At 61.8% G+C, this 228,829-nt stretch carries 211 protein-coding genes, 2 tRNA genes, 1 other RNA gene, 10 pseudogenes and 2 riboswitches (1 of these 226 running past the window's edge); of the genes and pseudogenes, 111 read left to right on the forward strand and 113 right to left on the reverse strand.

Going from position 1 to position 228,829, the window contains the following annotated elements; genetic code table 11:
* Window positions 1–19 precede the first annotated feature (19 nt).
* Window positions 20–355, reverse strand: a complete 336-nt coding sequence (locus tag VDP79_RS11475) for a YnfA family protein (RefSeq protein WP_323018942.1) — start codon at window positions 353–355, stop codon at window positions 20–22.
* Window positions 356–601: 246 nt separating this feature from the next.
* Between VDP79_RS11475 and VDP79_RS11480 the strand changes: the two genes are divergently transcribed.
* The 3 genes from VDP79_RS11480 (at window position 602) to VDP79_RS11490 (ending at window position 3,187) form a co-directional block, all read left to right on the forward strand.
* Window positions 602–1,873, forward strand: a complete 1,272-nt coding sequence (locus VDP79_RS11480) for an O-acetylhomoserine aminocarboxypropyltransferase/cysteine synthase family protein (protein WP_323018333.1) — start codon at window positions 602–604, stop codon at window positions 1,871–1,873.
* A gap of 69 nt (window positions 1,874–1,942) precedes the next feature.
* On the forward strand, window positions 1,943–2,416 hold the full coding sequence (locus VDP79_RS11485; RefSeq protein WP_323018334.1) for a YbaK/EbsC family protein: 474 nt from the start codon (window positions 1,943–1,945) through the stop codon (window positions 2,414–2,416).
* 11 nt (window positions 2,417–2,427) lie between these two features.
* Window positions 2,428–2,605, forward strand: a riboswitch (yybP-ykoY riboswitch).
* Window positions 2,606–3,187 carry a TMEM165/GDT1 family protein gene (locus VDP79_RS11490; protein WP_323018943.1) on the forward strand — a complete coding sequence of 194 codons (582 nt, stop codon included), beginning with the start codon at window positions 2,606–2,608 and terminating at the stop codon, window positions 3,185–3,187.
* 9 nt (window positions 3,188–3,196) lie between these two features.
* Here VDP79_RS11490 and speG read toward each other — a convergent pair whose 3' ends face one another.
* From speG to panB, 10 genes are all read right to left on the reverse strand, one after another.
* Window positions 3,197–3,760: a spermidine N1-acetyltransferase gene (gene speG, locus VDP79_RS11495; protein WP_323018335.1), complete on the reverse strand. Its 564-nt coding sequence runs from the start codon at window positions 3,758–3,760 to the stop codon at window positions 3,197–3,199.
* Between the two features lie 99 nt (window positions 3,761–3,859).
* Complete coding sequence (locus VDP79_RS11500; RefSeq protein WP_323018336.1) at window positions 3,860–4,468, reverse strand: 2OG-Fe(II) oxygenase; 609 nt, start codon at window positions 4,466–4,468, stop codon at window positions 3,860–3,862.
* Window positions 4,469–4,484: 16 nt separating this feature from the next.
* A complete protein-coding gene (locus tag VDP79_RS11505; protein WP_323018337.1) occupies window positions 4,485–6,167 on the reverse strand; it encodes an iron ABC transporter permease in 1,683 nt (560 codons plus the stop codon).
* A gap of 9 nt (window positions 6,168–6,176) precedes the next feature.
* Window positions 6,177–7,268 (reverse strand): ABC transporter ATP-binding protein, encoded by a 1,092-nt coding sequence (locus VDP79_RS11510; RefSeq protein ID WP_323018338.1) that lies wholly within the window; start codon window positions 7,266–7,268, stop codon window positions 6,177–6,179.
* Between the two features lie 4 nt (window positions 7,269–7,272).
* On the reverse strand, window positions 7,273–8,304 hold the full coding sequence (locus VDP79_RS11515) for an ABC transporter substrate-binding protein (protein WP_323018339.1): 1,032 nt from the start codon (window positions 8,302–8,304) through the stop codon (window positions 7,273–7,275).
* A gap of 117 nt (window positions 8,305–8,421) precedes the next feature.
* Window positions 8,422–9,438 (reverse strand): magnesium and cobalt transport protein CorA, encoded by a 1,017-nt coding sequence (locus tag VDP79_RS11520; RefSeq protein WP_323018340.1) that lies wholly within the window; start codon window positions 9,436–9,438, stop codon window positions 8,422–8,424.
* Between the two features lie 50 nt (window positions 9,439–9,488).
* The gene (locus VDP79_RS11525; RefSeq protein ID WP_323018341.1) at window positions 9,489–10,508 is read right to left on the reverse strand and encodes a 5'-methylthioadenosine/S-adenosylhomocysteine nucleosidase; all 1,020 of its coding nucleotides are present in this window, start codon (window positions 10,506–10,508) and stop codon (window positions 9,489–9,491) included.
* 8 nt (window positions 10,509–10,516) lie between these two features.
* The gene (locus tag VDP79_RS11530) at window positions 10,517–11,941 is read right to left on the reverse strand and encodes a DNA recombination protein RmuC (RefSeq protein WP_323018342.1); all 1,425 of its coding nucleotides are present in this window, start codon (window positions 11,939–11,941) and stop codon (window positions 10,517–10,519) included.
* Window positions 11,942–11,991: 50 nt separating this feature from the next.
* Window positions 11,992–12,963 carry a LysR family transcriptional regulator gene (locus VDP79_RS11535; RefSeq protein ID WP_323018343.1) on the reverse strand — a complete coding sequence of 324 codons (972 nt, stop codon included), beginning with the start codon at window positions 12,961–12,963 and terminating at the stop codon, window positions 11,992–11,994.
* 68 nt (window positions 12,964–13,031) lie between these two features.
* Entirely contained in the window at window positions 13,032–13,859 is an 828-nt protein-coding gene (gene panB, locus VDP79_RS11540; protein WP_323018344.1) for a 3-methyl-2-oxobutanoate hydroxymethyltransferase, read from the reverse strand.
* Between the two features lie 80 nt (window positions 13,860–13,939).
* Here panB and VDP79_RS11545 point away from each other — a divergent pair, with 80 nt between their 5' ends.
* The gene (locus tag VDP79_RS11545) at window positions 13,940–14,782 is read left to right on the forward strand and encodes an aldo/keto reductase (protein WP_323018345.1); all 843 of its coding nucleotides are present in this window, start codon (window positions 13,940–13,942) and stop codon (window positions 14,780–14,782) included.
* Window positions 14,783–14,854: 72 nt separating this feature from the next.
* Here the strand turns inward: VDP79_RS11545 and acnA are convergent, their stop codons facing one another.
* Window positions 14,855–17,530: an aconitate hydratase AcnA gene (gene acnA / locus VDP79_RS11550; protein ID WP_323018346.1), complete on the reverse strand. Its 2,676-nt coding sequence runs from the start codon at window positions 17,528–17,530 to the stop codon at window positions 14,855–14,857.
* A 283-nt stretch (window positions 17,531–17,813) separates the two neighbouring features.
* Between acnA and VDP79_RS11555 the strand changes: the two genes are divergently transcribed.
* Window positions 17,814–18,440, forward strand: coding sequence for a hypothetical protein (locus tag VDP79_RS11555; protein WP_323018347.1), 627 nt, complete (start codon window positions 17,814–17,816; stop codon window positions 18,438–18,440).
* On the opposite strand, the gene VDP79_RS11560 is transcribed toward VDP79_RS11555, so the two are convergent.
* On the reverse strand, window positions 18,441–19,880 hold the full coding sequence (locus VDP79_RS11560) for a sensor domain-containing diguanylate cyclase (protein ID WP_323018348.1): 1,440 nt from the start codon (window positions 19,878–19,880) through the stop codon (window positions 18,441–18,443).
* 356 nt (window positions 19,881–20,236) lie between these two features.
* Between VDP79_RS11560 and VDP79_RS11565 the strand changes: the two genes are divergently transcribed.
* From VDP79_RS11565 to VDP79_RS11660, 20 genes and pseudogenes are all read left to right on the forward strand, one after another.
* On the forward strand, window positions 20,237–20,830 hold the full coding sequence (locus VDP79_RS11565) for a phosphatase PAP2 family protein (protein WP_323018349.1): 594 nt from the start codon (window positions 20,237–20,239) through the stop codon (window positions 20,828–20,830).
* Between the two features lie 100 nt (window positions 20,831–20,930).
* A complete protein-coding gene (locus tag VDP79_RS11570) occupies window positions 20,931–21,470 on the forward strand; it encodes a cytochrome b (RefSeq protein ID WP_323018350.1) in 540 nt (179 codons plus the stop codon).
* 177 nt (window positions 21,471–21,647) lie between these two features.
* Window positions 21,648–22,676 carry a sugar ABC transporter substrate-binding protein gene (locus VDP79_RS11575; RefSeq protein ID WP_323018351.1) on the forward strand — a complete coding sequence of 343 codons (1,029 nt, stop codon included), beginning with the start codon at window positions 21,648–21,650 and terminating at the stop codon, window positions 22,674–22,676.
* 47 nt (window positions 22,677–22,723) lie between these two features.
* Window positions 22,724–23,860: an ABC transporter permease gene (locus VDP79_RS11580; RefSeq protein ID WP_323018352.1), complete on the forward strand. Its 1,137-nt coding sequence runs from the start codon at window positions 22,724–22,726 to the stop codon at window positions 23,858–23,860.
* A 10-nt stretch (window positions 23,861–23,870) separates the two neighbouring features.
* Window positions 23,871–24,656, forward strand: coding sequence for an ATP-binding cassette domain-containing protein (locus tag VDP79_RS11585; RefSeq protein WP_323018353.1), 786 nt, complete (start codon window positions 23,871–23,873; stop codon window positions 24,654–24,656).
* 54 nt (window positions 24,657–24,710) lie between these two features.
* A complete protein-coding gene (locus VDP79_RS11590; RefSeq protein ID WP_416233128.1) occupies window positions 24,711–26,660 on the forward strand; it encodes a bifunctional 5-dehydro-2-deoxygluconokinase/5-dehydro-2-deoxyphosphogluconate aldolase in 1,950 nt (649 codons plus the stop codon).
* A gap of 30 nt (window positions 26,661–26,690) precedes the next feature.
* Window positions 26,691–28,550: a 3D-(3,5/4)-trihydroxycyclohexane-1,2-dione acylhydrolase (decyclizing) gene (gene iolD / locus VDP79_RS11595; RefSeq protein ID WP_323018355.1), complete on the forward strand. Its 1,860-nt coding sequence runs from the start codon at window positions 26,691–26,693 to the stop codon at window positions 28,548–28,550.
* 32 nt (window positions 28,551–28,582) lie between these two features.
* On the forward strand, window positions 28,583–29,503 hold the full coding sequence (gene iolE / locus VDP79_RS11600; RefSeq protein WP_323018356.1) for a myo-inosose-2 dehydratase: 921 nt from the start codon (window positions 28,583–28,585) through the stop codon (window positions 29,501–29,503).
* Window position 29,504: 1 nt separating this feature from the next.
* Entirely contained in the window at window positions 29,505–30,311 is an 807-nt protein-coding gene (iolB, locus tag VDP79_RS11605; RefSeq protein ID WP_323018357.1) for a 5-deoxy-glucuronate isomerase, read from the forward strand.
* 31 nt (window positions 30,312–30,342) lie between these two features.
* Entirely contained in the window at window positions 30,343–31,344 is a 1,002-nt protein-coding gene (gene iolG / locus VDP79_RS11610; protein ID WP_323018358.1) for an inositol 2-dehydrogenase, read from the forward strand.
* A gap of 23 nt (window positions 31,345–31,367) precedes the next feature.
* On the forward strand, window positions 31,368–32,396 hold the full coding sequence (locus VDP79_RS11615; RefSeq protein ID WP_323018359.1) for a Gfo/Idh/MocA family oxidoreductase: 1,029 nt from the start codon (window positions 31,368–31,370) through the stop codon (window positions 32,394–32,396).
* Window positions 32,396–33,241, forward strand: a complete 846-nt coding sequence (locus VDP79_RS11620) for a MurR/RpiR family transcriptional regulator (RefSeq protein ID WP_323018360.1) — start codon at window positions 32,396–32,398, stop codon at window positions 33,239–33,241. The genes VDP79_RS11615 and VDP79_RS11620 overlap by 1 nt, the downstream gene beginning before the upstream one ends.
* Before the next feature lie 174 nt (window positions 33,242–33,415).
* A pseudogene (locus VDP79_RS11625) lies at window positions 33,416–34,152 on the forward strand (inositol monophosphatase family protein).
* 50 nt (window positions 34,153–34,202) lie between these two features.
* Window positions 34,203–35,282, forward strand: coding sequence for an ABC transporter ATP-binding protein (locus VDP79_RS11630; RefSeq protein ID WP_323018361.1), 1,080 nt, complete (start codon window positions 34,203–34,205; stop codon window positions 35,280–35,282).
* 124 nt (window positions 35,283–35,406) lie between these two features.
* The gene (locus VDP79_RS11635) at window positions 35,407–36,027 is read left to right on the forward strand and encodes a hypothetical protein (RefSeq protein WP_323018362.1); all 621 of its coding nucleotides are present in this window, start codon (window positions 35,407–35,409) and stop codon (window positions 36,025–36,027) included.
* A complete protein-coding gene (locus tag VDP79_RS11640; RefSeq protein ID WP_323018363.1) occupies window positions 35,913–36,554 on the forward strand; it encodes an extracellular solute-binding protein in 642 nt (213 codons plus the stop codon). The genes VDP79_RS11635 and VDP79_RS11640 overlap by 115 nt, the downstream gene beginning before the upstream one ends.
* Window positions 36,555–36,640: 86 nt before the next feature.
* Window positions 36,641–37,462 carry a sugar ABC transporter permease gene (locus VDP79_RS11645; RefSeq protein WP_323018364.1) on the forward strand — a complete coding sequence of 274 codons (822 nt, stop codon included), beginning with the start codon at window positions 36,641–36,643 and terminating at the stop codon, window positions 37,460–37,462.
* A complete protein-coding gene (locus VDP79_RS11650) occupies window positions 37,462–38,274 on the forward strand; it encodes an ABC transporter permease (RefSeq protein WP_323018365.1) in 813 nt (270 codons plus the stop codon). Before VDP79_RS11645 ends, VDP79_RS11650 begins: the two co-directional genes overlap by 1 nt.
* Before the next feature lie 25 nt (window positions 38,275–38,299).
* Window positions 38,300–39,313, forward strand: a complete 1,014-nt coding sequence (locus VDP79_RS11655; protein WP_323018366.1) for a LacI family DNA-binding transcriptional regulator — start codon at window positions 38,300–38,302, stop codon at window positions 39,311–39,313.
* 48 nt (window positions 39,314–39,361) lie between these two features.
* Window positions 39,362–39,877, forward strand: coding sequence for a hypothetical protein (locus tag VDP79_RS11660; RefSeq protein WP_323018367.1), 516 nt, complete (start codon window positions 39,362–39,364; stop codon window positions 39,875–39,877).
* Window positions 39,878–40,300: 423 nt separating this feature from the next.
* Here VDP79_RS11660 and VDP79_RS11665 read toward each other — a convergent pair whose 3' ends face one another.
* From VDP79_RS11665 to VDP79_RS11685, 5 genes are all read right to left on the reverse strand, one after another.
* Window positions 40,301–41,119 (reverse strand): FAS1-like dehydratase domain-containing protein, encoded by an 819-nt coding sequence (locus VDP79_RS11665; protein ID WP_323018368.1) that lies wholly within the window; start codon window positions 41,117–41,119, stop codon window positions 40,301–40,303.
* 61 nt (window positions 41,120–41,180) lie between these two features.
* Window positions 41,181–42,188: a TRAP transporter substrate-binding protein gene (locus tag VDP79_RS11670; RefSeq protein WP_323018369.1), complete on the reverse strand. Its 1,008-nt coding sequence runs from the start codon at window positions 42,186–42,188 to the stop codon at window positions 41,181–41,183.
* 92 nt (window positions 42,189–42,280) lie between these two features.
* Window positions 42,281–43,429, reverse strand: coding sequence for a CaiB/BaiF CoA-transferase family protein (locus VDP79_RS11675; RefSeq protein WP_323018370.1), 1,149 nt, complete (start codon window positions 43,427–43,429; stop codon window positions 42,281–42,283).
* An 8-nt stretch (window positions 43,430–43,437) separates the two neighbouring features.
* The gene (locus VDP79_RS11680; RefSeq protein ID WP_323018371.1) at window positions 43,438–44,598 is read right to left on the reverse strand and encodes an acyl-CoA dehydrogenase family protein; all 1,161 of its coding nucleotides are present in this window, start codon (window positions 44,596–44,598) and stop codon (window positions 43,438–43,440) included.
* A 91-nt stretch (window positions 44,599–44,689) separates the two neighbouring features.
* Window positions 44,690–45,601 (reverse strand): LysR substrate-binding domain-containing protein, encoded by a 912-nt coding sequence (locus VDP79_RS11685; RefSeq protein WP_323018372.1) that lies wholly within the window; start codon window positions 45,599–45,601, stop codon window positions 44,690–44,692.
* 162 nt (window positions 45,602–45,763) lie between these two features.
* Between VDP79_RS11685 and VDP79_RS11690 the strand changes: the two genes are divergently transcribed.
* Both VDP79_RS11690 and VDP79_RS11695 read left to right on the forward strand, forming a co-directional pair.
* Entirely contained in the window at window positions 45,764–47,140 is a 1,377-nt protein-coding gene (locus tag VDP79_RS11690; protein ID WP_323018373.1) for an MmgE/PrpD family protein, read from the forward strand.
* A 27-nt stretch (window positions 47,141–47,167) separates the two neighbouring features.
* Entirely contained in the window at window positions 47,168–48,394 is a 1,227-nt protein-coding gene (locus VDP79_RS11695; protein WP_323018374.1) for an MFS transporter, read from the forward strand.
* Window positions 48,395–48,405: 11 nt separating this feature from the next.
* Here VDP79_RS11695 and VDP79_RS11700 read toward each other — a convergent pair whose 3' ends face one another.
* Window positions 48,406–49,347: a LysR substrate-binding domain-containing protein gene (locus VDP79_RS11700; protein WP_323018375.1), complete on the reverse strand. Its 942-nt coding sequence runs from the start codon at window positions 49,345–49,347 to the stop codon at window positions 48,406–48,408.
* 128 nt (window positions 49,348–49,475) lie between these two features.
* On the opposite strand from VDP79_RS11700, the gene VDP79_RS11705 reads away from it, so the two are divergent.
* Window positions 49,476–50,084: an FMN-dependent NADH-azoreductase gene (locus VDP79_RS11705; protein WP_323018376.1), complete on the forward strand. Its 609-nt coding sequence runs from the start codon at window positions 49,476–49,478 to the stop codon at window positions 50,082–50,084.
* A 118-nt stretch (window positions 50,085–50,202) separates the two neighbouring features.
* On the opposite strand, the gene ligK is transcribed toward VDP79_RS11705, so the two are convergent.
* The 9 genes from ligK to glmS all read right to left on the reverse strand — a co-directional run bounded on the left by ligK (window position 50,203) and on the right by glmS (window position 60,914).
* On the reverse strand, window positions 50,203–50,898 hold the full coding sequence (gene ligK, locus VDP79_RS11710; RefSeq protein WP_323018377.1) for a 4-carboxy-4-hydroxy-2-oxoadipate aldolase/oxaloacetate decarboxylase: 696 nt from the start codon (window positions 50,896–50,898) through the stop codon (window positions 50,203–50,205).
* A gap of 43 nt (window positions 50,899–50,941) precedes the next feature.
* The gene (locus VDP79_RS11715) at window positions 50,942–51,856 is read right to left on the reverse strand and encodes an NAD(P)-dependent oxidoreductase (RefSeq protein WP_323018378.1); all 915 of its coding nucleotides are present in this window, start codon (window positions 51,854–51,856) and stop codon (window positions 50,942–50,944) included.
* A 63-nt stretch (window positions 51,857–51,919) separates the two neighbouring features.
* The gene (locus VDP79_RS11720) at window positions 51,920–52,771 is read right to left on the reverse strand and encodes a CoA ester lyase (RefSeq protein WP_323018379.1); all 852 of its coding nucleotides are present in this window, start codon (window positions 52,769–52,771) and stop codon (window positions 51,920–51,922) included.
* Window positions 52,768–54,003, reverse strand: a complete 1,236-nt coding sequence (locus VDP79_RS11725; RefSeq protein ID WP_323018380.1) for a CoA transferase — start codon at window positions 54,001–54,003, stop codon at window positions 52,768–52,770. The genes VDP79_RS11720 and VDP79_RS11725 overlap by 4 nt, the downstream gene beginning before the upstream one ends.
* Window positions 54,004–54,005: 2 nt before the next feature.
* Window positions 54,006–55,085, reverse strand: coding sequence for an ABC transporter ATP-binding protein (locus VDP79_RS11730; RefSeq protein WP_323018381.1), 1,080 nt, complete (start codon window positions 55,083–55,085; stop codon window positions 54,006–54,008).
* The gene (locus VDP79_RS11735; RefSeq protein ID WP_323018382.1) at window positions 55,078–56,835 is read right to left on the reverse strand and encodes an iron ABC transporter permease; all 1,758 of its coding nucleotides are present in this window, start codon (window positions 56,833–56,835) and stop codon (window positions 55,078–55,080) included. The genes VDP79_RS11730 and VDP79_RS11735 overlap by 8 nt, the downstream gene beginning before the upstream one ends.
* Before the next feature lie 42 nt (window positions 56,836–56,877).
* Window positions 56,878–57,987 (reverse strand): ABC transporter substrate-binding protein, encoded by a 1,110-nt coding sequence (locus VDP79_RS11740; RefSeq protein ID WP_323018383.1) that lies wholly within the window; start codon window positions 57,985–57,987, stop codon window positions 56,878–56,880.
* A 26-nt stretch (window positions 57,988–58,013) separates the two neighbouring features.
* The gene (locus tag VDP79_RS11745) at window positions 58,014–58,769 is read right to left on the reverse strand and encodes an IclR family transcriptional regulator (protein WP_323018384.1); all 756 of its coding nucleotides are present in this window, start codon (window positions 58,767–58,769) and stop codon (window positions 58,014–58,016) included.
* Window positions 58,770–59,081: 312 nt separating this feature from the next.
* Window positions 59,082–60,914, reverse strand: coding sequence for a glutamine--fructose-6-phosphate transaminase (isomerizing) (gene glmS, locus VDP79_RS11750; RefSeq protein ID WP_323018385.1), 1,833 nt, complete (start codon window positions 60,912–60,914; stop codon window positions 59,082–59,084).
* A gap of 186 nt (window positions 60,915–61,100) precedes the next feature.
* Here glmS and VDP79_RS11755 point away from each other — a divergent pair, with 186 nt between their 5' ends.
* The 3 genes from VDP79_RS11755 to VDP79_RS11765 all read left to right on the forward strand — a co-directional run bounded on the left by VDP79_RS11755 (window position 61,101) and on the right by VDP79_RS11765 (window position 64,849).
* Window positions 61,101–61,586, forward strand: coding sequence for an Lrp/AsnC family transcriptional regulator (locus VDP79_RS11755; RefSeq protein WP_323018386.1), 486 nt, complete (start codon window positions 61,101–61,103; stop codon window positions 61,584–61,586).
* Window positions 61,587–61,841: 255 nt separating this feature from the next.
* Window positions 61,842–63,485 carry a DEAD/DEAH box helicase gene (locus tag VDP79_RS11760; protein ID WP_323018387.1) on the forward strand — a complete coding sequence of 548 codons (1,644 nt, stop codon included), beginning with the start codon at window positions 61,842–61,844 and terminating at the stop codon, window positions 63,483–63,485.
* Window positions 63,486–63,667: 182 nt separating this feature from the next.
* Window positions 63,668–64,849 (forward strand): class I SAM-dependent methyltransferase, encoded by a 1,182-nt coding sequence (locus VDP79_RS11765; protein WP_323018388.1) that lies wholly within the window; start codon window positions 63,668–63,670, stop codon window positions 64,847–64,849.
* A gap of 8 nt (window positions 64,850–64,857) precedes the next feature.
* Here the strand turns inward: VDP79_RS11765 and murI are convergent, their stop codons facing one another.
* The 3 genes from murI to VDP79_RS11780 all read right to left on the reverse strand — a co-directional run bounded on the left by murI (window position 64,858) and on the right by VDP79_RS11780 (window position 68,921).
* Window positions 64,858–65,676: a glutamate racemase gene (murI, locus tag VDP79_RS11770; protein WP_323018389.1), complete on the reverse strand. Its 819-nt coding sequence runs from the start codon at window positions 65,674–65,676 to the stop codon at window positions 64,858–64,860.
* A 6-nt stretch (window positions 65,677–65,682) separates the two neighbouring features.
* On the reverse strand, window positions 65,683–66,756 hold the full coding sequence (locus tag VDP79_RS11775; RefSeq protein WP_323018390.1) for a CCA tRNA nucleotidyltransferase: 1,074 nt from the start codon (window positions 66,754–66,756) through the stop codon (window positions 65,683–65,685).
* An 83-nt stretch (window positions 66,757–66,839) separates the two neighbouring features.
* Window positions 66,840–68,921 carry a transglycosylase SLT domain-containing protein gene (locus VDP79_RS11780; protein ID WP_416233129.1) on the reverse strand — a complete coding sequence of 694 codons (2,082 nt, stop codon included), beginning with the start codon at window positions 68,919–68,921 and terminating at the stop codon, window positions 66,840–66,842.
* Between the two features lie 119 nt (window positions 68,922–69,040).
* Here VDP79_RS11780 and VDP79_RS11785 point away from each other — a divergent pair, with 119 nt between their 5' ends.
* The gene (locus VDP79_RS11785; protein ID WP_416233104.1) at window positions 69,041–69,664 is read left to right on the forward strand and encodes a 5-formyltetrahydrofolate cyclo-ligase; all 624 of its coding nucleotides are present in this window, start codon (window positions 69,041–69,043) and stop codon (window positions 69,662–69,664) included.
* Here the strand turns inward: VDP79_RS11785 and metF are convergent.
* From metF to VDP79_RS11815, 6 genes and pseudogenes are all read right to left on the reverse strand, one after another.
* Window positions 69,661–70,542 carry a methylenetetrahydrofolate reductase [NAD(P)H] gene (gene metF, locus VDP79_RS11790; RefSeq protein ID WP_323018393.1) on the reverse strand — a complete coding sequence of 294 codons (882 nt, stop codon included), beginning with the start codon at window positions 70,540–70,542 and terminating at the stop codon, window positions 69,661–69,663. The two genes, VDP79_RS11785 and metF, sit on opposite strands and share 4 nt — an antisense overlap.
* Before the next feature lie 15 nt (window positions 70,543–70,557).
* A complete protein-coding gene (locus VDP79_RS11795) occupies window positions 70,558–70,896 on the reverse strand; it encodes a phage holin family protein (protein ID WP_323018944.1) in 339 nt (112 codons plus the stop codon).
* 90 nt (window positions 70,897–70,986) lie between these two features.
* A complete protein-coding gene (gene ahcY / locus VDP79_RS11800) occupies window positions 70,987–72,393 on the reverse strand; it encodes an adenosylhomocysteinase (RefSeq protein WP_323018394.1) in 1,407 nt (468 codons plus the stop codon).
* A 64-nt stretch (window positions 72,394–72,457) separates the two neighbouring features.
* Window positions 72,458–72,555, reverse strand: a riboswitch (S-adenosyl-L-homocysteine riboswitch).
* A gap of 53 nt (window positions 72,556–72,608) precedes the next feature.
* Complete coding sequence (locus tag VDP79_RS11805) at window positions 72,609–74,069, reverse strand: efflux transporter outer membrane subunit (RefSeq protein WP_323018395.1); 1,461 nt, start codon at window positions 74,067–74,069, stop codon at window positions 72,609–72,611.
* A complete protein-coding gene (locus tag VDP79_RS11810) occupies window positions 74,066–77,206 on the reverse strand; it encodes an efflux RND transporter permease subunit (RefSeq protein ID WP_323018945.1) in 3,141 nt (1,046 codons plus the stop codon). The genes VDP79_RS11805 and VDP79_RS11810 overlap by 4 nt, the downstream gene beginning before the upstream one ends.
* Before the next feature lie 57 nt (window positions 77,207–77,263).
* Window positions 77,264–78,430, reverse strand: a pseudogene (locus tag VDP79_RS11815) (efflux RND transporter periplasmic adaptor subunit); the annotation flags it as partial.
* Between the two features lie 59 nt (window positions 78,431–78,489).
* Between VDP79_RS11815 and VDP79_RS11820 the strand changes: the two are divergent.
* On the forward strand, window positions 78,490–79,128 hold the full coding sequence (locus VDP79_RS11820; RefSeq protein ID WP_323018396.1) for a TetR/AcrR family transcriptional regulator: 639 nt from the start codon (window positions 78,490–78,492) through the stop codon (window positions 79,126–79,128).
* Between the two features lie 48 nt (window positions 79,129–79,176).
* Here VDP79_RS11820 and metK read toward each other — a convergent pair whose 3' ends face one another.
* Window positions 79,177–80,340, reverse strand: a complete 1,164-nt coding sequence (gene metK / locus VDP79_RS11825; RefSeq protein WP_323018397.1) for a methionine adenosyltransferase — start codon at window positions 80,338–80,340, stop codon at window positions 79,177–79,179.
* Window positions 80,341–80,537: 197 nt separating this feature from the next.
* Here metK and VDP79_RS11830 point away from each other — a divergent pair, with 197 nt between their 5' ends.
* Genes VDP79_RS11830 through xerC form a run of 5 tightly spaced genes read left to right on the forward strand, consistent with a single transcriptional unit; the run spans window position 80,538 to window position 84,939 of the window.
* Complete coding sequence (locus VDP79_RS11830) at window positions 80,538–81,416, forward strand: lysophospholipid acyltransferase family protein (RefSeq protein WP_323018398.1); 879 nt, start codon at window positions 80,538–80,540, stop codon at window positions 81,414–81,416.
* Window positions 81,417–81,434: 18 nt separating this feature from the next.
* Window positions 81,435–82,325, forward strand: coding sequence for a lysophospholipid acyltransferase family protein (locus VDP79_RS11835; RefSeq protein ID WP_323018399.1), 891 nt, complete (start codon window positions 81,435–81,437; stop codon window positions 82,323–82,325).
* Between the two features lie 52 nt (window positions 82,326–82,377).
* Window positions 82,378–83,268 (forward strand): diaminopimelate epimerase, encoded by an 891-nt coding sequence (gene dapF / locus VDP79_RS11840; protein ID WP_323018400.1) that lies wholly within the window; start codon window positions 82,378–82,380, stop codon window positions 83,266–83,268.
* A 12-nt stretch (window positions 83,269–83,280) separates the two neighbouring features.
* Window positions 83,281–83,961: a DUF484 family protein gene (locus VDP79_RS11845; protein ID WP_323018401.1), complete on the forward strand. Its 681-nt coding sequence runs from the start codon at window positions 83,281–83,283 to the stop codon at window positions 83,959–83,961.
* An 18-nt stretch (window positions 83,962–83,979) separates the two neighbouring features.
* Window positions 83,980–84,939, forward strand: coding sequence for a tyrosine recombinase XerC (gene xerC, locus VDP79_RS11850; RefSeq protein WP_323018402.1), 960 nt, complete (start codon window positions 83,980–83,982; stop codon window positions 84,937–84,939).
* Between the two features lie 23 nt (window positions 84,940–84,962).
* Here xerC and VDP79_RS11855 read toward each other — a convergent pair whose 3' ends face one another.
* The 4 genes from VDP79_RS11855 to VDP79_RS11870 all read right to left on the reverse strand — a co-directional run bounded on the left by VDP79_RS11855 (window position 84,963) and on the right by VDP79_RS11870 (window position 87,838).
* Entirely contained in the window at window positions 84,963–85,883 is a 921-nt protein-coding gene (locus VDP79_RS11855; RefSeq protein WP_416233130.1) for a metal ABC transporter solute-binding protein, Zn/Mn family, read from the reverse strand.
* Between the two features lie 124 nt (window positions 85,884–86,007).
* Entirely contained in the window at window positions 86,008–86,916 is a 909-nt protein-coding gene (locus VDP79_RS11860) for a metal ABC transporter permease (protein ID WP_416233105.1), read from the reverse strand.
* On the reverse strand, window positions 86,913–87,704 hold the full coding sequence (locus VDP79_RS11865) for an ABC transporter ATP-binding protein (RefSeq protein ID WP_323018404.1): 792 nt from the start codon (window positions 87,702–87,704) through the stop codon (window positions 86,913–86,915). Before VDP79_RS11865 ends, VDP79_RS11860 begins: the two co-directional genes overlap by 4 nt.
* The gene (locus VDP79_RS11870; protein ID WP_323018405.1) at window positions 87,695–87,838 is read right to left on the reverse strand and encodes a hypothetical protein; all 144 of its coding nucleotides are present in this window, start codon (window positions 87,836–87,838) and stop codon (window positions 87,695–87,697) included. Before VDP79_RS11870 ends, VDP79_RS11865 begins: the two co-directional genes overlap by 10 nt.
* 46 nt (window positions 87,839–87,884) lie before the next feature.
* Between VDP79_RS11870 and VDP79_RS11875 the strand changes: the two genes are divergently transcribed.
* A complete protein-coding gene (locus VDP79_RS11875) occupies window positions 87,885–88,352 on the forward strand; it encodes a Fur family transcriptional regulator (protein ID WP_323018406.1) in 468 nt (155 codons plus the stop codon).
* A gap of 58 nt (window positions 88,353–88,410) precedes the next feature.
* Here VDP79_RS11875 and msrA read toward each other — a convergent pair whose 3' ends face one another.
* Window positions 88,411–88,938 (reverse strand): peptide-methionine (S)-S-oxide reductase MsrA, encoded by a 528-nt coding sequence (gene msrA, locus VDP79_RS11880; RefSeq protein ID WP_323018407.1) that lies wholly within the window; start codon window positions 88,936–88,938, stop codon window positions 88,411–88,413.
* A 69-nt stretch (window positions 88,939–89,007) separates the two neighbouring features.
* Window positions 89,008–89,379 carry a c-type cytochrome gene (locus tag VDP79_RS11885; RefSeq protein WP_323018408.1) on the reverse strand — a complete coding sequence of 124 codons (372 nt, stop codon included), beginning with the start codon at window positions 89,377–89,379 and terminating at the stop codon, window positions 89,008–89,010.
* Window positions 89,380–89,450: 71 nt separating this feature from the next.
* Here VDP79_RS11885 and lgt point away from each other — a divergent pair, with 71 nt between their 5' ends.
* A complete protein-coding gene (gene lgt, locus VDP79_RS11890; RefSeq protein ID WP_323018409.1) occupies window positions 89,451–90,245 on the forward strand; it encodes a prolipoprotein diacylglyceryl transferase in 795 nt (264 codons plus the stop codon).
* On the opposite strand, the gene VDP79_RS11895 is transcribed toward lgt, so the two are convergent.
* The 5 genes from VDP79_RS11895 to VDP79_RS11915 form a co-directional block, all read right to left on the reverse strand.
* On the reverse strand, window positions 90,184–90,942 hold the full coding sequence (locus VDP79_RS11895; protein ID WP_323018410.1) for an SIMPL domain-containing protein: 759 nt from the start codon (window positions 90,940–90,942) through the stop codon (window positions 90,184–90,186). The genes lgt and VDP79_RS11895 overlap by 62 nt on opposite strands.
* Before the next feature lie 107 nt (window positions 90,943–91,049).
* Window positions 91,050–91,231, reverse strand: a non-coding RNA gene (ssrS, locus tag VDP79_RS11900) — 6S RNA.
* A gap of 36 nt (window positions 91,232–91,267) precedes the next feature.
* The gene (locus tag VDP79_RS11905) at window positions 91,268–91,570 is read right to left on the reverse strand and encodes a cell division protein ZapA (RefSeq protein ID WP_323018411.1); all 303 of its coding nucleotides are present in this window, start codon (window positions 91,568–91,570) and stop codon (window positions 91,268–91,270) included.
* Window positions 91,571–91,572: 2 nt separating this feature from the next.
* The gene (locus tag VDP79_RS11910; RefSeq protein WP_323018412.1) at window positions 91,573–91,974 is read right to left on the reverse strand and encodes a hypothetical protein; all 402 of its coding nucleotides are present in this window, start codon (window positions 91,972–91,974) and stop codon (window positions 91,573–91,575) included.
* A 10-nt stretch (window positions 91,975–91,984) separates the two neighbouring features.
* Complete coding sequence (locus VDP79_RS11915; protein WP_416233106.1) at window positions 91,985–92,563, reverse strand: RNA pyrophosphohydrolase; 579 nt, start codon at window positions 92,561–92,563, stop codon at window positions 91,985–91,987.
* Window positions 92,564–92,630: 67 nt separating this feature from the next.
* Here VDP79_RS11915 and VDP79_RS11920 point away from each other — a divergent pair, with 67 nt between their 5' ends.
* From VDP79_RS11920 to VDP79_RS11960, 9 genes are all read left to right on the forward strand, one after another.
* Window positions 92,631–94,361 carry a proline--tRNA ligase gene (locus VDP79_RS11920; RefSeq protein WP_323018413.1) on the forward strand — a complete coding sequence of 577 codons (1,731 nt, stop codon included), beginning with the start codon at window positions 92,631–92,633 and terminating at the stop codon, window positions 94,359–94,361.
* 72 nt (window positions 94,362–94,433) lie between these two features.
* Complete coding sequence (ybgC, locus tag VDP79_RS11925) at window positions 94,434–94,859, forward strand: tol-pal system-associated acyl-CoA thioesterase (RefSeq protein WP_323018947.1); 426 nt, start codon at window positions 94,434–94,436, stop codon at window positions 94,857–94,859.
* Window positions 94,860–94,861: 2 nt separating this feature from the next.
* Entirely contained in the window at window positions 94,862–95,536 is a 675-nt protein-coding gene (gene tolQ / locus VDP79_RS11930) for a protein TolQ (protein WP_323018414.1), read from the forward strand.
* Window position 95,537: 1 nt separating this feature from the next.
* A complete protein-coding gene (gene tolR / locus VDP79_RS11935) occupies window positions 95,538–95,972 on the forward strand; it encodes a protein TolR (RefSeq protein ID WP_323018415.1) in 435 nt (144 codons plus the stop codon).
* 27 nt (window positions 95,973–95,999) lie between these two features.
* The gene (gene tolA / locus VDP79_RS11940; protein WP_323018416.1) at window positions 96,000–97,163 is read left to right on the forward strand and encodes a cell envelope integrity protein TolA; all 1,164 of its coding nucleotides are present in this window, start codon (window positions 96,000–96,002) and stop codon (window positions 97,161–97,163) included.
* Window positions 97,164–97,176: 13 nt separating this feature from the next.
* On the forward strand, window positions 97,177–98,484 hold the full coding sequence (tolB, locus tag VDP79_RS11945; protein ID WP_323018417.1) for a Tol-Pal system beta propeller repeat protein TolB: 1,308 nt from the start codon (window positions 97,177–97,179) through the stop codon (window positions 98,482–98,484).
* Window positions 98,485–98,521: 37 nt separating this feature from the next.
* Window positions 98,522–99,016 carry a peptidoglycan-associated lipoprotein Pal gene (gene pal / locus VDP79_RS11950; RefSeq protein WP_323018418.1) on the forward strand — a complete coding sequence of 165 codons (495 nt, stop codon included), beginning with the start codon at window positions 98,522–98,524 and terminating at the stop codon, window positions 99,014–99,016.
* Between the two features lie 90 nt (window positions 99,017–99,106).
* Window positions 99,107–99,790: a tol-pal system protein YbgF gene (ybgF, locus tag VDP79_RS11955; RefSeq protein ID WP_323018419.1), complete on the forward strand. Its 684-nt coding sequence runs from the start codon at window positions 99,107–99,109 to the stop codon at window positions 99,788–99,790.
* Window positions 99,790–100,626, forward strand: coding sequence for an alpha/beta hydrolase (locus tag VDP79_RS11960; RefSeq protein ID WP_323018420.1), 837 nt, complete (start codon window positions 99,790–99,792; stop codon window positions 100,624–100,626). The genes ybgF and VDP79_RS11960 overlap by 1 nt, the downstream gene beginning before the upstream one ends.
* Before the next feature lie 123 nt (window positions 100,627–100,749).
* Here the strand turns inward: VDP79_RS11960 and VDP79_RS11965 are convergent, their stop codons facing one another.
* Complete coding sequence (locus tag VDP79_RS11965; protein WP_323018421.1) at window positions 100,750–101,259, reverse strand: copper chaperone PCu(A)C; 510 nt, start codon at window positions 101,257–101,259, stop codon at window positions 100,750–100,752.
* Window positions 101,260–101,361: 102 nt separating this feature from the next.
* On the opposite strand from VDP79_RS11965, the gene VDP79_RS11970 reads away from it, so the two are divergent.
* Complete coding sequence (locus tag VDP79_RS11970; RefSeq protein ID WP_323018422.1) at window positions 101,362–101,811, forward strand: PaaI family thioesterase; 450 nt, start codon at window positions 101,362–101,364, stop codon at window positions 101,809–101,811.
* Between the two features lie 27 nt (window positions 101,812–101,838).
* Here VDP79_RS11970 and VDP79_RS11975 read toward each other — a convergent pair whose 3' ends face one another.
* From VDP79_RS11975 to ahpC, 7 genes are all read right to left on the reverse strand, one after another.
* Window positions 101,839–102,888, reverse strand: a complete 1,050-nt coding sequence (locus VDP79_RS11975) for a BMP family ABC transporter substrate-binding protein (protein ID WP_323018948.1) — start codon at window positions 102,886–102,888, stop codon at window positions 101,839–101,841.
* Between the two features lie 82 nt (window positions 102,889–102,970).
* Entirely contained in the window at window positions 102,971–103,888 is a 918-nt protein-coding gene (locus VDP79_RS11980; RefSeq protein WP_323018423.1) for an ABC transporter permease, read from the reverse strand.
* A gap of 2 nt (window positions 103,889–103,890) precedes the next feature.
* Window positions 103,891–104,955: an ABC transporter permease gene (locus VDP79_RS11985; RefSeq protein ID WP_323018424.1), complete on the reverse strand. Its 1,065-nt coding sequence runs from the start codon at window positions 104,953–104,955 to the stop codon at window positions 103,891–103,893.
* Complete coding sequence (locus VDP79_RS11990) at window positions 104,948–106,486, reverse strand: ABC transporter ATP-binding protein (RefSeq protein WP_323018425.1); 1,539 nt, start codon at window positions 106,484–106,486, stop codon at window positions 104,948–104,950. The genes VDP79_RS11985 and VDP79_RS11990 overlap by 8 nt, the downstream gene beginning before the upstream one ends.
* A gap of 232 nt (window positions 106,487–106,718) precedes the next feature.
* Window positions 106,719–107,354, reverse strand: coding sequence for a leucine efflux protein LeuE (gene leuE / locus VDP79_RS11995; RefSeq protein WP_323018426.1), 636 nt, complete (start codon window positions 107,352–107,354; stop codon window positions 106,719–106,721).
* A gap of 145 nt (window positions 107,355–107,499) precedes the next feature.
* Window positions 107,500–109,074 carry an alkyl hydroperoxide reductase subunit F gene (gene ahpF, locus VDP79_RS12000; protein WP_323018427.1) on the reverse strand — a complete coding sequence of 525 codons (1,575 nt, stop codon included), beginning with the start codon at window positions 109,072–109,074 and terminating at the stop codon, window positions 107,500–107,502.
* Window positions 109,075–109,237: 163 nt separating this feature from the next.
* Window positions 109,238–109,801 (reverse strand): alkyl hydroperoxide reductase subunit C, encoded by a 564-nt coding sequence (ahpC, locus tag VDP79_RS12005; protein WP_323018428.1) that lies wholly within the window; start codon window positions 109,799–109,801, stop codon window positions 109,238–109,240.
* Between the two features lie 259 nt (window positions 109,802–110,060).
* On the opposite strand from ahpC, the gene VDP79_RS12010 reads away from it, so the two are divergent.
* Complete coding sequence (locus VDP79_RS12010) at window positions 110,061–111,650, forward strand: methyl-accepting chemotaxis protein (protein ID WP_323018429.1); 1,590 nt, start codon at window positions 110,061–110,063, stop codon at window positions 111,648–111,650.
* Between the two features lie 30 nt (window positions 111,651–111,680).
* On the opposite strand, the gene VDP79_RS12015 is transcribed toward VDP79_RS12010, so the two are convergent.
* Together VDP79_RS12015 and VDP79_RS12020 are read right to left on the reverse strand one after the other, a co-directional pair.
* Window positions 111,681–112,877 (reverse strand): MFS transporter, encoded by a 1,197-nt coding sequence (locus VDP79_RS12015; RefSeq protein WP_323018430.1) that lies wholly within the window; start codon window positions 112,875–112,877, stop codon window positions 111,681–111,683.
* A gap of 47 nt (window positions 112,878–112,924) precedes the next feature.
* Window positions 112,925–113,884: pseudogene (locus VDP79_RS12020) on the reverse strand (pectate lyase family protein); the annotation flags it as partial.
* Here VDP79_RS12020 and VDP79_RS12025 point away from each other — a divergent pair.
* Together VDP79_RS12025 and VDP79_RS12030 are read left to right on the forward strand one after the other, a co-directional pair.
* Window positions 113,865–114,260, forward strand: coding sequence for a hypothetical protein (locus tag VDP79_RS12025; protein ID WP_323018979.1), 396 nt, complete (start codon window positions 113,865–113,867; stop codon window positions 114,258–114,260). The pseudogene VDP79_RS12020 and the gene VDP79_RS12025 sit on opposite strands and share 20 nt — an antisense overlap.
* Before the next feature lie 523 nt (window positions 114,261–114,783).
* The gene (locus tag VDP79_RS12030; protein WP_323018431.1) at window positions 114,784–115,551 is read left to right on the forward strand and encodes an SDR family NAD(P)-dependent oxidoreductase; all 768 of its coding nucleotides are present in this window, start codon (window positions 114,784–114,786) and stop codon (window positions 115,549–115,551) included.
* A 218-nt stretch (window positions 115,552–115,769) separates the two neighbouring features.
* Here the strand turns inward: VDP79_RS12030 and VDP79_RS12035 are convergent, their stop codons facing one another.
* The 3 genes and pseudogenes from VDP79_RS12035 to VDP79_RS12045 form a co-directional block, all read right to left on the reverse strand.
* Window positions 115,770–116,987 carry a hypothetical protein gene (locus VDP79_RS12035; RefSeq protein WP_323018432.1) on the reverse strand — a complete coding sequence of 406 codons (1,218 nt, stop codon included), beginning with the start codon at window positions 116,985–116,987 and terminating at the stop codon, window positions 115,770–115,772.
* A 492-nt stretch (window positions 116,988–117,479) separates the two neighbouring features.
* Complete coding sequence (locus VDP79_RS12040) at window positions 117,480–118,283, reverse strand: hypothetical protein (RefSeq protein ID WP_323018433.1); 804 nt, start codon at window positions 118,281–118,283, stop codon at window positions 117,480–117,482.
* A gap of 99 nt (window positions 118,284–118,382) precedes the next feature.
* Window positions 118,383–118,655, reverse strand: a pseudogene (locus VDP79_RS12045) (transposase); the annotation flags it as partial.
* Between the two features lie 91 nt (window positions 118,656–118,746).
* Between VDP79_RS12045 and VDP79_RS12050 the strand changes: the two are divergent.
* Entirely contained in the window at window positions 118,747–120,036 is a 1,290-nt protein-coding gene (locus VDP79_RS12050) for an IS110 family transposase (protein WP_323018434.1), read from the forward strand.
* A 228-nt stretch (window positions 120,037–120,264) separates the two neighbouring features.
* Here VDP79_RS12050 and VDP79_RS12055 read toward each other — a convergent pair.
* From VDP79_RS12055 to VDP79_RS12065, 4 genes and pseudogenes are all read right to left on the reverse strand, one after another.
* A pseudogene (locus VDP79_RS12055) lies at window positions 120,265–121,080 on the reverse strand (IS3 family transposase); the annotation flags it as partial.
* Window positions 121,081–121,139: 59 nt separating this feature from the next.
* A complete protein-coding gene (locus VDP79_RS14990) occupies window positions 121,140–121,292 on the reverse strand; it encodes an integrase core domain-containing protein (RefSeq protein WP_416233107.1) in 153 nt (50 codons plus the stop codon).
* 81 nt (window positions 121,293–121,373) lie between these two features.
* Window positions 121,374–122,033 (reverse strand): hypothetical protein, encoded by a 660-nt coding sequence (locus tag VDP79_RS12060; RefSeq protein WP_323018435.1) that lies wholly within the window; start codon window positions 122,031–122,033, stop codon window positions 121,374–121,376.
* A gap of 38 nt (window positions 122,034–122,071) precedes the next feature.
* Complete coding sequence (locus tag VDP79_RS12065) at window positions 122,072–125,119, reverse strand: HsdM family class I SAM-dependent methyltransferase (RefSeq protein ID WP_323018436.1); 3,048 nt, start codon at window positions 125,117–125,119, stop codon at window positions 122,072–122,074.
* Window positions 125,120–125,236: 117 nt separating this feature from the next.
* On the opposite strand from VDP79_RS12065, the gene VDP79_RS12070 reads away from it, so the two are divergent.
* The 7 genes from VDP79_RS12070 to VDP79_RS12100 all read left to right on the forward strand — a co-directional run bounded on the left by VDP79_RS12070 (window position 125,237) and on the right by VDP79_RS12100 (window position 132,811).
* Complete coding sequence (locus tag VDP79_RS12070) at window positions 125,237–126,109, forward strand: WYL domain-containing protein (RefSeq protein WP_323018437.1); 873 nt, start codon at window positions 125,237–125,239, stop codon at window positions 126,107–126,109.
* A gap of 209 nt (window positions 126,110–126,318) precedes the next feature.
* Window positions 126,319–127,479, forward strand: coding sequence for an IS30 family transposase (locus VDP79_RS12075; RefSeq protein WP_323018438.1), 1,161 nt, complete (start codon window positions 126,319–126,321; stop codon window positions 127,477–127,479).
* Between the two features lie 349 nt (window positions 127,480–127,828).
* A complete protein-coding gene (locus VDP79_RS12080; protein ID WP_322997735.1) occupies window positions 127,829–128,116 on the forward strand; it encodes a co-chaperone GroES in 288 nt (95 codons plus the stop codon).
* Window positions 128,117–128,150: 34 nt separating this feature from the next.
* A complete protein-coding gene (groL, locus tag VDP79_RS12085) occupies window positions 128,151–129,797 on the forward strand; it encodes a chaperonin GroEL (protein ID WP_323018439.1) in 1,647 nt (548 codons plus the stop codon).
* Between the two features lie 179 nt (window positions 129,798–129,976).
* Window positions 129,977–130,360 (forward strand): diacylglycerol kinase, encoded by a 384-nt coding sequence (locus VDP79_RS12090; protein ID WP_323018440.1) that lies wholly within the window; start codon window positions 129,977–129,979, stop codon window positions 130,358–130,360.
* 7 nt (window positions 130,361–130,367) lie between these two features.
* A complete protein-coding gene (pyrF, locus tag VDP79_RS12095) occupies window positions 130,368–131,195 on the forward strand; it encodes an orotidine-5'-phosphate decarboxylase (RefSeq protein ID WP_323018441.1) in 828 nt (275 codons plus the stop codon).
* 152 nt (window positions 131,196–131,347) lie between these two features.
* Window positions 131,348–132,811 carry a diguanylate cyclase gene (locus tag VDP79_RS12100; RefSeq protein ID WP_323018442.1) on the forward strand — a complete coding sequence of 488 codons (1,464 nt, stop codon included), beginning with the start codon at window positions 131,348–131,350 and terminating at the stop codon, window positions 132,809–132,811.
* 56 nt (window positions 132,812–132,867) lie between these two features.
* Here VDP79_RS12100 and VDP79_RS12105 read toward each other — a convergent pair whose 3' ends face one another.
* The 7 genes and pseudogenes from VDP79_RS12105 to ftsY all read right to left on the reverse strand — a co-directional run bounded on the left by VDP79_RS12105 (window position 132,868) and on the right by ftsY (window position 138,354).
* The gene (locus VDP79_RS12105) at window positions 132,868–133,377 is read right to left on the reverse strand and encodes a nicotinamide-nucleotide amidohydrolase family protein (RefSeq protein WP_323018443.1); all 510 of its coding nucleotides are present in this window, start codon (window positions 133,375–133,377) and stop codon (window positions 132,868–132,870) included.
* On the reverse strand, window positions 133,374–133,907 hold the full coding sequence (locus VDP79_RS12110; protein WP_323018444.1) for a phosphatidylglycerophosphatase A: 534 nt from the start codon (window positions 133,905–133,907) through the stop codon (window positions 133,374–133,376). Before VDP79_RS12110 ends, VDP79_RS12105 begins: the two co-directional genes overlap by 4 nt.
* A pseudogene (gene thiL / locus VDP79_RS12115) lies at window positions 133,904–134,879 on the reverse strand (thiamine-phosphate kinase). Before thiL ends, VDP79_RS12110 begins: the two are co-directional and overlap by 4 nt.
* Before the next feature lie 18 nt (window positions 134,880–134,897).
* Window positions 134,898–135,380, reverse strand: coding sequence for a transcription antitermination factor NusB (gene nusB / locus VDP79_RS12120; RefSeq protein ID WP_323018445.1), 483 nt, complete (start codon window positions 135,378–135,380; stop codon window positions 134,898–134,900).
* A complete protein-coding gene (ribH, locus tag VDP79_RS12125) occupies window positions 135,373–135,891 on the reverse strand; it encodes a 6,7-dimethyl-8-ribityllumazine synthase (protein WP_323018446.1) in 519 nt (172 codons plus the stop codon). Before ribH ends, nusB begins: the two co-directional genes overlap by 8 nt.
* Window positions 135,892–135,906: 15 nt before the next feature.
* Window positions 135,907–137,088 carry a bifunctional 3,4-dihydroxy-2-butanone-4-phosphate synthase/GTP cyclohydrolase II gene (gene ribBA / locus VDP79_RS12130; protein WP_323018447.1) on the reverse strand — a complete coding sequence of 394 codons (1,182 nt, stop codon included), beginning with the start codon at window positions 137,086–137,088 and terminating at the stop codon, window positions 135,907–135,909.
* Between the two features lie 36 nt (window positions 137,089–137,124).
* Window positions 137,125–138,354, reverse strand: a complete 1,230-nt coding sequence (ftsY, locus tag VDP79_RS12135) for a signal recognition particle-docking protein FtsY (RefSeq protein ID WP_323018448.1) — start codon at window positions 138,352–138,354, stop codon at window positions 137,125–137,127.
* A 61-nt stretch (window positions 138,355–138,415) separates the two neighbouring features.
* On the opposite strand from ftsY, the gene VDP79_RS12140 reads away from it, so the two are divergent.
* The gene (locus VDP79_RS12140; RefSeq protein ID WP_323018449.1) at window positions 138,416–139,045 is read left to right on the forward strand and encodes an RsmD family RNA methyltransferase; all 630 of its coding nucleotides are present in this window, start codon (window positions 138,416–138,418) and stop codon (window positions 139,043–139,045) included.
* Window positions 139,042–139,551, forward strand: a complete 510-nt coding sequence (gene coaD / locus VDP79_RS12145; protein WP_323018450.1) for a pantetheine-phosphate adenylyltransferase — start codon at window positions 139,042–139,044, stop codon at window positions 139,549–139,551. The genes VDP79_RS12140 and coaD overlap by 4 nt, the downstream gene beginning before the upstream one ends.
* Before the next feature lie 48 nt (window positions 139,552–139,599).
* On the opposite strand, the gene VDP79_RS12150 is transcribed toward coaD, so the two are convergent.
* On the reverse strand, window positions 139,600–139,986 hold the full coding sequence (locus VDP79_RS12150; protein ID WP_323018451.1) for an MOSC N-terminal beta barrel domain-containing protein: 387 nt from the start codon (window positions 139,984–139,986) through the stop codon (window positions 139,600–139,602).
* Between the two features lie 23 nt (window positions 139,987–140,009).
* A complete protein-coding gene (locus VDP79_RS12155; protein WP_323018452.1) occupies window positions 140,010–142,592 on the reverse strand; it encodes an AsmA family protein in 2,583 nt (860 codons plus the stop codon).
* A 329-nt stretch (window positions 142,593–142,921) separates the two neighbouring features.
* On the opposite strand from VDP79_RS12155, the gene VDP79_RS12160 reads away from it, so the two are divergent.
* The 7 genes from VDP79_RS12160 to VDP79_RS12190 all read left to right on the forward strand — a co-directional run bounded on the left by VDP79_RS12160 (window position 142,922) and on the right by VDP79_RS12190 (window position 149,704).
* Complete coding sequence (locus VDP79_RS12160) at window positions 142,922–144,040, forward strand: Re/Si-specific NAD(P)(+) transhydrogenase subunit alpha (RefSeq protein ID WP_323018453.1); 1,119 nt, start codon at window positions 142,922–142,924, stop codon at window positions 144,038–144,040.
* On the forward strand, window positions 144,040–144,348 hold the full coding sequence (locus VDP79_RS12165; protein WP_323018454.1) for an NAD(P) transhydrogenase subunit alpha: 309 nt from the start codon (window positions 144,040–144,042) through the stop codon (window positions 144,346–144,348). Before VDP79_RS12160 ends, VDP79_RS12165 begins: the two co-directional genes overlap by 1 nt.
* Window positions 144,345–145,781 (forward strand): NAD(P)(+) transhydrogenase (Re/Si-specific) subunit beta, encoded by a 1,437-nt coding sequence (locus VDP79_RS12170; protein WP_323018455.1) that lies wholly within the window; start codon window positions 144,345–144,347, stop codon window positions 145,779–145,781. Before VDP79_RS12165 ends, VDP79_RS12170 begins: the two co-directional genes overlap by 4 nt.
* Window positions 145,782–145,915: 134 nt before the next feature.
* Window positions 145,916–146,656, forward strand: a complete 741-nt coding sequence (locus tag VDP79_RS12175) for a flagellar brake protein (RefSeq protein WP_323018456.1) — start codon at window positions 145,916–145,918, stop codon at window positions 146,654–146,656.
* Between the two features lie 188 nt (window positions 146,657–146,844).
* On the forward strand, window positions 146,845–148,113 hold the full coding sequence (locus tag VDP79_RS12180; RefSeq protein ID WP_323018457.1) for an NAD(P)/FAD-dependent oxidoreductase: 1,269 nt from the start codon (window positions 146,845–146,847) through the stop codon (window positions 148,111–148,113).
* On the forward strand, window positions 148,110–149,045 hold the full coding sequence (locus tag VDP79_RS12185; protein WP_323018458.1) for a 4-hydroxyproline epimerase: 936 nt from the start codon (window positions 148,110–148,112) through the stop codon (window positions 149,043–149,045). Before VDP79_RS12180 ends, VDP79_RS12185 begins: the two co-directional genes overlap by 4 nt.
* A gap of 2 nt (window positions 149,046–149,047) precedes the next feature.
* Window positions 149,048–149,704 carry a GntR family transcriptional regulator gene (locus VDP79_RS12190; protein WP_323018459.1) on the forward strand — a complete coding sequence of 219 codons (657 nt, stop codon included), beginning with the start codon at window positions 149,048–149,050 and terminating at the stop codon, window positions 149,702–149,704.
* A gap of 42 nt (window positions 149,705–149,746) precedes the next feature.
* On the opposite strand, the gene VDP79_RS12195 is transcribed toward VDP79_RS12190, so the two are convergent.
* On the reverse strand, window positions 149,747–151,228 hold the full coding sequence (locus tag VDP79_RS12195; protein ID WP_323018460.1) for an aldehyde dehydrogenase: 1,482 nt from the start codon (window positions 151,226–151,228) through the stop codon (window positions 149,747–149,749).
* Window positions 151,229–151,238: 10 nt separating this feature from the next.
* Window positions 151,239–152,117, reverse strand: coding sequence for a 4-hydroxy-tetrahydrodipicolinate synthase (dapA, locus tag VDP79_RS12200; RefSeq protein ID WP_323018461.1), 879 nt, complete (start codon window positions 152,115–152,117; stop codon window positions 151,239–151,241).
* A 220-nt stretch (window positions 152,118–152,337) separates the two neighbouring features.
* On the opposite strand from dapA, the gene VDP79_RS12205 reads away from it, so the two are divergent.
* Window positions 152,338–152,526, forward strand: a complete 189-nt coding sequence (locus VDP79_RS12205) for a 4-oxalocrotonate tautomerase (protein WP_323018462.1) — start codon at window positions 152,338–152,340, stop codon at window positions 152,524–152,526.
* Between the two features lie 5 nt (window positions 152,527–152,531).
* On the opposite strand, the gene VDP79_RS12210 is transcribed toward VDP79_RS12205, so the two are convergent.
* Window positions 152,532–152,909 carry a DUF4168 domain-containing protein gene (locus VDP79_RS12210; RefSeq protein ID WP_323018463.1) on the reverse strand — a complete coding sequence of 126 codons (378 nt, stop codon included), beginning with the start codon at window positions 152,907–152,909 and terminating at the stop codon, window positions 152,532–152,534.
* Window positions 152,910–153,150: 241 nt separating this feature from the next.
* Between VDP79_RS12210 and VDP79_RS12215 the strand changes: the two genes are divergently transcribed.
* From VDP79_RS12215 to VDP79_RS12240, 6 genes are all read left to right on the forward strand, one after another.
* Complete coding sequence (locus VDP79_RS12215) at window positions 153,151–153,813, forward strand: thiopurine S-methyltransferase (protein ID WP_323018949.1); 663 nt, start codon at window positions 153,151–153,153, stop codon at window positions 153,811–153,813.
* 108 nt (window positions 153,814–153,921) lie between these two features.
* Complete coding sequence (locus VDP79_RS12220; protein ID WP_323018464.1) at window positions 153,922–154,230, forward strand: high-potential iron-sulfur protein; 309 nt, start codon at window positions 153,922–153,924, stop codon at window positions 154,228–154,230.
* Window positions 154,231–154,291: 61 nt separating this feature from the next.
* Window positions 154,292–155,311, forward strand: coding sequence for a UDP-glucose 4-epimerase GalE (gene galE, locus VDP79_RS12225; RefSeq protein ID WP_323018465.1), 1,020 nt, complete (start codon window positions 154,292–154,294; stop codon window positions 155,309–155,311).
* A gap of 113 nt (window positions 155,312–155,424) precedes the next feature.
* On the forward strand, window positions 155,425–157,203 hold the full coding sequence (locus VDP79_RS12230) for a methyl-accepting chemotaxis protein (protein ID WP_323018466.1): 1,779 nt from the start codon (window positions 155,425–155,427) through the stop codon (window positions 157,201–157,203).
* 185 nt (window positions 157,204–157,388) lie between these two features.
* The gene (locus tag VDP79_RS12235; protein ID WP_323018467.1) at window positions 157,389–159,203 is read left to right on the forward strand and encodes a methyl-accepting chemotaxis protein; all 1,815 of its coding nucleotides are present in this window, start codon (window positions 157,389–157,391) and stop codon (window positions 159,201–159,203) included.
* A 125-nt stretch (window positions 159,204–159,328) separates the two neighbouring features.
* On the forward strand, window positions 159,329–160,477 hold the full coding sequence (locus VDP79_RS12240; protein WP_323018468.1) for an ABC transporter substrate-binding protein: 1,149 nt from the start codon (window positions 159,329–159,331) through the stop codon (window positions 160,475–160,477).
* On the opposite strand, the gene VDP79_RS12245 is transcribed toward VDP79_RS12240, so the two are convergent.
* The 3 genes from VDP79_RS12245 to VDP79_RS12255 all read right to left on the reverse strand — a co-directional run bounded on the left by VDP79_RS12245 (window position 160,478) and on the right by VDP79_RS12255 (window position 163,871).
* A complete protein-coding gene (locus tag VDP79_RS12245) occupies window positions 160,478–161,305 on the reverse strand; it encodes a DsbC family protein (RefSeq protein WP_323018469.1) in 828 nt (275 codons plus the stop codon).
* A gap of 90 nt (window positions 161,306–161,395) precedes the next feature.
* Entirely contained in the window at window positions 161,396–162,580 is a 1,185-nt protein-coding gene (locus VDP79_RS12250) for an FAD-dependent monooxygenase (RefSeq protein WP_323018470.1), read from the reverse strand.
* A 10-nt stretch (window positions 162,581–162,590) separates the two neighbouring features.
* Window positions 162,591–163,871, reverse strand: a complete 1,281-nt coding sequence (locus tag VDP79_RS12255) for a murein transglycosylase A (RefSeq protein ID WP_323018471.1) — start codon at window positions 163,869–163,871, stop codon at window positions 162,591–162,593.
* 72 nt (window positions 163,872–163,943) lie between these two features.
* Between VDP79_RS12255 and rpe the strand changes: the two genes are divergently transcribed.
* The 3 genes from rpe (at window position 163,944) to trpE (ending at window position 167,140) form a co-directional block, all read left to right on the forward strand.
* Window positions 163,944–164,681, forward strand: a complete 738-nt coding sequence (rpe, locus tag VDP79_RS12260) for a ribulose-phosphate 3-epimerase (RefSeq protein ID WP_323018472.1) — start codon at window positions 163,944–163,946, stop codon at window positions 164,679–164,681.
* An 83-nt stretch (window positions 164,682–164,764) separates the two neighbouring features.
* A complete protein-coding gene (locus VDP79_RS12265; protein ID WP_323018473.1) occupies window positions 164,765–165,445 on the forward strand; it encodes a phosphoglycolate phosphatase in 681 nt (226 codons plus the stop codon).
* Window positions 165,446–165,619: 174 nt separating this feature from the next.
* Window positions 165,620–167,140, forward strand: a complete 1,521-nt coding sequence (gene trpE, locus VDP79_RS12270) for an anthranilate synthase component I (protein WP_323018474.1) — start codon at window positions 165,620–165,622, stop codon at window positions 167,138–167,140.
* 156 nt (window positions 167,141–167,296) lie between these two features.
* On the opposite strand, the gene lldD is transcribed toward trpE, so the two are convergent.
* Window positions 167,297–168,433 (reverse strand): FMN-dependent L-lactate dehydrogenase LldD, encoded by a 1,137-nt coding sequence (gene lldD, locus VDP79_RS12275; RefSeq protein WP_323018475.1) that lies wholly within the window; start codon window positions 168,431–168,433, stop codon window positions 167,297–167,299.
* Window positions 168,434–169,047: 614 nt separating this feature from the next.
* On the opposite strand from lldD, the gene VDP79_RS12280 reads away from it, so the two are divergent.
* Genes VDP79_RS12280 through VDP79_RS12295 form a run of 4 tightly spaced genes read left to right on the forward strand, consistent with a single transcriptional unit; the run spans window position 169,048 to window position 171,994 of the window.
* A complete protein-coding gene (locus VDP79_RS12280; RefSeq protein WP_323018476.1) occupies window positions 169,048–169,614 on the forward strand; it encodes an aminodeoxychorismate/anthranilate synthase component II in 567 nt (188 codons plus the stop codon).
* 25 nt (window positions 169,615–169,639) lie between these two features.
* Entirely contained in the window at window positions 169,640–170,674 is a 1,035-nt protein-coding gene (gene trpD / locus VDP79_RS12285; RefSeq protein ID WP_323018477.1) for an anthranilate phosphoribosyltransferase, read from the forward strand.
* Window positions 170,671–171,468: an indole-3-glycerol phosphate synthase TrpC gene (trpC, locus tag VDP79_RS12290; protein ID WP_323018478.1), complete on the forward strand. Its 798-nt coding sequence runs from the start codon at window positions 170,671–170,673 to the stop codon at window positions 171,466–171,468. The genes trpD and trpC overlap by 4 nt, the downstream gene beginning before the upstream one ends.
* 58 nt (window positions 171,469–171,526) lie before the next feature.
* Entirely contained in the window at window positions 171,527–171,994 is a 468-nt protein-coding gene (locus VDP79_RS12295; protein WP_323018479.1) for an HIT family protein, read from the forward strand.
* 429 nt (window positions 171,995–172,423) lie between these two features.
* Here VDP79_RS12295 and VDP79_RS12300 read toward each other — a convergent pair whose 3' ends face one another.
* From VDP79_RS12300 to VDP79_RS12340, 9 genes and pseudogenes are all read right to left on the reverse strand, one after another.
* On the reverse strand, window positions 172,424–172,849 hold the full coding sequence (locus VDP79_RS12300; RefSeq protein WP_323018480.1) for a F0F1 ATP synthase subunit epsilon: 426 nt from the start codon (window positions 172,847–172,849) through the stop codon (window positions 172,424–172,426).
* Between the two features lie 9 nt (window positions 172,850–172,858).
* Window positions 172,859–174,281, reverse strand: a pseudogene (atpD, locus tag VDP79_RS12305) (F0F1 ATP synthase subunit beta).
* A gap of 44 nt (window positions 174,282–174,325) precedes the next feature.
* The gene (gene atpG / locus VDP79_RS12310) at window positions 174,326–175,225 is read right to left on the reverse strand and encodes a F0F1 ATP synthase subunit gamma (protein ID WP_323018481.1); all 900 of its coding nucleotides are present in this window, start codon (window positions 175,223–175,225) and stop codon (window positions 174,326–174,328) included.
* A 53-nt stretch (window positions 175,226–175,278) separates the two neighbouring features.
* On the reverse strand, window positions 175,279–176,820 hold the full coding sequence (gene atpA, locus VDP79_RS12315) for a F0F1 ATP synthase subunit alpha (protein WP_323018482.1): 1,542 nt from the start codon (window positions 176,818–176,820) through the stop codon (window positions 175,279–175,281).
* Window positions 176,821–176,856: 36 nt separating this feature from the next.
* Window positions 176,857–177,396, reverse strand: a complete 540-nt coding sequence (locus VDP79_RS12320) for a F0F1 ATP synthase subunit delta (RefSeq protein WP_323018483.1) — start codon at window positions 177,394–177,396, stop codon at window positions 176,857–176,859.
* Window positions 177,397–177,408: 12 nt separating this feature from the next.
* Window positions 177,409–177,879, reverse strand: a complete 471-nt coding sequence (locus VDP79_RS12325) for a F0F1 ATP synthase subunit B (protein ID WP_323018484.1) — start codon at window positions 177,877–177,879, stop codon at window positions 177,409–177,411.
* Between the two features lie 120 nt (window positions 177,880–177,999).
* Window positions 178,000–178,242 (reverse strand): F0F1 ATP synthase subunit C, encoded by a 243-nt coding sequence (atpE, locus tag VDP79_RS12330; RefSeq protein WP_298014239.1) that lies wholly within the window; start codon window positions 178,240–178,242, stop codon window positions 178,000–178,002.
* 58 nt (window positions 178,243–178,300) lie between these two features.
* Window positions 178,301–179,179, reverse strand: a complete 879-nt coding sequence (atpB, locus tag VDP79_RS12335) for a F0F1 ATP synthase subunit A (RefSeq protein WP_323018485.1) — start codon at window positions 179,177–179,179, stop codon at window positions 178,301–178,303.
* Between the two features lie 26 nt (window positions 179,180–179,205).
* Complete coding sequence (locus tag VDP79_RS12340) at window positions 179,206–179,667, reverse strand: ATP synthase subunit I (RefSeq protein ID WP_323018486.1); 462 nt, start codon at window positions 179,665–179,667, stop codon at window positions 179,206–179,208.
* 302 nt (window positions 179,668–179,969) lie between these two features.
* Between VDP79_RS12340 and VDP79_RS12345 the strand changes: the two genes are divergently transcribed.
* From VDP79_RS12345 to VDP79_RS12395, 11 genes and pseudogenes are all read left to right on the forward strand, one after another.
* The gene (locus tag VDP79_RS12345) at window positions 179,970–180,413 is read left to right on the forward strand and encodes a curli production assembly/transport protein CsgE (RefSeq protein ID WP_323018487.1); all 444 of its coding nucleotides are present in this window, start codon (window positions 179,970–179,972) and stop codon (window positions 180,411–180,413) included.
* Window positions 180,414–180,761: a curli assembly protein CsgF gene (locus tag VDP79_RS12350; protein ID WP_323018488.1), complete on the forward strand. Its 348-nt coding sequence runs from the start codon at window positions 180,414–180,416 to the stop codon at window positions 180,759–180,761. It abuts the gene before it with no gap.
* A 33-nt stretch (window positions 180,762–180,794) separates the two neighbouring features.
* Window positions 180,795–181,727, forward strand: coding sequence for a CsgG/HfaB family protein (locus tag VDP79_RS12355; RefSeq protein WP_323018489.1), 933 nt, complete (start codon window positions 180,795–180,797; stop codon window positions 181,725–181,727).
* 41 nt (window positions 181,728–181,768) lie between these two features.
* Window positions 181,769–182,299 carry a hypothetical protein gene (locus VDP79_RS12360; protein WP_323018490.1) on the forward strand — a complete coding sequence of 177 codons (531 nt, stop codon included), beginning with the start codon at window positions 181,769–181,771 and terminating at the stop codon, window positions 182,297–182,299.
* 84 nt (window positions 182,300–182,383) lie between these two features.
* On the forward strand, window positions 182,384–182,887 hold the full coding sequence (locus VDP79_RS12365) for a hypothetical protein (protein WP_323018491.1): 504 nt from the start codon (window positions 182,384–182,386) through the stop codon (window positions 182,885–182,887).
* Between the two features lie 88 nt (window positions 182,888–182,975).
* Window positions 182,976–183,293 carry a curli-like amyloid fiber formation chaperone CsgH gene (gene csgH / locus VDP79_RS12370; protein ID WP_323018492.1) on the forward strand — a complete coding sequence of 106 codons (318 nt, stop codon included), beginning with the start codon at window positions 182,976–182,978 and terminating at the stop codon, window positions 183,291–183,293.
* Between the two features lie 24 nt (window positions 183,294–183,317).
* Window positions 183,318–185,519: pseudogene (gene pgaA / locus VDP79_RS12375) on the forward strand (poly-beta-1,6 N-acetyl-D-glucosamine export porin PgaA); the annotation flags it as partial.
* A 92-nt stretch (window positions 185,520–185,611) separates the two neighbouring features.
* Window positions 185,612–187,633: a poly-beta-1,6-N-acetyl-D-glucosamine N-deacetylase PgaB gene (pgaB, locus tag VDP79_RS12380; RefSeq protein ID WP_416233108.1), complete on the forward strand. Its 2,022-nt coding sequence runs from the start codon at window positions 185,612–185,614 to the stop codon at window positions 187,631–187,633.
* A gap of 12 nt (window positions 187,634–187,645) precedes the next feature.
* On the forward strand, window positions 187,646–188,980 hold the full coding sequence (gene pgaC, locus VDP79_RS12385) for a poly-beta-1,6-N-acetyl-D-glucosamine synthase (protein WP_323018495.1): 1,335 nt from the start codon (window positions 187,646–187,648) through the stop codon (window positions 188,978–188,980).
* The gene (gene pgaD / locus VDP79_RS12390) at window positions 188,977–189,567 is read left to right on the forward strand and encodes a poly-beta-1,6-N-acetyl-D-glucosamine biosynthesis protein PgaD (protein WP_323018496.1); all 591 of its coding nucleotides are present in this window, start codon (window positions 188,977–188,979) and stop codon (window positions 189,565–189,567) included. The genes pgaC and pgaD overlap by 4 nt, the downstream gene beginning before the upstream one ends.
* Window positions 189,549–190,454 carry a response regulator transcription factor gene (locus tag VDP79_RS12395; protein WP_323018497.1) on the forward strand — a complete coding sequence of 302 codons (906 nt, stop codon included), beginning with the start codon at window positions 189,549–189,551 and terminating at the stop codon, window positions 190,452–190,454. The genes pgaD and VDP79_RS12395 overlap by 19 nt, the downstream gene beginning before the upstream one ends.
* Window positions 190,455–190,475: 21 nt before the next feature.
* On the opposite strand, the gene VDP79_RS12400 is transcribed toward VDP79_RS12395, so the two are convergent.
* Window positions 190,476–191,252, reverse strand: a complete 777-nt coding sequence (locus VDP79_RS12400) for an enoyl-CoA hydratase (protein WP_323018498.1) — start codon at window positions 191,250–191,252, stop codon at window positions 190,476–190,478.
* Between the two features lie 25 nt (window positions 191,253–191,277).
* Here VDP79_RS12400 and VDP79_RS12405 point away from each other — a divergent pair.
* The 3 genes and pseudogenes from VDP79_RS12405 to ttcA form a co-directional block, all read left to right on the forward strand.
* Window positions 191,278–193,029 (forward strand): annotated as a pseudogene (locus VDP79_RS12405) (M61 family metallopeptidase); the annotation flags it as partial.
* A gap of 87 nt (window positions 193,030–193,116) precedes the next feature.
* Window positions 193,117–193,458, forward strand: a pseudogene (locus tag VDP79_RS12410) (dihydroneopterin aldolase); the annotation flags it as partial.
* A gap of 10 nt (window positions 193,459–193,468) precedes the next feature.
* A complete protein-coding gene (gene ttcA / locus VDP79_RS12415; protein WP_416233109.1) occupies window positions 193,469–194,494 on the forward strand; it encodes a tRNA 2-thiocytidine(32) synthetase TtcA in 1,026 nt (341 codons plus the stop codon).
* Between the two features lie 15 nt (window positions 194,495–194,509).
* On the opposite strand, the gene VDP79_RS12420 is transcribed toward ttcA, so the two are convergent.
* Window positions 194,510–195,997 carry an ABC transporter substrate-binding protein gene (locus VDP79_RS12420; RefSeq protein WP_323018499.1) on the reverse strand — a complete coding sequence of 496 codons (1,488 nt, stop codon included), beginning with the start codon at window positions 195,995–195,997 and terminating at the stop codon, window positions 194,510–194,512.
* A 183-nt stretch (window positions 195,998–196,180) separates the two neighbouring features.
* On the opposite strand from VDP79_RS12420, the gene VDP79_RS12425 reads away from it, so the two are divergent.
* Window positions 196,181–197,725, forward strand: a complete 1,545-nt coding sequence (locus VDP79_RS12425; protein ID WP_323018500.1) for a sensor domain-containing diguanylate cyclase — start codon at window positions 196,181–196,183, stop codon at window positions 197,723–197,725.
* Between the two features lie 44 nt (window positions 197,726–197,769).
* On the opposite strand, the gene VDP79_RS12430 is transcribed toward VDP79_RS12425, so the two are convergent.
* From VDP79_RS12430 to VDP79_RS12445, 4 genes are all read right to left on the reverse strand, one after another.
* Window positions 197,770–198,393, reverse strand: coding sequence for a response regulator transcription factor (locus VDP79_RS12430; protein ID WP_323018501.1), 624 nt, complete (start codon window positions 198,391–198,393; stop codon window positions 197,770–197,772).
* A complete protein-coding gene (locus VDP79_RS12435; protein ID WP_323018502.1) occupies window positions 198,390–199,469 on the reverse strand; it encodes an ATP-binding protein in 1,080 nt (359 codons plus the stop codon). Before VDP79_RS12435 ends, VDP79_RS12430 begins: the two co-directional genes overlap by 4 nt.
* 76 nt (window positions 199,470–199,545) lie before the next feature.
* Entirely contained in the window at window positions 199,546–202,311 is a 2,766-nt protein-coding gene (gene mgtA / locus VDP79_RS12440) for a magnesium-translocating P-type ATPase (protein WP_323018503.1), read from the reverse strand.
* Window positions 202,312–202,712: 401 nt separating this feature from the next.
* Complete coding sequence (locus tag VDP79_RS12445; protein WP_416233110.1) at window positions 202,713–203,642, reverse strand: ZIP family metal transporter; 930 nt, start codon at window positions 203,640–203,642, stop codon at window positions 202,713–202,715.
* A gap of 270 nt (window positions 203,643–203,912) precedes the next feature.
* Here VDP79_RS12445 and VDP79_RS12450 point away from each other — a divergent pair, with 270 nt between their 5' ends.
* On the forward strand, window positions 203,913–204,299 hold the full coding sequence (locus VDP79_RS12450) for a DUF4148 domain-containing protein (RefSeq protein ID WP_323018505.1): 387 nt from the start codon (window positions 203,913–203,915) through the stop codon (window positions 204,297–204,299).
* A gap of 153 nt (window positions 204,300–204,452) precedes the next feature.
* Here VDP79_RS12450 and VDP79_RS12455 read toward each other — a convergent pair whose 3' ends face one another.
* Entirely contained in the window at window positions 204,453–205,445 is a 993-nt protein-coding gene (locus VDP79_RS12455; protein ID WP_323018506.1) for an IS3 family transposase, read from the reverse strand.
* Window positions 205,446–205,624: 179 nt separating this feature from the next.
* On the opposite strand from VDP79_RS12455, the gene VDP79_RS12460 reads away from it, so the two are divergent.
* The 5 genes from VDP79_RS12460 to VDP79_RS12480 all read left to right on the forward strand — a co-directional run bounded on the left by VDP79_RS12460 (window position 205,625) and on the right by VDP79_RS12480 (window position 211,953).
* Window positions 205,625–206,458, forward strand: a complete 834-nt coding sequence (locus VDP79_RS12460; protein WP_323018507.1) for a DNA adenine methylase — start codon at window positions 205,625–205,627, stop codon at window positions 206,456–206,458.
* A gap of 62 nt (window positions 206,459–206,520) precedes the next feature.
* Window positions 206,521–207,192: an HIT family protein gene (locus tag VDP79_RS12465; RefSeq protein ID WP_323018508.1), complete on the forward strand. Its 672-nt coding sequence runs from the start codon at window positions 206,521–206,523 to the stop codon at window positions 207,190–207,192.
* A 12-nt stretch (window positions 207,193–207,204) separates the two neighbouring features.
* The gene (locus VDP79_RS12470) at window positions 207,205–207,906 is read left to right on the forward strand and encodes a hypothetical protein (RefSeq protein ID WP_323018509.1); all 702 of its coding nucleotides are present in this window, start codon (window positions 207,205–207,207) and stop codon (window positions 207,904–207,906) included.
* A complete protein-coding gene (locus VDP79_RS12475; protein WP_323018510.1) occupies window positions 207,893–210,547 on the forward strand; it encodes a nucleoside triphosphate pyrophosphohydrolase in 2,655 nt (884 codons plus the stop codon). The genes VDP79_RS12470 and VDP79_RS12475 overlap by 14 nt, the downstream gene beginning before the upstream one ends.
* A gap of 215 nt (window positions 210,548–210,762) precedes the next feature.
* Window positions 210,763–211,953 (forward strand): ISL3 family transposase, encoded by a 1,191-nt coding sequence (locus tag VDP79_RS12480; protein WP_323016533.1) that lies wholly within the window; start codon window positions 210,763–210,765, stop codon window positions 211,951–211,953.
* 61 nt (window positions 211,954–212,014) lie between these two features.
* On the opposite strand, the gene VDP79_RS12485 is transcribed toward VDP79_RS12480, so the two are convergent.
* The 4 genes from VDP79_RS12485 to VDP79_RS12500 form a co-directional block, all read right to left on the reverse strand.
* A tRNA-Val gene (locus VDP79_RS12485) sits at window positions 212,015–212,089 on the reverse strand.
* A gap of 104 nt (window positions 212,090–212,193) precedes the next feature.
* The gene (dnaQ, locus tag VDP79_RS12490) at window positions 212,194–212,937 is read right to left on the reverse strand and encodes a DNA polymerase III subunit epsilon (protein WP_323018511.1); all 744 of its coding nucleotides are present in this window, start codon (window positions 212,935–212,937) and stop codon (window positions 212,194–212,196) included.
* A 12-nt stretch (window positions 212,938–212,949) separates the two neighbouring features.
* On the reverse strand, window positions 212,950–213,399 hold the full coding sequence (gene rnhA, locus VDP79_RS12495) for a ribonuclease HI (RefSeq protein ID WP_323018512.1): 450 nt from the start codon (window positions 213,397–213,399) through the stop codon (window positions 212,950–212,952).
* Window positions 213,400–213,432: 33 nt separating this feature from the next.
* Window positions 213,433–214,200: a class I SAM-dependent methyltransferase gene (locus VDP79_RS12500; protein ID WP_416233111.1), complete on the reverse strand. Its 768-nt coding sequence runs from the start codon at window positions 214,198–214,200 to the stop codon at window positions 213,433–213,435.
* 15 nt (window positions 214,201–214,215) lie between these two features.
* On the opposite strand from VDP79_RS12500, the gene gloB reads away from it, so the two are divergent.
* The 4 genes from gloB (at window position 214,216) to VDP79_RS12525 (ending at window position 217,783) form a co-directional block, all read left to right on the forward strand.
* Window positions 214,216–215,025 carry a hydroxyacylglutathione hydrolase gene (gene gloB / locus VDP79_RS12505; RefSeq protein ID WP_323018513.1) on the forward strand — a complete coding sequence of 270 codons (810 nt, stop codon included), beginning with the start codon at window positions 214,216–214,218 and terminating at the stop codon, window positions 215,023–215,025.
* A gap of 7 nt (window positions 215,026–215,032) precedes the next feature.
* Entirely contained in the window at window positions 215,033–216,358 is a 1,326-nt protein-coding gene (locus tag VDP79_RS12510) for a transglycosylase SLT domain-containing protein (RefSeq protein WP_323018514.1), read from the forward strand.
* 114 nt (window positions 216,359–216,472) lie between these two features.
* Window positions 216,473–217,255 (forward strand): enoyl-ACP reductase FabI, encoded by a 783-nt coding sequence (fabI, locus tag VDP79_RS12520; RefSeq protein ID WP_323018516.1) that lies wholly within the window; start codon window positions 216,473–216,475, stop codon window positions 217,253–217,255.
* Between the two features lie 39 nt (window positions 217,256–217,294).
* Window positions 217,295–217,783 carry a DUF4262 domain-containing protein gene (locus tag VDP79_RS12525; protein ID WP_323018517.1) on the forward strand — a complete coding sequence of 163 codons (489 nt, stop codon included), beginning with the start codon at window positions 217,295–217,297 and terminating at the stop codon, window positions 217,781–217,783.
* A 49-nt stretch (window positions 217,784–217,832) separates the two neighbouring features.
* On the opposite strand, the gene VDP79_RS12530 is transcribed toward VDP79_RS12525, so the two are convergent.
* From VDP79_RS12530 to tyrS, 7 genes are all read right to left on the reverse strand, one after another.
* Window positions 217,833–217,923: transfer RNA gene (locus VDP79_RS12530), tRNA-Ser, on the reverse strand.
* A gap of 109 nt (window positions 217,924–218,032) precedes the next feature.
* Window positions 218,033–218,677 carry a riboflavin synthase gene (locus VDP79_RS12535; RefSeq protein ID WP_323018518.1) on the reverse strand — a complete coding sequence of 215 codons (645 nt, stop codon included), beginning with the start codon at window positions 218,675–218,677 and terminating at the stop codon, window positions 218,033–218,035.
* A 79-nt stretch (window positions 218,678–218,756) separates the two neighbouring features.
* Complete coding sequence (ribD, locus tag VDP79_RS12540) at window positions 218,757–219,938, reverse strand: bifunctional diaminohydroxyphosphoribosylaminopyrimidine deaminase/5-amino-6-(5-phosphoribosylamino)uracil reductase RibD (RefSeq protein ID WP_323018519.1); 1,182 nt, start codon at window positions 219,936–219,938, stop codon at window positions 218,757–218,759.
* Window positions 219,904–220,371: a transcriptional regulator NrdR gene (nrdR, locus tag VDP79_RS12545; protein WP_323018520.1), complete on the reverse strand. Its 468-nt coding sequence runs from the start codon at window positions 220,369–220,371 to the stop codon at window positions 219,904–219,906. Before nrdR ends, ribD begins: the two co-directional genes overlap by 35 nt.
* Before the next feature lie 36 nt (window positions 220,372–220,407).
* Window positions 220,408–221,652 carry a serine hydroxymethyltransferase gene (glyA, locus tag VDP79_RS12550; RefSeq protein ID WP_323018521.1) on the reverse strand — a complete coding sequence of 415 codons (1,245 nt, stop codon included), beginning with the start codon at window positions 221,650–221,652 and terminating at the stop codon, window positions 220,408–220,410.
* A gap of 82 nt (window positions 221,653–221,734) precedes the next feature.
* A complete protein-coding gene (locus tag VDP79_RS12555) occupies window positions 221,735–222,367 on the reverse strand; it encodes a YbhB/YbcL family Raf kinase inhibitor-like protein (RefSeq protein WP_323018522.1) in 633 nt (210 codons plus the stop codon).
* Between the two features lie 21 nt (window positions 222,368–222,388).
* Window positions 222,389–223,615, reverse strand: a complete 1,227-nt coding sequence (gene tyrS / locus VDP79_RS12560; protein WP_323018523.1) for a tyrosine--tRNA ligase — start codon at window positions 223,613–223,615, stop codon at window positions 222,389–222,391.
* Between the two features lie 253 nt (window positions 223,616–223,868).
* Between tyrS and VDP79_RS12565 the strand changes: the two genes are divergently transcribed.
* Entirely contained in the window at window positions 223,869–225,200 is a 1,332-nt protein-coding gene (locus tag VDP79_RS12565) for a peptidoglycan DD-metalloendopeptidase family protein (protein WP_416233112.1), read from the forward strand.
* Window positions 225,201–225,275: 75 nt separating this feature from the next.
* The gene (locus tag VDP79_RS12570) at window positions 225,276–226,346 is read left to right on the forward strand and encodes an anhydro-N-acetylmuramic acid kinase (protein WP_323018954.1); all 1,071 of its coding nucleotides are present in this window, start codon (window positions 225,276–225,278) and stop codon (window positions 226,344–226,346) included.
* Here the strand turns inward: VDP79_RS12570 and erpA are convergent, their stop codons facing one another.
* From erpA to rpsI, 4 genes are all read right to left on the reverse strand, one after another.
* Complete coding sequence (erpA, locus tag VDP79_RS12575; RefSeq protein WP_323018524.1) at window positions 226,347–226,712, reverse strand: iron-sulfur cluster insertion protein ErpA; 366 nt, start codon at window positions 226,710–226,712, stop codon at window positions 226,347–226,349.
* A gap of 5 nt (window positions 226,713–226,717) precedes the next feature.
* Window positions 226,718–227,449: a DUF6776 family protein gene (locus VDP79_RS12580; protein ID WP_323018525.1), complete on the reverse strand. Its 732-nt coding sequence runs from the start codon at window positions 227,447–227,449 to the stop codon at window positions 226,718–226,720.
* Between the two features lie 13 nt (window positions 227,450–227,462).
* Entirely contained in the window at window positions 227,463–228,521 is a 1,059-nt protein-coding gene (gene argC / locus VDP79_RS12585) for an N-acetyl-gamma-glutamyl-phosphate reductase (RefSeq protein ID WP_323018526.1), read from the reverse strand.
* A 155-nt stretch (window positions 228,522–228,676) separates the two neighbouring features.
* Window positions 228,677–228,829, reverse strand: partial view of a 30S ribosomal protein S9 gene (gene rpsI, locus VDP79_RS12590; protein ID WP_323018527.1) — the 3' end only. 240 nt of this gene lie beyond the right edge of the window; only the last 153 of its 393 coding nucleotides appear in the window; its start codon lies off the right edge, out of view; its stop codon occupies window positions 228,677–228,679.

The following is a 228,829-nucleotide window of genomic DNA, read 5'->3' on the forward strand; positions in this document are numbered from 1 at the left end:
AGCGGGTAGCCGCGCAGCGTCACGCGCCCGCCGTCGGCTGCAGGGCGATGATGGCCATGCCCAGCAGCGCGACACCCGCCCCCGCCAGATCCCAGCGTGTCAGCGTCATGCCGTCGACGACGCGCAGCCACACCAACGCCACCGCAATATACATTCCGCCATAGGCTGCATACGTGCGGCCTGCGGCGCTGGGGTGCAGGGTCAACAGCCAGGCGAACAGGCCCAATGACAGCGCCGCAGGTATCAGCAGCCAAACCGGCCTGCCCTGTTTGAGAACCAGCCACGGCAAGTAGCAGCCGACGATTTCAGCGACTGCCGTGATGGCGAACAGAGCAGCAATTTTCAAGAATTCCAGCTTGAGTCTCCTAGGTCGCGACGATAAAAAACACCCAGCGGCTCGCCGTTCATGACTGATCCGCACATCATAATCCGCAGGCAGGCTCCAGCCATCCGATATCCTGTCCATATGCCAAAGCGCCATCGCTGCGGCATAGGCGTTGGCGAGCCGCCAGCACAACGTAGTAAACCCTCATCTACTTATAACTCCAGGCAATTAAAAACCGTGACAAAATGCCTGAATCCCACTGACCCAGGAGACACCATGCAACGCGATACCATCGCCATCCACGGCGGTTTTGCCGGCGACCCCCAGACGCACTCCGTCGCCGTGCCGATCTATCAGACCACCAGCTATTACTTCGACGACACGCAGCATGGCGCCGATCTGTTCGACCTGAAGGTAGCGGGTAACATCTACACCCGGATTCAGAACCCCACCACCGATGTCCTGGAAAACCGCGTTGCTCAACTGGAAGGCGGGGCGGCGGGCCTGGCCTTTGCGTCCGGCATGGCAGCCATCACCGCCTGCGTGCTGACCGTGGCCAAGGCAGGCGACAACATCATCGCCACCAGCCAGGTCTATGGCGGCACGTATACCTTTCTGCGCCACACGCTGAAAGACCTGGGCATCGAAGCCCGCCTGGTCGATGGCCGCGACCCCGACGCCTTTGCCCGCGCGATCGATGATCGCACCCGCCTGGTGTACTGCGAGTCGGTCGGCAACCCGGCCGGCAACGTCGTGGACATCGCCGCCCTGGCCGACATCGCCCATGCCAAGGGCATTCCCCTGGCCGTGGACAATACCGTGCCCACGCCGGCCCTGTGCCGCCCCATCGAACACGGCGCCGACATCGTCATCCACGCGCTGACCAAATATCTGGGCGGCCACGGCAACAGCATCGGCGGCATCCTGATCGACGCGGGACGTTTCCCCTGGAAGGACAATCCACGCTTTCCGCAATTCAACCAACCCGAACCCGCCTACCATGGGGTGGTATACGCGGATGATTTCGCCGCCGTGCCGTTTGCCGGGCGCGCGCGCACTGTAGCCCTGCGCAATACAGGCGGGGCGATTTCGCCGTTCAATGCCTTTCTGATCCTGCAGGGCATCGAAACCCTGGGCCTGCGCATGGAACGCCATTGTCAGAACGCCCTGGCTCTGGCGCAGCACCTGCAGCAACACCCCAAGGTCAATTGGGTCAATTTCGCCGGCTTGAAAGACAACCGGGACTACGCCCTGGCGCAAAAATACATCGATGGCGGCATTCCTTCGTCGCTGTTCAGCTTTGGCGTCAAAGGCGGGATCGAGGCCTGCACCCGGTTCATGGACCAGTTGCAGCTCGTCAAGCGCCTGGTGAACATCGGCGACGCCAAAAGTCTGGCCTGCCACCCCGCCACTACCACTCACCGCCAACTGACGGACGAGGAACTGAAGGCGGCAGGTGTCAGCACCGACCTGGTCCGCCTGTGCGTGGGTATCGAGCACATCGACGATCTGATCGCCGACGTGGATCAGGCGCTGGCCGCAGCCTGACGCCGTTGATCGGCAGGGCCTGGGTCTGCACAGTAGACTAAGGCCCTGCCCGATGACACACACTGCCCCATGAGCCTTACCTCTGTTCGCCAATTTTTCCTGCAACACGCCCCCGATCTCGACATCCTGGAGCTGGGACAAAGCACGGCCACCGTGGCGCTGGCCGCCCAGGCGCACGGGGTGGCTCCAGGCCAGATCGCCAAGACCCTGTCCATGCGCGTCGGCCAGGACGTCATCCTGATCGTGGCCTGCGGCGACACCCGGTTGGACAATCAGAAACTGAAGCAGGCCCTGGGCGGCCGCCCGAAGATGCTGGCAGCCGCCGAGGTCGCCGCCCTGACGGGACATCCCGTCGGCGGCGTCTGCCCCTTCGGCCTGATCCAGCCGCTGCCGGTGTACTGCGACGTGCGGCTGCGGGACTACGACATCGTCATGCCTGCAGCCGGGTCCCTGGACAGCGCCGTGCGCATTACCCCCCAGCGCCTGGCGGCGCTGACCGATGCCCGCTGGGTGGATGTCTGCCAGGCGCCATCACGCGCCTAAGCTGCTACAATCGCGCCGTCATTGGGGAGTAGCCGCTCTTTGATCCAAAGAGGCTGACGTCAACACACTTGACCCACCGGTCATGGCGTCAGCGGTTGTCATACTTGGCAAGACCTTTGACCACTTTGCATCCATCCTGGCCGGAGATGCATCGTGGTCAATCGTTTCTTGTCCGGCCTGGGAACCATCATGGAAGCCTTGTTCGTTTCGACCGGCATCGTCGCCCTTGCGGAAATCGGTGACAAGACGCAGCTGTTAGCCTTCATCCTCGCCGCCCGCTTCAAAAAACCCCTACCTATTATTCTGGGCATCCTGGTCGCCACCCTGATCAACCACGGGCTGGCCGGCGCGCTGGGCGCCTGGATCATGGCAGCCGTCAATCCCGACATCCTGCGCTGGGTGCTGGGATTTTCCTTCATCGGCATGGCCGCCTGGACCCTGATTCCCGACAAGATCGAGGAAGACGATACCCAGGTCGCCAAGCGTTTCGGTATCTTCGGCGCGACACTGATCACGTTCTTTCTGGCGGAAATGGGGGACAAGACCCAGGTCGCCACCGTCGCCATGGCTGCCCACTACGGCACCCCGATCCTGGTCATCATCGGCACCACGCTGGGTATGCTGATCGCCGATGTCCCTGCCGTCTTTGTAGGCGACAAATTCGCCGCCAGGATCCCGATGAAATTAGTGCACTCGATCGCCGCTGCGGTGTTCGCAATACTGGGTGTCGCCACGCTGCTGGGAGCGGGATCGATGCTGTCGGGCGTATAAGCGCCGTCGTCAATAAGCGGCGTTTTCCGTTTGCGGCGGCGATTTGGGCCGATGCAGTTTCAGATGATCCTGCTGAAACAGCCGCATCCGGATGACGCTGCGGTATTCGCCATTGACGAAAAATTCGTCTTTCAGTTCGCCTTCGGCCAGGAATCCCAGCTTTTCGTAGATGTGAATCGCCTTTTTGTTGTCCTTATCGACGATCAAGTAGATTTTGTACAGGTTCAGAACCTTAAAGCCGTATTCCAGCGCTAGCCGGGTGGCTCTCGCCGCCAAGCCCTTGCCCTGGTATTCGGGGGCGATGATGATCTGAAATTCGGCGCGGCGGTGCACATGATCGATTTCCACCAGTTCGACCAGCCCCGTTCTTTCTCCCTCGCATTCGATGATGAAACGCCGTTCGCTTTGGTCGTGAACGTGTTGGTCATACAGGGATTGCAGCTCGGTAAAAGTCGCGTAGGGTTCTTCGAACCAATAGCGCATCACGCTGGCGTTATTGTCCAGATGATGGACAAACTGCAGATCGACACGCTCCAGCGGCCGAAGCTTTATTTTCAAGGTGGATGACGTCATCAGGATAGATCCAGCGTGTTGGCCAAGTGCGCAGCATGCCGCCCTTGGCGTGAATATCACTGACACACCCTACCAGGGAATGGCTGGCTGCGCACGCATTCAAACGATGTCATCCGTGCGCAGCCAGCCGGTCAGGCTCCAGCGCGTCGCACGGGCCGGCAGGACTTCGTGCGGCATAACGCCGCTGACGAACACCGCCAGCCGGGCGCCCAACGGCGCAAAGCGTTGAATTTCCACCTCGGGCTGATAGGGATCGTACAAGCAAAGCTCACCACCGTTGCTGGCATCCCAGCTCTCGTTCAGATACAGCACGATCGAGACTTTTCGGTGGTCGCTGCCACGATGCTGATCGATATGTTTCTTGTATCCGGCGCCCGAATCGTAGCGGGCAAAGTGGAATTCCTGGCTGCGCAGACCCATGTCGTAGCGCTCGTTGAGCACCTGCCGGAACTGCGCCATCCAGGCGAAAAACGGATGGTCCGCCAGGTCGGAACCGGGTGGCACCCAACAGATGGCATCCCCGCGAACCGAGGGCTGACGGGTGTCGTGGGCGCTGCGGCCAATCTCACCGCCGGAAAATTGCCCGGATTCCCACAACAGCCGGGCCTGCGCCAACAGCGCTGCCTGCCAGGCAACGGGGATGGCTTCATCCGTGATCGCCCAGCCCTGCTGGTTCAACAAACGGATGATGTCGTCATAGTCATTCATGATACTTGTCACTCGCCTACACGGCTCCGGCCCCTCTGAACCGTCGCCCGGCATAGGCGGCCAGCAGAACCAAGCCGGTGGAAATCAGGATCATCACGATGCCCAGGGCGGATAGCTTGCCCCACAGGCCATCGTCGGCAAAGTTCAGGATCTGCACGGCCAGGACTTCGCTGCCGGGGCGCGACAACACGACCGACACCGTCAGCTCGCGCACAAACATGGTCGCCATCAGAATCCACGCAGAGACGATGCCTGGCACCAGCAGCGGCACGATCACACGGCGGAATGTGGTCAAAGGCCCGGCGCCGCACACCAGGGAGGACTCCTCCAGGTGCGCATGCACCTGCACAAAGGCGCTGGCCAGCGGCCGGACCCCGTACGGCAGATAGGTGGCGATGTAGGCCAGCAGCAAGGCCGTCAGCGTGGCATACAAGGGGGTTTGCACGAAAAACCACATGAAGCCGATACCGATCACGATCCCCGGAAAGGAAAACGACAGGAAGCTCAGGGATTCCAAGAGGCCGGCGGCGCGGGTGCGGATCTTGACGACGACGTAGGCGATGAACAATGACAACATCACCCCCAGCGTGGCGCCGACGACCGCCAGGAACAGGCTGTTGCGCAAGGCCAGCAAAGACACCGGATCCTGCAGGACTTCGATCCAATGGTTCCAGCTCATGGCGGCAAAGGCCTGGGCGCTGGGCACCATGGAATACGGCACCAGCGAGGTATACAACAGCACGGCAACGGGCAGCACCACCATCAGCAGACACAGCAGGCTGATGAGCACGAACAACGGCGCGCGCGCCTTTTTGAGTTCGATCACCGATGGCCGGTAGCCCCGTCCCGAGATCGTCACAAATTTATCGCCCGATGCCGTCAGCGCGCGATACAGCACGATCAGGCCGATGGACACCGACAGCACGCTCATGCCCAGTGCTGCCGCCTGGCCGTAATCCGGCGCGAAGCCGGTGGAGATCATTTCGTACAGATAGGTGGCCAGCACATCGACCCGCCCCGGCATGCCCAGCACCCTGGGCACGGCATACGAAGCCAGGCTACGCACGACGCCCAGCACGAACGCCGCCAAGATGGCTGGCCGCAAGACGGGCAACGTCACCCGCCACAAGGTGCGCCAGACGCCGGCGCCGCCCACCCGCGAGGCTTCTTCCAGCGCGCCATCGAACGAGGCCATGGCCGGCGCGATGATCAGGTAGGCGATGGGCATGTTCAACAGCCCTTCGACCAGAATCATGCCTTCCAGGGTATAGATGTTGAAGGGGGCGCCGGACAGGCCCAGGACATCCTGCAAAAACAGGTTCAGCAACCCATTGGACGGATTCAGCAACAGGGCCCAGCTGACCGAGAACAACAGGTGCGGGATCATCATCGGCACAATCGACAGCACCGTGAACAGCGGCTTGCACGGGATATTGGTGCGCGTATTCAGGTAAGCCAGGATCAAGGCCAGCAATGTCGCCACCACGGTGGAGCCGATGACGAAGATGACCGTATTGCTGAAAACCTCCAGCAGATATGGATCCGTGTAGGCCGCTACATATTTGGCTGTCGTGAACTGCCCGAACGCCGTCAGCCCATGGGAAAAGCTGCCCAGCAGCAGCATCAGGACAGGGCACAGCGTCAGGAAGCCGACGATGACGATCAGGGACCAGGTCAGGCCGGAACGTTGTTGATTCATCGGCCCGCCCTATTCCATGACCAACAGGCAATGCTCCGGCGCCAGCGCGAAACGGACCGTATCGCCCTGCGACACCCGGACGCTGGGATCTACCCTGGCCAGCAGCAACTGGTCGCCTACGCGGATCTCGGTTTCATAGACCTCGCCGACAAAATCCAGGCTTTCAAGACGGCCCTCGATGATGTTGGACGACGCCGCAACGGCGGCATCCAATCGGGACAGCAGCAGAAATTCCGGGCGGATGCACAGCGTCACTGCTGATCCGACAGGAAAATCGCGTTTCTGGCAGCGCAAGACACCCAGAGGCGACTGCACGACCGTGGCGTCCGGTTCCTGCGCCTGGACGGTGGAGGCCACCAGATTGGCGCGACCGATGAAGTCGGCCACAAACCGGTGATCAGCATTGAAGTAGATTTTTTGCGGGTCTCCGCGTTCGATGATGTGTCCGCCATTCAGGACGGCAATGGAATCGGACAAGGCCAGGGCTTCGACCCGGTCGTGGGTGACATAGACCGCTGTGATGCTCAATTCAGTCAGGAAGCGGCGCAGGATCTTGCGGGTTTCCTCGCGCAGCTTGGCATCCAGATTGCTCAAGGGTTCATCGAACAGGATGACCTTGGGCTCGGCCACCAGCGCACGCGCCAAGGCGACGCGCTGCTGCTGGCCGCCCGACAGCCGTGTGGCAGCCCGATTCTCGAGGCCCTCAAGCTGTACGAACTGCAGCGCCCGAAGCACTTTCTCTCGGACCACGGCACGCTTTTCACCACGCACCTGCAGGGGATACGCCACATTGTCGAAGACGTTCATGTGAGGCCAGATGGCATAGGTCTGAAACACCATGCCCAACCCGCGCTTTTCAGGAGGCACCGAAATGCGCTTGCGGCCGGACCACACGATCTGGTCCCCGATGCGGATTTCTCCGTCATCGGGAGTTTCCAATCCCACAATGCAGCGCAACAGCGTGGTCTTGCCACAGCCGCTGGGCCCCAAGAGGGTAAAGATCTGATTGGCCGGAATATGCAGGTCGATGCCATCCAGAGCGCGAACCGTCCGCCCCTCGGACTGGTAGGTCTTTACCAGTCCCTCGATATGAATATCCATGCGCTTACCGGGCGTTGAAGATCTTGCCGAATTCACGGCCCCATTTTTCGATTTCGCTGTCGGGCAGATCGCGGACCGGCAGGACCTTGACCTGATCGATGCCTTCGATGTCCGGGAACACCCCGGGAGCCAACACGTATTCGCCTACTTCCTTGGCCAGCAGACCCATGGCGTCCTTGGACAGCCAGTAGTCCATGAAGGCGCGCGCGGCAGCCGGGCGCGGCGCCTTGGTGGTGACGGCGATGGCACGGGGCGTACCCAGCAGCGGCTGGCCGCTGCGCGGCCCCCAGTCCAGTGGCGCGGGCTTCTTGGTCACGATGTATTTGGGCATGGAAATCGCGACCAGTTTTTCGCCGCTTTCGATAGGCGCCGGCGTGGGGCCAAAGGATGCCACGAACATCGGCTGATTGGCAGCCAGGCCTTTCAGGAAAGCCATCCAGTCGGACTCGGACTTGAAGACCAGCTCCTTCAGCCCGACCAGCCAGGAAATCGTGGACGAGTGGTTGGATGGATTGGCCATGACGATCTTGCCCTTCCATTTGGGGTCGGCCAGGTCTTCGTAGCGCTGGGGGGCGTCCGCCTTTTTCAGATGCTGCGTATTGAACAGATACGAGACATATTCAATGCCGAACAGCGTCATGCGGGGATCCTGCACCGCCCAGTCCGGATAACCCTGGGTGGAGGGCGACTGGTAGGCCGCCAGTACATCGTGCTCTTCCAGCAGACCGAGCATGGGACGCGGCGCCTGGACAACATCCGCCAGCAGCTTGCCGGCGTTGTATTCGGTGACGATGGTGGGAATGAATTTGGAGCTGGAGATGCGGGTGTACTGCCCCTGCAGGCCGGTGGCGGCATCAAAGGCCTTCATGACGCTGTCGACTGCCGTGATATTGGCATAGAACACCGCCTTGCCTTCCGCCTTGGCTTGCGCCGACACCGCTTGCGCCCAGGACAAGGCCGGCCAGGTCCCTGCCATGCCGGTCAGGCCTGCAGCGCCTGCCAGTTTCAGGAATTCGCGTCGATCGAATGCATTCATGAATGTCTCCCGTCGTTGTTCAGATTTCTTATACCTACACCGTGCAGTGTGACCGAAATACCCGGCTTACGCCACTCAACGCCGGGCGCGGCGGATCCACACACGCACCACCGGCGGCTACAGCCACTTGATCCGGCGGAATTTCCAGTACAACAGGCCGCACACCAGCCCAGTACCCGCCAGCATGGCTGGATAGCCATAGGCCATGCTGAGTTCCGGCATGTCATGGAAGTTCATGCCATAGATGCCCGCCACCGCCGTCGGCACCGCCAGAATGGCGGCCCAGGCAGCCAGTTTGCGGGTGATGTCGGTCTGCTGCATCTGATTGATCATCATGCTGGCCTCGAAGGCGAACACCAGGGCTTCACGCAACCCTGCAAAGCCTTCGACGACACGCTGGATGCGATCGGCCACCTCGCCGAAATACCCCTGGCTGTTCGGATCGATATTACGGGCGCCGACCCGCGCCAGGCGGCGGCAGATTTCCACCAATGGCGCAATCGCGGCCTGCACGCGCAGCAGATCCCGGCGCAGACGGTAGAGGTGGCGGATGTCCTTTTCCCGGAAACTACGCAACAGAAATTGATGTTCGATGCCTTCGACCTTGGCTTCCATGTGATCCAGGGCCTCGACATAGCGATCCGCCAGCCAGTCCAGCAAGGCCGATGCCACGTAGTCGCTGCCGCGCCCCAAGAATTCCGGGGACTCGGCCAGCAGGCTGCGCAGTTCCTGATGCGATCCGACTGCATGGCGGCGGATGGTCAACAGATAGCCGGGACCGATCAGAATCTGGGTATCCCCGAAGCCGGGCCGCTCGTTGGAAATTTCTGCGGTGATGGCCACGACCAGCGTCAGGCGGTCGTACTCAATGACCTTGGCCCGCCGATGGGGAGAGATGATTTCTTCGATGGCGCGTTCCGGCAAGCCCAGCCGTGCGCCGATGGATCTCATCAAAGGCTCGGCAGGGTCCTTCAGGCCGACCCAGAGCAGGCCCTCATCCGCAGCGGCAGCCCCCAGCGCATCCAGCCCGACATCCTGCGGCGCTCGATCCGGCGCATACAGGACAGAGGCCACAACCGACTGCCGAAAAGCGTCTTGCAGACCGGATTCATCCACCATAACCGCATCGCTCATGACGAGAGGCTCCTGAGAGGCGAGCCGCAATCCGTATCATCTCGCCGCCATCATTCCTGCGGCCAGGCGCGCAAAAACGCCAGCAGGACCTGTGCCGAATTGCCGGCGGCGATATGCAGAAAGGCATTCATTTCATTTTCACCCGGCCCGCCACCCGCCAGGTCACTCAAAGAACGGAAGGCGATGAAGGGAATCCGGCTGCGCCAAGCCACCTGGGCGCAGGCGGCGCTTTCCATGTCCAGCACCTTGGCCTGGAATGTACGGTGGGCGTAGCGGCGGAAATCGGCGTTGTCCATGAACGCCTGGCCCGATACGCCATTGCCGCCGACCACCAGCCGGGGGCGATCCGTCACGCAGCGGTCCTGAGTGTCGCAGGCCCGCAAAGGCACGGTCTGGATGCTGCGCGCCACCGCCAGCATCTGCGGGTCGGCCTCGAACCAGAATTTGCTCTGGATCTGCGTCGACCCCGTCTGGCGCACCCGCACGTCGCGCGGCTGCATCATGCCATAGGCGGAGAACTGGAATGCGCCCTTTGCCTGCGGCGCCTGATAGTGACCCGAACTGGTTTCCCGCATCATCACGACCTCCAGGTACTGCCCCCAGCGCTCGGGGACACTGACGTCACCGATGTGCAAGTCCGGATCGACGCCCCCTGCGATACCGCTGAACACCAAATGCGTCACATGGAAGCGATCAAACAGCAGCTGCGTATTCATGGCGGCATTGACCATGCTGATGCCGGAAAGCAGCAGCACCACTGGCCGGCCTTCCAGGTCGCCGATGGTGAAATCAACCCCATCCGCCGTGATCTGACGCGACTGGCGCAGTCGATCACGCAACAGCGCCAGTTCCGGCGCGAAAGCGGACATGATCGCCATACGGGGGGTGGCATCCAGCCGTCCGCTGAGCGGCGCAGCAATCGCGTCTGCCGCAACCGACGCCGCGACCGGCGCGGCCAGACCCGCCGCAGGCGCGGCCAGCCACAAGCCAGCCAGCAGCAAGGCCGCCAGACCGCCCCTGATCATCACCCCATACCGGGCTGCAGCAACCCGCTTTGTCCAGTCACGCATGATTTTCCTTATGAGTCGCCGGGCAGTTGCTCCGGGGCGGGGGAAGCCGTCTCTGTGTCGGGGATCACCGCTTGCAGGCGCTGGACCTCGATGTCCGCATGCATGGGCTCCAGGTCCGGCATCTGCTTGTTGGCCTTGGCCGACAGTTCTGCAAAGCGATTGACCTTGCCGTACAGACCCTGTTGGCCCGCGACGGCGGTGACCGCGCTGTTGTAATGCGTGCTGACGGTATTCAAGGCATTGCCCAGCTTCTGCAGGCGTTCGGCCACCGTGGCCACCTGGTTGTACAAGCCGCCGGCCATGTCGCTGAGCGCCCGGGTCTGTTCATTGCTGCGGGCGATCATCCACAGATTGGCCACCGTGCGCAGAATGGGCATCAGCGTGGTGTGCGACACCATGATGACGTTCTGGCGATAGCCGTAGTCGAACAGGTCGCGGTTGTGCTTCATGGCCTCGATGTAGGCGGGCTCGATGGGCATGAACATCAGCACGAAACTGGGGCTTTTCAGCCCGATCAGATTGCTGTAGTCCTTGCGCGCCAGATCGTCGATGTGATGGCGCACGGCCTGCACGTGCGCCGCCAGAGCTGTTTCGCGTTCAGCATCGGTCTGCGCCGCGATTGCACGGTCATAATCCACCAACGAGACCTTGCTGTCGATCACCATATGCTTGTCATCCGGCAGCTTGATGACGAAGTCCGGCTGCAGACGATTCCCGGATGCATCCCGAAAACTGGCTTGCGCCTGATAATGATCGCCCTGCACCAGGCCTGCCAGCTGCAGACTGCGTTCCAGCTGGATTTCCCCCCAATTCCCGGTGGTCTTCTTGTCGCCTTTCAGGGCTGTCGCCAGGGTATTGGCTTCGGCGCTCATTTTCAGGCCGATGTCCAACACACGACGGATTTCCGCCCCCAGCTGCGTCTGTCCGCGCAGGGACGCGTCGTGAACTTCATTGACACGCTTCTGAAAGCCGTCGATCTGTTCCCGAAAAGGCCGCAACAGACCATCGAGCGATGCCTGGCTGTTCTGCGCAAAAGCCTTGCCTTTTTCTTCCAGGACCTGATTGGCCAGATTCTGGAATTCCGTGCGCATGACGGTCTTGGACTGCTCGAACGCCTGCTTCAATTCCTGGATCAGCGCCAGTTTTTCCTGGTGCACGGTCTGCAAACGGGCCAGCTCCAGATCCCGTGCCTGAGTCGCGGTCCGGCTATCGTCCAGATTCTGCAAAGACTGCGCCAGATCGGCTTGCAGCCGCTCGATGTGCTGCGCCTGCGCTGACTGCTGCGCATCCAGGCGGATTCGCTCGGCGGTCTGCTGCGCCAGATCCGCCGCCAAGGCAGCCGCACGCCGACGTGCCAGCCACCACCCCGCCAGGCCGCCGAGCAACAAGGCCAGCGCCCATCCTGACAGGGCTTCGGGGGAAAACGAGGTCACGATACGATCCTGCAACGGTAAACCGACATCATCGCACACCCCCGACGGGCTCAGGCGATATGCAAGGAGCCGTCGGATGCCACCGCCTGATAGCGCAAACCATTGGGGTCCGTATCCACAAACTGCGGCACGACGGTCCGCACATGGCTATGCAGCCCACGGATCAGGCGCTGGGCGCCTTCGGGCAGATCATGCGCCAACTGAGACACCACACCGATCCGATAATGGATATCGGACAGCACGGGTCGCACAACGACCCCGCCCAGCATGCCGCCCTGGGTGGAGAACGGGTCGATCAAGCCCACGCCCATTCCCGCCCGGACCATGGCCAGCGCCGTCTGCTGACTGCCGACTTCGATGTGACGACGTTTACCGCCGGCGGTGGCTTGCACCAGACTGGTGGTCAGGTGATACCGCATGCGATAACGACTGAGCAGCGTGATAACGTCGGTGTCCCGGATATCGTCCAGCCTGACGACATCCTGCGCAGCCAGCGCATGCCCAGCGGGCAAGGCCAGCAGGCACGGCGCCTGGCCGCACCAATGGACCTGCAATCCGGCCGTATCGATGGGCAGATTGATCAGCGCAAAATCGGCGCGGCCTTCCAGGATTTCCTGTGGCGTGACCTCGTGGACCGCTTCCTCCAGGATGAGCGTCTGGCGGAACACCGGATTGAAACGATCGATCCTGGCCAAGGCATCGGGCAGCAACCCCCGCGCCAGATCCGACGTCGCCAAGATGCGCAAAGGGCGCACTTGGCCGTTGCGCATGCCCAGCACGCGGGATTCCAGCTGTTGCAGGTCGGCCAGAATGCCCCGGACCTCGCGATAGAATTCGGCGCCGGACTCGGTCAGGGTGATGATCGGACGGGTACGCTCGAACAGGACGAAACCCAGTTCGCCTTCAAGATCGCCGATCTGACGGCTGACAACAGGTTGGGAGCGCCCCAGCACGCGGCCAGCAGCCGTCACGCTGCCGCTGGAGACCACGGCATTGAGCGCCTCGAGTTGGCGGATTTCCATAAGGATACGGGATAGGGGCCGCTGCGCACCGCGCACCGCCCCCGAATGAAACCATTAGTGTCATCATGTTAATTCGAGCGGCGCACACCAAAGCAGTGATCAAGCGTTGGAAAGGTTTCCTCTCGGACCGATTGAGCATAATCCCGCGCGGCGTCCCGGATGACCTGGCCGGCGTCTGCAAAACGGCGGGCGAATTTGGGAATCCGGTCGCCGCTAAGCCCCAGGATATCCTCCGTCACCAGAATCTGGCCGTCGCAAGCAGGCGAGGCCCCGATACCGATGGTGGGGATATCCAGGCCGGCGGTGATTTCGCGCGCCAAGGGTTCGCTGATGCCCTCCAGCACGACACCGAAAGCCCCAGCCTGTGCGTGGGCGCGGGCATCCTCCAGAATCCGGCGGGCGGCCTGATCCGTCATGCCCTGCGCCTTGAACCCCCCCATGGTGTTGACATACTGCGGCATCAAACCCACGTGCGCCAACACCGGGATGCCCCGATCCACCAGAAACCGGGTGGTCTCAGCCAGCACCTGGCCGCCTTCCATCTTGACGCCCGACACCCCGCTGGACGACAGCATGGATGCTGCATTGGCGAAGGCCTGGGCGGGCGACTGCTGATAACTGCCAAAGGGCATATCCACGATCACGCAAGCCTGCTGCGTGGCCCGTACGACAGCGGCAGCATGCGCCGCCATCGTCTGCGTCGAAATCGACAAGGTATCGGGCAAGGCATAGCCCACCATGGCGGTCGAATCTCCGACCAGAATCATATCGACGGACTCATCCAGCAAGCGGGCGATCGGGGCAATATAGGCCGTCAGCGCGGCGATCTTGCGTGTCCCTTTGTAAGACATCAGTTGGGGCACCGTGACGCGTTGCGCCTGGCTATGTACACTCATTGGTCTACTCTCAAAAAAAGAATCATTGTCGGCCATGGCGGCGCTTTCAAGTCAGTGGCCGGCTTATCACGGAGACCACCATGTCATCCAACCAACCATACCTGACATTTCACGACGGACGCCGCGTGCCCCAGCTGGGCCTGGGCACCTGGAAAGTGACAGGCGAGGACACCGCACCCGCCATCCAGGCCGCTGTCGAAGCCGGCTACCGGGCCATCGACACCGCCTACATCTACTATAACGAGGCGGAAGTCGGGCAGGGAATATCCCGCTGCGGCGTGCCGCGCGAAGACCTGTTCGTGACGACCAAGCTCTGGAACAACCGGCACGACCGGGACAGCGCCAAAGCCGCCTTGCAGGAAAGCCTGGACCGTCTGCAGCTGGACTACGCGGACCTGTACCTGATCCACTGGCCGGTCCCCAAGGAAAGCCGCTATCTGGAGGCCTGGGAAGCCCTGATCCAATTGCATGACGAAGGCCGGGCAAAATCGATCGGCGTCTGCAATTTTCAGCTGAATCACCTGCAAAAGCTGCTGGACAAGACCGGCGTGCTGCCGGTCGTCAACCAGATCGAGTTGCATCCCTATTTTCAGCAGACCGAGCTGCAGGCCTACCACACCGACCACGGCATCCTGACGGAAGCCTGGAGCCCATTGGGGCAAGGGCAGGCGCTGCAGGACCCGGTGATCCAGGAACTGGCCCACCAGCTGCAGGCTACCCCGGCCCAGATCATCCTGCGCTGGCACATCCAGATGGGTCGTCTGGTGATCCCGAAGTCCGCCCATGCGGACCGCATCCGGGAAAACTTCAACCTATGGAATCTGTACTTGGATGATGCCGCCATGGCCCGCATCGCCACATTGGATCGCCCCGATGGCCGTATCGGCCCCGACCCGGAACTCTTTCATTTGATGAAAGGATAATTCGGACTCATGACAGCCCCTGCGGGCTGTCATGTGCCGGAAGCATCCAAGCGGCCTGCCGGCCGCTTTTTCTTAGTTCAGCAGCTGCCGGATCGCATACTGCAGGATCCCGCCATGCCGGTAATACGCGGCCTCGCTGGGCGTATCGATGCGCACCAGCGCGTCGAATTCCACATCGCCTGCCTTGACATGCACGGTTTTAGGCGTTTTGCCGTCATTGAAGGCCTCGATCCCGGTGATCTCGAAGGTTTCCTTGCCGCGCAGACCCAGAGAATCAGCATTCTGTCCTTCCGGGAACTGCAGCGGCAACACGCCCATGCCGATCAGGTTCGAGCGGTGGATCCGTTCGTAGGATTCGGCGATGACGGCCCGCACGCCTAACAGCACGGTGCCTTTGGCCGCCCAGTCGCGTGACGAGCCCGACCCGTATTCCTTGCCGGCCAGGATCACCAGCGCAATACCGGCTTTCTGGTAGTTCTGCGACGCATCGAAGATCGTCGCCACAGGTGCGCCGTCCTGCGTGAAGTCGCGCGTCCAGCCGCCTTCGGTATCCGGAGCGATCTGGTTGCGCAGGCGCACATTGGCAAACGTGCCGCGAATCATGACCTCGTGGTTGCCGCGCCGCGACCCATAGGAATTGAAGTCCTTGGGCTGCACGCCCTGCGACTGCAGATAGCGGGCCGCCGGTGAATCCTTGGCGATCGAACCGGCAGGGCTGATGTGGTCAGTCGTGACCGAATCGCCCAACTTGGCCAGCACCCGGGCGCCATGGATGTCGTGCACGGGATCGGGGGCGCGGCGCATGCCCTCGAAGTATGGCGGGTTGCGCACATAGGTGGACGCATCATCCCAGTGATACAGATTGCCTTCCGGGGTCGGCAGGCTGCGCCAGGCCTCATTGCCGGCGAACACGTCGGAATAGCCGCGCTTGTACATATCGGCCGTGATGGAAGACTGGATGACGTCCTGGATTTCCTGGCTGCTGGGCCAGATGTCGCGCAGATAGACATCCTTGCCCTGCTGATCCTGGCCCAACGGGGTCTTGTACAAGTCAAAATCCATGGACCCGGCCAGCGCATAGGCCACCACCAGCGGCGGGGACATGAGGTAGTTCATCTTGACTTCGGAGTGGATGCGCCCCTCGAAGTTGCGGTTGCCCGACAGCACGGACGTCACCGCCAGATCATGACTGCGAACGGCATCGGAGACCTCCGGGATCAGCGGGCCGGAGTTCCCGATACAGGTCGTGCAGCCATAGCCCACCAGATTGAAGCCCAGGGCCTCAAGGTATTTCATCAGGTCGGCTTTTTCGTAGTAGTCGGTGACGACACGAGATCCCGGCGCCAGGGAGGTCTTGACCCAGGGCTTGCGGCTCAGGCCGCGCTCTACCGCTTTTTTCGCTAATAGACCGGCAGCCACCATGACCACGGGATTGGAGGTATTGGTGCAAGACGTGATGGCGGCGATCGCCACCGCCCCATGATCGATCTTGAAGCTGGCCCCGTCGCTCAGGCTGACCTGCGCCGGATTGGACGCGGTCGACCCCGGCAAAGCAGCCAGGGACTTCTTGAAGGACGGCTGCGATTCGGACAACAGGATACGGTCCTGAGGCCGTTTAGGCCCGGCGATGGATGGCACGACCGTGCTCAGATCCAGTTCCAGCCGTTCCGAATAGGCGGGTTCATGCTGCGGATCATGCCACAGCCCCTGCGCCTTGGCATAGGCTTCTACCAGCGCAACCTGTTCGTCGGAGCGCCCCGTGAAACGCATGTAATTCAGGGTTTCGTCGTCGATCGGGAAAATCGAAATCGTGGAGCCGTATTCCGGGCTCATGTTGCCGATGGTGGCGCGATTGGCCAGCGGCACGGCGGCTACCCCCTGACCATAGAATTCAACGAATTTACCCACCACGCCATGCTTGCGCAGCATGTCGGTGATCGTCAGCACCAGGTCGGTGGCGGTCGTGCCTTCCGGCAGCGCGCCGGACAGCTTGAATCCCACGACGCGCGGAATCAGCATGGAAATCGGCTGGCCCAGCATGGCGGCTTCGGCTTCGATGCCGCCCACGCCCCAGGCCACCACGCCCAGGCCATTGACCATGGGGGTATGCGAATCGGTGCCGACACAGGTATCGGGATAGGCCTCGGTGGCGCCATCGACCTGGCGGGTGAACACGCCCCGGGCCAGGTGTTCCAGATTGACCTGGTGAACGATGCCGGTGCTGGGCGGCACCACCCGGAAACCGTCGAATGCCGTCTGGCCCCAACGCAGGAACTTATAGCGTTCGACGTTACGCTGATATTCGATTTCGACGTTGCGACGATAGGAATCGTTATGGCCAAAATCATCCACGATGACGGAGTGATCGATGACCAGCTCGACCGGGGCCAGCGGATTGATGCGGCTGGGTTCGCCCCCCAGCGTCTGCATGGCCTGGCGCATGGCGGCCAGATCCACCACCGCTGGCACACCGGTAAAGTCCTGCAGGATGACCCGCGCCGGTGTGAAGGAAATTTCGCGGTTGGGCTGGGCATCCGGATCCCAGGACGCCAGCGCGCGGATATCGTCGGCCGTCACGTCGCCGCCGTCTTCAGTGCGCAGCAGGTTTTCCAGCAGGATCTTCAGGCCATACGGCAGGCGGGAGGGATCCAGACCATGATCCTTCAAGGCCCCCAGTCGATAGATGTGGTAGGACTTGCCCCCCACATCCAGGGTTGCCCGTGCGCCAAAACTATCGGGATGAGCCATTGCAAGTCCTCCTGGAATTCGTCATGTCTAAACGGGCCAATTCCCTGAAGCCAGGCTGGCCTTATCCAAGTCATCTTACACTCAATCCCCTCCGGGTCTCCATCCCCGCCCTGCTGGCCAAGGGGGATTTGGCTGCGCCGTTCGCCCTTCCTGCAAGCCTCCGGATCTTGATACTTATCAAGACCCATCAGCAGAAACGACCAGACACCCGGCAGGGTCAAAGCCACATCAGGCGAAATCAGCCCCTACACTGAATCATCCCTGAATTCCCGGAGTCCATACCATGGCGTTTCCTGCCTTTTTCGCCCAGGCCCCCCGCATCACACTGCACGACCCCCTGGCCCAGCTGCTGGGCGCTTCGGACAACGGGCAGATTGAATACGGCTACGAAGACGCCGTGCGCCTGGCCGGGCATTCCTGCCCGACAGTGGCCGGGGCCTGGCTGATGACGATCAAAGCGCTACGGGTTCTGTACCCGGACACACTACCGGAACGCGGCAGCATCCAGGTGAAATTTGCCGATCACGCCACCAATGGCGTCACGGGCGTCATCGCCAACGTGGTCAGCCTGGTGACGGGTTCCACGACCGACACGGGATTCAAGGGTTTGGCTGGTCAACACGACCGCCGCCATTTGCTGGAGTTCGGCCAAAACCTGCCAGGTGAAATCAGCTTTACGCGGCGTGACACTGGCGCCAGCGTGACGGTGTCCTATAGCGCCCAGGGGGTGCCGCCGTCGCCTGCGGCCATGCCATTGCTGCAAAAAATACTATCGGGCCAAGCCGATGCAGGCCAACAGCAGGAATTCGGCCAGATATGGCAAGACCGCGTGCGCCGCATCCTGGAAGCCGCCGATCAACCCGGCATCATCACCATCCAAGAACATCAGGCGGCGCCCCAGGCCAGCTGATCAGGTCAACCGCCGCCGCTCCTCCTGCCCGTGCTCTTGGTAATACAGCATTTTATCGACGTACATGGCCTGGTCGGCGGCATTCATGGCCTGTTCCAGTTCGGCAGGATTCCGGCACACCGCCAAGCCGGCCGACACACTAAGCGGCACGCCGCTGTAATACTGATTGTTCAGATCGATCAATGAACGGATATTGTCCAGCACCACCTGCGCGGCGGCTTCGTCCTTGCTGGGCAAAAGCACCATGAACTCATCCCCGCCGATCCGGGCCGCCTGAGCCGGCCGGTCCACTGCCTTGTTCAGGACTTCACCGAAGCGACGCAACAGATCATCGCCTGCAGCATGGCCTGCCTGATCATTGGTACGCTTCAGGTTATTCAGATCCAGCGCGATAAACGCCACCAATGGTGCGCGCTTGCGAGCCAGCCGGCCCAGCTCGTCGACAAAGAACGAGCGGTTCTTCAGCTGGGTCAACACATCATGCTGGCCCAGGTACTCCAGGTAGGCTTCGGCCTTTTTACGCGCCGTGATGTCGGTCAACGACACCAGCACCTGGGACCAATCGTGCTCGCAACCCTGGAAGACGGACAACTGCAGGTGGATGTACAGCACGTCGCCCTGCAAGGTGCGATTTTGGACTTCTGCCTGGTGGAACAGCCGGCCTTCCCACAGGGCGATCAATTGCTCGGCAAACGACACCCGGGTTTCCTCGTGCAGCACATCGCTCAGCCGCGCCAGCAGATCGGCCCGAGAGGCCGCCTTGAACATCGCCAGAGTGTAGTCGTTGACATCCAACACCCGGATTTCCTGCAGGCAGCGGCCCACAAATTCCTGGTGCACATCCAGAAAGGTGCGGAAATCGCTGACTCCTCTGGCCCGCAGCTCGTCAAACAGTTTCTTGATCGCGCTGAAATCCTCGACCCACAGGGACACCGGCGCCTGCTCGAAAAACTCGCGGGCATCCCGCGCACTGTTCTGTGCCTGACGCTTCAGGTCCTGCAGTTCGGTCACGTCTTCCATCGTGACCAGCACTCGATCCCAGGGCCGCTGCGCATCCGGCAATAAAACACCTTTCAGGGACAGATCCAGTCGCCTGCCTGACAAGGTGTAATTGACGGTCAAACCATGAAACTCCGTCCGCCCCTGCCACATCTGATCCAGTTCTTCCAGGAAGCCGTCCAGCATGTCGTCGCGCAAGACCTGATCCAGATGCGCCAGCAGGGCTTCCTGGGAGTCGGCCTCATATAAGCGCAATGTCTGCCGATTGACCCGCAAGATGCGCATCAGACCAGCGCAATCCGCCAGGCGGCTGCGATCCTGCTGCAACCAAAGCCGCAAGTCCTGGATGCCATCGGCGCGCAATTGCTGGAACCGCTCATACAAGGCGCTGTAGTCTTCCAGCCAGCCAGCCATGGGCGAAGCATCGAACAGGCCAGGCATATCGGCGCCTGCGTCCAAAGCCCGCTGATCATCTGGTAGCGCCCGGGTACTCATACTGTTGATCTCACCAAAAACAATGATATTGCCACTGATCGCGTCGTGATACGCAAAACAGATTCCTGCCCTAAAGAGATTAGCAGAAATCCCTATGGACGCCGACCGGCATACGAACATGAAGACAGGCAATATGCTGGCCCGCCCCCCGGTCTTTGCAGCAGGCACAGGCGCGCGCGGCCGGTGATGTCACCGCGCACGATTCCTTACACATATCCGCCGGAAACCCAAGGGTCCGAGCTGCTGCGCCATCCGCGCCGATGCTATGCTGCTCTACCTGATTTCCAGCCGTGTGTGCGCTTATGGAACACCTGAACAACACCCTGTTTTTATGGATCAATGCTACCGATCCTTCCGCCCTCGGCCTGATGCTGGGCCGTCTGCTGGCCAATAGCCTGGTCTATGTATTTCCCCTGTATATCGTCCTGAACTGGCTGCGCGCCGACGCGGCGGGCCGGGATGCCTTGGTGCAGGCGGCATTGACCGCCGCTGTCGCCATGCTCCTGTCCTGGCTCATCGCCAAAGCCTGGTTCCATCCCCGGCCCTTTGTGGTCGGCATCGGCCACCAATACATGCCGCATAAACCGACGGCATCCTTTCCCAGCAATCACCTGAGCTTCATCTGGGCGCTGTGCGCCGGCCTCTGGGTGCACGCGGTGCGGCGACGATCCGCCTGGATACTGGGCCTGCTGGGGCTGCCGGTCGCTTGGGCTCGTATTTATATGGGGGTGCACTGGCCGCTGGACATGGCCGGGGCGCTGCTGAATGCGATCCTGGCCGCCCTGCTGTGCCTGCCCTTGCGCCATCGCGTGGTCCCCTGCCTGCGAGCTCTGGTCGAACGCCCCTACCGGCTGATCTGCGCCTGGCCGATCCGCCAGGGCTGGTTCCGCGCATAGCCACTGCCTGGTCTCACGAGACGGCGCCATTCATCTGCGGTTCATGCGCCGCAGGCGATGATGGCGCCGTCTTTATTTCACCGTCGTTTCCAGGAAGTCCATGTCTACACCCAGCCGCTATTCCCGCCTGTCCATCCATCTGCACTGGCTGACGCTGCTGCTCATCATCGTGGTCTACGCCATGGCTGAATTGAAAGGCTTTTTCCCCAAGGAAAGCGCGACGGCCGCGACCATGAGGATGCTGCACTCATCCTGCGGCCTGACCATCCTGGCCCTGACCCTGGTGCGCCTGGGATCGCGGCTGTTCCAGCGTGCGCCCGCCATCACGCCGCAGCCCGCCGTCTGGGAAAACCTGGCTGCCCGCCTGATGCACATCGCCCTGTACGCCATGCTGATCACCCTGCCGCTGCTGGCCTGGTTCGGCATCAACTCATTTGGCGGCAGTCCGAAGATCTGGGGCATCGCCCTGCCCGCCTTGACGGGCGTGGACAAGGCGCTGGGCAGCACCATTTTCGACGCCCACAAGCTGATCGCCAATATCGGCTATGGCCTGATCGCCCTGCACGCCCTGGCCGCGCTGAAGCACCACTACATCCGCCGCGACGACACACTGCAGCGCATGTTGCCCGCGCGGGGGTGAGAATCAGGGCAGTGCTCGAATCGAGTACTTTTAGAAAATAATTTCTAATGGTTTTCACCTAAGGAAGTTTTTTTCTAATCCGAGGATGATGTCGATATGATCCGCTCGCCTGCGTGGCGGTCGGATCACCGCCACGCAGGGACAGGCGTGCGGCCCCCGACCATCCAAGGAGACAACATGAAGGCAACTCGATACAGCCGACTGCTCAAGGCGCTGACGCTCGTCACGCTGTTGGCAGCAGGATCGGCCCAAGCAGCCGAGCGCTATGTATTCATCAGCCACGCACCAGATTCGGATTCCTGGTGGAGCGTCGTACGCAACTCCCTCAAGGGCGCAGCGGAAGACTTCAAGGTCTCGGTCGACTACCGCAATCCGCCGACCGGCGATCTGGCCGATATGGCCCGCCTGATCGAACAGGCAGCGGCACAGAATTACGATGGCGTCGTCACCACCATTGCCGACTTCAACGTCCTGCAGGGCGCCATTCAGAAAATCACCGACAAGCACATCCCGCTGATCACCGCCAATTCAGGGACGGCTGAACAAAGCGACAAGCTCGGCGCCATCATGCATGTCGGCCAGGAAGAATACGCCGCCGGCTTCGGCGCTGGCGAACGGGCCAAGCAGGATGGCGTCAAAAGCTTCGTCTGCGTCAACCACTACGCCACCAACCCGGCGTCCTTCGAGCGTTGCCGCGGCTTTGGCGATGCCCTGGGTGTCGACTTCAAAACCAGCACGATCGATACAGGCATCGATCCTGCTCAGATCGAGGCCATGACCAGCGCCTACCTGCGCCGCAATCCCGGCACCCAGGCGATCTTCACGCTGGGGCCCGTCTCGGCCCAGGGCGCGCTGCAAGCGGTCAAGAAAATGGACCTCAAGGGCAAGATCTACTTCGCCACGATGGACCTGTCCAACGAAATCTCGCGCGGCATCAAGGACGGCACCATCGCCTTCGCCGTCGATCAGCAGCCCTACCTGCAAGGCTATATCCCCATCGCCATCATGGCGATCATGAAACAGTCCGGCAATACCGATCTGGCGGCTGCCACGGCGGCATTCAAGGCTAATCCCGTGGTCAAGAAACGCCTGGAAGGCTACGGACTGAATCCGATTTACGGTCCCCGCAACATCAGCTCCGGTCCCGGATTCGTCACACGCGACAACATCCAGAAGGTCGAACGCTATTCCGGCCAATACCGCTGAGATCCGCCTGGCGACAGCCGCCTCAACGCAATTGAACGAGCATACGCATGACTGACTTCTCTCCTAGCGTGGCCCGCCCGGCCGATGAGCGCATCCGCACCACGAGCTTCCTGCAAAGACTGCTGGCCCGCCCGGAATTCGGCGCGCTATCAGGGGCGGTTCTCATCACATTGATGTTCATCACCGTGGCGGGCGATGCTGGCATGTTCAGCATGGAAGGCATCATCAACTGGGCGACGGTAGCGGGCTATCTGGGCATCATTGCCGTCGCTGCCGCTCTGCTGATGATTGCCGGTGAATTCGATCTGTCCATCGGATCGATGATCGGCTTTGCGGGCATGATGGTGGCCATCCCCATCCTGTATTGGGGCTGGCCGCCCATGGCCGCCGTGCCGTTTGCCTTTCTGGTCGCCATGACGCTTGGCTGGCTGAACGGCTGGCTGGTCATGAAAACCGGCCTGCCCTCGTTCATTGTCACACTGGCGTTCTACTTTATTCTGCGCGGCCTGAGCCTGGCCATCAGTGTGTTGCTGACAGGCCGAACCATCCTGTCCAGCCAGGGCGACATCATTTTGCGTGACGCCATGGCCGCCGATCCCGTCATCGGCACACTGTTCCTGGGCCACGTCTTCACGGGACTATTCAACCATCTGGCCCAGATCGGCTGGCTGGACGCCCGCAGCGATGGCACTGCGCTGGCCATTGGAATACCCAAGGTCATCGTCTGGTGGATCGTCCTGACACTGGCGGGCGCCTTCACCCTGGCTCGCACCCGGCTGGGCAACTGGATCATGGCCTGCGGCGGCGACCCGAACGCTGCCAAAAACGTCGGCATCCCGGTCACCCGCGTGAAGATCGCCTTATTCGTATTCGTCGCTTTTGCAGCGACCCTGTTCGCAACGATCCAGGTGGCCGACGCAGGATCGGCGGCCGCCGATCGTGGTTTGCAGAAAGAATTCGAAGCCATCATCGCCGCTGTCATCGGCGGCTGCCTGCTGACAGGCGGTTATGGCTCGGTGATCGGGGCGGCCTTTGGTGCACTGATCTTTGGCATGGTACAGATCGGCATCGGCTACACCAGCATCGACAATAACTGGTACCGCGTGTTTCTGGGCCTGATGCTGTTGATGGCAGTGATTTTCAACAACTATGTCCGACGGCGCTTTGCGCAGTCCGCCCGCTAGGGACCGCACCATGAGCGACTATATCCTTCAGCTGGAATCCATCAGCAAATTCTTCGGCCCCGTCATCGCCTTGCAGGACGTCACGCTACGCCTGCGTCCAGGCGAGGTCCACTGCCTGCTGGGTGACAACGGGGCGGGCAAAAGCACACTGATCAAGGTGCTGGCAGGCGTACACAGCCCCGATGCCGGCCAATATCATATCGATGGCAAGCCCGTTACCTTCGGGTCCCCCCGCGCAGCGCTGGACATGGGCATCGCCACCGTCTACCAAGACCTGGCATTGGTGCCGCTGATGAGCGTTGCACGCAACTTTTTCATGGGCCGCGAACCCCAGCGCCGCCTGTTCGGCTTTCTGCCTGTCATGGACCACGCCCTGGCAGCCCGCACCGCCTGCGAAAAACTGGCGGAAATGGGCATCATGGTGCGTGACCCGAACCAGATGATCGGCAGCATGTCGGGCGGCGAGAAGCAATGCCTGGCCATCGCGCGCGCCATCCATTTCGGGGCGCGTGTCCTGATCCTGGACGAGCCCACCGCAGCCCTGGGAGTCAAGCAAAGCGTCAATGTCCTGAAGCTCATCGTGCGGGCGCGCGAACGCGGCATTGCCGTCATTTTCATCACACATAACGTCAACCATGCCTATCCCATCGCTGATAGCTTCACGCTGCTGAACCGCAGCCGCACCCTGGGCACTTACGCCAAGGCGGACATTTCCAAAGAGGCCGTGCTCGACATGATGGCCGGAGGCACTGAAATGCAGGCCATGATGAACGACCTAACCGGCGTCACGCTATGAGCCCGCAACCAAGAGGCGCCCTTTCATTTCGTTTTGACAGGCAAGGTGACCATGATGAAAATTCCTGAAGACCGCCCCTATGATCTGGCTTGCCTGGGCCGCCTCGCGGTAGACCTCTACGCGCAGCAATTCGGGGCGCGTCTGGAAGACGTCAGCAGTTTCGCCAAATACCTGGGCGGCAGCTCCGCCAACATCGCCTTTGGCGCCGCCCGACTAGGGCTGCGCACCGCCATGATCTCCAGAGTGGGGGACGAGCAAATGGGCCGTTTCCTTCTCGAAACGCTCCGCCGGGAAGGCTGTGACACTTCGCAAGTGCAAATCGACCCCCAGCGGCTCACGGCGCTGGTCCTGTTGGGCCTGAAAGACGGCAATACCTTCCCGCTGATTTTCTACCGCGAGAACTGCGCCGACATGGCCATCGACCCCACGGAGATCGATGAACAGTTCATCGCTCAGTGCCGGGCGCTGCTCATCACCGGCACCCATCTCAGCACCCCTGCCGTGAGAGCGGCATCGACCACGGCCCTGGACTACGCCCAGGCGCACGGCACGCTACGCATTCTGGACATCGACTACCGCCCCGTCCTGTGGGGACTGACACAACGAGGCGACGGCGAGACCCGTTTTGTGGCCGATGCCGGTGTTACCTCGCGCCTACAGACCATGCTGCCGCGTTTTGACCTGCTGATCGGGACCGAAGAAGAGTTCTGTATCGCTGGCGGCGTGGCGGGTGATCTGCTGGCATCGCTACGGGCTGTCCGTACCGTCACGCAGGCCGGGATGGTCGTCAAGCTTGGCCCCCAAGGCTGCTGCTACATCTGCGGAGAGGTCCCGACACGCCTGGAAGATGCCATCACGATGCCAGGTGAGGCCGTGGAAGTGCTGAACGTGCTCGGGGCAGGAGACGCATTCGCAGCAGGCCTGCTATCCGGCCTGCTGCGCCACCAGGATTTCCCACACGCGGCGCGAATTGCCAATGCGTGCGGAGCGATTGTGGTCTCCCGCCATGCCTGCGCGCCTGCCATGCCGACGCAAGCCGAACTAAGCCACTGGTTCTCGGGCAAAAAACAAGCACATCCAGACACCGACGCGGAACTCGCCCATCTGCATCGCGTCAGCGTCCAACGCCCACGATGGGACGAACTCTGTGTCCTCGCTTTCGATCACAGAGCGCAATTTTTCGACCTGGCCCGACAGACGGGCGCCGACCCTGCTCGCCTGCCGTTTCTGAAACAGCTGCTGGTCCGCGCTGCTGCACAAGTCGAAGCCAGCCACCAACTGCACGGCCGCATGGGCGTATTGATCGATGAACGATACGGCCGAGATGCATTAGCCCAGGCTACAGGCCGCGGCTGGTGGGTTGGCCGCCCGGTCGAACACCCACTATCACGCCCCCTGATGTTTGACGGCACAGCATCCTTGGGATCGCAACTGGTACGCTGGCCACTCGAGCAAACCGTCAAATGCCTGATCTATACGCACCCGGACGACCCGTCCGACCTGCGGCTGGCTCAAGAATCCCGGTTGCGCGAGCTCTGGGAAGCCACGCGGATCAGCGGCCATGAGTTGCTGTTGGAACTGATCACTCCGCCTTCTCTGCTAGCCGGTCCCGATACGACAGAGGCCCGTGATGCCGCCATTCTGCGCACGATCAAACGCTACTACAACCTGGGCTTCAAGCCCGAATGGTGGAAGCTCGCCCCCATGGCGCCAACCGCCTGGCAATCCCTGGCGGACCTGATCGCCCAGCGCGACCCCTACTGCCGGGGCGCAGTCATCCTCGGGTTGAACCAGCCGCTGGAAGACCTGGCGGCAAGCTTCAGCCAGGCCGGCAATCCCATCGTCAAGGGCTTCATGGTAGGCCGCACATTATGGGCCGCACCGGCGGCACAATGGCTATCCGGCAAGATCGACGACGATACGCTGGTCCACCATGTCGCAAACAATTTCGCCACGCTGACCGATGCTTGGCGCCAGCGTCACGCGACGGCAACCGCTGAATGACCTGCGCCGCAACTGATTCCAGGAGATCCCATGCGCACCCAAAAATTGACCCTGTCCCAGGCGCTCGTCCGCTATCTGGCCGCGCTGAGGATCGAGTTGGACGACGGTCAAGTCGTACCCTACGTGCGAGGCGTTTTCGCCATCTTCGGGCATGGCAATGTCTCCGGCCTGGGTGACGCCTTGTGGGCAAGCCGGCATGAATTACCCACCTGGCGAGCACACAATGAACAGGGCATGGCCAACGCAGCAGCAGCCTACGCCAAGGCCAGCTTTCGCCAACAGATTATGGCGGTCACGACTTCCATCGGCCCCGGCGCCACGAACCTGGTGACCAGCGCTGCGTTGGCCCACGTCAATCGGCTACCCATGCTGCTGCTGCCAGGCGATGTATTCGCCAGCAGACGCCCCGACCCAGTGCTGCAGCAATTGGAGTCCTTCGGTCAGGGCGATGTATCTGTCAACGACTGCCTGAGGCCGGTCACCCGGTATTTTGACCGCATCCAGCGGCCCGAACAGATTCTGAGCGCGTTGCCGCACGCCATCCACATCATGACCGACCCGGCCGCATGCGGGCCCGTCTGCCTGGCATTGCCGCAAGACGTGCAATCCGAAGCATTCGACTGTCCCGAGGCTTTCCTGCATCCGGAGCTTCTGCGCCTGCGGCGTCCCGCGCCCGACCCCGAGGCGCTGCAACACGCCATCGAACGGCTGCGACAGGCGCAACGCCCCCTGATCATCGCGGGGGGCGGGGTTCTCTATAGCCAGGCCTGGACCGCCCTCGCCGATCTGGCGCACGCCCATGGCATCCCGGTCGCCGAGACCCAGGCAGGCAAAGGCAGCCTGACCTGGGACGATCCGATGAACCTGGGCGCCATCGGCGTAACGGGATCGCCCGCCGCTAATGGTCTGGCAGCCGATGCCGACTTGATCATCGCCGTCGGCACACGGCTGCAGGACTTTACAACAGGGTCCAACAGCTTGTTTGGCCATGTTCCCTTGCTCAGCCTGAACGTACAGTCCCTGGACGCGGCCAAACGGCGAGCCTCTACTGTAGTCGCCGATGCCCGTCACACGCTGCAGGCCCTGGCCTCACCCCTGGCGGGCTGGCAAGCCGACGCCAGCTGGACGCAACGCGCCCGAGATGCAGCACGCCAGTGGAATGCCCGCGTCGACAGCCTGACGGCCAGCGCGCCCCAGACTGACACGCGCCCCTATGACGCAGACGTCATCGGCGCCGTCCAGGCCAGCGCCGCCGATTCGGCGGAACGCGACATCGTGGTATGCGCCGCCGGCACCCTGCCTGCCGAACTGCATAAACTCTGGCGAACCCGTACTCCGGGCGGCTACCACATGGAATACGGCTACTCCACCATGGGCTACGAGATCGCGGGGGGGCTGGGCGTCAAGATCGCCCATCCCGAGCGCGAAGTCATCGTCATGGTCGGCGACGGCGCCTACCTGATGCTCAATTCCGAGATTGCCTCCTCGATCCAACTAGGCCGCAAGCTGATCATTGTCGTCCTGGACAATCAAGGCTACGGCTGCATCCACCGCTTGCAACGCGCCAGCGGGGGGCCTCGCTTCAACAATCTGCTGGAAGACTGCGTCATGGACGACGGCACCCCTGCCGTCATTGACCTGGCTGCCCACGCGGCCAGCTTGGGGGCTCAGGCCTGCCGCGTGGATGATGCGGGGGCGCTCAAACGCGCCATGGTTGCTGCACGCGCGGCAACGACCACTCAGGTGATCGTCATCGACACCACTCCCGAGAAAACCACTGATGACGGCGGTTGCTGGTGGGAGGTCGCCATCCCCGAAGTCTCCGATCGCCCTGAAGTCGCGGCAGCCCATGAGCGTTATCTGCAGGACAAGCAAAAACAGCACTATTGAATTCCCACGATCGACCCCATAAGGCCACCGCCATGAAACCCTGGAACATTCGTATCGGCATCAACCCCCTATCGTGGATGAACGACGACCTGCCCTCGCTAGGCGGCGAAACCCCGTTGGACACCGCTTTGTCGGAAGGTGCGCAGATCGGTTACGCCGGATTTGAACTGGGCAATAAATTCCCCCAAGACCCCGAAGCGCTACGAACCAAACTGGCGCAATTCGGCCTGGCCTGCATTTCCGGCTGGTATTCGGGCCATCTGGCCGAGGGCAGCCTGGACGAAGAGATCGCCCGTTGCCAGGCGCATATGGAAAAACTGCGCTACAACGCCTGCAAGGTCGTGGTCTATGGCGAGGTTGCTGGATCCATCCAGGGCAGCCGGAATACTCCTCTGTCGCAACGCCCGCGCTTTACCAGCGTTACCCAGTGGCAGGACTATGCGCACCGCCTGAATGCTTTCGGCTCCCATCTGCAATCCACCTACGGCATCACACTGGCCTACCATCATCACATGGGCGCCTACGTCGAGTCCCCCGACGAGGTCGACCAACTGATGGCTTTGACAGACCCCCGCCACGTCGGCCTGCTGTTCGACACAGGGCACGCGCGATTCGGAGGAGCCGGCGATCCGGTCACGCTGCTGCGCAGACACATTGGTCGAGTCGTTCACGTCCATTGCAAAGATGTCCGTGCCGACATCATTCGGCAGGCGCGCAACGACGGCTGGTCATTCCTGGACGGTGTGCTCAACGGCACCTTTACTGTGCCAGGTGATGGCGCTATCGACTTCGAGTCCATCTTGCGCACGCTGCACACCGGCGGCTACGAGGGATGGCTGGTTGTCGAGGCGGAACAAGACCCCGCGACCGCCCCCAGCTACATTTACGCCAAGAAGGGCTACGACACGCTGCGCGCCATCGTAGACCAGATCAACGCTGAACAGGACGCATGACATGGCTCGCTCACCACTACTCATCAAGGCGGCTAGCGGCCGCACTATCGTCGATGTCACACCGGAACGGGCGGGCTGGACTTACACCGGCTTTCGAGCCATCCGCCTGGCAGCCGGCGAAAGCGAAATGCTGACCACCGACACGCGCGAGCTCTGCGTGGTGGTGCTCACCGGCCAAGCCGATGTCACAGTCGATGGCCGCACCTATTCGGCGCTGGGGGCTCGCAGCAGCGTCTTTGACGACCAAGCGCCCGCCGCGGTGTACATCCCCAACGGGCATCAGGTCGTCATCCGGGCCACGCAAGCAGCAGAGATCGCGCTTTGCAGCGCCCCCGCTGACGACCAGCCACGTACCGTGCGGGTCATCGATCCGGCCACCATGAAACGCTCCACTCGTGGCCAGGGCAGCAATCTACGCCACATCTGCGACATCCTGCCGCATACCGACCCGACTGCAGCACACCTGCTGGTCGTCGAGGTCATCACCCCCGCCGGCCACTCGTCCAGCTATCCGCCGCACAAGCACGACCACCAGGTCGACGGACAGGAAACCCAGCTGGAAGAAACCTACTACCACCGCGTCAACCCTCCACAAGGGTTCGCCTTCCAGCGCGTCTATACCGACGACCGCAACCTGGACGAGGCCATGGCTGTCGAGGATCACGACACGGTGATGGTGCCGCGCGGCTATCACCCGGTCGTTGCCCCGCACGGCTATGACCTGTACTACCTGAACGTCATGGCAGGCCCACAGCGTCTGTGGGTTTTCCGAAACGACCCACAACACGAATGGCTGCTGAAAGCCTGACGCTTACCGCGATGCCCCCAAGGAAAACAGAATGAAAAACGTCGCATTATTCGGCGCAGGCCGCATCGGCAGCATCCACGCCGCCAATCTGGCCCGCTTACCCGGCATCCACCTGAAATATGTCAGCGACCCGATGGCCGACGCCGCGCAGCGATTGGCGACATTGCACGGCGCCCAGGCAAAGGCCGATCCGGCAGCGATCTTCCAGGATCCCGGCATCGACGCCGTCGTCATCGGCACACCCACCACCACGCACAGTGATCTGATTCGCCAGGCGGCGGCGGCGGGCAAACATATCTTCTGTGAAAAGCCTGTGGACCTGTCCGCCGATCGGGCGCAGGAATGCGCCGCCGCCGTCGCCCTGGCGGGCGTGGCCTGCATGATCGGTTTCCAACGGCGATTCGATCCGACCTTCAGTGACGCCAAACGACGCCTGTCCGAAGGCGAAATCGGCACCCCCGAAATGCTGGTCATCACCAGCCGCGATTGCGCCCCGCCGCCCGTGGACTATATCCGCAGTTCGGGGGGGATTTTTCGCGACATGCTGATCCACGACTTCGACATCTTCCGCTGGATTCTGGCGGGCGAGACTGACGAAGCCGCCTGGCTGAGCGCGACCGGCTCCAGCCTGATCGATCCGGCCATCGCTCAAGCGGGCGACATCGACAGCGCCATCGTCTCCATCCGCACACGGTCAGGCCGACTGTGCCAGATCAACGCCTCCCGGAGAGCCGCCTACGGCTACGACCAGCGCTTCGAGATCCTTGGGTCTGCCGGCCTGCTCGCTTGCGACAATCTGCGCCCTACCGCCGTCAGGCAAATGGACGCACACAGCGTGCGCATCGACAAACCCGAGCATTTCTTCCTGGAGCGTTACCGCGACGCCTATCGGCTGGAAATCGAACACTTCTTTCAACAGCTGCAGGCCGGCGGCCCCTTTCGCACCACGATCGCCGACGGAGTCGCTGCACAACGCCTGGCCGATGCAGCGGCACAATCCCTGGCCAGCGGCCAGCCTGTCACCTTCGACTGATCTCCGACCCGAGCCCATGCATCATGACTGAATCAAGACATCCACTGCGCATCGGCATTGCGGGTCTGGGCCGGCTGGGACGCAGGCACGCCCTCAATCTGGCTCGTCATGTGCCAGGCGCTGAATTACGTCGCGCCTGTAGTGCAGACGAGCAGGATCGGGCGTTTGCCAACGAAACACTGGGCATCCCCCGATTCGATACGGATTTCGAAGCCCTCCTGCACGACCCGCATCTGGATGCCATTGTCCTGGCGACGCCCACGGCGCTGCATGCCGATCAGGTCATTGCCGTCCTGAATGCAGGCAAGCACGTTTTCGTCGAAAAGCCGCTGGCGCTGGACATCGAGGCCTGCGAGCGCGTGCAGGCTGTCGGCCAACAACACCCGAAGCAGATCGCCATGGTGGGCTTCGTGCGGCGCTTTGACACCAGCTACCAACACGCACAGCAGCAACTGGCCTCAGGGGCGCTGGGCCGCCCCTTTCTGGTACGCTCCCAGACCTGTGATCGCAACGACCCCTCTGGGTTTTTCGTCAATTATGCCGGCCAGTCTGGTGGCATTTTCATGGACTGCAGCGTACACGACATCGATCTGGCCCGATGGTTTCTGGGCAACCCAAAAGCCACGCGCGCCTTTGCGTCAGGAACCATTGCCAGCCACGCCGGATTGCGCCAATATCAGGATGTCGACAACGGCTTGGCGATTGTCGAGTTTCAGGACGGGTCCCGTGCGGTGTTCTATGCATCGCGGACTTTCGCTCATGGCCACGAAACACAGACCGAAATCATCGCTACCGAAGGCAAGCTCTTGATTGGTCATGGCGCGGCGCGTGACCGTGTCGTAACCAGCGATGCCCAGGGCGTGCGCTATCAATCCACGACCGACTTCTATGAAAGATTCTCTGACGCCTTTCTGCAAGAAATGCAGCACTTCGTCGGTGCATGCCGTGGCGATCACCCTCCCGCATTAACGCTGGCAGACGCCAGCGAGGCGACCCGAATCGGCTTGGCCATCACCCAATCGCTACACAGCGGCAATCCTGTCGATATCTGATGCACACACCACCCACCACACCGCCCGCCAGCCCGGAACAACTGCTCAGCGACATCTCGGGCCAATACGAGCAGCTTAGCCGGCAACTCAAACGGATCGCCCGCCACATCGAAACCAATCGGGAGTCGCTGGGGCTGCTGGGCATCCAAGATGTGGCGCAGGCCTGCGAGGTACAGCCGTCGGCCGTCGTCCGATTCGCCAAGCGCTTTGGTTTCTCCGGGTTTTCGGAAATGCAGCGGCTGTTTCGCGATGCCATGGCCCTGCACATGGCCCCCTGGCACAACTACCAGACACGTATCCGCGGAGTCATCGACCACGATGCTCCCATGGGGAGCGGCGACATCGCCCGAACCTTCCTGGAAGGCAGCATCATCGGCATGGAGCGCCTGCGTGACATGCTGGACGAACCCAGCCTGACACGCGCCGTCGATCTGCTCTTCGAAGCCGACACAATTTGGCTGGTGGGGGTTCGCCGCTCGTTTTCCGTGGTCACGTACCTGAATTATGCCTTGCAGCACACCAGCAAGCGCATCCAACTCATCAACGGCCTAGGCAGTCAGCAAGCCAACCAGTTGCGCTCACTGCAGCCGGGTGATGTGATGTTGGCCGTGTCCTTCATGCCGTACGCCACGGAAACTCAGGAAGTCGTGGATCAAGCACTGCAAGGCGGCGCAACACTGATCGCCATCACCGACAGCCGATTCAATCCACTGGCCAGCCGTGCCAGCGCAACGCTGACGGTTCAGGAGGCCGAGACTTTCGGCTTTCGCGCACTCACCAGCACGCTCTGTCTGGCGCAGAGTCTGTTCATCGCGTTGGCGTATCGACTGGAACTAGAGTACTGAACACCCACCCTGCTAGGGAGATTCCCCATTGATCGGTTTGCACAGCTGTGCGAACCTAAATACAAGATGTCGTTCCCACTCATGTATCGCCGACTCCAGGAGGCGAAGTTGGACACTCTGACCTATAAAGCGCAGTTCTGCCGCAACCTGATTCTTGATGCAGGCAGGCAGGCCATGCAGGCGTTCGGCAATGCACACGAACTCGCACGCAAAGGCCCTCAGGATTACCTCACAGAAACCGATGGCCTGTGCGAGGCATTCATCCGCAGCAAGCTGCAGGCAGCCTTTCCCACAGACAGTTTTTTCGGCGAGGAAACCGGCGGCCGGGATACGGGGGATGTCTGGGTTGTAGACCCTATTGACGGCACCGCCAATTTCGCTCGCAACATTCCGCATTTCTGCATTGCCATCGCCTACGTATGGGGGGGGTGGTTGAGCTGGGGGCGATCTACTGCCCCCCCACCCAAGAGCTCTATTTTGCACAAGCGGGACGGGGCGCCACACTCAACGACAAGCCCATCCACGTCTCCTCTGCACGAGACATCGCCGGATGCTCCATCGAGCTGGGATGGTCCACCCGCATGCCCCGTCAAACGTATCTCGACGCGCTCACTGCCTTGCTGGATCGGGGTTTCAACGTGCGCCGCGCGGGCTCAGGAGCGCTAGGGCTGGCTTATGTGGCTGATGGCCGCAGCGACGCCTATGCAGAGGCCCACATGAACGCCTGGGACTGCCTAGCCGGCCTGCTGTTAGTCAAAGAAGCTGGCGGTCAGGTCTGCCCCTATCTCGAATCTCCCGATCTGAGGCAAGGTGGAGCAGTGCTAGCGGCCAGCCCTGCCATTGCTGATGTCGTTAGCGCCTGCACAGGCATCAACGCCAGCGCACTCAACCCGCATGGCCGCCACTCCTAGGGCCGTGCGCCCACGCGGAGTACAACCGTCATCCTCATCAGGAGCCCAGAGTGGAGACATACCTCGAGATCCAAGACGCCCATGTCCACTACGGAGAGCACGAAGTCCTCCGCGGTATTGATCTCGCGGTCGGCAAGGGAGAATTCGTTGCTCTGCTGGGCTCATCAGGTTGCGGGAAAACCACCCTGCTGCGCACGATTGCCGGCTTCAACGCCCCCAGCCGAGGCAAGGTCCTGGTGGGTGGCAAAGACATCACGCAACAGCCGCCGGACCGACGGGGCATGGCCCTGGTATTTCAGTCCTACGCGCTATGGCCCCATATGACCATTGCACAGAACATCGGCTATGGCCTCAAGCTTCGGGGACATTCCCGCCAAGCCATTCGTGGCAAGGTCAGCCAGATTGAATCCATGATGGGGCTCGACGGCCTAGGCCAGCGTAAGCCCGCCGCGCTGTCCGGGGGGCAACGCCAACGCGTTGCACTGGGCAGGGCCCTGGCCGTTGACCCCGACATCCTGTTGCTAGACGAACCGCTGTCCAACCTGGATGCACGCATCCGCCTGACGTTGCGCCACGAGATCAGCGCCCTGCAACACCGGCTGGGCATCACTGCCATCCATGTCACCCATGATCGCGAAGAAGCCATGGTCATGGCAGATCGTATCGTGATCCTGGAAAACGGAAAAATTGCACAGCTGGGCACCCCTCAGTCCGTCTATAACCACCCCTGCTCAAATTTCGTAGCCGCCTTCATGGGCGCCGAAAACAAGGTGGACGTCGAGATCACCCTCACAGGCCAACAGGTTCACATCGCAGCCGGCCCGCATCACGCGGCCGCCATCATCCGGCATGACGGCCAGGCACTGGCGGACGGCCACGCCATCGTGCGGTTTCGCAATGAATCCGTCCAACTACTGGCCGACACGCCCAGCGTCGACTTAGGCGCCAGTGGGGCGCTGATCCTGCAGGGGTCCGTTGTACAGGCCAGCTACCCGGGTGGCGTCTGGCGCCATATGGTATCGCTAGGCGACCACACCGTCATTGTCGACGCTGATCAAAAATTCCAGACCGATACACCGGTATTGCTACGCATTCCCGAAAACCATCTGTATATCTTTAACCAAAGCTGATGCACCCGTTCCAGTTCCAACCCACAACGGAGGCCTCCGACACAGCGAATGCAAAGACATCATCCAGTCCACACAGCGTATCCATCCTACCCAGGTCACATGACCAACCATAAGGAGAATCCTGATGAAAAGGAGACTGTATCTCTCAGCGCTTGTTTCACTACTGGTATTTGGCGCCAGCACCACGGCCACCCAGGCAAAAGAACTTACCGTCCTGACGGCCGGCGACCAGAATATGGTCGATTACATCAACAACTATCTAGGGCCTCTGTTTGAATCACAGAATCCGGGCACCAAGGTTCGGGCCGTCGGCACGGGGCCAGGAGATGCCGGATCGCAAAAAATCCTGGAACGCTTTGATGCTCAGGCAGGCGCCAACGTCAAAGCCTGGGATGCCGATGTGGCCGTGGTTCATGAAAAATTTGCCAGCCCCATGGTTAGCAAAGGGTATCTGGAAAAATATCGCGACCAGATCGAAAACGGCAAGCTGGCCACTCGGGACAACGTCAAGCTGGCGCTAGGGGCGAACGTGGACGGCTACGTCATGCCCATGTTCAACAGTCAGACTGCTCTGGCCTATAACCCGACGCTGGTACCCAACCCGCCTCGCAGTTACCAGGAACTGGCCCAGTGGGCAGAAAAAACCCCAAGCAATTCGGATACAACGGCATCAAAGGTGGCGCATCAGGCGTCAGCTTCGTCATGGGATGGATTTACTCCTTTGCGAACGATGGCGCCAAGCTGATGCAGGGCCCCTTTGAAAAAAGCGAAGAAGCAAAATGGCAAGAGCCCTTCGAGAAACTGAAGGCTTTTTCCAAATACGCCACAATGACTCCCGGCAACGCTGGCACGCTGGACATGCTCAGCCGCGGCGAAATCTCTATCGGCCCAGTCTGGGTGGACATGTTCTATTCCTGGAAGGCTAACGGCCAGTTGCCACCCAATATGAAGCTGGTCCTCCCGGCCCCAGGCATGCCCGGACAGACCATGTATTACGTCATCCCGAAAAAGAGCGCCAACAAGGACTTGGCCGAGAAGTTCGTGAACCTGGCGGAAAGTCCGCAAGTACAGGCCAATGGAATCGTGAAACGCTTCAACTGGTACCCAGGCATCGACGCGAAATACGTCCAGGCTGAACTGGATCCAGCCACCTGGCAGAAACTGTTCACTGACATTTCGCCAGAAGACCTGACCCAGTACGGCAAGTCGTTCCCAATCGCCCCTTACAACACGGCCATTCTGGAAGCCTACGAGCGACAGATCGGTAATTGAAATCCGCGTGGCAGCCTGCCCTAAGAGGCGGGTTGCCAACCAGCGCCACGCACCATTCGCTATCCTGCCAGGGGAGTTCAATCATCATGCCTACAACTATTGTCGGACTATGTCTGGTGGCCCCCTCATTGCTCATCGTATCCGTGCTGTTTGTCATCCCATTGCTCAGTTCGGTGACGAATTCGTTCGACGTTCACGGCGCCATTGGGATTGCCAACTACGTCAAGGCCTTTGCCCTATACGGCAACGATATTCTGTTCACCATTCTGATCGTCTGCGTCTCTATTACCCTGACCGCCGCTTTGTCGATCGCTATCAGCGGCTCCCTCACTCTGGGCAACAACCCACGCACCATCCGCATTCTGCGCTGGCTTTATCGATGGCCGCTATTCGTACCCTACATCGTCGTCGGCCAGATCCTACGCACCTTCTTGGCCAAGAACGGCCTGATGAACACCTCATTGGTCGAAAGCGGCATCCTGACCATTGCTCAGACCACCAGCTTTTTGGACTGGCGCGGCATTGTGATCGCTTTTGTCTGGAAACAGACGCCGTTCGTCACGCTGCTACTGGCCGGGGCCATGGCCTCGCTCGACCGGTCCATGATCGAATCCGCTCGTAACCTGGGATCAGGGCGACTGCGAATCCTGATCGAAATCATCTTGCCTCAAGTGCGCGCCACACTATTGGTCGGCCTGATCCTCAGTTTCGTCATCATGATGTCAGTGTTGTCCGTGCCTCTCATGATCAATGCTCAGTCTCCCACCATGATCACAGCCAGCATGGCATTCCGGATCAACGCTTATGGGGATTATGGCGTCGCCAATGCACTGGGCGTCATCTCGCTGCTGATCACCAGCGTGGCCGCCTGGTTCTACCTGCGCCAGACCATGAAGGAGCACGCCTGATGTCATTACGATCCATCGCGGGCAAACTCGGCAATGCCTTATTCCTGGGGCTGCTGGCCTATGCCATTTTCGGGCCGCTGACCAATCTGGCGCTCTGGGCTGTCGCCGAACGCTGGTATTTCCCACATGCGCTGCCCGTTCAGTATGGCCTGTCCTATTGGGCTGCCGTCTTTTCCCCCACGAGCGACGCAGTATCATCACTGCTGACCAGCGTGCTGGTCGCCTGCCTGACGGTGGTTGTGGCCATCGCCATGGCTATCCCGGCGGGCTACGCGCTGGCACGACTCAAGCTGCCATTTCGCGGACTGATCCTGCTGATGCTGCTGATTCCACAGGCGTTTCCCAATCTGCCTGTCTACGTCAACATCGCCCGGCTGTTCTACCAGTTTGGGCTCAACGGCACCTTGCAGGGTGTGGTCTTGGTACACGTAACGCACGGCCTGGTCTACGCCGTCTGGATCTCGACAGCCGCCTTTGCTGCGGTAGATCGCGAACTGGAAGAAGCTGCCCGTTCGATTGGCGCCTCCACGCTGCGAGCGTTCATCGACGTCACCCTACCCATCGCTACCCCGGGTTTGCTGGCAAGCGCCATTTTCGTCTTTCTAGAGTCACTGGACGAATTCACCGGCACCTATTTCGTCGGCGCACCCGACATCACCACGCTACCACTGCTGCTCTACACCACGGCGTCCGGCGGCAATTATCAGATTGCATCGATCACCGCTCTGATTCTGCTGGTGCCCTCCATCGTTTTCATGTTCTTCATCGAACGCTTCTTACGCGCAGACGTCCTGTCACGCGTGGGTCGCTGACTCCTCAACAGGAATCCAATACACCGTGAAACGTGTCCCGACCGCCCGCTACATCAGTGCACATGAAGTTGCACAACGGGCCGGAGTCTCGCGATCCGCCGTCTCCCGAGCATTCACGGAAGGCGCCAGCGTCGCCCCCGGCACCCGACAGAAAATCCTGAAGGCGGCCGAGGAGCTCGGCTATCAGGTCAACGATCTGGCGCGCGGCCTGCTCGCCCACCGCAGCAAGCTGGTCGGCATGATCGCATCGGATGCGGAGACCCCCTTTCGTTCACTGCAGATTGCAGCGCTGTCTCGCCTGCTGGTCAGCAGCGGCCGCGTCCCTGTCCTGATCCCAACCGAGGCAGTCGCACAGGCCTCCAGGGCATCCCACACCACGCTGCTGCGCTACCGGGCGGAAGCCACCGTGATTCTGTCAGGCATGCCGTCCCGCGCCTTCGTAGAAGCCGCGCAGCTCAACGGTCAACCCATCATCACGGTCGGACGCACCGAGCAAGGACCGGATCACATCCATATCGACAACACGTTGGCGGCTCGTACGGTTGCCCGGCTCTTCCATGCCCGGGGCATGCGCCGCATCGGGCTGGTCACATCCAATGTCGGCAGCCCCAACCTGATGGAACGGGAGCATGCCTACATCCAGCATGCGGCAGAACTGGGTATGACGGTCAAAGTTGGACGGGCCGACCACACCGACTATGAAGGCGGCCTATCGGCTGCATCCCTGCTGCTGTCCGCTCAGCCAATGGTCGAAGGCGTTTTCTGCGTCAATGACCTGATGGCATTCGGCCTGATGGATTTTGCCCGTACAACACTGGGGTTATCGATCCCCTCCGAGCTGTCGGTCATCGGCTTTGATGACGTGGCACAAGCACAATGGGGGGCCTATCAACTGACAACCTTCCGCCAGGATGCTGGACGACAGGCCGCGGAAATCATGCAGGTGCTGGAACGTCGGCTGAAAAACCCTGACGAGCCCCCCATCACCATCAGCCTTGAGCTGCCGCTGGTCGTGCGCAACAGCTTACGAACGCTATGATGCTCCCAGGGAACCAGCCGTTCCCTCTAGTCAACAGGGACACCCGCCATGCAAGCAATCCACTCAGTCTGGCTCATGCCTTGCGCACAGGATGCAGCCAGTCTGGCACAAATCATCCGGCAAATCGCTGCCGCCTGCCATACGCCCGTGTTTGAACCTCACCTGACCCTGGTCGAGGACATGCCACGATCCGCAGACGATATCGCAGCACGGCTCAGCACTGCCTTTGCAGGCCAGACAGCCCTAGCCTGCCCGATCACAACGGTCAGCGGCCTGCCCACCTATTTCCGCTCCCTGTTTGCAGCTTTCAAACTCGACGAAGCGCTACAAGCCGCCAAGACTACGGCCATGCAAGCGCTGGACATGCCAATCAACGAAACGTTCACGCCGCATATATCCTTGGGCTACGGCATCCCGGAAGACCAGAAAGCGCGCCACATCCACAGCATGGATGGCCTGCTGCGTCAGCAGATCATCCATTTCGACGCAATCGTCGTCGCCCAATCGGGAAAGGAAATTCCCATTGACCAGTGGCGTGCCGTCCGAGTACATCGACTGCACTAACTGACAAGTAACAAGCGGCGTCTCGTTTCTGTTTTCCATCACCCAGTTGCCGCTGACCTCGTATCTGGGGTCACGTTCTTGAATCAAGACCTAGGCATGGACCTGATTTTTCTCAGACAGATTGCCAGCGATACAACAGCAATTCCGCGATCCGATTGTTCGGATGGGCTCACGGCTCCAGCGCCGCACCAGGTTTGGGTTCAGGCCGTGGGCGATGGCGATGCCCGAGAGCGAAGCATCGGCGCTCCGCAGGCCTGCTGGATCTGTGCCTTGAAGGCCTTACTGTGTTTACGTCGCGCGGGTTGTTGCGCCGAAGTGTCTGAGTTCATGGATAGTCCCCATTAAAAGCAAGTGGGGACTACCGACCGATCGTCGTGTCATCTCAAGAGGTGGTCGGCGGACGCGTACGGTCTCCACAGGGCCTTACGCAGTGAACCGGATTTCCCCCTGATGCGCCAGCATGCCGTCTTGCTCGGCCCATAGCTGCGCAGTCCCCCCATCTTGCAAACAGCCGCCGACCTGAAAGGCGTGCGGTGCAATCAGCGGGCGCAGTCCCCGGTAGGATAGCGACTGCACCGTCAAATCCGGATGTGCCTGGGTAAAGGCCCGCACCATCATGGTCGCGATCAATGGCCCATGCACCACCAGACCGGGATAGCCTTCGACTTCGCGCACGTAGCGGTCGTCATAATGGATGCGGTGCCCATTGAAGGTCACAGCGGAATAGCGAAACAATAGAACAGGGTCGGGCATGACAGCCCGGGACCACATTGCGACAGGCGCAGGCTTGGTCCCCTGCAGCACCGGAGACGCTGGATCGCGGTAGACGATGTCCTGTTCCTCGGTGATGCGCAATATCCCGCCCTGGGTATATTCATGCACCACCGTCATGAATTGCAGCAAACCGCTGCGGCCTGTCTTTTCGACGATGTCGGCAATCCTGGAGACGCGCTGTGCAGGCCGACCGACCGCCAATGGCTCATGGAAGCGGACGCGCCCCCCGGCCCACATGCGGCTGCGATCGCCAGCGGGCGGCAAAAAGGCATCTTGTTGCGGATGGCCATCCCGCCCCAGGCGGGCGTATGGTTCGCCATGAATGAAAAATGCCCAATGCCACAGCAGAGGCAGTGCCTCTAGCCGACCCCACGGCTCGTCCAGACTCCATGCCACCCGCTGAGCATGGCCAGGGTCCAGATTGTCATCACAGACTTCAGTACGGCCAATCCAGGACGAAAAATCCATGTTGCAATGCTCCAGAAAGCGCGGTCTGCCGGGTGTCCCCAGCAGACCGTACTGACGTACTTCAGTTCTTGTTCGACGCCAGGGCGGCATCGATCAGGTCCTTGCCGATCTGACCCTCGAATTTCTGCCAGACCGGGTGCATGGCGGTGCGCCAAGCTGCAACGTCTTCCTTGGACAGGGTCTGGATCTTCGCCGCGCCAGCGCCCGCAATACGTTGACGGTCGCGCTCATTGATGTCGGCCGCCAGTTTGTTGGCATATTCGGTGGCGCCGGCCATGGCCTTGCTCAATCCTGCCTGGACATCAGCCGGCAAGCCATCCCACCAGGCTGCATTGGCGATCACCATGTAGTCGATGTCGCCATGATTGGTGACGGCAATCGTCTTTTGGACCTCGTGCAGCTTTTGGGTATAGATGTTGGACCAGGTGTTTTCCTGCCCATCGACGACGCCGGTTTGCAGCGCCTGGTAGACCTCGGAAAACGCCAATTTCTGCGGATTGGCGCCCAGCTGACGGAACTGGGCTTCCAGCACATCAGACGCCTGGATGCGGAATTTCAAACCCTTGATGTCCTCCGGGCGCGTCAGCTTGTCACGATTCGTGGACAACTGCTTCATGCCGTTGTGCCAATACGCCAGGCCCTTGATGCCCTTGGGTTTCATGGAGTCCAGCAAACCCTGGCCCGCCGGGCTGGCCTGAAACCGGTCCACGGCATCCATGTCGTCGAACAGGAAAGGCAGGTCAAAGATTTGCAGTTTTTTGGTGTAACGGTCGAACTTGGACAGCGATGGCGCAATAAGATGCACATCGCCCAGCAGCAGGGCCTCCATTTCCTTGCCATCGCCAAACAACTGCGAATTCGGGAAGACCTGGACTTCGACCTTGCCCGGCAGAGCCGCCTCGGCCAATTCTTTGAACTTCAGTGCGCCTTGGCCCTTGGGGGCCGTTGCCGCCACCACATGACTGAACTTGACGACGATGGGTGCGGCCTGGGCGACTGTCACCGCCAGACTGGCCGACAGGGTGATCCCCAGCGCCAGCGCCAGGCGGGTAAGTGTGCGGGATTGCATGGTGATGTCTCCTTGAAAGTCATTGTTATGCGCCGGCCCAGGTCAGGTCCCCAAAAGTTCTGACCGCCAGACCATGCTTTGTCGGTGGGGATTCAGGGCGCCTCCTCCAAGCCCAGTTCTTTCAAAATCGCCAGGGTATGCTCACCCAGCGCCGGAACCGCATCCATCCTGGCGCCGTCGGGGCCGCTGACACCGGGCGGCAGCAGGGCTGGCAAGACGCCCGCCGGGCTATCCACACAGGCCCAGCGCTGGCGCGCCCGCAACTGCGGGTGCGCCCACAGGTCGGCCATTTCATTGACCTGGGCATTAGCGATACGGGCAGCATCCAAACGCGCCACGACTTCCTCTATCGTCAGGACGGCAAAAACACCCAGGATCAATGCGCGCAACTCGGCACGGGCGGCCGAGCGGCGGGAATTGGTCGAAAACCGGGAGTCATGGGCCAGATCCGGCCGCTGCAGAACCTGTTCGCAGAAGACCTGCCATTCCCGCTCGTTTTGCAGGCCCAGCATGATCGTCTTGCCATCGCCGGCCGCAAACGGTCCGTAGGGATAGATCGTGGCATGCGAGGCCCCGCTGCGTGCAGGCGGCGGCGCGCCCTCGTAGCTGTAGTACAAGGGATAGGACATCCATTCGGCCATGCTTTCCAGCATGGACACGTCAATGTGTCGCCCCAGCCCCGTCTTGCCCCGCTCAATCAGCGCCGCCAGGATATTGGTATAGGCATACATGCCGGCGGCAATATCGGCGATCGAGCACCCGGCCTTGGCCGGCTCGGCGTCCGACCCGGTCACCGAAAGAAAACCGGATTCGCTTTGAATCAGCAGGTCGTAGGCCTTTTTGTCACGGTACGGGCCGTCATTGCCATAGCCGGAAATATCGCAGACGATCAGACGAGGAAAGCGTTCGTGCAAGGCCTCAAAGGACAAGCCCAAGCGGGCTGCGGCCCCCGGCGCCAGATTCTGCACCAGCACATCGGCTTTCTGCAGCAAACGTTCCATGACATCCGCTGAATCCGGCTGTTTGACATCCAGCGCCAGGCTTTCCTTGGACCGATTCACCCAGACGAAATGAGACGACAGGCCATGCACCCGCTCGTCATAGCCGCGAGCAAAGTCTCCGACGCCCGGCCGCTCGATCTTGATGACCCGGGCGCCCAGATCCGCCAGCTGGCGCGTGCAAAACGGCGCAGCAATGGCGTGCTCCAGCGTGATGACGGTAATGTCCTGCAAAGGCAGCATGATCCCCCCTAGAATGAGCGCGGCATGCCCAGCATGTGCTGGCCGACATACGACAGGATCAGGTTCGTGGAAATCGGCGCCACCTGGTACAAGCGGGTTTCACGGAACTTGCGTTCGATGTCGTACTCGCAGGCGAAGCCAAATCCGCCGTGGGTCTGCAGGCAGGCATTGGCTGCTTCCCACGACGCATCGGCGGCCAGCAGCTTGGCCATATTGGCCTGGGCGCCGCAGTCCTGGCGGGCATCGAACAGAGCGCAGGCCTGATAGCGCATCAGGCTGGCGGCCTCTACATTGACGAACGCTTTGGCAATGGGGAACTGCACCCCTTGGTTCTGGCCGATCGGGCGCCCGAACACCATGCGCTCATTGGCGTATTTCTTTGCCCGATCCACGAACCAATAACCATCGCCGATGCATTCGGCGGCAATCAGGGTGCGCTCGGCATTCAGGCCGTCCAGAATATATTTGAAGCCTTGGCCTTCCTGACCGATCAGGTTTTCTGCCGGGATTTCCAGGTCTTCGAAAAACAGTTCGTTGGTTTCATGATTGACCATGTTCAGGATCGGCTGCACGGTCAGGCCCTGGCCGATGGCGGATTTCAGGTCCACCATGAAGATCGACATGCCTTCGGATTTCTTTTGCACTTGCTCCAATGGCGTCGTGCGAGCCAGCAGCACCATCAGATCGGAATGCTGCACCCGGGAAATCCAGACCTTTTGTCCATTGACGACATAGCGGCCCTCTTTTTTGACCGCCGTGGTCTTGATTTTCGTGGTGTCCGTGCCCGTCGTCGGCTCTGTGACGGCCATGGACTGCAGACGCAATTCGCCGCTGGCGATCTTGGGCAGCCACTGCTGTTTTTGCGCGGACGAACCATGCCGCAGAATCGTGCCCATGTTGTACATCTGCCCGTGGCAGGCGCCCGAATTGCCGCCCGCCCGGTTGATTTCTTCCATGATCACAGAAGCCTCGGTCAGCCCCAACCCCGAACCGCCATATTCTTCTGGGATCAAGGCCGCCAGCCAGCCGGCCTGGGTCAGCGCATCGACGAATTCCGCCGGATAGCCGCGCTGCTCGTCCACACGGCGAAAGTACTCATCGCCGAATTGCGCACACAGATCACGAATTGCATCGCGGATATCCTGATGGTGTCCTGCAGCCTGGAACATGCACAGCCTCTATGGTGAACTAGAAGAGGCAGGATGCAGGAACCCGGACCAAGAGACAATTTTGTTTTGCCAAACCAGGTCTTTTGGATGATCAGACCGGCGCTCCGTCCTGTGCATCGCGGACCAGCAGATCCACCAATTCCTGCGCAAAAACAGGCAGCTCGCCGGCTTCACGCCAACAGATGTGCAGCTTGCGCAGCGACCAGTCATCGGTCAACGCGACAATCCGGATCGGCAAGGTCTGCGCATAGCGCAAGGCGGCGGATTGCGGAATGACGCCGATGCCTACCCGCGCAGCAATCAGGCGGCAGACCGCCTCGAAATTGCCGACTTCGACCCGGAATTTCAGCATGCGGCCCAGGTCTTCGGCGGCCTTGAGCAAAAAGGAATGAATGGCGCTGGACTCAAACAGGCTGATGAAATCATCATCCAAGGTCTGTTCAAACGTGCAGGCGCCCCGTTCCGCCAAAGGATGATCCGGGTAGGTGACCAGCACCAATCGATCGGTGCGATACGGCAGATACCGGACGCCCGCCCCCCCGCTGCCCTGCGCGGTGATGCCGATGTCCGCCACACCGTCGGCCACCGCCTTGACCACTTGGTAGCTGAGCCGTTCGCGCAATTCGACATTGACGTCCGGATGGCTGACCAGATAGCGCCCCAGCGCCGCGGGAATGAACTCATTCATGGCCGTCGTGTTGGCGTAGACCCGAACCCGCCCCTTGATGCCCTGAGCGTATTCCTGAATCTCGCCGCGCAGATGTTCCAGTTGGCGCAGCACTGCACGGGCATGCTTGACGAACACTTCGCCCGACGGGGTCAGGGTCACACCCTGGCTGCCGCGATACAGCAGCTCTGTGCCCAAGGCATCTTCCAGGCTCTTGACCCGATTGCTGGCAGCCGGCAGAGACAAAAACGTGCGCTCCGCCCCTTTGGTCAGACTCTGAGCGCCGGCCACGTTGACCATGAGCTGCATATCGGTAAGGTCGAAACGCGTCGCCATGAAATGGGGATCCCTTATGGTTTGATGAAGCTGGCCTTCAGCAAACAATAATAGGCAAAAAATTCCCCATGCTGCAAAGTCTTCCCTGAAAAACGCCACGCGGCAGACAGCGGGCGCCCCTCATGATGCCAGCGCCCTTCTCATGGGCTCTTCAGGAAAACCATGCCCCACCCCAGTGCAGACCTGACCCGATTCCTTGCCGATCTCCGTTACGAACATATCCCGGCTCCCGTCCTGCGGCGCGCCGAAGATCTGCTGCTGGACTGCCTGGGATCGATACTGGCCGGTTCGAGCGGGCGCGCCGTCCAGGCCATCGCACAGTACGGACAAGTCATGGGACCGCAACAAGGGCCATCGGAAAACCTGGTCACGCGCCACGGCACCAGCCCGGTCTTCGCTGCCCTGAGCAATGCCGCCGCCGCCCACATGGTTGAACAGGACGACGTCCACAACGGATCGGTCTTTCATCCTGCCGCTGTCGTCATGCCGCCCGCCATGGCGTTGGCCCAAGCGCAGGGGGCATCGGGCCGCGACCTACTGACGGCCATCGTGGCCGGCTACGAAGCCGGCATCCGCATCGGCGAATTTCTGGGCCGCAGCCATTACACGATTTTTCACACCACCGGCACAGCCGGGGCGCTGGCGGCCGCCATGGCTGCCGGCAAGCTGCTGGGACTTGGCCCGGACCGGATGCTGCACGCACTGGGATCGGCTGGCACGCAAGCAGCAGGATTATGGGAATTCCTGCGCGACGGGGCAGATTCCAAGCAACTGCACACGGCACGCGCCGCTGCCAACGGCCTGATGGCCGCCTGCCTGGCTGAACAAGGCTTTACCGGCGCCAGCCGCATCCTGGAAGGCCCCCAAGGCATGGCCGCAGGCATGTCCCGCGACGCCGACCCGGCCCGGTTGACCGATGGCCTGGGCGCCCGCTGGGCATTGCTGGAAACGTCCTTCAAATATCACGCATCCTGCCGTCACACCCATCCGGCAGCCGACGCGCTGCTGGCGGTCGTACAGGCGCACCATCTGCGCATCACCGACATCGCCGGCGTGACTGCCCACGTCCACCAAGGCGCTATCGACGTCCTGGGGCCGGTCGTGAACCCCACAACCGTCCACCAATCCAAATTTTCCATGGGTACGGTGCTGGGCCTGATCGCCAAACATCAAAAAGCCGGGTTGCAGGAATTCGACGACGCCATGACCGATACGGACATCGCCGATTTCCGTTCGCACGTCACCATGCGGCTGGACCCGGAGGTGGATGGCGCCTACCCGCAACGCTGGATCGGCAAGGTCACCGTCCAGACCCATCAGGGCCAGACCCTGCAGGGCCGGGTCGACACGCCGAAAGGAGACCCGGACAACACCCTGAGCCGGCTTGAGATCGAAGACAAGGTCCGGCGCCTGGGGCGTTATCATGGGGCGGCCAGCGACACGGACCTGGATGCACTGATCCATCGAGTCTGGAACCTGGCCGACACGGCGCGGGTGGGGGATTTCTGCCCTAGGCCCAGCGTCCCTTTCCGACCATGATGCCCCTCCAAGCTGATCGATCCTGCGATGCCCCCCGCGCCTGACCCGGCCCCTCCGCCGCCACCCGCCTCGTCCGCACTGACGTTGACCGCCACCGTGGCCATCCAGTCCCTGGTGTCCATGTCCTTGCTGACCTTGCCGGCTATCGCACCGGTCATCTCGAACGTGCTGGACATGCCGACCGCCTATGTCGGCGTCTATATCGCGCTGGCCTACCTGGGCGCCATGGCCGCCAGCCTGCTGTCCGGATCCGCCACCCGCCGCTACGGCGCCATCCGCGCCAGCCAAGCCGGTATGGTGATGTGTGCGCTGGGCCTGACCCTGTGCACGATGGCCTCGATCCCGATCATGGCCATCGGCGCCCTGCTGGTCGGACTGGGCTACGGCCCGATCACCCCAGCCAGTTCGCATCTGCTGGCCCGCACCACGCCCGCGCATCGCATGTCCTTCGTCTTTTCGATCAAACAAACGGGCGTCCCCCTGGGTGGCGTGCTGGCCGGTCTGATCGTACCCGGCCTGGCCCAATGGAGCGGCTGGCAAGCCGCCTTCCTGATCGTCGCCGCCGCCAATCTGGCGTGCGCACTGGCGATCCAGCCCCTGCGCCCCGCCCTGGATGCCGACCAGAATCCCCAACAGAAACTGTCGGCCGGCAACGGCCTGATCGGACCGCTGAAACTGGTCTTCAGCCAGCGCAGTCTGGCGGTGCTGGCAGGCGTCTCGTTTCTGTTTTCCATCACCCAGTTGTCGCTGACCTCGTATCTGGTCACGTTCTTGAATCAAGACCTGGGCATGGACCTGATTGCTGCCGGCTTCATCCTGGCAGTCTCCCAGGCGGCCGGCGTCGGCGGCCGCCTGCTGTGGGGCTATCTATCGGACCATTATTTCGGCCCGGTCAAGACCCTGGGCGGATTGTCCGCCCTGGTCGTCCTGTGCGCCCTGAGCACCCCGCTGCTGCAGGCGGTCGATTCGAACCTCATCGTCTTGATGGTGCTGTGCCTGTTCGGCGGCTGCGCACTGGGTTGGAATGGCGTGTACCTGGCCGAGGTCGCCCGCCAGGCCCCCGCCGGACAAGCCAGCGTCGCTACCGGCGGCACGCTGGCCATGACGTTTCTGGGGGTGGTGGTGGGGCCGCCGATCTTCGGTTGGATTGCATCGCTATCCGGCAGCTACGGGTTCGCCTATGCCACGCTGACGGCGCCGGCGGGGATCTGTCTGCTGCTGCTGTGGCGGTACCGGGCGGCGTTTGCGCGCTAGGGTGCGGTCGGTCAACCTCCACTGACACCCGACGTCAACTCCACCGCCACATCACTCATATTACGTCCCATCTTTTCGCCCAGATAATCTAGAAACGAACGTACCGCCGGCGACATGCCGCGACGCGACAAATAGGCGGCATGCACGATGCCCGAAGGAAGAGACCACCCAGGCAGAACGGATTCGAGGCGGCCTTGGGCGATATCCTCGCGGCACATGTAGTCGGGCATCATCCCGACGCCCACGCCCCCCTCAATCGCATAAAGCAGCGACAACAGATCATCCACGACACAAGCGGCGCGACAAACCACCTGGCAGTGCGCACCCTGTGGTCCATCCAGGGAAAAATGGATCTTGCCGGCTTGTGCGGACATTCCTGCCGCATCGAATCGTTCCAGATCAGCAGGCTGGTCCGGCCTGCCGATACGCTGCAGCAGTTCTGGGCTGGCGACCAGCAGGCCATGGCTCAAGCCCAAGCGTTTGATGACGGCGCTGCCGCTGTCGTCAAGGCTTTGCCGCACCCGTAACGCAATATCCACCCGTTCGCTGACCAGATCGACCACGCGGTTGCTGACCTCCAGTTCCAGCCTGACGAGCGGGTGGCGCGTCAAATACTCCGGGATCAAGGGCGCAATCACCGATTGAGCCAGCGTGACTGGGCAGGACACCCTCAACGAGCCGCGCGGCTCCGCCAGAATCTGGGAGATCTCCGCATGCGCCAGCTCGGCTTCTTCCCGCACGGCCACGCAATGGCGAACATACTGCTCGCCCGCCAGGGTCAGGGACAGCTTGCGCGTCGTGCGATTCAGCAACCGCACACCCAGATTCGTCTCCAGCTGCGAGATCCGTCTGGATAGGCGCGAAGTCGGCAAATCCAGTGCGCGGGCCGCGCCCACAAAACTGCCATGCTCCACAACTTCTGCGAAGTACCGCATATCGTTCAGGTCTTGCATGCTGGATTCACCTCAAAAATAGAATACTGTACCGCGCGTCTAGCGTATTAACTATTTTATGTTGGTAATGGAAAATGACAGCCATCACGGGTTCTCATCCCGCCCCTCCATTCAGACAAGGTATTACCATGAAGCTGCTGCACATTGATTCCAGTATCACCGGCTCCGACTCCATCTCGCGCCGCCTGTCCCGCGACATCGTGGCGCGGCAACGCGCCATACACCCCGACCTGCAAGTCGAATACCTGGATCTGGCCGCGCAGGCCCCCCAGCCCTTGTCGCTGAACGCGCTGGGTTTTCGGGCGCCCGCCCAGGATGACTCGCTCACCGAGGCCCAGCGCCTGGAAAATGAGGTCTCTGAAGCACTGGTCAGCCAGTTGCTCGAAACAGATATCGTCGTCATCGGCGCGCCGATGTACAACTTCACGATTCCCGCCCAGCTCAAGTCCTGGCTGGATCGCGTCGCCCAGGCTGGCCGCACGTTCAAATACACCGAAAGCGGTCCGGTGGGCCTGTTGAGCGACAAGACAGTGATCCTGGCGCTAAGCCGCGGCGGCATCTATTCCGCCAACCCAGACATGGAACACCAGGAAAGCTACTTGAAATCGATCTTCGGTTTCATGGGTGTGAGCGATATCCGCGCCGTGCGGGCGGAAGGGCTGAACATGGGTCCCGAGCATCGCGAACGCGGCTTGGCGCAGGCCCAGGCGGATATTCAGGCGCTGATGGCTGCGTAATTTTTCGGCACGGCATAGGACAGAACTGCCCAGGCTGTATCAAGGCCCGATACGGCCGCGCCGCCAGCAACGGTATTGGAAAATATTGAAAGACGCTAAGACCTAGCCTGCTTCATTCTCAGTCGATATATTTTAGTCCTGCCTTTTCCAAGCCCTCACGCATCTTGTAATAGTCCAGTCCTAGCACTCCAGATGCGAAGAGTTCCCGCTTGCTTTCTTCACTGTCTTCACGCGCTCGGGCCTTGATCGCCACCTGCGCTGCAATCGCAGCTGGCACCACAACTATGCCATCTGTATCAGCCACGACAACGTCACCAGGACTGACGAGCGAGCCTGCGCAAACGACCGGGATATTTACAGATCCTAATGTACCCTTGACCGTGCCACGAGGGCTTATTGCCCTGCTAAAAACGGGGAAACCCAACTTTTCCAATACATCGACATCGCGCACCCCACCATCGATAATCAAGCCGCACGCTCCCCGCGCTTTAAAAGACGTTGCCAATAGGTCACCAAAAAATCCGGCTGTGCTTTCCGAAGTACAAGCGGCGACAACCACATCCCCCGGCTGAATTTGCTCAGCTGCGACATGCAGCATCCAGTTGTCGCCCGGCTGTAGCAACACCGTCACTGCCGCACCACACAGGCGCGCACCGCGCCAGGCTGGCCGCATATAAGACTTCATCAAGCCGGTCCTGCCCATGGCCTCATGCAAGGTCGCAGAGCCAAAATGGGATAGCTGCTCGACAACCGGATACTCAACCCGCTGTATCGTTCGATGCACAATACCTAACTGGTTCAGGGACGTCGTCATTCGTTAAATCCTCCTGTGGTGCCACTGCCGTCTAGGCAGTAGCCTATGCCGCCGTGTCGGGTACTAAATTCCTCTCGCGACCAACCAGCCTGTCCGCGTAGACCTGCCACCCATCGTCTGCCTGAACTCCGTCGAACAGGCCCTGGGCAGCCAGTCGCGCCACCCAATCGTGTTTTTCAGACGTCGCTGCCGACATCCAGGGCTCAAAGCCGGCTTCACGCACCGTATTAGCGACCTCACGCATTTCCTCAGCACGCCGTCGACCATGCTGCACGACGCGACTGTAGAAATAACGGCCCTGCTCGGTCCAATCAATCGCAGGGAAGGTTTCCTGCAGCGTTGGCAGGACATAGTCTTCGACACCGTAGGCCCGTGCCGCTGTGTAGCTCTCGATCACCAACGCCTCAAGACCTTTGATCATGACGCTACGGCACATCTTGATCGCGGACGCGATACCCAGTTCCGCCGAAACAGGCTTAGCATCCATGCCCAGCGCCATCAGTTGCTGAGCTAACAGATCGGCATGCGGCCCGCCCAGCAGCATGGGCACCCGAATGCCATAGGGCGGCACAGAGGTCATGACGCCAGCTTCCACATAGCGTCCGCCGGCAGCTTCGATCAAGGCGGCTGCTTCTCGCTTGGCACCGGGAGATGCTGAATTCAGATCCAGGTAGATCGTTCCGGGCTGCAGATGCGACGCAACTTCTCGAGCCACTGCTACTTCGCTGGAGGCTGTGACGGCTGAAATCAGCAGATTGCTGGCGGCACACAAATCAACAGCGGATGCACACAGGATCACGCCATCTTGTTGAGCTCGTTCATTCAAGGGTATTGCGGCGACCGGGTCGACAAGCTTTATGTCCCAGGCTCGGACACTCGCTACCTGAGGCCCAAGTCCCGCGCAGAATATGCTGCCGACTTCGCCATACCCGATCAGCCCCAAATGTATTGCATCCATGAACCGTGCTCCTTGTAAAAGGTACGAGTGGACACGGCCTACGCCGCACCGTTCGCCATAAAGCTAATTTGTCACATCTTGCGCATACACCAGTAGCGACTTGGCACGCTCGACGATGGGAGCATCGACGAACATACCTTCGAACGTGAATGCCCCGATCCCATCGCGCTGGGCAACCTCGGCCGCTGTGACTAGGCGGCGTGCATGATCGATTTCCTTCTGCCCAGGTGAAAAGCCTGCGTTCAGCAAAGGCACAACACTGGGATGGATGCAGCTGGCACCATCAATGCCAAAGGCTTTGGCCTCGATAATCGAGGCGCGCATCGCCTCTGTGTCCCGATAATCCGCAACCGTGCGCATGAGTCCGAGGGACAGCTTTCCGGCGGCCTTGGCGGCAAGATGGATCAGCATCCTCGGGATCCGGATGACATCCGGCAAGGGTTCCCCCCCGAAAGAGGTCGCCATATCCTCGATCCCCATGCTCAAAGCCAGCACCCTGGGGCCACGAGCAATGTCCTGAGCCCTGAGGACGCCAACAGCATCTTCGATCAAGGGGACAAACGCCATAGGCTTGCGCCCGAGTCGTCTTTCCAAGGGCTGCAGCACAGCATCGAGTCTCTCGAGTATCTCCGTACCCGAGGTCTTAGGCAGGTACAGACCATATGCCCCCGCCATGCAGGCAGCTTCCGCATCCTGGCGCACCAGGTCCGTCAGATGATTGACCCGTACGAACACCTGGGCTCCAGCCTGACCGACTCGCGGCACTACCGTAGCAAGCGCTGCGCGGGCGTTCAGTTTTTCGCTCGCGGCAACGGCATCCTCAAGATCGACAATAATGGCGTCTGCACCGCGCAGATGTGCTTTGGCAATGAATCGCTCGGCGCTCCCCGGCACATAAAGCAGCGAACGCATCATGCTGCACCCCCGTAGGCCAGAACGGACTGAATCAGTTCCTCGGCAATACCCGCCTCGCGCAGTACCTCCTCCGTATGTTCGCCCAGCCGAGGCGCAGGCCTGCGCCAGATGCCCGGAGTACCGGAAAACCTGGGAACAATATTGTGCATCGCTACGCTGCCAAGATCCTTGTCTTCCACGTCGATGAATACGCCGCGCTCAAGAAAGTGACGGTCTTCCGCCGCATCTGCAATGTCATAAACAGGTCCAACGGTAGCGCCGGCCGAACGCATGATCGACAATGCCTCACTCCGCGAATGCTGGATGAACCAAGCCCCCAGTGCCTCGTCGACCAGACTGCGATTGTGGACCCGATCCGTATTGCTCATGAAGCGGGGGTCATGATTCATGTCATCGCGGCCGATCGTCTGAAAGATCCGCTGCGCCACGCCCTGCGTCGACCCAGACAAAGCTACATACTTGCCATCGGCGCAAGCGTAGACGTTACGCGGAGCCGTGGTGTTCGAGGCGCTGCCGATCCGCTCCTTGACGGCGCCTGTCGTATTGTAGATAGCCGCCTCAGGTCCCAATACGGAAAAAATCGACTCAAGCAAAGACAGATCAATGACCTGGCCTCGGGCCTGGCCTTGCTGCCTCGCCAGCAACGCCATCGTCACCGCCGAGACTCCATATAGGCCAGCGATCATGTCAGCCAACGCCAAGGGCGGCAGCACGGGTTCTCGATCCGGAAACCCCGTGCGAGCGGCAAATCCACTCATAGCCTCTACCAGCGTGCCAAATCCCGGCAATTTCGCATACGGACCTGTCTGCCCAAAACCAGATATCCGGACAATGATCAGATCTGGATTTCTAGCTAGTAGAACATCAGGCGTCAAACCCATTTTCTCCAGCGTCCCAGGACGATAGTTTTCAATGAAAACGTCTGCTTTTTCGATCAGGTTCTCGAGGATCCCCTTGTCGGCCAGCTGACGCACATTGAGCATCACCGAGCGTTTATTGCGTCCATAGGTTTTCCAGTGTAAGGATTCCCCCCCATTCTGCCAGTGGCGCAGCGGGTCTCCACCAGGAGGCTCGACCTTGATCACATCCGCGCCAAAATCGGCCAGTTGCAGCGACAGCATATTTCCAGCCACCAGGCGCGATACGTCGATCACGCGGACTCCGGTCAGCGGGCCGCACGCAGTAGCATCAAACGCCACGGGCGAATACCCCGGATTCAGTTTCTTGTTCATCGTCATTTCCCGCTGGAAGCATCTCTCCGAAACAACATTGTTGCCTCTGCAGGGATGCGGATCCAGGCGTTCTGCTCTGTCATACGATGGCCCGTCTGGATGCGATAACGCCCGCCAGGCCCTGAGACTTCATGCTGATAGACCGCCCCCAGGTAAGAACTGGCCTCCACGCGCACCCGCACAACGTTGTCTCCAGGACCGGATACGACTTCCAGGCGTTCTGGGCGCACTGCCAACATGATGCGATCACCCAGATCCTCGCGACCGATGCCGGCCCTAATGATAGTGCCGTCATCCAGCTTGACCTTCGCCCAGTTCTCGTCACGCTCCAGCAGCGTCCCGTCCATAAAATTGGAGGAGCCGATAAAATCCGCCACAAAGGCGTCGGCGGGCGACTCATAGATGTCATGCGGCGTGCCTATCTGGCGAATCTTGCCTCCCGACATGACCGCAATCCGATCCGATACGGCCAGTGCCTCGGCCTGATCATGCGTGACATAGACCGTCGTCACCCCCAGGCGTTCCTGCAGTTCCCTGAGCCACACCCGCGCCCGCTCTCGCAATTTTGCATCAAGGTTCGACAGCGGCTCATCCAGCAACAACAATCCTGGCCGATAGACCAGAGCACGTGCCAAAGCGACACGTTGCTGCTGACCGCCCGACAATTCGAACGGATATCGTTCCGCGAAAGAATCCATCTCAACTAGACTCAATGCCTCTTTGATTCTCTTGGCCTGCTCGGCTCGGTCCACTTTGCGCAATCTGAGGGGGAATGCGAGATTCTGCGCGACCGTCATGTGTGGCCATAGAGCATAGCTCTGGAAAACCAGCCCGATATTCCGATGTTCAGGTTCCAGAGAAACCTGGGCCGCCCCATCAAACAGCACCGTTGGGCCGATGCGAATGCAACCCGACGTCGCATCATTCAGCCCAGAAATCGCAAACAAAGTTGTGGATTTTCCGCAACCGGACGGCCCAAGCAAGGTAAGAAACTCGCCAGAGGCGACCGTTAGAGAAATGTCGTCTACCGCCTTAACGTTGCCATAGGTAATAGACAAGTTTTCCAGGATGAGCTCAGCCATATATTTTTACTCCGAGTACGCGCCGTGCAATCAGCACGAAAATTGCGGTAATGATGACCTGTATCGCTGCCAGCGCCGAAACTGGTCCGCCATCGCCTTGCGTGTAAAGCGAGAGCATCGTGGTGCCGATGACCTCCGACCCCGGCTGATAGAGAAACACCGCAGTGACGTATTCCTTGAAGAAATGGATGAACAGCAGCGTAAAGGTGGAAAACAGCACGGGCTTCAATAAGGGAAGAATGATGCGGACCATGGTCATCCACCAGTCGGCGCCAGAAATGCGGGCGGCCTGATCCAGCTCATTCCCGATCTGCGTAAGCGCAGGGGCTACGGCGCCGAACCCGATTGGGATGTAGCGCAATATAAATACACCCATCAGAACCCATATGGTTCCCCTCACCGCATCAAAGCCCGGCACCCAGACGATGACGTAGAAGAACCCCAGACCGGCAATGATGCCTGGCAAAGAGCGCGGCAGGAGCGCGACATATTCCAGTCCGCGGGCATAGCGAAACTTTGAGCGACGCGCTACGAAAGCGATCAGCACGACGACGACGGTTCCGATTACGCCCCCAAGCAAGGCTATGACGATAGAATTCGTGATCGAGCGAATATAGCTGGCATGCGCGAAAATCAGCTCAAAATTATCTGTCGTGAACAGCGTCCAAAAGGGTACCAATGGCGTCAGAAAGGTTGTACTGGCACGCATCAATATCCCGACAAACACAGATATGATCGTCAACAGGACATAGGCAAGGACCAGCCCTCCTGCTGGCCAACGCCATGCTCCAAGACTGACGGTCGCAGGCCGCGTCGCCTTGCCACGCACCGTCACGAAACGCCCATCATCCCTCATCAGTCGGCCCTGTAGCCACACCAGAAAGCCGACCACCAACAACAAAATAACCGCAGCGGCGCTCACAAGCCCATAGTCGGACTCGACGGCTGCGTTGATGCCTCGATCATAAATAAACGTCGTAATCGTCTGGATGCCTTCGGGGCCGCCGAACACCAGCGGAATGGCCAACATTTCGACACCGATCACAAAATTGAGCACAGCGGAGTAGATCAGCGCAGGACGCATCATGGGGATGGTCACGCTCCACAGCGCCCGCATGGGGCTGGCGCCAGCCGAGCGCGCTGCGGATTCAAGCTGAGCATCTGCCCTGGTCACAGCCCCGATGCACATCAGGTGAGTCAACGGTGCCTGGCTCAGGCCGGCGACAATCCCCATGCCCGTCAATGTGTACAAATTCCATGGCTCAAATCCCAGCCATGAACGCAAGGCCAGCGTGAAAAATCCAGAGGGTCCGTACATTGTGAACCAACCGAAAGCAATCACCAGATTGCTAACAAACAACGGCCACAGAATGATCTCCCCCATCCATTTGCGGCCTGGCAGATCGGTGCGCCCCAGCAGCACGGCGGACGCAGCTCCGAAAATCTGAGCGACTGCCATGGTCAGAAAAGAGAAATACAGCGTATTGAGCGCAATGACTCCCATGCCTGCTTCAGTGAACAGCCGGGAAAAATTACTACTGGTCACAGCCGCAGTATCGATATACAGGGCCTGGTCCAGCAGCGCTTGCGCGGCAATGGGGACCAGTGGTCCCAGAACCAGAATCGCGGTCAGTACGGCAACCGTCCAAAAAATGAAGGGAGAGCGGGCAGGCACCACGCGCAATTCTTGTACGGGGAGCACATCTGCTGCGTTCAATGAGGATTTGGGCATGGAAATACAGATCTTCAAGATGGGCCTATCCTTAACTGGATAGGCCCTGGTGAGGGAGACTTACTTGCCGGACATGACTGCAGTCCACTTCTTCGAGAAGCCTTCCGCTTGATCGATCAGATCTTTGTCGAAACCGACGACGATCATATTGTCCTTGCCCACCTGCTCTGCAATCGACTGATAGGTGTACCGCACATTCGTTTTGTCAATGCCTTCACGGTAAGGTGTCAGCCCGCCTGCCCCGATCAGTTCCTGGCCTGCCTTGCTGAGGATATAGTCCACCATCAGCTTTGCCGAATTCGGATTGGCCGAGTTCTGGGGGATGCCCATGCCGCGCATCATGACAGGGGTGCCATCATCAGGAAAAGAGAATCCAAGGATCTTCCCGCCCGGCTGATCCAGACGTGGAAAAATGGTGATCCCGGACACATAAACCCCGGTCAGGTATTCGCCGGTGGCGATCTTTTCGTTCATGGTCCCGCCGGATGTTTCACCCCGAATCATGGGGCCAATTTTCTTCAGGTTATCCCAACCTTCGGCACCTTTTTTATTCAAGACCGTCCACCAGGAAGCCAGCCCGAACGAATTTCGAGCAGCATCGTACGTCGTGATGCGTCCCTTGAAGGCCGAGGGATCCTTCGTGGCCGCCGCGACCAAGGACGAGAACCCGGTGGGCCGCTTATCCTGCGCAAGCAGAGCCGTGTTGTAAGCGATCACCAGAGGATCCGTAGACATTACGAAAACACCCGGATAGGGCACAGAGAAATCCGGAAGCTTGCTGCTTTCCGGGGACTTGTACTGCATCATTTTGCCTTCCAAGCCGTAGCGTGCCCAGCGGTCGTTGGCGCCGGACACCAGGATGTCTGCGCTACGCGACTGGCTGCCTGCCTCGGCTTCCCAGCGGGAATGGACTGTGCCAGAACCCAGATCCAGCGTCTCGACCTTGATCCAGGGATAGACTTTCTTGAACCCATCCAAAACGGGCTTCCAGTTGTAATCGGCCACATTCGAATAAATCACCAAGCCGTTTTCATTCTTTGATGCATCAATCAATTGCTGATAATCGGCCGGATAATAATCTGGGAGATCCGCAGACAGCGCCTGCGATCCCGCCATCAAGAGAGCAGATGCCGTCATGATGCTTGCTGTCCGTAGTTTCCAATTTTTCATCTTTATGTCTCCTCTGGTTCAACTGCCTAATAGCGTTTTGCGATGATCTCGCTGGCTTTTCTAGCGGCTCCGATGGTTGCCTCTAAAACTTGGTCAAGATTCTTTTCTATGCGCTCGCGTGGACCCGCGATATTCAGGGCGGCGATACATCTACCGGTCGAATTCATAATGGGGGCGGCCACACCTGCAGCACCTTCGATATGGCCTTCCAGATTGATGGTGTACCCCGCCTGAGCGGACTGCTCGATAGCTACACGGACAGCATCTGGCTGTTGGCCGTCGGCGCCATTCAACTGCGCCAGGTATGCATTCAGGTCATCTGCCCCCAGCCCTGCCAACAACGTCAAACCGCTGGCCGTCTGATGCGGGATACGTGTCCGGCTAATGTCGCGGTCGTAACGGATTTCCCGATTCGCCAACACCTTTGCGATGTAGCGCAACCGCATATCGGCGGTCAGGATTCCTATGCATCCAGTTTCTAGTGTGGCGCCGACTGCTTCTTCCAACACGGGGCGGATCATCCGCACCACGGTACCCCAGGCCGGCGCCCCCTGAGACGGCTCGCCCGGCAGCCGCTGTAGGGCATAGCGCTGATCCGCATCGTGCCGTGCATAGCCACGCTGCACCAGCAAACGCAACAAAAGAAGTGTGGTGCTTTTCGGCCAATCAAGATCGCGCACCGCATCGCTGAGCGCAATAGGCTCAGACTGCTGCGCCATCCACTCGATGAGTTCCAGAATCCGAGAGGACCCTCTTTTGCTAATGTTTTCCTGATCAGTCATTTCCATTTCGTTCAATATATTGAACTCGTTTAACTTATTAAACGACTTCAGTCTATCGAGAGGCACCCCTCTTGTAATTAAGGGTTTTCCTGTACGAAAAAGAGAAATGGAGATCAGTCATAGACCCCAGTCAACAACAGGGGCCGTCATCAAGCATTAAGGGGAGGGGGAGACCAGATTGCAACGCCACAGGTGCGGCGCAGACAAACAGAGCTGGTGCGCAACCAGCTCCCGTCAATGCTTGAGATTCAGAAACGAAACCCTGCCACCCAGCCGAAGAAGCGGCGGCATGGCGCTCAGGCTGAGGCGTGCTTATTCCACCGTCACGCTCTTCGCCAGATTGCGCGGCTTGTCCACATCCGTCCCCCGTGCGCAGGCCGTGTGATACGCCAGCAGCTGCAGCGGCACGGTGTGCAGGATGGGCGACAGCTTGCCGTAGTGTTCGGGCATGCGGATGACGTGCATGCCTGCTGCGCCCACGATCTGCGAATCGGCATCGGCGAATACATAGAGTTCGCCGCCGCGCGCGCGCACTTCCTGCATATTGGATTTCAGTTTTTCCAGCAGTTCATCGTGCGGCGCGACCGTGACCACCGGCATGGCGTCCGTCACCAGGGCCAGCGGGCCGTGCTTCAGTTCTCCGGCGGGATAGGCCTCGGCGTGGATGTAGCTGATTTCCTTCAGTTTCAGCGCGCCTTCCAGTGCAATCGGATAGTGCATGCCACGCCCCAGGAACAAGGCATTTTCCTTGCTGGCAAAACGTTCAGCCCAGGCGATGATCTGCGGTTCCAAGGCCAACACGGCGGAAATGGCGGCCGGCAAGTGACGCAGGGATTTGACAGCCTGCTGCTCGGCAGCGTCGTCCAGGCGGCCATGGGCCTGCGCCAGCGTCAGCGTCAGCAGATACAGCGCTGTCAGCTGGGTGGTGAAGGCCTTGGTGGACGCGACGCCGATTTCCACCCCGGCGCGGGTGATGAAGGCCAGCTTGCATTCCCGCACCATGGCGCTGGTGGCCGCATTGCAAATGGTCAGGGTGTGTTCCATCCCCAGGCGGCGGGCGTGCTTCAGCGCGGCCAGCGTATCGGCGGTTTCGCCCGACTGTGAAATGGTCACGACCAGGGTGCGCGGGTCCGGCACGCTGGTGCGATAGCGGTATTCGCTGGCGATTTCGACGTTGACCGGAATGCCGGCGATGGATTCGATCCAGTATCGCGCCGTCAAACCCGCGTAATAGCTGGTGCCGCAGGCCAGAATCAGCACCCGGTCGACCGCTTTGAATACCCCGTGGGCGCCATCGCCGAACAGCTCGGGCATGATGGCATCGATCCCCTGCAGGGTATCGCCCACCGCGCGCGGCTGCTCGAAGATTTCCTTTTGCATGAAATGACGGTAAGGGCCCAGCTCGGCCTCTCCGGTGTGCACCTGGACGGTATGCACGGGCCGATCCACCGGCTGCCCTTGCGCATCGCTGATCCAGACGCGCGACAACTGCAGGTCCACCACGTCGCCGTCTTCCAGATACACGATCTGATCGGTCGTCCCCGCCAACGCCAAGGCATCCGACGCCAGGTAGTTGCCTTGTTCGCTGCAGCCCACGACCAGGGGCGAACCCTGACGGGCCCCGACCACACGGTGAGGTTCCTGAGCGCAGAAGACGGCGATGGCATAAGCGCCGTCCAACCGCCGCACCGCCTGTTGGACAGCAGCGAACAGATCGCCGTCGTACAGATGATCGACCAAGTGGGCAATCACTTCCGTATCAGTCTGGCTATGAAAGGTATAGCCCGCCGCCTGCAATTCCGCCCGTAGTGCGTCGTGATTTTCGATGATGCCGTTGTGTACCAGCGCAATACGTGGCGCTCCGTTTTCCGGGCCGGAGAAATGCGGGTGGGCATTATGCGTCAGGGGCGCTCCGTGCGTCGCCCAGCGGGTATGCGCAATGCCGGTCAGCCCTTGCACGTGATCCTGGGTCACCTGGGCTGCCAGTTCCGCCACCCGCTGGGTGCTGCGCACCCGTTGCAGGCTGGTGCCGGTATGCACGGCCACGCCGCACGAATCATAGCCGCGATATTCCAGCCGACGCAGGCCTTCCAGCAGGATGGGAACGATATTGTGACGCGCAACGGCGCCGACGATGCCACACATAAGGATGCTCCTGAATGCAGATCACGGGGCGACGCGAACCGGCCACGCTGGCTCGCTCCCGCCCCACTCAGCCGCTATTGTGTCCTGGCCACAAAGAAATTTGATTTCTATTTTCTATTAGATATGAATTAATATTTCATCACACCAGAGTAATGAAATATAATTTCATATCTCAGAGGATCTGTCATGACCGATGCCGCCGCCGCCCTCACGCTTGACGACCTGGATCGCCGCATCCTTGATCAGTTGCAGCAGGACTGTTCCTTAAGCAATCTGGATCTGGCGGCGCGTGTACACGCATCGCCCCCGACCTGCCTGCGCCGCATGCGCAAGCTGCTGCAATCCGGCTTGATCCTGCGCCAGGCCGCCCTGCTGGACCCAACACGCCTGGGAGCGCCGTTGACCGTCATCATCGAAGTCTCGCTGGATGCCCAGGCGGCTGCGCAGCTGGATGCCGTCGAGGCCGGCTTCATCAGCGAAGCCGCCATCCAGCAATGCTATCGCGTCAGCAGCGGCCCCGATTTCGTGCTGGTGGCTCAGGTGGCCGACATGGCCGCCTATCAGGATCTGGCGCTGCGCCGCCTGACGGGCGACGTCCGGATCCGCAACGTCCGCAGCTTTTTCGCCACAGCCCGCAGTAAATTCGATCCTTCGATCTCAATTCCTGGTTAAGGGTTACTACCTATGCTATAGTGCTGGATTGCTTGTTTTCTGACCTCCTGACCTTGGCTTGCGCCGGGTGTTCCAGCAGTTTGCGTTTCATCCCATAGGGATCGGCGCACGGAACACGATATCGATGCGCTATTTTGGGTTGACCCGGTCGGCACATGCGACTGATCTCTGTGGCAGACATCCACAGCAGCAACCCGACGGGGCCATCTCTGGCGCCCCGCAGCACATCGCCCGCCTTTGCGGGCCAAGGAACTCATGTCTTTCGACTCTCTGGGGCTCGGCCCTAAGCTCGTGTCCGCTCTTCAGGAACAGGGCATCGCTACCCCCACCTCCGTGCAGTCCGCCGCCATTCCCAAGGCGCTGGCCGGTCACGACCTGATGGTGTCTTCGCAAACCGGCAGCGGCAAGACCGCCGCCTTCATGCTCCCCTCGCTGCAACACCTCAGCCACCGCACCGGCCCCGGCGGGCGCGGCGTGCAGGTGCTGGTGCTGACGCCCACCCGTGAACTGGCCATGCAGGTGGCTGACGCCACCCGCGCCTATGGCAAACAACTGGACGGCCTGCGCGTGGCCACTGTGGTCGGCGGCATGCCCTACGGCGCCCAGATCAAATCCCTGTCCAAGCGCGTGGATGTGCTGGTCGCGACCCCAGGCCGCTTGATCGACCACCTGCAAGCCCGGCGTGTGAACCTGTCCACCGTGCAGACGCTGATCCTGGACGAAGCCGATCGCATGCTGGACATGGGCTTCATCGAGGACATCGAAACGATCGTCGGTGCGACGCCGAATGATCGCCAGACCCTGCTGTTTTCCGCCACGCTGGACGGCACGGTAGCCAAACTGGCCGCCAATCTGATGCACGAACCGCACCGCATCGAAATCACTTCCCCGCAGCAAAAGCACAGCAACATCACCCAGCATCTGCTGTACGCCGATGACCGGGCGCACAAACTGCGCCTGCTGGACCACCTGCTGCGTGATACCACGCTGGATCAAGCCATCGTATTCACGGCTACCAAGCGCGGCGCCGACGACCTGGCCGACCACCTGTCGGAAGAAGGCTTCGCCGCGGCCGCACTGCATGGCGACATGAACCAGCGCCAGCGCACCCGCACTCTGGGCCTGCTGCAAAACGGCCGAGTGCGCGTGCTGGTCGCCACCGACGTCGCCGCCCGCGGCATCGACGTGCAGACCATCACTCACGCAGTGAACTACGACCTGCCCATGCAGGCCGAAGACTACGTGCACCGTATCGGTCGCACGGGCCGCGCCGGCCGCGATGGCCAGGCCATCACCCTGGCCGTGACCGCCGAGCGCCACAAGATCCGCCGCATCGAACAATTCATCGGCCAGTCCATCCCCATGGAAACTATTCCGGGGCTGGAGCCGCGTCAGGCGGTCCGCCCGACCTGGAAGGATCGCCCGAACCAGAATCGACCGCGCAGCGGCAAGCCCGGCGGCGGCTATCAGGGCCGCAAGCCCTGGCAGCAGGACCGGGATGAGGCCTCCGCCGGCTCCAGCGGCCATGGCGCCCGCAAACCTTGGCAACCGCGTGGCGAGGCCACGACGGGCGAATCCAGCCACGGCGCTCGCAAGCCCTGGAGCAAGGATCGCGACACGACCGCCTACGCCGGCGCCGCCAAACCTTGGCACCGTGACCGTCCGCAAGCCGGCGATGATACGCGTCCCGCACGTCCGGCTCGCAGCCATGCGGCCCGCCCGTCGGACCGGAACGGATCTGATGCCTCCCCGGCAGCCCACTCCCGTCGCCCGGATGCTCGTGCCGACCACGCCAAACGCGGCCCGTACTCCGACAAGGCTGGCGCCAAGCCCGCGTTCAAACGTCAGGCCCGCCAGGACCAGGACAAGAAGCCCGCGCAGCGCCCGCGCTTCGCCTAAGTCCCGATAGCCCCCAAGGCACACGGTCCTAGCAGGACCGTCGCCCGCCCGCCCCGAGCACTTGCATAGAGTCCTCGGGGCGATTTATTTGAAAAGCATCCATCCACGCACCCGAAAACCGACCTGGCTCTCCGGATTGACGCCCTGCGCAAACCCCACATCCTGCTGCTATGCTTCGCCCCATGACTGAACTGCCTACCGTCCAAATTCCCGCCAACCTGCCCGAACCCGATGCCGTGGCCCGTCGCCATAGCGCGCAGGTGCAGACCATGCTCAGCGAAAAAATCCGTGCGGCAGGCGGTTGGCTGCCCTTTGACGCCTGGATGCAGGCTGCCTTGTACGAACCCGGCCTGGGCTACTACAGCGCCGGCAGCGCCAAGTTCCACCAGGACGGGGATTTCACCACGGCGCCGGAAACCAGCCCTCTGTTCGGCCAGGCCTTGGCCCCTCAGGTCGCGCAAATCCTGACCGCCAGCGACAGCCGCACCGTACTGGAATTCGGCGCGGGGTCCGGCGCTCTGGCCGCCGCCCTGATGCCAGCCCTGCAGGCACAGGGCATCACGGTCGACTACAGGATTCTGGAGGTCTCCGCCGATCTACGCGCCAGACAGCAGGCGCGGCTGGCGCCTTGGGGGGATCAGGTGCAGTGGCTGGACACCTTGCCAGCCGCCTTCGATGGCTGCGTGCTGGCCAACGAAGTGCTGGACGCCATGCCGGCGACTCTGTTTCGTTGGAATGATCACGGCAGCCTGGACGTGCTGGGCGTCGCGCATGATCCAGACCCGCAGGCCATCGTCCCGTTCACCTGGACGGCGCACGCGGCAACCCCGGACACGGCGGCCCTGATCGCCGCCCGCATGCCGCCGCTGCCCGGCTATCGATCAGAAATCAATCTGCAGGCCGAGGCCTGGATCCGCGATCTGGGACGCTGGTTGCACTGCGGGGCCGCACTGCTGATCGATTACGGCTTTCCCCAGGCCGAGTACTACCATCCGCAGCGGCTGCACGGCACCCTGATGTGTCATTTCCGCCATCACGCACACGACCAGGCCCTGATCCTGCCCGGCCTGCAGGACATCACCGCCCATGTGGATTTCACCGCCATGGCCGATGCCGCGCTGGACGGCGGCCTGGACGTGCTGGGCTACACGTCGCAAGCGCGGTTCCTGATGAATGCCGGATTGATGGACCTGATCCATGCCCCCGGTGAACACGCCGCAGAACGGGCGCAGCAGATGACAGCATTAAACACCCTGCTATCGGAAGCCGAAATGGGAGAGCTGTTCAAAGTGCTGGCCGTCGGGCGCGGCGTGGACGGCCCGCTGCTGGGCTTCACGCGCGGCGACCGCCGGGATCGGCTGTAGGCTGGCGGCTAGTCCGCCACCGCCAACCCGAAACTATTCATCAGCCGCCGCGTGGCAAAATCCGGCTCGCCCCCGGTCAACACTGCGCTATCGGCCGCATCGGGATGCAAGGCATGGTCCGCCAGGGGCAGCAGGCTGCGGGCATGGCGGGCAATGGCCTCGGCCGGATCCAGCCAATCCACCGGCCAAGGGGCCAGGCGCCGGAACACATTGCTCAAAAAAGGATAATGCGTGCAGCCCAGCACGACGATGTCGGTGCGGGCGGCGCCGTCTTCCACAAAACATGCGGCGATTTCCGTCCGGATATCCTCGTCCGGCACGGGCAGCCCCCGGATATAGGCCTCGGCCATCTGCGCCAGGCGCGCCGAGCCCACCAGGCGGACCTGGCATCGGGAGGCAAACGACTGGATCAGCCGCCGGGTATAGTCGCGCTGCACGGTGCCCGGCGTAGCCAGCACCGAGACCAGCCCTGAACGGGTGCGCTCCGCCGCCGGCTTGATGGCCGGCACTGTGCCGACAAACACCGTATCCGGGTAAACAGTCCGCAAAGCGGCGCCTGCCACGGTAAACGCGGTATTGCAAGCCACCACGCACAGCGCAGGCTGGTAAGCCCGCAGCAGCTTGCCAAACAGCATCACGATATGATCCCGCAGCACGTCCTCTGCCCATCCGCCATAGGGGAATCCGGCATCATCGGCCACATAGACGAAACGCCGCTCGGGAATCAGCACGCGCGCCTCGCGCAGCACTGTCAGGCCGCCGATGCCGGAATCGAACACCAGCACGGGTTGATCCGCACCCGCAGGCAAAAGGGATGGTTCGGGCATGGCGGCTCAGCTCAGTGCGGATAAGGCCTGCAACCGCGCCGTGCGCAGATCATCGCGGATCCGCGCCACGTCTCCGCCGGCAGCACGCGCGATGGCGCCGGCATCTACCGCTCGGACGGATGCCAGACGGCGCATCCACAAGCCATGATCGATGCCTTCCACGACGCAGGCGGCTGCAGCCAGCAGCTCCAGACACCGGTCCGGGCGGCGCAGCGCATCACAGGATTCCAGCACATCCAGACAGGCGGCCGGATCGTCCGCCAGCCCGGCCAAGCGATCCAGCATGCCCGGCAGCAGGCGGGCCAGATCCCGGCAGGCCGATGGCGCCCGCAGCGTGTCCTGCAGTCCTGGCGCCGAGGCGCGGCACAACAAGGCGTACCGCTGGGAAAGCGACAAACCCCGGGCTGCGCTGCACGTCAGACCGGCGGCGACGTCGGCATTCCACACCAGACCCGGGGCCACACGCGCCAAGGCATCACAGGCCGCCAGCACGTCCAGCATCCGCCAGGGATGAGCCGTCATCAGGCCCTTGGCGAATTCCTGCCAGACACGTTCCGGCACCAGGGCATCGACCTCGCCATCGCGCACCAGCGCACGGCATAGATCCAGCGTTTCCGGCGCAATGGCAAAGCCGTGGAACCGCGCGGCAAAGCGGGCCAGGCGCAGCAGCCGGACAGGGTCCTCGACAAAGGCCGGCCCTACATGGCGCAAGACACGCGCCTGTACGTCGGCTACGCCCCCCAGGGGGTCGATCAAGGCGCCATCCGGCGCCCGGGCGATGGCATTGACTGTCAGATCGCGGCGACGCAGATCGTCTTCCAGGGTGACATCCTGTCCCGCATGGAAGACGAAGCCGTGATACCCCCGCCCCGACTTCCGCTCGGTGCGGGCCAGGGCGTATTCCTCATGCGTCTGCGGGTGCAGAAAAACAGGGAAATCCCCGCCGACCGGGGTAAAGCCCCGTGCCGCCATGATTTCAGGGGTGGCGCCCACCACCACCCAGTCGCGATCCCCGGCGGGCAGGCCCAGCAGCGCATCGCGCACCGCACCGCCCACGATGTAGACATCCAAGCCTTTCAAGGCTGGGTCCGCAGCAAGGTCTCGTCCCGTGGCGTCCCGGCGTGCTGTCTGGCCAGCCTCATCCGCTGCGCCTTCGGTTGATCTCACGGCTGCGCCGTCCGCGTGCCGTCCAGAGGGCTGACCGTGCCCAGCCGCGCCTTCAGGGAATCCGGCTGACCGGAAAACAGCATGGCATACCAGACGGTATTGGACATGACGTTTTTCACGTACAGGCGCGTTTCGGTAAAGGGGATGGTCTCGGCGAAAATCGCGCCTTCGACAGGGGCCTGCAACAGGGAACGCCAGCGCTTCGGCCGGCCAGGACCCGCGTTGTAGCCGGCAGTGGCCAGCAACTGCGATCCATCCAGCCCCTGCAGCACCATATTCATGTAGCTGGTGCCCAGGACCGTATTGGTATCGAAATCATTGACCTGACTGAGCGTGAAATCCTTCAGTCCGATCTTGCGCGCCACATATTTGGCGGTCGATGGCATCAGCTGCATCAGTCCCGACGCGCCGACCCAGGATTTTGCATCCGTGATGAAACGTGATTCCTGGCGGATCAGGCCATAGACCCAGGCCGGATCCAGATCGATCTGACGCGCCTTTTCTGCTACCCGCCCCTCGAAGGGCGCGATGAAACGCTGGCTGAAATCCACCACCTGCCGGGTCTGCAAGGACGTATTCACCACCCGGTCGTAGATATGCTCGGAAAGCGCGAATTCCGCCGCGCCGCGCAATTGCGCGTCGCTCATGCCGCGCAGGGCGAAATTCCATTCGGGTACGGCTTCACGACGCCAGCCCAGATCAAACAGGGCCACCGCACGCCTTAGGCCGGGGTTGGCGCCGGCCTGAGCCGTCCAGGCGGGATCCAGCGGCGCCGGAGTGGCGGGCAAGCGCGGCTTGCCGCCCAGCTCTTCGGCAGCCAGCTGCCCATAAAACCCCAGATCGTTCTCGATCGACTGGAAATACTGGCGGGCGGCGGACGCATTGCCCTGGGCGGCCAGCGCCCGGCCATACCAATAGCGCCAGACCGGCTCGTCGGCCTGTGGACCCGACATCTTGCGGATCGTCGCCGCCACCCGATCCCACTGTATGGGAGAGGCCCGCAATTCGGCGCGGACTTCCCAGGCATGGTTGTAATCGGTCATGGACACAAAGCCGGATTGACGATACCAGCGGGCGGCATCGGCATCCACATTCAGAGCGGCGACCAGGCCGAACTGCCCCCAGACCCATTGCAGATCGGCCTTGGGCATGACCGCTGCCCACTGCGCCTGGATATACTGCGCGGCCTCGGCCCTATCGTCGCTGCGCGCCAACCGGGACAAGGCGATGGCCGTCAGTTCGAAATCCGTGGTCGAGCGGGGCTTGGCGCGGGCCGCCAGCCATTTACGCGGATCTTTCATCAAGGCGGCGAACTGCACCATGGCGGCATCATCGAACGCCACCGAGGCCAGGCGGTTGATATCGGCTGCCTTGCCGCTTTCCATCGTATCGCGCAGCAGGCCGTTCCATTCTTTACGGCTAAGCACATGATCGGCCGCCGCCTGGTCCAGCAGTTCCCAGCAGTCCGCATTCGGCTTGAATACATCGAGCACTTCGGACGCACGGGCATGCTTGCCTGTCATATGCCGCGCCAGCAGCAAGGCGCACTGCACGGAGGACGAGGGATCGGCCGCCGGTGCAATCCGCATGGCGCCGGCATAATCGCCCGCGCGGACCGACGCCAGGATCCAGTCGCTGCGGATACGTTCGTTCAGGTAGGTGGCGGGATTATCTTTCAGGAACCGTTGCACGTCGGCCTCCGGCACCGGAGTCGTGCGATCCTGCAAGCGGCGCTGCAAGGCCCAGTAGCGGGGATACTGACCCAGCACCGGATCTGCTGCGGCCAGCGGCACCAGGCGATCCAGATCCGCCCAGCGGCGCTTTTTCACCGCATCATAGGCATCCTGGACCGCCTGCCGGGCAGCCGGCGGCACTGCCGGGGCCACATAGGCGCGCACTACCGGCGCCGCCGGGGAAGCCGCCGCATCAGGCGCCGCGTTCTGCGCGGCATCCGTACCGCCGCTTGCCGCGATCGCTGTCTGAGGGGCCTCGCCCGCCTGAACCTCGGCAGCTGTCGGGGCCTGCGCGGACGCACAGCCGCTTAGGCCCAGCACCGCCGCCAAGCCCCAGGCCAGCATGCGTCCGTGCACAACTGGCCGTTCAGACGAACCGGCGGCATGCCCGACCCGGTCAAAGCCTTCCGGATCCCTTAGAATGTCCACGCACATCACGCCACCTCACAGCCACTGCTTGCCTTATGAATCAGAACGCACAGGATAACGCAGTCCCCTTGCGGACGCGACTGAAACAACGCCGCGCGGCCCTGCCCGCATCCGAACGCGACCGGGGCGCCTTGCTGATCCGCGGCCGCCTCTATACCTGGCTGGCTGGCCGACGCACCGCGCTGCGCGACGCCGGCGGCGCCGACATCCGCCACATCGCCGCCTTCTGGTCCATGGCTGACGAGCCCGCCTTACAGGCGCTGCTGCGCCAGTGGGCCGAAGACGCGTCACTGACGGTATCTCTGCCCGTGGTCACAGGCCCTGATCAGCCGCTGTCGTTTCGTCTGTGGACGCCGGATGCCCCGATGCGCGCCGGCGCCTACGGCATCCAGGAACCCGAGGGCCCAGACGCCCCTGCGCCGGACCTGATCCTGGTGCCGACGCTGGGCTTCACGCGCCAGGGTGATCGTCTGGGCTACGGCGGCGGTTATTACGACCGCACACTGGCAGCGCTGCAGGCATCCGGACACCCTCTGACGGCCATCGGCATCGCCTGGGCCTGCGGGGATCTCAGCGGCGAACCCTACACGCCCGCGCCGCACGATGTGCGGCTGGACGCCATCCTGACCGACAAGGGCTGGGCAGTTCCTGCCCCTTAAGCCCCGACTGCTGAACGCTGAGCCCCCGCCAGGCCCAGGTTGTCGCAAATCTGCACCACGGCATCTGCGTGATTCAGAGTGTAGAAATGCACCCCTGGAGCGCCGTTTTCCAGCAGGCGGGCGGTCAAGCGCGTCACGACATCAATGCCAAACGCCCGGATCGACGCCTTGTCATCGCCGAAATCCTGCAGGCGCAAGCGCATCCAGCGCGGGATTTCCGCCCCGCACATGGATGAAAACCGCGCCAGCTGGGTGTAATTCGTCACCGGCATGATGCCCGGCGTGATGGGGATGTCGATCCCGTGAGCGCGCACCTGATCGACAAAGTCGAAATACGCGTCCGGATTGAAGAAATACTGCGTGATGGCGCTATCGGCGCCAGCATGCACCTTGTTGACGAAATGCAGCAGATCCTGCCGTGCGCTTTCCGCCTGAGGGTGCATTTCCGGATAGGCAGCGACTTCGATGTGAAACGCGTCGCCATACTGTTCGCGCACGAAACGCACCAGTTCACTGGCGTAATGCAGGTCGCCCGTATCGCCCCCCATGCCCGACGGCATATCGCCGCGCAGGGCGACCAAGCGGCGAATCCCCCGAGCCAGATAGTCGTCCAGAATGGCGCGCAGATCCTCGCGCGTCGCCCCGATGCAGGACAGGTGGGGAGCGACATCGGTCCCCAGATTGCGCAGCATCTGCACGGTATCGACCGTACCGGTGCGCGTCGAGCCGCCGGCGCCGAACGTCACGCTGACATACGCCGGATTCAACGCCGCCAAGCGTTTGGCGGACCGCACCAGCCGTTCCTGGGCGGCAATGTCGCGAGGGGGAAAGTATTCCAGACTGAGGGCAGGCGCCCCCGGCTGCGCAAGATTTGACATGATTCCCTGAGATCCTTATTGCAACAGAAGGCTGGCCAACGCACCGGACACCAGGCTATAGACAATGGCGCCGATGACGGCCCACCAGAAACCATCCACCTGAAAGCCCTTCAGGATCGATCCCGCCCACCAGAACACCAAGGCATTGAGCACCAGCAGAAACAAGCCCAGCGTGACAAAGGTCAGCGGCAAGGTCAGCAGGATCAGCAAGGGTTTGACGACCGTGTTCAGCAGGCCCAGCACCAGGGCGGCGATCAGCGCCGAACCAAAAGAAGCCACCGTGATACCGGGCAGCAGATAGGCGACCACCAGCAGGGCAACCGCATTCAAGATCCAGACGAGCAACAGCATGATGGCACTCCTTCAGTCATACATGAGGGGCTGCGCATCCAGCCATGCCCCTTGACGGGCGCACAGCCGGATCCGCCTTTGCGCAGGCAGCGATCAATAGCGGTAATGACCGGGCTTGAACGGGCCGGCGACCGGCACGCCGATGTAGTCGGCCTGTTTTTGCGACAGCGTCGTCAATTGCACGCCCAACTTTTTCAGGTGCAGGCGGGCGACCTTTTCGTCCAGGTGCTTGGGCAACACATAGACCTGGCCGGTCTTGTAGTGGTCGCCGCGCGTGAACAGTTCGATCTGCGCAATGGTCTGATTGGTGAAGGAGGCCGACATCACGAAAGACGGGTGACCCGTGGCGCAGCCCAGATTGACCAGGCGGCCCTTGGCCAGCAGGATGATGCGCTTGCCGTCGGGGAAGATGATGTGATCGACCTGGGGCTTGATTTCTTCCCATTGCAGGTCTTCAACCGAGGCCACATTGATTTCGCTGTCAAAGTGCCCGATGTTGCAGACGATGGCCTGGTCCTTCATGCGATACAGGTGCTCACGATCAATGACGTGGTAGTTGCCGGTGGCCGTCACGAACATATCGGCCTGTTCCACGACGTCCGCATCGTTCAGATCCACGACCCGGTAACCTTCCATGGACGCCTGCAGGGCGCAGATGGGATCGACTTCCGTCACCCAGACCTGGGCGCGCAATGCGGCCAGCGCCTGGGCGCAGCCCTTGCCCACGTCGCCAAAGCCGCAGACGATGGCGATCTTGCCTGCGATCATGACGTCGGTGGCGCGCTTGATGCCGTCCACCAGCGATTCGCGGCAGCCGTACAGATTATCGAATTTCGACTTCGTCACCGAGTCGTTGACGTTGATGGCCGGGATCTTCAGTTCGCCGCGCTGCGACATCTGATACAGGCGGTGCACGCCCGTGGTGGTTTCCTCAGTCACGCCCTGGATCTGCGCCAGACGGGTGGAATACCAGGTGGAGTCCTTGGCCAGCTGCGCCTTGATGGCGGCAAACAGGACACGTTCTTCTTCGTTATCGGGCTTGGCGATGACGGAGGCGTCGGTTTCCGCGCGCGCGCCCAGATGCAGCAGCAGCGTGGCGTCGCCGCCATCGTCCAGGATCATGTTGGCCTGCTCGCCGGGCCATTCGAAGATGCGATGCGTGTACTGCCAGTAGTCTTCCAGGGATTCGCCCTTGACGGCGAACACCGGCGTGCCGCCCGCGGCAATCGCAGCGGCGGCATGGTCCTGGGTGGAAAAGATGTTGCACGAGGCCCAGCGGACTTCCGCCCCCAGCGCCTTCAAGGTTTCGATCAGCACCGCCGTCTGGATGGTCATGTGCAGGCTGCCGGCGATACGGGCGCCCTTCAGGGGCTGGGATGCGGCGAATTCTTCGCGCGTGGCCATCAGGCCCGGCATCTCGGTTTCAGCAATGGAAAGTTCGCGGCGGCCCCAGTCAGCCAGGGCGATATCGGCGATGACGTAGTCGTGTGCAGTGCTCATGGGTATCCCTGTAGAGCCTGCGCAGCGGGAGGGAACGGTGCCGCCCACCCCTGCCCGCGCAGGGCAACGATGGGCGCCGTTCATAAAGAAGGTTCCTGAGCCTGGCGGCCTGCTGAGTCGGCCTGACAGGCCGGCAGGGCCGGTGCAGCGCCCCTCAGGAAAGGGGCTCATTATAACCTGCATGCGCTCAAACCCGGTGCACGGCCCATGACGTATCACTGCGCTGCCGGCGCCCCTGTCCCCATCGCCTGAAACAAGCGCGCGGCATCCAGCAAACGCCGCACTCTCACATCCAGCGCATCCAGTGACGACAGCGCCGCCTGGCGCTGCGCCGCCCGCGCCGATGACGCCGGCATGGCGCCCAATTCGGCACGACGGCCCATGTCGGCAGCGATGCGCTGCGCGGCCTGTTCAGCAGCATCCATCCCGGCCTGCGCTGCGCCCGCCTGCTCCAGCGACGACAGCGCATCGGCCACTTCGCGAAAAGCCGCCAGCACTGTGCTGCGATAGTCGTCCTCGGCTGCCGCATACGCCTGCTGACTGGCGCGGCGCTGCGCACGCAAGGCGCCGCCGTGAAACAGGGGCGCCGTCAGGCCTCCGGCCACGCTCCAGATGGCGCCGCCGGGCGACAGCGCAGAAGACCAGTCATAGCCGGCACGCCCCATGGCGGCGGACAGCGTCAAACTGGGGAACAGGTCCGCAGTCGCCGCTCCCACATCCTGAGCGGCGGCTTCCAAGGCGGCCTGCGCCGCCTGGACATCCGCCCGCGACGCCAGTAACGCGGACGGCACCAGAACCGGGATGCGCGCCGGCAAGTGCAGCTGTCCGAACGGGATGGCAACGGGCGCCTGATCCGGCGTACGCCCCAGCAATACGGCCAAGGCATGCCGGGTCGCCAGCACCTGGGCGCGTAACGCCGGCAGCTGCGCCGCGACGGATTCAGCCTGGCGGCGCGCATCCCATGCTGCGGTCTGCGCCACAGCGCCCAATGCCTGCTGGCGCACGGCCTGCGCTTCATCCTGCCGCAGGCTGTCGATGATCGATTCCAACACCTGCATCCGGGCCTGCAACACAGACAAGGTCAATGCGCCAGACACCACGTTAGCCGCCAAGGCCGCCTGGGCAGCGCGCCACCGGGCGGCCTGCTGCTCGACCCGGTCCGCCAGCGCGCGATTGCGATGCCGGACTGAACCGAACAGGTCAAAGGTGTAGCGCACCTGGGCTTGGCCGACAAAGGTATCGTAGATCGAGGTCTGCGGCAGACTGGGCAGTGGCGGCGGCAACTGTTGCGGCAAGCCCAAGGCACGCTGCCGGACGGCCTGACCGCCCAGGTCCAGCGATGGCAGCGTGGTGGCGCCAGTCTGAGCGCGCAAGAGCTCACGCGCGGCCTCCAGGCGATGGGTGGCCGCAGCCAGATCCGGATTAGCGGCCCAGGCCTGTGTCACCAGTGCGTCCAGCGCCGGCGTGCCGAACTGGGTCCACCAGGCGGCCATCGGCGCCCGAGCCGTCACCAATTCAGGCCCGGCGGCTGGCCCCTGCCGGGGCGGCGACACCGATGCGGCATACCGGCTCGGTTCGGGCATGGTCGGCGGCTGGCCGGACGGCCCGAATGCGCAACCGGCCAGGCTTGCCAGGCCCGCGCCCACTACCAGCCAGCGCATGGGGCGCCTGATCATCGTTCCGCTCCTTGCGCCCCAGGGTCTCTTGAGACCAGCGCGACGCTGCTTTCTTCGTTCCGGACGCGGAACATCAGTGCATACAAAGCCGGCAGCACGAACACCGTCAACACCGTGGCGCTGCTGATCCCGCCCATCAACGCTGTCGCCATCGGGCCGAAAAAATCGCTGCGCAACAAGGGGATCAGGGCCAAAACTGCAGCGGCTGCCGTCAGCACAATCGGACGAAAGCGCCGCACGGTCGCATCCACGATGGCATCGAGACGCCGATGGCCGGCGGCGATGTCCTGTTCGATCTGGTCGACCAGGATGACGGAGTTTCGCATGATGATGCCGAACATGGCGATCACCCCCAGCAAAGCGACAAAGCCGAAAGGCTTGCCGAACAGCAGCAAGGCCAGGACGACGCCGATCAGCCCTAACGGGGCAGTCAGCACCACCAGCACGACCAGGGAAAACCGCTGCAGCTGGATCATCAGCAAGGTCAGCACCGTGATGATCAGGACCGGCACCTGGACGCTGATCGATGCCTGGGCCTTGGCGCTGTTTTCCACCGCGCCGCCTACCTCGACCCGGTAGCCCACCGGCAGGCCGGCGCGTATATCCGCCAGCTGCGCATCGATGGCCGCCGTCAGGTCGATGCCCCCGACACCGGGCGCCGTGTCGGCGCGCACGGTCAGCGTAGGCTGACGGTCACGCTCCCAGATGACGGCGTGTTCCAGGCCGTCGCGCATCTGGCCGACCGCGCCCAAAGGCACCGGCCCCTGGGGCGTGGGTAAAGACATATTTTCCAGATTGCCGCGTTCGGATTCTGGCGCGCGCAGATCGATGCGGATCAAGCGATCACCCTCGCGATACTGGGACACGGCCCGGCCCGACAGCGTCATGGACAGGAAATCCGCCACGTCCCGCGAACTGACGCCCAGGCGCTGCGCAGCCTGCTGATCGACCTCGAAGTGCGACAGTCGCGCAGAAGGCTCGTCCCAATCGAACTGCACATTGCGGGCGCGAGGGTCGGCACGCACGATGGCGGCCACGGCTTCCGCGATCCGACGCACCTGGGGAATGTCGTCACCGCTGATGCGGAACTGGACGGGATAGCCGACCGGCGGCCCCGATTCCAGCCGCGAGACGCGCCCTCGCACCGCAGGAAATTCCGCCTGCAGCACAGATTCCAACCAAGGCTTGAGCGCTTCACGGTCCGCAATCGAGGTGGCTGTCACCACCAATTGCGCGAAATTCGGCGCCGGCAATTGCTGATCCAGAGGCAGATAGAAACGCGGTGCGCCGGTGCCGACGAAACTGACGGCACGCGCCACGCCGTCGCGCCCATCCAGCAGGGATTCCAGGCGCTGCACCTGCGCCAGCGTCGCCTCGAAGGAGGCGCTCTCGCGCAGCCGCAGGTCCACCAACAATTCGGGGCGCGCCGAATCAGGAAAGAATTGTTGCGGCACCAGCCGGAAACCCGCCATCGCCAGCAGGAACAGCAGCATGGTCGCGCCCAGGATCATCTTGCGCCGGCTCACGCAACGGTACAACCAGCCCCGCAAGCGGCGATAAAAGGGCGAATCATAGGGATCATGCTCGGCCTGCTCCCCCGTCGCTGTCGCAGACGATGCAGCCGCCGCGCGCGGCCTCAGGATGGCATACCCCAGCAGCGGCACCAGGATCACCGCCGCCAGCCAGGACAGCAGCAGAGAAATGGCCGACACCTGGAAAATCGAGCGGGTATATTCGCCCGTGTTCGACTGCGCCAGGGCAATAGGCAGAAAACCGGCAACCGTCACCAGCGTGCCTGTCAGCATGGGAAATGCCGTGCTGGTATAGGCGAACGCGGCAGCGCTGAGCCGGTCCCAGCCTTGTTCCAGCTTCACGGCCATCATCTCGATGGCGATGATGGCATCGTCTACCAACAGACCCAGCGACAGGATCAAGGTCCCCAAAGAGACCTTGTGCAAGCCGATCCCCATCCAATCCATCACCAGCGCCGTCAACGCCAGGACCACCGGGATCGAGACCACGACCACCATGCCGGTGCGCAGGCCCAGCGACACCAGGCTGACCAGCAGCACGATCGCCACCGCCTCGCCCACGGAACGCAGAAACTCATCGACCGACGCCGTCACAGCGTCAGGCATGCTGGCGACTTCCTGCAGGCTTAACCCCGCCGGCAGGCGGCCTTGTAAATCCGCAACGGTGCGACGCAAGGCCTGCCCCAGCTCCACCACATCCTGGCCGTCCGCCGCTGTCACGCCTATCCCCAGCACCGCTTGCCCCTCGTGGCGCATCTGCGTGGCCGGCGGATCGATCGAACTGCGCCGGATCTCGGCAATATCGCCCAAGCGCACGACACGGACGCCCAGCGGGACCAGGGTGTCGGCCAAGTCGTCCAAGCTGTGGAATTGCCCGCTGGGGCGCACGAACATCCGATCGGATGCTGTACTCATCACTCCGGAATCCGCCACTGCATTGCGAGCGGCGATGGCCTGGCCGACGCGTGCCGGCGTCAGGCCGGATTGCGCCATGACGGCATTGGGAATACGGACCTCGATGCGTTCTTCCTGATCGCCGAAATAATCGACTTTTGCCGCCCCGGGCACACGCAGCAGCACGGTGCGCAGAATATCGGCCTGTTCCCGCAATTGCCCGGGCGTATAGCCATCGCCCGCCAAGGCATAGATATTGGTATAGACGTCACCGAACTCATCGTTGAAAAACGGCCCGATGGCGCCCACGGGCAATTCCATCGCCATATCGCCGATCTTCTTGCGCACCTGATACCACTCCTGGGGCACCAGGCGGGCATCCGCCGATTCGCTCATGAAATAGAAAATCGTCGACTGCCCTGGCCGCGAATAGCTGGTGGTGTAGTCGCGGTGCGGCATTTCCTGCAGCTTGCGTTCGATGCGGTCGGTCACCTGTTCGCGCACCTGCTCGGCCGTTGCGCCAGGCCACAAGGTCTGGATCACCATGACGCGAAAGGTAAAGGGCGGATCCTCGGACTGCGCCAGCCGCAGGCCGGCCAGCGTGCCGGCCACCACCATGACCACGATCAGATAGATCACCAGGGAACGATGCAGAATCGCCCAACGCGACAGATTGAAGCGGTGTCCGCTTGACGATGATCCCTGGGTCATGAGGCGTCCTTGTCCGGGCGCGGCCGGTCGGGCGCGGTACGGCATCGCTTTGATCCGCTGGCCCGCGGACAGCATATGTACGCCCTGGACCACCACCACCTGCCCTGCTTGCAGACCTTCGGCAATCGTCACGGTATCCACGCCGTAAGACGCCACCTTGACGACCTGCAGCGCCAGCACACCCTGCTCATCCGCCACCCACAGCGCCGGCTGCTCGCCCTGGTGAAACAAAGCGGTCGCCGGCAGCGTATAACGGGGGCCTGCAGCAGGCGGCGCCTGGAACCAGACCGTGGCCGTCATGCCCAGTCGCACAGCCGCATTGGCATCCAGCACCCGCAGCTTGACTCGAAAGCTGCGACTGGCCGGATCCGCCGCTTTGGAGACCTCGCGGACACGCGCCCGCAGCCGCTGCCGGGGCAAGGCCACCGGCACGACTTCCGCCATAAACCCCGGCTCGACCGCCGCCACTCTGCGTTCCGGCACATCCACGACGACATCCAGACCATCGCCCCAGGCCAAGGTATACACCGCCTGCCCCGCGCCGACATTCTGACCTGCCATGGCCTGTTCGGCAGTGATGATGCCATCCTGAGGAGACGCCAGGCGCGCGTATGCCACCTGATCACGCGCGCGGGCCTGAGCCTGTCGCGCCTGTTCCAGCTGCGCCTGAGCCTGAGCATACTGAGCGCGCGTCTGCTCGACCTGGGCTGATGCGATCAGCTGCTCACGGCCCTGGGCCTGATCCCGCCGCCACTGCCGCTGCGCGGCGTCCAATGTGGCTCGCGCCGCCTGATAGTGCGCCTGCGCCGCGTCCAGATTCTGACGCCAGGGGGTGGGATCCAGTTCCGCCAAGACCTGGCCGGCACGGACCGTATCACCCAGTCCCGCATGACGCTGCACTATCTGGCCCGCCACCCGGAAAGACAGCGGCGTGGATTGCGCGGCGGCCAGCACGCCAGGTGCGGACCAGCGCACCGGGTCCGCATCCGGCTGCGCCGTCACGGTCGGCGCCGGACGCGGCGCAGGTTCGGGTATTTCTCGGGCGCCACAGGCCGCCAGTGCGGCGCAGCACGCCAACACCACCAGGCCACGGGACAGACATGCAGCGGCATCATTCATGTTCATTCCACCAATCGACTGACCAAGGCCCGGCCCGCAACACGATCTTCCGAACGCCACGCCGCTGACGAGTTTATGTGAATACAGATATGAATTCAAATACATAATCGTATTTGAATTCAATCCCTGCGAAATGAACAGTTTTATCCCTACAATCTGGGGACATGAACCCAAAGATCCGCCTCACCCGCCAACAAAGCCAGGCCCAGACTCGGCAAAGGCTGCTGGCCGCCGCCCACGCGCTGTTCGCCGCGCATGGTTTCAACGCCACCAGCGTGGAACAGATCGCCCTGGAAGCCGGCTATAGCCGTGGCGCTTTTTATTCCAATTTTCAGACCAAGGCGGAAGTTTTCCTGGTGCTGTTGCAACAGGAACACGAGGCCATCATGGCCGAGCTGCACACCTTGCTGGAGACCCCTGCCGCCGATGATCCGGACGGCACGCCGCCTCGGCATCTGCTGGAAGCGCGCCTATTGGATTTCTATGCCCGATTGCACCGGAATACCACGCTGCAGGTGCTGCTGCTGGAAGCCCGCCTGCTGGCGCTGCGCGATCCGGATTTCGCCATGCATTTCCAACGATTCCAGCAGCATTTGCTGGATGCCGTAGGGCATTACGCCTTGATATTCACGCAACGGGCAGGCTTGGCGCCATCCATGGCGCCACAGGACATGGCGCTGGGTTTTGTCGCGCTGTGCGACGGCATGGCGCTGTACCGGATGGAAAACGGCCCGGCAGACGACAATGAGCGCGCCGAACACATTCTGCGCGCCTTCATGAAGAAAATGGCGTTCGAGCCGTAGCCCGAAAAAGAGATGTCCAGGGCTTTCCGGGAAAGCCCTGGACCGGGATCAGACAGCGGACTTCAGTTCCTGGACCTTGTCAGTCGTTTCCCAGCTGAATTCCGGTTCGCTGCGGCCGAAATGGCCATAGGCGGCGGATTTCGCATAGATGGGACGCAGCAGATCCAGCATATTGATGATGCCCTTGGGACGCAGGTCGAAGTGTTCGCGCACCAGGCGGGCGATCTGTTCGTCGGGGATCACGCCCGTGCCTTCGGTGTAGACCGTGATGTTGATCGGCTCAGCCACGCCGATGGCATAGCTGACCTGCACTTGGCACTGACGCGCCAAGCCGGCGGCGACGATGTTTTTCGCCACGTAGCGGGCAGCATAGGCAGCCGAGCGATCGACCTTTGACGGGTCCTTGCCCGAAAAAGCGCCGCCGCCATGCGGGCAGGCGCCGCCGTAGGTATCGACGATGATCTTGCGCCCGGTCAGACCGCAATCGCCTTGCGGGCCGCCGATGACGAATTTGCCTGTGGGGTTGATCAGGAACTTGGTCTTGTCCGTCAGCAGGCCGTCGGCAAACACCGGGCGGATGATGTGTTCGATCACGGCGTCATGGATGTCCGCCTGGGAAATATCCGGGTGATGCTGGGTGGATACCACGACGGTATCGACTTCGGCCGGTTTGCCGTCCAGATAGCGGAAAGTGACCTGGGACTTGGCATCCGGGCGCAGCCACGGCAAGCGACCGTCTTTGCGCAATTCGGCCTGGCGCTGCATGATGCGGTGCGCATACCAGATGGGCGCCGGCATCAGATCGGGGGTTTCGTCGCAGGCGTAGCCGAACATCAGGCCCTGGTCGCCCGCACCCTGGTTCAGGATTTCTTCGGGGGTGCGATCTACGCCCTGGGCGATATCGGGGGACTGCTTGTCGTAGGCGACCAGTACCGCGCAGCCCTTGTAGTCGATGCCGTAATCGGTATTGTCATAGCCGATGCGGCGGATCGTATCGCGAGCGACCTGGATGTAATCCACGTTCGCGCGAGACGTGATTTCGCCGGCCAGCACGACCAAGCCTGTATTGCACAGTGTTTCAGCGGCGACCCGGGAATGGGGGTCCTGTTCGAGCAAGGCGTCGAGAATCGCGTCGGAAATCTGGTCGGCGACCTTGTCGGGATGGCCTTCGGAAACGGATTCCGAGGTAAAGAGAAAATCGTTGTTTGCCACAGCGATACGTCCTGTATGAACACCGGAACCGCCCGGTGCAAGGTTGAACGAAACGCGTTGCACCTCTGGATGTATCGGGGCGCGACGCTTTAGCGGTTTAAACCATGCCGTCGCCAGCATGGAGATCGCTCCGCAAGTTGTCGGGTTAACTCAGCGATCAGGGGGATTTTAAGCGAAAATACCCTTCATCTGCTGAAATGGCGCTTCACCCACAGGGACATTCACCCCTCATGCTGTTGTTTTTCGTACGTCTGCTGGCTTGCCTGCCGCTGTCCTGGCTGCAGGCAGGCGGTCGGCTGATCGGCCTGCTGATCTACTGTTTTCCAGGCCGCTACCGGCGCCGCCTGCAGGCCAACGCCCGCCGGGCCGGTTTTGATTCGCCCGCCTTTTTCCGCCGGGCCGCCGCCGAGTCCGGCGCCATGATCCTGGAAACACCCAAGATCTGGTGGCGCACGTCCCAATGCCTGACCCTGACCCATAGCGATCAGGAATCCGTGGTGCAGGACGCCTTGGCAGACGGGCGAGGCGTCCTGTACCTGACCCCGCACCTGGGCTGCTTTGAAATCGCCGGCCGCCACCTGACGCGGCACGGCCCGCTGACGGCCATGTTCCGGCCGTCGCGCAGCCCCGTCCTGGATGCCGTCATAGCCACCGCCCGCGGCATGCCCAACCTGCACACCGTCCCCACCAATCGCCACGGTGTGCGCGAATTCGTCCGCGCGTTAAAGCGCGGCGAAGCCGTAGGCATGCTGCCCGATCAGGTACCCCGCGAAGGCGATGGCCTGTGGCTGCCCTTTTTCGGCGACTATGCCCTGACCGTCACCCTGCCCGCCCGCCTGGCCTTGCAAACCGGGGTGGCCGTGATCCTGAGCGCCGGCGAACGCCTGCCCCGGGGACGCGGCTGGCGCATCCATTACCTGCGCCTGCCCGACCCGCTGCCCCAGACGCCGGAAGCCCTGACGCTGGCCATCAATCAAGCCATGGAAACCCTGATCCGGCGCTTTCCGGAACAATATCTCTGGAGCTACAACCGCTACAAACAGCCGGATGACGCGCCGCCGCCCCCCGAGGACTGATCCTCCTACAATCCGACCATGGCTTTCAATAAAAAACCCTTGCTGCGGGCACTGTTCGGCTATTTCGGCCGCTGCCCGACCCCGACCAGGCTGCGCTGGGGCCGCATCCTGGGCCGGCTCGTCCCGCACCTGCTGAAGTCCCGCGCCCATATCGTCCGGGTCAATCTGGCGCATTGCTTCCCGGACCTGACCGAGGCGCAACGCGAAGCCCTGGCCCGGCGCCACTTCCATCTGCTGGCCCAGTCCTTCGTCGACCGGGGACTGTGCTGGTTCGGCACGCCGGAACACATCCTGAACACCATCGACCTGCAAGGCGAACACCATCTCCAAACCCTGCTGGATCAGGGACGACGCATCCTGATGTTCGCCCCGCACTTCATCGCGCTGGATGCCGCCGCCACCCGCCTGACTCTGTTTCTGCAGGAGTCCGCCACGCTCTACACCCGGCAAAGCGATGCCGATGTGGACGAGATCGTGCGTCTGGGGCGCGGGCGCTTCAACCAGGTGCACCTGGTCAGCCGCCACGACGGCGTGCGCGGCCTGATCCGGCATCTGCGCAAAGGCATCCCCGTCTACTACCTGCCGGACATGGATTTTGGCCGCCAGGGCAGCGCCTTCGTGCCGTTTTTCGGCGTACCCGCCGCCACCCTGCTATCGGCGGCCCAGATCGCTGCCGCCTGGGATGCCGCCGTGGTGCCTGTCATCAGCCGGCTCGACCCCGACACCGGCCGCTATCAGGTCATCGTCGGCCCGCCGGTGGATGATTTCCCCGGCAACGACTCGCCCGAAGCCGCCACAGCCCGCCTGAATCGCCTGATCGAAACAGAAGTCCGCCCCGACCCCGCCCAGTACTATTGGGTGCATCGGCGGTTCAAGACGCGCCCGGAGGGCGAGGCCGGCTTTTACTGAGTTCCTCTCCATGGCCTGCGCGGATCAGCCTCCAGGCGCTTGCCCCCCTTTTTTGCAGGATAATCGTCGGATGATCTGGAACTTCACCAAAATGCAGGGCGCCGGCAACGACTTCGTCGTGCTGGACGGCGTGCGCCAGCCTATCCAGTTGACGCCCGAACGCGCGCGCGCGCTGGCGGATCGGCATTTCGGCATCGGCGCCGATCAGATCCTGCTGGTCGAAGACCCCTTGGACCCCAATGCCGACTTCCGCTATCGCATCTTCAACGCCGACGGCGGCGAAGTCGAACACTGCGGCAACGGCGCGCGCTGCTTTGTGCGTTTCGTGCATGAGCAAGGCCTGTCGCGGCGCAACCCCCTGCGGGCGGAAATCGCCACCGGGCTGATCGTGCTGCGCGAAGCAGACGACGGACAGGTCTCGGCGGATATGGGCCAAACGACATTCACTCCCGACCAGTTGGCCTTTGACGCAACGGGGCTCGAGACCCGCACAAGCGGCGCAGACACGCTGTACGGCCTGGACCTGCCGGGCGAATCGACGCCGGCCTGGTGCTCTCTGGTGGCGATTTCCAATCCCCACGCCGTGATGCAGGTCGACGATACCGAGGCCTTCCCGGTCAGCCGCATCGGCCCGGCCATCGAAAGCCACCACCGCTTCGCCCAGCGCGTGAACGCCGGCTTCATGCAGGTCCTGGATCGCCACCATATCCGTCTGCGCGTCTACGAACGCGGCGCGGGTGAAACCCTGGCCTGCGGCACAGGCGCCTGCGCGGCGACCGTCGCCGGCATCCGGCGCGGCCTGCTGGACAGCCCCGTGCAGGTGGACACCCGCGGCGGTGCACTGCATATTGAATGGGATGGCCAGACGCTGCGCATGCGCGGACCGGCCATCACGGTTTTTCATGGCCAGGTCGATATCGACGCTCTGGTCGCCTCTCGTTGACGGAACCCCCACATGACACAGGAAGCCCCCAGCGCCCAGGATATCGCAGCCTACCTGAGCCAGAACCCCCGGTTCTTTGAAGACCACGCCGACATCTTTGCCACGCTCAGCGTGCCGCACCCGCACCAGGCGCGCGCCATCTCGCTGGGCGAACGGCAGATCCTGACGCTGCGCACCCGGGTCAAGGAATACGAACAGCGCCTGATGCAGCTGCTGCAAAACGCCGGCGGCAATGAACGCATCAACCAGTCGCTGATGCAATGGTGCGCCCGCATGCTGGCCGAACCGGATGCGCTGCGGATACCCGCCCACATCATCCGCAGCCTGGGCGATCAGTTTGATCTTGACGCCGTCGCCCTGCGCGTCTGGGATCTGCCTCCCCTGGAAGACAGCGAATTCGCCCAGGACGTGACCTCAGACATCCGCCGCGAGGCTGCTGAAATGTCGCAGCCTTACTGCGGCCCCGTCAAAGGCCAAGCTGCCGCCGACTGGCTGGCCAACAACCCTGAATCCCTGGCCATCTTGCCGCTGCACGCGCTCAATGGCGCGCAACCCATCGGGCTGCTGGTCCTGGGGTCGGCGGACCCGCAGCGCTTCACCGCCGATATGGGTACTGCCTTCCTGACCGTGATCGCTTCCCTGGCGGGCGCCGCACTGGGTCGCCTGGTTACCCCGGCGCCCGAGGCTGCCTAGCCTCAGGGGCGGCTGCCAATGACTGTCGACGATACTCCGCGCATCGAATCCTGGCTGTCCGAACTGGGCGCCCAGCAGCGCTATTCGCCGCACACCATCACCGCCTACCGGCATGATCTGCAGGCCTTGCAAGCCTGCTTTCCGGACCAGGCCCTGGATACGCTGGAAGAAATTCACATCCGTCAGGCGCTGGGGCGGCTGCATGCGCAAGGGCAACAACCCCGCAGCCTGGCGCGCACGCTGTCAGCCTGGCGCAGCTACTTCGCCTGGCGGGCGCCAGACGCCTCGCTGAACCGCAATCCGGCCCAAGGCGTACGAGCACCGCGCATCCCTCACAGTTTGCCCAAGGCTCTGTCCGTCGATCAGGCCCAGGCGCTGCTGGACCGATCACAACTGCCACCGGCAGACACGCCCATTGAAAAGCGCGACATGGCCATGTTCGAAGTGCTGTATTCCAGCGGACTGCGCCTGTCGGAACTGGTGGGGCTGGACTGGCAGCCGCTGCGCGAACCGGGGCATGCCTCGCATAGCTGGATTCAGTTGACCGAACGCGAAGCCATTGTCCAGGGCAAAGGCCGCAAGACCCGGGCAGTGCCCTTGGGGCGGCATGCGATCGACGCATTACAGGTCTGGCTGGCCGTCCGCGGGCAGTTGCTGCCTCCCGCACCTGATGCCGACACCCGTGCTGCCCTGTTCCTAGGCGCCCGGGGCCGGCGTATCAGCCCCCGCGTCGTGCAATTGCAGCTGCAAGCACTGGCGCAACGCGTCGGCCTGCCGATGCACGTGCACCCCCACAGCCTGCGGCATAGTTTCGCCAGCCATCTGCTGCAATCCGCGCAGGACCTGCGAGCCGTGCAGGAGCTGCTGGGGCACGCCAACATTTCCACCACCCAGATCTACACCCGGCTGGACTTCCAGCATCTGGCAGCCAGCTACGATCAGGCGCACCCTCGCGCCCGCCGCAAGACCAAGGACTGAAATCGCCGCCGCACGGCGCCGCATCATTCAGGTCGCGCCGGCGCCGTGAAAGCCGCCAGCAATTGCTGCATATTCCAGCGAAACATCCCCAGGTAGGTCGAGGCCTGCTGCCCCGGCTGCCCCAGCGTATCGGCATACAAGGAGCCGCCCAGCGTCACGCCGGCTTCGGCAGCCAGCTGCTTCAAGGCCGGGGAATTGCCGCCATGCTCCAGAAAAATCGCGCTGACATGCTGTGTCCGGATCTGCTTCAGCAGATCCGCCATGGCGCGGGCGGACGGCTCGGCTTCGCTGGATACCCCCACCAGGGACAGGATGCGAATGTCATATGCCGCCCCAAAATAGCCGAAGGCATCATGCGAAGTCGCCAATATGCGGCGGTTCTGCGGCACGGCAGCCAGTTGCCGGCGCCATTGGGCATCCGCCTTGCGCAGTTGCCGCACATAGGCGTCGGCCCGGGCGAAATAGGCGGATTCGTGGGCGGGATCAGCCTGCGCCAAGCCCTGAGCGATATTCTGCACGTACTGCACTCCGTTGCCCAGATCCTGCCAGGCATGAGGGTCCACCGCGCCGGCTTCGTGGGCATGGGCGTGGGCGTGATCATGCTCGTCCGATTCGCCGTGCGCATGATCCGCTGCTTCCGCCTCGGCCTGTGCCGCTTCCGCCTCGCTCAGGTGGCGCGGCTCGACGCCTCGCGACGCAATGATCGTCTGCCCCTTGAAACCGGCGGCATCCAGCAGACGCGGCATCCAGGCCTCAAATCCCAGCCCGTTGAGCACCAGCACCTGGGCATCGCCCAGGGCGCGGGCATCCCGGGGACTGGGCTCAAACGTATGCGCATCGCGCATCGGCCCGACCAGCACATCCAGATGGATGTCATCACCACCGACCTCGCGCACCATGTCCGCCAGGATCGAAAAAGAGGCGACCACGCGCAAGGGCGCCATGTGCGCAATGTGCGCAACCGGTGGCGGCTTCACTGGCGCGGATGTTTCCTGCGCCTGCGCCTGCGCCAGGCCCAGCCCCAGGACCAGGCTAAGACCCAAGGCGCTCAATAAGCGCCGGCGGGTTTCATACATAATCGTCTCCCATGGATTGCAATAAACGGGCGCGCCGCGCCCGACTCTGACGCACGGTCTGCAACAAACCGCCCTGCGGCCCGATGGCCACCGAGACGAAATGTGCGGCCCCAGCCGCCAGGATGATGGCCGGCGAAGCCGCCACATCCGCGTAATACGACACCAACAGGCCGGCATAGGAAGCCAGCGCACCCAATATGGCCGCCAGAACCATCTGGGCGCCGACCGAGCGCACCCAGAACCGGGCGGCGGTCGCCGGCAGCATCATGATGCCCACCACCATCAGCGTGCCCAGCACCTGGAAGCCGGCCACCAGGTTCAGGACCAGCAGCGCCAGGAACCCCATATGCGCCCAAGCGCCGATGCGGCCCTCGGTGCGTAAAAACAAAGGATCCAGACATTCCGTCACCAGCACGCGGAACATCCCCGCCAGCGCCAACAGCGTGATGCTGCTGACCAGCGTCACCAACAACAACGCCGCCGTGCTCAGGCCCAACACAGTCCCGAACAGCACGTGGATCAGGTCCAGATTGGTGCCTTTCAAGGACACCAACAAGACGCCCAGTCCCAGGGACACCAGATAGAAAGCGGCGAAGCTGGCGTCTTCTCGCAAAGGCGTCAGGCGCGAAATCAGCCCGGCCAGCACGGCGACGATCACCCCGGTGATCAATCCCCCCACCGTCATGGCGGTCATGGACAGGCCAGCCGTCAGAAAGCCCACCGCTACCCCAGGCAGGATGGCATGGGCCATGGCGTCGCCCATCAGGCTGAGCCGTCGCAACACCAGAAACACCCCCAGGGGACCGGCGGCAAAGGCCAGCGCCCAGGACCCTGCCAGCGCCCTGCGCATGAAACCGAATTCGATGAAAGGCTGCACCAGCAGATCCCAGGCATGCATCATGCCAGCCCTCCAGCGCACAAATGGCGCGCCAGGTGCAGATTGGCCGTGCTGAGCACCCGTTCGCTGGGCCCCCAGTCCACGACCTGACCGGCCAGCAGCAGCGATTCGGGGAAATGGCGCTGCACCATGTCCAGATCGTGCAGCACAGCGATCACAGTGCGGCCTTCCTGGTGCCACTGGTGCAGCAGGACCAGCAGATCGTCGGTCGTGGCCCGATCCACGGCTGCAAAAGGCTCATCCAGCAAGATCACCTGAGCGTCGCGCAACATCAGCCGGGCGAACAGGGCCCGCCGCAGCTGCCCGCCCGACAGCGTATTCACCGCCTGATGGCCGAAACCCGCCAGGCCGACCGTACTCAAGGCGGATTCCACCGCATCCCGGCCGGCATCGTCCAGCCCGCGCCAGGCGCCCACGCGGTGCCAGGCCCCCAGGGCGACCAGGTCGAAGGTGCTGATGGGAAAATCCAGATCCAGTTCCGCCGACTGCGGCAGGCACGCCAGGCTGCGCCCCAGATCCGGCTCGATGCGAATCTGGCCGCGCACCGGGCTCAAGCGCCCGGTCAGCGCCTTGATCAGCGTGGACTTCCCCGCCCCATTGGGGCCGACCAGCGCGGTCAAGGTCCCGCGGGAGAACGTGCCGCAGGCATCGCGCACGGCGATCCGGTCGCGCCAACCCAACCAGACTTGCTGCAGTTCGATGGCAGACGCAGGCGCGGGCGCCCCCGCCGCTGCGTCACTGCGCGCCCCATGCACGGAGCAGGGTGCGCCGGCCCCATGCTCTACCACCATTGCAGCGCCCATCCGGTCAGCACCCACAGCAGCAGCACGGCCCAGGCGACGCGCCGCATGCGGCTCGCAGCCGACAGCAGCAAGGAAGACCCTCGATAAGGCTCGGGGCGGGAAAACGGCAGGAATCGCGGCATGGCGGCGGTCAACAAACAAGATTCGTTATGTTATAACATAACTATTATGAACGCCAAGGCTCACTCTCATTCCGACGCCGCCATCGCCCAGCGACTGTCGACGGCTGAACAGCTATGCGCGCAACGCGGATCCCGGCTGACGCCGCTGCGCCGTCTGGTGCTGGAAACCCTGCTACGGCATACCGGCAGCCTGAAGGCCTATGAACTGCTGGACGCTTTGCGGGCGGCCCAGCCGGGGGCCGCGCCGCCGACGGTCTACCGCGCCCTGGATTTTCTGACTGCCCAGGGCCTGATCCACCGCCTGGATGCCATCAGCGCCTGGACCGCCTGCACCGACGCCGGCGGCGAACCGCATGATCTGCTGATCGTCTGCACCCGCTGCGGCAACGTGGCTGAACTAAGCGACCCCGCGCTCAGCCAGCGCCTGGCCGATTGCGTGGCGCAGGCCGGTTTCGTGCTGGACGGACACGAGACCGAATTGCGCGCCGTCTGCACCCGCTGCCAACAAAGCTGATGGATCGCCTAGCACGCTCAGCAAACAATTGCCTGGGCAGGCAAAGGCGCCGCCACGCCTAGCCCGTGGCAAGCAAATGTGCGTAGCGCTGGCGGAATTTCGCCATCTTCGGCGCGATCACCACCTGGCAATAGCCTTGTTCGGGATGCTGCCGAAAATATTCCTGATGCAGGGATTCGGCTGGCCAGAACGTGCCAGCCGCTTCAATCCGGGTGCAGATCGGCGCATCGAAATGCGCCTGCGCATCGTCACGCACGGATTCGGCGGTGCGGCGCTGGGCGCCATCCCGATAGAAAATGACAGAGGCGTACTGCGGCCCGACATCATGCCCCTGGCGATCCGGCGTGGTGGGATCATGCGTGCCGAAAAAGACTTCCAGCAAGGTGTCGCAGCTGATCCGCGCCGGGTCGAAATCCACCCGCACGACTTCGACATGGCCCGTGTCCTGGCGGCAGACCTGTTCATACGTCGGGTGATCCAGCTGCCCGCCGCAATACCCCGGCTGCACGTCCTGCACGCCGGGCAGTGCGCGAAAGACAGGCTCCAGGCACCAGAAGCAGCCGCCGCCGACAATGATCTGTTCCATACCGATCCTTGAGTGAAATCGTTCTATCTGAGCAGCATACCCCCGATGACCGCTGCGCCGGCCAGGCGTTCAGGGCTGTGCGGGGCCATCCGGCAGAGACAGTATCCACTGCGCCAGCCGCATGGCATCGGCATCGGACAGGCGGGTCTGGGCGGGCATGGGAATCGCCCCCCATTGGCGACTGCTGCCCCGACGCATGGTCTGCGCCAGATACTGGGCTGCCTGCGGCTGATCCCGGAAGCGCTGGGCGATGGCCCGAAACGGCGGCCCGACCCGGCGGGCATCCACCTGATGACACCCCAGGCACTGGCGTTGTTTGGCCAACGCCTGGCCGTCGACGACCCGGCCATCCGCCGCCAAGGACGGGTCGGCCAGCAGAAACGACACACTTGCCAACAGGCCAAGGCGTGTGATCCCGGTCATGATCTGACGATATTGCATGGTGCGGCTGCCACCCTCATCTGACTGATCACGGTATTATCCTTGATTGTCTTTCTCTGCGGGTGCCGCACATGCCCTATCCCCACATCGACCCCATCGCGCTGCAGATCGGCCCGGTAGCCATCCACTGGTACGGTCTGATGTATCTGGCCGGGTTCGCCCTGGCCTGGCTGCTGGGCCGCTGGCGCATCCAGCACCACCCCAACGGACTGACGCTGCGCGACCTGGAAGACATCATCTTCTACGGCGTGCTGGGCGTGGTGCTGGGCGGGCGGCTGGGCTACGTGCTGTTCTACAAATTCGACGACTACCTGGCGCACCCGCTGGCGATTCTCGAGGTCTGGCAGGGCGGCATGTCCTTTCACGGCGGCCTGATCGGCGTGATCCTGGCCATGCTGATCTTCGCCCGCAAGCGCGGTCAGCCCTTGCTGGCGATCGGCGACTTCATCGCCCCTCTGATTCCCCTGGGCCTGGCTGCCGGCCGCCTGGGCAATTTCATCAACGGTGAACTGTGGGGCCGCCCGACCGACCTGCCCTGGGGCATGATTTTTCCGGGCGCCCAGGACGGCACGCCGCGCCACCCCTCGCAACTGTACGAAATGGGGCTGGAAGGATTCGCGCTCTTTGCCCTGGTGTGGTGGTTCGCCCGCAAACCTCGCCCCCTGGGGCAGGTCAGCGCCGTCTTTCTGATGGGCTACGGCGTCTTCCGCTTTCTGGTGGAATTCACCCGCGAACCCGACGATTTCCTGGGCTTGCTGGCAGGCGGGCTATCCATGGGACAGATCCTGTCCGTCCCCATGGTGCTCATTGGTCTGTGGCTGTTCCTGCGGGCAGCAGGACGATCGTCCCCTGGACCGACACGCTGATCACCTGGCTGCCGCCCTCGATCGGGGCGGCAACCTTGTCCGCCGCCATGGCGCTCATCATCATGCGCGGCATGGGGGCAGCCGGCATCTCGCCCGTCCCGCCCAGATCCACGGCATGCAGGCGATAGGCGCTGAACCCCAGCGCCTGCGCGAGCGCCTGGGCGCGATCCTGAAACGCCTTGACTGCCTGCTGCATCAGTTTCTGTTCTTCGGCGGCCTGGCGTTCACGCGATACGGAAAAAGCCAAGCCCGCGATCGGCATACGATCAGATAATTGAGCCGCCAGCTGCGAAGCGGCCTTGAAATCGCGCGACTGCAGCAGGATTTCAGCGTGTCCCCGCCATTCCGAGATACGGCCATCCTGGTCATTCATGGGCCAGAGACGATAGCTGCCGCTGCGCACATCGATGCCGTCATGACCCTTGGCCTGCTTCATCACGGCATCCAGCCGCGCATTGAGCTGATCCGACACGATAGCCTGGGACGCCCCGGATATTTCTGCCGCCAGCGTGACCTGCACCGTATCCTGTTGAACTTGCGCACTGGCTTGCGCCGACAGCGTGGCCTGGGGACGATCCTGGCGCGAATCCGACGACGCATGATGGGGACTGGCCTGGGCCAGTGGCGCCAACGCCAGCGTAGCGCCGAGCATCAGGCCGGCCAACATCGAGGGAGAAACAAAAGAGGCATGCATCATGAGGGATTCCTGCGGACGGCGCCGGCAAGGCCGGGCGGAAGTCTGCAGGATACCTGCAAAGCGCAGGCAAACAAAAGTCCGCCGTGTTACCACGGCGGACTATCTGTAAATGCCCCGCCTGTGCCGTCTAGGCCGGCATCCCGGAACCGGAGGTTCACGGTGGTCGCCTTCAGTCAGCCTTTGGGCTATCCAAATAAAGGTAGCACGCGTATCTGACAATCCAGCAACCGATGCCCAATAGCATTGGTTCAAGGAATGTATGGCCAGGTCTCGAACACGGCAGGGACTTGATCGACCGGGCGCCAAGGCGCACCGGGGTAATCTTTTAAACGGCATCCTCTGAAAGAGAGTCGAGCATGCTGTTCATGGCTTCAATTTTACCTCGGAAATCACCCAGGGCGATATGACTGAGAGGACCATCGGGTGCACGCAGGGTCAGCAGCTCGTTGGCGATCTGAATGGCAGCCATGACGGCGATGCGTTCATTGCTGACGACTTTGCCGGAACCCTTGATGGCCAGCATCCGCTGATCGACCTGCCGCACCGCTGCGAGCAGAGCGTCTTTTTCCTGCGGAGGGCACGCCAGCGAATAGTCGCGCCCCAGAATGGATACATCAACACGTTCCATGATCAGGCCTCCGCGCCGGGCAGGCGTTCCAGGATGAGTTCAACTTGCTGCTGCGCGCTGCTGGCCACGGTGCGCAGGCGGTCATAGTCCGCCTGCGTCGTCGCCAGGCGCTGCTGCAGGGTTTCGGATCGGAGCTGATGGTCCCGCAACTGGGATTCCAGCGCCCCATGGGCCTGGGCCGTTTCATCACGCACGGCTTGCAGTTCCTGGTCATGACGCGTCATGCGTTCGGACATGCGGGCGAATTCATCGTGTTCGTTCACCTGCTGGGACTTGAGCGTCTGGCATTCTTTTTCCAGCTGCTGGATCCTGGCTTGCAAGGCGCGGCGTTCAGCCTGCAGGCCCTGGGCGAACTGCACGACCGTCTGGATACGTCGGGATAAGGCGTCGAGGTCTTCGAGCATGCGGTCTACCCTAGGAAGAGGACTGGGAGGAATGCCCCCCCGGCTGGGCCGGAGACTGGCCGGTCTGTACGGTACCGCGATGCCCGCGCTGACGCAAATACCGATTTTCCCGCCCGCGCCGGAACAGCAGGCCGGACAGTTCGTTGAGCGCCAGCGTGTAGACTTCGCGCTTGAATTCGATCACGGCATCCAGCGGCACCCAGTAGGCGTTCCAGCGCCAGGCGTCAAATTCGGGCGTATCGCTGGCGCGCAGCGAAACGTCGGTATCCCGCCCCACCATGCGCAACAGGAACCAGATCTGCTTCTGGCCTTTGTAGTGGCCGCGCAATTCGCGGCGCACGTAGTGATCCGGCACGGTATAGCGCAACCAGTCTCGTGTACGCCCCAGAATACGGACATGCTCGGCCATCAGGCCGGTTTCCTCGTGGAGTTCCCGATACATCGCCTGCACGGGTGTTTCGCCGTGCTTGATGCCGCCCTGCGGGAATTGCCACGCGTGCTCGCGGATACGTTTACCCCAGAAAACCTCGTTTTTCTGGTTCACGAGAATGATGCCGACATTGGGGCGGTAGCCTTCGCGATCCAACATGGGGCCACCTCAGTTGTGAATTCAATACAATTACTGTTGATTATACGTACCCAGCGGAATCCCTACCATGTACGCCAGCAAGTATCACCTGAACACTCTGAAAGAAGCCCCCGCAGAAGCCGAGGTCGTCAGCCACCAGCTGATGACCCGCGCCGGAATGATCCGCAAGATCGCCGGCGGCATCTACACCTACATGCCCATGGGCCTGAAGGTGCTGCGCAAAATCGAAGCCGTCGTCCGCGAGGAAATGAACCGCGCGGACGCCATCGAGCTGCTGATGCCGGTCGTGCAGCCAGCCGAGCTCTGGCAGGAATCCGGGCGCTGGGAACAGTACGGCGCGGAACTGCTGCGCATGAAGGACCGCCACCAGCGGGATTTCGTGCTGCAGCCCACGTCCGAAGAAGTCATCACCGACATCGCCCGCAACGAAATTCACAGCTGGCGCCAGCTGCCGGTGAATTTCTACCATATCCAGACTAAATTCCGCGACGAACGCCGGCCGCGTTTCGGCCTGATGCGCGGGCGTGAATTCACCATGAAGGACGCCTATTCCTTCGACCGCGACGAGGCCGGCGCCCTGGCCAGCTACGACGTCATGTTCGCCGCCTACCAGCGCATCTTCACCCGCCTGGGCCTGACCTTCCGGGCCGTGGCGGCGGACACGGGATCCATCGGCGGGTCGCGCAGCCACGAATTCCAGGTCATTGCCGACACCGGCGAAGACCTGATCGTCTACAACCCCGATTCCGACTATGCGGCCAACATCGAGCTGGCTGACGCCCCCTGCCTGCTGCCCGCCCGTGAACCCGCGCGCGAGGCGCTGGAAAAACGCGCCACGCCCGACGCGCCCAAATGCGAGATCGTCGCGGAACAACTGGGCCTGCCGCTCTCGCGCACCGTCAAAGCCGTGGTGCTGGCGACGGACCCGGCCGATGCGCCGGCCCGCGTGTGGCTGCTGCTGATTCGCGGCGATCATGAAACCAACGAGATCAAGGTCGGCAAGCTGCCCGGCTTCCAGGACGGCTACCGCCTGGCCACCGAAACCGAGATCCAGGACGCCTTTCATTGCACGCCGGGCTATCTGGGACCCGTCGGCCTGGACGCTACTGTCACCGTGATCGCCGACCGCACCGTTGCGCACATGGGCGATTTCGTCTGCGGCGCCAACGAAGCCGGCTACCACCTGACCGGGGTGAACTGGGGCCGCGACCTGCCGGAACCCGCTCTGGTGACGGATCTGCGCAACGTCGTGGCGGGCGACCCGGACCCCCAAGGCGGCACGCTGGCCATCCAGCGCGGCATCGAGGTCGGCCACGTGTTCTTCTTGGGCGACAAGTATTCCCGCGCCCTGAACGCCACCTTCCTGGAAAACGATGGCAAGCCCACCGTCTTGCAGATGGGTTGCTACGGCATCGGCATCAGCCGGATCGCGGCAGCCGCCATCGAGCAAAACCACGATGACCGCGGCATGATCTGGCCCCGCGCCCTGGCGCCCTTCGAGGTCGTGCTGTGTCCTATCGGCATCGGCAAAAGTGAAACCGTCCGCAACACCGCTGAATCCCTGTACCAGGATCTGCGCGCCCAGGGCATCGACGTCATCCTGGATGATCGCGATGCCCGCCCCGGCATCATGTTCGCCGACTGGGAACTGATCGGTGTGCCGTTGCGAGTCACCCTGGGGGATCGCGGCCTGAAGGACGGCATCATCGAGATTCAGTCGCGCCGGGAATCCGAGGCGCACCGGGTTGCACCGGCAGACGCCCTCGCCTACATCCTGGATGCGCTGGCGGCCCTTTGAATCCGACACGGCACGAGCGGCGGTCCTGTGCCAGACCGCCGCTCGGCCCATGTCACACGGCTTAACGAAAAAATGAGCCCAACGCCCCCCAACGCTTCCGACGGCCTGTCCATTCGCGTATATTACGAGGACACCGATACCGGTGGCGTCGTGTATTACGCGAACTACCTGAAATTTTTCGAGCGCGGTCGCACCGAATGGCTGCGGGCGCTCGGAGTCGATCAACGCGAACTTGCAGCTCGGGAACAGATGATGTTTGTGGTCAGACATGCGGACATTGCCTATCGGCAACCGGCCCGTCTGGACGATCGGATCGACATCCGCACCACTGTCGCCGACCTGCGCGCATCGATTGTGGTCTTCCAGCAGCAGGCGCTGCGCGACGGCGAATTGCTCGTCTCGGCCACTATTCAGATCTGCGCCGTGCACGCAGCCACTTTCAAACCCATCCGTCTGTCCCCTTCTTTGCGGGATCTTTTCAACAAGGCCCTTCATTAACCATGCAAGCCTCTAGCGATTTGTCGCTGCTATCCCTGATCGGCCACGCCAGCCTCCCCGTGCAGATCGTCATGTTGATCCTGCTGGGCGCCTCGGTCCTGTCCTGGACCTATATCTTCAGCAAACGGGCCGCACTCAGACGCGCCGACGAGCAGACCCGGCGCTTCGAGGACGACTTCTGGGCGGGCGGCGACCTGACTGTCCTGCAGCAGGCGATCGCCAGCCGCCGCAACGAGCATGGGGCGCTGGCCCGCATTTTCGATGCCGGCATGACGGAATTCGTCAAGGCGCGCCGCTCGGCTGGCCGCGGAGACAGCTTGCTGGACGCTCCGCGCCGCGCCATGAAGGCCGCCTTCCAGCGCGAAATGGACAGCCTGGAATCCCACCTGAATTTCCTGGCCTCGACCGGATCGGTCAGCCCCTACATCGGCCTGCTGGGTACCGTCTGGGGGATCATGCACGCCTTCATGGGGCTGTCCACCATGCAGCAAGCCACCCTGGCGGCCGTCGCCCCCGGGATTGCCGAAGCCCTGATCGCCACGGCCATCGGCCTGTTCGCCGCCATCCCCGCCGTGCTGGCCTACAACCGCTACACCAACCAGATCGATCGTCTGTCGATCCGCTTTGAAAGTTTCGTGGAAGAATTCCTGAACATCCTTCAACGCCAGGTGCACTGAGATGACTTCGCTCAGCAGCCGCCGCGCGCGGCGGATGAAAAACGACATCAACGTCGTGCCCTACATCGACGTCATGCTGGTGCTGCTGGTCATCTTCATGGTGACCGCTCCCATGATCACGCCCGGCCAGATCGAACTGCCCTCCGTCGGCACGGCGTCTGAAGTCCCCATGCAACCCCTCGAAGTTCAGATCGACGCACAAGGGGCTCTGTCGATGCGCCTGCGCGAAGGCGGCGCCTCATTCCGTCCGGTCGACAAGGCCAATCTCCTGGCCGAGATTCGCGCCGCCTCGACGCCCGACACTCCGGTGGTGATTTCAGCCGACGGCAAGGTGCCCTACGAATCTGTCATGCAGGTCATGGACCAGCTGCGCAACGGCGGCGTCTCCAAGCTCGGCCTGCTCGTCAATCAAAATGCCCAGGGCAGCCAGCAGTGAACCATTCCCGGGCAGGATTTCCGTCTCATGACATTGTTTGATCGCTCGACCGATTCCGAGGGACAGCCTGATGGGCGCGATGACCGGCGCGGCCTGATCCTGTCCCTGGCAGCGCACGGCTTGCTGGTTCTGCTGATGGTGGTGGGTTTCTCCTCCGCGCCGGACAATCCTGGCCCTGTGCAGGTCGAACTGTGGGCCAAGGGTACCGTGGCGGAAGCCGCACCGCCCCAGGAACAAACCGAACAAGTCCCGCCGCAGCCCGCAGAGCCCCCGCAGCCGGAACCGGAGCCAGAGCCGCCCAAACCCGACGACAGCGCACAAAAGGCCGCCGCAGCCGAGGCCGCCCGTCAGGCTGCCGCTCAGCAGGCGCAACTGGCTCAGGCCCAAGCCCGCGCGGAAGCGGCGGCCCAGGCGCAGGCTGACGCAGAAATCGCCCTGGCCAAAGAACGCAAGGCCCGCGAAGAAGCCGAACGATTGGCCCAGGAACAAGCAGCCAAGGCCAAGGCTGATCGAGAAGCCGCTGACAAAGCCGCCAAGGAAAAGGCTGCCAAAGAGAAAGCCGTCAAGGAAGCTGCAGACAAGGCCGCCAAGGAAAAGGCCGCACAGGAAGCTGCCGACCAGGCAGCCGCTGAGCAGGCTGCGGCTGAAAAAACGGCGGCAGACAAAGCAGCCAAGGAAAAAGCCGCCCACGAAAAGGCTGCAGCTGACAAAGCAGCGGCCGATAAGGCCGCCAAAGAAAAGGCTGCCAAGGCCGCTGCTGAAAAAGCCGCTGCCGACAAGGCGGCCAAGGAAAAAGCCGCCAAGGAAGCCGCCGCCAAGCGTGAAGCCCTGAAAGCCGCCATGCGCGGCGACGTCTCCGAGGCTGCCGGCATTCCCAGCGGCAATGCCGACCGCAACCAACGCGGCGGGGGCGGCAATGACGGCTACGCCGCAAAAGTCCGGGAATGCGTCCAGCCAGGCGTCATTTACAACGTCCCGTCGCGCAACGGCTCCAACAACCCAACAGCCAGTTTCCGCACACGTCTGGCGTCAGACGGCAAGGTGCAGGACGTCAACCTGACAAGCACCTCAGGCGATCCACGCTTTGATGACGCTGTACGCAAGGGCATCCTGGCATGCTCCCCCTTCCCCAAACCGCCAAGCGGCCGGTATCCATCGTATATTGACGTGGATTACCGCATGTACGACTAAGGAGATCGTTACCATGACCTTATTTACAGCCTCCAGCTTCATCGGGCGCCTGTGGCGGCGCACGACGACAGCTGGCCTGGGTCTGGCGCTGGCCGCCGTAGCGGCCACCAGCGCACACGCTCAGCTGCGTGTCGATATTTCTGGCGTCGGCGCCACCCAATACCCGATCGCCATCGCCGACTTTTCCGGCGCCGCCAGCAGCACCGCGGCCCCCGAAGTCATACGCGCCGACCTGACCCGCTCCGGCCAGTTCCGCCTGATCAATGCGGCCGGCGCCAACCTGACCGAACAAAGCCCGATCGACTATGGCGCCTGGCAGTCCCGCGGGGCAGACTATCTGGCCTACGGCACGGTGACCCAGAATGGCGGCCAATACACGATCAGCTACCGGCTGGTCGACAACGTCCGCAAAGCCGAACTGGACTCGGCCGTCTACAGCGGCGGCGAGGCAGAAATGCGCCGGATTTCCCATCGGATCGCCGATCGCATCTACGAAAAGATCACCGGTGTGAAGGGCGTTTTCTCAACACGGATCGCCTATGTGTTGCAGACCGGCAACGGCTATGAGTTACAAATTGCTGACGCCGATGGGCAGAACCCCCAGGTCATGCTGCGCTCGAAACAGTCGATTATCTCGCCCACCTGGTCGCCGGATGGCAGCAAACTGGCCTACGTCAGCTTTGAATCCGGCAAATCCGTCATCTACGTGCAGACGCTGGCCAACGCGCAGCGCCAGCCGATCGCCAACTACAAAGGCAACAACAGCGCTCCCGCATGGTCGCCGGACGGCAGCCACATGTCGATCGTGCTGTCTATGGACGGCATCTCGCAGATATATACCATCAACTCGGATGGCTCGAATCTGCGGCGCGTGATGCGGTCCCCTCTGATCGACACCGAACCCTACTACACGCCCGACGGCCAATCCCTGGTCTTCACCAGCGACCGGGGCGGCAGTCCGCAGATCTATAAAGTCCCTGCAGCAGGCGGCGATGCACAGCGTCTGACCTTTTCGGGTAGTTACAATATCTCACCCAGGGTCTCGCCGGATGGACAGCAACTGGTGTACGTTACTCGCAGAAACGGTGCTTTCAGAATTGCAAGCTTGTCCTTGGGTTCGGGCTCCGAACAGCTCTTGACGGACGGTCCGGACGATCAGTCACCCAGTTACGCCCCCAACGGCATGCAAGTGCTCTACAGTTCGATTCAGAACGGGCGCAGCGTACTGGCAGTGACTTCGATCGACGGCCGGGTCCGGCAGACGCTATCGGTGCTCAACGGCAAGGTCCGCGAACCAGCCTGGGGCCCTTTCACGAATTGATTTTTTCGTGTGACTCTTTCTTCTTAAAGGACATTAAATGAGCTCGCGCATCACCAGGACTCTGACCATAGCCGCCTTTGCCGCCTCTTTGGCAGCTTGCAGCTCCGTGCCGCTGGACCAAAACGGCGCTAACGGCGCTGGCTCGGATTCAGCGTCCGCTGGGCAAATCATGGATCCCTTCAATCCGCAAAGCCCGCTCGCGCAACAACGCTCGGTCTACTTTGACTTCAACAGCTACACCGTCCCCGAGCAATACCGCAGCGTCGTGGAAATGCACGCCAACTATCTGACCAGCCATCAGGCCCAGAAAGTTCGCGTCGAAGGCAATACCGACGCCCGCGGCAGCTCCGAATATAATCTGGCACTGGGCCAGCGCCGTTCGGATGCTGTGGCACGCATGATGAAGCTGCTGGGCGTGAACGCCAATCAGATCGAAGCCATCAGCTACGGTAAAGAGCGTCCCAAGGCCCAGGGCAACACCGAAGCCGACTACGCTGAAAACCGCCGCGCCGACATCAACTACCAACATTGATCGTCGCCTGGCTTTGACAGCGCCGTAGCGGCTGACGCTACGGCGTTTTCATTTGCGCCCGCAGACACTCTGGACGGAAGGAATCAATCCATGCACGCACCGACTTATCGTCTGAATTCCCTATCAGCCGCCACACTGATCGCCCTGATGCTGGCCGCCCCGACGGCCCATGCATTCGCCGACGACGAAGCCCGTCGCGCCATTCTGGAACTGCGCACGCAGGTCCAGCAGATGAAGGATCAAAACCAGCAGGCCAGGCTGCAATTGGCCGACCAGATGGACATGCTGCACCAGGAAATCGCCACGCTGCGCGGACGGATCGAAGAACTGAATCAGCTTAATCGCAATGTTTCGGCTCCCGGCCAGAGCAATGCGCCGCAACAGAATCCCCAGACGGGCGACCCTCAGCAACAAGCCGCTTATCAGGCCGCCGCCGACCAATACCGCAACGGCCGCTACAAAGAAGCCGCCAGCAGCTTTGCGACCTTTGTGCAATCCTATCCCGACAGCAATCTGGTCACAGATGCCCAGTTTTACCTGGGCAGCAGCCAGTACGCCTCCAAGGACTTCAAGAATTCAATCCAGACCATGCAGGCACTGGTGAAAGATCATCCGGGTGACGCCCGCGCCCCGGACGCGCTGCTGGTGGTGGCAGCCAACCAGATCGAACTGAACGACCTGAAAAGCGCCAAGGCCAGCCTGCAGCGCATCACCAAGGACTACCCCCAGAGTTCCGCCGCGGAAACCGCCAAAAGCCGCCTGAAACTGCTGTAATGCCGCCGCCCATCCCAGACCACCCGCATCATTTGCTGCCCCTGCCAAACGGGGATCTGCATTACCTGCAAGAGGGGGACGGCGACGACACGGTTCTGCTGATTCACGGTTCGCTGTGCGACTACCGTTATTGGCGCTGGCAGATGCCGGCGCTGGCCGAACGCTACCGGGTGCTGGCGCCCAGCCTGCGGGGCTGCTGGCCGATCAATCATCCGCACCCCCAGCCTGGCTATCGGATCGACGCCCACGCCCGCGATCTGGTCCATCTGGCCCAGGCGCTGGACATCCGCCAGGGCCTGCACGTCATCGGCCATTCCCGCGGCGCCCAGGTCGCCCTGTCTTTCGCCACCCAGGCGCCCGATCTGTGCCGATCACTGACGCTGGCCGACCCGGGATTCCGCTTCGACGACGAACCGGAATCCCGGCCTTTTTACACGCATGCCGTCGAACAGCTGCAGGCGGGCGACATCGATGGCGCCCTGGAGGACTTCATCGACACGGTCAATGGCGCCGACACCTGGCGCAAGATGGTGGCCTGGTTCAAGGACATGACCCGCGACAATGCCGCCACGCTGCTGTCGCAGATCCTGGAGGCCAACACGCCGGTCACCCAGCGCGACGCAGCCGCCCTGGCCTGCCCGCTGCTGCTGGTAGGCGGGGCCAACAGCCCGGCCAAATATGGCGCTCGCCAGGACCGTCTGCAGCAACTGCATCCCCAGGCCCAGCGAGTCCGCATCGCCCTGGCGGCCCACGGCATGAACCTGGCCAATCCCAGAGCCTTCAACCGCGCCATCCTGGACTTCATCGATTCGGTCCGCATCCCCGCGGCACGCTGATATCGCGCGCCTTCCGGGGAGCCATGAAAACACCCCAAAGACCGGATGGCATCCAGCCTTTGGGGTGCGGTTCAAAACCTGAGGACCGGCCAGGCAACCCGCCCGGTCAGAGAGCAGCAGGAATCAGTGCTTCATCTGATGTCCGCTCATGCCCGACATGGCCTTGGCCGGCTTGACTTCGCACTGCGCCGTCACGCGCTGACCGTTATCCAGCGCAAAATTGACCTGCACGTGATCGCCGACCTTCAGGCCGTCGCGGGCCTGTTCCAGCATCATGTGGTAGCTGCCCGGCTTGAAGGCCAATTGCCCGGCGGCGGGCAAGGCAACCTGATGCACCATGGACATCTTGCTCATACCGTTTTCTTCCGTGGTCTGATGAATCATGACCTGGGCATAGTCCGGCGACTGGGCGCTGATCAGGTTCACCTGGGCGCCGGTATTGTGAAACACCAGGAAGCCGCCCGAGGGCGCCGGGGCCGGTATCTGGCGGATCCAGCAATCCGAGGCCGTCACCGTCGCTGACACAGGCGCGTCAGCGGCCACTGCCGCCGCCCCATGATTGGCCGCCCAGGCCGATGTCGCCAGCAGTATGCTCGCCGACAGGCCACCCACGATTTTTCCGATTCGATTCATCGTCTTACCACCTTTCAAACTGATCGCAACCGAACCCCCATGGCTCTGCGCGATCTCTGGTCAGGCCAGTGTACTATGGGTTTTTCCGCTTCTTTTTGCGCTATGTCCACTCTTGCTGATTTGGCGGACACACCCGCTTCATATATCACCCCTGACGCATTCCGGGACCTATTGGCGCGCCTGCACCCGTTTGCGGCAGCGATGGGCATCGAAGTCCAGGAGATCGCCTACGGACAAGCGACGCTGCGCCTGCCCCCGAACCCCGCCAATCAGCGGCTGGGAGGCATCGTGGCCGGGCCGATGCTGATGGGTCTGGCGGATCTGGCCCTGTATGCCGCCGTGGTCAGCGCGACCGGCGTGCCCGAGGCCGTCACGGCCAGCCTGACCATCCATTTCCTGCGCGGCGCCCCCGCCGGCGGCATCATCGCCGAAGCGCGGATATTAAAAACCGGCCGCATGACGGCCGGTGAAGTCCTGCTGCTGCCCGAAGGCGGCGGGGAACCCGTCGCCCAGGTCATCAGCACCTGGTCCGTTCCCAGAAAAGCCCGCTAAGAACCCTTCCGCCGCGTGGGGGCTCCCTTAGTTTTTCGTCAGTTTGCCCACCACGCCTTCCACGTAGTAGTCCATGGCGTTCAGGCCCTTGTCGTCCAGCGCGCCTTCCGCCAGCACGACCTTGCCCTCGTTGGTCTTGATCGGAGCGGCAAAGACATTCAAGGAACCATCAGCGATGGCGGCTTCCTTGGCTTTGACTTCAGCCTTCAGCGCGTCATCCACGGCGGGGCCGAAGCCTTCCACGGCAACCATGTCTTCCTTGAAACCGCCCCAGACCTGATCCGATTTCCAGGTGCCGTCCAGCATGGCCTTGGCTTCACGGGTAAAGTACGGCCCCCAGTGGTGCGTGACGGCGGCCAGCTGGGCGTGCGGGCCGAACTTCAGCATGTCGGAATGGTAGGCCACCGCCCATTTGCCGCGTTCTTCGGCAGCCTGCACCGCTGCGGTGGAATCCGTATGGTGCGTGACGATGTCCGCCCCCTGATCCAGCAGCGCCAAAGCGGCATCGCGTTCCTTGCCCGGATCAAACCAGCTGTTGACCATGATGACGCGCACGGTGGCGTCGGGTTTCACGCTGCGCAGTCCGCGCGTAAAGGCATTGATGCCCTGCAGGACCTCCGGAATCGGATAGGCGCCGACATAGCCGATCACGCCCGTCTGGGTCTTGTGACCTGCCAGCACCCCGGCGACATAGCGGGCCTGATAGAAACGCGCATTGGTCGTGGCGACGTTGGGCGCGGTCTTGTAGCCGGTGGAGTGGACGAATTTGACGTCGGGAAACTGCTTGGCGACCTTGAGGGTCGGATTCATGAAGCCGAAGGACGTGGTGAAAATCAGCTTGTTACCCTGCTGGGCCAGATCGCGGATGACGCGTTCGGCATCGGCGCCCTCGGGGACGTCTTCAACATACTGGGTCTTGATCTTGTCGCCCAGCTGCTGTTCCATGTATTTGCGCCCCAGGTCCTGTTGCCAGGTCCAGCCGGCTTCGCCCACCGGACTGACGTAGACGAAACCGATTTTCAAGGGTTCCTGGGCGACGGCGGGGCCGCTGGCCCATAGGCAAGCGGCGGCCGTCATGGCCCCCAGGGTATGGCGTATGGTATGTGTTTTCATGGTGGAAGATCTCCGTCAGGGTCAAGGTTTCAGGGGTCGGGCAGCGTCAGCTATTGGGGTTGAACACGCGTCCCAGGGACGCGGGCATATTGATGCGGATCCAGTCCGCATTGCGCGAAATCAGGACCAGCACCAGAATCGTGGCCAGATACGGCAGCATGGACAGCAATTGCGAAGCGATCGGCACGCCCAGCGCCTGCATATGAAAGGTCAGGATGGTGATGCCGCCAAACAGATAGGCCCCGATCAGCACGCGCAACGGCCGCCAGGTGGCAAACGGCGTCAGGGCCAGCGCGATCCAGCCTCGGCCGGCCACCATGCCTTCCACCCACATCGGCGTGTACACCAGGGACATGAAAGCGCCCGCCAGACCGCAGCAAGCCCCGCCGAACAGCAGCGCCGCCAGGCGGATGCGGCGCACCGGATAGCCCAGGGCATGCGCCGATTCCGGGGATTCTCCCACGGCTCGCAAGACCAGGCCGGCGCGTGTCCGGTATAAAAACACGCTGAGCAACACCGACAGAGCCAGCGCCCCATAGACGACAGGGTGATGCTGGAACAGCGCCGGCCCGACAAACGGAAGATCCCCCAGCCAGGGAATGGACCAGGTCGACGCCTGGATCGTGGCCCCTACATAGGGCAGGCCGATCGATGCAGACAGACCGACGCCAAATAGCGACAGGGCCAGCCCGCAGGCGATCTGATTGGCGCCCAACCAGACCACCAGCCAGGCGAACAGCCCTGCCATCAAGGCCCCGGCCACTGCGCCGGCGACAAACCCCAGGGATGTGCTGCCGGTCTGCACGGCAATGGCGAAACCCAGTGCTGCGGCGACCAGCATCATGCCTTCGGAGCCCAGGTTGATGACGCCGGATTTTTCGTTGATCAGCAAGCCCAACGCCGCCAGCATCAGGGGGGTGCCGGCATTCATGGCTGCTGCGATGAGGGGAGCCAAGGCATCCATGGTCAGCGCCTCCAGCGCAAGCGTTGATAGATCAGGGTATCGCAGGCCAGCAGGGAAAACAGCAAAATGCCCTGGAAGATCCCGGTGATGGCATTAGGCATGCCCAAGCGCGTCTGGGACAGCTCGCCGCCGATGTAGAACAGCGCCATGATGAAGCTGGCGAAAATGACGCCGATCGGATGCAAGCGCCCGACAAAGGCCACGATGATGGCGGCAAAGCCGTAGCCCGGCGAGACGGACGGCGTCACCTGGCCGATAGGCCCCATGATTTCACAGGCGCCTGCCACCCCGGCCAAGGCGCCGGAACCCAGCATGCAGCCCCACAGCGCCCGCCGCGAGGAAAATCCGGCATATCGGGCTGCCAGCGGCGCCAGGCCGCCGACCGTCAGGCGATAGCCGGCAAATAAGCGCGACAGCAGCAGCCAGGAAAACAGAGCGGCCAGCAGCGCCAGCACGATGCCCAGATGCAAACGCGTACCCGGCCAGACCGGCAGCAGGAATCCCTGGTCGAACAGGCGCGACTGGGGAAAGCCAAAGCCGTCCGGATCGCGCATCACGCCATGCACCAGGTAGCTGAGCAACAATTGCGCCACGTAGACCAGCATCAGGGAGACCAGAATCTCATTGGCGTTATAGCGATCCCGCAGCCAGGCCACCAGCGCTGCCCAGATCGCGCCGCCCAGCGCCCCGGCGACCAACGCCAGGAAAACCATCAGCGGCCCGCCCCCGCCGCCCGTGCCATCGTCGAACTGCAGGATGAAAGCACCCGCGGTGACAGCGCCGATCACCAGCTGCCCTTCGGCGCCGATATTGAAGATATTGGCCCGAAAGCACAGCGCCAGACCCACCGAGCACAAGAGCAGCGGCGCGACCTTGACCCCGATCTCAGACCAACCCCGCAAGCTGCTGATGGGTTCGATGAAAAAGATCGCCAGCCCCTGCAGCGGGGACTTTCCGACCGCCAGGAACATGAGCACCCCGCACAAGGCGGTCAGCGCCAAGGCCAATAACGGCGACACCCAGGCCATGCGACGCGAGGGCTGGGCGCGTGGGATCAGCTCAAGCATGCGCGGCCTCCTGATCCTGGACAGTATCGGACGCCCCCGGCCACAGGCCGCTCATCCACTGGCCGATCTGTTCGCGGCCGGCCTGTTCTCGCGCCAGCGGCGGGGACAGACGGCCTTTGGCCATCACAAGCAGCCGGTCGGAAAGTTCCAGCAATTCGTCGAGCTCCTCGGAAATCAGCAGGATGGCGCAGCCCGCATCGCGCAAAGCCAGCAATTCGCTGCGGATCTGTGCCGCAGCGCCCACGTCTACTCCCCACGTCGGCTGGGCGATGATCAGCAGCCGGGGTTGGCGCACGACTTCTCGCCCCACGATGAATTTCTGCAGATTGCCGCCCGACAGGCTGCTGGCCAGCGCGTGCGGCCCCGCCGCCTTGACGTGAAAACGATCAATGATGCCGGCGGTGATGCGCTGCACGGCGCCCGTCAGAATCCAGCCATGCCGCACCGTCTGAGCCCCCTGATGCGACAGCAACAGATTGCGGGCCAGGCTGAGTTCAGGCACAGCGCCGCGCCCCAGCCGTTCTTCCGGCACGAATGCCAGACCCTGGGTGCGGCGCCAGGCCGCGGACTGCCGACCGATGGGCGCGCCGTCGAGCAGGACGCAGGCGGGTGCTGCCCGCAAGTCTTCGCCCGACAACACCCCCATCAATTCCTGCTGCCCATTGCCCGACACCCCCGCCACCCCCAGGATTTCCCCGGCGTGCAGCTCGAACCCGACCTGGACCAAGGGCGTGGCGAAGGGATGCGCCCGCGGCAGATCCAGCCCTTGCACCTGCATCAGCACCGGCCCGGCGGGCCGCGCCTGACGCTGCTGCACCGGCAAGTCGGCGCCGATCATCAGGCGCGACAGACTGGCTTCGGTTTCCTGGCGCGGATCGCAAACCCCTGTCACCTGCCCCGCCCGCATGACGGTGCAGCGATGGCACAGGCTGCGGATTTCATCGAGCTTATGACTGATGTACAGAATGCTGCAGCCTTCGGTCGCCAGCCGGCGCAGCACCTCGAAGAGCCGCAACACGGCCTGGGGCGTCAGCACCGAGGTCGGTTCGTCCAGAATCAGCAGGCGCGGCTTGCCCAGCAGCGCCCGGACGATTTCGACGCGCTGGCGTTCGCCCACAGACAAGGTGTGTACGTGCCGGTTGGGCTCGACGTCCAGACCGTATTGTTCCGCCGTCCGAGCGATGCGGCCGGCCAATTCCTGCAAATCAGTGCCGGACGGCAGGCCCAGGGCGATGTTTTCCGCAACAGTCAGGGTGTCGAACAGGGAAAAATGCTGGAACACCATGCCCAAGCCCAGGGCGCGAGCCGCTGCCGGATGGGCGATCTGCACGGCCTGCCCGTCCCATTCGACCGTGCCGGCGTCGGGGCGCACCACGCCGTAGATGATTTTCATCAGCGTGGATTTGCCGGCCCCGTTTTCACCCAGCACGGCGTGGATCTCGCCAGGCTCGACCGTCAGGTCTACCGCGTCGTTGGCGCGAACGGCGGGATAGGTTTTTGTGATGCGGCGTAAAGCCAGTCGCGGCGGCATGCAGGCGTCCTGTTCGAATCGTTCGTGAAACAGCCGGATTCGAAAAATTCTACTCAGGATGCGGGAAGCGGCCTAAAGGGGACAAACCCCTAGGCCAGCTGGACATGCCTGATCAATGCGAACCGCCAGGCCCGCCACACGGTCGTATGCGGGGTTCCGGCACCGGGACATCACGTTGGATGAATGGCGGATATTATCGCAGAGTGATGATGCCTGTCATACCTGCCGCCGATCAGGACTCGAATACCATGCGTCCGGCGAACCACAGAAACAGCGCACCCACCAGGCCGCTGCCGATGCGCGCCAGCCCCTGACGCCGGCGAAAAGCGGCCGCCAGCTGCGAACCGCCGAAAATCAGCGCCGACAAATACAGCATGCTGCACACTTGCAGGATGGTCGCCAGGATCAGGAACGACACAGCGGGATACGAATAGGCCGGGTCCACAAACTGCACGAAGAACGACAGCAGGAACAAAATGGCCTTGGGGTTGAGCAAGCTGAGCAACAGCGCCTTATGAAAGGGGTTGCCCGCCGCGCTGGACAGGGTTTTCGCATCCGCCTGGACCGGACGCCAGGCCGACCACAGCAAGCGAACGCCCAGATAGCTGAGATAGACTGCACCGACTGTTTTCAGGGCCATGAACAGAACCGGCAGCAGATGCAGCACCGATGCGGCGCCTGCTGCCGTCAGCGTCATCAGGATCGAATCCCCCAAAAAGACGCCCAATGCCGCCTGATACCCGGCTCTGACGCCGCGCCCCGCGCCGATGGCCAGCACGAACAGGGAATTGGGGCCAGGCAGCAGCACGATGATAATGACGCCGGCCAGATAGGTCCAGACATCCAGAACGCCGTATTCAGACAACATGAGGGGGCTCGATCAGACAGGCTGCGACAGGCAGCCGCAAGTCACAAGAATCACAGAACACTATTGTATCGACGCCCCGCCGTCCATGGATGAAAAAAAGCCCTGCAAAAATCCTGCAGGGCTTTTCCACACCGCGAACGAAACGTCAGGCGGCAGCCGTCACATCCGTGTCGACCGAACTGCGGATCAGATGGTCGAAGGCGGACAGCGCGGCCTTGGCGCCATCGCCGGCGGCGATGATGATCTGCTTGTAAGGCACGGTGGTCGCGTCGCCGGCGGCGAACACGCCCGGCACCGAAGTCTGGCCGCGCGCATCGACCACGATTTCACCGTGCGCAGTCAGATCCACCACGCCTTTCAGCCATTCGGTATTGGGTACCAGACCAATCTGGATGAACACGCCTTCCAGTTCGACCTGATGGACATCCCCGCTGCTGCGGTCCTTGTAGCTTAGGCTCGTGACGCGCTTGCCGTCGCCATGGATTTCCGTGGTCTGCGCCGACGTCAGGATGACGACGTTGGGCAGGCTGCGCAGCTTGCGTTGCAGGACATCGTCCGCCCGCAAGGCATCGCCGTATTCCACCAGCGTGACGTGGCCGACGATACCGGCCAGATCGATGGCCGCCTCGACACCTGAATTGCCGCCGCCGATGACCGCCACCCGCTTGCCCTTGAACAAGGGACCATCGCAGTGCGGGCAGTAGGCCACGCCACGATTGCGGTATTCGTTTTCACCCGGCACGTTGATCTGGCGCCAGCGCGCACCCGTGGACAGGATGACACTCTTGGCCTTCAGGACCGCGCCGCTGGCCAGTTCTACCTGAACCGACTTGCCCGGCACCAGTTTCGTGGCCCGTTGCAGGTTCATGATGTCCACTTCGTAGGCCTTGACGTGCTGCTCCAGCGCCACGCCGAATTTAGGGCCCTCGGTTTCCAGCACCGAAATGTAGTTTTCGATGGCCATGGTATCCAGCACCTGACCGCCGAAGCGTTCCGCCACGACCCCCGTGCGGATGCCTTTGCGGGCCGCATAGACGGCGGCTGCCGCGCCGGCGGGACCGCCGCCCACGACCAGCACGTCGAATGTTTCGCGGGCGTTCAAGGCATCGACCTTGGCCTCGTCGTTGCCCGCATCCAGCTTGGCCAGCAGTTCTTCGACGCCGGCGCGGCCCTGATGGAACAGTTCGCCATTCAGGAACACCGCCGGCACGGACAGGATCTCGCGCTTCTGCACTTCATCCTGGAACAGGGCGCCGTCGATGGCCACATGGCGGATGCGCGGGTTGATGACCGACATCGCGTTCAGGGCCTGGACCACGTCCGGGCAGTTCTGGCACGACAGGGAAAAATAGGTCTCAAACAGGTAGTCGCCCGGCAAGGCGCGAATCTGTTCGATCACGTCCTCGTCCAGCTTGGGCGGGTGGCCGCCGACCTGCAACAGCGCCAGCACCAGCGAGGTGAATTCGTGCCCCAGCGGCATCCCGGCAAAACGCACACCGATGTCGCTGCCGGTCCGGGCGATTTCAAACGACGGGCTGCGGCCATCCTGAGCCGTGGCCTCGACCAGCGACAGCTTGTCGGACAGACCAGCGATTTCTTCCAGAAAGACGCGCATTTCCTGTGCCTGAGTGCTGCCATCCAGGGAGGCGCGCAGCTCGACGGGCGCGGTAACCCGCTCGAGATAGGTTCCTAATTGGCCTTTGAGGTTCGCATCCAGCATATTCACACCTTTTTGGAAAAAACTTCCCCATGGCAAACCATGGCGGTATTGCCCGATCAAAAGTACGGGGAGAAAAATGGGCGGCCCGCCCGCAGACGGGCCGCTGTCGCATCACAGGGTGCGCAGGCGGTCCATGCCGCCGCACGCTACCTGGCGATGGAGATCAGATCTTGCCGACCAGATCCAGAGAGGGGGTCAGGGTCTTGGCGCCTTCTTCCCACTTGGCCGGGCAGACTTCGCCCGGGTGGCTGGCGATGTACTGGGCAGCCTTGACCTTGCGCAGCAGTTCGGACGCATCACGGCCGATGCCGTTGTCATGGATTTCCAGGACCTTGATTTCGCCGGCCGGATTGACCACGAAAGTGCCGCGCAGGGCGATGCCTTCTTCTTCGATCAGCACGTCGAAGTTGCGCGACAGCGTGTGGGTCGGGTCGCCGATCATCGGGTAGTTGACCTTCTTGATGGCTTCGGACGTGTCGTGCCAGGCCTTGTGGGCGAAATGCGTATCGGTGGACACGGAATAGACTTCCACGCCCATCTTCTGGAATTCAGCGTAATGATCGGCCAGGTCTTCCAGTTCGGTCGGGCACACGAAGGTGAAGTCGGCGGGGTAGAACACGAAAACCGACCATTTGCCCGCGACGGTCTGCTCGGTGACCTCGACGAACTTGCCATTGTGATAGGCAGTGGCTTTGAAGGGCTTGATCGTGGTGTTGATCAAAGACATGGATGCTCCTTATTCAGTGGTTCGGTAAGTGGCCTCAGTGGCAACGGAATCCAGTGTAGGCAATTCCTATTAATAAGTAAAATTGATAGTTCTTATAGAACTGATTGAGTTTGGCTATCGAAAGAAATCCCAACAATCATGCGGAATTTACATAATTGTTGGGATTTTATTTGTGGCGTGACGGGGAATATCTCGTAAAATTCACGTAAGTTATTGATATTCATATATTAATTGACGCCTCAAGCAATCGGATCCATCCATGCGCAAAAATCTGCCTGTCACGCAGCACATACATGACTTCCCCGCTCATGAAACTCTGCTGTCGGCCACCGACGTCAAAGGGCGGATCACCTACGCCAATGCCGCCTTTGTGCGCGTCAGCGGCTTTGAATACGCAGAGTTGCTGGGCAAAGCCCATAACATCGTGCGACATCCCGATGTGCCGCCCGCCGCCTACCAGGACCTGTGGGACACGCTGCAACAAGGCAGATCCTGGACCGCCGTATTGAAAAACCGGCGCAAGGACGGCGGCACCTATTGGGTACGGGCCAACGTGGCGCCGGTCTACCATCAAGGCGCCCTGAGCGGCTATATCTCGGTACGCACCAAACCCAGCATACCGGAAATCCAGGCCGCCGAACGCATCTTCCAAGACTTCGCCCAGGGCAGCCAAAAAGTCCGCTTCCACCAAGGGCTGCTCTTTGATACGGGCTGGCGACGCTGGCGCAACAGCCTGCGTCTGCTGTCGCTGCGCCAACGATTGGCCCTGACACTGGGCGCTCTCTGGGGTTTATGGTCGCTGTCCATGGCGGCGCTTGATACGACCGGTTCGGTCTGGCCCGCGGCCAGCGCCGCCGGACTCGGCCTGACAGCTCTGGCGGGCTATCTGCTGGAACGCCGCCTGATCCGCCCCTTGCGCGCCATCCAGCAGCAGGCCATCCAGGCGGCCAGCGGCCAACCCGTCGACGACTGGCGCCTGACGCGCCTGGACGAGGTCGCCTCGATCCAGAAAGCCATCAAACAAAGCAGTCTGAACCTACGCTCGTTCATCGACGATGTGCAAAACCAGTTGCAGGGACTGCGTCACGCCTCGGCGGAAATCGCCCAGGGCAGCCAGCACCTCAGCTCCCAGACGGAATCCGCCGCCGAACGCCTGCACAACACGGCCAGCGACATGGAACGCCTGGGCCACCTGATCGCCGAAAACCACAGCCACGCCCAGACAGCTGTTTCCCTGGCGCAGGCGTCCAGCACCTCCGCGGGCCGGGCGGCGCAGATCGTCCAGGAAGCCGCGACCCAGATCGAGCAAATGGACGCCGCCAGCAAACGGATCGGCGACATCGTGGGCGTGATCGACAGCATCGCGTTCCAGACCAATATCCTGGCGCTCAACGCTGCGGTCGAAGCCGCCCGAGCAGGGGAACAGGGGCGCGGCTTTGCCGTCGTCGCCGGTGAAGTCCGATCGCTGGCGCAGCGCTCAGCCGGCGCCGCCAAAGAAATCAAAACACTGATCGAGGAAGTCGTGCACATCGCCCAGGGCGGCGTATCCCGCACGCGGGAAGCCACCGCCGCCATGGGTGATGTGCTGGACCATAACCGGCAGGTCAGCGCGCTGATCGGACAGGTGCATGCCGCAGGGCAGGAACAGTCCGATGACCTGCTGCGCATTCAGCAAACTTTCATCCAGCTGAGCGATCTGACCCAGGGCAACGCCGCCATGGCTGAACAGTCCTCGACCTCGGTCCTGACCATGGATGCGCAGACACATAATCTGGCCCAGGCGGCAGGCGTCTTCCACCAAGGGCCGCCACCAGCAGCGCTCACCCCCCGGATCGCACTGCCCGCCTGATCGACCCGGACCAACCGCCAGATCGTTGGTTTACCCTGCTTTTCTGGCGGCAACGGAAACCTGCAGAACCAGCAGAGCCAGCAGGCACAGACCGGCGCCCCCGTAAAACGTCGCGGCAGCGCCCAGCCGATCCCACAGCAAGCCGGCCAGGACACTGGCCAGCAACATCGTGACCCCCGCCACCAGATTGAAAAATCCGTAGGCCGTGCCGCGCAGGTCGGCGGGTACCGTATCGGCCACCATGGTGGCCAGCAGCCCTTGGGTCGCGCCCAGATGGATGCCCCAGAGCAGGACACCCAGCATGATGACGGACCAATGGCTGCCCACGGCCAGCAACAGATCCGCCGCCAGCAGCACCACCAGCCCCACCGCCAGCAGCGTCCGATGGCTGCAACGGTCGGACAGGCGGCCAAAAGGGTAGGCGGACAAGGAATACGCCAGATTCATGACCACGATCGCCAGCGGCACCAGCGCCATGGCAATGCCGGTCTGCTGCGCCCGCAGGACCAGGAAGGCTTCGCTGAAACGCGCCAGAGTGAAAATGGCGCCGATGCCGACCACCCACCAGTAGGGCCTTGTCAGGCGGCGCAGATTGTCGCGGCGGATCGGATTGCTGCGCTTGGCGCACTGAGTTGGCCGAGGCTCACGCACGCCAAAAACAAGCAGCGCCACGCTGGCCGCCGCCGGGATCACCGCCACCCAGAAAATGGCCCGGAACTGATCGGCCCACAGCAGCATCAAGCCCACCGCCAACAGCGGCCCCAGGGTCGCCCCCACCGCATCGAGCGCCTGTCGCAGACCGAATGCCGCCCCCCGCGCATCGGGCGGCGCCAGATCGGCCACCAGCGCATCGCGCGGCGCGCCGCGCACGCCCTTGCCGACACGATCCAGCAAACGGGCCGTCAGCACGACATCAATCGTGCCGGCCAGCGCAAACAAAGGCTTCGTCAAGGCAGCCAAGCCATAGCCGAAAACGGCCAGACCCTTGCGCTTGCCCAGATAGTCGCTCAAGGTGCCGGAAAACACCTTGACGATCAGCGCCAGAGACTCGGCCAGGCCTTCCACCCAACCGACGACCAGCACGCTGGCGCCCAGCGTCGTCACCATGAACAGCGGCAGCAGGCTGTGGATGAGTTCAGACGAGACATCCATCAAGAGACTGACGAACCCCAGCACCCACACGCCACGCGGAATCAACACGCGAGGGGTGTCATTTTGCACCTGCATCTGCTTTCCTTGGTCCAGCATCAGCTGCGCAGATTACATCATGAGACTTAGGGCGGGCTTAGCACTGGACAACTCACGACCGCGCGCGATCCAGCCAGCGGGATATCGATGGACGTGTTGCCCGCCAATTTTCGTATCGTCTCGGCCAGGCCCTGCGTCGGCTTCTCATAGCCGTAGCAGTACGGAGGCGCCGGCACCGATTCGGGGCGGTAGTCCTGCAGCACCGGCTTCGCATCGCCCAGATACAGGTTGTCTTTCAAGCGCAGAAAAGCCTTGTAATCACGGGTATAGCCGTACCGGGACTTCAGTTTCTCGTAGGCCTTGCGATCAGATTCGCCGTTACCCAGCGCACTGCGTTCGGGTGCGACGGAGATATAGCGACAGTAATTCACATTGATGCCTTCCACCGTGGGGAAGAACTCAGGCTCCACGCACTTGCGCTGGGAATCGTTGTTGAAGATGTTGCCTTCGACCAGGGCTTTGGCCTCCAGACTGAAGCTCATGCCGTAGAAATCCCAGTTTTCCACCAGGTTATTGAACAGGTGGAAAGTGCCAAACTGCGCTCTGGGATTGCGCTGGACCGTGTTGAAGAAATAGTTATGGTGCAGCGTCACGCGCGCGATCGAATCGCGTTCATAGTTCTGAAACAGGTTCTTCGCGGTAATGTTGTTGAGCAACATGACCTTGTTCGAGTCGTGGAACTTGGTCCACGAGATCGTCACGTCGGTCGAACCGTTCTTCACATTGAGCAGGCGGTCGGACATCCGTGACAGGTCCATGTGGTCGACCCACACGTCGCGGCTGCCGTTGGCCACGTTCACGGCTTGCGTGAGCCGTCTCAGGCGCCCGTCTATCGTCAGATGCGTCAGGATGACGTTTCGGCTGCCATACACGCCCAGGCCATCGTCTACCAAGGTCACCCGCTTGCTGCGCCCGTCTATGGTCGTGTTGGACGGCACACGCAGCTGCGAATCCAGGACGATGGTCATGTCGGAGGCAAACCGTACGCGTCCGATCAGCGAAGAACTCGCTGAAATAGCGGACCAGGTAGTTCGATTGGATGGGAAAGCCGCCAATGGTCAGGAGCTTGCGGGAAGACAGCTCGACCATGTACAGGTCAGCGGGTTTGTGCGTGCCACGGCGAGCCTGCTCGCCATTCGAAGGCCGGAAGATCAGACGCTGGACGTCGGCGGGAATGTCGGCCTGGTTGAACATGAATCGCGCCTGCTGGAGCGCTTCAGCTGCCGTGTGCACAAAGCCATAGTTGCGGCCGAGTTGAAGCTTGATCGGGTAGCGTCCCACGGCCTCGCGCAGCGGCGTGTGGATGCGGCAGGTTCCTATCGGAGCGATGGTAAAAACAGTCATTCGGGAGCTCTCCTGTAGTGATGGATACCGGGCCTGAACTTAGAGAGTCCAGTACAAGAGGTCGCACGCAGGCAAGTAAATCGACGGGACATCGAAATACGTCTGCCGTACACGGGCGGGCATATGGCTAAGTGATTTAGACTCGGGGCCCAGTTACGTCTTTCGGGCAGCGAGTCAATGCATCTTGGGGGAAGAGGCGCAGCAAACCTATTTCTAAAAATTTTCGTTGCTGTTGAAATGAATCAGGGCGGCCTGTACAAGCATCCGGGAAATCCCTAGAAAAATTACAACCATGACGGATATGTAATCGCTGCCCCGGTGATATCGCGGCCATCGCGTACGGTGCTGCCAGAAGACATTTTTCGGCAGCATCCATGGCACACTGGACCCTATCCTGCGCGCTGACCGGACCCAGCCAGAGCGACTTGCAGGCCACCTTGTCCGATCCGCCTGCTCGATCAGGCGCTGTACATGGAATTCGCCCTGCAGCAGGTCTCCATATTCGACTGATCCGCAGTTCCGCTTCACAGGAAACCCACCCATGAACGATCGACACCCGGACAGCGCCGAACCCGGCACGCTGCTCATTACCGGCGCCAGCCGCGGCATCGGCGCGGCGACTGCGATGGCCGCCGCGCGCCTGGGCCACGACGTCGTCCTGAACTATGCCCGCGACGAACGGTCGGCCCATGCCGTGGCGGAATCCATCCACGCCATCGGCCACAAGGCCACAGTGATCCAGGCCGACGTGGGTCGCAGCGAGGACATCCGGCGGATGTTCGACACCATCGAACACGAGATCGGGCCGCTCCACGGCCTGGTCAACAATGCAGGCATCACCGGCCCTATCGGGCCGTTCACGGATACGACCGAGGCCGCCATCGAACAGGTGTTCCGGGTCAACGCACTAGGCGCCATGCAATGCGCACGCGAGGCGCTGTCGAATTTCAGGCGCCATGGCACGCAGGGTGTGATCATCAATGTCTCGTCCATCGCGGCCCGCACAGGCAGCCCCGGCGAATATGTGCACTACGCCGCCAGCAAAGCCGCACTGGAGGCCTTCACCCTGGGCCTGGCCAGGGAGGTGGCCGCCGAAGGCATCCGAGTCTGTGGACTGGCGCCGGGCAGCACCCTGACGGACATCCACGCGGCGGCCGGCGAACCGGACCGGCCCGCCCGCGTCGCCCCCAGGATTCCGCTGGGCCGTCTGGCGCAGCCAACCGAAATCGCAGAGGCTATTGCCTGGCTGGCCTCGCCGGCTGCTTCTTACGTCACGGGCACAACACTGGTCTGCGCCGGGGGACTCTAACGTCAAAACTCAGTGGCGTTCGACATCTGGTGTCGAACGCCTTTGACATTTGAACTCTCTCCCCGTGCAAATCAATAAGTTGCGGAAAATCCGCCATCGAGTCCTGAACTATCTGGTCGTTCAGTTTTGAACTTTCCGTACTTTCCGCCGCTTAGTTCTGAACTTTCGGGACTGTTCAACGTAAGCGGCTGCTTTCGGCCAGAAGCTAGCAAGAGGTCTCAGAGGCCTACTGTTCCGGCCTCGTGGATGCTGACTTTTAGTATCGGCACGGCGCAAAGAACGCTGCTGCTCCTTGGTGCATTTCCCACCCCCTCGATCAGATAGATCAAACCGGTGCGCTCAAACGCTGACCTCCATAGTCGCCAATTCTCGTCGGATTGTTCGATGCCGGTTCGCATATCCAAGTGCGGACGACCTAGCTCCTTTGGATCCACCAGCGTCACATATGTCTTGTACTTACGCCGCTCGATGATTGCATAAGCTCGCTTCGATTCGGAAATGCTTGTGCCTAGTCTGGTTTGTATTTCACGAAGCTGCGGTGGATAGACCTGGAAGCCGATCATAGCAAACAATTTGTTATCCACATTAACACTCATCAGCGATAGCTTATTGTCGCGAACCGCTGATCCCGACTGTCGCATCCGAGGGTGCGCTGTGATTTTAAAAATTTTATTTCCAACAACTACATTACCATTCCGGCCAAATAACCAGGGCTTATTTCTCGTTTGGTTCACCTTGTGTGAAACATGATCAATACGCGAGTCACTTGGATCAAAAAAGATCTCACCCTCGTCGCTGAACTGAACCAGCCCTAGTCCGTTCTTCAGTGTCAGCGTGATGTTGCTCGGAAGCACCTCCAATTTCACGTCTTTGAGACTAATCACGCATAGCATGAACGAGTTCAGCGTCAGCATGTGCGCAATATCAAACTCAACTCCGAGCAATCGCTCATCTGGCCGCAGTTCCGACAATCGGAAATCTCGAGGGAGTACAAATCGTCCCTCGAATTTAGACGGCACCATGACTCCCCCGAACAAAAAGACCTTTCTAGGCGGGTATGGATCCTTACCAAGGATATAGGGCCTATAGGGCAGGAATGACTTCTCGACTCCTCCAAACGCACGTTGCCCATTAAACATCACTTTTAAGAGCCACCTGCTTAATCGGTTGGGGTCACATTGGAACAATACCGGCTTAACAATGACGTGAACAAAGTAGCGGTCGAACAAGTCAGACGCGTAGTCGTCAAGCCGAGATAATGTCTCATTGTTACAGGCATCACAAACATCCCGAACGACGGGTGCGCCCTCAACATATTTTTCCGCTGCCGCGCTGTAATATAGACCCTGCCGATCTGCGCGTTTGTTAAGGAAACTTGGAAACACATGCTCACGGGTCGGTTTGGTGAGCTGCTCGCAATATACACAATAGGACACGAGGGAACGCTCCAGTAGCTGCCATGTCCGAATTTTATCTATTCGGTAACTGTGACGTTAGGCAAAAAGAAGAACAGAATAAAGTAAAATACGACACCCCTCTCCAAGCCAATGAATCCACTCGGAAAATTTTCTCTTCTTGGCACCGCCTGAAAATCGCCTGATTTTTGGATCAACGGCCGACAAGGCGATCCTGCAAGGACGAATTTCGGCGTCTCACCAGAAGCAATCCTCCAGAAGTTTCGGATGATTCAATAAGCAAAGGTATTCGTCCGACGCCCCGCTGGCCATGCAGGTCCAATTGAAATCTACCCTTGCCCCCCTCATCTTCCTCTGGTCCGTCCGAGCTAAGAGAACGCTGCCACCGGCAGCGTCCACTCTCTCCTAAACAGCTCCTCGTGGACGAGAGGCTATCCATGCTCGATTTCTCTCATGTTATGCCTCGCCCACGAAACTCGGAACACTCTCAATATCATGAGAATTTCCATACCCTCACGCGAGGGATTCAGGCCACATCAAGCCACCGGTGATTTTTGTCAAGAAAAACCGCGCCCCCCCCCACTCCTCTCGAAGGATTGTTTTTTGAGATTCACTCAATTTATCAATTAATTTATCGCTCTTTTTCTTAATATCTGTGCGCAGATAATCCCTGACACACGCCAAACACTGATGCAATGACCCACACATTTCGAGGTAATAATGCTGACTATTCTGAGGAGCATCCGCATCAATGAAAATACCCCCGCTTTTATCCACCTTGTAGAAAAGCTGGTGCCTACCAACCGAGATATCTATATGTGCATATTGTTGATTTCTCAGCGCGTTTATTTTTTTATGAACTTCCCTGAGGTCATTATTCTTAAACACATCCCTATAATTAAGCTGCGAACGCCCCTTAGATTCATTAAATATTCTAATATAGCCCACCACGATTCCAGAAAAAAGAACTTCCAAATTCATTAATAACTTTGGACTAATAAAAGCCAGAACCACGCTTTTTCCATATCGTCGAACCAACCTCAAAATAGCATCCCTATCGCGATCAAACTGATTTGGCTCAGGAGCATTCTTAAGCAGCAATTCAAAAAAAACAGTCATATCAGGCGATGATTCATCTCCTATTATTATCTTTGGCACAGGCTTCGGCCCAGTAATTTCAGAAATTACAACAAGCGACTGCATAAGACCGTCAACTATATAAGTTTGCTCAATTCTATCCTCAATATTCTTAATTGATTCTTTCAACCCCCGAATCTCAGAGAAAGCAGGATGATCTTTTGGGAAAGGCTGTCGCATTTTTTTGATATAAAACAATAATTAAGAATGACATTCGAACAGCAAGAATCGACCCAAGGGTAATCCCCCCATTTTTAGCGATTGCCAGAAGTAGGCAGGCTATGCGGCCATGGCCAGCCGCTGTTTCGGGGTGATGCCGCCCAAGGCCATATTTGGGCGTTCGTGATTGTAGGACCACATCCATTCCGTCGCTGCACGTTGGACCTGATCCAGATCTTCCCAGTGATATTGGGACAACCACTCGTAACGCACAGTCCGATTGAACCGCTCGACATAGGCGTTCTGTTGCGGCTTGCCTGGCTGGATGTACTCCAGCCTGATGCCCCACCGTCGTGCCCATTCCGTGATCGCTGAACTTAGGTATTCCGGGCCGTAGTAAGAGCAGAATGATCGGTATGCCCTTGTCAGCCAACCAAGGCGACAGGCATCCTGAGGTTGATCTAAGACCCAGGAGGACACCGAGATGGCTGACATTACCAATACTACGACGGAACCCCACCATCTACTGGCGATTGATGTGGCCAGGCGGTCCAACGCAGTTCTCGTCGAGTTCGCCACTGGCCAGCAGCGTCGGTTCAGGATGGCGAACAGTGCGTCTGATTTCGAGCGCCTCATCCAATTCATCAAAGGTACACCAGGACCATGGCGCGCCGCACTTGAGCCGACCGGCGACTATCATCGTGCCATCGCATATCAGCTGCTACAAGCCGGCGTCGATGTGGTCACCATCTCCTCCGTCGCGCAAGCCCGATATCGTGAGGCGAAGTTCAATTCCTGGGACAAGAACGATCCGAAGGATGCCGCTGTCATCCTCGACATGCTCAAGCACGGCCTGGTGATGCGTTACGTCGACCCGCTGATGGCCGGCCACCACGATCTGCAAGAGCTATCCAAGACCTACTACCAGATCACGCGGGCCAGGACCAAGGTGTTGCACGCCATCGTCAATCACCATCTACCGCTGTATTTCCCCGAGATGCAGCGGTACTGGAGCACGACGCGCATCGATTGGTGGTTGCGGTTCATGATCGAATTTCCGACGCCTGCTCACATTCGGCAACTGTCCAAGGAAGCGTTTATCCAGCAGGCTTGGGATGTCGTCGGACGCAAGGTTGAGAAGACTGCCAAGCTCACCGAGATCTGGACGATGGCTGCACACTCGGCCGCCTTGCCACATGCGCCAGATTGCCTGGCTGTCGAGACATTTCGCATCTCCCTGCGCCAGGCCCGGTACCTGAACGAACTGCGCCGTAGCCTTGAGCAACGCGCCGTGGATGTGCTGGCCGATAACGAGGACTATGCACAGCTGGTGAGCTTGCCGGGCATCGGTCCCATCATCGCCTTGACGGTACTTGCCGAGGTAGGCGACATCAGGCGCTTCTCGCATCATCGCCAGCTCCTAAAGTACTGCGGCTTCGATCTGGCCAAACTGCAGTCTGGCAACCAACGTGGACGCGAGCAACTCTCTAAGCGAGGCAATGCACGCTTACGGCTTGCATTCTGGCTGGCGGCGGTGATCGCCATTCGGCAGCGGGAGAACGCGTTCAAGGACAAGTACGATCGGTACATCCGATCAGATCCAGGAAATGCTGATCTGCGCCGCAAGGCGCTGACGGCAGTCGCAGCGAAGATGGCCCGCGTTGCGTACAGCATCATCAAATCGGGCCAACCCTATCAACGATTTTACGAACAAAGCTTACCCAGCGGATCGATCCCTATCAGTAGGGCCGTGGAGGCGCGGATCACCCCGTGACCTCGTAGATAATGCTCGGACCTTCCGCTGGGCCCTCAAGCTGTTTTAAGTACAGTGAAGACCCGTTGCACATTGCCGGGATCTTGTTTCTACTATGGTCAGCTGACTCGCCCACATGACGCGGAACTTGCTGGATAAGTAGTACGCTCTTTTCATTGAATTGCTGCCTTTGTGGCCGCATCAGGACTGCCGTTGTCGATTTACCGATCAGACACTTGCATTTAGTACGTTGTCACAACGAATCGCCAAGGGCTTGCCGCGCCAGGCAATGATCTGTTTTAACGAGCGGATGACCCGCTCCGAGGGCAAGGAGAAGTCGATTTCGATGCCCAGCGCTTCGCGGTTGAAGTCGTCAATCACGTTGAACAGCCGGATACTACGCCCATCGGCCAGTTGATCATGCATGAAGTCCATCGACCAGACGTGATTAGTGGCCGTCGGCACCGTCAGCGGTTCAGGTGCCTGGCGCACCAGGCGTTTGCGTGGTTTGATCCGCAGGTTCAACTCCAGCTCCCGATAGATGCGATAGATCCGTTTGTGGTTCCAGCCGAACCCCTTCACGTTGCGTAGATACAGGTAGCACAGTCCAAATCCCCAATTCCGGTGGCTATCCGTCAGGCGTAGCAGCCAGTCGGCGATCTCGTCGTTCTCGGCCTTGTGCTTGCCCTCATAGCGGTAGCATGTCTGGCTGATGCCAAACGTCTCGCAGGCCAACCGGACCGATATCCCGCGCTCCTGCACGACACGTTGAGCCATCTCGCGGCGGCGAGATGGCTTCACCACTTTTTTTTCGAGAGCCTCCGCGCGCAGCTCGGCCTTGAGCTTCTCCTCGACGTACATCTTGCGCAGTCGTGCGTTCTCCGCCTCCAGCTCCTTCATCCGCGACATCATCGGCACATCCATGCCGCCGTACTTGGCGCGCCACTTATAGAACGTCGCGGAGCTGATGCCCAGTTCACGGCACATCTCAGGCACCGTGATGCCGGCCTCCACTCGTTTGATCGCGTCCAGGATCTGGCTGTCTGTGAATCGTGATTTCTTCATGCTGTAGAACTCCTCAATGAGAAAATTCTACTTCTGATCTCACCGCCTTTATGGGGGGATTACCATCTGACCTGGTTGGACGTGGCGTATTCGCTCGGGATCAGCCTGCCGAGCGAGCCATGGGGTCTGTGATGATTGTAGTCCTGGCGCCATACCTCGATGAGCGCTTTGGCATGATCATGCCATCTGATCTGTCCGGAGGGATGGGGCAAGCCCAGTTCGCCTCCTCAAGTCCAAAGGGTAGATAGCCGATCTCATCGATCACCAGCAGACGCGGCCCGACGATGGCGCGGTTAGGAGCAGCCTGGCAGTGGGAGAAAAATGTGAGCAACGCAGATCTTGCCACCGCTCCAAGTCTGGTCGGCTGGCCGTTCGTGTTGAGTATCGAACGCCGCGTGGCTGCCAAAGAGCTCAGAGGGTGAGCAGACATGCTTGCCGGCTGCATTAGTAACCATGGACAGTGCTGTTTGGACATTCGGCTTTCCAAGATCTGCGGTCAGCTTGCTAATGCAGCCGGCCCGGTCTCTGAGTGTCATCCCCACCATTGCTGCAAATGGCTGATGCTTGGCGTAGTATCCGTCTACGAAGCGCCCAAGACCTTCTGCACCACGGTATTTCCCGCAACTGCGCGAGTCGGGCGCGAGCTTCTTGAACTCGAACACCATATCCAGCCGAGGCAACCTGGCATTAGAAAAATAAGTGATATCCAAGCGTATACGCTTAATGAGCCTCTTTGTCGCAGGATCACGCTCAATGCTGTGACGTTCGTAGCTCCATTGACCAGTCAGGCGCCCGATCGGCCCGCTAGCTTCACTGAGGTACCACCAAAAGTTCTCCGTAAGCACCGGCTCGAGCTGGCTGGCCTTGAGATGATCTGGGTAGTCCTTGGTGATGCGATACCAGGTGGCCACCAGGAACTCAGTGGCTTGGCGAGCCTCGTCCAGTGGAAACATGTCCCGCCAGGGGTCCCGGGGCGTGTTATCCATAGCTATCATTTGTTTTCCATGCCTCTGGCATACCGCACAATTCGCTCGGCATCTCGCTGAGCCGACCCTGTCATCCAGAATCTGCTTATGAAGGGCTTCAACAGGTAGATGCTGTTGCCGTGACGAATGATGATGTCGCCCATAACATACAAGGATTCGCCCCAGCTGGCAGGAAGGAGGTCATTGTCTCGAAGCTCATCCAACAGAGCCTTTACGGCAAGGTTTGACTCAGCTGTCTCAACCTGAGACCGAGCATCTGCGCTGGGTGTCATCCGGACCACGCCAATTGGCCCACGTGCACCGGAAGCATTGAAGACCAGCTCGGACTCAACTGAGCCTATGCCGCCGGACGCTTTTTGCCATTCACGTAGCTCATAGCACAGGGTGACTCCGTACTGCCGCACCTCTTCCTTAGTGGGACGTCTATGCAGCGCCGTGTTTAGACCCGAGATCGTGCCCGGCTGCACGCTGTTGATGACCAATGAACTAATTTCTTGGATGCGAGCGCATTGCAGCGGAGTCAACTCAAAGTAGTCGGCCAGCAAGCTCTCAGCTTCTTGGCGCTTACCCGCGTACAGATTCTCATGAAGTATTGAGGGCATAGCCTCAATGGCACTCAGCAGATAAGCAAGCTTCTCGATAATGGCAGTTGCGTGCTTAGGATCGCGGTGCTTATCTGGCGCAACAAACGGCAGTGCTTTGAGGTCGCTCAGGCTGACCCGCTCTCGCTCAAACGCCACCTGATAGGCAGTCATGAGCAGAAAATACCTAGCAAGATCCGATTGCAAGTAGAAGGCAATGAACCGAAGAAGCTTGGCTTCACTCGCCGGCGCAGTGAGTACACCCATGCTGCTGGTGAAGCAGAAGCGGGCGCTTGAATATGCAGCGCAGACTCTTCTGTCAGGATCCATGCCATCGGTAAACACAACCTTCGGTACTTGGCATGCCTTGAGCATTGCCAGAGAGATGCGAGCCACCGTGGGCCATTTCTCTGACGGGAATGGTTTGATGGTCTCCGGGGTTAGGATAGAACCAAAGCTGCTAAATGATTTGGCATCAAGGAAATCTAAACCCGCCAAAGGTGCCGATGAAACTGGCTTTTCGACAGAGGAGTCTTGGACATGGAAACCCTTCATGCTTGACCAGTCCTCGCGCTTTAGCAGTACACCCAACGTTCCCTTCAAGCGTTGCTGGCCAATCATCGCCACATCGTGACTATTTCCCCAAAACAATGTAGTCAGAAGCTCGTTACTGTAAGACAAGGATTGAGCCCTAATGTCACTACGATCTGCATCATGGATGGTCAAGCGGCCAAAGGCTAAGCTAACGTCCGCCTTGGGAGCCCAGTAGTCGATTTTCTCATTCCGGGCAGGGGTGAACTGGTCTGCGGGCCGTGACGTGGCCACCATCACCAAGGTCGGTTGACGCGCTGAAAAGAAAAGCAGCTTGCGGATATCGCCGAAGTTGATCAGTTTTTCGACCCGGTACCTAGCCAGCAGATCGCGTACGAACGTCTTGCTGCTAGGCGCGGCTAGCAGGCTTACTGGAAGGATGAAGCAGACTCTGCCAGTGGGTACCAAGCAATCCTTAGCCCTAAAGACAAAGGCCGCAGCTGTCTGCCGACGTGGCAGATCGACGCCATTGGTGCAGGCCCACGTATCGCTACTTAGATTGACAGTTTTAGGCGGCTCAACCCATGGGGGATTGGAGAGAAAGATAGTGCAAGACGGTCGACTTGCGCGGGGATTGGACTTATCGAAGAAGTCGCCGTCTATCTCGCCGCCGCGCAGGTTCTTGCCCACCAGCCTCGGTAGCTTGGCCTTCCCCTCGGCGGCCAAGGCAGCCAGATCTGCCGGCGCCAAGCCCTCCAAGACAGAGAGGTATAGACTGAAGGCAGTAACACGGCACGCCGACAAATTCAGATCTGATCCGAATATTGAGCGCTCCAACAGTTCCACACGCTCGCTGAACGAGAGCGGCCCACCCCGACGACCTTGGGCATGGCCGATCAAGCGCCGGAAGGCGGTAGTAAGCAGGATACCTGAACCACAGGCACCGTCGTAGATGCTCTCATTGAGCAAGTCGGTGGAATCTTGAAAAGCCAGATCCACAGCCAACATCGCCAGATGCCGCGGGGTGTAGAACGCGCCTACTTCTCTCTTGTTCTCAGACAGGAAAGATTCGTAGATGCCGGAGATCAGCTCAACTGGAATGAAGCGGAAGTCGTAGTGCCAGAGGCTACGCTGACCACTTTCTAGGTCGTCGCGCCTCAGAAATCCAAGCAGGCTCTCAAACGTGGCAGGCACCAGGCTGCTCCAGAACTGATCCAGGCGCTCACCAGGTTCAAGCAGGTCTCCATTAAAATCCTTCTTGAGCTGACGCAGCAACTTGATGATCCCCGCAAGGTTCTTGCTCTCAACAAGTGCACTGAGCTGGCCAACCTGATGATCGGAGCGGTACTGGTCGCCGATGATGCCTCTGTGCTCCAGGTAGGAGACAAACATCACCTGTGCCATCAGCAGTTGCGCGTCGGTCTTGGTCAGGCCCTGTTTCTGCAAAACATCAACCATGACCTTCAAGGATCTCAGAAGGACCTGGTCAACCCGGTTCTCTGTTGAGAACCATTCAGGGCGATCTGCGAACACCGTCCCAGACTGCACATCTGCACTCGAGAACGGGGTCAACACACCCGCTTCTTGACGCGTGAGCACCACGGCCTCTACAGCAGGAGTACTGACGGGAAGTGCACATGCGGTGTCCCAATCGACGACCAAGACGATAGAGATCAGGCTCTGATTCCAGATTCGCTCGCGGATACCGTTCAGAATGGCTGCCTTGTCCGTGCGCCGATCCTTCGCCAGGAAGCAGACGGTAGGAACACCGCCGACGTCAAAAACAGCCCGCGCCTGAATATCTCCATCGGGATCAAGAAGATCTTGAATCTCTCGGGCGTACGGATGGTTTCTGGAAATCTTGTCGGGACGGTGAAGATTACCCGCATCCTGCAAGTACCCCCACGCATCGAGCCAGTCGTCTAGAGCAGCGGTTTTCACGGCAAGCCCTTGCTCCGAGTAAATAGTTCTATGTTAACACAATGATTGGGGCAATCAACTTGCGTGCTAATATTTAGACGAGGATACTACTCGTCCTGATGGGGACAAAAGCTGCCGATGATCGAACTCAGTCCAGCTCAGTTACAGCGATTCAGATTCCTGGAAGCCCGACTGCTGTGGGAGGGCGCATTGCGGCGCAAAGACTTGTGCTCGGCATTCGGGCTGACCCCCAATCACGTGACTCGGGAGATTGGCTGCTACCGCGACCGCTATCCCGGCAACCTGCTCTATGACACGGAGGCAAGAGCCTGGCGTGCAACCGAGCGCTTCCAGCCCCGCCATGCTTCCGGTGACGCCAAAGAGTATCTAGAACTTCTACTTGCATTCTCGCTCGCAGGCGATCCGGCGATCATGGTCGGGACTGGCCCAGCGGTGCCTGTGGAAATGCTCCCTGAGATGGAGGGAAGCGTCAGCGCTGACGTGCTACGCCCCTTGGTAGCTGCCATTGGTCAACAGCAAGGCGTCGAGATTGTGTACCAGTCCTTTTCAAAGACCACCCCTCAGCGACGCATCATCTGGCCGCGCACCTTGGTGTACGTTCTCTCACGGTGGCACGTACGAGCCTATGACGAGCGCAGGGTACGCTTTGCCGACTTCGTAGTAAATCGAATCATCCAGTGTTCTCCGCCCAAAGGCCCTGCGGATCTTCGGACGGCCAGCCAAAACGACATTGAATGGTTACAGTCTATTGAAGTTGCGGTGCAACCAGCCCCTCACCTGTCGGCTTCCCAGCAAAGTGTGGTGGCAAAGCAATTCGGGATGCGTCAAACGGACGCAGGTTGGAGGTGGTCAGCGAAGGTCCGCCAGTGCATGGTCAAATATTTCCTGCATCAGCACCGATTAGACCTTCCCACTGAATCTGGCGCGCGCGCTCGAATAGTGCTTTGCGACCCTGCGATAGCCGAAAACCACGCTTTTAGCGACGACTAAACCCCAGAAAACAATACGCTGGCGAGTACACGACTAACTGAAGTGTGGCGCCATTAGTTGCCACTGACACTCGCCCAGTAAATAGTTTTCAACCGGCGTTGACACTTACTTCAGATAGCCTCTGCTCGAACCTCGAATGACCGGTCCCGGCTGTGGATTCAACTGGTCAATGCAACACAATGACCGCCCCAGGCGCAAGGAGTATTGGCATGAAGCAAAGACCGCGGACTTACTACACCGAAGTTCAGAAAGCACTGATGTGGGATCGTTGGAAAGCTGGCGGTACCTTGCACGAGATCGGCAAGCTGTTTGACCGACCGCATATCTCCATTCACACCATCCTGCGTGCGACGGGTGGCATCCGGCCACCAGCTAGGCATCGGTCTCGCTTCGCGTTGACCATGCCTGAGCAAGAAGAAATCTCCAGAGCGTTGGCCGCAGGTGAATCCATCCGCTGCGTGGCTCGGCGCTTGAAACGAGTAGCCTCCACCATCAGCCGTGAACTCCTACGCAATGGCGGCAAGACTTGCTACCGGGCAGCGAAAGCTGATGAGGCAGCCTGGGAGCGAGCAGGTCGCCCAAAGACGTGTAAGTTGGCCAGCAATCCGGCACTGGCTCACATCGTGGCGGTTAAATTGCAGAGTCTGTGGTCGCCCGAGCAAATAGCGGGGTGGCGCAAACGAACTTATCCGGGCGAAAAGGATTTGCAGGTGTCTCACGAAGCCATCTACCGCACGCTCTTCATCCAAACACGTGGGGCCTTGAAGAAAGAGCTTCTGGAGCACTTGCGACGCACCCGGGGGATGCGTCGCTCGCGCCATTACACCCAGAAGACCCCCATTCATGAGCGAATCGTCGATGCCGTGCCCATCAGCGAGCGACCAGCTTGCATCGAGGATCGAGCAGTGCCGGGGCACTGGGAGGGCGATCTGTTGTTCGGCGATGCCTACAGCCAGATTGCAACGCTGGTGGAGCGGCACACGCGCTACGTGATGTTGGTCAAACTGGTGGATAAAGACTCTTACACCGTAGCTGCGGCACTGGCCAAGCATGCACAGACCTTACCGCAGGAACTCTATCGTTCCTTGACCTGGGATCGGGGATCGGAAATGGCGGGGCACAAGCGGTTCACTGTGACCACCGACATCCAGGTCTACTTCTGCGATCCGCAGAACCCATGGCAGCGCGGAACGAATGAGAACACCAACGGCCTACTTAGGCAGTACCTACCCAAGGGCATCGACATCTCGGGCTACTCGCAGGATGAATTGGATGAGATTGCGAGAAAATTAAATGAGCGGCCCAGGAAAACCTTGGGGTGCAAAACTCCGGCTGAGATGTTTAACGAGTGCGTTGCATCGATCGGTTGAATCCACAGCCGATAAGAGCCTTTGAACCTGCTTAACCGTCAGACAATCGGAAAAATGCAACTATCAGGCTGGAACTCCGCATTTGACATTAGCACGGCACACCCCCGAATCGCCCTGAAACCCGCACCAGCCTTGGGTCTAGCTTTGGAGGACAGCTCAGACTTGAGTGAAATAAATTCAAAGTTGAGTGAAATTCGACAGTTCGACAGTGGCGTTCGACAACTTGTAACAAGCTCCTCCTTCCTCTTGAAACTCCCGAAATCGTCCCTATAATTAGCACTCGATGGGGTTGAGTGCTAACAACCAACCTCGCCTCCGCATTCTTAATTTCACGTACAGGAGTTCCTCCATGGCACTGCGTCCTTTGCACGATCGTGTGATCGTCAAGCGTCTGGATAACGAGCGCACCACCGCCTCGGGTATCGTCATCCCTGAAAGCGCCGCTGAAAAGCCTGACCAGGGCGAAGTCCTGGCCGTCGGCCCGGGCAAGAAGACAGAAGACGGCAAAGTCCTGCCGGTCGACCTGAAAGTCGGCGACAAGGTCCTGTTCGGCAAATACGCCGGCCAGTCCGTCAAGGTCGATGGCGAGGAAGTGCTCGTCATTCGCGAGGAAGAAGTCCTCGCCGTGATCCTGTAAGCCTCCGCTTCGTTCAATCCCAAGGAATTTCAACATGGCTGCAAAGCAAGTTTATTTCGGTGACGATGCCCGTACCCGCATCGTCCGTGGCGTCAACATCCTGGCCAACGCCGTCAAGACCACGATGGGCCCCAAAGGCCGTAACGTGGTGCTGGACCGCTCCTTCGGCGCCCCCACCGTGACCAAGGACGGCGTGTCCGTCGCCAAGGAAATCGAACTGAAAGACAAGTTCGAGAACATCGGCGCCCAGCTGGTCAAGGAAGTCGCTTCCAAGACCTCCGATAACGCCGGCGACGGCACCACCACGGCGACCGTGCTGGCTCAGTCGATCGTCGAAGAAGGCCTGAAGTACGTGGCCGCCGGCATCAGCCCCATGGACCTGAAGCGCGGTATCGACAAGGCCGTGATCGCTGCCGTGGCCGAGCTGCACACCCTGTCCAAGCCCTGCACCACCAGCAAGGCCATCGCCCAGGTCGGCTCGATCTCGGCCAACAGCGACGTGTCGGTCGGCGAAATCATCGCCAACGCCATGGATAAAGTGGGCAAGGAAGGCGTCATCACCGTCGAAGACGGCAAGTCGCTGGAAAACGAACTGGACGTCGTCGAAGGTATGCAATTCGACCGCGGCTACCTGTCGCCCTACTTCATCAACAACCCGGACAAGCAAGTCGCCGTCCTGGAAGACCCGTTCATCCTGATCTTCGACAAGAAGATCAGCAACATCCGCGACCTGCTGCCGGTGCTGGAACAAGTCGCCAAATCCAGCCGTCCGCTGCTGATCGTGGCTGAAGACGTCGAAGGCGAGGCCCTGGCCACCCTGGTCGTCAACAACATCCGTGGCATCCTGAAGACCACCGCCGTCAAGGCGCCGGGCTTTGGCGACCGCCGCAAGGCCATGCTGGAAGACATCGCCATCCTGACGGGCGGCACGGTGATCTCCGAAGAAACCGGTCTGTCGCTGGAAAAGGCGACCCTGGAATTGCTGGGCCAAGCCAAGCGCATCGAAGTGGCCAAGGAAAACACCACCATCATCGACGGCGCCGGCCAAGCCGCCAACATCGAAGCCCGTGTCAAACAGATCCGCGCCCAGATCGAGGAAGCCACGTCCGACTACGACCGTGAAAAGCTGCAAGAACGCGTGGCCAAGCTGGCCGGCGGTGTTGCCGTGATTCGCGTGGGTGCTGCCACCGAAGTCGAAATGAAGGAAAAGAAGGCCCGCGTCGAAGACGCCCTGCACGCCACGCGTGCAGCCGTCGAAGAAGGCATCGTCCCGGGCGGCGGTGTTGCTTTGATCCGCGCCAAGGCCGCCGTGGCCAAGGTCAAGGGCGACAACGCCGACCAGGACGCCGGCATCAAGCTGGTCCTGCGCGCCATCGAAGCGCCGCTGCGCACCATCGTCAGCAACGCCGGCGACGAAGCCAGCGTGATCGTCAATGCGGTTGAAAAGGGCGAAGGCAACTTCGGCTACAACGCCGCCACCGGCGAATACGGCGACCTGGTCGAGCAAGGCGTCATCGATCCGACCAAGGTCACGCGCACCGCGCTGCAAAATGCAGCCTCGGTCGCCAGCCTGCTGTTGACCACCGAAGCCGCTGTGGCCGAGATCGTGGAAGACAAGCCGGCCCCGGCCATGCCCGACATGGGCGGCATGGGTGGCATGGGCGGTATGGGCGGCTTCTAAGCACCCATCCCCGATGCCGGGGTCGGCGGTTCATCCGCCCGCCCCCGGCAGCTTCTCCAGAAAGCCCGCTGTGGTTCGCCGCAGCGGGCTTTTTCTTTTCCAGCCATCACCCCCGCCCTGTCGGCGGGCTGCATCAGTTACCTTACAATGCGGAAACCCGTTCCCCGACCACCAGAGCCATGACCCAGCCATCCCCGTACAAGAGTACAGGCGGCCTGATCCGCATCGCACGCGCTTTCGGCTATTCGCTGCAAGGGCTGGGGGCAGCGTGGCGGCACGAGGCCGCCTTTCGCCAAGAAACGCTGCTGGCCGCCGTCCTGATTCCCCTGGGTCTGTGGCTGGGCGACACCGCAGGCGAACGACTGCTGCTGGCGGGCGCGTTGGTGCTGGTGCTGATCACCGAGCTGATCAATTCAGCGATCGAGGCGCTGGCCGATGCCATCAGCACGGACCACCATCCGCTGCTGGGCCGCGCCAAGGACATCGGCAGCGCCGCCGTTTTACTGACACTGCTGCTGGCGGGGGCCGTATGGGCCAGCGTGCTGATCCCCCGCTGGATATAGGACCGACATGACCTTCATCGACAAACTGAACCGCGCCTGGAGCAGCCAGGATTCTCTGCTGATGGTCGGGTTGGATCCGGACATCCGCCGCTTTCCGGCGGAACTGGCGGACCGCCCCGATGCAATCTTTGAATTCTGCCGCCGCATCGTGGACGCCACCGCACCCTTTGCCTGTGGATTCAAGCCGCAGATCGCCCATTTCGCCGCCCAGAGCGCCGAAGACCAGCTGCTGGATCTATGCCGCTATATCCATGAACACCATCCTGACCTGCCCATCGTGCTGGACGCCAAGCGCGGTGATATCGGCAGCACAGCGGAACAATACGCCCGGGAAGTCTTCGAGCGATACCAGGCCGATGCCGTCACGGTCAATCCGTATATGGGCCGCGATTCGGTACAGCCGTATATCGACTATGGCGACCGGGGCGTGATCATCCTGTGCCGCACCTCCAACCGCGGCGGCGCGGATCTGCAGGATATGCGGCTGGCCAATGGCACGCCGCTGTACCTGCATGTCGCCGATCAGGTTGCCCGCGTCTGGAACACGACAGGACAATGCGCGCTGGTCGTAGGGGCGACCTTTCCCGAAGAAATCGCCCAGGTGCGCCGCCGGGTGGGCGATATGCCGCTGCTGGTCCCCGGCATCGGCGCTCAGGGAGGAGACATCCGGGCGACTGTCCAGGCAGGCCGCACGACCGCCGGCCACGGCATGATGATCAATTCATCCCGCGCCATCTTGTACGCCAGCCAAGGAGACGACTGGGCAGAAGCTGCTGCCAAGACCGCCCGCGCCACCCGCAGCGCTATCCGCCTGGCCCTGAGCAGCGAGGCATAGCACCCAGAATGATGTCGGCAGGTGGCGTAATGACCACAATCCATACGCTACCCGCATGATCTTGCCGCATACCTATCACAGCACGCATATAACCCTATAGAGAAGAGAAATCGACTCTACATTTGTAATATTGTTCAGTAAAATCCGGCATCATGCACCGGACCATCAGCAGCAGGCTGTCCAGTACGCGACAGTTATGGCGGTTCATTTCAGTCGCTGCATCGGCTTCTCTGCTTATCCACCTCAGCCTTGTCTTCCGGCCTGCCCTGGGGCAGATCGGCTTCTGGCCAGCGACTGCGCTGCTGGCCGGCTTGCTGCTGCGCATGCCCCGCTCGCAGGATCTGTCGGCATGGATCATGGCGGCGACCGGCGCCGCACTGGCTTACGGTCACTGGTACGGCTCCTGGAATGCAGCACTGCTCCATACGGCGGTCGATCTATCCGGGGTCTGCGTCGCCTGGTATCTGCTGGGCCGAGTCTGGCATCTGGACACCCTGCGCACCCCCCAGGCCATTGCCAGGGTTCTGGCTGCCGGGCTGGCGGCCTCTCTGTGCACATCCCTGGCAGGGCTGATCGCACAGCTATGGCTGGACATCCGGTTGCAGACCGCCATCGAGGTCTTTTTCCGTCAATGGCTGGGCTATAGCGCCATTCTGCCCGTCTGCCTGCAAGCATCGCTGACTCGCCGCCTGGCGGCGGACAAGCGCGGCCGATCCTGGTCACACCTGCGGCACCACCTGAAGCCCGGCAGCCATCACTGGCCACTGATGTCGCTGATGGCGGCCGTCTCGCTGGCGGCTTTGCTGGGCGGGCCAGGCGCAGTGGCCTTCCCGATCCCCGCCCTGCTGTTCTGCGCCTATGCCTACCAGCAGCACACGACCACCTGGCTGGCGCTGGCATCCGCGATCGTCCTGATGCTCTGTCATACCCACGGCTGGGCGTTGACGGATCCGGCATCCGCAACACTATGGACGCAGGTTTCGCTGCAGATGGGCATGCAGCTGATGGTCGCCACCCCGCTGCTGGTGTCCAGCTCCCTGGCCGCCCGCAATGATCTGATCCTGGCGCTCAACCAAGCCCTGGACCACGACGAGCTGACCGAAGCCCTGTCGCGCCAAGCCTTCATGCGAGGCGCCATCGAATACCTGCAGCAATCGCCGGCGTCGTTCTACGGCAATGGCGTCATGATGCTCGACATCGATCACTTCAAACGCCTGAATGACAATCATGGCCATGCCGCCGGAGACAGCGTGCTGCGGGAATTCGCCCGAGCCATTCGATCGGCCATTCGTCCCGAGGATCTGTTCGGCCGTCTGGGGGGTGAAGAATTCAGCATCATGCTGCCCAATACCACTCAACAGGATTGCCTGGAAATCGCTGATCGGCTGCGCGCCTGTGTGGAACAGATCCGGCTGTACTATGACAGCGACGAGCCTTTGCGCGTCACGGTGAGCATCGGCGCCATTCATGATTCGCAAATGCCGGGCGCGACCCTAAGCACGCTGCTGGCGTTGGCCGATCAAGCGATGTACCGAGCCAAACACCAAGGCCGCAATCAGGTGTATTCCCCCGATGCGGAAGAAATGCGCGACCTCAGCCCTATACCGCTGATCTGATCTATTGCTGCGGCCATTTGCGGCCCAAATCCGCGGCAGCTGCCGCCGTTGCAGTTTTAAGCCCCTCGCCCCAAGTCATCCAACGCCGCCTGCAGGGCAAAGCGCACCGCTGCCAGGCGGATGGCCTCTCGATCGCCTTCGAAAACACGGGTGACGCCCCGCGTCGTGATACCGGCGCCGACCCGACGCGCAATGCCAAAACACACCATGCCGACGGGCTTTCCCGGCGTGGCTCCGCCGGGTCCGGCGATGCCGGTGGTCGCCAGGGCCAGCCGCGCAGACGGCACGGCCCCCAAGGCGCCGCTCGCCATTTCCATGGCGGTTTCCTCGCTGACAGCGCCATAGCGTTCCAGCGTATCCAAGGAAACCCGCAGCTGTTCGATTTTGGCTGCATTGCTGTAGGTAACAAAGCCGCGCTCGAACCACTGGCTGGACCCGGGGCACGAAGTCATCGCCCCCGCCAGCAAGCCGCCAGTGCAGGACTCGGCAGTCACACACAGGCAGCCAGCGGCCCGCAATGCGGCCCCCAGTTCGCCCGCCAAGACGCGCAGGTCGCGATCAATCATGGCAGGACTCCCAAACGGATGAGTACAGCGGCCGCCAGCAAGGCATACAGGGCAGCAAAGACATCGTCGATCATGACGCCAAAGCCGTTCTTGAACCGCCGGTCCAGGATGCTGACCGGCGGCGGTTTGAGAATATCGAACACACGAAACAGCACCACCCCCGCCAGCTGGGACCAGAACCCTGCCGGCATCAGCCACAACACCAGCCAGATGGCGACGATTTCGTCCCAATTGATGCCGCCGTGGTCGGCAATCCCCAGATCGTCTCCACAGCGCTGCGCGGCCCAGCAGCCCAGGCCAAAAGACAGCAGCAGGATCAGCGCCATCCAGCCGTCCGGGATGTCGCGCAGAAACACGGCCCATAGCAACCAACCCGCCAAGGTGCCCCAGGTGCCGGGCGCCGGATAGATCAGGCCGGAGCCGAAACCGAACGACAGAATGCGTTCAGGACGGGCGAATACCCAGGCGGCGGACGGCCGTTCGGGGTTCTCGGGCGCGCGGCCCGGATCAGGACAATCGGAAGTCGTCATACAGGTTCTGCAAAATGATCGAAGCCCCGATGCGACACCGCCAGCGCCTGCCCATCGGCATCCAGTACGCGCACGCCGGATCCGCGCTGGATCGTGCCGACCCGCGACAAAGCCAAGCCCAGCTGCCGCCCCAGGATTTCGATCTGCTCGCGGCGACGCGGGTGCGCCATGAAGCACAATTCGTAAGCATCCCCGCCCGCCAGCAAGGCATCGCGATGGACAGATTCATCCAGACCATTGAGCACGGGATCGGCAGGCAAGGCATCCAGCCACAATTCGGCGGCACACTGGCTGGCATCCAGGATATGCCCCATATCCTGCAACAGACCGTCTGAAATATCGATAGCGGCATGCGCCACCCCCGCCAGATAACGGCCCAGTTTCAGCCGCGGCACGGGACGTTCCAGAAAAGATCGAGCGGCCTGCCAGCGCGCCGGGTCCGGCGGCAGGCGCCCCTGCGCCAGGCGCAGCGCAATATCCGCCCCGCCCAAGGTGCCGGATACCCAGATGTCGTCGCCCACCCGCGCCGCATCGCGGCGCAACGCCTGATGGCGGCGGACTTCGCCCATCACGGTAATGCACAGGACCACCCCGGGGGAACCCCCGGTTGTGTCGCCACCCACCAAGGGGCAGCGGGATTCGCGCGACAAAGCATGGAAACCGTCGGCAAAGGCCTGCAGCCAGGTTTCGTCGATGCGAGGCAGGGAGATCGCCAGCGTGCATGCCAGAGGGCGAGCCCCCATGGCGGCCAGGTCCGACAGATTCACCGCCAACGCTTTATGACCCAGCAGCCGGGGATCGATATCCGAAAAAAAAATGCCGGCCCTCGACCAGCATATCGGTACTGACGGCTAACTCGCAGCCCTGGGCAGGCGACAGCAACGCACAATCATCGCCCACCCCCAGCATTCCGCTGGGGGCTGGCCGGTCAAAATACCGGGTGATCAGATCGAATTCACCACCTGACGGCATAGGTCTGGCTCGGGCGCGTCAACGGCGCGCAGTGGATTGCACCTCGGCGGCGCGGACTTCGGCAGCCAGTTTGTCCAGCACCCCGTTCACGAAACGATAGCCGTCGGTGCCGCCAAAGGACTTGGCCAGTTCAACGGCCTCGTTGATAGCGACACGGTAGGGCACCTCGACGTGATGAACCAGTTCAAAACTGCCGATCAGCAGGACGGCATGTTCGATCGGCGACAATTCGGCCAAAGGCCGGTCGATATAGGGCACAAAGCTGGCGCGCAAGGATTCCGCCTGGCGGGCAGCCCCCTGCAACAAGGTCTGGTACCACTGGGTATCCGCTTGGTCGAAACCTTCGCCGTCTCGGATGTGGGCATCGATTTCACCGAGCTCGCCCAGATCGGCGCCGCCGCGCAGCAGCCAGGCATAAACCCCCTGCAACGCAAATTCGCGCGCCATGCGGCGGGCGCTACGGGCATTGGCCCGCCCGTTACGCGCCTTGGGTTCAGTCATCGGCATCTTCTTCGAAATCCTCGTCGTCCTCGTCGTCGTCCTCATCCGATTCAGGTTCGAGTGCGGCGACCAGATTGGCCATTTCGACGGCAGCGCGCGCGCAGTCGCGCCCCTTGTCGGCAGCACGCACCTGGGCCTGCTCGTCGGTCTCGGCGGTCAACACCCCATTGGCGACCGGAATACCGGTTTCCAAGGCGATACGGCTGATCGCCGAAGCCGATTCATTGCTGACGATTTCAAAGTGGTAGGTTTCGCCACGGATCACGGCGCCCAGGGCGATCAGGGCATCGAATTCGAAGGTTTCAGCCATCTGGGCCAGCGCCACGCCGAGTTCCAGCGCGCCCGGCACGGACACGATCATGATGTCGCGTTCGTCCACACCCAGAGCGGCCAGCTCGTCGAGGCAGGTTTGCAGTTCGGCTTCGCCGATTTCAGCGTTGAAACGGGAACGCACGATGCCGATGTGCAGGCCTTCGCCGTTCATGTCGGGGGTCATCACATAAGGGTTCATAATCGCGATTCCATATCAGTTGTTGGCGTTGGGCACGCCAGGTTCGTTATGGTACCCCGTAATCGTCAGGGAGAACCCTGTCATGCTGGGCATTTTTCGTGGCCGCGCCAGCAGGCGGGCCTGCCCGACGCCCAAGTCTCGCAGGATCTGGGCGCCGATCCCAAAGGTGCGCAAACCGTGCCGCTCGCCATCGGGTACTGCCGGTTCCATGGGGGCATCGCCCGGGCTGCGGGCCCAGGCATCAAACTGGGCAAACAGCAGATCGGCTTCGCCGTGGCAGTTCAGCAGCACCAGGACCCCGCTAGGCGCGGCAACAATCGTCTGCAGGGCTTGGGGAATGGTCCAGCTGTGCCGGGTTGCGCCTTCGCACAACACATCCAGCACGCTGGTGGGTTCGTGCACACGCACCAGGGTTTCCACATCGGCGCGAATCTGCCCGTGCACCAGGGCCAGATGCGGCGCGTTCGACGCGCGATCCCGATAGGCCACGGCCTGGAATTCCCCCCAGGGCGTCGTCACGGCACGCTCGACCAGGCGTTCGACCATGGTTTCGTGTTCGCTGCGGTACTGGATCAGATCGGCGATCGTGCCGATCTTCAGGCCATGTTCCCGGGCGAACACCATCAGGTCCGGCAAACGCGCCATGGTGCCATCGGGCTTCAGGATTTCGCAGATGACCGCCGCCGGCGTCAGGCCGGCCATGGCCGTCAGGTCGCAGCCGGCTTCCGTATGGCCAGCCCGCACCAGCACGCCCCCCGGCACGGCGCGCACCGGAAAGATATGTCCAGGCTGCACCAGATCGGCCGGACGGGCATCCCGCGCCACTGCCGCCTGGATGGTCCGGGCGCGATCAGCGGCTGAGATGCCGGTGCTGACCCCCTGGGCGGCCTCGATCGAGACGGTGAAGTTCGTGCCGTAGCGCGTGCCGTTCTGATTGGCCATCAATGGCAGCTGCAACTGTTCGCAGCGTTCTTGCGTCAGCGTCAGGCACACCAGGCCACGCGCATGTGTCACCATGAAATTGATTGCGTCGGGCGTGACGAAATCGGCCGCCATCACCAGATCGCCTTCGTTTTCGCGGTCTTCTTCGTCGACCAGAATCACCATATGGCCCGCGCGCAGCTCGGCCACGATTTCCTGAACAGGTGCGATCTCGAAGGACGATGGCGCGTTGCGCGCCTCGGTATCCGTACTCATTTCAATACTGTCCCAATAAAAGACGATGACGCTATTTTAGCGATTGTCCAGCAAAGCCCCGGCAAATTCCGCCGCCACGAACGGCTGCAGATCCTGCATGCCCTCGCCCACGCCGATCCAATAGACCGGCACCGGCCGCACCCCCTGACTGCCTGCGGCCACCGCCGCCAGCGTACCGCCCTTGGCGGTGCCATCGAGCTTGGTGACGATCAAGCCGGTCAAACCCAGCGCAGCATCGAAGGCGCGAATCTGCGCCAAGGCATTCTGGCCGGTATTGCCGTCCACCACCAGCAGCACTTCGTGCGGGGCCCCGGCATCGGCCTTGCCGATGACCCGTTTGATCTTCTTCAGTTCTTCCATCAGGTGCAACTGGGTGGGCAGGCGGCCCGCCGTGTCCACCAGAACCACATCGGCAGCCCGCGCCCGTCCGGCATTCACGGCGTCAAACGCCACCGCCGCCGGGTCGCCGCCCTCCTGGGCGATCACGGTCACGCTGTTGCGGGCGCCCCAGGCCACCAGCTGTTCACGGGCAGCGGCGCGAAACGTATCCCCCGCCGCCAGCAGCACCGTCGCCTGGCGCGCCTGCAGCGCATGGGCCAGTTTGCCGATTGACGTGGTCTTGCCCGCCCCGTTCACCCCCGCGATCATCACCACCATGGGCGCGGCCTCGCCGACGACAAAGGGTTTTTCCAGCACGCGCAGATGATCGGTCAGGATGTCCTGCAAGGCGGTTCGAACCGCATCGGGCTGATCGATACGCTGTTTGCGCACGCGCGCGCGCAGCTCGCCCAACAGTTTGTCGGTGGCTTCGACCCCGGCATCCGCCATGATCAAAGCGGTTTCCAGTTCTTCGAACAGGTCTTCATCGACCTTGACGCCGACGAACAAGCCCCCCAGGTTCTGGCCCGTGCGCGACAGCCCCCGCCGCAGGCGGGACAGCCATGACCCGGTGTCTGCTTCCGGCGTCTGGGCAGTCGCCTGGTCCAGGCGCGCCAGCGGGTCGCCGGACGCATCCACCGCCTCTGACCAGGGATCCGGCGGCGGGATCAGGCCGGGCGGCGCGATATCCGCCGCAGCGGCCTCTGCGCCCTGATCCGGCGACTCGGCCGGACTATCGGAGACGGCATCGGGGACATCGACGCTGATGACCCGGGCTTCCGGCGGCAGCTCGGTAGGGGCAACCGGCGCGATCTCGGGCTCGTCGACCGGCAAAGCGACCATATCCGGCTGCGGCTGGGGTTTTTTGCGTTTAAAAAAACTGAACATAGGCTTTACACTGAACGATCCGGCGAACGCCCGACGCCGTGCCGAACATCACGGGCCGCGCATGAAAAAACATCAGATCCGTATTGTAGGCGGTCAGTACCGCAAAACCCCGATTCCGGTGCCGGACAGCGACCACTTGCGTCCGACGCCGGACCGGGTGCGCGAGACGCTGTTCAACTGGCTGGCGCATTTCTGGGACGGCGCCTTTACCGAACGTCGGGTGCTGGATCTGTTTGCCGGCACGGGGGCGCTGGGTTTCGAAGCCGCATCGCGCGGTGTGGCGCTGGCGCAATTGGTGGAACAGGCGCCGGCCGCCCTGGCCGGCCTGCGGGCCGTACAAGGCCGTCTGCAAGCGCCAGCCATCCGCATTCATGCGGGGGATGCGCTAGCCTACCTGCAGTCTCTGCCCGCCCCTTCATTCGATCTGCTGGCGCTGGACCCGCCCTTTGGCGGCGACTGGCTGACGCGAGTGCAACCGCTGATCGGCCGCGCCCTGGCGCCAGGCGGGCTGTTGTATCTGGAATCGGGCTCGGCGCTTGGCGATATCCCTGCCGGCTGCTGCCTGCTGCGCCAAGGCCGGGCGGGGCAAGTGCACTATGCTCTATTGCAATTTGCTGCAATGCAAAAAAATCGTAATAATGAGCGACTGGAATCGGGCTGCGATTCCTTTACCCGATCGGAGAGTGCATGATCACCGCCGTCTATCCCGGAACGTTCGACCCCCTGACTCGCGGACACGAAGACCTCGTGCGTCGCGCTGCCAGCCTGTTCGACCAAGTGGTGGTGGGCGTCGCCGTCAGCCAGAACAAACGCCCTTTCTTCAGCGTCCAGGAACGCCTGGAAATCGCCGAGGAAGTCCTGGGGCACTACCCCAACGTGCGCGTGCGCAGCTTTGGCGGTCTGCTGAAGGATTTCGTGCGCGAACAGGAAGCCCGGGTCATCGTGCGCGGCTTGCGCGCCGTATCCGATTTCGAATATGAATTCCAGATGGCAGGCATGAACCGCCACCTGCTGCCGGAAGTCGAAACCCTGTTCATGACGCCATCGGATCAGTACCAGTTCATTTCCGGCACCATCGTGCGGGAAATCGCCATCTTGGGCGGTGACGTCAGCAAATTCGTGTTTCCCTCGGTCGAGCGCTGGCTGCACACCAAGGCCAAGGCGCTGCGCGAACAACAGGGCACGGCCAGCAGCTAGCCGGTCTTTACCTACCCGGCCGCCTGGCTTGCGCGCCCAGGCTGGGCCTTACGCCCGGTCAGGCCAGCTGACCGCCTCGGCATCCGGGTGGACCTTCAGCAATTTGCACGGCTGCCCCAGCCATTCGGTAAACCAGGCCGCTGCCAGATCGCCTTCGTCCACGGTCCGCACTGCTGCCGACCCTACCTGCGCCATACGGTCCACACTGGCATCGTCTTCGATCACATCCAGCGGTACATCCAGGCGCAGCATGCCGGGCGCCCTGATCACCAGATAGCCAAAACGCAGGCTGAGTTCCAACTGCGCTAAGCGCGGCGCGCGGCCCGGGTCCAGCCAGGCATCCGTCTGATCGACGATCAGCCAGCGACGATCGTAGGCGACGGCGTCATTCAGCGCCGGACCGCCGGCAATGGGTTGGGCGGCAGAAGAGGTCATCAAGGTTTCCTTGTTCAGAGGGTTCATTGGCCCAGCAGGCCCTTCAAGGCATTGCCGATGCGCTCGACCGGATCAGACTTGGTCGCGGCATCGGACCGATGCGGTTCGGGCTCGGGGCTGGGCAGGGCCTGCTCGATCAGGTCTTTACCCTTGATCAATTCCATCAGTCCCGATTTGACCGCCTGCTGGATCGTCTGATTGCGGATGGAGGCCCACTGCACCACAAAATCCGGCTGCGACCAGGCCCCGGTCACCTGAACGGGAATCGTCACCCCCGCCAACGATGCCAGCGTTCCCGCCAGCGGCTTGGGCGGGCGCGCAGCGACCTGGGCGAGCAACTGCAGATCCAGACGCTGGCCCGGCACATCGATCAAGGCGGGCTTGCCCGCCGTCACCCGCACCAGACTGGCAGCCAGCAGCAGCTTGGATACTGTGCCTTGTCCGTCCTTCAGGTCGACACGGCCTTCCAGCGTACTGAAGGGCGTACTGCGCTGCTTTTGAAAAGGCGAGGCGACCGCATCCAGACGCCCCTTCAGGATATTGCCCAAAGCTGCGGCGACTTCGGACAAGGTCAGCGAGGCATCTATCCCCTGTACCGCGCCATCACGCACCTGCCACGAGGCCCGACCCGCCAGGCCTCGCAGCCAGGCATCGACCGTATTGCCCTGGGTTTTCAGGTCCAGCTGAACCGCGCCCTGGCCGGACAGCAGATTCCGGCCCAACGCGGCCTGCAAAAAGGGCTCCACCGCCACCTTGTCCAGGTTCAGTTTCAGGCCCAGCGTCTGATCGGCGGCCACACGCGCCTGGGCGGTCAAGCCGCCACCGTACAGTTTCGCCGTCAGTTTGGGCAGGGTCAGCACGCCATCTGCGACCTTGACCGGGGCGTCTACCTGGGTCAGTTGCACATCCCGCACCCGCAGGTCAGCGACGCGCAGATCACCCTGGATATCCTGTCCCTTCAGGAAGGATAGATTCATCTCAGCCGGCACTGCCGGGACCGGGGCGCCGCCAGCGACCGATTTGCCATCCTGCTTCGCGGAAGCGGCGCCTTCTTGGCCGGTCGTTGAGGGCGCACGGGGCGCGTCCGCCGGTTTTGGCAGCCACTGATTCAGATCGAGCTTTTCAGCATTCAGGGAAAACCGGATGCTGGGTTGGGTCGCCAGATGCGTCGCCGTGGCTTTCAAGGCAGTCTGCCCGCCATCCATCACGGCATTCAAGTCAATGTCCAGGACATCGCGCACCAGATCCAGATGCACGCTGCCTATCATAGGAAATTCATTGGCGGCCTTGGGCTGGGCCTGATCCCGCAGGATCACATCCCCCTTCAGGGCCGTCAGCGCCCCCTTGCGCAACGACGTGTCCCAGGTCAGGGGGGAAGCCATCTTGATCTGCACCAGACGCTGTCCCTGCGTCAGGGCGCCATCCAGACTGACCTTGCTGAACTGCCAGTCGTTGGCGTTGCCGCCCAGACCTTCCAGCCCCAGGGACACCGCCAGGGTCTGATCCCCGGACGACTTCAGCGAGGCCGCCACCGGATCCGCCTGGGCCGACTCGGGCGATATCGCCAGCGCCGGCGCATCCAGGGCAAGCTCTAGATTGCGTCCCTGGTCCTGGCCGGAGGCCCGCAAGGCGAGCTTGGCGACTTTCAATTCCAGGTTACGCGGATCCAGATGCAGCTGACCTGCAGTCAGACTGGCCTTGAGGCCCTGGATAGGATGCGCGCCGACAATGTCGCCCGTCAGGGTCAACTCCAGATTGCCGGCCGTCAGGCGGCGTTCGCTGCCCTTGTAGCCCAGATTGCCTTTCAGCGTGGCATTGGCCTGATCCAGATTGCCCAGGCGTCCCGTCAGCTGGACGTTGATTTTCTGCGCCGAATAATCGCCGCGCCCCCCCGGATTCAGGCGCAACAGCGCCTGAGCCTGCAACTGGGCATCCTGCACAGGGTCGTCTCCGGCCACTTTTGCCTTGAGCAACACATCAAAAGGCTGGTCGTACGTCACGCGCCCGGTGCTGGCCTCGATCCCCGACAAGGTCGTGGACAAGCCGCTGCGCTGATCCAGATAGTGGATCTGCCCCCCCTTGAGCTCCAGCCCCGCGATATCGATGTTCAGATCGGAACGCTGATCGGCATCCGCCGTCGGTTCGCTGGCGACCGCCCCCGCCGCCACGGCGGCTGTCGGCGCAGACGAGGCCGCCGCTGCATGGCCGGATTCCAGCAGATCACTGAAATTGAAGCGCCCCTTGGCATCTCGCACGACCCAGGCCTTCAGGCCTGAGATCGCGACATGATCCACCACCAGCTGATTGGATAGCAAGGGCCAGATCGCCACGGCAAACCTGGCGCCGTCCACGGAGACGAAAGTATCCTTGGACTGATGATTGGACAGCGCCACGTCGCTGACCGACAGGCCGATGCGGGGAAACAGGGATAGCTCGATATCCCCGCCGATGGTCAGGGTCCGCGCATACCGGTCGAACACCAGTTTTTCCAGCCGCGACTTGTAGGCGTTCGGATTGAAGGTCAGCAGGAAAATCGCCAGACCGACCACAGCCACCAACAGGGCCACGACCAGGCTGAACAGAACCCGCTTCAACCAAACATTCATGATGAATCCCGCATATCCAGAGTGCACGCCGCCACCGGGGCGGACAATAAGCGAAATGCTAACCCATGCCCGCCTCTGATAGTCCCCGAAACCGGCGAACGTGGTGAGGTTTATGTCGCAAAATCTTAGCAAACATGCAAAATACGGATTGATATAGCCACAGGCCATATGTAAATCGTCACGCCGCGCTGTGTTTCAAACACCGATCCCCGGTACCATGATCCACTGCCGGGCCAGCAGACGATCCCTACGCCGCCGCCTGTTCCGGTAAAAAAAAATACACAAGGAGAAACCATGCCCACGTTTGTCTTGAGCCCGGAGGAACCGCCATGCAGGTAGGCATCCCCCGCGAAACCCTGCCCGGCGAAGCCCGGGTCGCCGCCACCCCGGAAACCGTTAAAAAACTGGTTCAGGCCGGCCATCAGGTCCGCCTGGAACGCGGCGCCGGCCAAGCCGCCCGCTACCGCGACAGCGACTACGAACAGGCGGGCGCCATTCTGGCAGACGCCGCCCAGGCCTTGGGCAGCGAACTGGTCCTGAAGGTCCGCCGCCCGGACTCCGCCGAACTCGCGCAGATGAAAACCGGCAGCGTACTGCTGGGCATGCTGGATCCCTTCAACGCCGATGGCTTGAAAACCCTGGCCGATGCCGGGCTGACCGCCTTTGCCCTGGAAGCCGCGCCCCGCACCACCCGCGCCCAGAGCCTGGACGTGCTCTCGTCCCAGGCCAATCTGGCCGGTTACAAGGCCGTGCTGCTGGCCACTCAGTATTACGGCCGCATCTTCCCCATGATGATGACCGCCGCAGGCACCCTGAAGGCTGCCCGCGTGGTGGTGCTGGGCGCCGGCGTGGCCGGCCTGCAGGCCATCGCAACGGCGCGGCGCCTGGGTGCTGTCGTCGAGGCATCCGACGTGCGGCCCGCCGCCCGCGAACAGGTCGAGTCCCTGGGGGGGAAATTCATCGACGTGCCCTACGAAACCGACGAGGAACGCGATATCGCCCAGGGCGTGGGCGGCTATGCCCGCCCCATGCCCGCCGCCTGGATGGCCCGCCAGGCCGAGTTGGTCGCCGAGCGCTGCAAGCAAGCGGACATCGTCATCACCACGGCGCTGATTCCAGGGCGCCCGGCGCCGGTGCTGATCCAGGCCGACACGGTCGCGGCCATGAAGCCGGGCTCGGTCATCGTCGATCTGGCCGTCGAGCGCGGCGGCAATTGCCCTCTGTCAGTGGCGGGCGAAGTCGTGGATCATGACGGCGTGACGCTGGTCGGACTGGACAATCTGCCCGCCTTGCTGGCAACGGATGCATCCGCCCTGTACGCCCGCAATCTGCTGGATTTTCTGAAGCTCGTCATCGATGCCGAAGGGCGCTTCGCGCTGCCCGCCGACGACGACATCATCAAGGCCTGCCTGGTCTGCCAGGACGGCAAGGTTCTAAGGAGCGCCTGATGGAAGCGGTCAACCCGACACTCATCAATATCATCATCTTCGTGCTGGCGGTCTACGTCGGCTTTCATGTGGTCTGGAATGTCACACCGGCGCTGCATACGCCCTTGATGGCAGTGACCAACGCCATTTCCGCCATCGTCATCGTCGGCGCCATGCTGGCCACCGGCCTGACGGACGGCGGCCTGGCGCAGGGCATGGGCGTGCTGGCGGTCGCACTGGCCGCCGTCAATGTCTTCGGCGGCTTTCTGGTGACTCAGCGCATGCTGGAAATGTTCAAGAAAAAAGAACGCAAAGGGGGGCAGGCATGATTTCGGCCAATCTCGTCACCCTGCTCTACCTGATCGCCTCGGTCTGCTTCATCCAGGCGCTCAAAGGCCTATCCCATCCCACGACATCCCGCCGCGGCAATGCCTTCGGCATGATCGGCATGGCAATCGCCATTCTGACGACGGCCGTCCTGATCATCGGCCTGGCCCGGGATGGCGCCGCCACCCTGGGACTGAGCCGCGTCATCCTGGGACTGCTGATCGGCGGCAGCATCGGCACGGTGCTGGCCCGCAAGGTCGAAATGACCAAGATGCCGGAACTGATCGCCTTCATGCACAGCATGATCGGTCTGGCGGCCGTTGCCATCGCCACCGCCGTCGTGGCGGAACCGCATGCCTTCGGCATCGCGGCGGCAGGCGCCCCCATTCCGACCGGCAACCGCCTGGAACTGTTCATCGGCACGTTTGTAGGGGCCATCACGTTTTCCGGTTCGGTTATCGCCTTCGGCAAACTGTCGGGAAAATACAAATTCCGCCTCTTCCAGGGTGCGCCGGTGGTCTTCCCCGGCCAGCATCCGCTGAACCTCATCCTGGCCATCGTCATGCTGGCCTGCGGCTTCTGGTTCATGGCGACGCAGTCCTGGCTGCCTTTCGTGTTGATGACGGCCATCGCCTTCCTGCTGGGCGTGCTCATCATCATCCCCATCGGCGGCGCCGACATGCCAGTGGTCATTTCCATGCTCAACAGCTACTCGGGCTGGGCAGCCGCAGGCATCGGTTTTTCCCTCAACAACCCCATGCTGATCATCGCGGGTTCGCTGGTGGGCTCGTCGGGCGCGATTCTGTCCTACATCATGTGCAAGGCCATGAACCGGTCCTTCTTCAACGTGATCCTGGGCGGTTTCGGGGCAGAAGCCTCTGCCGGCGGCAGCGCGGCCACAGGAGACCGCAGCGTCAAATCCGGCAGCCCCGACGACGCTGCTTTCCTGATGAGCAATGCAGACACCGTCACCATCATCCCGGGCTACGGTCTGGCGGTCGCGCGGGCGCAGCACGCCCTGAAAGAACTGGCCGGCAAACTGTCCAGCCAGGGCGTCACGGTGAAATACGCCATCCACCCGGTGGCCGGCCGCATGCCGGGCCACATGAATGTGCTGCTGGCAGAAGCCGAAGTCCCTTACGACCAGGTCTTCGAAATGGAAGACATCAACAGCGAATTCGGCCAGACCGACGTCGTGCTGGTCCTGGGCGCCAACGACGTGGTGAACCCGGCGGCCAAGAACGATCCCAACTCGCCGATTGCGGGCATGCCTATCCTCGAGGCCTACAAAGCCCGCACCATCATCGTCAACAAACGGTCCATGGCGGCAGGGTACGCGGGGCTGGACAACGAACTGTTCTACATGGACAAGACCATGATGGTCTTCGGCGATGCGAAAAAAGTGCTGGAAGACATGCTGAAAGCCCTGGAATGACCCTCTTTCGCCAGTCCCGGCCCTACCGGCCGGGACATCCAGACTTTCCCGCATGACAGCCGACGGCCCGTAGATCCGGGCCGATTTCGTTTAAAATTGAAACTAGTGTTATTACATTTCAGCATTTGCATACTATGGCCATCGAGGAAAACGATCCCTTTGCGGTTTCGCAAAAGCTCGACATACAGAACATTCTTCAGGGTCTGCTGGACAAGCGCGCCCTGGTGCGTCTGGATGTCCCCGGCCATGCCGTTTCGATCATCTCCACCCTGCTGGAACTCGATCTCAAAAAGGGTTTTCTGGTCCTCGACAATGCGTCCGACGATACGGTGAACTCCCAGCTGCTGCGGGCGCCCGCAGTGCGTCTGCAGGGCATGCTGGATCGCGTTCTGATCGAATTCCGCGGCCATCTGCAGCCCACCATGCAAGGCGGCAAACCAGCGCTGTCCATGCGCTGGCCCGACCAGCTGCGCCGCATCCAGCGGCGTGAATTCTTCCGCATGGACGTCCCCACCACCAATCCAGCCACCTGCCTGATTCACGACGCATCTCTGCCCGACGGAAAAATCACGCTGCCTCTGGCCAATATCAGCGCCGGCGGCCTGCAACTGATCGACCGCAACAAAATTCTGGCAAACCAGCCCATCGGGGCCTTTTTCGACGATTGCATGCTCGACATGCCTGGCATCGAGGCCCAGGAAGTCAGTCTGCGCCTGCTGCGCCACGACCAACTCATCCAAGAAGGCGACAAACCGCCGTTGCTGGTGGTGGCTTGCCGGTTTTTCAATCTGCCTGCCAATCGCCAGATCACCATTCAGCAGTACGTCGGCGTCCTCGAACGCGCCATTCTGGCTCGCCGCTGGGGCACCGAATAAGACCCGGCGCCACAGGCGCTGGCTCGATCTCGTAAATATATTTATTGCATATTTACATGGGCTGTGCCACCATGAAAGCGGCGTCCCGCGCCGCGCACCCATCCGGGCCGATGCTGCCACGACGCTTTCTCTGAACCCATGACCGTCCGCCAGGTCTGGCGGACGGACGGCTGCATCCCAAGGACCCCATGCACGCGTCTTCCTGCGATATTGCCATCATCGGCGGCGGCATCATCGGCGCCAGTTGCGCCCTGGCCCTGAGCGAAACCGGCCAGCACGTCATCTTGATCGAACCCCAGGACCTGGCCAGCGGCGCCAGCAAAGGCAACGCAGGCGCCCTGGCCTTTGCCGACATTCTGCCGCTGGCCTCGCCCCGCATCCTGCGCAAAGCCATCCATTGGCTCTTCGACCCTCTGGGGCCGCTCAGCCTGCCGCCGGCCTACTTGCCACGCATCGCCCCCTGGTTGCTGCATCTGTGGCGCTCCAGCCTGCCGGACCGCTACCCCGCCAACATCCGGGCGCAAGCTGCCCTGATGGCGCTGTCTCAAAGCGAAATGCAGGCCCAGCTGGAACGCACCGGACTGAGCCATCATCTGCATAGCCAGGGCGTGCTGGAAGTCTACGAAGGCGCGCCCCGCTATCAGGCCTCATTGGCCACCGCGCAATGGCGCGAACGCTACGGTATCGAAACCCGCCTGCTGCAAGGCGCAGACCTGGCTGCCCAGCAGCCCGGTCTGGCAGCGCGCTTCACGCACGGCGTCCTGATCCCCGAATGGCGCAATGTGGCAGACCCGCAGGCGCTGGGTCAGGCACTGGGAGAACAAGCCATCGAGCGCGGCGTGCAGCTGCTGCGCCAATCTGTGCGCTGGCTGCGACCGGCAGCCGACGGGGTGCAGCTGATTCTGGAAGACGGCAGCCAGTTGCAGGCCCGCCAGGTCGTGCTGGCAGCCGGCGCACGGTCCCACCAGCTGGCGCGAGGCCTGGGCGACCGCATCCCGTTGGAAACCGAGCGCGGCTACAACACCACCTTGGCGCCTGACGCGCTGGATCTGCGCCAGCAAGTCACTTTCAGCGACCACGGTTTCGTCATTTCACCGCTGACTTGCGGTATCCGGGTCGGCGGCGCCGTCGAACTGGCAGGCCTGAACCGTGCGCCCGACTATCGTCGCGCCCAGACCATGCTGGACAAGGCCAAGACCTTCTTCCCCGAGCTGGATACATCGGGAGGCACCCAATGGATGGGCTTTCGCCCCAGCCTGCCGGACTCCCTGCCCATCATCGCCCGGTCGCCACGCCACCCGGCGGCCATCTATGCCTTTGGTCACGGGCACCTGGGCCTGACCCAAAGCGCCGCGACAGCCCGACTGGTGCGCGACCTGGCGATGCATCAGCCTCCCGCGATCGACCTGCACCCCTACCGGGTGAACCGGTTTTCTCTTTTTGGCGCCCGCTCATGACACGCATCTCTATTCTGGATTCCCATACCGGCGGCGAACCGACCCGCCTGGTGCTCGACGGCTTTCCCGATCCGGGGCCGGGCGATATGGCCCAACGCCGCGCCCGGCTGGCAGCACAGCACGACGACTGGCGCAAAGCGGTCATTCTGGAACCGCGCGGCCACGACGTGCTGGTCGGCGCGCTGCTCTGTCCGCCCCAGGACCCCGCATCCGCGGCCGGCGTGATCTTTTTCAACAATACCGGCTACCTGGGCATGTGCGGCCACGGCACCATCGGCCTGATCGTATCCCTGGCCTATCTGGGGCGCATCCAGCCAGGCGTGCACCAGATCGAAACACCGGTCGGGCCGGTCGCAGCGACCTTGCACTCAGACGGCAGCGTCAGCGTGCGCAACGTCCCCTCCTACCGCCACCGCAAGGACGTCACAGTGGACGTGCCTGGGCTGGGGCCGGTCACCGGCGATATCGCCTGGGGCGGCAACTGGTTCTTCCTGACCCATGCCCTGGACAAGGTCTATCCCGGCGCCGACACCCGGCAACTGACGGAATACGCGGCAGCCATCAGCGATGCGCTGGACACACAAGGCATCCGGGGGCGCGATGGCGGCCTGATCGACCACATCGAACTGTTCGGCAACGATCCCGACGCCGACAGCCGCAGCTTTGTCCTGTGCCCCGGCAAAGCCTATGACCGTTCACCCTGCGGCACCGGCACCAGCGCCAAAATCGCCTGCCTGGCCGCAGACGGCAAACTGCAGCCCGGCCAGATCTGGCGTCAGGCCAGCATCATCGGCAGCCAGTTCCAGGCCAGCTACGAACCCGGCCCCGACGGCACAGTCATCCCCACCATCCGCGGGCAAGCGCACATCAGCGGTGAAACGACCCTGATTTTGCAGGATGGCGACCCCTTCGCCTGGGGAATCCAGGCCTGATCATGCCCACTACCACGCCCCCCACAAAAACCCGCGCCACCGAAGCCGCCTACGATGCCATCGAGCAGCTGATCGCCACCCTGCAGCTGGAGCCCAACCAGCCCATCGTGGAAAGCGATCTGATCCGCCTGACCGGCCTGGGACGCACTCCCATCCGCGAAGCGCTGATGCGTCTGGTCGCCAGCGGCCTGATCGAGCAACAGCCGCGCCGAGGCCTGCGCGTCAGCGAAATCCGCATCGCGGAACACCTGATCCTGATCGATACCCGCCGGGTCTTGGAGCGCCTGATTGCCACGTCCGCCGCCCGTCGAGCAACCCCGGACCAACGGGCCCGCCTGCTGCAATGCGGCCAGGACATGGTGGATGCCGCGCAGCGCGGCGACCTGGCCGCCTACATGCAGGCCGACCAGGCGCTGGATCGCATCAACCATGAAGCCTGCCGCAATCCCTATGCGGTCCAGGCAATCGTGCCGATGATCATTCAATGCAGACGGTTCTGGTACGCCTACCAGCACGAAGGCGACCTGGAACGGGGCGCGCGCAGCCACCTGCTCGAAGTCCAGGGCATCCACGCCAACAACCCTGAACAAGCGGTCGCCGGCGCGGATGCCCTGATGGACTATCTGATGGAATTCACCCGCACCGTGATAGAAGCCTAGCCCCTACAGAAGAAGGCCCGGCCCGCGCAGCGTGGGGGCCCCCTAATTCACATACCAGATGGTTTTGGTTTGCTGGTATTGGTCCAGGGCTTCCAGGCCGTTGTCGCGTCCGCCGAAGCCGGACTGTTTATAGCCGCCGAACGGGGTGGAGATGTCGCCTTCGGAAAACCCGTTGATGGACACCGTACCCGCCTGGATGGCACGGGCAACACGCTGGGCGCGGCCGACGTCCCGGGTATACAGAGAAGCGGCCAGACCATAGGCGCTGTCGTTGGCCAGTTCAATAGCCTCGGCCTCGGTCTCGAAAGGCGTCACCGCCAGGATGGGGCCGAAGACCTCTTCCCGGAACAGACGCGAATCTGCCGTCACCTGATCGAAGATCGTCGGTTCGACGTACCAGCCGCTGCCCAGATCGGCATGGACGCGCCCGCCATGCACCAGACGCGCGCCTTGGGCGGCGGCATCGTCCAGAAAGCTGCGCACCTTGTCGAAATGCGCGCGCTCGACCATCGGGCCGATCTGCACGGATTCGTCAGTGGGCAGGCCGACCTTCCAGGCAGACAGCCGTTCGCGCAAACGATCCAGCACGGCATCCTTGATGCTGTTTTGCACGATCAGACGCGACCCGCAGCTGCAGTTCTCGCCCATATTCCAAAATGCCGCCGCCAAGACATGATCGACCAGACCATCCAGATCGGCATCTTCGAAAATCACCTGCGGGCTCTTGCCGCCGCATTCCAGCACGATTTCCTTCAGATTGCTCTCGGCGGAATACTTCAGGAAATAGCGTCCGACCTCGGTTGAACCGGTGAAAGACACCACATCCACATCCATATGCCGGCCCAATGCCTGACCGGCTTCCTCGCCCAGCCCCGTGACCAGCAGCAGGGCTTCCGGCGGCACGCCCGCTTCGTAGGCCAGCTGCGTCATGCGATAAGCGCTCAGCGAGGTCAGCTCTGCCGGTTTGACGATGACGGAATTGCCCGCCACCAAGGCGGGGGCGACCTTCCAGGCGTACATCTGCGCCGGGAAATTCCAGGGCAGCACGGCGCCGACCACGCCGATGGGTTCCTTGACGATCAGGCCCAGGGCTGCCGGGCCGGTCGGGGCGATGCGGCCAAAGCACTTGTCGATGGCCTCGGCGTACCAGCGGAAGGTATCCAGCGTGGCGGGCATGTCGGTATTCAGACATTCGGTGATCGGCTTGCCCGCATCCACGCAATCCAGCGCGGCCAGTTCTTCCGCGTGCTGCGTCATCAGGTCGGTCCAGCGCAGCACCACCTGCTTGCGTTCCGCTGGCGCCAATTGGGACCAGACGCCGGATTTGAAGCCGGCGCGGGCGGCCTTCACCGCCCGATCGACGTCAGCGGCGGTGCCGGCCTCAATCGCGCCGATCCGGCTGTTGTCGATGGGCGTGGTGTTATCCAGGCGTGCGCCTGGGGCGGTATGGCCCGGAATCAGGTTGCCGGCCCACAGGCTGCCCTGACGGGCCAATTCGAAAATCTGTTCTTTGGTCTGCGGCATCGTGATCTCCTTAGCCCTGGTAGGCATCGAGCATATGCAGGAATTCCTGCGCATCGGCATCCGGCAGGGGCGCCAGCGGCAGGCGCACCGTGCCGGCCTCGACGCCATGGCGGCGGCAGCCCAGCTTGGCCTTTTGGTTGTAATCGCCGGATTCCATGGCCAGGATGACCGGATACATGCCCGCCATGAGCGAGCGGACCTCGTCCCAACGGCCCGCGCTGGCGGCCTTGACCATCGCCACCTGTTCAGCCGGGAAGACATTGGCGCCGCCGCTGATCCAGCAACGCACACCCCAGAACAGGAAATCTGCCGCCATGTCGTCGGACCCGCTGATGATCTGAAAATCCGGAATGCGGGCCTGGATCAGGTGCAGCGCGCGATTGAAGTTGCCGCTGCTTTCCTTGATGGCGACGATATTGGGGATCTTGGCCAGCTCGATCACGGTTTCCACGGCAATCTGCACCCCCACGCGCTGCGGGAAGTCATACAGGATGATCGGCAGCGGCGTCGCAGCCGCGACGGTGCGGAAATGCTGCAGGATGCCCGCCTGTTCCGGCAAGCTGTAGGGAGGCGTCGCCAGCATCAGGCCGTCGTATCCCAGCGCCTGCGCACGCTGCGCATGCGTGATCGATTCCGGCGTGGACAGCGCATTGATTCCGGCGATGGTCTTGACCCGCCCCTGGGCGGCTTCCACCACGGTGCGCAGGACCAGATCGCGCTCTTCAGCGTCCAACGCATAGTATTCGCCGGTGGTTCCGCAGGCCACGATACCGGCCACGCCCGCTTCGACGAAATGGTTCACCAATTGCGCCAACGCCGGCGCATTGACCTGGCCGTCCGCCGTGAACGGAGTAATGATGGGAACCAGGATACCTTCGATGTTCATCATGCGTTTTCCTCTGAAAGTGCAATAGGCCGGGGGATCTGCTGCCTACCGGCGCCCTGATCCCCTGCGATATGAGCACAGTCTAGTATCCATTAAATATATTATCAACATATTTAATGGATTTGCTGAGAGAAGCCTGCCACCGGCGGTCCGCCGCCGGGTCGCTGCCGCCTCTGCGAATATGCTAGGCTTGCCAGTCCTTTCTCTTATTCACGGAGACGTCATGCCCACCATGCACATCGAACTGTTCGAAGGCCGCACGGCGGAAAAGAAGCGCGAACTGGTTCAGGCGCTGACCGAGCGCACCTGCGAAGTGCTGGGTTGCCAGCCGGGGGCGGTGGATATCATCCTGACAGAGATCCGCAAGGATCACTGGGCCACCGGTGGCGTGCTGTGGTCTGAAAAGACGTAGCTAGCTTACGGCTGCTGGCCGACCAGCCTTTCGACCTTTTTGCGCAATTCCGGGTCCTTGCGCACAGCGTGGCTGATGCCGTTGTATTCGGCCACGCTCATCCCGCCGGATTCGACGCGATCCACCATTTTCTGATCCGCCTCGACCCTGACCGCCTGCTTGGCATTCTTATCCTGGGCGGACTCCAGACGAGGCTGATATTCCGCGACCACCCCGCTGACAGCCCGCACGGCGATGGCATAACGCTGCAGCTGCTCATCCGTCGGCTGATCAATGGCTTCGTAGGCAGCGCCCGGACCCGCCGCACGCACCGCCGTCATCGGCCCTGCCAGACCCAAAGCAATCACGGAAGCGGCCATGAACGCTTTCATCAACTGATTCATTTCGGACTCCTGATAACGCATGAACAACGCTTTCATGATGGCGGCCGTCCGCCCTGGTTTCAAGTTTCCCGATGCTGGGTCCTGTAACGGCATACCACGAGACAGCCCTCCGGGAAATGCATCAAAGCAGCTACACTGATCACACAAGAAGAGTCCTGATGCGCCGCCCGGCCATCCGCCGATGCCGTGCGCCGTATTGCCACCTGGCACCCAGGCTCACTCCAGGATGGAACACATACAAATGGATACGGATTTCTGGCTGCAACGCTGGGCGCATGGACAGACCGGCTTTCATCAAAACCGGGTCATGCCCCTGCTGCAGAAACACTGGCCGGTGCTGGCCCTGCCCGTCGGCAGCCGGGTGCTGGTCCCCCTGGCAGGCAAATCGCTGGACGTCGCCTGGCTGGCGGCTCAAGGCCACCACATCCTGGCAGTAGAACTGTCGCCCCTGGCAGTCGAACAATTCTTCGCTGACCATCATCTGACGCCCTCCGTGCGCGACCTGCCCCAGGGCCGTCTGTACCAGGCCGAGGGCATTGACTACCTGTGCGGTGACATTTTCAATCTGGACGCCGCCATGCTGGCCGAGTGCCAGGCCTGCTATGACCGCGCTGCTCTGATCGCCCTGCCGCCCGAACTGCGCGCACGCTATGCCGCGCACGTCTACGGACAGTTGCCTGCAGGCTGCCAGACCCTGCTGCTGACGCTGGACTACCCCCAGGCCGAAATGGACGGGCCCCCCTTTGCCGTGCCGGAAACCGAGGTACAAGCGCATTTTGGCGCGCGCTGGCAGATCGACAGGCTGGAAATCCGCGACGTGCTGGCCCAGGAACCCAAATTCGCCGCACGCGGCGTCACCCGCATGCACACCACCGTCTACCACCTGACAGCCCAAACCATCTGAGCGCCGCCCACAGCACACGCCCGCCCGGCAACTTGCCACATCGGTCCGCCAGGCGAATAATGGGCCTCAAAAGACATACCGGCCCGCGGGGGTCCTTCAGGAATCCCCATGAAAACTTCTCGTCGCACCTTCTTGATCAACAGCGCAGGGCTGGTGTCCAGCTTGGCTCTGTCCCGTCAGGTTCTGGCCGCCGACCACGTCGACGAAAACAGTCCCCTGGCCAAACAGCTGGGCTACAAGCACGACGCCACCCAGGTGGACCAGGCCAGCCAGGCCAAATACAAGCCCGGCGAACACTGCGCCAACTGCCAGCTCTATCAGGGCAAACCGGGCGACGCCTGGGGGCCCTGTCCGATCTTCAGCGGCAAGGATGTCGCTGAAAAAGGCTGGTGCAGCGCCTATACGCCCAAGGCCTGAACGCTTCCGCCGTCCTGCAAACTGATAGCATGGGGGTTTCCCATCGCATCGGTTTTTGACCATGACGCTTTTGATCACGGGCGGCGCCGGCTACATCGGTTCGCATACCGTGCTGGAATTCCTCAGCACAGGGCAAGACGTGCTGGTGCTGGACAACCTCAGCAACAGTTCACAAGAATCGCTGGCGCGGGTCGCAGCCCTGACCGGCCGCACGCCTGCCTTTGTTCAGGGCGACGTACGCGACCGGGCGCTGCTGGACCAGCTGTTTTCCCGGCACGCCATCAGCAGCGTGGTGCATTTCGCCGGCCTGAAGGCCGTGGGCGAAAGCGTGCGCAAACCCTTGCAGTATTACGACAACAATGTCACCGGCACCCTGGTACTGTGCCAGGCCATGGCAGCTGCCGGCGTATATCACCTGGTCTTCAGTTCGTCCGCCACGGTCTACGGCGACCCGGCAGACATGCCGATCACCGAGTCCTGCCCGACTGGCCGGCCCACCAACCCCTACGGGCAATCCAAACTGATGGTCGAACAGGTCCTGCAGGATCTGGCCGCCGCCGATCCGCGCTGGTCCATCGCCCTGTTGCGCTATTTCAATCCCGTCGGCGCTCACGCCAGCGGGCGCATCGGCGAAGACCCGCATGGCATCCCCAACAATCTGCTGCCTTACATCAGCCAGGTCGCTGTCGGACGCCTGCCTCAGGTCTCGGTCTTCGGCAACGACTACCCGACCCCGGACGGCACGGGGGTCCGCGATTACATTCATGTGGTCGATCTGGCCCTGGGCCACCTGGCGGCCTTGAACTATCTGCAGCAGCATACCGGCCTGCAGACCTGGAACCTGGGCACCGGCACCGGCTATTCCGTGCTGGACATGATCCATGCATTCGAAGCCGCCTGCGGCCATCCTATTCCCTATGCGGTAGCTCCCCGTCGCCCAGGAGACATCGCCGCCTGCTGGGCGGACCCCGGCAAAGCTGCCCGCGATCTGGGATGGCGGGCGCAACGCAATCTGGCGCAGATGATGGCCGATGCCTGGCGCTGGCAATCCGGTAATCCAGACGGTTATGCGGGCGGCTGACGACCCGCATTACAGAAACTAGGCGGACTTTCCCAGCCTACTGCACAGATCAAGCGTATAGGGTTTTCCCTAATATAGAGGCTATCGTCCTTGGATACGCCCCGGTAAACCCCATGAAAAATCTCAAGATCAGCACGCGGCTGGCTGCTGCGTTCGCCTTTTTGCTGCTTCTGTCTCTGGTGCTGGCCTCGATCGGCATCTGGAATGCCCGGAATTCCCAGAGCATCACCCGTGAAATCGTCGAGCGTCAGCAAATCAACCAGCTGATGACGGAATGGGTGCGCGCAGTCGAAGTCCGGGCCAATCAAGTGATCGGCTATGTCCTGGTGTCTGACCCAGACGTGATCAATCATCTGAAAAGCGGCATCGATGCCGCCACGGCCAACATCACCCGCTATGACACCCAAGTCCGCGCCCTGCTGACGGCGGCCGAATCCCTGCACACGTACGACGGCATCCTGAAATGGCGCGAGCAGTACCTGACCGCCATGAATGCCGCATTCAAGGCATTGGATACCCACCAGTCCATCGTCGCCACCGACATCATCCGCGATCAATTGCCCGATCTGGCCAAATCTTATATCAACAGCATCGACGAGCTGCGCGCCTTTCACCAAAGCGGCATCAACGCCGCCCAGGCCCGCTTGGCTGACAACGCCCAGACCGACGAAAACATCCTGATCATCGCCACGATCCTGGCCTTCCTTCTGGGACCGCTATTTGCCTGGCGTGTCATGCGGGCCATCACCCGCCCGCTGGCTGATGCGGTATCGGTCGCCGAACGCATCGCGCACAACGATCTGAGCCGCCACATCCACAGCGACGCCACCAACGAAATCGGCCAGCTGCTGCAGGCCCTGGGCCGCATGAGCCAGAAACTGCATGGCACGGTCAGCGAGGTGCGCAGCGGCGCCAATTCCATCGCCTCGGCCGCCAGCCAGATTTCCGCCGGCAACCTGGACTTGTCCTCGCGCACCGAAGAACAGGCCAGCTCCCTGGCCGAAACCGCCGCCACCATGGAGCAGATCACCGCCACTGTGCGCCAGAACGCCGATAACGCCCAGCAGGCCAATTCCCTGGCGACCGCCGCCGCCAAGACCGCCAGCGATGGCGGCGCCCTGGTGTCGGAACTGGTCGGCACCATGGGGGAAATCGACAGCAAATCCCATCAGGTCGCCGACATCATCGGCGTGATCGATTCCATCGCCTTCCAGACCAATATCCTGGCCCTGAACGCCGCCGTCGAAGCCGCCCGCGCCGGTGAACAAGGTCGCGGCTTCGCCGTGGTCGCCGCCGAAGTCCGCGCCCTGGCGCAACGATCCGCCGCTGCCGCCAAGGAAATCAAGGATCTGATCGACACGTCCGTCAATGCCACCACCAAGGGCAACGAGCAGGCCGCGCGCGCGGGCGACACCATGCAGGAAATTGTCGACAGCATCAACCGCGTCACCGACATCATGGGCGAAATCAGCGCCGCCAGCCGCGAACAGACCACCGGCATCGAGGAAATCAATTCCGCCATCACCCAGATGGACGATGTCACCCGGCAAAACGCCAGTCTGGTCGAAGAATCCGCTTCCGCCGCCGGCAGCCTGCAGGAACAGGCCGATACGCTGGCCCAGCTGGTGGCCACGTTCAATCTCGGCACAGAGGCAGACACTCTTGCCATCGGACAGCAGCCGCGCAGCAACGCTGCCAATCACCCCGCAGCCCAAGCCTCACGCCTGGCCTTGGCGTCTGAAAAGGCTGTCAGCCAGGCGTCGCAGCGCGCGCGCCATCGCACCCACACCAAGGCCGAACCCGGCGCTGCCAGCCCTCGTCGCCCAGCCCTGCGGGCGCCAGGAAAACCTGCTCCGGCCACGACCGATACAGCGGAATGGGCTGAGTTCTGATCCACTGACGGCCTGTTCTGCAGGCCGTCAGTGTGCTCCTCGAGAAAGAAAAAGCCCCCGACACGGCCCCTGTTACGCCGTTTGGATCCGGTCACACTCCGTACAATCGAGTGAAAAATTGTCCGGTCCACGTCGGGCAGCTCGCCTGCGTGGTTCCAAAAGCCCTTCTATACCTCGAGGACCTCATGCGTAACCTCAAAATCGGCACCCGGCTGGCGCTGGGCTTTAGCCTTATTATCGTTTTGCTGCTGGTCATGTCCGGCATCGGCGCCTGGCGCATGATCGCCACCGAGCAAAACAGCGGCACACTGACCACCCGCCAAAACAATAACGCCCAAATTCTGCGCTGGGCGCGCCAGGTCGAAGTCAACGCCAACCAGGCATTGGCTGCCGCTAACCTGACCAATCCAGACGTTTTAAAGACCTTCAAGCAGGGCATGGAAACCTCTGACGAGCGATCGGATCAACTCCGCGCCGATATTCAGTCGCACCTGCAAAATACTGACGTCATCGCTCAATTCAACAAGGCCTTGGCGGTCCGCGATCTCTACCGAAATGGCCGCGAACAAGCCTTCAAGGACCTGGACAATGGCGATTACGCCAAGGCCGATACGTTCTTCAACCAGGAAATGCCCAAGATCACGGGGGAATACATCGCCGAGATCGACAAGCTGTCCCAGCTGCAAAGCAATAGCGTCGAACAAACTTTCTCAGAAAGCGCCACAGCCAACCAGCTGGGCCTGACGCTGCTGGGCGTCGCTACCTTATTGGCCTTGATCCTGGGGCCACTGTTCGCCTGGCTGGTGACGCGATCCATCACGCATCCCTTGCGCCACGCAGTAAGCCTCGCCGAAGCCGTCGCTCGCCGCGACCTCAGCATCCCCGTCCATGCCAACGGCAAGGATGAAATCGGCTTGCTGCTACGGGCGCTCAGCGCCATGGAAGACAGCCTGCGCAACGCCGTCGGCGAAGTGCGCAGCGGCGCGAATTCCATCGCTTCGGCCGCCAGCCAGATTTCCGCCGGCAACCTGGACCTGTCCTCGCGCACCGAGCAGCAGGCCAGCTCCCTGGCCGAAACCGCCGCCACCATGGAACAGATCACCGCCACCGTGCGCCAGAACGCCGACAACACGCAACAGGCCAACACCCTGGCCGCAGCAGCCGCCAAGACCGCCACTGACGGCGGCACCCTGGTCGCCCAGGTCGTGCAGACCATGGGGGAAATCAACAGCAAATCGCAGCAGGTCGCCGACATCATCGGCGTGATCGACTCCATCGCCTTCCAGACCAATATCCTGGCCCTGAACGCCGCCGTCGAAGCCGCCCGCGCCGGTGAACAAGGCCGCGGCTTCGCCGTGGTCGCCGCCGAGGTCCGCGCCCTGGCGCAACGATCCGCCGGCGCCGCCAAGGAAATCAAGGGCCTGATCGATACCTCCGTCGCCGCCACCACAAAGGGCAACGAACAAGCTGCCCACGCCGGCGACACCATGCAGGAGATCGTCGACAGCATCAACCGCGTCACCGACATCATGGGCGAGATCAACGCGGCCAACCGCGAACAGACCACCGGCATCGAGGAAATCAATTCCGCCATCACCCAGATGGACGATGTCACCCGGCAAAACGCCAGCCTGGTCGAAGAATCCGCCGCCGCCGCCAACAGCCTGCAATCCCAGGCCAATACGCTGGCGCAACTGGTGTCCACCTTCAACCTGGGCGCTCAGGATGCCGACCATCAGGGCACGGCGCACGCCAACAGCCGCCCGGCCGGCGCATCGGCCGGGGCGCAGCAGCACAGTGGCGCCTCTGCCCAGCAAAGCGCCCAGGCGCCGCGCCTGCCCTCAGCGCCCGAAAAAGTCGTCAGCCCGGCCCCGCAACGGCCCCGGCGCGACACCAAGGCCGAACAAACCGATGCGCCAGCCGCCAACCGCCCGGCGCTGCGCGCACCGGGCAAGCCGGCGCCTGCCACAGCGGACACCGAAGAATGGGCTGAATTCTAAAGCGCCCACGGCCACGCATCACCCCTAAGCCCCGTTCCCCGGAACGGGGCTTTTTCAATACAATCAGCGCATGACCCGACAGCGATCCGCCCAGCGCGGGCTGTTTCACCCAAGGAGACCAACCCATGCGTACCGGCATATTGACGGCTGCCCTGACCACTGCTCTGCTCACCCTGCCGCTGCCCAGCCTGGCCCAGGTCAAGATCGGCGTCGTCACATCCGCCACCGGCCCCACGGCGTTGGTGGGCATCCCGCAAAAAAACACGGTCCCTTTGTTGCCCGCGCAGGCTGGCGATCTGACGATCGACTACATCAGTCTGGATGATGCCAGCGACCCGACGCAAACCGTCACCGCATTCAAGAAGCTGATCTCCGAAGACCACGTAGACGCCATCATCGGACCGACCGGCTCCCCCAACTCGATGAGCGTGCTGCAGTTCGCGGCAGAGTCGGGCACTCCCATGCTGGCCCCCGTGGGGGCGGCATCCATCGTGCTGCCCATGACGGATCAGAAGAAGTGGGCCTTCAAGACCACACAGAATACGGACATCATCGCCCAGGCGCTGGTCCGCGACATGATCAAACGCGGTATCCGCACCGTGGGTTTCATCGGTTTTTCAGACGCCTACGGCGATGACTGGTACCAGGAGTTCAGCAAACTGTCCAAGGACAAGGGCCTGAAACTGACCGTCGCCGAACGCTACCAGCGCACGGACAGCTCTGTCACCGGACAGGCCCTGAAGCTGCTGGCGGCCAAGCCCGACGCCATCCTGGTGGCCGGAACAGGCGGGGCTGCCGCGCTGCCCCAGACAACGCTGGCTCAGCAGGGTTACAAGGGGCAGTTCTATCAGACGCACGGCGCGGCCCTGCCCGCCTTTCTGAAACTGGGCGGCAAAGCCACAGAAGGCACGATCCTGGCGGCCAGCCTGATGCTGGTGCTGCCTGAAATCGCCGACAGCAACCCGTCCAAGCCCATCGTCCAGGATTACATCCAACGCTACCAGGCCCGCTACGGCGAGCCGCCGGCGACTTTCGGCGCCAATGTATACGATGCAGGCCTGCTGCTGCAGCACGCCATCCCCATCGCCGCCAAAACCGCACAGCCCGGCACTGCAGCCTTTCGCCAGGCATTGCGCGACGCCCTGGAACAGACGCACGAACTGATCGCTACCCAGGGGGTCTACAACATGAGCCCGGCCGACCACAGCGGCTTTGACGAGCGCGGCCGCGAACTGATCACCGTCAAGAACGGCGCCTGGACGCTGCTGCGCTGATTACAGCGCGTCCAGTTTTTTCTTCAGTGCATCCAGCGGCAAGGCGCCATTGACCCGGCTGCCATCGGCAAAGAACATGGCAGGCGTCCCCTGGATGTTCAGCTTGCGGCCCAAGGCCAGATTATCCTGAATGGGGGTCGGGCAGTCGGCGGTGGCCGGCTGTTCCCCGTCCAGCATCCAGGCCTTCCAGGCCTTGGCCGGATCAGCGGCGCACCAGATATTCCGCGACCGGCTCACCGAGTCAGGCGTCAGGATCGGAAACAGGAAGGTATAAACCGTGATGTTGTCCACGTCTTCCAAGGTGCGATGCAACTGCTTGCAATACCCGCAATTGGGATCCTCGAAAACCGCGACCTTGCGCTCGCCCGTTCCCTTGACCTGACGGATGGCCCGATCCAGCGGCAGGCTGGCGAAAGCCACCTGTTGCAAGGCTTCCAGCCGCTCGGCGGTCAGATCACGGCGTGCCTTGGCATCGATCAGAGACCCTTGCAGCACATAATCCACCTGCGCATCGGTATACAACAGATCCAGGCCGACCTGCACCTCGTAGAGGCCGTTCACAGGCGTCAGCCGTATGGCATCGACCTGGATGCCGGGAAAGCGCTGCGTGAAGGCCTGGGTAATCGCCTGCACCTGTTCTGGCGCGGGCGCCGTGGCGGTCACCACGGCGTCAGCCGCAGAGGAAGCGCCCCCGGTGGCCGTGACGACACCAGCCGCTGACGCAGCGGAACGCGCGGGCTGTGTGCCCAGCACCTGATCCGCCGGCTGCGCCTGAACCGCCAGGCTGCCGCACAACAGGATGCCAGCCAGACTTAAAGAATATTTCATGAAAACCTCTGGGAACTACATCAAACCGGGATGGATCATACCGGCATTCATCAATGCTGAATGTAAACCATCGTATGAATCGGCGCGATCTCAGTCCCCTGCCGCCGCCCGGATCAGCTGGCGCTTCAGGAAAGGCAGCCGATCCGCCAGCTGCATCCCTTGATTCCTGGCCCAAGCCAAGGAGGCGCACTGCGTGCCGAACAAGCGATGCAGGCCATGCGTCACGGCGCCCATCGCCCAGACAGGCTCGGCCCGCCGGCGGCGATAGCGGGCCAACACCTGCAAATCACCGATGGCGCGATGCGGCTCGCGGTCGCTTAGCACCTGAATCAGCGTTTGCACGTCGCCCAGCCCCAGATTCAGGCCTTGCCCCGCCAAAGGATGGACACGATGGGCGGCATCGCCCACCAGCGCCACGCCGGGCGCCACCATGGCCGTCCGCTCTAACGTCAAAGGGAAGCCCTGCGGCCGCGTGCGCAAACGCAGACGGCCCAGACGGCCCCCGGTTATCGCCAGCGCATGGGCGAACAGATAGGCCTGCTGCGCCTCGGCATCCATCGCCAGCCAGCGGCGCGCGCGGTTCTCGGGCATGGACCAGACCAGCGAGGCCTGCGGCCCGTCTGCCGTATCCGGCAGCGGCAGCAAAGCGAATACGCTATCCCCGGTGAACCACTGGCAGGCGCGGTTCTGATGCGGCCGTTCAATATCCAGATGCGCCACCACACCCATATCGCCATAGGGGGTGTAGTCATGGTGTATCTGGGCAGCCTGACGCACCGGCGACCGGGCGCCATCGGCGCCGATCAGCAGATCCGGTTGCCAGCACCGGCCCGAGGCCGTCATCACGCAGACGCCCTGGCCCTTGGTCTCCAAACCGGTGAACTGGTCTTCGTGCCAGGCGACGCCCATGACCTGCACCGCCTGCTGCAAAGCGCGCTCGATCTCGCCGGACTCGACGATCCACGCCAGGGTATCGCGCGCATCCTGCCAAGCGGACAGATCCAGAAAGCCGTTGGCGTCGCCATGGATTTCCATGGCCTCGACCGGCGTGATGCGGTGGGCATGGATCAAGCGCCAGGCCCCCAAACGATCCAGCAAGGCGCGGCTGGTGTCAGAAATCGCATACACGCGCGGATGGTAGTCATCGGCGGGGCGCACGGGCGGCATCTGACGCGGGCCCAGCAGATCGACCGACAGTCCTGCCCGGGACAGCCCCAAGGCGCAAGCCAGACCGGCGATACCGGTGCCGCACACCAGAACAGATGCTTGTTTCATGACGAATTCCTTAACGGGCGCTGGGCGCTCCGGCCTGAGCCGGCCACAGCAGCCACATCCGGCCCGCCTGCTTCATGCGGCCGGCGGCGGCTCCGGCCTGATCGCCGGTGCCCCAATAAAAATCAGCACGCGCCGCACCCCGGATGGCCGCGCCCGTATCCTGCGCGAACACCAGGCGCTGCAAAGGCCCCGATCCGCCTGGCTGGCGGGTATCCAGCCAGACCGGCGTACCCAGAGGCACAAAATCCGTATCCACGGCAATCGCACGCTGCGCCATCAAGGGTACGCCATAGGCGCCCCGCGGCCCGAGCTCAGGATCATCGATGGTTTCTTCACGGAAAAACACCATGGCCGGATTGACGTTGAGCATCTGCTGCACCCGATCAGGGTGATCGCGAGCCCACTGCTTGATATTTTGCATCGAGGTCTGGGCCAGCGGCATTTCGCCCTGCTTGGCCAACCACTGGCCGATGGACACATAGGGGCGCCCGTTGTGATCGGCGTACGCCAGGCGCACCATCGACCCATCCGGCAGCACTGCCCGCCCGGAACCCTGTATCTGCAGGAAGAACGCCTCGACCGGGTCGCTGGCCCACACGATGACGGGCGGCTGACGGGCCGGATCGGCCGCAATCTGCGCCCGCGTGTCGTATGGCACGACGCGCCGGCCATCCAGCTTGCCCCGCACCCGCTTGCCTGCGAGTTCAGGGTAGATCGCCCCCAGATCCACGATCAGCAAATCGGCAGGCGCCGCATACAACGGCCATTGGTAGCTGTTCGTACGGCTGCGCGACACGCGGATCAAGGGTTCGTAATAGCCGGTGGTCGTCCCGCTGGCAGGCTGCCCGGAAGCCTGATCCAACTGCCAGGGTCGCAAGTGCGCCTGCAGGAAATCACGCACCGCCGCCCCTGAAGCCTGCGGTCCAAGACCCGTTTGTACGGCCGCCTGACACACAGGCTGCCAGGCGCGCGGCGCGGCGCGGGCGGGCGATGCCAGCGAACCGGATACGGCGCGCATCAAGCCGCGACAGTCGTTGAGCAGCCCTTTCCAGACATGCGCCAGATCGTCGCCCGCCCAGCCCGGCACCTGTTGCCAGGACACCGGCGTATAGCGCCCCTTCAGAACCCGTGCGGGGGTTTCCGGCAAGGCGGACAGCGGCGGTACGATCAAAGGCTGCACGACGGATGGTCCGGCGCCGACCGGTTCACCCACCGGGCTTTCTTCCAAGGGGACCGAGGAACAGGCGCTTAAAAAGGCCAGCACGGCCGCAGACCACAGAAGCTTTTTCATGCCGAAATCAAGTGCACTAAAATAGGCGGATCATCAAACCGCCATCATGACACATCCAGGCCCTGTTTCGCCATGACCGATCTGCCCGCCGCCCGCATCGCCCCCAGCCTCCTGGCCGCCGACTTCGCCCGCCTGGGCGAAGAAACCACTGCCGTCATCGCCGCCGGCGCCGACTGGATCCATTTTGACGTCATGGACAACCATTTCGTCCCCAACCTGACGATGGGGCCCATGGTCTGCGCGGCGCTGCGGCCTCACACCCAGGCGCCCATCGACGTGCACCTGATGGTCGAGCCGGTCGACGCGCTGGTACCCGCCTTTGCCAAGGCCGGGGCCGACATCATCAGCTTCCACCCGGAAGCCTCGCGCCACGTGGATCGCACCTTGGCGCTGATCCGCGATCACGGCTGCCAGGCCGGGCTGGTCTTCAACCCCGCTACGCCGCTGGACTGGATGGATCACGTCATGGAACGGCTGGACCTGGTCCTGCTGATGTCGGTCAACCCGGGCTTTGGCGGACAGTCCTTCATCCCCCATACGCTGCAAAAACTGCAGCAGGCGCGCGCGCGCATCGACCGCTGGCTGGCCCAGACCGGCCAAGCCATCGCCCTGGAGGTCGACGGCGGGGTCAAGGCCGACAACATCGCCGATATCCGCGCTGCCGGAGCCGACGCATTCGTGGCCGGTTCGGCAATTTTCGGCCAGCCTGATTATGCCCAAGTGATCACCCAGCTGCGCCAAGGCATCGCCCAGGGCGACGCACAACGACATACCCTGACTGCCGGGGATGATGCCACCACCATTTTTTAAGATCTGCATCAACGACGCCATGACATGGGAAGTGCTACCATTGAGTGGTTTGACGCATCGACTTCATTTAGCAGCAGCACCACATGCACTTTGCCGGAATATTGTTTGACCTGGATGGCACTTTGGTGGATACCATCCCCGACTTGGCGGATGCCGCCAACGCCATGCGCCAGGACATGGATCTGCCTCCCCTGCCCGAAGCTCTGATTGCGACCTTCGTCGGCAAGGGCATCGAACAATTGGTCATCCGGACACTCAGCCACGACAGGCAGCCGCCCAACGTCGACCAGGTCATGCGCGGTCTGGCGCGCTATCAGGATCACTACCGCGCCTTCAATGGCCGCCACAGCCAACTGTTCCCCGGCGTGCAGGCAGGCCTGGAAGCCTTTCGCAGCCAAGGCGCGCGGCTGGCCGTCGTCACCAACAAGGGCTCGGATTTCACCGCCCCCCTGCTGCGGCACATGGGCCTGGACAGCTATTTCGATGTCGTGGTCTGCGGCGACACCTGCGAACGCAAGAAACCGGACCCGCTGCCGCTCTTCCATGCTTGCGATCTGCTGGGTATCCAAACGGCACAGGCCCTGTTCATCGGCGACTCGATCAATGATGCCTTGGCTGCTCAGGCGGCCGGCATCCGGGCGCTGGCCCTGCCCTATGGCTACAACGAAGGCCAGCCCGTGCAGAGCCTGCCCGTGGATGCTATAGTGGATTCCCTTGTCGAGGCCGCCCAGTGGGCTGCTGACCAAACACCGCAATTCGCATGAACAGCTTCCGCTATTACCCGATCACCACCTGCGCCATCTGGCGCTGGTGGTGTTAGCGCTCCGGGTAATGGCATCCCGGGGGACTCAGATCTGCTGCGTCGCCCCGTATCACAGCCCGGACCTTTGATTGGCCGGGCTTTTCTGTCTCGGCCGCCCTCATCCCATAAGACCGCCATGACAGAAATCGAATTCAATGCACTAGCCGCCCAAGGCTACAACCGCATTCCACTGATTGCGGAAACCTACGCCGACCTGGATACGCCGCTGGCGATCTATCTGAAACTGGCCCACGCCGGCCCCGAGGCCGGGCGCAACAGCTGCCTGCTGGAGTCCGTCGTCGGCGGCGAGCGGTTCGGCCGCTATTCTTTTATCGGCTTGCCTGCCAAGACCCTGATTCGCGCCACCGGCACGACGACGGAAGTCGTGCGCCAAGGCCAGGTCGTGGAAACACACGAAGGCGACCCGCTGACCTTCATCGAGGATTTTCAAAAACGCTTCCGAGTGGCGCTGCGCCCCGGCATGCCGCGCTTTGCAGGCGGCCTGGCTGGCTATTTCGGCTACGACACGGTGCGCCACATCGAGCCGCGCCTGGGCCCTTGCGTCAAACCGCGGCCCGCCGGCCAGCAGCCTGGCACCCCGGACATCATGCTGCTGCAGGTCGATGAGCTCGTCATCGTCGACAACCTGGCCGGTCGCACCTACCTGATCGTCTACGCCGATCCGTCGCAGCCCGAAGCCTATGCCCTGGCTCGCCGCCGCCTGAAGGCTTTGCGTGAAAAGCTGCGCACCCCGGTCGTGATTCCCTACGCCTACGCCAGCATGCAGACCCCTATCGAGCGCGACTTCAAAAAAGAGGACTATCTCGAGGCCGTGCTGAAGGCCAAGGAATATATCGCCGCCGGCGACCTGATGCAGGTGCAGATAGGCCAGGTGATCACCAAGCCCTTCCGCGACTCTCCCTTGTCGCTGTACCGGGCGCTGCGGTCCCTGAACCCCTCGCCTTATATGTACTACTGGAATTTCGATACCTTCCATGTGGTCGGCGCATCACCCGAGATCCTGGTGCGCCAGGACCGGGAAACCGAAGGCGGCCAGACCCGCGAAATGGTCACCATCCGCCCCCTGGCCGGCACCCGCAAGCGCGGCGCCACCCAGGACGAAGACCTGCGCCTGGAACAGGAGCTGCTGGCCGACCCGAAAGAACGCGCCGAACACGTCATGCTGATCGACCTGGCCCGCAACGACATCGGCCGCGTCGCCAAAACCGGCTCCGTCGAAGTCACCGACACCATGACGATCGAGCGCTATTCCCACGTCATGCACCTGGTGTCCAATGTCTGCGGTGAATTGAACGACGACATGAGCAACATCGACGTGCTGCGGGCAACGTTCCCGGCGGGCACCCTGACCGGCGCACCGAAAGTACGCGCCATGGAAATCATCGACGAACTGGAACCCGTGCGCCGCGGCATCTACGGCGGGGCAGCCGGTTATCTGAGCTACGGCGGCGAAATGGACCTGGCCATCGCCATCCGCACCGGCGTCATCCGCGACGGCATGCTGTACGTGCAGGCCGCCGCTGGCATCGTCGCAGACTCAGACCCCGAAAAGGAATGGCAGGAAACCGAAGCCAAAGCCCGCGCGTTGCTGCGCGCCGCAGAACAGGTGCAGTTCGGGCTGGACGAACCCATCTGAAGGGGACCGGCACCACCGCCACAGCGCCCGTAGCGCCGGGGCTGATCGTCCTACGGACGCACTGCCCACCTGATCGGGTGCTACACCGCGATTCATGGAGATATCGAGGGTGCCAGCAGCACTCAGCTGGCGCGGGTATTCCGATCACGCGGACAATCAGTCACGCACCAACAAATCCCGTGTGATATCGGCGATGGTGCGCGCGCCCGTCAAGGTCATGGCGACCTGCATTTCCTTTTCGATCAAGCTCAGCAGATTCGAGACCCCGGCCTGCCCCCCCACTGCCAAGGCATATAGCCAGGCGCGGCCTAACAGCACAGTATCCGCCCCCAGGGCCAGCATGCGCACCACATCCAGCCCGGTGCGCACCCCCGAATCGGCCAACACGGCAATCTGGCCTTTGACCGCATCGGCAATCGCCGGCAAAGCGCGGGCCGTCGACAGCACGCCGTCCAGCTGGCGCCCGCCATGGTTGGACACGATGATGCCGTCGGCGCCGAAGCGCACGGCTTCCCGCGCATCATCCGGATCCAGGATGCCCTTGATCACCATCGGCCCCTTCCAGAAATCGCGGATCCACTGCAGGTCCTTCCAGGAAATCGAGGGATCGAAATTGGCCCCCAGCCAGCCGATGTAGTCTTCCAGGCCCGTCGACTTGCCCAGATACTTGGATACATTGCCCAGATCATGCGGTCGGCCCCACAGGCCCACATCCCAGGCCCAGCGCGGGTGCAGGACAGCCTGCAGATAACGGCGCCATTCAGCATACGGGCCGCTCATGCCCGCATGGGCATCACGATATCGGGCCCCCGGCACCGGCATGTCCACGGTAAACACCAGTGTGGACACGCCCGCCGCCTGCGCGCGTTCCAGGACGCTTTTCATGAATCCACGATCCTTCAGCACATACAGCTGAAACCACATGGGGCGGCTGATGGCTGGAGCGACTTCCTCGATGGAGCAAACGGATACGGTGGACATCGTATACGGAATGCCATGCTGGTCCGCTGCCCGCGCCGCCTGGACCTCGCCCCGGCGGGCATACATGCCGGTCAGCCCGACCGGCGCCAGTGCCACCGGCATGGACAGCGTCTCGCCAAACAGCCGGGTCGTGAGATCCAGTTGCGACATGTCGTTCAGCACCCGCTGACGCAGCGCCACCCCAGACAGATCGCTGACATTATGCTGCAAGGTGTATTCGGCATACGCCCCGCCATCAGCATAGTGAAACAGAAAGGGCGGCAAGCGTCGCCGGGCGGCGGCACGATAATCCGTAGAGGCTGAAATGATCATAACGAGTCAGGAATATGGTCGACAGATGCTCGGCAGGACGATCTGAAAGATGCATGCCGATTGTTTCCGCAAACTGCGTGGGATTATTTTTTGTACGGCGGCTGCAGGCCAGCCCGTACAGATAGATCGATAAATTTCTTTAACAGAAACAAATAAGCAGAAATTTTATATTTAGATTAAATCGAGCTGGTCATTAACGCCGAAATGACTTCTATCGACTGAAATTATAGAAATGCGCTATTTATACGGTCAAGCAAGAATATTTCCACTGACACAGGAAAAAATTTCCACCCGGAAATCAATTTCAATGATTCTATAACCCCTGTTTTTTAATCCACGCGTCACATGCAGCACCGCCGTTCCGTCCCGTCAGAACGCCATCGAAACACTGCCCGCATGCTGGCGTTTTCCCCTGCTCGACAGCACCCGGGTCATCACGGTAGAATCTCTGCATGACTTCTTACGCGATTGCTCACGCATCCACTTGGTGGCGCCTCTCTTAGGGGCGGCAACCTCATGCGTGTTTTTCGCACTTTGCCGCCGTTCTGGCAGGCAAAGCATCGTTTCCCCTCTGTCTCCAGCGCGGCGGTTTCTGACCAAGGAAAGGCTTGATCATGAAGCTTCTGATGCTCGACAACTACGACTCCTTCACCTACAACCTGGTGCAGTACTTCGGCGAACTGGGCGTCCAGGTCGACGTAATGCGCAACGACCAGATCGACGTGGCGGGCGTGGAATCCCTGAACCCGGACCGCATCTGCGTATCCCCCGGTCCCTGCACGCCAGCCGAAGCCGGCATTTCCATCGAACTGATCCGGCATTTCGCCGGACGCAAGCCCATACTGGGCGTCTGCCTGGGGCACCAGGCCATCGGCGCGGCGTTCGGCGGGGACATCATCCGCGCCCAAACACTGATGCATGGCAAGATATCCTCTATCACGCACAGGGGCACCGATGTCTTTGCCGGCCTGCCCTCCCCCTTTGACGTCACGCGCTACCACTCGCTGGCCATCGATCGCAGCACTTTGCCCGACTGCCTGACCGTCACTGCCGAGACCGCCGACGGGGAAATCATGGGCGTCGCGCACAAGACCCTGCCCGTCTACGGGGTGCAATTCCATCCGGAATCCATCCTCAGCGAACAGGGTCACGCACTGCTGCGCAATTTCCTGAACCTCTGAAACCAGATCCCTTAAGGAACCCGTCATGCCACCGATCACACCCAACGAAGCCCTGGTCCGCTGCATCGAACACCGTGAAATCTTCCACGACGAAATGCTGGAACTCATGCGCATGCTGATGCGCGGGGAAATATCGCCGCAGCTGGCCAGCGCCCTGCTGATGGGCTTGCGCGTCAAAAAGGAAACCGTCGGTGAAATCACCGCCGCCGCCCAGGTCATGCGGGAATTCGCCCTGGGCGTCACCACTCCCTACCCCCAGGACCTGCTGGACATGTGCGGCACGGGCGGCGATGGGTCGCATACTTTCAACATCTCGACTGCCGCCATGTTCGTAGCTGCCGCCGGCGGGGTAAAGATCGCCAAGCACGGCAACCGCAGCGCCTCGTCCTCGTCGGGCAGCGCGGACGTGCTCGAAGCCCTGGGGGTCTGCATCACCGCCAGCCCCGAACAAGTCGCTGAATCCATCGACGCCACCGGCATCGGCTTCATGTTTGCCCCGGCCCACCACGGCGCCATGAAAAACGTCGCCGCCGTGCGCCGTGAACTGGGCGTGCGCACCATCTTCAACATTCTGGGGCCGCTGACCAACCCCGCCGGGGCTGAAAACCAGCTGATGGGCGTCTTCCACCCTGACCTGGTCGGCATCCAGGTGCGCGTGCTGCAGCGCCTGGGATCGCGCCACGTGCTGATCGTGCACGGCAAAGACGGCATGGACGAAGCATCCCTGGGCGCCGCCACCCTGATCGGCGAACTGAAAGACGGCGAAGTGCGGGAATACGAAATCCACCCGGAAGACTTCGGCATGGCCATGGTATCCAACCGTAGTATCAAAGTCGCCAACCGCGACGAATCCGCGCAGCTGGTCCGCGCCGCCCTGAACAACACCGCCGGCACGGCACGCGACATCGTCATGCTCAATGCCGGCCTGGCCCTGTATGCCGGCAACCAAGCCGACTCCATCCCGCACGGCATCGACCGGGCGGCAGAACTCATCGCTTCGGGCGCCGCCCGCGATAAGCTGGAACAATTCCGTCAGTACACGCAAAGGTTTGCATCATGAGCGACATCCTCAAGCAGATTCTGGACACCAAGCGCATCGAAGTCGCTACCGCTCGGCAAATGCGCAGCGAATCCGAACTGCTGCGCGAAGCCCGCAGCCGCAAGGACATCCGGGGGTTTGTGCGCGCCATCGAAGACAAGATCGCCCAGGGCAAGCCCGCCGTGATCGCCGAAATCAAAAAGGCCTCTCCGTCCAAAGGCGTGATCCGCGCCGATTTCCACCCCAGCGACATCGCCACCGACTATGCCTGCCACGGCGCCGCCTGCCTGTCCGTGCTGACCGATGTGCAATATTTCCAGGGCGGTTACGACCATCTGCGCCAGGCACGCGCCGCCTGCAGCCTGCCGGTGCTGCGCAAGGATTTCCTGATCGACCCCTATCAGGTGATCCACGCCCGGGCACTGGGCGCCGACTGCGTGCTGCTGATTGCCGCCGCGCTGGAACCCGCCCAGATGCGCGATCTCGAAGCCGTCGCCATCGACCTGGACATGGACGTGCTGGTCGAAATTCACGACCGCAGCGAACTGGACGCCGCCTTGACGCTGCAAACGCCTTTGCTGGGCATCAACAACCGCAATCTGCGCACCTTCGACACCGACCTGGATACCACGCTGGCTATGCTGAAGGATCTGCCTGAAGGCAAGCGCGTCGTCACTGAAAGCGGCATTCTGCAGCCCGCCGACGTGGACAAGATGCGTGAACACGGCGTACAGGCTTTCCTGGTGGGCGAGGCGTTCATGCGGGCCGATGCCCCCGGCGCCGCCCTGCACGCACTGTTCTTCGAGCGGCACTGAACCCTCTGCATACGGGCGTCTATCGCCCCTGCTCAGCCTCAACTAACGGGTACCCGCCATGAACCCCGCCGCATCCCCCTCTGACCCCGCCTGCCCGCTATGCGGCCCGGCGCCCGCCGGCCTGCTCTGGGAAGATGCGCGCTTGCGTGTGATCCACGTGGATGACAGCCCTTTCCCTGGCTATATCCGCATCATCTGGCGCCGCCATGTCGCCGAGATGACGGATCTTTCCCCTGCCCAGCGCGGCAATCTGATGCAAGCGATCTATCAGGTGGAAGCGTTGCAGCGCCAGATCCTGCAGCCGGACAAAATCAATCTGGCCAGCCTGGGCAACCAGGTGCCGCATCTGCACTGGCATCTGATTCCGCGCTGGCACGCGGACCCCTGCTTTCCGGATGCGATCTGGGCGCCCAATCGTCATGATCCGGTACAGCAAGCAGCCTGGCAGCGACAGGCGCACGCACTGACGACCCAACGGGTTCCGCTCTTGCGCAAGGCCATTACAGACGCGTTTGAGGGCGTCTGATGCTCCTTTGCGCCCGCCTTGTTTCCCGCTCTCCCTTCGGAAGCCGCCCTAAAGAAGAACCGGTCGTTCACAACCATCAAACCTGAGCCATCTCTGCGGTGCGGGGAGGGCTGCCGGCGCGCCTGGTCGGACGACGCCGGATGCTTCTGAAGGGGGTGGGGGATTCGGCCCGCGCTGTGGGGGCGGAAGCGGCCGAGTTGCGGGCCGCCCACGGAGAAGAAGAGGGAGCCGGCCAAGGCCGGACGTCGCTGGGGCGCGCCGGCAGCCCCCCCCGCACCGCAGCGAACCAAGACAGCCTCCAAAAACACCACGCGCCAAAACAAGCGATGACACCCCGCACAGCGTACTCAGAAGAAGCGCCTCCAAGACGCAAAAAAGGTGCCCCAAAGAGCACCCCTTTTCATTCGCTACCTGACGAGCATCAGCCGATCAGTGCGAAGCCCGCTTGTGGCTGAACTTGCGCGCAGCAGCCGCCTGAGCAGCCAGCATTGCCAGTTCGGCTTCCACCACGGCCATGTCGGCCTTGTCCTTCGTGTTGCGCAAGGCTTCCTCGGCGCGCTCGCGCGCCTTGACCGCCTTGGCCTCGTCCAGATCCGCGGCGCGAATCGCCGTATCCGACAGCACCGTGACCGAATTCGGCTGTACTTCCAGGATGCCGCCGGCCACGAAGATGTTTTCCTCGGTGCCGTCGCCATGCTTGATCTTCAGCGTGCCCGGACGGATGCGTGAAATCAGGGGAGTATGCCCCGGCAGAATGCCGAGGTCGCCCGACTCGCCGGGCAGGGCAACAAACGTTGCCTCGCCCGAATAGATCGAGGCCTCCGCACTGACCACTTCGATGTGAAGAGTCGCCATGTGCAATCCTTATTGGAGGGTTTTGGCCTTTTCAAAGGCCTCGTCGATGCCGCCCACCATGTAGAAGGCCTGTTCCGGCAGCGCATCGCACTCGCCTTCGACAATCATCTTGAAACCGCGCAGGGTTTCGGTCAGAGGCACGTACTTGCCCGGCGAACCGGTGAAGACTTCGGCCACGTGGAAAGGTTGCGACAGGAAGCGTTGAATCTTCCGGGCGCGGGCCACGGCTTGCTTGTCTTCCGGGGACAGCTCGTCCATACCCAGAATGGCGATGATGTCGCGCAGTTCCTTGTAGCGCTGCAGCGTCTGCTGCACGCCACGGGCGATGTTGTAGTGTTCCTCGCCCACGATCTGCGGATCCAGCTGACGGCTGGTGGAATCCAGCGGGTCGACGGCCGGGTAGATACCCAGCGCGGCGATGTCACGCGACAGCACCACGGTGGAGTCCAGGTGCAGGAAGGTCGTGGCAGGCGACGGGTCGGTCAAGTCATCGGCCGGCACGTACACGGCCTGGATGGACGTGATGGAACCGGTCTTGGTGGACGTGATCCGTTCCTGCAGCTTGCCCATTTCCTCGGCCAGCGTCGGCTGATAGCCCACGGCCGATGGCATGCGGCCCAGCAGCGCGGACACTTCGGTACCGGCCAGCGTGTAGCGGTAGATGTTGTCCACGAAGAACAACACGTCGCGGCCTTCGTCACGGAAGGACTCCGCCATCGTCAGGCCCGGACAGAGCCACGCGCAGACGGTTGCCGGGAGGCTCGTTCATCTGACCGAACACCATGGCGACCTTGGATTCGGGCAGGTTGTCCAGCTTGATGACGCCGGCATCCGACATTTCGTGATAGAAGTCGTTGCCTTCGCGGGTACGTTCACCCACGCCAGCGAACACCGACAGACCGCTGTGGGCCTTGGCGATGTTGTTGATCAGTTCCAGCATGTTCACGGTCTTGCCCACGCCGGCGCCGCCGAACAGGCCGACCTTGCCGCCCTTGGCAAAGGGGCAGACCAAGTCGATCACCTTGATGCCGGTTTCCAGCAGTTCAACCGAAGGCGACAATTCGTCGAATTTCGGGGCATGCTGGTGAATGGCGCGCTTTTCATCGGACTGGATGTCGCCGCGCTCGTCGATCGGGCGGCCCAGCACGTCCATGATGCGGCCCAGCGTGCCCAGGCCCACCGGCACCGAGATCGGGGCGCCCGTACCGGCCACGGACATGCCGCGGCGCAGGCCGTCGGACGAACCCATGGCAATGGTGCGCACCACGCCGTCGCCCAGCTGCTGCTGGACTTCGAACGTCAGACCTTTTTCCGCAAACGCGGAGGACTCGTCGGTCAAGGTGAGCGCGTCGTAGATATTGGGAATGCTATCGCGGGGGAACTGAATGTCCACCACTGCGCCGATGCACTGAACGATGGTACCGTTGCTCATGTTTAGTCCTATAAGTATCTCTGGGTTGACCAAGCGGGCGTCGATCAGACCGCCGCCGCGCCGCCCACGATTTCCGAAATTTCCTTGGTGATGGCCGCCTGACGGGTCTTGTTGTAGACCAGCTGGAGGTCGCCGATGACTTTCTTGGCGTTGTCGGAGGCCGCCTTCATGGCCACCATCCGCGCGGATTGCTCGCTGGCCATGTTTTCCGCCACGGCCTGATACACCAGGCCTTCCACGTAGCGCATCAGTAGATCGTCGATGACGGTCTGGGAATCCGGCTCGTACAGGTAATCCCAGCCGTACTTCGTATCCAGCGAGTCGTCTTCCTGTTCGCCGGCCTGGAACGGATCATTCAGCCCCGAGGGCAGCGGCAGCAGGCGGATGAAACTGGGGTCCTGCTTCATCGTATTGACGAAGCGGCTGGTCGCCAGGTACACCGCATCGACCTTGCCATCGATGAAGTCGTCGATCTGCGCCTTGATGGCGCCGATCAGACGTTCCAGATTGGGCGCATCGCCCAGTTGGACTTCCGATGACACCACGTTGACGCCCACGCGATTGAGCAAGCCCAGGCCTTTCGAGCCCAGAGCCGTCGCTTGCACGCGCACGCCTTGCTGTTCGAATTCCTTGATCTGCGCCAACGCCAGGCGCGAGATGTTGGTATTCAAACCGCCGCACAGGCCCTTGTCGGTGGTGATCAATACGATACCAACCGCCGAGAGCTTCGGACGTTCCACCATATACGGATGGGTGTAGTCCGGGTTCGCCTGCATCAGGTGCGCGGCGATCGCGCGGACCTTGGTGGCGTAGGGACGGCCGGCCCGCATGCGATCCTGCGCTTTGCGCATTTTCGATGCGGCGACCATTTCCATCGCCTTGGTGATCTTGCTCGTGTTTTGCACGCTCTTGATCTTGGTTCGAATTTCCTTGATTCCGGCCATTCCACTATTCCCTTGGGCTGACCGGGGCGCCTACCAGGCCCCCCGGTTGCAACTTAAAACGTGCCGTGCTTCTTGAACTCTTGAATCGCGGCGCCCAGAGCGGCGTCGTCTTCCTTGGACAGTTCTTTCACGTCTTCGATGCGCTGGATCAGGGCTTCGTGCTTGGACTTCAGGAAGTCCTTCAGGGCCTTTTCGAACGACAGCACCTGGCCGACGTCCAGATCATCCAGGTGGCCGTTGTTGACGGCATACAAGGCGACGGACAGCTCCCAGACCTGTTGCGGCTGATACTGAGGCTGTTTCAGCAGTTCGACCACGCGCTTGCCGCGTTCGAGCTGGCGACGGGTGGCGTCGTCCAGATCGGAAGCAAACTGAGCAAAAGCGGCCAGCTCGCGGTACTGAGCCAAGTCGGTACGAATACCGCCGGACAGTTTTTTCACGACCTTGGTCTGCGCCGAACCACCCACACGCGACACCGAGATACCGGCGTTGATGGCGGGGCGGATACCGGCGTTGAACAAGTCGGTTTCCAGGAAGATCTGGCCGTCGGTGATGGAAATCACGTTCGTCGGCACGAAGGCGGACACGTCGCCGGCCTGCGTTTCGATGATCGGCAACGCCGTCAGGGAACCGGTCTTGCCCTTGACCGCGCCCTTGGTGAACTGCTCGACGTAGTGAGCGTTCACGCGGGCGGCGCGCTCCAGCAAGCGGGAGTGCAGGTAGAACACGTCGCCGGGGTAGGCTTCGCGCCCAGGCGGGCGGCGCAGCAGCAGGGACACCTGACGATAGGCCCAGGCCTGTTTGGTCAGGTCGTCATAGACGATCAAGGCGTCTTCGCCGCGATCACGGAAGTATTCGCCCATGGTGCAGCCGGAATACGCGGCCAGGTACTGCATGGCGGCGGAGTCGGAGGCAGCGGCAGCCACGACGATGGTGTATTCCATCGCGCCGTGTTCTTCCAGCTTGCGCACCACGTTGTTGATCGTGGACGCCTTCTGGCCGATGGCGACGTACACGCAGGTGACGCCCTTGCCTTTCTGGTTGATGATGGTGTCCACCGCCACGGCGGTCTTGCCGGTCTGGCGGTCACCGATGATCAGCTCGCGCTGACCGCGGCCGATCGGCACCATCGAGTCAATGGCCTTCTGGCCGGTCTGCATCGGCTGCGACACCGACTGACGAGCGATCACGCCCGGCGCGACCTTTTCGATCACGTCGGTTTCTTTGGCGTTGATCGGACCCTTGCCGTCGATCGGAGTGCCCAGGGCATCGACCACGCGGCCTTTCAGTTCGGGGCCAACCGGCACGGCCAGGATCTTACCCGTGGTCTTGACGGAATCGCCTTCGGACACGCCGATGTAGTCACCCAGCACCACGGCGCCGACAGAGTCGCGCTCGAGGTTCAGGGCCAGGCCGAAACGGTTATTGGGGAATTCGAGCATTTCGCCCTGCATCACATCGGACAGGCCGTGGATGCGGGTGATACCGTCGGTCACGGACACCACCGTGCCCTGCGTGCGGACATCGGTAGACGCGCCCAGGCCTTCAATGCGGCTTTTCAGCAGTTCGCTGATCTCGGACGGGTTAAGTTGCATGGTAAGACTCCTGGAATCCTGTTGTGTGGCCCGCCGTCATGCGGCCAGCGTATCGCGCAGACTGGCCAGACGGGCCTGCACGGAAGTGTCAAGCACATGATCGCCGACGGCGACGCGCACCCCGCCGATCAGCGCCGGATCAACCGTCACCTGCGACTTGAGTTTGAGGCCGAACTTGCGCTCCAGCCCCTGCAGCAGGCTGGATACCTGCGCATCATCCAGCGGGAACGCGCTGGTGATCCGGGCCAGGGCCGTGCCTTCGACCCGGTTGCGCAAGAGTTCGAACTGTTCCGCCACCTGAGGCAGCACCTGGACCCGGTCGTTTTCGACAACCAGTTCCACCAGATTGGCTGCCTGCGACGGCAACTGCTGGGGCACCAGGCCGGTCAGCAGCTGAACGCGCTGCGCGTCGTTCAGGCGCGGATCGCTCATGGCTTCCAGCACGTCGGGCAGGCTGGCAACCTGAGCCAGCAGGGACAACACGCCGGACCAGGATTCAAGACCCTGTGCGTCGTTGCGCACAGCCTCGAACAAGGCTTCGGCGTAAGGCCGCGCGATTGTAGATAGTTCAGCCATGACCCGCCCCGATCAGAGTTGTGCCTGAAGCTGATCCAGCAGATCAGCATGCGCCTTGGCGTCGACTTCGCGGCGCAGGATCTGTTCAGCACCCTGCACAGCCAGCGCGGCGACCTCGGCACGCAGTGTTTCACGTGCGCGCTGCGCCTCTTGGGCTGCGTCTTGTCGAGCCTGTGCAACGATGCGGGCCTTTTCGGCTTCCGCTTCGCGACGGGCTTCGTCAATCAGCATGGCAGCCTGCTTTTCGACTTCGGCCAAACGGGCATGATTGTCCGTTTTGGATGCCGCCTCGATCAGGCTGACACGAGCCTGAGCCTGGGCGAGATCCGCCTTGCCCTTTTCGGCGGCAGCCAGACCGTCGGCGATTTTCTGGCGACGATCATCGATTGCCTTCGTCAGGGGTGGCCAGATGAATTTCATCGTAAACCAGCCCAGAACGAAAAACACGATCATCTGGAAAAAGAGAGTCGCGTTTAAATTCACGGTCGTTTCCCTAATTTACCCACTCGTGCCTTGCGGTGGACCCACAAGGCACCAAACCTGGCCGATCGCCGCCCGAAGGCGCCGGACCAGCCCCTGGCCTGCCGCAGCAGGCCTGCGCAATCAGCCGACGAACGGGTTGGCGAACGCGAACAGCATGGCCAGACCCACGCCGATCAGGAAGGCGGCGTCAATCAGACCAACCAGCAGGAACATCTTGGTTTGCAGGGTGTTCATCAACTCGGGCTGGCGAGCGGAGGCTTCGAGGTATTTGCCACCCATCAAGCCGATACCGATACAAGCACCGATGGCGCCCAGACCGATGATCAAACCGCAAGCGAGAGCAACGAATGCAACGTTGGTCATAACAACTCCTTGGTAAGTAAACGTTGTTTAGTCAGAAAACAAAATCAGAAATCAGAAATTAGTGGCCTTCGTGCGCCAGCCCGATATACACCAGGGTCAGCATCATGAAGATGTATGCCTGCAGCAGCACGATCAAGATATGAAAGATCGCCCACGCCGAGCCGGCCAGCACGTGCCCGAATGCCAGGCTGATGCTGGTCGCATCCGCCCCCACCCAGGCCCCCCCCAGCAAGGCGATCAGCATGAACAGCAGTTCGCCCGCATACATATTGCCGAACAGCCGCATGCCCAGAGAGACGGTCTTGGCGACATATTCGATGAGATTGAGCAGCAGATTGAACGGAGCCAACACCAGAGCGCCCACACCGTGCGCATGGAAAGGCGCCGTGAAGAGTTCTTTGACGAAGCCGCTCAGGTGCTTCATCTTGATGCCGTAGTACAGCGTCAGCAGCAGCACCCCCAGCGACATGCCCATGGGAACGTTCAGGTCGGCGGTCGGCAAAATGCGGTGGTAGTACAGAGGATCGGAATGGTCAGCACCCAAACCGACCGCACGGAAGATCCAGCCCACCAGATCCACGGGGATCAGATCGAGCGTATTCATCAGTGTGATCCACAGGAACACAGTCAGTGCCAGCGGCGCGGCATACAGACGGGATTTTTCGTTGGGGACGATGTTCTTGGCTTCTTCGTAGACCATGCCTACCAGCATTTCCACGGACATCTGGAAGCGGCCAGGCACGTCGGTCGTGGCACGCCGTGCGGCACGCCACAGGAAATAGATGACGATGACGCCGGTCAGAATGGACCAGAACAGGGAGTCGTAGTTCACGACGCCGAAGTTGGCAATGATGTCCTGTTTATGCCCGAGATTATTCAGGTGCACCAGGTGATGCTGAATATATTCGGACTGAGGCGTCGTTACTGCGTCGGTCATCGGTAAGCCCTTCAAACGTAATCAAATCATGGCAGGCGGCGCAAGGCCAGCAACACCACGTACCCCTTCATGACGCCCAACAGACCCAACAGGAAAGCCAGCCAGTTCAGCCAACCGCCCCACTGCCACGCCACCAAGACCACCACCCCGGCCACTGTCAGCAGCTTGAGGAATTCGCCCCAGAAAAAGGCGAGCGATCCCGAGCGTTTCGGCCCGAAATACCCAAGCAACAGCCGCAAGGCAAATAATGCGTTGGGTACAAAATAGGCTGCCGCCCCGATCAAGGCGGAAGCCCCAGCGTCCTTCCCAGCAATTCCCCAAGCCCCGAGCACCACCAGCATCCCCGTGAATGCCTGCGCTGCCAGCGCCCTTAATAGGCCGACTTGAGAACGCCTGGCGATCAGTGCGCGATCCGCATCGCTGAGCACCAGCGGTGCGACCGCACCTGGCGACCCACCATACGGATCCGATGTGGCTCGATCACCCATAAAAGCCCGTTCAAAACCCAGCGATCTAGCCACCAGGCAACAAGTCAAACCGTTGAATTATAGCTTTTTTTGGCATGGGATTCAGTCCCTCACCTCAAAAGGCGCACCATTTTACCCTAGTTTCCCCGCGCAATGTTCCCGCCAGCAGAACCGCTCATGAACTACACCGTTTGGAGGAGGCGCAAGGCCGGTTCAGCCAGACGATCTAGATTATCCATCCTATGGATATGGTTATTCCAGACTCGTAGCATGGTCTCCAAACATCACACGAAAAACACCCGGCCTTGCACAGGAGAAACATCGTGCCGCCCCTGAGCCTTCAGATCGGTGTCATCACTTTGACTCTGGCAAGCGCGATGGCGGCGGCCCAGGAGCCGGATGCCTCGAAGAGCGCCCTGGATCAGGGACGGATCAATTCAGATCCGCTGAGAGGCCTGGTGATCAATCGGACCATCACCGTGCTGGGCTGGGATTTTTATCAGAATTTTTCACAGATATGGCAGGCGCTCTACCCGGATGCACAAGACACGATGACGGTCATCGAACGTCCAACCGCCCAGTTCGGCAGTGAGATCTGGGTCAGTTATCTGGATCAGACCGTTTTCCACATTTTTTTGTCGCCGGCGCGGTCGCGCGTCCAGGAAGAAAGCAAAAAGGCCGTCGCGATCGTCTACGAGAACATCAGCATCATCAACGTTCAGCGCAAGTTCACCCAGGATAGCGATCTGGGTCCCGAGGAGATGTAAATGAGCCGATCCACTGTCCGACACTGCATCCGCAGAACGACGCTCCCGCTGCTGATGGCCGCCGCCAGCAGCGCGTTCATCGCGCCCCCGGCGCTGGCTGGTCAACTGACCTATACACCGGTCAACCCGTCTTTCGGCGGCAGTCCGCTCAACGGGTCCTTTCTGCTGCAAAGCGCGCAGACGCAAAAGCGTTACCCCTATCCGACGGAAGACCTGGGATTCGATGAAATCGGGCAGATCATCCAGACCAACAACGGCTTTCTGATTCAAAAAGGCAACCAGTTGTACTGGGTGGACAACAACGGCAACGCGCACCCCGTCAATCTGAGCAACTCCAGCAACCCGTGACGCCAAACCGGCGCTCAACCGCAAGGACTCACCATGGACACCCTCGAGATGCCGGTCTTCCCGGCAGCGTTTCGGGCGCGCCGCTTATGCGTCGGCGCACTGGTCATGCTTACCCTGTCCGCCTGCGCGCTGCAGAAACCCGCGACGGTCTCCAATGAGGCCCAGCTCACGCCGGCGACCCCGTCCACGGTGGCTCTCCTGCGGCTGCCGCCCCCCCAGCGCAAAATCGTGGCCGCCGTATACGGCTTTCGCGACGAGACCGGCCAATACAAACCTTCTCCCAACAGTTCCTTTTCCACTGCCGTGACCCAAGGCGCTGCCTCCATGCTGATGAAGGCGCTGAAGGATTCCGGCTGGTATATCCCCGTGGAACGTGAAGGCCTGCAATCCCTGCTGACGGAACGCCGCGTCCTGCGCGCAGTCGATGACAATCCCGCCAACGGCGAGCAAAAGGGGCAGGTGCCGAATCTGTTGCCCGCCTCGATCATCCTGGAGGGCGGGATCATCGCCTATGACACCAATACCCGCACGGGCGGCCTGGGCGCCAAATTTCTGGGCATCGGCCTGACCACCCAGTACAGCGTGGATCAGGTCACGATCAATCTACGGGCGGTGGATGTCACCAGCGGCGCCGTCCTGAACAGCGTGTCCACCACCAAGACCATCTTCTCGTACGAGATCCACCCCAGCTACTTCCGCTTCGTCAACTATTACGACCTGCTGGAAATCGAGGGCGGCTACACCCGCAACGAACCCGCTCAACTGGCAGTCAAGGAAGCCATCGAAGCGGCCGTCATGCATCTGACCGTCCAGGGCATTCAGGACAATCTGTGGCGCCTGAAGAATCCGAGCGACTGGAACGACCCCCTGATCCAGCGCTATCTGAATGCCGAGAAGGAATACGTCACCGTCACCAAGCGGGAACCCGCAAAACCGGAAGAAACGGCGGCTGGCGCCAGCCAGTAAGCGCCGTCAATCCCACGAGGCCCGCCCAGGAGTCCACCATCATGACCACATTCACCCCCCACATCCATCACCGCCTGGCCCTATGTCTCTTCGCCCTGCTGACGGCGGCGCCGCTGACCGGCTACTGCACCTCTGATCTATCACCTTTGCCGGAACTGCCGCCCGCGGAACTGGGCGCACTGTCCCTGAAGGCCAGCGCGGTCCAGCAGGGAACCCTGAACATCAGCCACATCACCCAGAGAGGCGCGGCTGAAACCGCCTCGGTGCAGCAGACCGGCAACAGCAACCGCGCGGCGCTCACCCAGACCGGTGCGGCTAATACCGCCACCACCACCCAGCAAGGCAGCAATAACGACATCCAGCTGGTTCAAACCGGCAGCAACAACATGGCTGAAGTCACCCAGCAAGGCACGGGCAACCGGGTCCGGCTGGAACAATTCACCAGCAGCGCTTATGCGCGAGTGGATCAATTGGGCAACCTCAACCAGGCCACTGTCCAGCAGACCATTCCAGGGGCCCTCCCTCCCATCATCCAGATCGGCACCGGCCTGATGCTGAACGTTTACCGATAAACCCAGCTTTTTTGCAAAGCCCGGTTCCAAGACCGCCGGGCGGCGTATCTCTCAAGCAGGTCTTGATCCTAGAGGAGAATCACCATGAGCACCAAACTTTGCGTACTGGCATCCGGTCTTGCCCTGGCTTTCGCAGGGACTGCCGCCTTCGCCGGCAGCACGGCCAGCAACTACCAGAACGGCGTCCTGAACGATTCCGACATCACCCAGGCCTACAACTCGGATGCAACGGCCGACATCGTCCAGATCGGCACGCTGAACAAGGCGACGGCGACCCAGAAAAACAATGACGAAGGCTGGTTCTGGCATACCGGCTCCGTCATGATCGACATCTACCAGAACGGCACCCTGAACACGGCCAAAGCGACGCAAACGGGCACCGGCGACGCCGAATCCAAGATCGTCCAGATCGGCACCCTGAACAAGGCGACGACATCCCAAACGAATGGCTGGCATCAGGATTCCGACGTGTACCAGAACGGCACCCTGAATTCCGTCAAGGTCACGCAAACGGGCGATCACCTGGGGGCCACTTCGGTTCAGATCGGCACCTTGAACACATCCACCATCACCCAGACAGGCTGGTGAACTCCTGGGCCGCAACGGCCCGCGTCCCAGGCGGCTCTCAAACGACCCGTCTGGGACATTCCGTCGTCAAAGCACCAGGGAGAGGATCATGTTGGCAGCGGACGTCAATCTACAGGTGTGGCTGGACACCCTGCCCGGGACACACCCCAGCGTCATCATTCCCTACGTACAAAGCGCCGAAGCCGGCATCGTCCGGTATCAGCTCAGCGCCACCAAACAGGGCAGCAGCGGATCTTCCAGCATCCAGCAAAGCGGCGGCGTACGCCTGCAAGCCAACCAGCCTACCGCGTTGACGCGATTCTCTCTGTCTGTCGGCCAACAGGATCAATGCAAGATCGAACTGGTTCTGTTTGCCAACGGCAATCCTGCCGGCGCCTACCAGTTTGACTGCCCGCGCACCCCCTAGCGCCACTTCCCTGCAAGGCTCATCGTGTCCGCCGGACTGCTGCCCACCGCATTGACGCTTTGTACGGCCTTGCTTCTGCCGGGTCTTGCCGCATGCGCTTCCCCCCAACCATCCGACGCTCTGCTGCAGCAGGCGCGCACCTACCGCGACAGCCGGCTCTGGGACCAGGCGATCACCGCCTATCGTGATGGGGAGCAGCGCTTTCCCGGCATGCCCGCCTTTACGTACGGCCGCCTCATGACGCTGGCCGATGCGGGCCGCACCAACGACGCCATCCGGCAAGGTCGACAGTTGCTCGCCCGGCAGCCCATGCAAGCAGACAGCCATCTGGTGCTGGCATACGCCTACCAGTTGGCTGGACAACCTTATGCCGCACTGGAACAAGCTTCCGCCGCCTACGATCTGGCGCCCGATACCCCCTATGTGATTCGCGCCTATATCCAGGCCCAACAGCAAGCGTCTCTGCCCGACTCTGCTCTGCGCCTGGCGCACGCCCGCCCCGGCATTGTGTCTGCTGACTCGATCCGCAGCCTGCAGACAGACGTCGCCGCCCAGCTGACTCGCGCCGCCTCTGCCGAGTCCCGCGGCGAAGCCAGCCGATACGCTCTGGCCGACCGCGCGCTGGCCCTGTACGACCGGCTGATTCCGCAATGGGAAGCCTTGGGGCCGCAGGCCCAGCCAAGCGTCAACCGCGCCCAGGCGGACCGCCTGCAGGCTCTGGCGGCTCGCCGCCGCACCCAGGACGTCGTGCAGGGCTATGCAGCCATGCAGCTCAAGGGCACGCCCATTCCCGCCTATGTGCTGAGCGACGTCGCCGCTGCCTACCTGTCCCTGCGCCAGCCGGATAAAGCGGCAAAGCTGTTCCAACAGTCGCTGGACGCATCTGCCAACGGCGCAACGGCCGCCAGCCGGCTCGCCGATCAGACCGGCCTGTTCTATGCCCTGACGGAGTCCGACGCCCCCTCCGCCGGCCAGGCACGCCATGCATTGGCCCAAACCACCCGATCATTGCCGATCTGGACCTACGACAAAGGCGACCCGATACGGCATCCCAACCAGGCAAAACTGAGTGCATCCCTGACCCAGACTCTGAATACCCTTTATGCAGGCGACACCAGGCTGGCGCAGACCCAGCTGGACCAGATGGTGCAAGAGGCGCCGAACAACGCCAGCCTGCGGACCGCCAGATCCCAGGTCTACCGCGCCCGCAACCTTCCGCATCAGGCCGAACAGGATCTGAAAATCGCAGAAAGCCAATCACCCCGCGCCATCGAAGTCGAGGCCAATCAGGCCGAGACGGCGTTGGCCCTGCAGGAATGGCGCCAGGCCAGGCTGCTCCTCGACGATCTGACCGCCCGCGCGCCAGAGGATCAGACCGTCCAGCGCCTGGCCCGCGAATGGGATGTACACGACAGGGCGGAATGGCGCACGACCGCCGGTTTCGGGACATCCACAGACAGCCCGGCACAAGGCAGCCGGGACTGGAACATCGATACCGTCCTTTATTCCCCTCCGCTTGACGAGCACTGGCGCGCCTTCACGGGGCTGGGCCACTCGGAAGGCCGATTCGATGAAGGCCAAGGACGTTATGACTGGATGCGCGCCGGACTGGAATGGCGCAGTCGCGATCTCACGGCGCAAGCCGAAATATCGGGCAACCGCTATGGCGACCGCCGCCGGACAGGCGCCGCACTATCGGCTTTCGTTGATCTGGACGATCACTGGCAGATCGGCGCAGGCGCAGCGCTCCTGTCGCGGCAGACTCCGCTACGGGCCCTGATGCAGAACATCACGGCAAACCGCCTGAACGCCTCGATCCGCTGGCGCGAAGATGAACAACGCGAGTGGTCGCTGGCGCTGGCGCCATCCTTTTTTTCCGATGGCAACACACGCCTGGAAGCCAGTTTGTCCGGGCGGGAACGCCTGCTCACCCGGCCTCGTGTCCAGATCGACGCCCTGCTGGATCTGTCCGCCTCCCGCAACACGGCGGACAACACGCCCTACTTCAATCCCCGCTCGGACCTGAGCATCCTGCCTGCTCTGCAGATCACCCATACGCTGTACCAACGGTATGACACGCAATGGGAACAGCAATTCCTGCTGGGGGCTGGCGCCTATCTGCAGCAGCATCACGGCACGGGCGGCGTCTTCACGCTCGGCTACGGCCAGCGCTATCGCTACAACGACGCGATGGAGATCGGTTTCATGGTTTCCGGCGTCTCGAGACCCTATGACGGGCAACGCGAACGGGACCTCAATCTCGTCGTCAATGTGACGTACCGATTCTGAAACCAAGGCATCCCATGCGACCCGCATTCATGTTCTTGTCATTTTCTGCCTGCCTACGGCTGCTGGCGGCACTGTGCCTGGCCTTGCTGGCCGGGTGCGCCCAGGACATCCCTGTTTTTACGCCGCCCGCCCAACGGCCGGCAGCCGCCGTCGATCAGCCCTGGCCCCACAACCGGGTTCTGGCGCTGGCCTACCACGACATCGAGGATACAGACCCTGACCAACGCTTCCTGTCCGTACGCACGGATCTGCTGGTGGCGCAACTGCACTGGCTGCGGGATAACGGTTATCAGGCGGTGTCGGTAGACCAGATCCTGGCAGCGCACCAAGGCGGCAAGCCCCTGCCGCCCAAGGCGGTGCTGCTCAGCTTCGACGACGGCTATCGCAGTTTCTACACCCGCGCCTTTCCTATCCTGAAGGCCATGGGCTGGCCCGCCATCTGGGCGCCTGTCGGCCGATGGCTCAGCACCCCAGCCGGCCAGACCGTGCCATTCGGGCAGATACAGGTGAATCGGGAACGATTCGCCACCTGGAGCGAGGCGCGACAGGTGGCGCAATCCGGACTGGTCGAGATCGCGGCGCATACCGACGATCTGCACAATGGCATCACGGCAAACCCCCAACGCAATCTGGAGCCGGCCGCCAGCACGTACCGCTACGACCCGGGCACGCAGTCTTACGAAACGGCTGCCGCCTATCGTCAACGGATCGGACGAGATGCGCAGCGCATCAGCGAAAAAATCCGCCAGGCCACGGGAAAAGCCCCTCGCGTCTGGGTATGGCCCTATGGCGCAGCCAACGGCGAGGCGCTGACGGTCCTGCGCCAGCAGGGCTACCAGATGGCCCTGACGCTGGACGAGGGATTGGGTGCAACAGACCAGCTGATGTCCATGCCCCGCCTGCTGGTATCGGGTTCGCCCGGCATGCCCGAATTCGCCGCATCCGTGCTGGGTGCGGAATCCCAGGACAATGTCCGGGTCGCCCAGGTGGACCTGGACTACCTCTACGACCCCGACCCTGCCCAGACGGACAAGAACCTGGGCGCTCTGGTGCAAAGAATGGCTGACCTGCAGATCAATACCGTCTTTCTGCAGGCCTTCGCAGATCCCAAGGGAGACGGCCTGGCCGAAGCCGTCTATTTCCCGAACCGCCGGTTACCCATGCGCGCCGATCTGTTCAACCGGGTCGTCTGGCAGCTGAAGACCCGCGCGCGCGTCAAAGTCTATGCCTGGATGCCAGTCCTGAGCTTCAAACTGCCGCCCGGTATCGCCCGAGTCACGCGCCTGGACCCCAAACACCCCGATGCCGCCCCGGCGCCTGACCCAGCCCAATATCAAAGGCTGTCCCCGTTCGACCCCCAGGCCCGGGCCGCCATCACTGATCTCTATGAAGACGTGGCTCGCAGCGCTCCCATCGACGGCGTCCTGTTCCACGACGACGCGCTGCTGAGCGACTTCGAGGACGCCGGCCCGGCAGCCCTGGCGGCCTATCGGCAAGCCGGGTTGCCGGCATCCATCCCTGCGCTGCGAGCTGATCCAGTCACACTGCAGCGCTGGACACGCTTCAAGACGCAAACCCTGATCGACCTGACCAAGACGCTGACCGAGCACGTTCGCGCCATCCGCGGCCCGCAAGTCAGAACCGCTCGAAACCTGTACGCCGAACCCATTCTGCAGCCGGCCAGCGAAGCCTGGTTCGCCCAGAACCTGGACGATTTCCTGAAGACCTACGACTGGACGGCGCCCATGGCCATGCCGCTGATGGAAGGGGTGCCCGCTTCACGGTCCGAGGCCTGGATCAGGCAACTGGTGGCGACCGTCGGCCAACGCCCCGGCGCACTGGAGCGCACCGTCTTCGAGCTGCAAGCCCGTGACTGGCGCTTGCCGCAACAGCCCGCCGTGGCATCCCGGCCCCTGGCTGCCTGGATGCAACAGCTGCTGCACTCAGGCGCCCGGCACTTCGGCTACTACCCGGACGACTTCATCCAGGACCAGCCCGAGCTGAACACCATCCGCCCCGCCATCTCGAATGCCTGGTATCCCTACCGATGAGGAGCCCCCATCATGCCGGACCGTCTGCTTGCTTTCCTGACGCTTTGCCTCGTCGTAGGCGCGCCCATCGGCACTGCCATCCTGTGGACGGGCGACCTGATCCTGAGCTTCGTCTTCTTCTATCCCCTGTTCATGTCGGGGCTGTGGATGTTCGGCGGCCTGTACTTCTGGGTGCACTGGGAGCGTCACTGGTCCTGGCTTCCGGATGCCGCGCCTCCCCCCCTTCCGGGCAATCCTCTGATTTCCATCCTGATCCCCTGCCACAACGAGGCGGAACACGGCGCCAGCGCGATTCTGGCAGCACTGGATCAGCGCTATCTGCACATCGAGGTCATCGCCATCAACGACGGCTCCAGCGACGGCACGCCAGCGTTGCTCGACAGACTGGCGGCGATCCATGACCGGCTGCGCGTCATCCACCTGGCGCAGAATCAGGGCAAGGCCATGGCTTTGCGCATGGGGGCGCTGGCGGCCCGCAGCGATTACCTGGTCTGCATCGATGGCGATGCTTTGCTGCACCGGGACGCCGCCAGCTATCTGGTCGCCCCCCTGATCCGCCACCCCCGCGTCGGCGCCGTTACCGGCAACCCGCGCATCCGCACCCGCTCGACGCTGATCGGCCGCATCCAGGTCGGCGAATTTTCCTCCATCGTGGGACTGATCAAACGCACGCAACGCGTCTACGGGCAAGTCTTCACCGTATCCGGCGTGATTGCCGCCTTTCGGCGCAGCGCCCTGGACCGGGTCGGCTACTGGAGCCTGGACATGGTCACCGAAGACATTGACATCAGTTGGAAGTTGCAGCGGGATCATTGGTCGATCTTTTTCGAACCGCGCGCCCTGTGCTGGATTCTGATGCCCGAAACCCTGCGCGGCTTATGGCGGCAACGGCTGAGGTGGGCGCAAGGGGGCGCCGAGGTCTTTCTGAAGAACATCCCGGATATCTGGTCCTGGCATCACCGCCGCCTATGGCCCATGGTGCTGGAATACGGCGTGTCCACGATCTGGGCATTTGCGCTCCTCCTGTCCATGCTGCTGTGGGCGATCGGGCTGTTCACCTTTCTGCCGGAACATATCCGTGTCGACACGCTGATGCCGCCCGCCTTCACAGGCCTGGTGCTGGCGACAGTCTGTCTGCTGCAGTTCGGCCTGAGCGTACTCATCGACCGCCGTTACGAGCCCGGCCTGACGGCGACTCTGTACTGGGTGATCTGGTACCCGCTGGCCTACTGGGCGATCTGCCTGCTGACGACCCTATGCGCCTTCCCCGGCGTCATGCTGCGGCGGCAGCGCCAACGCGCCCGGTGGACAAGCCCCGACCGCGGCATCAAGGAGCCCACACCATGATGATCATCAAAACGCCACAATCCCTGCCAGGCCTGATCAGTGACAGTTTGCTGACGGCATTGGCTTGGCTGGCCTTTCTTTATTTGCTCATTGCCGGCGTGCAGTCCGTGCTGACGGCGCCGACTGCAGCACGCGCCACGCCGCTGCCGTCCCCCCTGCTGCCGGATTTACGCACCCTGCTGGCATACACAATCGTATCCTCATGTATCGGACTGCTGCTGTATTTATGGGCCAGCTATAACGCCTGGCGCTTCAACGGCCTGGATCGGCGCAAGCCGCACGCCACACTCACTGACCGAGCGCTGGCGCTCAGTTTCCATCTGAACCCCGCGCAGGTGGCGGGTCTGCATCACAGCCGGAACATTCTGCTGCACCATGCAGAAGACGGGAAAATCCAGCTGATATCCCTGCAAGAAGCGCAGCACGGATCGGAAGATCAGGTGATCGACATGGCGGCGTGGCGTCGGAAGGATACATCTGAAAACAAGGCGCTACCTCGTACAGCTGATATCCATTGCAATGAACTGAACAATAATCGCTTGCGCAGCCCAGCAAGAGGCTTACCATCATGGCGACCATTACCGTAGTGGAACCCAGCACGCTTGTGCGCCTGGGCATCCTGAATCTGATCCAAATGCTGGATCGCCGCATCACCACGGTAGGACTGGACTACGTCCAGTTATTCCAGGGGCCGGCCACCCAGCCCTACAGCATCGACCTGATGCTGTTGTCGGTCCCCAATCTATACAGCCGCGTCGCCGAATTGCTCGCTGCCGCGCAGCAAGGCTATGCGCCGCGCCGCATCTTGCTGCTGTCGGATACCCCATCACTGCCCTATTCCCTGCTGAACCTGCCGGGAGAACTGGCGGGATACCTGCACAAGCACTCCTCGCAGGATGTGCTGAAAACCTCGATCATGCTGGTGCTGGCCGGCGGGAAGTGCTTTCCGTACCCCGATCAGCGGCATGCCGACCATGCGGCCGCCGAGAAACCCGAACCGGGGTCGCTGCCAAAGCGCCGCTGGTACGACAGCAGCGACCCGCCGAGCGATCCCGGTGCGGAAGCCCCGGCCTGCGTCAATCTGCTGTCTCCCGCAGCTTCCCTCTATCGCCCGCCACAAGCCACGCCCCGGGCGACGCCCGCAGCCCCGGCTACCGGCAAGGTGACCCCCAATTTCCAGGCGCCGACCACGGAACGCATCAGCCAGGAAGCCTGCATCCTGCAGCTGACGCCCCGCCAATATGAAGTCCTGTCCATGCTGGCACAGGGATATCCGCTCAAGAAGGTCAGCCGGGAACTGGATATTTCCATCGCCACCGCCAAAACCCATGCCGAGGCGCTGTACCAGCGCCTGGGCGTCAACAACCGGAACGCGGCGGTCTACACGGCGATTTCGCGGGGGGCCACATTCGGCTGGCGCGAGCCGCCCCAACAGGACGCCCCCCCGCCGGCAGACGCCAGCACACCGGACTGACGCGCCTGCCGGCCGGCAGGATCAGCGATGCTTGAAATCCGGCTTGCGCTTTTCCACAAAGGCCTGCATGCCTTCCTTTTGATCCTCGGTGGCGAACAGGGCATGGAAATTGCGCCGCTCGAACAGCAGCGATTCATCCAAGGTCGCCTCGAAAGCGCGATTGACGCATTCCTTGGCCATCATCACGGCCGGCAAGGACATGGACGCAATCACCGTGGCGGCCTCGATGGCTTCATCCAGCAACCGGTCCACCGGCACCACGCGGGCCACCAGGCCGGCGCGCTCGGCTTCGGTCACATCCATCATGCGGCCGGTCAATACCAGATCCATGGCCTTGGCCTTGCCCACGGCACGCGGCAGGCGCTGCGTGCCGCCGTAGCCTGGAATCACGCCCAACTTGATTTCGGGCTGGCCGAATTTGGCGTTTTCCGCGGCAATGATGAAATCGCACAGCATGGCCAGTTCGCAGCCACCGCCCAGCGCATAGCCGGACACCGCCGCGATGATGGGCTTGCGCGCCCGGCGCAAGGCGTCCCAGTTGCCGCCCAGGTAATCGGCTTTGTAGACATCCATGTAAGACCAGCCCGCCATGGCGCTGATATCAGCCCCGGCGGCAAAGGCCTTTTCGCTGCCTGTCAGCACCATGGCGCCGATATTGTCGTCGGCCTCGAAGGCCCGCACTGCCGCCGAGAGCTCATCGATGACTGCGTTGCTGAGGGCATTCAGGACCTGGGGGCGATTCAGGGTCAAAAGCCCTACGCGTCCACGGACCTCGACCTTTACCAGTGCTTCGCTCATAGTGTCTCCAAAGTAAACTAGGGGAATGAAAGACGAACTGATCCGCTACCGGGTGCAGCTGGCCGATCCGGCCGGCCACCGCTATGCCATCCGACTGACCATCCCGCAGCCCGACCCCAGCGGCCAGATACTGCGTCTGCCTGCCTGGATCCCCGGCAGCTACCTGATCCGTGATTTTGCCCGACAGATCGAAACTCTGCAGGCGCGCGATGCCAAAGGCCCCGTTGCCGTCGACAAAACCGACAGCCACAGCTGGCGCTGCGCCTCGTCAAGCGGTCCGCTGACGATCGATTACATAGTCTACGCCTGGGACCTGTCGGTGCGCGGCGCGCATTTCGATGAAAGCCACGCCTTCTTCAATGGTTGCAGCCTGTTTCTGGCCGTGATGGGACAGGAATCCCAGCCCTGCTTGCTAGAGCTCTGCCCCCCCGCCCACGCCAAGGGCTGGCAGGTCCACACCAGCCTGCCGCCGGCCGCAGGCCAACCGGGCTGCGCCAAGCCGCACGGATTCGGCTGCTATCACGCCAGCGATTACGACGCGCTGATCGATCATCCGGTAGAAATCGGCACTCCGCAACACATCAGTTTCGAAGCCCACGGCGCCGTTCACCATCTGGTGTTCACCGGTGTGGCGCCGCAACTGGATCTGGAGCGCATCGCCGCCGACGTGCAAAAAATCTGCGCCACGCAGATCGAACTGTTTGAACCGGACACCCGCCAAGCCCCCTTCCTGGACAGCGCCAGCCACTACACCTTCCTGACCACCATCACGGGAGACGGCTACGGCGGCCTGGAGCACCGGGCATCCACGGCGCTGATGATCAGCCGGCACGACCTGCCCATGCGTGGCCGGCCTGCTCCAGAGGGCTACGAAACCTTTCTGGGCCTGGTCAGCCACGAATATTTCCACACCTGGAACGTCAAACGCATCAAGCCGGCGGCCTTCGCGCCCTATGACCTGAGTCAGGCCAATCACACACGGCTGCTGTGGGTCTTCGAGGGATTCACCTCGTACTACGACGACCTGATGCTGCTGCGCTCGGGCGCCATCACCGAAGCCGCCTATCTGAAGATGCTGGGCCGCACCCTGGATCAGGTGCTGCGCGGCGACGGCCGGCTGAAGCAGTCCGTCGCCGACAGCTCCTTTGACGCCTGGACGCGCTACTACAAGCAAGATGAAAATTCCCCCAACGCCCTGGTCAGCTACTACACCAAGGGATCCCTGATCGCCCTGGGATTGGATCTGAAAATCCGTCACCAATCCGGCCACACCCGCAGCCTGGACGACGTCATGCGTCTGCTGTGGCACCGCTATGGCCGTGATTTCTTCCAGGGGCGCCCCATCGGCGTGCCGGAAGACGCCCTGCCGACGCTGATTCTCGAAGCGACCGGCGTGGACGCCAGCGACTTCATCACACGCCACACAGAAGGCTGCGCCGACGTCCCCCTGAAGGCCGCACTGGCCCGCAACGGGATCGCGCTGACGGCAGAACCTGAACACCCACGGCCCGCACTGGGCGTACGCACCCGGACGGAACAAAACGGTGTGCGTCTGACGACCGTCTACGAACATGGCCCGGCCCACCGTGCGGGCCTGTCGGCCGGCGATCTGCTGATCGCCGCCGACGGCCTGCGCATCACCGATGCCAGCGCACTGGATCAGTTGCTGGATAGCCACCAGGCGGGGGACCGCATGACACTGCACGTTTTCCGGCGTGACGAACTGCGCCAGTACCGGGCACGGTTGGGACCGGCTGCGCTGAAGCACCATCTGGCACGCCCCCCCCTCCGGCGACCTGCCTTCTGGGGCCAGCGCATGAGTTCCACAGGCCACGCACACGCCACCCGCCGCGTGATCCTGGACGATCTGCAGGTATCGGCATCCATCGGCATGCTGGATCACGAGCGCATGACCCGCCAGCCGCTGCATATTTACGCTGAATTCGACACCGACGCGTCGCGTCCGGTGGACGACACCGACATCGGCAGCGTGCTGGATTACCGCCTGCTGCGCGATGCCCTGATCCAGGAGGCCGCCCTGGCCCATACCGACCTGCTGGAAACCCTGGTGGATCACTCGCTATCCCGGATCCTGAGAGACTTTCCGGGCGTGCTCCACGCCCGCATCCGCATCTGCAAACCGCAGGCGTTCGACGATTGCGCCGCCGTCTGCATTGAACAAGCGCGCAGCCGCACGCTCGCCTAAGCCACGCACCATGTCTGTATCTGCATCCCACCCCCAGATGGCCGACGCCACCTCCCCGATTGCCTCAGCCGAGGCCGGGGACGACAGCGGATCGGTCACACACCACGCCCGCCACAGCGTCAATGAAAACAAACTGGTCAAGCGACTGCTGCGCGAAACCGGCAAGGCCATCGGCGACTATCAGATGATCGAGGAAGGCGATCGCGTCATGGTCTGCCTGTCCGGGGGCAAGGATTCCTACGGCCTGCTGGATATCCTGCTGACGCTGCGCGAACGCGCGCCCATCCATTTCGACATCATTGCCGTCAATCTGGATCAGAAACAGCCCGGGTTCCCCGAACACGTGCTGCCCGACTACCTGAGCACACGCGGCATCCCTTTCCACATCGAAAGCCAGGATACGTATTCGGTGGTCAAGCGCCTGATTCCGGAAGGCAAAACGACCTGTTCCCTGTGTTCGCGGCTGCGCCGAGGCATTCTGTACCGGGTGGCCCGGGAACTGGGCGCCACCAAGATCGCGTTGGGCCACCACCGCAACGACATCCTGGCGACGTTTTTCCTGAATCTGTTCTACGGCGGCCGCATGAAAGCCATGCCCCCGAAACTGGTGTCGGACAACGGCGAACACATTGTCATCCGGCCTCTGGCCTACGTGCGCGAAAAAGACCTGATCGCCTACGCAAAATTGCGTGAATTCCCCATCATCCCCTGTAATCTGTGCGGCTCCCAGGAAAACCTGAAGCGCAAGGAAATCAGCCGTATGCTGGAAGAATGGGACCGGCATTTCAGCAACCGCACCTGGAACATATTCCGCGCACTGTCGCACGTCGTCCCCTCCCATCTGATGGACCCGAATTTGATGGACTTCAGCAGTCTGCGCCCGACCGGTCAGGCAGACGCCGATGGCGACCGGGCGTTCGACACAGAAGACTTCCCGATGCCGGCGTTTGCAGAGGACGAAGAGGACGACCGCGAAAATAACCAGCCCATCGAACAGCGCATCATCCGACCGCGCGTACGGCCGCCGGAATCCTGAGCTGTCTGCTCCGATTCAGGTCCAGTACATCGCCCCGATATCGTGGGCAAAGACAGGATAGTTCATGGGCAAGCCTTTCAGCCCCTTGCGCACAACCGTGCTGATGCTGGGGCAGAACATCCAGGCATTGACCGCATCCTGGGCCAGATGCCGCTGGATCTGCCGGAACAGCTGTCCCTGTTCACGCGGATTCGGACTGGCCGCATGACGCGCGACCAGCGCACGAAAATCGGCACTGTCATAGCCGAAATAAAAATCCGGCCGCGTATAGATGCCGTAATCCAAGGGTTCGACATGGGTAATCATAGAGAGCTCGAAGTCCCCCTGGAATACGGTCGACATCCAGCGCGCCCAAGACACCTGCACCAAGTTCACCTGAATACCGACCGCCGCCAGGTAGCGTGCCACCACCGGGCCGCCAAGCAGCGCATACGGCGTCGGCGGCAAGGCCAGATCCAAAGTGAGCGGCGTGCGCACGCCCGCCGCCCGCAACAGATCCCGGGCGAGATCAGGATCATAGGGACACAGGCCCGTCAGATTGATGTAATCGGGATCCGTGGGTGCGAAATGACTGCCGATCGCCTGCGCGCGTTGGTGCAGGACTTCCCGGATGAAGGCCTCGCGGTCAATGGCATGGGTGATGGCCCGTCGCACCCTCACATCGTCCAGCGGCGCCCGGCGATGGTTGATGGCCACCATCCCCTTGCCGGACGAACTACCCACCAGCACTTCATAGTGACGGCTGTCCCGCAAGCGGTCCACGCTGCTGGTGGTTGCGCCAAACAACACATCCACGCGCTGGCCCAGCACCGCCTGAATCTGCTGTTCCGGATCCGGAATGAAATGAAACCGCGCGGCAGGAATGCGGATGCGGCTGGCATCCCGGTAGCCCGGCCACTGCACCAGATCGATGTCCCCCGTATCCCGCCACCCGGCAAAGCGATAAGGTCCCGTCCCGATAGGCCGCCGCGATGCCTGATCCGCTGTAGCAGGATGCACAATCACAGCGGGGGGCTGTCCCAGGCGAAAAGGCAGCAAAGGATCGGGATATTGCAGCGTCAGCAACACCGTCCGCTCATCCGGCGTCTGGATGTTCTGAATATTATGGAAGGTATCCACCAGATTATTGGCGGCCCCCAACGCCTGCGCGCGCCGCAGGCTGCTGGCCGCCACGCCCGCATCCAGCTTGGCGCCGTCATGAAAAACAACACCCTTGCGCAAGCGAAACTGATAGCGCAGACAGTCCAGGGAAACATCCCAGCGTTCGGCCAGCAGTGGCGCAGCCACGCCGTTTTCCTGGATACAGGTCAAGCCTTCAAGAACGTTGCCATGGACGACTTCGCCGATCACGGCAGCCGCCGACCGGGTCGGATCCAGGCTTTCCGGCCGCAAGGACAGGCCGATGGTCAGCGGTGCAGCCACCTGCCCCAAGACACGCGAAGGCGCCGCGACCGCCGCCGCACACGCCCAGGGCAAGGACAGAAGAGATCGACGGGAGATCACCCGCCAGCCCCCGCAATCGGGTCAGTCGCATCCTGATGCGGCAGATCGCCCGGCACAGAAACGGAAGAAGGCAAAGGCCCCTGAAATTCAGACATGACAGGCGATTCCTGTAAGATCCTGTCATTATCACTCATGTAGTCGCTACGGGAAACACAGCAAGGCGCAGGGCGCCGACACATCATCATGGCGCACGATCCTTTCCTGTCTCGCCGGACATTGCCGGTCCTGATCACGGTACTGGCATCCGGCATGCTGATGATTCTGGGCGGGGTGCTGGCCTATCTGGACAGTCAGGCCCGCCACCAACATGCCGTGGAACACGAACTGCAGTTGGTCAATCAGCTGCAGATCCAAAGCCTGCAAACCTGGCGGACTGCGCGCCTCACCGAAGCGGAGTCCATCACCATGGACACTTTGCTGGGCAGCGCCATCGCCAACTGGCGCCTGGCTGCGCAAGACCCGCATGCCGACGCCAGCACCCTGCAGACGGCCATCCAGGACAAATTGCGTTTTCTATACGAGCAATCCGGCTACGCCGCCGCCTACTTGCTGTCGCCGTCAGGGGCTTTGCTTCTGACTCCGGGCGGCGGCAGGCAACCCGCCTTGTCGCCTGCCAGCCAGACAGCGTTGCGCCAGGCTATCGAACAAGCGCACCCCATTGCGGTCAATCCCCAAAGCGATCCCGCCTTTGCGTTCCCGTCCTTCAGCATGATCGCCCCTGTGTACTGGGGTAACGAGGCCATCGCCGCCGTCTGGATGATCATGGATATACGCAGCACCTTGTATCCGCTGCTGGAAAAATGGCCGTCGGCCAGCCAGACGGCGGAATCCCTTCTGATCACGCGGGATCAGGATAGCGTGCGCGTGCTCAGCCCGCTCAAAGATCAGGCCGATGCCGCGCTGCGATTCCGCCTGTCCCTGGCGCTGACCCAGGCGCCCATGGTGCAAGCCGTACAGGGCATGCGCGGCTTGTTCCACGGACAGGACTACCGCCACCAGCCCGTTCTGGCGGTCGCCGCGCCGGTGACCGGCTCCGCCTGGTATCTGGTTTCAAAGATCGACGCATCCGAAGCCCTGGGCACCCGTTGGCAGGACATGTGGCATATCGCCGCCCCCGTGATCGCCGGCCTGCTGTGCATCTGGCTGGCGCTGACCTACACACAACACCAGGCCTGGCGCCGTGAACGGCGGCTGAAGACGCTGCTGGAACAACAAGTCCGCCATGATCCGCTGACGCAGCTGGCCAACCGGGTCGCCCTGAACGAGCAATTCGAGTTGAACTGGCGCCACGCCGTGCGCCAACGCCAGTCGCTGTCGGTCCTGATGATCGATGTCGACCATTTCAAGGCCTACAACGATCATTTCGGCCACGTGGCCGGCGACCAATGCCTGAAACAGGTCGCCGCCATGCTGTCATCCGCCGCCCGGCGCAGTACCGACCTGATTTCCCGCTACGGCGGCGAAGAGTTCGTCATGCTGTTGCCGGACACCCCGCTCTATCAGGCCCACATCCTGGCCAAACGCCTCTGCCGAACGGTCTTTGACGCCGCCATTCCGCATCCGTTTTCACAACACGAGGAACGCCTCACCATCAGCGTGGGCGTCACCAGCATGAATGCCGACGACCTGGGCGGCGCCGACCCGGGCCGAGCGCGCAAAGCCCTGCTGGAACGTGCCGACGCCGCTCTGTATGCCGCAAAAAATGCGGGTCGAAACCGGGCGGAATAATGACGGCGCCACACCGCTGACCGCACATCGGCCGCCCTGGATGATCAGTCCTGGATCCGCCCGGCGGCCCGTACCAGATCCGCCAGGGTGCGCACACCCATCTTGCGCATGACGCGGCCACGGCGCACTTTGACAGTGATCTCGCTGATGCACAGTTCAGCGGCAATCTGCTTGTTCAGCATCCCGCGCACCACCAGATCCATCACGGCGCGCTCACCCTCGGTCAAGGCAGCCAGAAGCGCGCGCACGGCGTCTGCGTCCGACTGTTCGGCGCGCAGCGCACGGTCCTTTTCAATCGCCTCGTGGATCGCATCCAGCAGATCCTGATCACGGAAAGGCTTGGTCAGAAAATCCACTGCGCCCAGCTTCATGGCGCTGACGGACATGGGAATGTCGCCATGTCCGGTGATCAGCACCACCGGCATCCGCCGGGGACTTTGATCCATGCGGCGCAGAAAATCCATGCCGCTTTGCCCCGGCAGACGCACGTCCAGCACCATGCAAGCCGGCTCGCTACCGATCTCCGTATCCAGAAATTCCTGTACCGAGGCAAAACTGCGCACAGACAGGCCGACTGAATGCATCAGGTCTTCCAGGGATTCACGCAAAGAGGCATCGTCATCGATCAGATAGACGGCGGGCGAATCGTCTTGCAGGGTGTGCGTCATGGCATCCGTTCCTGGCGCACCACAGGCAGCGTAAAGCAGAAAACCGCGCCGCCCGGCCGGCTGGGTTCAGCCCACAGATGGCCGCCGTGACTCTCGATGATGTCCCGGCTGATGGTCAGGCCCAGGCCCGTCCCGTCCGGCTTCGTGGTCCAGAAGGTATCGAACAGTTTTTCACGCGCCTGCTGACTCAAGCCGGGGCCGGTATCACTCAGCGTCAGTTGCACCATCTCATCCGCCGTCGCGTTCACGCGCAACACCAGGCGGCGACCGGCAGCCGGCATTTCGCGCATCGCCTCGACTGCGTTGAGCATCAGGTTGACGAGCACCTGTCCTACCTGCACGCGGTCGGCCAGCACCTCAGGCAAATCATCCTGGATGTGTTCGGTCAGCAGGATCTCGTGGCGATCCAATTCCCCTTGCGCCAGCACCACGACTTCCTCGATGACCTCGGTCAACTGCACCGGCACTCTGCGCGGTTCCGCGTTACGCGCCTGACTGCGTATCCGTGCGACCACATCGCTGGCGCGGTTGACATCGCCGACCATGCGCTGCAAGGCCCGCAGTGCCCGATCCAGATTGGGCGGGTCATGTTCCAGCCAGCGCTGACAAGCGCTGCCACTGGCGGCGATGGCGGCCAAGGGCTGATTGATTTCATGGGCGATCGACGCCGTCAGGCCGCCCAGACTGCGGATGCGCGCGATGCGCACCAGCTGCGTGCGCATCTCGAATGCCGCGTCCTCTGCTGCCGCGCGCAGCAATGCCAGATAGGCCGTGATGGCGATGGCCGCGATGCTGATCAAGGCATTGATCACGCCCAGGTCATGCAAGCCATGGTCCTTGGGCGTCAGAAACAGACTGATGATCGTCAGCAGAATGCAGATCGCCGCCAATGCAATCACGCCGCGCCGGTGCAAAAAACCGAGCCCCGCCAGGATGACCACCACGTAAAACCCCGCCGCGGCGACTTCCAGCCGCGTGAACGTGTCCGCAGCGAAGATCGCCGCCATCAGCAGGGCCAGCCCGACCATGCCCATACGCGGATGCTGCTTGAAATAGCTGGACGGATTGAACAGCATGCGAAGATGCCCCTGGTGAGTCAGGACGCGGCGCCGGGCCGATAGCGCCATTGTAGAGGCGGCGCATCCCGATGGATCAATACCAGCTGCCATGCCGGCGGATATAGGCCGTCTTCACCACCTGCGTCAGGGCGACGTAGCCGGCGATGGTCAATGCCAGCCAGGCGAAATAGACCGGCGGCAGGCTGACGAAACCCATGGCGCCGGCCAGCGGCGAAAAGGGCAGCCAGCACGCCAGCCCGATGGCGGCAAAGGTCGACAGCAGCACCGGCAGCGACGCCGTGCTCTGCAGGAACGGAATCCGCCGCGTGCGCAGCATGTGCACCACGAAGGTCTGCGATACCAGCCCCTCGATGAACCAGCCGGAATTCATGATGGCCTGACCGCCGTCGCCGCCATGCAGCGCATAGGCAGCCCCCGCGCCAAACACGGTCCACAACAACAGGTAGGTGGTGATGTCGAACACCGAGGACGTCGGCCCCAGCCACAGCATGAACCGCCGGATGTTGCCCGCCTCCCATTTGCGCGGCTTTTTCATGAACTCGTCATCCATGCGATCCCAGGGCAACGTCAGCTGAGAAATATCGTAGACCAGGTTCTGGATCAGCAACTGCAAGGCCAGCATGGGTTCCCACGGCAGCCAGGCCGATGCCACCAGCACCGAGAACACATTGCCGAAATTCGAGCTGGCCGTCATGTTCAGGTACTTGAGGATGTTGCCGAAGGTCTCGCGGCCTTTGATCACGCCCTGCTCCAGCACCATCAGATCCTTTTCCAGCAGCACGATGTCGGCCGTTTCCTTGGCGATGTCGGCGCCGGAATCCACCGAAATACCCACGTCGGCATCGCGCAGCGCGGGAGCGTCGTTGATGCCGTCGCCCAGGAATCCCACCGTATGGCCATTGGCCTGCAAGGCCTTGACCACGCGGGATTTCTGCAGCGGCGTGAGCTTGGCGAACAACACGGCGGATTCGACGCGACGGCCCAGCGCCGCATCGTCCATGTCTTCGATCTCGGCGCCCAGCATCAGCCGTGCATCGCCCTGCCCCCCCACATCCAGGCCCACGTCACGGCAGACCTTGGCGGCGACGATGGGGTTGTCGCCCGTCAACACCTTGACGGTCACACCATAGTCATTCAGCGCCCGGATGGCCGCCAAGGCGGAATCCTTGGGCGGGTCCAGGAAGGTCAGGAAACCACGCACCACCAGGTCGCATTCGTCGGCAGCGCTGAACTGCGTGCCGGCGTTCTCGGGCAGGCGGCGCGCGGCGACGACCAGCACGCGAAAACCATCGCGGTTGTAGGCTTCGGCGCGCTGCAGCAGACGTTCGCGCATCGGCGCATCCAACGGCATTTCATGCCCGTCCGCGACGATGCGGGTGCTGGCCGCCAGCATTTCCTCGACCGCGCCCTTGGTGATCATCTGCAGCGTTCCGGCGGCATCCCGGATTACGACCGATAGACGGCGGCGGACGAAGTCGAAGGGGATTTCGTCTACCTTTTCACCGCTGGCGGAGGCCCAACCGCGCGTTTCCTGCGCGCAAGCCACGATCGCACGATCCATCAGATTGCGCTGCCCGCTCTGATGGATGCTGTTGAGCCAGCCCAGACGCAGCACCTCTTCGTCAGCCTCGCCGTCCACGTTGAAATGGTGTTCCAGGATGATGCGATCCTGCGTCAATGTGCCCGTCTTGTCGGTGCACAGCACATCCATGGCGCCAAAATTCTGCACGGAATTCAGGCGCTTGACGACCACCTTGCGGCGCGCCATGGCGACCGCGCCCTTTGCCAGATTGGTCGAGACGACCATGGGAAGCATTTCCGGCGTCAGGCCTACCGCCACCGCCAGCGCAAACGTCAGCGCCGTCACCCAGTCGCCCTTGGTCAGCCCATTGATCAAAAATACGACCGGCACCATGACCAGCATGAACTTGATCAGCAGCCACGAGACGCTGTTGACGCCCCGGTCAAAGCTGGTTTCCACCCGCTTGGCCGACACGACGTTACGCGCCAGCGAACCGAAATACGTGTTCTGTCCGGTGGCGACCACCACGGCGGTCGCCGTGCCGCTGACCACATTGGTCCCCATGAAACAAATGCCGGCCAGATCCAGCAGATCAGTGCTCCCGCACGACTGCGCCTCTGCGTGTTTGGCGCTGACGCTGCCCAGCGTATCGTATTTTTCGACCGGCAAGGCCTCGCCGGTCAGGATGGCCTGACTGATGAACAGGTCGCGCGAGTGCAGCAAGCGCACATCCGCCGGAATCATATCGCCGGCCTGCAGCTTGATGACATCGCCCGGCACCAACTCGCTCATGGGCAGTTCGCAGCGCACCGGCACGCTGGCCTGGCGGTCGCGGCGCAACACTGTCGCCGTGCTGCGCACCATGGACTTCAGCTTCTCGGCGGCGCGGCCGGATCGGTATTCCTGGACAAAGCGCAGCAAGCCGCTGATCGCTACCATCGTCACCATGATGACGATGCCGGTCCATTCGCGGTCCGCTGGCGCGGCAAACAGAACATCCGTGCAATACGACACCGCCGCCAGCCCCAGCAGCACCATCACGAAAGGATTGCGGAATGCGGATAACAGCTGCAACCAGGCCGGCGCGGGTTTGTCGTGAGACACCTCGTTCAAGCCTTCCACGGCGCGGCGGGCGACGACTTCGGCATCCGTCAGGCCCGCGTCCTGCGTGCGCAATGCAGCCAGACTTTCCTGAACGGAAAGTTGGGCATGCCGGGCGATCGGCATGGCGCGGTTTTTTTGTGGCGCCGTGGACGGCGCCCGGGTGCTGCGCAAACCGGACAGGCCCGGCAGCAATACTTCGTTGACTTGCTTCATGTGTGTGCTCCCGCCCCGGGCGACCCGGGCGAGAGCACGCAGACCTTAAGGCGCAAGCGTCTCCTGCCCAAGGCGAGCCCAGGCTCGATGGGTACTGGAAATAGGATGAGACGGGCAATGGCGTGCGGCGTCTGTCGCCGGATCGCCTTCTATATCGCCGCTATCTGATTCGCTGTCGTCGGTCATGGTGCGCATGCCTCCTGTCAGATCGGAAATAGAAACGGATCGCCTGCTGTGCAGGCCGTCATATGCAGGGTGGACGGTCACGCCAAGCGCCTGCGGCCAGAGACGATGGAAATGCATGTCTGTGGAACAGGAGAAGTGTAGAACACGCGTCCAACGCCGAACAGGCAGCGAGCCATATACCTTGGTATAGATCGCCGGCGTGAAAAAGGCTCGACTCAGCCCAGCGCCGTGTCCAGAAACATCATCACGGCAAACCCCGCCATCAGGCCTACCGTGGCCGCCGTCTGGTGGCCGTTGCGGTGGGTTTCCGGGATCACTTCGTGAGACACCACAAAAATCATGGCCCCCGCGGCAATCCCCAGACTGACGGGATAAGCGATCAGCAAACCGCTGGCCATGCCGACACCGATCAGCGCGCCCAGAGGCTCCATCAATCCAGAGGCAACCGCCACGCCCACAGCAGGCCCCATGCCCAGGCCGATCGCCCGCAGGGCCAGCGCCACGGCCAGGCCTTCCGGGATATCCTGGATGGCGATCGCCATCGTCAAGGGCAGGCCGACCGACAAGTCACCCTGAGCGAAACCGACCCCGATGGCCATGCCTTCGGGCAAGTTATGCAAGATGATGGCCAGCACAAAGAGCCAGACCCCGCTGACCCGTTCGACGGCCGGCCCATGCGCGCCAGAGCCCTCATGGGCATGAGGCGTGAAGTAATCCAGCCCCAGCATCAGCAGCACACCCAACGCCAAGCCAACCACCACCGTCAAGGCCGCCCCCATGCCGCTGTCCAGCAGATCGCGGGCCGCGTCCAGCCCTGGCAAGATCAGCGAAAACGACGCCGCCGCGAGCATCATGCCGGCGGCAAAGCCCAGCATGCAATCCTGAGTGCGGGTCTCGACCCGGCGCAGCACCAGCGCCCCAAGCGCCCCCAAGGCCGTCGCCCCGAAACCGGCCAGGCCGCCCAGCGCCGCATATCCCAGATACGCGCGATTGTCGCCGGAAAAGGACGCCACACCGCTGCTGAGCAATAACCAGAACACCGCCAGCAGCGCCACCAGCAAGCCTGCGGCGGCAATCCGATGCGCCAGGAATTGGCGCCGCCAGGCGCTCAGCACTGAAACTGTCATCTGTTTCCCCTTGGCCAAGCCGTGTAGCCATGATCGAAATCATATCAGCCGGCATGGCCGCTCCCAGTGCCGGCAGCCAGACCCCTCGCGCGAAGCGCTGATTCCCCGATTTGATGAACAGGGGATTAAGGGATTACCCGTATAAATGGAAAAGTGATTCCGAATTCCGCTTATTTATCGCAGCGCAACAACCGCCCATACTGGTCCCCATCAGAGCAGTTCATATCAAGCACCGCGGAAAACCCGCAACGAACTGCTCTCCCTATCAACCGATTGAAGGAAACCATCATGAAAGTGACCGCTACTCTTGCCGCTCTGTCCCTTGGCCTGGCTGTGTCCGGCATTGCTCAGGCTGCTCAGCCCGAAGCCTCTCTGACCCGCGCTGAAGTCGTCCAGGAACTGCACGCCGCTCAAGCCCAAGGCCTGATCACCTACGTCGAGGATAACCAGTATCCGCGCACCGTGACGCCCAGCACCAAGTCACGTGCTGAAGTGGTCAACGAACTGCGCTTGGCTCAATCGCAAGGTCTGGTCGCTTCTGTCAATCAGAACGATTATCCTCGCCAAGCTGAGGCCAATAGCCAGCTGAGCCGCGCCCAGGTGCTGGCCCAATTGAATCAGGCCCGCAAGAACGGCACGCTGGACCTGTCCAACGACAACAGCTATCCGCTGTGATGTTGTAGGCGGCTGCCTCACTGGCAGCCGCCAGCGGGAAAAATGGCCACACGATTCAGTGTGGCCATTTTGCGTTGGAGACAGCGCAACTATCCACCGATGGTGGTCGAGTGGTAATCCCCCCATTTTTAGCGATTGCCAGAAGTAGGCAGGCTATGCGGCCATGGCCAACCGCTGTTTTGGGGTGATGCCGCCCAAGGCCATATTTTGGCGTTCGTGATTGTAGGACCACATCCACTCTGTCGCTGCGCGCTGGACCTGATCCAGATCTTCCCAGTGATATTGGGACAGCCACTCGTAGCGCACAGTCCGATTGAACCGCTCGACGTAGGCGTTCTGTTGCGGCTTGCCCGGCTGGATGTATTCCAGCTTGATGCCCCACCGTCGAGCCCATTCTGCGATCGCTGAACTTAGGTATTCAGTGTAATGACCCAGCGCTTCGCGGTTGAAGTCGTCAATCACGTTGAGCAGCCGGATACTACGCCCATCGGCCAGCTGGTCATGCATGAAGTCCATCGACCAGACGTGATTCATGGCAGCGTGCACTGTCAGCGGCTCAGGAGTCTGGCGCACCAGGCGTTTGCGCGGCTTGATCCGCAGGTTCAGCTCCAACTCCCGATAGATGCGGTAGATCCTTTTGTGGTTCCAGCCGAATCCCTTCACGTTGCGCAGATACCGGTAGCACAGTCCAAATCCCCAGTTGCGGTGGTTGCCCGTCAGGTGCGGCAGCCAGTCGGCGATTTCGTCGTTTTCAGCCTTGTGCTTGCACTCATAGCGATAGCACGTCTGGCTGATGCCAAACGTCTCGCAGGCCAACCTGACCGATACCCCTCGCTCCTGCACGACGCGTTGAGCCATCTCGCGGCGGCGAGATGGCTTCACCACTTTTTTTTCGAGAGCCTCCGCGCGCAGCTCGGCCTTGAGCTTCTCTTCGACGTACATCTTGCGTAGCCGGGCGTTCTCCGCCTCCAGCTCCTTCATCCGCGACATCATCGGCACATCCATGCCGCCGTACTTGGCGCGCCACTTATAGAACGTCGCGGAGCTGATGCCCAGTTCACGGCACATCTCAGGCACCGTGATGCCGGCCTCCACTCGTTTGATCGCGTCCAGGATCTGGCTGTCTGTGAATCGTGATTTCTTCATGCTGTAGAACTCCTCAATGAGAAAGTTCTACTTCTGATCTCACCACCTTTATGGGGAGATTACCGTTTGGCCTACATGCAGGCATAGGTCTACTGCACCGGAGCGGCACGCTGGACTTCGAGTAAACTTTGCAACGTGCTATCGCGGATGTGCATCTAACACGGGTACCAAAAAGCAGAATGAAGACGGCATCGCCTCTCAGATATCCCGGCGGAAAGTGGCGAGTTGCTCCCTTCTTCAATCGCCTACTCGCTACGAACAAGCTGGAAGGGATTGACTACGCAGAACCGTATGCGGGCGGGGCATCCCTTGCCCTCAGCCTCCTCTTCCAGAACCAGGTTGGAACGATATATTTGAACGACTTGGACGTCGCCATCTATTCTTTTTGGAGGGCCGTTCTCGAACACAACCAGCGCTTCGTTGACGCGGTAGCGGCCGTCGAGGTCACACCTCGTGAGTGGGTGCGTCAGCGCGATATCTACGGGCTTGGCAGGTGTGCTGATCCCTTTGCTCTGGGGTTTGCCACTTTTTTCCTCAACAGGACAAACCACTCAGGTATCATGAACGGCGGAATGATCGGCGGCAAGGCTCAAAGCGGCGAATGGAGGCTTGACGCGCGTTTTAACAAAGATGATCTGACAACGCGCATAGAGCGCGTCGGTCATCATCGCTCACGGATACATCTGTCCAACCTCGATGCGCTAGTGTTCCTCGCTCGCCTAAGACGACACCGGCGTCAGAAGCTGATCTACTTCGATCCTCCTTACTTTAAGAAGGGGCCCGATCTTTACATGAACGCATATAGCCCAAAAGATCACGCCAAGGTACGCAACGCGGTTGCCAACATTGCAGGGCCGTGGGTTGTGTCCTACGATGATGTACCAGAAATTCGACAGCTGTATACCGGTGTCAAGACGCGTAGATTTAACTTGTTACATAGTGCAAGGGAAACCAGAACTGGCAAGGAAGTCTTGTTTTTCTCCAGTGCCCTCAGAGTCCCTCGTTCCGTTTGATCAAAAATTAGATCTTAGGGTCCCAAGTAGTAAAATGCTCGAAGTAGCTATTGGAGGCTGATATGACCCACATCCGGACAGCACTGCCCGGGTTGGGGTGCCGCTTTTGTCGTATTGGTGCAGGTGGTGCCCAACTTGGCCATGACCGCATTTTGATGGAGTCAGATGACTACTTTGCGATTGCATCCATCGGCGGGTTCGTCGAAGGGTGGACACTGGTGTGCCCTAAACACCACACTCTGAACTTATCAGACGACTATGGTCGCGATGCTCTGTGTGACTTTGTGTCAGAAGCTGCAAACGTGGTGTCGATGGCATACGGTCCTGTCGTTGCCTTCGAGCACGGCGTAAGGCGGCATGGTTCCCTTACCGGTTGCGGCACCGATCACGCGCATCTTCATCTCGTGCCGTTTTCCAGTTCTCTCGTTGACTGTGCCTTTAGTCACGATCGGACACGAACATGGATTCGTGGCTCGGCACAGGATGTCGAGCCACTGACTCTTGGCAGTGAGTACTTCCTGATGGCAGACTCAGTGGATAAGCTTTGGAAGGACGCTTACATTTCACAAGTGAGTCAGCCGGAATCACAGTTTTTCCGCAAGATCTTGGCTTCACACCTGGGATTCGACGGACAGTCAGATTACCATTTGTTTCCGTTCACTGAGACGGTCGAGCGGACATCCCAGCGGATCGGTGAAGTGGCACACGCACATTACATCGCTACGACAACATAGGGTCCGCACGCCATGGCATCAGAGGGTAGTGGTCGCGCAGAGCTGTGGCAAGCAGTACCCGCTGCTGGTATTGCTAATGGTAACGAGGCGGAGTGGGCAACACTGACCAACGCGCCACCTGCGGACACTAACGCCACGCAGAGCGTACCCAACCCCATTTCACGCGACGAAGCCGACGGGCGGCTGGCCCTCGACTGGAAATCTCGCTACCCCAAAGAAGCACGAGCCCAAATTAGGAAGGAAGCCGCAGCCGTAGCTGCGATTTCAGTGGGATCGCTTGTGATGGTGTTCCTGGTGTGGAGCGGGCTGTTAGTTAAATGGACTGGTTGTGACGTATGCACCCGACACGCGTTTTCACGTTATGGCTACTTCTTTTTTGGCGGCGTACTGGGCGGAACGCTGTTCGGCATCAAGTATCTCTATCACGTCGTCGCCAAAGGTTTCTGGAACCAAGATCGATGCCTTTGGCGGGTCTTGTCCCCGCTGCTTGCCGGTTCATTGGCTTTCATTATTGGAGCTCTGACAGACGCTGGATTCCTCGGCTTGACAGTAAGTGCCAGTAAGGCACCAGCTTTCCTCTCATTGGGCTTTATAACCGGCTACTTTGGCGACAAAGCTCTCGCTAAAATGACGGAGATAGCTGACGTAATTTTCGGCACGCGTGGCGCACCGAAATCGAGTCACACTGCTGAAAAACCTGATGGGCAACAATAAGAAGCTCTACAGGATGCGCTCTCAGACTGCACCACCATCGCCGATTCAACAGCTCAAGATTGTCACGCCAGAAGGGGAGCAGACACTCCTCCTTGCCGAGATTTGCCCGGAGGCGGTCGGCTGGAAAGCAGTTGGCCTGTGCACGATGCCCGCTTCATGGGTTCCGCCCTTCTTCGTTATATCCTCCGCTTGCTTTGCGCCTGGCCTTTCTCACGCCACCGAGAGCCAGATCGAACAGGCGATCAATAACATTCTGGGTGCTCTCGGGGTTAGCGAACAAACAGAGGTATTTATCCGGTCCAGCGGAGCCGCCGAGACTCTGCACGTCCGCGGTCAGTTGGAGTCAATGGGATGCGTCGCACACGAGACATGGCCTAGTGCAAAAGCACTGATGAAGCGGCTCTTGAAGACCGCGCATGCAGGAGCTAGCACAATACATTTAGTTGTTCAGAAAAACGTCTCGGTCTTCGAGAAGGGGCATCTGTCGAACGAGCGTCGTCTAAGCAGAGAGCCCCGTGACTGGATTGCCGAGTTCGAGCCAATCAACGGGGAGACCGGTAGAACGGAGCCTGTGGCAGTAAGGACCTGGCGTAGCGGTAAGAAGACCGACACATCCACCGGTTTGGCATGTGGCTCACGAGCTGCCGTAGGCATCGTGCTTAAGCGCGTGGGCGGATGGGCAATGCAATTCTCGGTTCGCATGCATTTTGAATGGGTCTGGGACAAAACATCAGTCTGGCTGGTTCAGGCAGACATTGCAACGATCATGGGTGGCATTGATCCTCGGTCCGTCGTACCCACATATATACCTAAGCTGAAAACGGACAAACTCCAGATATTTAGAGCTCCGGATCCGGAGGATCACACAGCATATAGCAAGCTGCATAATGCAAAGATGTATGCTGATCTTGGCTATCAGATGCCTCCTTTCTTTGTGCTGGACTCCTCCGAGATCATCGGGGCGCTACTGAATGGCACAGTCGTCGACGAACTTGCGTCCGACCTCAGTGTGTTAACTCAGCGTCCATTTATTATTCGAACAGACGGTAAAAACATCCCTAAAGACAAGAAGGAGATGTTGCCACGCAGTGATGAGCTACGCTCTTTAGCTGACGCAAAGGATTGGCTCACAAACACGTTCACACAAGGCATACGTGCAGGCGGACTGGCTGATGCCCAACTGTGCCTGATCGCCCATCACTTTATTCCTTCTGTTGCCTCAGCTTGGGCGCGAGCGGAGCCAGGCAACCCCTTGGTCCGTATCGAATCATTGTGGGGCATCCCTGAAGGGCTATATTGGCACTCCCACGACACGTTCGAGGTTGATACTGGCACCCAGGACCTCTGGAACTCAGACCTAGGTAGTAATTTGACTTACGGCCTACGTGAACGCCTACGGTACAAAGGCACGTTCGTCGCGGCTGATGAAGAAGGTCGTTGGATCCCACAAACCCCAGACACAGACCATGATTGGGCGCGCAGCATTACGCGCACACAATGGATATTTGAGATCGCTCAAAGTACACGCCGCATAGCAGAGCGGTGCAAACAGCCTATATCAGTAATGTGGTTTGTGGACAATCATCGAAATGCGACGCCACATCGTGTTTTACCATGGTTCCATAGCGTATCAACACTGGAAGGTGGTCCCAAAGCAGCTCCGCGCAGGAAGCGCCATTCCTCCCATGACGTTGTCATTAGGAGCGCAGCGGATTGGGAGCATCTCCAAGCCGCAGCCGACGCTGACATCACTCAGACCATCGAACGAGTGGTAATGGCGCCTGTTGACGCAGAATTGATCCGTAACGCTGGCTTCGCAACTGATTTAGCTAAGCTCGCTAAAAGACTTGGCTTTGTCATCGAGTTGTCGGGAGGGCTTCTCTCCCATGCCTATTACATACTAAGCCGTGAGGGTTGTCGCGTCGAATGCGTTGACCTCTTCGGCGCTGGCGAAGAGGTCGTCGAATTTCACAAGCTGGTCAGAGATGGCATCCCTGACATGATCCGTGATCGCGGTGAGCGCGTCGACTCCGTAGCCCTAAAGGGAGATGCGCTGATTACTGCCCTTCGCCAGAAGCTGGTGGAGGAAGCGTTCGAAGCCCTTGATGCAAACACCGGCAATGAATTGCTTGGGGAACTCGCCGATTTGCAGGAGGTGCTGTTAGCGCTAGCGACAGCACTAAATGTTGATCCTGGAGCTGTGGAGCAAGAAAGACTTAAGAAGCGAAAAAAGAGAGGGGGGTTCGAGAAAGGCCTAATGCTGCTGAAAACATCAACACCGCAATCAATCAGCAAGTCCTCAAACGCGAGGACGATCACGACCGGTGGGGATTTGGCGATAGAGGAGGTTGGAAGCCAAGCGCCCCCAGTCATTTCTGATCCCATGGCAATGCCAACGAAATCGCCGTATCGACGGCCCGACATGCGCCACGCAGACGGAACCGTGGAGAAGCTGTTTACGTTCAAGATCGATGTCGCTCCTCTGCGCAAGCTTGAGCAGCGCTTAGCCTTCGACATGCCGATGCCACGTACTGGAAAAACCCCACTCGTTTTGACAGTCGAGTTGGACCGCGATAAGGCCACCGTTTGGGGGCAAGTTCGCCTGCAAGTAAGTCAATCTCAGTTGGAATTACCGTTCTAGTCAGTGCCACGGAGCTCATCCCGGACCAAGATCAACGAATAGAGCAAACAGACCAGATCCATGACAAAGCACGGCCTGTATTGACCAGACCACGCATGCACGTGCTCGTTTTGCGTACTTGTTGCGTACAGAAATCGGCTCTACATCATTAACGGGGGACACCCGCATTCATTAGACTTGTTTTTGCGAAGAACACGTTTAATGGAGCAATGCCGATGTCCCCAATCGATTCTATCCTAGGCATCCAGGGTCTGGTGGTACAAGCGGTCCAGCGTCACGAAGACATCCATGTCTGGGCCAAACCCAACAAACGGGCAAGCTGCCCTCGCTGCGCGGGCGACCAGGTACGCATCAAGGCCACCCACCACCGCACGCTCAAGCACACCCGCCAGGGCAATCAGCTCATGGTCCTGCACCTGACGGTGCCCAAGTACCATTGCACCGACTGCAATCGCTACTTTCGCCAGCAGTTCCCCGGCATCCGTCCCCGGCGACGGGCCACCGAGGCCTACCGCCTGGAGGTCTTCGAGGCTCATGACGGGGGCGTCAGTCAGCGCAAGCTCACCCTCACCCACCAGATCGCCAGCGCCACCGTCGAGCGCTGGTATCAGTCGTTTGTGAAGCAGCGCGTCTCCGAACTCTCGGGCAGGTCCTGCCCCCAGGTGCTAGGCATCGATGAGCACTTCTTCACCCGCAAGAAGGGCTACGCCACCACGCTCGTCGATCTGAAGAACCACAAGGTGTTCGATGTCGTGCTGGGACGCTCGGAAGCCAGCCTGCGCAGCTACCTCAAGCGCCTGCCGGGCAAGGAGCACGTGCGAGTCATCGTCATGGATCTGTCCGAGACCTACCGGCGGATCGCCCAGCAATACTTCCCCAATGCCCTGATCGTGGCCGACCGCTTCCATGTCGTGCGCCTGGTCAATCAGCATTTCCTCAAGCTCTGGCAGCAGCACGATCCCGAAGGTCGCAAGAACCGGGGCCTGCTCAGCCTGATGCGCCGCCATCACTGGAAGTTGTCCGCCGTGCAGAAGGAGCGGCTACACCGGTATTTGGCCCAAACACCCGTGCTGCAGGCGCTGTACTTCGCCAAGCAGCAGCTCAACGGTTTTCTAGTGCTTAAAGCTCTGAAAGCCAAGCGGGCCAGGAAGATGCTGCCCAAGTTCCTGGCGCTGATCCGTCAGTTCGAGCAAAGCCCCGCCAGGGCGCTGGCTACTACGCTAACATCGTGGCTGGAGCCCATCGTACGCATGTGGCGCTTCTCCAAGTCCAATGGAATCACCGAAGGATTCCATACGAAAATGGAGATGCTCTCGCGCAGAGCCTATGGCTTCAGAAATTTTGAGAATTACCGCATGAGAGTCTTGGCTCAATGCGGTTGGAACGGTGTCATCAACCGGGTCTGATGAATGCCCATCCCCCGTTAATGGGGTAGAGCCGAACTTATTGATTTTATGGGGATTTAAATGGTGGGCGGTACAAGGTTCGAACTTGTGACCCCTGCCGTGTGAAGGCAGTGCTCTACCACTGAGCTAACCGCCCAATCGGGATGCTGTCAGAATCAGCGCAGGAAGCGCCAGGACAGCCGATTGGAAAGACCGAAATTGTACATGAAATCAACCAGCCTTGCCGAAGGCCTGCCAGCATCAGTGGAGCGGATCCTCTCCCGCCACGGCGGGCGCCTCGATCTCACGCCATAAGCTGCGTCCGCCGGCGGCCTTGTCCAATCCGTCCAGGTAGGCTTCGTGGGCTTGTCGGTCCTGCTCGCCAAGCTGAATGACCGGCAAGCCGGATGCATCGAAGCGGTCCAATGCGCCGGCGGCCCCGGCGCCAGAACGCCGCCCCGCCTCATCATCGCCCCCCAGCAGGGAATTTTGGCCGCGCGTCATGGCCAGCCAGACTTCTCCCAGCAATTCCGAGTCCAGCAAAGCGCCGTGCAGGGTGCGATGCGCGTTGGAAATCCCGAAACGATCACACAGCGCATCCAGATTGTTGCGCTTGCCGGGGAACATCTCGCGGGCCACCATCAGGGAATCGGTGATTTTGCCGCACAGCTCGGTAAACACCGGCAGCCCGGCCCGCTTGAGTTCCGCATTCAGGAACTTCACGTCAAACGCCGCATTGTGGATGATGACCTCGGCATCGCGCACGAAATCGACCAGCTGCTGGGCGATTTCAGGAAAACGCGGATGACCGGACAGGAATTCCGTGGTCAGGCCATGAACCTGCAAAGCCTCGGGGTCGCTGTCGCGGTCCGGGTTCAGGTACAGATGCAGGTGGTGATCCGTCACTTGGCGGTTGACGATTTCCACACAGGCCAGTTCGACCACGCGATGCCCCTGCTCAGGTTCCAGGCCAGTGGTTTCAGTATCCAGGACGATTTGACGCATAGTGATCGAGTATCAGTTGCTGCGGGCCAGTGTTTCCACGCCCTGATTGGCCAGGGCATCGGCGCGTTCGTTGCCGGGGTCGCCCGCATGGCCCTTGACCCAGCGCCAGTGTAGTTCATGCTGCCCTGCTAACGCGTCCAGGTCCTGCCACAGATCGGCGTTTTTCACCGGCTTCTTGTCGGCGGTCCGCCACCCCCGCTGTTTCCAGTTGGGCAGCCATTGCGTCATGCCTTTTTGCACATAGACGGAATCCGTATGCACCGTCACCACGCAGCGGCGCTTCAGCGCCTGCAGCGCCTGGATGACGGCCATCAGTTCCATCCGGTTATTGGTGGTCAGGGCCTCGCCGCCATACAGGGTCTTTTCATGCGATCCCTGGCGCAGCAAGGCGCCCCACCCCCCCGGACCCGGATTGCCTTTGCAGGCCCCGTCCGTCCAGATATCCACCTGTGGTTCCGCCATCTGTTCTTCCTACTTGAATGCTTTCCAACCGCTTCAGCTGCGGACATCGTTCACTTGGTTGGCGACAGGCGCCACTGCACCGCGCCGTATCCGGCGCCGACGGCCCTTGCGCCAGGCGGGACCAATCAAGCGCAGGCTGGATACCCGTTTCACGGCGGCGATGGCATAAACCGCCCCGCCCGCAGGCCACCAGCGGTCGCCCGCATGTTCCATGAAATGCCAGCGCTGCAGCCAGGTCGATGTCGCGCACAGCGGCACATAACAGCCGAAACGGCCGCGATCGAGCTCGAAGGATAACAGCTTGAACCAATCCTTCAGCCGTGCCGGCGACACCTGGGACGGCACCGGGATCGGCAATTGCAAGGCCAGGCCGGGCAGGGATTCCTGCAAACCCCACAGGCTATAGGGATTGAAGCCCGTCATCACCACCCGCCCTTCGGGCATCAGGACGCGTTCGACCTCGCGCAGCACCTGGTGGGGATCGGCGCACCATTCCAGGGTATGCGGCATGACCATCAGATCGACGCTCTGGGTATCGAAGGGCAATTGTTCCGGTTCGCAGATCAGCCGACCGGCACGTGTGCCAAAAGGGGCGCTGGGGCTGTGCGCCCAGACCTTGTGGGGAATGCGATTGGCCTGCAACAGATCCCAATGCGGCAGGCCGATTTGTATGGCATGATAACCAAAGGCATTGCCGACCATTGCATCGACCTGCCGCTGTTCCCAGGCGCGCACGTACTGCCCGACCGGGGTTTCCAGCCATTCCGCCAATTCGATCGGCATTGCGCGTTGCGGTGCCACTCTGACCCCTTCATCATGAATTTCGTCGCCCCGACCCTAGATGCGCCGGCCTTGCTGACGCCCATTCCCGCCCTATCCGACAACTACATCTGGATGGTACAGAGAAACGGCCACGCCATCGTGGTCGATCCCGGCGAGGCAGCACCGGTACTGGCCCATCTGACGCACGGACTGATCCTGGAAGCCATCCTGATCACCCACCACCACCACGACCACGTCGGCGGCGTGCAGGCATTACACCAGCGAACCGGTGCCCGCGTCTATGGGCCGCGGCATGAAAACATCCCGATCTGCGATGTCCGCCTGGAAGAAGGCGATATCGTCGATCTGCCCGGCGCCGGGCTGCAGTTCCAGATACTGGACATCCCCGGCCACACCGCCGGGCACATCGCCTACGCAGGACGACTGGACGCCGATCAAACCGCCATTTTCTGCGGCGATACGCTGTTTGCCGCCGGCTGCGGGAGGCTATTCGAGGGCACCCCTGCCCAAATGCTCGATTCCTTGGGTAAAATCGGGTGTTTGCCGCCCGATACGCTGGTGTGCTGTGCGCACGAATATACGGCGGCCAATATCCGTTGGGCCCTGCAGGTCGAACCGGCCAATGCAACACTGCAGGCGCGCGCTCAGGATACGGCACGGCTGCGTGCCCAGGGCCTGCCGACCGTCCCGTCACGGCTGGGCCTGGAACTGCAGACCAATCCGTTTCTGCGCACCAGCCATCCAGATGTCCAAGCGGCGGCCAACCAACATGCCGCCGCGCTGCTGAGCACGCCCCAGGCGGTGTTTGCATGCCTGCGCGAATGGAAGAACAATTTCAAATGATCCGCCCATGAAAATCCTGCGATTGATGCTGCCGCTGATGCTGGTCCTGCTGGCCGGCTGCGCCACCCACCGCACCCCCGCCGACCAACGCCAGGCCTATGTGGCGGAAGACACGTCCCGCACCGTCGATCTGACCCACCCGCCCCGCGACATGTGGGACCGCATCCGGCGCGGCTTTTCCATCCCCAATCTGCGCAGCGAACGCGTCGACTACTGGACCGACTACTACGCCAGCCATCCGCAGTCCGTCCTGCTCATGAGCCAGCGCGCCGGCAAATACCTGTACTACATCGTCGACGAATTGAACCGCCGCGGCCTGCCCACCGAACTGGCCCTGCTGCCCTTCGTCGAATCCGCCTACAACCCCAACGCCCTGTCGCGGTCCCAGGCATCCGGGCTATGGCAGTTCATTCCCAGCACTGGCCTGCACTACAAGCTGCAGCAGGACTGGTGGCGCGACCAGCGTCGCGACCCGGTGGCATCCACCCAGGCTGCGCTGGACTACCTCAGCTATCTGTACGATTTCCAGGGCGACTGGTACCTGGCGCTGGCGTCCTATAACTGGGGCGAAGGCGCCGTCAAACGCGCCATGGACAAGGCGGTCAACAACGACAAGCAGCCGATCTACGCCCAGCTGGACATGCCCGATGAAACGCGCAACTACGTCCCCAAGCTGCAGGCCATCAAGAACATCATCGCGCGTCCGGACAAGTACGGCATCACCCTGCCCAACGTCAGCAACAGCCCGTATTTCACGACTGTCCATAAATCCCGCGACATGGACATCGCCGTGGCGGCCGCCCTGGCCGAAATGCCCATTGAAGACTTCCGCGCCCTGAACCCCGCCTACAACCGGCCGGTCATCCTGGCGAAACACAATCCGGCGCTGCACCTGCCGCTGGACAAGGTCGATGTCTTCAATGACAACCTCCGGACCTACACCGGCCAGCTGTCATCCTGGCAGGTCATGCAGCCGACACGCGGCCAGTCGTTGGCCGCCATCGCAAAATCCTACGGCATCAGCCTGGACCAGCTGCGCCAGGCCAATAATCTGCAATCCCGGCAAACGCGGGCGACCAGCGCCGCCCTGCTGATCCCGGTCGCCGCCGAAGACCAGGCCGGCATCCGACTGGCGTCTTACAGCCCCGACGGCGAGAGCCGCGCACCAGTCTCCAGGCGGCAGCCCCGGCGCCTGCTTCGCAGACCGCCGACACCAGCTCCGCCAAGCGGGCACGCCCCGCGCGTCTGGCCCAGGCGCCCAGCATCCGCACGCATACCATCCGCAAGGGCGACACCTTGTATTCTCTGGCGCGACGCTACAACACCTCGGTAGATGCTCTGCGCAAGCTGAACAATCTCAAGAATTCATCCCTGTCCACCGGACAACGCCTGCGCGTACCCGGCACGGATGTACAAGGCTAAAACTCACTCACAGGAACAACACATCATGGGCTTTCTGAACGGCAAACGCATTCTCATCACCGGCGTGCTCTCGAATCGATCCATCGCCTACGGCATTGCGCATGCCTGCCGCGCCCAAGGCGCCGAACTGGCCCTGACCTACGTCGGCGAGCGCTTCGAAGAGCGGGTGCGCGGTTTCGCCAAAGACCTCGGCAGCGACATCGTCATCCCCTGCGACGTCGGTGACGACGCCCAGATCAATGCCGCCTTTGCCGCGTTGCGCGAACGCTGGGACGGCCTGGACGGCTTGGTGCATTCCATCGGATTTGCGCCGCGCGACGCCCTGGAAGGCGATTTTCTAGACGGCATGACGCGCGAAAATTTCCGCATCGCCCATGACATTTCGGCCTACAGCTTCCCCGCCCTGGCCAAAGCCGCCCTGCCCCTGCTGGAAGGCCGCAACGGGTCCGTGCTGACCCTGACCTACCTGGGCGCCGAAAAAGCCATCCCCAACTACAACATGATGGGCCTGGCCAAGGCATCCCTGGAAGCCAGCGTACGCTACCTGGCCAAATCCCTGGGCAAAAAAGGCCTGCGCGCCAACGGCATTTCCGCCGGCCCGATCAAAACCCTGGCCGCCAGCGGCATCCGTGACTTTTCCAACATGCTGAAATACGTGGAATCGCAATCGCCGCTGGGCCGCAACGTGACCATCGAAGACGTGGGCAATGCCGCATCCTTCCTGCTGTCGGATCTGGCTGCGGGCATCACCGGCGAAATCCTGCACGTGGACTGCGGCTTCTCCAACACCGTTCCCGGAATGGACTGATAATTCCGTCTGTCAGCAATCAGGATCAGGCAGGCGCACGTGGCGACATCGGAACAGGACAGAGACCGCAGCAAGCTGCAGGGTTTTCTGGAAGACAAGCTGAAATGGCACGATTACACCCATCTGATCGTCGCCGACGACGACATGGATCCGGCCACGTGGTTCATTCACACCATCGGCCTGGCCCGATCCGGGCAGCCTGAGCTGATCATCACCGGCACGCTGGACCACACGCTGGCGATGGATGTCATTTCCGACGTTGTAGCCTACGGCCGTCACCAAACCGACGGCCTGGCAGACGGCCAGTTGCCGGGCAGCGCCGTACGGATTCCGGTTCTGATCCGCGACGCCTCGACCCCTTTCGTGCTGACGCAGCGGATCGCCCAGGCCAGCAGCCGATTCGGCGCATCGACCCGGGCTTTTCAGGTGGTCTGGGCCGACCCGGCGGGGCATTACCCCGGTGATCCGGACTACGATCAAGCCGAGCATCCGCAGCAGGCGCTGTGGAGCATTGCCCCCAGATCGTAAGCATCAAAAAAGCCCGCAATGTCAGAGACATGCGGGCTTTCGAAATTCCTGGCGGACAGAGGGGGATTCGAACCCCCGATACGCTATTCACGTATACACGCTTTCCAGGCGTGCGCCTTCAACCGCTCGGCCACCTGTCCTGCACGCTTGACGACAATACCCGCCAAGCGAAGTCCGTCATTCTAGCATGAATGTCAATGTCAAAAAACAGGACCCGGCGCCCTGCGCAGCCCCTTATGGCCAAGGCCATCAGGCCAGGCTGGGCGCCGGCACGACAACCGCGCCCATGGCGCCGACCATGCGCTCGACATAGCGGGCGATCAGGTCGATCTCCAGATTGACGGAGGAGCCGATCTGCAGATTGCGCAAGGTCGTCACCTGCACCGTATGGGGGATCAGGTTGATGGAAATTTCAGTGCCTTCTTCCTGATCGTCCACCCGGTTGACGGTCAGACTGACGCCATTGACCGTGACGGAGCCTTTATAGGCCAGGTACTTGGATAGATGCGCAGGCGCGATGATGCGCAACTCAGTGGACTCGCCCACCGCGTCGAAACACGTCACCTGCCCGACCCCATCGACGTGACCGGACACCAGGTGCCCATCCAGGCTGTCACCCAATCTCATGGCGTGTTCCAGATTGACCTCGCCCTCGCCATCCAGGCCGCAGGTGCGCACCAGGCTTTCCCGCGAGACATCGACTTCGAACGCGGATTCCTGCAGAGCCACCACCGTCATGCAGGCGCCCTGGATGGCGATGGAGTCTCCCAGACGGGTCGCCTGCAGAGGCAGATCGCCCGCCGCAATCACCAGCCGCACCCCGGCGTCATCCTGATCACCCAAGGGTCGTACCTCGGTGATGCGGCCGACCGCCGCCACGATTCCTGTAAACATGAGTTTTCCATCCATCAAAAATGCCGGCGTCGTCCAACGCCGATGCCTGCCCATCAGGGCAGATGACCCCGATCCGAGTTCAGGCCGGCAAGCCGCATGCCGCACGCAAGGCCTGCCAATGACCCGCATGCCGCAGACGCAGCCGCATATCCGCCCCCAACTGCAGCGTATCCAGAAATTCAAAGCGGTAGGCTTGGTCCAAGGCGGGGATGGGCGCCGGCAAGGCAGCCAAGCCCTGTCCGTCCCCGACGATGCTGGGAGCGACATACGCCACCCATTCATCCACATGACCGCCCGCTACCAACGCCCCCTGCAGCCGGGCACCTGCCTCGACGTGAACCTCATTGACATCATGGGCGCCCAGCCAGCTTAGCAAGGCATTCAGGTCCAGCGTGCCATCATCGCCCGACGGCAGCCTGATGACGCGCACATTGCGGCTGGACAGGCGGGCTGCTTTGTCGGCATCCGCCCGCGTGGTAAAGATCCATACCGGGTCGCCATTGAACAGCTGCGCCCGTTCTGAAATCACGAACTGCGTATCCAACACCGCCCGGACAGGCTGCCGGGGCGTCGGCACCGCCCGCACATCCAACAGCGGATTATCGGCCAACACAGTACCGATGCCGGTCATCACCACACAAGCCCGCGCCCGCCAGCCATGCCCGTCGGCACGAGCGGCATCGCCGGTGATCCATTGGGACCGTCCATCCGGCAAGGCCGTGCGGCCATCGAAGGACGAAGCGGACTTCAGCCATAGCCAGGGCGTGCCGCGCGTCATGCGCGCGCAGAATCCGGGATTTTGCGCCAGGGCGTTTTCCGCCAGCAAGCCGACATCCACGACGATGCCTGCCGCTCGTAGCCGTGCGATGCCTTGCCCCGCCACCTGGGGGTTGGGGTCCTGCAAAGCCACCACGACTCGCCGAATGCCGGCGGCGATCAAGGCATCAGCGCAGGGCGGCGTGCGTCCCTGGTGACAGCAGGGTTCCAGGGTGACATAGGCTGTCGCCCCCTGGACATCCTGTTGTTCCTGATCGGCCAACCACAGAGCCTGGGCCTCTGCATGCCGTCCGCCAGCCATCTGGGTGCTGCCTTCCGCCAGCCAGCGGCCATCGCGCACCAGCACGCAGCCGACGCGCGGATTCGGATTGCTGAGATACAAGGATTGTTCCGCCACCGCCAGCGCCCGCCGCATCCAGCGGTGGTCTTCGGTGGACTGAGAAACGACGTCAGGAGTGCTCATCATCAGAAGCGCGGAACTCATCGATGGCATGCACGAATTCGCGGATGTCCTCGAAGCTGCGATACACGGATGCAAAGCGGACATACGCCACCTGATCCAGTTGACGCAATTCGGCCATGACCAATTCACCCACATGACCGGAGGAGACCTCGCGCTTGCCGCTGGTCAGCAGGCGTTCCTGAATGCGAACGACTGCCGCATCCAGCGCCGGCGCGCTGACAGGGCGTTTGCGCAAAGCCAGGGCCATGCTGGACCGCAGCTTTGTCGGATCAAAATCCGTGCGCGTGCCATTGCGTTTCACCACGGCGGGCATCATCAGATCGACCCGTTCGTAGGTCGTGAAGCGCCGGTCACAGGCCGTGCAGCGCCGACGGCGGCGAATCGTGTCGCCTTCCTCGGAAACCCGCGAATCCACAACCTGCGTATCGGAACAGCTGCAGAACGGACACTTCATCGGCCTATCGGGCGCCGCGTGGCGCCCGCCCCTGGATTAGCGATAAACGGGCAGACGCGCCGTCAGGGCGTTGACCTGATCCCGCACCCGGGCGACGTTACCGGCATCGTTGGGATTGTCGAGCACATCGGCAATCAGATTGCCGGTGAGTTCGGCCTCGGCTTCTTTGAAGCCGCGCGTGGTCATAGCCGGCGTGCCCAGACGGATGCCGCTGGTGACGAACGGTTTTTCCGGATCGTTGGGAATCGCGTTCTTGTTGACCGTGATGTGGGCGTCACCCAGCACGGCTTCGGCCGCCTTGCCGGTAATGCCCTTGGCCCGCAGATCGACCAGCATCACGTGGCTTTCGGTGCGGCCCGACACGATACGCAACCCGCGTTTGACCAGCGTATCGGCCAGCACGCGTGCATTGACCGCCACCTGAGCGGCATAGGCCTTGAATTCAGGCTGCAGCGCTTCACCGAAGGCAACCGCCTTGGCGGCGATGACGTGCATCAGCGGACCGCCCTGGATACCCGGGAAAATCGCGGAGTTGATGATTTTTTCGTATTCGGATTTCATCAGGATCACGCCGCCGCGCGGCCCGCGCAGGGATTTATGCGTGGTGGTGGTGACGAAATCGGCATGCGGCACCGGGTTGGGGTATTCGCCCCCCGCGACCAGGCCGGCATAGTGAGCGATATCCACCATGAACAAGGCGCCGTTATCGTGCGCGATCCGGGCCATGCGTTCGAAATCGATACGCAGGGAATAAGCCGAAGCCCCGCCCACGATCAGCTTGGGCTTGATCGTACGGGCCAGTTCTTCAAGTTTGTCGTAGTCCAGGACTTCGTTGGCATCCAGGCCGTAGGAATGGAAATCGTACAGCTTGCCCGAGGCATTGACAGGAGAACCATGCGTCAGGTGACCGCCTTCGGCCAGGCTCATGCCCAGGACCCGATCACCCGGCTTCAGGACCGCCATGTAGACGCCCTGGTTGGCCTGCGAGCCCGAATTGGGCTGCACGTTGGCCGCTTCGGCGCCGAAGATTTTCTTGACCCGGTCGATCGCCAGCTGTTCGACGACGTCGACATGCTCGCAGCCGCCGTAGTAGCGCTTGCCCGGATAGCCTTCTGCGTATTTGTTCGTCAGCTGCGTGCCCTGGGCCTGCATGACGGCCGGGCTGGCGTAGTTTTCGGACGCGATGAGTTCGATGTGCTGTTCCTGGCGGACATTTTCCTGCTGAATGGCTGCCCAGATGGCGGGATCAGCCTTATCAAGGGTACGGGTGCGGTCAAACATGAATGATCCTGAAGACGAGGGTAGGGAAATCGAGACGCCGCCTGGGCGGCAAAGCAAACCATTCTAGCGCGAAGCCACCCGATCACAAGGCGTGCAGACGCGGATTCAAGGTATAGGTGCCGGTGATCGAAGCCTTGTCCAGCACATGATCCTGCATGGCTGCCAGCGCCTGCGGTCCGGTAAAGCGCCCGGAGAGGTCCAGTTCGGCGACATCCAGCGCGTACACGGTGAAGGCATAGCGGTGAATACGTGCGTCGTTCCAGGGCGGGCAGGGACCGTCGTAGCCGAAATAATCGCCATTCATGTCGCGATCCGCAGCAAACCATCCGGTGTAGTCGTTCAGGCCCTGGCGGGTGCCGTCCAGCGCCAGCGGGCCGGCCTTGCCACGCGGCGTGATGCCGCTGGCGTAACTGCCCTCGGCCAGGCTGCAGACGTCGGCGGCGACATCTACCAACACCCAATGGTAGAAATCGGCGCGCGGCAGATCCGAGGGGACTTCGCGCCCGACCTGATTGACATCATCGGGCTGGCTGGGCGCATCGGCATCGACACACAGCACGGCAAAGGAGCGCACCCCTTCGGGCACGCCCGACCAGGCCAGGTGCGGGTTGTTATTGCCCGCCAGGGCCACATGACTTTGCGGATCGACGCGCGCGAAGGCATTGCGTTCAGGAATGACCCCTTGATCCGGGAAAGATTCGCTATGCAGTTTCATGGGCCCCTCCGGGAAACAGGCCTAGGTCAGCGTGACCCGGGCGAATTTGCGTTTGCCGACCTGCATGATGTACGTGCCGGCCTGCAATTGCAGCGATTTGTCTTCGATGCGAGCGCCGTCGATGCGCACGCCGCCTTGTTCGATATTGCGTTGAGCTTCGGATGCGGAAGCCGCCAAACCGGATTCCCGCAGCACTTTCAGAATGCCCATCGGCGCCGCCCCGGCCGTGACTTCCGGCACATTGTCGGGAATGGCGCCATCGCGGAACTGCGCATTGAAATGATCCAAAGCCCGAGCGCCATTGCCCGCGCCATGAAAACGATCGACAACTTCCTGCGCCAGCATGACCTTGGCGTCGCGGGGATTGCGCCCGCCCGTGATATCCGCCTGCAAGGCGGCGATGTCATCCATCGAGCGGAAGGACAGCAGTTCGAAATAGCGCCACATCAGGGTGTCGGAAATCGACATCAGTTTGCCGAACATGGAATCGGGGGATTCCGTGATGCCGATATAGTTGCCCTTGGATTTGGACATTTTTTCGACGCCATCGGTGCCTTCCAGCAGCGGCATGGTCAGCACGCACTGGGGTTCCTGACCATATTCCTTTTGCAGTTCACGACCGACCAGCAGATTGAATTTCTGGTCGGTGCCGCCTAATTCGAGATCGGCCTTCAGCGCGACGGAATCGTAGCCCTGCAGCAGGGGATACAGGAACTCATGTACCGAGATCGGCACCCCGCCCCGGAACCGCCGGGTGAAGTCGTCGCGTTCCATCATGCGGGCCACGGTGTAGCGGGAAGCCAGCTGAATCAAGCCGCGCGAGCCCAGGGGGTCGCACCATTCGGAGTTGTAGCGGATTTCGGTGCGATCCGGGTCCAATACCAGACTGGCCTGAGCGTAATAGGTTTTGGCGTTTTCGTGGATCTGTTCAGGCGTCAACGGCGGACGCGTGGCGTTGCGCCCGCTGGGGTCGCCGATCTGCGCCGTGAAGTCGCCGATCAGGAAAATCACCGTATGCCCCAGGTCCTGCAGCTGGCGCATTTTGTTCAGAACGACGGTATGGCCCAGATGGATGTCGGGCGCAGTCGGATCCAGACCCAATTTGATGCGCAAAGGCGTGCCGGTCTTGCGGCTGCGGGCCAGTTTGGCGGCAAATTCAGAGGCGACGAGCAGTTCATCGCAGCCCCGCTGAGCCACGCGCAGATCGTGTGCAATCTGGGGGTCGTCAGGGGTGGAAGGGGACGGCATGATAAGGGATCTATCAGAAAAATTAAAAAAATGCTCGAAAAATCGAGATTAATGCGCTAGCATAACGTGCCATCGCAGCTTCTGTACAACACATTCGACGCCCGAGCAAACGGCGGAGCCTCATATTAGCAGAGCCCCCGCCACAGGTGACCCATTGGGCAGGCCCGCTGTCGCGCATCTCTTGATGCGTCGCGCCTGCTGAATCAGACACCCAGGCCCGGCATAGCCCGAACCGACCGAATTCCCTACGCCCATGATGCCTGACGCCCCCCAGACGCAACGCCACCGACACATCACTCGCAGTCTGCTCTTTGCCGCCGGGGGCCTGTTTCTGACCGCCGCCGCATTGGCTGTCGTCAAACCCGCCGCACCACCCGAACCGATCTTTCAGGCCCGCCAGACGCTGGATCTGCCTCCCATGGGCAGCAGCCAGCAGACTCCGGCGCCCTATGTCGCGTCGACCCGTATCCGCCGCGGCGACACGGTATCCGATTTGCTGCACCGCCTGGGCGTCAACGAAGACGGTCTGCTGACGTTTCTGACTCACGAAAAAGACGCGCGCTCGATCTACAAGCTCTACCCTGGCCGCACGGTCCAAGCCGCGTTGGACGCACAAGGCAATCTGGTCTGGCTGCGCTACGCCCACACCCCGGGCAGCAGCGTCAAATCCGGCGTCGAATCCGCCTGGCTGGAAATCCGTCCCGATGCGCAGGGTAAATTTACGGCGCAGGAGCGCACCGTCGCCGCCGCCCAGGAAACGCGGGTGGCCGAAGGCGAAATCACCAGCTCGCTCTTTGGCGCAGCCGATCAGGCCCAGGTGCCCGATGCCATCACCATGGAAATGGTGGATATCCTGGGCAGCCGCATCGACTTCCTGAAAGATCTGCGCAAAGGCGACCGCTTTCGCATCGTCTACGACGCCTACATGCACGATGGTGAAGAAGTCGGCGCCGGTCGCATCCGCGCCCTGGAATTCATCAACAAGGACAAAACCTATAGCGCCGTCTGGTTCCAGAACACCCAGGGCCAGGGCGGCTATTATGACTTTTCGGGCGCCAGCCTGAAGGGCGCCTTTTTACGCACCGCCATCAAATTCACGCGGATCAGTTCGCGCTTCGGCATGCGCATGCACCCGATCCATAAAAAATGGACTGGCCACAAGGGCGTCGATTACGCAGCTCAATCCGGCACCCCGATCCACGCGACGGCGGATGGCACGGTGGAATTCATCGGTCGCCAAAACGGCTACGGCAACGTGATCATCCTGAAGAATTTCGGTAAATATTCCACGCTGTATGCCCATCAAAGCCGCTTTGCCAAGGGCCTGAAAAAAGGCGACCGCATTCAACAAGGCCAGCTGATCGGATACGTCGGCCAGACAGGCTGGGCCACCGGCCCCCATCTGCACTACGAATTCCGCATCAACAATCAGCCCGTGGACCCCCTGGCCGTCGACCTGCCCGTGGCGCGCCCCCTGGACAATGCCGATCAAAAGGCATTCCAGACCCTGGTGGCCCGCTATCAACCGCAAATGAACATGCTGGCGCGCCTGCAAGACAGCCGGATCCAGCTCGCCGAACGTTAAGGCGCCGGCGACACGCAGGGCGCGTTCGCCGCATTTTTCTGTCAAGATCCGGCGCCATGCACAGTCAATTACTTTATCGGTCTGATGTCCGGCACCAGCACGGACGGCGTGGACGGGGTGCTGGCGCAGCTGTCCGACAGCATCACCGTGCAGGCCTACGCCAGCCAGCCGCTGCCCGCCGAATTACGCAAAGAACTGCTGGCCCTGAACACCCCAGGCCCCAACGAGCTGGCCAGGACGGCCCTGGCGGCCAATACCCTGGCCGACTGCTATGCAGATGTTGTCTCATCCCTGCTGACCCAATCCGGCCTGACCGCGGCAAACATCCATGCCATCGGCGCCCACGGGCAGACCGTGCGCCACGTCCCTGAAGCCGGCTATACCCTGCAGATCAACGCCCCCGCACGCCTGGCCGAGCGCACCGGCATCGCCGTGGTCGCCGATTTCCGCAGCCGCGATGTGGCGGCTGGCGGCCAGGGCGCCCCGCTCGTCCCGGCGTTTCATGCTGCGCGATTTGGTGCGGATGCCGGCCGTGTGGTGCTGAATCTGGGCGGCATCGCCAATCTGACCCTGCTGGACAGCCCGATTCGGGGCTTTGACACCGGCCCTGCGAACATGCTGATGGATGCCTGGGTGCAACAGCACCGGGGCGTGGCGTACGACCACGATGGCGCCTGGGCGGCACAGGGCCGGTGCGACGCCGCACTGCTGGATGCGCTGATGTCGGAACCCTGGCTGGCGCTGCCGCCGCCTAAATCCACAGGGCGCGACCTGTTCAATCCCGATTGGCTGCGAGTGCGCCTGGATGCTCTGCCGACCCGGCCGGCGCCTGCCGACGTCCAGGCGACGCTATTGCAGTTTTCTGTGGCGACTATTGCTCAGGCGCTGCACCGGCACGCGCCCGACACCCGCGAAATTCTGGCCTGCGGCGGTGGCGCATTGAATCCGGTCTTCATGCATACGCTGGCCCAGGCTTTGCCATGCCGCCTGACCACGACAGCAGAATTCGGCGTCCCGGTTCAATGTGTCGAAGCGCTGGCCTTTGCCTGGCTGGCGCAAGCTCATGTGCTGGGCCAACCCGCCTGCCTGCCCGCCGTCACCGGCGCACGCCACGCGACGATTGCCGGGTGCCTGTATCCCGCGTGATCAGGGTGCGAACGACGACCCGCAACCGCAGGTCGTGTTGGCATTGGGATTGCGGATCACGAACTGGGAGCCTTCCAGGTCATCCTTGTAGTCGATTTCGGAACCGATCAGATACTGGAAGCTCATGGCATCGACCAACAGCTGAACGCCATCGCGTTCGATCGTGGTGTCGTCGTCGGCCACATCCTCGTCGAAGGTGAAGCCGTACTGAAAGCCGGAACACCCGCCGCCCTGTACGAATACCCGCAGCTTCAAGGCCTCGTTGCCTTCTTCGGTCAGCAGTTCACGGACCTTGGCGGCAGCCGCATCGGTAAAGATCAGAGGGCTGGGCGGGACGTCCAGTTCTGCGTATTCGATAGTGCTCATGATGATTACTCCTGCACAGTAGGGGCCGTGCCATTCAAAGCGGCATCCTGGGTGGCGCGAATCGTATCGCCTTCCAGAATTTCCAGACGCACCGATTGAACTTGCAAGCCGGCGGGAACCTGCAGCACGCCGGTGCTGCGCTGAAACTGGTCGAAGACCAGCGCCAGCGGATCGGCCGCGTCGCTAGCGGCGCCGGCTGCTTGGTCCGGAGCCAGCGGCGGATTCAGATCCATTTTAACGGTTTTACCCTGAGAGCGGCCCTGCACCACAAAACGCATACGGCCTTTGAAGGATTCGGCATTCGGGACGGCATTGCGGGTCAGCAGCACCCGATAGCGCAAGAACTCGCCATCCGCCTGGATATCAAACGCTCTGACGGTCAACGCCCCGGCGGGCCCCGGCGGGATGAGTTGCTCGTAAAACGCCAATTGATCCCGGACATGTCCCAACTGCTGCTGCAGATCGGCCAATTTTTCCTGCAGCACCCGCTGGGTGCCCGCCTGGATCTCGCCATCACTGCGGGCAGCCGCCTGGGCCGCCCGATCCTGGGCCAGTTCCGCCTGCTGCGCCGCAAGCTGAGCCTGCAGATCCTGAATCTGTTGTCGATCCCCGCTATGCATGCCCAGGTGCATGGCAGCCGCCCCGGCAATGAACACCAACGCAAACGCCAGGCCCATGGTCAGGATACGGATCAACCAGCGCCGGAATCCGCTTGTCTGCCCGGTATCACGTGTCATGATCACACCGCCATCAAGGCAGCACCGCTACCTGTTGCAGGCCGGTGACTTCAGGAAAACCGAACATCAGATTCATGTTCTGCACCGCTTGGCCGGCGGCGCCCTTGACCAGATTGTCCTGCACCACCAGCACGACCAAAGTATCCCCGCCGGCAGGACGATGGACGGCAAGACGCAGCATATTGGACGCCCGCACCGACCGCGTCTGAGGCAGGCTGCCGGCTGGCATCACATCGACAAAGGGCTCATCGGCATAGCGTTGTTCATACAGGGCTTGGAAGTCGGTATCCAGGGCATCCGGCAGGATGCGCAGATACAGGGTAGAGAACATGCCCCGGATCATGGGTACCAAATGCGGGACGAAGGTCAGCCCGACCGGCTCGCCGGCGATGCGGGTCAGGCATTCGGAAATTTCGGGATGATGGCGGTGGCCCGCCACCCCGTAGGCGGCGAAATTGTCCGCCGCTTCGGAAAACAGGGAGCCGACCTGGGTCTTGCGCCCCGCCCCGGACACCCCCGATTTCGAATCGGCAATGACGTGCGCAACATCGACCAGCGCACGCCCCGCCTGCAGGAGAGGCGCCAAGCCCAGCAGCACCGTGGTCGGATAACACCCAGGATTGCCGACGACCCGCGCCTGGCGGATGCGGTCGCGATCCAATTCCGGCAAGCCATAAACGGCATCGCGCAACACGGCAGGGCAACTGTGCGGCAGCTTGTACCAACGCTGGAACGCGTCGATATCCTGCAAACGGAAATCGGCTGCCAGGTCGATGATGCGGACATCATGTTCCAGCAGACCCGGGGCCTGCTCCATGGCGACGCCATGAGGCGTCGCGAAAAACACGACATCGCACTGATCCAGCGCGGCGTCTTCAGGCGTCTGAAAGCACAGATCGACGTGGCCGCGCAGGTTCGGGAACATATCGGCCACCGGCACGCCTGATTCCTTGCGTGACGTGATGGCATGCAGTTGTACATGGGGGTGCTGCGACAGCAGGCGTAATAGTTCCACCCCGGTGTACCCGGTGCCGCCGACGATGCCGACTTTGATGCGTGACGCTGCGTTCATATCCCTTCCTGCAAAAAAACATGCGACTGCATTCCATTCTACAAGCAGGCAGACGAACGTGCTGCCCGGGGACGCAGGCGACAGCCAACAAAAAACCCCGGCTGCAAGCCGGGGTTTTTGCATCGCACCGGGTGGAAAACCACCCGAAACAGCGATCAGCGCTTGCTGAACTGCTTGCGGCGACGGGCCTTGTGGAAGCCGACCTTTTTACGTTCGACTTCACGGGCATCGCGCGTGACGAAGCCAGCTTGCTTGAGCGGCGACTTCAGGGTCTCGTCGTATTCGATCAGGGCACGCGTAATGCCATG

The sequence above is a fragment of the Castellaniella sp. genome (assembly GCF_034675905.1).
Taxonomy (GTDB): Bacteria; Pseudomonadota; Gammaproteobacteria; order Burkholderiales; family Burkholderiaceae_B; genus Castellaniella.

Excerpts from the sequence above, each read along its gene's own strand:
- VDP79_RS11875 (WP_323018406.1), top strand. The coding sequence starts at position 87,885 with ATGAACGCCAAGGCTCACTCTCATTCCGACGCCGCCATCGCCCAGCGA.
- VDP79_RS12190 (WP_323018459.1), top strand. The coding sequence starts at position 149,048 with ATGCCCACTACCACGCCCCCCACAAAAACCCGCGCCACCGAAGCCGCC.
- VDP79_RS11645 (WP_323018364.1), top strand. The coding sequence starts at position 36,641 with ATGCCTACAACTATTGTCGGACTATGTCTGGTGGCCCCCTCATTGCTC.
- VDP79_RS12480 (WP_323016533.1), top strand. The coding sequence starts at position 210,763 with ATGTCCCCAATCGATTCTATCCTAGGCATCCAGGGTCTGGTGGTACAA.
- VDP79_RS12025 (WP_323018979.1), top strand. The coding sequence starts at position 113,865 with ATGTCGGAGGCAAACCGTACGCGTCCGATCAGCGAAGAACTCGCTGAA.
- VDP79_RS12195 (WP_323018460.1), bottom strand. The coding sequence starts at position 151,228 with ATGCCGCAGACCAAAGAACAGATTTTCGAATTGGCCCGTCAGGGCAGC.
- VDP79_RS12105 (WP_323018443.1), bottom strand. The coding sequence starts at position 133,377 with ATGATTGATCGCGACCTGCGCGTCTTGGCGGGCGAACTGGGGGCCGCA.
- fabI (WP_323018516.1), top strand. The coding sequence starts at position 216,473 with ATGGGCTTTCTGAACGGCAAACGCATTCTCATCACCGGCGTGCTCTCG.
- VDP79_RS11675 (WP_323018370.1), bottom strand. The coding sequence starts at position 43,429 with ATGCTGCCTTTGCAGGACATTACCGTCATCACGCTGGAGCACGCCATT.
- pgaD (WP_323018496.1), top strand. The coding sequence starts at position 188,977 with ATGATGATCATCAAAACGCCACAATCCCTGCCAGGCCTGATCAGTGAC.
- VDP79_RS12430 (WP_323018501.1), bottom strand. The coding sequence starts at position 198,393 with ATGACGCACACCCTGCAAGACGATTCGCCCGCCGTCTATCTGATCGAT.
- groL (WP_323018439.1), top strand. The coding sequence starts at position 128,151 with ATGGCTGCAAAGCAAGTTTATTTCGGTGACGATGCCCGTACCCGCATC.
- atpA (WP_323018482.1), bottom strand. The coding sequence starts at position 176,820 with ATGCAACTTAACCCGTCCGAGATCAGCGAACTGCTGAAAAGCCGCATT.
- VDP79_RS12535 (WP_323018518.1), bottom strand. The coding sequence starts at position 218,677 with ATGTTTACAGGAATCGTGGCGGCGGTCGGCCGCATCACCGAGGTACGA.
- VDP79_RS12365 (WP_323018491.1), top strand. The coding sequence starts at position 182,384 with ATGAGCACCAAACTTTGCGTACTGGCATCCGGTCTTGCCCTGGCTTTC.
- VDP79_RS11520 (WP_323018340.1), bottom strand. The coding sequence starts at position 9,438 with ATGAGCGATGCGGTTATGGTGGATGAATCCGGTCTGCAAGACGCTTTT.
- tolB (WP_323018417.1), top strand. The coding sequence starts at position 97,177 with ATGACCTTATTTACAGCCTCCAGCTTCATCGGGCGCCTGTGGCGGCGC.
- gloB (WP_323018513.1), top strand. The coding sequence starts at position 214,216 with ATGAATTTCGTCGCCCCGACCCTAGATGCGCCGGCCTTGCTGACGCCC.
- VDP79_RS11650 (WP_323018365.1), top strand. The coding sequence starts at position 37,462 with ATGTCATTACGATCCATCGCGGGCAAACTCGGCAATGCCTTATTCCTG.
- VDP79_RS12450 (WP_323018505.1), top strand. The coding sequence starts at position 203,913 with ATGAAAGTGACCGCTACTCTTGCCGCTCTGTCCCTTGGCCTGGCTGTG.
- VDP79_RS12245 (WP_323018469.1), bottom strand. The coding sequence starts at position 161,305 with ATGAAATATTCTTTAAGTCTGGCTGGCATCCTGTTGTGCGGCAGCCTG.
- VDP79_RS11725 (WP_323018380.1), bottom strand. The coding sequence starts at position 54,003 with ATGAACAAGAAACTGAATCCGGGGTATTCGCCCGTGGCGTTTGATGCT.
- VDP79_RS12320 (WP_323018483.1), bottom strand. The coding sequence starts at position 177,396 with ATGGCTGAACTATCTACAATCGCGCGGCCTTACGCCGAAGCCTTGTTC.
- dapA (WP_323018461.1), bottom strand. The coding sequence starts at position 152,117 with ATGATGAACATCGAAGGTATCCTGGTTCCCATCATTACTCCGTTCACG.
- VDP79_RS11740 (WP_323018383.1), bottom strand. The coding sequence starts at position 57,987 with ATGAAAAATTGGAAACTACGGACAGCAAGCATCATGACGGCATCTGCT.
- VDP79_RS11915 (WP_416233106.1), bottom strand. The coding sequence starts at position 92,563 with ATGTTGGATCGCGAAGGCTACCGCCCCAATGTCGGCATCATTCTCGTG.
- murI (WP_323018389.1), bottom strand. The coding sequence starts at position 65,676 with ATGCCCGAACCATCCCTTTTGCCTGCGGGTGCGGATCAACCCGTGCTG.
- ahcY (WP_323018394.1), bottom strand. The coding sequence starts at position 72,393 with ATGAGCACTGCACACGACTACGTCATCGCCGATATCGCCCTGGCTGAC.
- VDP79_RS11975 (WP_323018948.1), bottom strand. The coding sequence starts at position 102,888 with ATGACGGCCGCCGCTTGCCTATGGGCCAGCGGCCCCGCCGTCGCCCAG.
- VDP79_RS12070 (WP_323018437.1), top strand. The coding sequence starts at position 125,237 with ATGATCGAACTCAGTCCAGCTCAGTTACAGCGATTCAGATTCCTGGAA.
- VDP79_RS11545 (WP_323018345.1), top strand. The coding sequence starts at position 13,940 with ATGTCATCCAACCAACCATACCTGACATTTCACGACGGACGCCGCGTG.
- VDP79_RS11620 (WP_323018360.1), top strand. The coding sequence starts at position 32,396 with ATGCACACACCACCCACCACACCGCCCGCCAGCCCGGAACAACTGCTC.
- tyrS (WP_323018523.1), bottom strand. The coding sequence starts at position 223,615 with ATGCCGTCCCCTTCCACCCCTGACGACCCCCAGATTGCACACGATCTG.
- VDP79_RS11635 (WP_323018362.1), top strand. The coding sequence starts at position 35,407 with ATGAAAAGGAGACTGTATCTCTCAGCGCTTGTTTCACTACTGGTATTT.
- VDP79_RS11760 (WP_323018387.1), top strand. The coding sequence starts at position 61,842 with ATGTCTTTCGACTCTCTGGGGCTCGGCCCTAAGCTCGTGTCCGCTCTT.
- nusB (WP_323018445.1), bottom strand. The coding sequence starts at position 135,380 with ATGACTGAACCCAAGGCGCGTAACGGGCGGGCCAATGCCCGTAGCGCC.
- VDP79_RS12235 (WP_323018467.1), top strand. The coding sequence starts at position 157,389 with ATGCGTAACCTCAAAATCGGCACCCGGCTGGCGCTGGGCTTTAGCCTT.
- VDP79_RS11575 (WP_323018351.1), top strand. The coding sequence starts at position 21,648 with ATGAAGGCAACTCGATACAGCCGACTGCTCAAGGCGCTGACGCTCGTC.
- VDP79_RS11690 (WP_323018373.1), top strand. The coding sequence starts at position 45,764 with ATGCCCCACCCCAGTGCAGACCTGACCCGATTCCTTGCCGATCTCCGT.
- tolR (WP_323018415.1), top strand. The coding sequence starts at position 95,538 with ATGACTTCGCTCAGCAGCCGCCGCGCGCGGCGGATGAAAAACGACATC.
- tolQ (WP_323018414.1), top strand. The coding sequence starts at position 94,862 with ATGCAAGCCTCTAGCGATTTGTCGCTGCTATCCCTGATCGGCCACGCC.
- VDP79_RS12140 (WP_323018449.1), top strand. The coding sequence starts at position 138,416 with ATGAAAAAACATCAGATCCGTATTGTAGGCGGTCAGTACCGCAAAACC.
- VDP79_RS11970 (WP_323018422.1), top strand. The coding sequence starts at position 101,362 with ATGTCCACTCTTGCTGATTTGGCGGACACACCCGCTTCATATATCACC.
- VDP79_RS11920 (WP_323018413.1), top strand. The coding sequence starts at position 92,631 with ATGTACGCCAGCAAGTATCACCTGAACACTCTGAAAGAAGCCCCCGCA.
- coaD (WP_323018450.1), top strand. The coding sequence starts at position 139,042 with ATGATCACCGCCGTCTATCCCGGAACGTTCGACCCCCTGACTCGCGGA.
- VDP79_RS11780 (WP_416233129.1), bottom strand. The coding sequence starts at position 68,921 with ATGCTGGCCTGGGGCTTGGCGGCGGTGCTGGGCCTAAGCGGCTGTGCG.
- VDP79_RS11510 (WP_323018338.1), bottom strand. The coding sequence starts at position 7,268 with ATGGATATTCATATCGAGGGACTGGTAAAGACCTACCAGTCCGAGGGG.
- VDP79_RS11845 (WP_323018401.1), top strand. The coding sequence starts at position 83,281 with ATGACACAGGAAGCCCCCAGCGCCCAGGATATCGCAGCCTACCTGAGC.
- VDP79_RS12230 (WP_323018466.1), top strand. The coding sequence starts at position 155,425 with ATGAAAAATCTCAAGATCAGCACGCGGCTGGCTGCTGCGTTCGCCTTT.
- VDP79_RS12075 (WP_323018438.1), top strand. The coding sequence starts at position 126,319 with ATGAAGCAAAGACCGCGGACTTACTACACCGAAGTTCAGAAAGCACTG.
- VDP79_RS12460 (WP_323018507.1), top strand. The coding sequence starts at position 205,625 with ATGAAGACGGCATCGCCTCTCAGATATCCCGGCGGAAAGTGGCGAGTT.
- metF (WP_323018393.1), bottom strand. The coding sequence starts at position 70,542 with ATGTCAAATCTTGCGCAGCCGGGGGCGCCTGCCCTCAGTCTGGAATAC.
- lldD (WP_323018475.1), bottom strand. The coding sequence starts at position 168,433 with ATGATCATTTCAGCCTCTACGGATTATCGTGCCGCCGCCCGGCGACGC.
- VDP79_RS12355 (WP_323018489.1), top strand. The coding sequence starts at position 180,795 with ATGGACACCCTCGAGATGCCGGTCTTCCCGGCAGCGTTTCGGGCGCGC.
- ribD (WP_323018519.1), bottom strand. The coding sequence starts at position 219,938 with ATGAGTTCCGCGCTTCTGATGATGAGCACTCCTGACGTCGTTTCTCAG.
- trpC (WP_323018478.1), top strand. The coding sequence starts at position 170,671 with ATGAGCGACATCCTCAAGCAGATTCTGGACACCAAGCGCATCGAAGTC.
- VDP79_RS11855 (WP_416233130.1), bottom strand. The coding sequence starts at position 85,883 with ATGGCGCCCTTGCGCGTGGTCGCCTCTTTTTCGATCCTGGCGGACATG.
- VDP79_RS11565 (WP_323018349.1), top strand. The coding sequence starts at position 20,237 with ATGGAACACCTGAACAACACCCTGTTTTTATGGATCAATGCTACCGAT.
- VDP79_RS12265 (WP_323018473.1), top strand. The coding sequence starts at position 164,765 with ATGCACTTTGCCGGAATATTGTTTGACCTGGATGGCACTTTGGTGGAT.
- argC (WP_323018526.1), bottom strand. The coding sequence starts at position 228,521 with ATGAACGCAGCGTCACGCATCAAAGTCGGCATCGTCGGCGGCACCGGG.
- VDP79_RS11860 (WP_416233105.1), bottom strand. The coding sequence starts at position 86,916 with ATGATGCATGCCTGGGATCTGCTGGTGCAGCCTTTCATCGAATTCGGT.
- VDP79_RS11715 (WP_323018378.1), bottom strand. The coding sequence starts at position 51,856 with ATGGATGCAATACATTTGGGGCTGATCGGGTATGGCGAAGTCGGCAGC.
- VDP79_RS12150 (WP_323018451.1), bottom strand. The coding sequence starts at position 139,986 with ATGACCTCTTCTGCCGCCCAACCCATTGCCGGCGGTCCGGCGCTGAAT.
- VDP79_RS12175 (WP_323018456.1), top strand. The coding sequence starts at position 145,916 with ATGGCCATCGAGGAAAACGATCCCTTTGCGGTTTCGCAAAAGCTCGAC.
- VDP79_RS12090 (WP_323018440.1), top strand. The coding sequence starts at position 129,977 with ATGACCCAGCCATCCCCGTACAAGAGTACAGGCGGCCTGATCCGCATC.
- galE (WP_323018465.1), top strand. The coding sequence starts at position 154,292 with ATGACGCTTTTGATCACGGGCGGCGCCGGCTACATCGGTTCGCATACC.
- VDP79_RS11865 (WP_323018404.1), bottom strand. The coding sequence starts at position 87,704 with ATGGTGGTAGAGCATGGGGCCGGCGCACCCTGCTCCGTGCATGGGGCG.
- pyrF (WP_323018441.1), top strand. The coding sequence starts at position 130,368 with ATGACCTTCATCGACAAACTGAACCGCGCCTGGAGCAGCCAGGATTCT.
- VDP79_RS12185 (WP_323018458.1), top strand. The coding sequence starts at position 148,110 with ATGACACGCATCTCTATTCTGGATTCCCATACCGGCGGCGAACCGACC.
- VDP79_RS11755 (WP_323018386.1), top strand. The coding sequence starts at position 61,101 with ATGACCGATGCCGCCGCCGCCCTCACGCTTGACGACCTGGATCGCCGC.
- speG (WP_323018335.1), bottom strand. The coding sequence starts at position 3,760 with ATGACGTCATCCACCTTGAAAATAAAGCTTCGGCCGCTGGAGCGTGTC.
- iolE (WP_323018356.1), top strand. The coding sequence starts at position 28,583 with ATGAAACCCTGGAACATTCGTATCGGCATCAACCCCCTATCGTGGATG.
- VDP79_RS12220 (WP_323018464.1), top strand. The coding sequence starts at position 153,922 with ATGAAAACTTCTCGTCGCACCTTCTTGATCAACAGCGCAGGGCTGGTG.
- VDP79_RS11765 (WP_323018388.1), top strand. The coding sequence starts at position 63,668 with ATGACTGAACTGCCTACCGTCCAAATTCCCGCCAACCTGCCCGAACCC.
- VDP79_RS12475 (WP_323018510.1), top strand. The coding sequence starts at position 207,893 with ATGGGCAACAATAAGAAGCTCTACAGGATGCGCTCTCAGACTGCACCA.
- VDP79_RS12215 (WP_323018949.1), top strand. The coding sequence starts at position 153,151 with ATGGATACGGATTTCTGGCTGCAACGCTGGGCGCATGGACAGACCGGC.
- VDP79_RS12465 (WP_323018508.1), top strand. The coding sequence starts at position 206,521 with ATGACCCACATCCGGACAGCACTGCCCGGGTTGGGGTGCCGCTTTTGT.
- VDP79_RS12510 (WP_323018514.1), top strand. The coding sequence starts at position 215,033 with ATGAAAATCCTGCGATTGATGCTGCCGCTGATGCTGGTCCTGCTGGCC.
- VDP79_RS12165 (WP_323018454.1), top strand. The coding sequence starts at position 144,040 with ATGGAAGCGGTCAACCCGACACTCATCAATATCATCATCTTCGTGCTG.
- VDP79_RS11570 (WP_323018350.1), top strand. The coding sequence starts at position 20,931 with ATGTCTACACCCAGCCGCTATTCCCGCCTGTCCATCCATCTGCACTGG.
- VDP79_RS11720 (WP_323018379.1), bottom strand. The coding sequence starts at position 52,771 with ATGATGCGTTCGCTGCTTTATGTGCCGGGGAGCGCCGAGCGATTCATT.
- VDP79_RS12080 (WP_322997735.1), top strand. The coding sequence starts at position 127,829 with ATGGCACTGCGTCCTTTGCACGATCGTGTGATCGTCAAGCGTCTGGAT.
- VDP79_RS11580 (WP_323018352.1), top strand. The coding sequence starts at position 22,724 with ATGACTGACTTCTCTCCTAGCGTGGCCCGCCCGGCCGATGAGCGCATC.
- VDP79_RS12015 (WP_323018430.1), bottom strand. The coding sequence starts at position 112,877 with ATGCAGGTGCAAAATGACACCCCTCGCGTGTTGATTCCGCGTGGCGTG.
- VDP79_RS11895 (WP_323018410.1), bottom strand. The coding sequence starts at position 90,942 with ATGATGCATGCCTCTTTTGTTTCTCCCTCGATGTTGGCCGGCCTGATG.
- VDP79_RS12340 (WP_323018486.1), bottom strand. The coding sequence starts at position 179,667 with ATGGGTGATCGAGCCACATCGGATCCGTATGGTGGGTCGCCAGGTGCG.
- VDP79_RS12050 (WP_323018434.1), top strand. The coding sequence starts at position 118,747 with ATGGCTGACATTACCAATACTACGACGGAACCCCACCATCTACTGGCG.
- VDP79_RS12180 (WP_323018457.1), top strand. The coding sequence starts at position 146,845 with ATGCACGCGTCTTCCTGCGATATTGCCATCATCGGCGGCGGCATCATC.
- VDP79_RS12565 (WP_416233112.1), top strand. The coding sequence starts at position 223,869 with ATGATGCCTGACGCCCCCCAGACGCAACGCCACCGACACATCACTCGC.
- VDP79_RS11505 (WP_323018337.1), bottom strand. The coding sequence starts at position 6,167 with ATGAATCAACAACGTTCCGGCCTGACCTGGTCCCTGATCGTCATCGTC.
- VDP79_RS11525 (WP_323018341.1), bottom strand. The coding sequence starts at position 10,508 with ATGCGTGACTGGACAAAGCGGGTTGCTGCAGCCCGGTATGGGGTGATG.
- atpE (WP_298014239.1), bottom strand. The coding sequence starts at position 178,242 with ATGACCAACGTTGCATTCGTTGCTCTCGCTTGCGGTTTGATCATCGGT.
- pal (WP_323018418.1), top strand. The coding sequence starts at position 98,522 with ATGAGCTCGCGCATCACCAGGACTCTGACCATAGCCGCCTTTGCCGCC.
- ahpF (WP_323018427.1), bottom strand. The coding sequence starts at position 109,074 with ATGCTGGATGCGAACCTCAAAGGCCAATTAGGAACCTATCTCGAGCGG.
- pgaC (WP_323018495.1), top strand. The coding sequence starts at position 187,646 with ATGCCGGACCGTCTGCTTGCTTTCCTGACGCTTTGCCTCGTCGTAGGC.
- VDP79_RS11500 (WP_323018336.1), bottom strand. The coding sequence starts at position 4,468 with ATGAATGACTATGACGACATCATCCGTTTGTTGAACCAGCAGGGCTGG.
- atpB (WP_323018485.1), bottom strand. The coding sequence starts at position 179,179 with ATGACCGACGCAGTAACGACGCCTCAGTCCGAATATATTCAGCATCAC.
- ybgC (WP_323018947.1), top strand. The coding sequence starts at position 94,434 with ATGAGCCCAACGCCCCCCAACGCTTCCGACGGCCTGTCCATTCGCGTA.
- VDP79_RS11745 (WP_323018384.1), bottom strand. The coding sequence starts at position 58,769 with ATGACTGATCAGGAAAACATTAGCAAAAGAGGGTCCTCTCGGATTCTG.
- VDP79_RS11670 (WP_323018369.1), bottom strand. The coding sequence starts at position 42,188 with ATGCAATCCCGCACACTTACCCGCCTGGCGCTGGCGCTGGGGATCACC.
- tolA (WP_323018416.1), top strand. The coding sequence starts at position 96,000 with ATGACATTGTTTGATCGCTCGACCGATTCCGAGGGACAGCCTGATGGG.
- VDP79_RS12400 (WP_323018498.1), bottom strand. The coding sequence starts at position 191,252 with ATGAGCGAAGCACTGGTAAAGGTCGAGGTCCGTGGACGCGTAGGGCTT.
- msrA (WP_323018407.1), bottom strand. The coding sequence starts at position 88,938 with ATGGAACAGATCATTGTCGGCGGCGGCTGCTTCTGGTGCCTGGAGCCT.
- atpG (WP_323018481.1), bottom strand. The coding sequence starts at position 175,225 with ATGGCCGGAATCAAGGAAATTCGAACCAAGATCAAGAGCGTGCAAAAC.
- VDP79_RS11730 (WP_323018381.1), bottom strand. The coding sequence starts at position 55,085 with ATGGCTGAGCTCATCCTGGAAAACTTGTCTATTACCTATGGCAACGTT.
- VDP79_RS12205 (WP_323018462.1), top strand. The coding sequence starts at position 152,338 with ATGCCCACCATGCACATCGAACTGTTCGAAGGCCGCACGGCGGAAAAG.
- ftsY (WP_323018448.1), bottom strand. The coding sequence starts at position 138,354 with ATGTTCAGTTTTTTTAAACGCAAAAAACCCCAGCCGCAGCCGGATATG.
- VDP79_RS11830 (WP_323018398.1), top strand. The coding sequence starts at position 80,538 with ATGGCGCTTCACCCACAGGGACATTCACCCCTCATGCTGTTGTTTTTC.
- rpe (WP_323018472.1), top strand. The coding sequence starts at position 163,944 with ATGACCGATCTGCCCGCCGCCCGCATCGCCCCCAGCCTCCTGGCCGCC.
- VDP79_RS12255 (WP_323018471.1), bottom strand. The coding sequence starts at position 163,871 with ATGAAAAAGCTTCTGTGGTCTGCGGCCGTGCTGGCCTTTTTAAGCGCC.
- VDP79_RS11885 (WP_323018408.1), bottom strand. The coding sequence starts at position 89,379 with ATGCAATATCGTCAGATCATGACCGGGATCACACGCCTTGGCCTGTTG.
- VDP79_RS12210 (WP_323018463.1), bottom strand. The coding sequence starts at position 152,909 with ATGAATCAGTTGATGAAAGCGTTCATGGCCGCTTCCGTGATTGCTTTG.
- xerC (WP_323018402.1), top strand. The coding sequence starts at position 83,980 with ATGACTGTCGACGATACTCCGCGCATCGAATCCTGGCTGTCCGAACTG.
- iolD (WP_323018355.1), top strand. The coding sequence starts at position 26,691 with ATGCGCACCCAAAAATTGACCCTGTCCCAGGCGCTCGTCCGCTATCTG.
- VDP79_RS11910 (WP_323018412.1), bottom strand. The coding sequence starts at position 91,974 with ATGCTCGAAGACCTCGACGCCTTATCCCGACGTATCCAGACGGTCGTG.
- ribBA (WP_323018447.1), bottom strand. The coding sequence starts at position 137,088 with ATGAGTACGGATACCGAGGCGCGCAACGCGCCATCGTCCTTCGAGATC.
- VDP79_RS12455 (WP_323018506.1), bottom strand. The coding sequence starts at position 205,445 with ATGAAGAAATCACGATTCACAGACAGCCAGATCCTGGACGCGATCAAA.
- trpE (WP_323018474.1), top strand. The coding sequence starts at position 165,620 with ATGACAGAAATCGAATTCAATGCACTAGCCGCCCAAGGCTACAACCGC.
- VDP79_RS12100 (WP_323018442.1), top strand. The coding sequence starts at position 131,348 with ATGCACCGGACCATCAGCAGCAGGCTGTCCAGTACGCGACAGTTATGG.
- VDP79_RS12395 (WP_323018497.1), top strand. The coding sequence starts at position 189,549 with ATGGCGACCATTACCGTAGTGGAACCCAGCACGCTTGTGCGCCTGGGC.
- trpD (WP_323018477.1), top strand. The coding sequence starts at position 169,640 with ATGCCACCGATCACACCCAACGAAGCCCTGGTCCGCTGCATCGAACAC.
- VDP79_RS11680 (WP_323018371.1), bottom strand. The coding sequence starts at position 44,598 with ATGTTCCAGGCTGCAGGACACCATCAGGATATCCGCGATGCAATTCGT.
- VDP79_RS12010 (WP_323018429.1), top strand. The coding sequence starts at position 110,061 with ATGCGCAAAAATCTGCCTGTCACGCAGCACATACATGACTTCCCCGCT.
- VDP79_RS12300 (WP_323018480.1), bottom strand. The coding sequence starts at position 172,849 with ATGGCGACTCTTCACATCGAAGTGGTCAGTGCGGAGGCCTCGATCTAT.
- VDP79_RS11835 (WP_323018399.1), top strand. The coding sequence starts at position 81,435 with ATGGCTTTCAATAAAAAACCCTTGCTGCGGGCACTGTTCGGCTATTTC.
- panB (WP_323018344.1), bottom strand. The coding sequence starts at position 13,859 with ATGAGTGTACATAGCCAGGCGCAACGCGTCACGGTGCCCCAACTGATG.
- VDP79_RS11555 (WP_323018347.1), top strand. The coding sequence starts at position 17,814 with ATGGCGTTTCCTGCCTTTTTCGCCCAGGCCCCCCGCATCACACTGCAC.
- VDP79_RS11805 (WP_323018395.1), bottom strand. The coding sequence starts at position 74,069 with ATGATCAGGCGCCCCATGCGCTGGCTGGTAGTGGGCGCGGGCCTGGCA.
- erpA (WP_323018524.1), bottom strand. The coding sequence starts at position 226,712 with ATGAGCACTATCGAATACGCAGAACTGGACGTCCCGCCCAGCCCTCTG.
- VDP79_RS12555 (WP_323018522.1), bottom strand. The coding sequence starts at position 222,367 with ATGAAACTGCATAGCGAATCTTTCCCGGATCAAGGGGTCATTCCTGAA.
- VDP79_RS12280 (WP_323018476.1), top strand. The coding sequence starts at position 169,048 with ATGAAGCTTCTGATGCTCGACAACTACGACTCCTTCACCTACAACCTG.
- VDP79_RS12155 (WP_323018452.1), bottom strand. The coding sequence starts at position 142,592 with ATGAATGTTTGGTTGAAGCGGGTTCTGTTCAGCCTGGTCGTGGCCCTG.
- VDP79_RS11960 (WP_323018420.1), top strand. The coding sequence starts at position 99,790 with ATGCCGCCGCCCATCCCAGACCACCCGCATCATTTGCTGCCCCTGCCA.
- lgt (WP_323018409.1), top strand. The coding sequence starts at position 89,451 with ATGCCCTATCCCCACATCGACCCCATCGCGCTGCAGATCGGCCCGGTA.
- VDP79_RS12060 (WP_323018435.1), bottom strand. The coding sequence starts at position 122,033 with ATGTTTCCACTGGACGAGGCTCGCCAAGCCACTGAGTTCCTGGTGGCC.
- VDP79_RS11480 (WP_323018333.1), top strand. The coding sequence starts at position 602 with ATGCAACGCGATACCATCGCCATCCACGGCGGTTTTGCCGGCGACCCC.
- VDP79_RS11980 (WP_323018423.1), bottom strand. The coding sequence starts at position 103,888 with ATGGATGCCTTGGCTCCCCTCATCGCAGCAGCCATGAATGCCGGCACC.
- VDP79_RS11590 (WP_416233128.1), top strand. The coding sequence starts at position 24,711 with ATGAAAATTCCTGAAGACCGCCCCTATGATCTGGCTTGCCTGGGCCGC.
- VDP79_RS12160 (WP_323018453.1), top strand. The coding sequence starts at position 142,922 with ATGCAGGTAGGCATCCCCCGCGAAACCCTGCCCGGCGAAGCCCGGGTC.
- VDP79_RS12295 (WP_323018479.1), top strand. The coding sequence starts at position 171,527 with ATGAACCCCGCCGCATCCCCCTCTGACCCCGCCTGCCCGCTATGCGGC.
- VDP79_RS12170 (WP_323018455.1), top strand. The coding sequence starts at position 144,345 with ATGATTTCGGCCAATCTCGTCACCCTGCTCTACCTGATCGCCTCGGTC.
- VDP79_RS12240 (WP_323018468.1), top strand. The coding sequence starts at position 159,329 with ATGCGTACCGGCATATTGACGGCTGCCCTGACCACTGCTCTGCTCACC.
- nrdR (WP_323018520.1), bottom strand. The coding sequence starts at position 220,371 with ATGAAGTGTCCGTTCTGCAGCTGTTCCGATACGCAGGTTGTGGATTCG.
- leuE (WP_323018426.1), bottom strand. The coding sequence starts at position 107,354 with ATGTTGTCTGAATACGGCGTTCTGGATGTCTGGACCTATCTGGCCGGC.
- VDP79_RS11515 (WP_323018339.1), bottom strand. The coding sequence starts at position 8,304 with ATGAATGCATTCGATCGACGCGAATTCCTGAAACTGGCAGGCGCTGCA.
- VDP79_RS11705 (WP_323018376.1), top strand. The coding sequence starts at position 49,476 with ATGAAGCTGCTGCACATTGATTCCAGTATCACCGGCTCCGACTCCATC.
- VDP79_RS12250 (WP_323018470.1), bottom strand. The coding sequence starts at position 162,580 with ATGAAACAAGCATCTGTTCTGGTGTGCGGCACCGGTATCGCCGGTCTG.
- VDP79_RS11615 (WP_323018359.1), top strand. The coding sequence starts at position 31,368 with ATGACTGAATCAAGACATCCACTGCGCATCGGCATTGCGGGTCTGGGC.
- VDP79_RS11560 (WP_323018348.1), bottom strand. The coding sequence starts at position 19,880 with ATGCCTGGCCTGTTCGATGCTTCGCCCATGGCTGGCTGGCTGGAAGAC.
- VDP79_RS12435 (WP_323018502.1), bottom strand. The coding sequence starts at position 199,469 with ATGCTGTTCAATCCGTCCAGCTATTTCAAGCAGCATCCGCGTATGGGC.
- VDP79_RS11870 (WP_323018405.1), bottom strand. The coding sequence starts at position 87,838 with ATGCCGCGATTCCTGCCGTTTTCCCGCCCCGAGCCTTATCGAGGGTCT.
- VDP79_RS11820 (WP_323018396.1), top strand. The coding sequence starts at position 78,490 with ATGAACCCAAAGATCCGCCTCACCCGCCAACAAAGCCAGGCCCAGACT.
- VDP79_RS11585 (WP_323018353.1), top strand. The coding sequence starts at position 23,871 with ATGAGCGACTATATCCTTCAGCTGGAATCCATCAGCAAATTCTTCGGC.
- VDP79_RS11905 (WP_323018411.1), bottom strand. The coding sequence starts at position 91,570 with ATGGAACGTGTTGATGTATCCATTCTGGGGCGCGACTATTCGCTGGCG.
- VDP79_RS12350 (WP_323018488.1), top strand. The coding sequence starts at position 180,414 with ATGAGCCGATCCACTGTCCGACACTGCATCCGCAGAACGACGCTCCCG.
- pgaB (WP_416233108.1), top strand. The coding sequence starts at position 185,612 with ATGTTCTTGTCATTTTCTGCCTGCCTACGGCTGCTGGCGGCACTGTGC.
- csgH (WP_323018492.1), top strand. The coding sequence starts at position 182,976 with ATGTTGGCAGCGGACGTCAATCTACAGGTGTGGCTGGACACCCTGCCC.
- glmS (WP_323018385.1), bottom strand. The coding sequence starts at position 60,914 with ATGTGTGGCATCGTCGGCGCCGTTGCGCGTCACAATATCGTTCCCATC.
- VDP79_RS11990 (WP_323018425.1), bottom strand. The coding sequence starts at position 106,486 with ATGCCGCCGCGACTGGCTTTACGCCGCATCACAAAAACCTATCCCGCC.
- VDP79_RS11485 (WP_323018334.1), top strand. The coding sequence starts at position 1,943 with ATGAGCCTTACCTCTGTTCGCCAATTTTTCCTGCAACACGCCCCCGAT.
- VDP79_RS12360 (WP_323018490.1), top strand. The coding sequence starts at position 181,769 with ATGACCACATTCACCCCCCACATCCATCACCGCCTGGCCCTATGTCTC.
- ribH (WP_323018446.1), bottom strand. The coding sequence starts at position 135,891 with ATGAACCCTTATGTGATGACCCCCGACATGAACGGCGAAGGCCTGCAC.
- VDP79_RS12030 (WP_323018431.1), top strand. The coding sequence starts at position 114,784 with ATGAACGATCGACACCCGGACAGCGCCGAACCCGGCACGCTGCTCATT.
- ttcA (WP_416233109.1), top strand. The coding sequence starts at position 193,469 with ATGTCTGTATCTGCATCCCACCCCCAGATGGCCGACGCCACCTCCCCG.
- ligK (WP_323018377.1), bottom strand. The coding sequence starts at position 50,898 with ATGACGACGTCCCTGAACCAGTTAGGTATTGTGCATCGAACGATACAG.
- VDP79_RS12470 (WP_323018509.1), top strand. The coding sequence starts at position 207,205 with ATGGCATCAGAGGGTAGTGGTCGCGCAGAGCTGTGGCAAGCAGTACCC.
- VDP79_RS11810 (WP_323018945.1), bottom strand. The coding sequence starts at position 77,206 with ATGACCCAGGGATCATCGTCAAGCGGACACCGCTTCAATCTGTCGCGT.
- glyA (WP_323018521.1), bottom strand. The coding sequence starts at position 221,652 with ATGTTTGACCGCACCCGTACCCTTGATAAGGCTGATCCCGCCATCTGG.
- VDP79_RS11965 (WP_323018421.1), bottom strand. The coding sequence starts at position 101,259 with ATGAATCGAATCGGAAAAATCGTGGGTGGCCTGTCGGCGAGCATACTG.
- iolB (WP_323018357.1), top strand. The coding sequence starts at position 29,505 with ATGGCTCGCTCACCACTACTCATCAAGGCGGCTAGCGGCCGCACTATC.
- VDP79_RS11535 (WP_323018343.1), bottom strand. The coding sequence starts at position 12,963 with ATGGAAATCCGCCAACTCGAGGCGCTCAATGCCGTGGTCTCCAGCGGC.
- VDP79_RS11490 (WP_323018943.1), top strand. The coding sequence starts at position 2,606 with ATGGAAGCCTTGTTCGTTTCGACCGGCATCGTCGCCCTTGCGGAAATC.
- VDP79_RS12040 (WP_323018433.1), bottom strand. The coding sequence starts at position 118,283 with ATGCGACAGCCTTTCCCAAAAGATCATCCTGCTTTCTCTGAGATTCGG.
- ahpC (WP_323018428.1), bottom strand. The coding sequence starts at position 109,801 with ATGTCTTTGATCAACACCACGATCAAGCCCTTCAAAGCCACTGCCTAT.
- VDP79_RS11985 (WP_323018424.1), bottom strand. The coding sequence starts at position 104,955 with ATGCTTGAGCTGATCCCACGCGCCCAGCCCTCGCGTCGCATGGCCTGG.
- acnA (WP_323018346.1), bottom strand. The coding sequence starts at position 17,530 with ATGGCTCATCCCGATAGTTTTGGCGCACGGGCAACCCTGGATGTGGGG.
- iolG (WP_323018358.1), top strand. The coding sequence starts at position 30,343 with ATGAAAAACGTCGCATTATTCGGCGCAGGCCGCATCGGCAGCATCCAC.
- ybgF (WP_323018419.1), top strand. The coding sequence starts at position 99,107 with ATGCACGCACCGACTTATCGTCTGAATTCCCTATCAGCCGCCACACTG.
- VDP79_RS11665 (WP_323018368.1), bottom strand. The coding sequence starts at position 41,119 with ATGGATTTTTCGTCCTGGATTGGCCGTACTGAAGTCTGTGATGACAAT.
- VDP79_RS11685 (WP_323018372.1), bottom strand. The coding sequence starts at position 45,601 with ATGGCGACGCGTTTCGACCTTACCGATATGCAGCTCATGGTCAACGTG.
- VDP79_RS11700 (WP_323018375.1), bottom strand. The coding sequence starts at position 49,347 with ATGCAAGACCTGAACGATATGCGGTACTTCGCAGAAGTTGTGGAGCAT.
- VDP79_RS12580 (WP_323018525.1), bottom strand. The coding sequence starts at position 227,449 with ATGACACGTGATACCGGGCAGACAAGCGGATTCCGGCGCTGGTTGATC.
- mgtA (WP_323018503.1), bottom strand. The coding sequence starts at position 202,311 with ATGAAGCAAGTCAACGAAGTATTGCTGCCGGGCCTGTCCGGTTTGCGC.
- dnaQ (WP_323018511.1), bottom strand. The coding sequence starts at position 212,937 with ATGCGTCAAATCGTCCTGGATACTGAAACCACTGGCCTGGAACCTGAG.
- VDP79_RS11785 (WP_416233104.1), top strand. The coding sequence starts at position 69,041 with ATGAATCAGAACGCACAGGATAACGCAGTCCCCTTGCGGACGCGACTG.
- VDP79_RS12425 (WP_323018500.1), top strand. The coding sequence starts at position 196,181 with ATGGCGCACGATCCTTTCCTGTCTCGCCGGACATTGCCGGTCCTGATC.
- rnhA (WP_323018512.1), bottom strand. The coding sequence starts at position 213,399 with ATGGCGGAACCACAGGTGGATATCTGGACGGACGGGGCCTGCAAAGGC.
- VDP79_RS11695 (WP_323018374.1), top strand. The coding sequence starts at position 47,168 with ATGCCCCCCGCGCCTGACCCGGCCCCTCCGCCGCCACCCGCCTCGTCC.
- VDP79_RS11660 (WP_323018367.1), top strand. The coding sequence starts at position 39,362 with ATGCAAGCAATCCACTCAGTCTGGCTCATGCCTTGCGCACAGGATGCA.
- VDP79_RS12110 (WP_323018444.1), bottom strand. The coding sequence starts at position 133,907 with ATGACGACTTCCGATTGTCCTGATCCGGGCCGCGCGCCCGAGAACCCC.